Below are 218,876 nucleotides of genomic sequence, written 5' to 3' on the forward strand. Positions count from 1 at the left end.
AGCGCTCTCTTACATTGCCACTGCCCTGACCCAGATGTCGATGCTAATGAGGCTGCTGCTAACAGCAGTTCCAGCGCGTGGCCTCGAAGGCGTTCGAAATGCTCTGCCGGGTTTGTCCATTCCTCATTAGTTACCCGTAGGAGGCTACGGCTGACAGTTGTCAGGCTACCGTTTTGTTTATTGCGGGGGGGAGTCATCCTAATTATCACCTTTTTTTAATGGGTTATGGAATAATTATCAAAGCTGACAATATGTTGTCAATCCGGGAAAGTTCCGGCAACCACTTCGTTGAGTGGGGCGTGCTGGATGTGCCCCGCTCCCTGCCCGGCCTGAAGGAGGGGCGCTACCTGGCCCTGCTGTCCCACAGCGGCAGCCGGGGCACGGGCGGGGAGGTGGCCAAGTACTATTCCTCCCTGGCCAGGCGGCTGCACCGAGAGCTGCCCCGGGAGCTGGGGCACCTGGCCTGGCTGGGGCTCGACACGGACCCGGGCCGCGAATACTGGGCCGCCATGGAGCTCATGGGCCGCTACAGCGCGGCCAACCACGCCCTGATCCACGCCGCCGTGGCCGGGCATCTGGGTCTCTCGCCCGTCTGGGGCGCCGAGAACCACCACAATTTCGCCTGGAAGGAAACCCACGGCGGCCGCGAGGTCGTCGTGCACCGCAAGGGCGCCACGCCGGCCGGGGCCGGGGTCGTCGGCATCATCCCCGGGACCATGATCGACCCGGCCTACGTGGTCGAGGGGCTGGGCAATCCCCTGTCCCTGTGCTCGGCGGCCCACGGCGCCGGGCGGGCCATGAGCCGCCAGGAGGCCCTGAAGCGTTTCCGGCGGGGGGATCTGGAACACGTGCTGCGGGAACACGGCGTGCGGCTGCTTTCGGGCGGCCTGGACGAGGTGCCCATGGCCTACAAGGACATCCGCGCGGTCATGGCCGCCCAGGCCGACCTGGTGCGCATCCGCGCGACATTCACCCCGCGCATCGTCAAGATGGCGCCGTAAGGAGAGAAAATGGCTCTGGTCGTTCAGAAATACGGAGGCAGCAGCGTGGCCACCCCGGAGCAGATCCGGGACCTGGCGCGGCGCATCGTGGCCCGGCACGAGGCCGGGGACAAGGTGGTGGTCGTGGTCTCGGCCATGGGCAAGAGCACCGACGCCCTGGTCCGCCAGGCCCACGAACTGGCCGAGCACCCGGACCCGCGGGAGATGGACATGCTCGTCTCGGCCGGGGAGCGCATCTCCATCGCCATGATGAGCATCGCCATAAGCGGCCTGCGACCGGGGCTGGCCGTGTCCTTCACGGGTTCCCAGATCGGCCTCATCACCGACTGCAACCACGGCGACGCCCGCGTTCTCGAAATCAGGGGCGACCGCCTGCGCCAGGCCCTGGACGAGGGCCGGATCGCCGTGGTGGCGGGCTTCCAGGGCGTGTCCACGGCCCGGGAGATCACCACCCTGGGCCGCGGCGGGTCCGACACCACGGCCGTGGCCGTGGCCGCGGCCCTGCAGGCCGACGTCTGCGAGATCTACTCCGACGTGGACGGGGTCTACACCACGGACCCGCGCCTGGCGCCCTCGGCCCGCCGTCTGGACACGGTGGACTACGAGACCATGCTCGAAATGTCGGCCGCCGGGGCCAAGGTCCTGAAAGACGACGCCGTGGAGTACGCCCGCCGCCTGGGCGTGCGCATCGCCGCCGGTTCGAGCAGCTCGGGCCGCATCGGGACCATCGTCTCCAGTGAGAATCTGAACCGCGAGACCCTGCAGTCCATGGTCTACTACGACCGGCTGCGCTGGATCGCCTTCGGCGCCGGCGTGCCCCTGCCGCCCGACTGCCGCCTGTGCCAGTCCGTCGAGGGCCGCACCGTCGTGGTCGTGGACGAGAAACACGCCGCGGCCATGGAAGGCGTGTCCTGCGTCAGCCTGTCCCTCATCGGCTCGCGCGTGGCGGCCCAGCGCGAGCGGGTAGATACGGTTCTGGGGATGCTCGAGGAGGCGGGAAACCGGGTCCTGGCTATCAGCAGCACGGCTTCCAAGTACGAGATATTCCTGGAAGACCCGCTGCCTCAGCCCCTGGTGGCGGCCATTCATGACACCCTGTTCACGGGCGGCGGAAAGTGACGAAAAGACTCTGGCTGGGCCTGGGCGTGCTGGCCGCCGTGGCCCTGTTCTTCGCCCTGGACCTGCAGCGCTTCCTGAGCCTTGCGGCCGTGCAGGGCTCCCTCGGTTCCCTGCGGGAGGCCTACGCCGAGCACGGGCCGCTCATGGTCGGCGGGTATTTCCTGTGCTACGTGCTCATGGCCGCCCTGAGCCTGCCCGGGGCCACGGTCATGGGCCTGGCCGGCGGGGCGGTCTTCGGCTTCTGGGTGGGCACCGCGGCCGTGTCCTTCGCCTCGACCATCGGCGCGACCCTGGCCTTCCTCATGTCGCGCTACCTGCTGCGCGACGCTGTCCTGCGCCGCTTCGGCGACAGACTCGCGGCCGTGAACGAGGGCGTGGCGCGGGAGGGGGCCTGGTACCTCTTCACCCTGCGCCTCATCCCGGTCTTCCCCTTCTTCGTCATCAACCTGGTCATGGGCCTGACGCCCATGCCGGCGCGGACCTTCTACTGGGTCTCGCAGCTGGGCATGCTCGGCGGGACCATGGTCTACGTCAACGCCGGCAGGGAGCTGGGGCGCCTTGAGTCCCTGTCGGGCATCCTCTCCCCCTCCATGCTCCTGGCCTTCGCCCTGCTCGGCCTCTTTCCCCTGGCGGTGAAAAAGGCCGTGGTCCGGGTCCGGGCGCAAAAAAAGGGACGCACTGCGCCCCTGTCGTGAAATTCCCGCGGATTTGAAATAAGTGGGTTTCCCTTCCGGTCTAATGGCTGATCCACAGCGTCGCTGATTCGAGGTGCTTGAGCAGGTTCATGCTGACCGAGCCGAGCAGGTGCAGGCTGCGGGTTTCGCCCCGGCCCGTGCGCCCCGTGGCCAGCACGCCGTAGCCGCCTTCCTGGGCCACGCGCAGGATGGTTTCGGCGGTGTTCACGCCCTCGACGGTCCGTTGCGTGATCCGGTTGGCGGCAATGCCGTTCTCTTCGAGCATGCGCCGGGTGGCGGCCAGGGCCTCAGCGGGCACGGCCGAGGAGGCGTGGGCCACGACGTGCAGCAGGTCGATGCGGTGTTCCGGTTCGTCCTTGAGCATGAATCCGACGTGGTCGGCGCAGCGCAGGCTGGCCGGGGAGCCGTCCGTGCAGAGCAGGATCTTGGGGTCCGGTTTTTCGTGGCCGCGGCATATCCACAGGGGGATGTCCATGGGCGTGGTGAAGACATGTTTGCTGACGCTCTCGTCGATGAGCTCCTCCAGGCGCGACAGGCCGCGGCGGCCGAGGGCGATGGCGTCGTACATGCCGGTGATGCCCTCCTGGATGATGTCGTTGGCCGTGCCGAGCTGCTTGAAGGCGATCTTCTTGTGGATGTTGTCCTTGGGGAACCGCTTCATGACCAGGATTTCCTCGGCCTTGTCCAGGGCGGTCTGGGCCAGGTTGCGCGTCTGCGCCTCCCGCCGGGACAGGTTGCCGTAATCCTGCAGTATTTCGGCCTCGGTCAGGCCGGCCTTGGGGTTGGGGGCGACATAGAGCAGGGTTATGTTCAGGTCCTCGAAACGGCTGAAGAAACCCGCCGTGAAACGGACGGCGAAGAGGGAGCTGTAGTTGTCACTGACGGTCAGCAGGATGTGTCTGTTCATGGTCAAGCCTCGCGGGGTGGTGTTTCTGCCCATGGTGTAGTGCAAACCGGGCGGGCTTGCAATGCGGCCGGCCCGGTTTGTCCGTATGTCACTGGCCTGCTGCGTTCACGCCCTGGACGGTTTCATCGGTCACGGCGTCGGTCGCGATGGAGAAGGCCTTGAGGCGGACCGTGGCGCGCAGCCCCTCCCGGCGCGGCAGGACGAGCAGGTACGGCCCCGGCTGCAGGGCGCAGCGCAAGACCTCCCCGTCCTGCTCCCATGGCAGGTCGTCCAGGGGGCGCAGATGTCCTTTCTCGACCCGGGCCACGCCGAAATCGAGCAGGGGCTTAAGTTCCCCTTCTCCCGTCAGCCGCAGGGACCCGCTAGCCGGGGCGCGGGGCTCCAGTTCCCAGAAATTCCACTTCGCGCCGTCGAAGTATTCCACGCCGTCGAAATCGGGCTGGAAACGGGCCGGTACTCCCAGGGTGCGCAGGGCAGCCGTGGCCAGGACGCCCTTGTCCATGGATGTGGCGAGGTAGCCCGCGGCGTGGGCCTGGGCCGGCGTGAGGGGGGAGCCCATGATGGAGGGCTCCAGTTTTTCCAGTTTTTCGACCCGCTTGCGCACGGTCTCGACCTTGGTTCGCACGGACATGGACAGGGAGCCGCCGAGCCAGGGCAGCAGTTCCGAGCGCCACGGCGACCACGGTTCGAGGTGGATGCGCGGGGAGAGGACGAAGCGCAGGAACGTCTCGTCGTCCACGGCAAGGCCCGCCTGTTCGGCGGCCCGCCGGGCTTCCAGGGCCAGCTCCGTCTCCCGGACCAGGGCGTCCGGATCGGCCTGCAGGAGGTCCTTGTCGTCAAGGGTTTCGAGCAGCGGGAGGGGCCAGGGCGAAGCAGGTTCGGACCTCAGGAGGCGCAGCCAGCCGGCCGCGCGCTCGCCCGCCAGAGCCAGATTCTGGCGCAGGGGTTCCGGCAGTCCCTGCAGCAGCGGGTCCCAACGTTTCGCGCGTTCTACCCGCAGGCGCCCCAGTTCCGGGCTGGGGGTGGCGTCGAAGGCATCGGCCGACGCCTCGGGCGAGGCGAACTCCAGCATGTCGGGCAGTGGACGGGGCGCGTCCAGGGACAACCGGATATCCATTTCCTCCATGTCGCGGGTGTCGAGCATGGTCCAGGCCAGGGACTCGCCCGCGGAACTGGAGACGAAAAAGACGCCGGGGCCGAGAGTGGTCGAGGCGAGGCCGCGGTTGTCGGTCGCGGCCCTGGTCACGGGCCGCACGCCACCCAGGGAGTAGACGGAGAAATAGACGTCGTGCCCCGGCACCGGCTGGTCGTGGGCCACGGTCACGCGAACCCGCACGGGCACCGGGCGGACATAGGGCGCCGTGTTGTCGGCCAGGGAGTAGCCGGGGCCGGTGCGGTACACCGAAGCGTCCGCGGACCGGCCGAAGACCTGCGCAGCCACCTTGGGCATGCGCGGGGCCTGGGCCGCGAACCAGGTCCGGTTCAGTTCGGAGAACTCCGTGCCGCTTTCCAGGAATTTCCAGCCGTCCTCGGTCCAGGCTTCGACCCAGGCGTGGTTGCCGTCGGCGTGCTGCCACCACGGGACCATGGCCTGGCGCACGGGCAGTCCGGCGGCCCTGGCCGCGGCGATGAACAGGATGTTGGTCTCCTCGCAGCGCCCCCACCCGGCGTCGAGGATGGACATTACGCCCAGGTCGCGGCGCGAGGTGGGGCGGTACTGCGCCTTGGCGGCACACCACGCCCCCACGCGCGACAGTGCCTCCTCCATGCTTTCGGCCGTGGCGCACAGGGGCCCGAGTTCGCGGAAGAGCATGGCCCGGTTGGGCTGGAACGGCTCCTGGCTGGTGCGGTGGGGCAGGACGTAGTGCAGGAAGACGTCCCACGGCACTCGGGAGCCCCAGGGCATGAGGCTGCGGGCCAGGAAGGCGTAGTCGACGTTTTCGCGCAGGTCAGTGGCGGTCATGGACAGCCGGTCGGACAGGGGCAGGTTTTCAAGGAGGAAGGCGGCGGCCCGTGATTGGTCCGAACCCTCCGGGTAGGCCCGTGCGAAGGCGGCCATTTCCGCGGCGTTGGGGTTGGCCGAGTCGGGCATGGAGACCGTGGCGGGTTCGGCCGCACGGTGCGCGGCGGGTTTGGCGCACCCCGCGAAGAGCAGGGCGAGGACAAGGATCGCGGCGAGAATGAGGTGTTTCATGGACCGGTCATGTACCGGCCCGGCCCGGCTCTTGTCCAGCCAGCCCCGGGCACGCGGGGAAAAAGCGGGTGGACGCGGTGCCCGGCCCGCGATAGGGAGGTTCGTCTTCCGGCCTTCACCGCCGGCCACGTCAACCGTTCAAGGACCAAGAGCGTGTCCACCAACAAAACCATCGTCAGGAACGCCTCCATCGTCTCCGGCGCGACCATGCTCAGCCGCGGGCTGGGGCTCGTGCGGGACCTGATCATGGCCTATACCCTGGGCGCGTCCGTGCTGGCCGACGCCTTCTTCGTGGCCTTCCGTGTGCCCAACCTGCTCAGGAGCCTCTTCGCCGAAGGGTCCCTGACCATGGCCTTCGTGCCGACCTTCGTTCGCGTCCGGCAGGAGCAGGGTGACCGGGCCGCCTTTGTCCTGGCCCGCTCCATCCAGTTCTGGCTGGTCGTCATCCTGGGCCTTCTGACTCTCCTCGTCCTGCTTTTTCCCAAGGCCGTGACCCTGCTCATCGCCTCGGGCTTCGCGGCCAAACGGCCCGAGATGTTCGAACTGACGGCCGGGCTGGTCCAGATCTGCTTCCCGTACATCCTGTTCATTTCCGGCGTTGCCCTGTGCATGGGCGTGCTGAACAGCATGGGCCACTTCCTCGTGCCCGCCCTGGCGCCGTGCATCCTGAACATCGTGCTCATCGCGGCCAGTCTCCTGGCCATCGCCGTGGGCGGGAACGTGGCCGTGTACCTGGCCTGGGGCGTACTCGTGGCGGGTCTGGGACAGTGGCTCCTGCAGCAGCCCATCCTGCGCGCCAAGGGGTTCTCCTGGGCCGGGCCCGTGGAGCCCCTGAGCCCGGGCGTGCGCCGCATCGGCGTCCTGATGCTGCCGACCATCCTGGGCTCGGCCGTGTACCAGATCAACATTCTCATAGGCACGGGAATGGCGTCCTTCCTGCCCGAAGGGTCGGTCTCCTACCTCTACTACGCCGACAGGCTCTTCCAGTTCCCCCTGGGCGTCTTCGGCGTGGCCGTGGGCGTGGCCACCCTGCCGTCCCTGTCCACCCTGGCCGCTCCCGAGCGGCGGGAGGAGTTCCGGGACACCCTGGCCTCGTCCCTGGGTCTGACCCTGTTCGTCAACCTGCCGGCGGCGGCCGGGCTGGCCGGATTGTCCCTGCCCCTGGTGGAACTGCTCTTCGGCCGCGGGCAATTTTCCGCGGCCGCGGTGCACGGAACGGCCCTGGCCCTGCTGGGCTACGTCATCGGCCTGCCCGCCTTTTCGAGCGTGCGCTCCCTGGCCTCGGCCTACTACGCCCTGGGCGACACCCGGACCCCGGTGCGCATCGCCATGGGCTGCCTTGTGGTCTACGTCGCCACGGGCTTCGTCTCCATGCAGTATCTGGGGCATGTGGGCCTGGCCCTGGCCTCGTCTATGTCGGCCTGGGTCAACGTGCTGCTGCTGGGGTATTTCCTGCGCCGCCATCTCGGCCCCTGGTTCCGGGTGGGCCGCGACCTCCTCGTTTCCCTGGGCCTTAGCCTCGCGCTGCTGGCCGGGTGCTGGGCCAGCACGGGATTGGGGCGCGTCAGCCTGCTCCTCATCCCGCTGTGGGCGGCGGCGTACATGGCCCTGGGCCTGGCCCTTGGCGTGAGCCAGGCCCGCCTTTTTGCCGACGTCCTGGGCCGCCGCCTGCGGCGCGGCAAGGCCTGACTTGAACTGCGCCGGCTTTGCCGCTAGACGTTTCTTTTTCGACGAACCGCCAACTTCCCCAGAAGAGGACCGCATATGATCCGCATCAACGAGAACTACCTGAAGCTCAAGGCCTCCTACCTGTTCGCCGACATCGCGCGCCGCGTGAGCGCATTCCAGCAGGCCAACCCCGACAAGAAGATCATCCGCTTGGGCATCGGCGACGTGACCCAGCCCCTGCCGGGGGCCGTGGTGGACGCCTTCCACCAGGGCGTCGACGAGATGGCCGACGCCGCCACCTTCCGCGGCTACGGCCCCGAGCAGGGTTACGACTTCCTGCGCGAACTCATCGCCCGGGAGGATTTCCAGTCCCGAGGCGCCGACGTCGCGGCCGACGAGATCTTCGTCAGCGACGGCGCCAAGTGCGACACGGGCAACATCCAGGAGCTCTTCGCCGGTGACATCCGCATCGCCATCCCCGACCCGGTCTACCCAGTCTACGTGGACACGAACGTCATGGCCGGCCGCACCGGCGGCAGCGTGAACGGCCGCTACGAAGGCCTGGTCTACCTCGACGGCACCAGCGCCAACGGCTTCATCCCGGCCCTGCCCGACCAGCCCGTGGACCTCATCTACCTGTGCTACCCCAACAACCCCACGGGCGCGACCATCACCAAGGCCCAGCTCAAGGAGTGGGTCGACTACGCCCGGCAGCACAAGGCCCTGATCCTTTTCGACGCGGCCTACGAGGCCTTCATCCGCGACCCCGAACTGCCCCGGTCCATCTACGAGATCGAGGGCGCGCGCGAGGTGGCCATCGAGTTCCGTTCCCTGTCCAAGACCGCGGGCTTCACGGGCACGCGTCTGGCCTTCACCGTGGTGCCCAAGTCCTGCATGGCCTGGGACGCGCAGGGCAACGCCCACAGCCTGCACGCCATGTGGAACCGCCGCCACACCACCAAGTTCAACGGCGTGTCCTACCCCGTGCAGAAGGCCGCCGCGGCCGTCTACTCGCCCGAGGGCAAGGCCCAGGCCAGGGCCCTGGTGGACAGCTACCTGCGCAACGCCGGCATCATCCGCCGCGAGATGACGGCCCTGGGCTACGAGTGCGTGGGCGGGGAAAATTCCCCGTACGTCTGGATCGACGGCAAGATGGGCTCGTGGGACTTCTTCGACATGCTCCTGAACAAGGCCGCCGTGGTCTGCACGCCCGGCGCCGGCTTCGGGGCCTGCGGCGAGGGGTACATCCGCATCTCGGCCTTCAACAGCCTGGCCAATGTCGAGGAAGCCATGGAGCGCCTGCGCTCCGTACTGAAATAGCATGGACGGGGCGGCTGTCGGCCTGGCCCGGGAGCGGTTTCCGCGCGGGCTGTCCCAGCCGCCGCACGGTTTCCGTTTCTCCCTGGACGCGCTCCTGCTGGCGGCCTTCGCCGGCCGGGAGCGGGTGCGGGGCCGGGTGCTCGATCTGGGCGCCGGTTGCGGGGTGGTGGGGCTCGGTCTGGCCCTGGACCACCCCGATTTTTTCGGGGTCGGCCTCGACGTGAACCCGGACATGCTCGCACATGCCCGGGAGAACGCCCGCCGTCTGGGCCTTGCGGACCGTTTCGCCTATCTGGCCGGGGATGTGCGCTTTCCCGGCTGCCTCGCTCCCGAGAGCGCGGATCTGGTGCTGTGCAACCCGCCCTACCGGGACCCGTCCAGCGGCCGGGTCTGCCCGGACGCGTCCAGGGCAATGGCCCGGTTCGAGGCCGGGGCGTCCCTCGCCGACTTCGTCCGCGCCGCGGCATGGGCCGTGCGCAACCGCAAGCCCTGCGCCTTCGTCCACCTGGCCGAACGCGCCGACGAGCTGCTTCATCTGCTGCGCGAAGGGCGGCTTCAGCCCAAGGAAATCCGCTTCGTCCACCCGAGCGTTCACGGCCCCGCCCGCCTGGCGCTGGTGCGCGCCGTCAAGAACGGCGGCCCGGGCCTGACCGTGGCCGCGCCGCTCATCCTGCACGAAGGGGAGGGGGAGAGTTCCCGGCTGTCAGCCGGGGCGCTGGCCTTCTGTCCCCGCCTGGCATGCAACGCGGGCGGCGAGGGCGGGGCGCACGACAAAAAAATCCCCGCTTGAAGCGGGGAAAGGGCAGCGTGAAGCGCAGTCGGAGCTATCTGCTCATGCGGCCGATGATGAACGAGATCAGAGCCGTGGCCACCAGCAGCCCGATGACGTAGTCCGTGTCCAGGGCGGTCTGCAGGGTGGCGACGATTTCGTTGAACGTGTCCTTGATGGGATAGTGCTCTTCCATGGATTCTCCTGAAAACGAGTATGGTTGGCCGCAGAAGAGAGAAAGCCCGCGAGTGCTGTCGCGGGCCTTTGCGTTGCGGGTGATTGTCTAGTTGATGCTGTCCCGGACCCAGAACATGAGGTCGTACTTCTCGCTCAGTTCCTTCTTCAGTTCGTTCAGCACGGACTTTTCCATGTCCATGACGCGCAGGAAGACCTGTCTGTACCCTTCCTCGACCTTGTCGTAGGAAGTCAGGATCGAGATGACCCTGGCCTTGTGGCCACGCAGGCAGTCGAGCACTTCCTTGAGGGTCCCGCGCTGGTCCGGGAGCTTGAGGCCGATCTGGATTCCGCCGTGGTAGATGCCGGTGATGCTCAGCAGCACCCTGTAGACCTCGTTCTGGGTCATGATGCCCACGAGCTCCCCCTGTTCGTTCAGGACGGGCAGGCCGGAGATCTTCTTGTCGTGCATGATGGCCGCGCACTTCACGACCGTATCCGTGTCCAGGATGGTCAGCGGATTGGGGCTCATGATGTTTTTGACCTTGATCTCCGAGAGCAGGTAGTAGAGCTCGTGCACGTCCAGGGTCGTGGCCTTGGAGGGCGAAGCTTCCTTCACGTCGCGGTCGCTCAGCATGCCGACGATCTTGCCCTTGTCATCGACCACGGGCAGGCGGCGGATGCCCTTTTCCTTCATCAGCTTGGCTGCGCGCATCATGGAGGTTTCGGGGTCCACCGTGATCACGTCCTTGGTCATCCAGTCCTTGATAATCATATCGTGTCTCCTTGGAGGCAGTGGTGTACGTTTTGGTCAAGCGTGTGCGTACAACGTCATGAATGCATGTAAGTAAGTGGATGCATAATGTCTTTTTATCATGTCGTCAAAGAATCTCTGCCGAATTGTCCGGAACTTCCACATACACGTCCGGGCGCAGGTGGTTCAGCGCAGGGATCGTCCGACGGATGGCGGCGATGCTCTGCGGGTCCACGTGACCGTAAACCAGCCCCTCGCCCCGTTCGTCCGCGACCGTGACCTCGCCCGTCTGGGTGACGAAGAGCGAACGGCCGCCGAAGGGGAAGGCGCCCTGTTCGCCGACCCTGTTCGCTCCCAGCAGACAGCACTGGTTCTCCACTGCCCGGGCCACGCACAGGGGCTGCCAGACGCCGATCCTCGCGCGGGGCCAGGCCGAGGCCAGGAGCAGGGCGTGGCAGCCCGACAGGGCCAGGGGCCGGAACAGCTCGGGAAAGCGCAGGTCGTAGCAGACGGCCAGGCCGAAGCGCACCCCGTCCAGGTCGAATGTCACGAGCTTGCGGCCCGGGATGAAGACGCGCGTCTCGTCGGCGTCCAGGCCCTTGAACAGATGGACCTTGCGGTATTCGGCCAGGATGGTCCCGCGGGGTCCGAAGGCGACCAGGGCGTTGAAGAGCCCGTCGTCCCCCGGCAGGCAGACGCCGCAGACCAGGCAGAGGCCGCACTCGGCGGCCAGGCCGAGGAGGCGTTGCCGGACCAGGGGCCACGAACTCCCTCCGAGTTGGCCGATGACGGCCATGTCGTACCCCAGGTCGGAAATTTCAGGGAAGAGCAGAAGCCGGCAACCGGCCTCGGCGCCGGCGCGGGCATGGGCGGCGATGGCGTCCAGGTTGCCCTGCACGTCGCCGGGGACTGTGGCCATTTGAACTGCGGCGACTTTCATGGCATGCACCCTCCGAGCAGCACAACGTGAACCTGGGGAGAAACATGCCCGAGTTGCATCTTGATTGTCCAGCCGGCATTGCCGGCGACATGTTCCTGGCGGCCATGGCCGGTCTGGGCGTGGATTTCGCGCCACTGGCGGAGGCTTTCGGCCGGGCCGGGCTGGATGTTTCGATCGTCGCCGGGGACGCGCGGGACAAGGGTGTCGCGGGCAAGCGCATGGAGATCGGTGCCGCCGGGGCTCAACCTCTGCGCCATCTGCACGACCTGACGTCCTTGGTCCGCAGGATGCCCCTGTCCGAGGCCGTCAGAGCCGGGGCCGAAGCCGCCTTCGTCCGCCTGGCCGAGGCCGAGGCTGCGGTCCACGGTTGCGGCATTGAGGATGTTCACTTTCACGAGGTCGGGGCCGTGGACACCCTGGTCGACGTGGTCGGCGCCTTCTTCGCCCTGGAAGCCCTCGGCGTGAGCCGCGTGACCTGTTCGAGCCTGCCCTGGTTCACGGGCACCGTGCGCTGCGCCCACGGCCTCATGCCTCTGCCCGCGCCGGCCACGGCCGTGCTCCTGCAGGGCAAGCCGGTCTACCCGACGCGGTTCGACAGGGAGATCATCACCCCCACCGGGGCGCTGCTGCTGGACCGCCTGGTCGATGAATTCACCGAGGGGCCTGTGGGACGCCTGCTGGCGTGCGGCCTGGGCCTGGGAAACATGGAACTCGGGGTGGTCAACGGCCTGCGCGCCTTCCTGCTGGAAGCCGGCGGTCCGGCCATGGAGCGGGTCATGGTCCTGGAGACAAACGTGGATCACCTGACGGGGGAGGAGATTGGCGGGGTGTTCGGGGAGCTGCTCGCGGCCGGGGCCCTGGACGTGCTCTTCCTGCCCGGCGTGATGAAGAAGAACCGTCCCGGCGGGCTGCTGCAGATCCTGTGCAGGCCCGAGGATCTGGCGCGCATCCGGGACCTGGCCTTTGCCCAGACCATGAGTCTGGGGCTGCGCATCACCGAGACGCGCCGGGCCGTGCTGCCCCGCGCCGCGACCACCCGCCCCACGCCCTGGGGCGACCTGCCCGCCAAGGAAACGACCGTGGACGGCGAACGCTACGCGCGCCCCGAGTTCGAGGCCCTGCAGGCCCTGGCCCGCCGCACGGGCCGCTCCGTGACCCAGCTGCGCTACCTCCTGGGCGAAGACTGAACGTCCATCCCGTCCATCCGGTCCGCAACGTCCATCTCGTCCATCAGGCCGGGCCTTGTCAGTACCCCCGCGCCCGCAGAAGCCTGTCCAGCTGGTTGGAGAACTCCTGCCGGTCCTTGGGCCGCAGGGCCGACGGCCCGCCCGTCATGACGCCGCTTCCGCGCAGCTCGTCCATGAAGTCGCGCATGGTCAGGCGGCCGCGGATGTTCTCGGAGGTGAAGACCTCGCCTCTGGGGCTCAGGCCCGTGCCACCCTTTTCGATGACCCCGGCGGCCAGGGGGATGTCCGTCGTGACCACCAGATCCCCGTCCCCGGCCAGATGGATGATGGCCTCGTCGGCCTTGTCGTAGCCGGAGCCGACCTGCAGAAATTCGATGCGCTCGCATTTGGGGACCGCGAAGCGGGAGTTGGCGACCAGCACGAGGCCGACCCCGCGGCGTTCGGCCGCCCGGTAGAGGATGTCCTTGACGACCCTGGGGCAGGCGTCGGCGTCCACCCAGATGCGCATGGCGGGGGCGTCGCTCATATGCCGCGGATGCCGTAGGCTTCGGGATGGGCGGCGCGGAGGAACAGGCCCGGCTCCAGGTCCGGATGGCCGCATCTGAGCACCACCCGCATCCCGCCGTGGGCCGTGTCCAGGCCCAGGCCCTCGTCGTTCTCCACGCCGTAGTCGCCGGGGCGCAGGACAGGGCGCCGCAGGCCCGGCAGCAGGATCTCCAGGGGCGCGTCGGTTTCGAAGCGGTGCTTGACGTCCATGATCCAGCCGTCGTTCCCGGCGGGCTCCACCAGCCGTCCCACGACGTTCTTGGTCATGTCGCGGGACAGGGCCGGGCGCAGGGTCACGGGTTCGGGCGTGAAGAAAGACGTGGACAGGGGGCGGGTGGCCAGCTGCTGCAGTTCCTCCAGGTACAGGCCGGGGCGGAAGGTCCCGGCCGCGAGATCGTCCAGGGCCGTGCGGTACACGTCCGTGACCTGGGCCAGGTAGGACGGGGTCTTCATGCGGCCTTCGATCTTGAGGCTTTTGATCCCGTTTTGGCGGAACCACTGCAGGTACTTGACCAGGCAGAGGTCCTCGGCGGCCATGACCTGGCTGAACTCCCCACCGCACCTGACTTCCCACGTGTCCCTGCCGGGGCGCAGGCGTTCCTCCAGCCGCACGGCCGTGACCGCGTAGTCGTAGCGGCAGGGGTGGGTGCACTGGCCGAGGTTGCCGGAGCGGTCCGTGAGATGGGCCGAGAGCAGGCAGCGGCCGGACACGGCCATGCACATGGCGCCATGCACGAAGACCTCGAATTCGAGATCGGGCACCTTGGCGACCATGGCCCGGATGCGGGACGCGCCCAGTTCGCGGGCCACGTTGACGCGGCGCGCGCCCAGGTCGCGCCAGAAGGCCGCCGCGGCGGAGTTGGAGGTGTTGGCCTGGGTGGAGATGTGGATGGGGACGTGCGGCGCGCGGCGCCTGGCCATGGCCGCGATGCCCGGGTCGGCGATGATGACGCCGTCCACGGCGATGTCCGCCAGTTCCTCCAGGTAGGCCTCGACTCCGGCCAGATGCTCTTCGCGGGCCAGGAGGTTGAGGGCGAAATAGACCTTGGCGCCCTTGCCGTGGGCCAGTTCCACGGCGCTGCGCAGTTCCGGGAAGGAGAAGCCTTCGGTCTTGGCGCGAAGGCTCAGGGCGCGGCCGCCCAGGTACACCGCGTCTGCGCCGTAGGCCAGGGCCGTGGCCAGCTTGTCCGGGTTGCCGGCCGGGGCGAGAAGTTCGGGGAGCGGTTTGGGCATGGTCAGGAGCAGGACGTAAGGGGTTGCCCCAAAGACGCGCGGCGTTCCTTCATTCGCCGCACCAGTTCGTAGGACGGGCGCAGGCCGCCCTTGCCGCGTCCCAGGGCGATGCCGGGCTTGTTGTCGCCGTGAAAGTCGGACCCGGCGCTCGGGAGCAGGTCGAGCTTGCGGCAGAGGTCGGCGTAGGCGTTGGTCTGGGCCTGGGTGTGCATGGAGTAGAAGACCTCCACCCCGTCGAGCCCCCAGTCCTTGAGCTCACTGACCACCTCTTCGAGGCTGCGGTCCTGCGGGCGCAGGGTGCAGGGGTGGGCCAGGATGACCGTGGCGTCCTCGTCCTTGAGCAGTTCGATGCCTTGGCGGGGCAGGAGCTTTTCCTTGGGGGCGTAGCCCTTGGTCCCCGGCCGCAGCCAGTTCAGAAACGCGTCCTGGAAATTGACGGCCACGCCCTTGGCCACCAGGAGCTGGGCGATGTGCGGCCGTCCGACGCTGCCTCCGCCGGCGACCTCCTCCAGTTCGTCATAGGTGACCCTGACCCCATGTCTGTTGAGGTTGCCGATGATGGCTTCGTTGCGCTGCCTGCGCAGCACGGTCAGACGGTCCAGGGCCGCCTGGAGTCTGGACGAATCGAGCGGAATCCAAAGCCCCAGAAGGTGCATGCTGCCGTGTTCCGACTCGACGCTCAGTTCGCAGCCGCCGATGACCTCCAGCCCCAGTCCGCTCCCGGCGGCGCAGGCCTCGGGCAGCCCCTCGACCGTGTCGTGGTCCGTCAGGGCGATGGCCTTGAGGCCGGCCCGCGCTGCCGCGGCGATGAGCTCCGCGGGACGGAGGGTGCCGTCGGAGGCGGTGGAGTGGGTATGCAGATCTATTTCGGCCATGGGTACGGGGTAAGGCAGGTACTGCGTGATGACAAGGCGGAAGTGGACGATAAAAAAACGGCACGCGCCAGTCGGCGCGTGCCGGGAACTCGTGCGAGGGGGACTACTTGAAGCGGTAGGTGATTCTGCCGCGGGTCAGGTCGTACGGCGAGAGCTCGACCTTGACGCGGTCGCCGGGCAGGATGCGGATGTAGAACTTGCGCATCTTGCCGGAAATGTGCCCGAGCACCTGATGTCCGTTTTCCAGACGCACCAGGAACATGGCATTGGGCATGGCTTCCTCGACGACACCTTCGACTTCAATTGACTCTTCCTTGGCCATATAAAACGGATACCTTCTTGCGTGTTTTCAGGAGTTTTTGGTTAAAGCCAGCACTCCTTACCCGCTTGATGCGCAAATGACAAGGCCGGATATGCCCGGTCCGGCCGGTCGCGGTCAACGCGGAGCGCTCCGGGCACTGGTCGCGTTCTCGATGACCGCGACCAGGGAGCTGAACTCCATGGGCTTGGCGATGAAGTCGTTCATCCCGGCCGCCAGGAAGCGCTCTCTGTCCCCGAGCATGGCGTTGGCGGTCACGGCGATGATCGGGGTGCCGGCATGGGCCCGGAATTCCGGGGCGTTGCGGATGATGCGGGCCGTTTCCACGCCGTCGAGGCCGGGCAGGTGGATGTCCATGAGGATGCAGTCGAAGCCTGTTTCCTCCAGGATGTGCAGGGCCTCCAGGCCCGTACCGGCCACGCGCACCGCGTATCCGGACTTTTGGAGCAGGGCTGTGGCGGTCTTCTGGTTGAAGAGGTCGTCCTCCACGAGCAGGATGCGATGCCCTGTCCGTATTTCCGAACCGGGCGGCGGCGCAGGCGGGTCCTCCTGTTCGTCGGCCAGGCCGAAGGGCAGGGTCACGGTCATGGTCGTGCCCTCGTCCGGTCGGCTCCTGGCTTCGATCCGGCCGCCCATGAGCTCGACCAGGCGGCGGACGATGGCCAGGCCCAGGCCCGCCCCGCGGTTGCAGGCCTGGGTGAGCTGTTCGAAAGGTTCGAAGATGACGCCCAGCTTGTCCTCGGGGATGCCGCAGCCGCTGTCGGAGACGCGGAAGGCCACGCTCAGCCTGTTGCCGGCGTCGGAACCCAGGAGCGACGCCTCGACGCGCACGAAGCCGCGTTCGGTGAACTTGAGGGAATTGCCGACGAGGTTCAGGAGAATCTGCCGCAGGCGCGTCTCGTCGCCCACGAGGCGCGCGGGCAGGAGCGGGTCGAGTTCGAAGCTGGTGCGCACGTCCTTGCGGGAGCTGACCGGCTTGAAGATGTCCAGGACCGAGCGCCTGACCTCGCTCAGGGAAAAGGGGCCCTCCTGCAGGGTCAGCTTGCCGGCCTCGACCCTGGAGAGGTCGAGGATGTCGGACAGAAGGCGCGTCATGCGCTGGGCCGCCTGGATGGCCATGTGTACGTACTCGCACTGTTCGGCGTCCAGCCTCGTGGTGTTCATGAGCTGCAGCATGCCGAGTATGCCGTTCAAGGGGGTGCGGATCTCGTGGCTCATGTTGGCCAGGAATTCGCTCTTGGCGTCGCTGGCCGCCTGGGCCTTGAGGCCGGCCAGCCGCAGGGACTCCTCGACTTCCCGGCGCAGGCCGATGTTGACGAGCATGCGCGCGAACATGGCCAGGAGGGTGTACTCGTCGTCGCAGAACGGCCGGGCCTGTCGGACCGAATCGAAGCCGACGCAGCCGATGCACCGTTCCCCGCGCAGCAGGGGCACGGTCATGAGGCTCCTGATCCCCTGCGGTTCGAGGGTGTCCCGCAGGGGCCCGGGGGGCAGGGCCGTGACGTCCTCGACATGGTGGGGCCGGCCGCGGGTCAGTTCCGCCAGGCCGTCGCCGATCAGGTCCAGGGGCAGCTCCCGCAGGTTCTGGATTTGGGCGGGTATGCCCTCGGCGCACCACTCGTGGGTGTTGACGGCGATGCCGTGTTCGAAATCGAATTCGAAAATGTATGCTCGGTCGGCGTCGACGAACTTGCCCATCTCCTCCAGGCAGCCGTGGACGGCCGCATCGACCTCGTCCAGGGTGATATTGATGCAGGTGGCGGCGACATTGACCAGGATGCGCTGGAAGAGAATCCGTCTTTTGGCGCTCTCTTCCGCCGCCTTGCGAACCGTGATGTCGCGGACCACGACCAGCACGCCGACGCATCGGCCGTCCTGGTCGAGAACGGGGCTTTTGGTCGTGCTGACCCAGATGGGCTGCCCCGAGCCCCGGGCCTGCTCTTCGATGCTGCGCGGGGCGAGGCTCTCCATGACCTGCGTGTCCTGGGCCTGGTACGAGGCGGCCAGGTCGGGCGGGAACAGGTCGAAATCGGTGCGCCCGAGAATCATCGACTCAGGCTTTCCGAGAAACCGGCACATGGCCGGGTTGACCGCCCTGTAGACGCCGCAGGAGTCCTTGATGGCGACGATCTCCTGCATGGCTTCCAGAATCGTCCTGCCGGAAAGGTTCCGGATCATGGTCGACACGTCGGCCGCAGCTCCCGGGACGCCGGGTGCGGGCCACCTCTGGCCGTCGATGCCTTCTCCGGTTTCGGATGGCGGCAGTTTGCCCGGTTCCATCTCGATCTTCATGCTCCTCCCTCTGGAACTGCAATGCTTCTCAATGTGTCATTCTCTTCCGGCATGGATGTATGACATGGCTGCTCGTGAACTCCCGGGAAGAGCTGTTTCGTCATGTATCAGCAGAATTGTCATACGGTATTCATATGACAGGAACATTACAGCAATAAATTTCGAGTTTCAATGCGGTGATCGTGAAATGATGCATTTTGAACACATGCATCGAACTTAAAAATCCATCGGCTTCCGCGCGGCGTTCTCGTGTGCAGTGTCCCGCTCCTGATTGCTGAATCGTTGCGCCGCTGCCGGCCGAGAGCTGCGGGATGAGGTTTTTCTCGAAAAGGAAAGATTTTTGGGGTACACGGAAGTCGCCGCTGCGGTGTCCCCCTTGAGTCGAGGACGACCGCGGGCACGACACGCATCACGTCCGGACCGGAGCCATACATGCCTTCTCCTGTTGCGCCGCCTTCCCTGTCCAACCGCCTGTCCCTGTCCCTGGGCATCCTCAGCACGGGCATCGTGCTGGTCGTCACGGCCGTGGTGTTCCTGTTCCTGACCTGGAGGGTCGGGGTACAGATGGAGGAACAGGCCGAGAGCACCATCGATTTTCTGTCCAAGTCCCTTGAGACGCCGTTCTGGGCTCTGGACAAGGACAGCGCCGTGGCCGTGGCCCAGGCCACGGCCATGAACCCCGCCGTGGGGCTGCTCGAACTGCGCGACGGGCGGGGAGAGTCGTGGTTCGCGTACGACGGCGGCGGAAAGCTGTTCATTCTTCGCGAGGTCGACGTGATCTACGAAGGGCAGGTCATCGGCCATGTCCGCCTGGGCCTGGACGAATCGGGCAGGGTCAGGACATTGACGAGCATCGGCCTGGCCGTGGGCGGGATCGCCCTGCTCATCATCGTCGTGCAGTACTTTCTGGCCGCGCGTCTGTTGCGGCGCTATTTCCGCGGACCCTTCGACGCCCTGGACGCGCTGGTCGGCGCCTACGTCAAGGGGGCGTTCGACGTCCCCCCGCCCGATGTGGAGTATGCCGAGTTCATCCCCCTGAGGCGGACCTTTCTGGGCATGGGGCGGACCATCGAGCGGCAGATGAACCAGCTGCGCGAGAGCGAAGAGCGGTACCGGGCCATTTTCGACAACTCCCCGGTAGGCATTTTCCGCACGACCTTCGAAGGGGCCCTGCTGGAGGGGAACCCGGCCCTGGCCCGCATGTTCGGCTACGTCGACCAGTATGAGTTCATGGGTTCGGACAACGCCAATGTCCAGGCCGTCTACGCCGACCCCGCCGCCCGGCTGCATTTTCTGCAGACGGTCCTGCAGTCGGACAGGCCGGTCAGCATCGAGACCGAGTTCGTGCGCAAGGACGGGACCGCCTTCGACGCGGTTTTGACGGCCTCGGTCCAGCGGGACGGCGGCGGGAGCCCCCTGCTGCTCAACGGCGTGGTCGAGGATGTCAGCGCCCGCAAGGAGGCCGAGCGGTCCCTGGCGAGGGAGCGGCAGCTCATGGCCGCCATCTTCGAGAGCGTCCCGGGCCTCTTGTTCCTGTACGACAGTCATGGACGGCTCGTGCGCTGGAACAGGGCCCACGAGGTCATGACGGGGTACTCTTCGGAGGAGATATCGGGCCGCAGCCTGTTCGACTGGTTCGCCGGCCCGGGGGAGAATGTCTCTCGGGTCGTGGATGCGCTGCGCCGCGGGAAAAAGGACGGGGCGGCCACGGTGGAGGCGGAGATGACGGCCAAGGACGGCCGCAGGATACCGATGCTCTTCTCGGGCGTCGGGGTGACGGTGGACGGGGAAGCGTTCCTGACGGGCATCGGCATCGACATCACCGAGCGCAAGGAGGTGGAGGAGCGGCTGCGGCAGTCCGAGGAGAAGTTCTCGCGCCTTTTCCGGTTGTCCCCCGACGCCATCGTGCTCATGGAACTCGAACACGGACGCATCGTCGACGTCAACGAGGCCTTCTCGAGGGTCGCCGGCCATGCCTGGGAGGATGCGGTGGGCAGGACCGCCAGCGACCTGCTGCTCTACGGCAGGCCCGGCGAACGCGAAGCCCTGCGGCAGGCCGTCCTGGAGCGCGATATCGTCGAGAATGTCGACTTCTCCCTGCGCCGCAAGGACGGCAGCGTGGTCCCGTGCGTGTTCTCGGCCCAGAGGGTCCTGCTGGAGGGGCGCGAGTGCGTGCTGTGCGTGCTGCGCGACGTCACGGAACTCAAGCGCATGCAGGACATGATGATCCAGTCCGAGAAGATGATTTCCGTGGGCGGCATCGCCGCAGGCGTGGCGCACGAGATCAACAACCCCCTGGGCATCATCATGGTCACCAGCCAGAACCTCTCGCAGCGCACCAGGCCCGATTTCCCGAAGAACATCTAGGTGGCGCGCGGCATCGGCCTCGACATGAACCTGCTCGACCAGTACATGCGGGCCCGCGGCCTGTACGGGTTCATCGATAACATCCAGCAGGCCGCCCTGCGCGCGGCCGACATCATCCGCCACATGCTCGACTTCAGCCGGCGCAGCGAGTCCAGGCGCAGGGTCTGCGACCTGCGCGACATCATCGAACGCTCCCTTTTCCTGGCCGAAAGCGATTACGACCTGAAGAAGAATTACGATTTCAGGAAGATCCTGATCGTCTGGGAAATCGATGACGGCCCCCATCTGGTCAACTGCACGGAAACCGAGATCGAGCAGGTCTTCCTCAACCTGCTGCGCAACTCGGCCCAGGCCATGGCTTCGGCCAGTCCCGAGATTCCCGACCCGCGCATCTTGATCCGCCTTTCCGGCCGCGACGCCAGGGTCACTGCGCAGGTCGAGGACAACGGGCCGGGGATGCCGCCGGATGTCCAGCGCAGGGCCTTCGAACCCTTCTTCACCACCAAGCCGCCCGGCGTGGGCACGGGGCTCGGCCTGTCCGTGTCCTATTTCATCATCACCCGCAGCCATGACGGCTGCATGAGCCTCGAATCGGCGCCGGGCCGGGGGGCGAAATTCACCATCGACCTTCCCGCCGCCGGGCAAGTGCAGACAAGGGAGGATGCGTGCCCCCACGAGTCATGATCATCGACGACGAGGAGCATATCCGCTCCTCCCTGGTCGGCTTTCTGGAAGATTTCGAGGAATTCGACCTCCGCAGCGCCCATTCGGCCGAAGAGGCCCTGGAACAGCTGCGGCTCGAACCCGCGGACGTCTGCGTCGTGGACATCCGCCTGCCGGCCATGAACGGCGCGGAGTTCATCCGTGCCGCCGCGGAGCAGGGACTCTGCCCCCGATCCATCCTCCACACCGGCTCCACGGATTTCCGCCGCTACATCGACATCGGCGAGCTGGGGCTTTGCGAGGAGGACGTGTTCCAGAAGCCCTGCGACGGCATGGCCATCCTGGAGCGCATCAGGCGGATCGTGCGCACGGGGTGACCCTTTCATCCGCCCACGGGGAAATGTTCCGGCACGGCTTGCAATCTGCGCCCGGAGTCATACTTTCGTATGTAGACGTATCTTCACCGGTTCACAAGGAGGGAACCCATGGCAGTCCACGCACCGTTCATTCTCGTGGCGCTGCTCGCCTTCCCGCTTCAGGTCGGGGCGGCGGGGCAGAGGGATGCGGCGGACACCCCGTCGGCCGAGACCCTGCATTTCGAGTCGGTCTTCGACGGTTATGCGCCTTATGCCCATCAGCCCGTGGCCCCGTGGCGGCAGTCCAACGACAGGGTCGGGGAGATAGGCGGGTGGAGGGCGTACGCCCGCGAGGCGGCCCAGCCGGAGGAAAAGGGGACGGAAGAAAGAGCCGGGCACGGAGCGTCCCACGGGCACGACCACGGAGCGGCGCAATGAACGCGGGCGCCGGGTTGACCAGGGCGTTCGTGGCGCTGCTTCTGGCCGCAAGCCTGGCCGCCTGCGCAACGGTGGATTTCGACAGATCCCTGGAGAGGACAAATGCGCGGGTTTCCGGGTTCACCGACGCCACGGCCGTGCTGGCCAGGGATGCCTCCCAGCGGCAGGCACTCGACGCCAAGGCCTCGGAAATCCTGACGAAGGTCCTGGACAAGGAGCTGGCGGTGCAGCTGGCCATGGTCAACAGCCCGGAGTTCCAGGCGATTCTGGCCAGAAACTGGGAGCGAGCCGCCGAGGCGGCCCAGTCCGGGCGGATCGCCAACCCGGTCTTCACGTTCGAGCGCGTGCATGTGCTCGACGAGGTGGAGTTCGGGCGGCTTCTGACCGTGGGGCTGGTCGATCTGCTGACCTACCCCGTGCGTCAGGGCGTGGCGCGGGCCCGCCTGGCGGCCGAAGAGGAGCGCCTCGGCGGCGACGTGGTGCGCAAGGTCACGGACGTGCGCAAGGCATGGGTCAGGGCCGTGGCGGCGCGGGAGCGCCTGGGCTATGCGCGGCAGGTCTTCGAGGCCGCCGGTGCGGCGGCGGAGCTCGCGCGGCGGATGCAGGCCACGGGAAATTTCAACACGGCGCAGCGGGTGCGGCAACAGGGCTTCTACGCCGACGCGGCCACGCAGCTGGCCCTGGCGCAGCATGAGGCCACTGCGGGCAGGGAGGAACTCGTCCGCCAGCTCGGCCTCTCCCAGGCGCAGGTGCCCCTTCTCGTCCTGCCGGAGCGCCTGCCGGATCTGCCGAACACTCCGTTGCAGCCCGGCGAGGTCGGCTCCGCGGCCCGCTCCGGAAACCTGGACGTGCAGGCGGCGCGGGCCGAGTTCGAGGCCGCGGCCAAAGCCCAGGGCCTGGGCGCCGTGACCAGCCTCGTCGATGTGGAGGGAGGTCTGCGCAGGGACACGGTCTTCGACAACGCCGAAGGTTCCAGGGCCACGGGGCGCGGCTACGAGCTGGACGTGACGCTCCCGGTCTTCGACTGGGGAGGCATGAAGCGCGACGGCATGAACGCCAGGACCCTGGCCGCCGGCAACGAGCTGGAGGCGGCCCTGCGCACGGCGGGTTCGAGGCTCAGGGAGTCCTATTCGGCCTACCGGACCGCCCACGACATCGCCCGGCACTACAGGGAGGAGGTTATCCCCCTGCAGCAGACCCTGTCCGAGGAGAACGTGCTGCGCTACAACGCCATGCTCATCGGCGTCTTCGAACTGCTGGCCGACGCCAGGGCTCAGATCGGCTCCGTCATGGCGGGCATGGACGCCCTGGAGCAGTTCTGGCTCGCGGACGCCGCCCTGCAGGCGGCCATCATGGGCACGGGCGGCGCAGCCGGGCTCCGGGCGCCGGCCGCCGCAGGGGAGTCCGCTGATGTGGCCCACTGATTTTTCGTCAACCGATTTTTGGAGGCTGCCATGACTTCCCGCAGACGCTTCCTTCAGACCGCCGGCGCGGCGGGCGCGGCCCTGGCCGCCTCGGCCGTGTCGCGTGTCGCGCTGGCCGGGCTGCCCGAAGCCGTGTCCCAGGACTCGCCGCAGACCATGCCGCCCCTGCATCCGCCCACGGGCCGCCCCTACAACCCCGTGGTCACGCTGAACGGCTGGACCCTGCCGTGGCGCATGAACCGGGGCGTTAAGGAGTTCCACCTCGTGGCCGAGCCCGTGGTCCGGGAGCTTGCGCCCGGCCTCAAGGCCCACCTGTGGGGGTACAACGGCCAGTCGCCGGGCCCGACCATCGAGGTGGTGGAAGGCGACAGGGTGCGCATCTTCGTGACCAACAGGCTGCCCGAGCACACGAGCATCCATTGGCACGGCCAGCGTCTGCCCAACGGCATGGACGGCGTGGCCGGCCTGAACCAGCCGGCCATCCCCGCGGGCAAGACCTACGTCTACGAGTTCGAGGCCCGGCGCCCCGGCACGTTCATGTACCATCCCCACGCCGACGAGATGACCCAGATGGCCATGGGCATGATGGGTTTCTGGGTGACGCACCCCAAGGGCGCCCACCCCCTCATCGCGGAGGTGGACCGCGACTTCGTCTTCATCCTGAACGCCTACGACATCGATCCCGGCAGCTATACGCCCAAGATCATGACCATGCTCGACTTCAACCTGTGGAGCTGGAACAGCCGCGTCTTCCCGGGCATCGATTCCCTGAACGTGCGCCGCAACGACCGGGTGCGCATCCGCATTGGCAATCTGACCATGACCAACCACCCCATCCATCTCCACGGCCACGAGTTCACGGTCACGGGCACCGACGGCGGGCCCGTGCCGAAAAGCGCGCGTTGGCCGGAGGTGACCACGGACGTGGCCGTGGGGCAGATGCGCCAGATCGAGTTCCTGGCCGACGAGGAGGGCGACTGGGCCTTCCACTGCCACAAGAGCCACCATACCATGAACGCCATGGGCCACGACGTCCCGACCATGATCGGCGTGGACCACTCGGGCCTGGCCCGCCGGATCACGAACCTCGTTCCGGACTACATGGTCATGGGCGAGCGCGGCATGGCCGACATGACGGAGATGCAGATGCCCCTGCCGGACAACTCCATCCCCATGATGACGGGCAGGGGGCCCTTCGGCAGCGTGGAGATGGGTGGCATGTTCAGTATTCTCAAGGTGCGCCGCGACCAGAAGAGGGGCGATTACTCGGACCCGGGCTGGTACCGGCAGCCCGCCGGGACGCGGGCCTACGAGTTTTCAGGCGCCCTCGGCGAGCCTGCGCGCGACTTTTCGGCAGGCAACCCGTCCATGCCCAGGATGCTGCAGGAAGGCGGGGAAATCGAACTGAAGGTGCGCAAACCTTCGAGTCACAGGCATGAATAGGAGGAGGTCTTCCATGAAGGCACGAATCGTTATGATACTGTTCACGGTGTTCGTATTTGCGCAGGTTGCGCCGGCGGCCTTTGCCCCGCCTGCCGCCGAGGCTTCGGTCATCGTGGCTGCCGCGGAAAGCGACATGACCGAGGGCGAGGTCCGGAAGGTCGACGCCGGACAGGGCAAGATCACCATCCGGCACGGCGAGATCAGGAACCTGCAGATGCCGCCCATGACCATGGTCTTCAAGGTCAGGGACCCGGCCATGCTGGACGCGGTCAAGAAGGGCGACCGTATCCTGTTCAGGGCGCTGCAGGAGAACGGCGACCTCGTGATCACGGAGATGAGGCCTGCGCCGTGACGGGAAATGCCGGGGCGGTCCGCTACATCCCCGGCAGCAGGTAGTCGGCGTCCGCCGGGGTGACCTCGGCGCTTTTCCCCTGGGCCCCGATCTCGGGAAGGATGGAGACCGTTACCGCCTGCGGGGCCAGGCGGCGGATCTGGTCCGGCATGGCGGGCTTCCAGGCGTGGACCGAGCCGGTCATGACGACCATGGTCGTGCCGGGGTGGGGCCGCAGAAAGTCCAGGGCGTGGGCGGCCATGCCCGCGTCCCAGACGAGCTGTGCCTCGCAGAACCGCTCGAAAGCCCCCTGGTGCCCGTCGGAGCCCGTGAAGCCCCGCAAAAACGCCTCGTAGTCGGGGTCCACGCTGCAGGCGATGGGCGGCAGCAAGCCGATCTCCTCGGGCGTCAGGGCCGCGAAGCCCTGCCGCGCCACCTTGCGCGTGATCTCCCGCGGCACGTTCAGTCCGGCCATGGGGATGCCCCGGTCCCGGCAGTACAGGAACACATCCCGGTAGGCCGGCCATTCCACCCCCCAGTTGCGCAGGAACGCCTCCCGCATCTCCTCTTCGGACATGCCTCCCGCAATCCAGCGGTCCAGGACGGGCTGCTCGCGGCGCTGAAACATCTCAAGGCCCACGCAGACCGCGTCCCCCGCTTCGTGCAGGCCCCGGATGACGGCCAGCTGGGCGGCGTGATGCCGCGTGTCGCCGTGGGATTCGCCCACCAGGACCAGATCGGCCCCGGCCAGAACGGGCAGGGCGTCGGCCAGGGCGATCTGGCGCGATGTCCGCAGGTCAAGGAGCTGAGCCGGGGCGTCGGCGCAGGGGGGGAGGCTGCCGAGGGCCAGGGCGGCCAGGATCAGGACTGGCAGGACGATTCCCGGCAACGGGGAACGTGTGGTCATGGCGCGAACTCCGCGATGAGAGGTGAACGGGTGACGGGCCAAGCGCCGCGCAGCCGGTTCCGGCCGCGCTCGAAGCCCAGGTAGCTTTCCTTGCCGTAATGGGTGATGCGTCGCGCCGCGTCGATGACGGCCTCCTCGCCCATGCCGTCGCGGACATGGAAGAGCGCGGTGACGTTTCCTCCGTCCCCGGCGCCGGGCAGGGCGACGAAGATCGCGTCGAGGGCGTCGGCTTCGGGTCGCACGCCCGGGTCGAACCATCTCCCGTCGGGCGTGAGGCCGTAGCTCGCGGGCGGGACGAGCAGCCGTTGCAGGGCGGGGCTGCGCGGATATCCGAAGAAGAGGATGTTGCCGGCGGGGACGGCCGCCGCCTCCCGTTCGCTCAGAATGTCTGCCTCCGTCTGGTCCAGGCTGGCCAGGAACCCCTCCACGGTGCCGCGCGACACGGCGCGCATGCCGTCGCCGATCACGACCGTGATGCGGTCGGCGCCCTTGACGGAGTTGACGGTGGGCGGGATCTCCTCCGGGGCCAGCAGCCGGAAGACGTGACTGTCCGGATCCGCCACGAGCCGAAGGGGCTTGTGCGGCGTGGTCATGGACACGACGGCCTCGGGACCGTCGAGATGGACCAGCGTCTCGAGGCCGCCGGCTTCCGTCTCCAGGCGCACCGGGACGCGCAGGTCGAAGGGGCGGCCCTTCTGCCGGAGCACGGCGCGCACCTCCCACCCCTCCGACCTCGGGACACTCTCGGCATGCTCCAGGGCGAGCTCCGGCGCTCCCGGTTCGAGGACCCATTGCCGCAGGAAATTTTCGCGCTCCCGGGCGTCCCATCCCGGACCCTCGAAGGCGGCGAACAAGTCGCGCCAGGACGCCTCCCGGAACAGCCACTGCCGGTAGAAGCGGCGCAGGCCCTCCTGGAAGCGCTCGTCGCCCAGTCGCCCGCGGATCATGTGCGCCAGGAACATGGCCTTGCCGTAGCCCACGGCCTGGGTCGCCGGGTCGACGCGGGAGATGAACCGGGCCAGGGGAAGGTCCCGCTGTCCCGCGGCGAGTTGGGCGTAGTCCCGCAGGGCGCGCAGGCGGTATTCCCTGGCTGTGTCGGGCGAAATTTCCTCCTGGGCGAGGTGATCCGCGACATAGGTCGTCAGCCCCTCGCTCCAGTTGCCGAGCGTGTAGTCGACCAGCACCCCGTTGCCCCACCAGCAGTGGGCCACTTCGTGTCGCAGGCTGGTCTCCGGGATGAAGGGCAGGCGCAGGACCGTCGAGCCCAGCAGGGTATAGGAGGGCATGCCGTAGCCGGTGGGGAAAAAGTTCTCGACCACGGCGAAGTGCTCGAAGGGGTAGGGGCCGTGCAGGCGTTCGTAGGTGGCCAGATGCCTGGCCGAGGCTTCGAGGTAGGTCCGGCCCAGGTCGGCGTTGCCGGGAAAGAGGTATGTCAGGACCGGCGCCGTGCCCGTCTCCAGGCGGTCCGTGACGTACGGCCCGGCCGACAGGGGCAGGCCGCGGTCCGTCGGCCGGGTCTCCCAGCGCGAGACGGTGCGTCCGCTGACGTCGTCGTGGCCGAGCAGGCGGCCGGAGGTCACGGCGAGAAAGCCCTGCGGTGCCTCGACCTCCAGGCGGACCACGGTCGCCCGGTCCGGCAGGACGGGGTGCCAGCCGCTGCCGCCCTGCAGGAACACGCCGCGCGCGGTGATGCTCGCCGCGACTCCGGAGCCGGGGTTGTCCGACCCGAACTGCGGGGTGGGCACGGGTTTGGGGAAATGGCCTCCGTATTCGATGGACAGGCGCGCAGGCGCCGCGTGGGGCAAACCGGCCGCAAGGGGAACCAGTCTGCCGCCTTCGAAGGTGAACCGCGCCTCCTGCCCGTCGAGGCGAACGGATCGCACCGACATGCGCGGGTGCAGCAGGATTCTCGGAATACCGGACGTCTGCAGGTCGATCACGCTTCGCGCCGCGATCCGTCCGCTGTCCGGATCCAGCACGACGCGCAGTTCGTGCACCGTTCCCGCCGGTTCCGACGCATGGGCCTCCGGGGCCGCGCCGCGCGCCGCCAGAAGGAGCGAAAGGGCCAGGGCCGCGGCCGCAAGGATTCTGACGGGTCGCCCGCCGACTCCCGCGATGCGAACCGGCCCGGGCATTGCCGTCGGCGTTCTCGTCTCGGTCATGTCCGTTCTCCATGGCGGGGCGCCGGGCGCGGCGTCATGTTCCGCAAAATGTTCTGTATTCCGTGTTCGGCCTCGCGGGAGGTTCGGCGTAGGCGGCGTGGGCCGGGATGTCCTCGTAGGGTTTCTCCAGGGCCCGCAGGAGCCTTGTCAGGACCGATGCGTCCCCTTTTCCCGCCGCCTCCAGGGCCTCCTCCACGCGGTGGTTGCGCGGGATGACGGCCGGGTTGTGGGCGCGCATGAGCCGTTTGGCCTCGTGCAGGGGTTCGCGCTGCAGCTTCAGGCGCGCCCGCCATCTGTCGTGCCAGACCTTGAAGCCTTCGCCAAGGAAGAAGGGGGCGTCGGGCAAGGGGTCGCGGCAGAGGTCGCGCAGGGTGCGGGTGTAGTCCGCCCCTTCCTCGCGCATGAGCGAGAGCAGCGCCTGGGCCAGGTCGGCGTCGCCGTCCTCGTCGCCGAAGAGGCCCAGCTTGGCGCGCATCCCCGCGACCCAGAAATCGCGGAACACGGCCGGGAAGGTTTCGAGCACCGCCGTGGCCATCTCCACGGCCTGGTCCTCGCTGTCGTGCAGCAGCGGCAGCAGCGTCTCGGCGAAGCGCGTCAGATTCCACTGGGCGATGGACGGCTGGTTGCCGTAGGCGTAGCGCCCCCCGTGGTCGATGGAGCTGAAGACCGTGGCCGGGTCGTAGGCGTCCATGAAGGCGCAGGGGCCGAAGTCGATGCTTTCGCCGCACAGGGACATGTTGTCGGTGTTCATGACCCCGTGGATGAACCCGACGTGCAGCCACCGGGCCACAAGGGAGGCCTGGCGGGCCAGGACCGAGGCCAGGAGGGCCAGGATGGGGTTTTCGGTCTCGCGCAGCTCCGGGAAATGCCGGTCGATGGTGTACTTGGCCAGTGTGCGAAGGTCTTCGCGGTTGCCCTGCGATGCGGCGTACTCGAAAGTGCCGACCCGGATGTGGCTGGCCGCCACGCGGGTCAGGATGGCGCCGGCCAGCCGGGTCTCGCGGTAGACGTGTTCGCCCGTGGCGACCACGGCCAGGCTGCGCGTGGTGGGGATGCCCAGGGCGTGCATGGCCTCGCTGACGATGTACTCCCGAAGCATGGGCCCCAGGGCCGCGCGCCCGTCGCCGCGGCGCGAGAACCTGGTCCGGCCCGAGCCCTTGAGCTGGATGTCGAAACGCTCCCCTCCGGGCGTGACGTGCTCGCCCAGCAGGATGGCGCGCCCGTCGCCGAGCATGGTGAAATGCCCGAACTGGTGCCCGGCGTAGGCCTGGGCGATGGGCTGGGCGCCTGCGGGCACGCGGTTGCCCGCGAGGACGGCCGCCCCCACGGCGCTGTCCAGGGCCTCGGTGTCGAGTCCCAGGGAGTCTGAGAGCGCGCGGTTGAGGACGATCAGGCGCGGGGCGGCCACGGGGACGGGATGGATCCGCTCGAAGAAATGTCCCGGCAGGCTCGCGTAGGTGTTGTCGAAGTTGAAGCCCAGGCCGGCCGGGGTGGGGGAGGTCGTGGCGCTCATAGGGTTTCCTTATTTTTGAGAATGATTACTGATTTTTTGTCGATCGCGCAATTGCGGGCGGGAAAAAAATCCGTCGCGAGCGTGGCGATCGCTTTTGAGCTTTGTCATTTTGCCGTTGTTCTGGCAGACAGATATGCAGAGTGGACATTTTGTCGAGTGAACGGGAACCCTGGAGGCGACCATGAACATCAAGGCCAGTCAGCTGATTGAGAAGATCCGGGAGATTCACCCGGAGATTGAGAAGAACGGCGTGCAGGTCACCTGCTATTTCGAGGACAAGACGGATTCCTGGGTGGTGGGCCTGAGTTTCGAGGACCATGAACTGGAGACCCGTCTGGACAAGGCGGACGCCGAGGACTGCCTGGGCGGACGAAAGTGCGTGCATCTGGGCGTGCAGATCGGGCGTTTCGTGGAGAACTACTGCCTGCGCGATGACGTCTGCCCCACCGGCGTCAGGAAGTGAGGTCCGGCAGCAAGAACTCTCGGGCAGGCTAAGTGGCTGGGAATTTTCCATCCTTGCGTATGTTCCATTACCGGGTCTGGTCTGTTGCTTTCCCCTGGCCGTGATGTTGTAATGCAACATTCTTGAGCAGGGCCTGTCATCCTTCCCGCATGATCGGGGGATGGGAGCCGTCCCCTGTCCAATCTTCACGCGTACCGCAGAATCCGGCCGACCCGGATCGCCATGGAGAGCGCATGCTGCCGCGCAAGCAGTCCCCCCTATCCGATCTGATCCGCTGCCGGAAAACGCTGGCTTGGCTGCTGGCCATAGCGTTCTCCGCGGCCTGCGCGGATTACGCCATGAGCCGCCTGCTCGCACGGCAGTTCCGTCAGGACCAGGAAGTCTCCGTCACCCTGGAACTCGGGGCCTTTCGGGCCAGGCTGGAGGAGCGGATCAACACGAACCTCTACCTGGTTCACGGCATGGCGGCGAACATCGCCGTGCGGCCGGGCATGTCCGCCAGGGAGTTCGACGACCTGGCCCGCGCCCTCATGAGCACGAGCAATTCCCTGCGGAACATCGCCGCCGCGCCGGATTTCATCATCCGCTTCATGTACCCCCTGGAAGACAACGAAAAGGCCCTGGGGCTCGATTACCGTACCGTCCCGGACCAGTGGGACAAGGCCCTGGCCGCCAAGGAAAGCGGCCGGATGGCCGTGGCCGGTCCGCTGAATCTCGTGCAGGGCGGCGTGGGCCTGGTCGCCCGGGTCCCGGTCTTCCGGCAAGGCGGCGGGGACTTCTGGGGGCTGGTCTCGGCGGTCATAGATCTCGATACGCTGCTGGAGCTTGCCGGGGAGGGCGATCTGGCCGCAAGGCTGGACATGGCCATGCGGGGCCGGGACGGCATGGGCCTGCAGGGAGAGGTTTTTCGCGGCAGGGATGCGCTCTTCGGCGCGGACGCTCAGGCCGTGACCATGACCGTGTCCCTGCCGTCGGGGTCGTGGGCCATGGCGGCGGTGCCCCACGGCGGGTGGGCCACGGCTTCCCCATATGCCTGGGCGGTCCATGGGGCCGTGCTCCTGCTGGCCTTTGCCGGCGGCTTCGCCAGAATCCAGAGCAGCTGCAACCGGCTTTCCCTGGCCGAAAGCGAGAGCCGCATGCGGGCCATGAGCCAGGCCAGCCACGACGCCCTGGTCATGATCGACGCCGCCGACCGCGTCACTTTCTGGAATCCGGCGGCCGAGGCCATGTTCGGCTATTCCGAGGCCGAGATGCTCGGCCGGAGCATGCACGACGTCATCGTCAAACCCGTTCAGGTCGAAACGGCGAAACATGCCATGGCGCGATTCGCGAAGAACGGCAGCGGGCCGGTCGTCGGGCGCGTCATGGAAATGGAGGGCGTGCGGAAGTCCGGCGAGATTTTCCCGGTGGAGAGATCGGTGGCCGCCGTCCAGTTGCGCGGGAAGTGGTTTGCCGTGGGGAGCATGCGCGACATCTCGGCGCGCAAGCTGGCCGAGCGGCGGCTGAACGAACTGGCCACGCTGGACGAGCTCACGGGCCTGGCAAACCGCCGCCATTTCATGGCGCTGGCCGAGGCGCAGCTCCGGCAGGCCATCCGTTACCGCCAGGACTTCTGCTTCCTGATGTTCGACCTCGATCACTTCAAGACCATCAACGACACTTTCGGGCACGACATCGGCGACGAGGTGCTGCGCCGCGTGGGGCACGTCTTGCGGCAGGTCATGCGCGGCACGGACATTTTCGGCCGCGTGGGCGGCGAGGAGTTCGCGGTGGCCATGCCCGAGACGAACCTTGCCGCAGCCCGCACCGTGGCCGAGAGGCTGCGCGAGAAATTCACGGAGGTGACGGTCGACGCCTGGGGCAAGACCGTCGGCTTCACCGTGAGCATCGGCATCGCGCATCTGCAATCGCCGGAGACGGTGCTCTCCCAGCTCATGAAAAGGGCTGACCTGGCCTTGTACGAGGCCAAGCGGGGAGGCCGCAACCGGGTCGTCAGCGACGGGGAAATCGATGGGGCGGACTCCGCCTGATCCGTCCCAAGCCGTTCGCTCACCCCAGCCCGACTGGTCCGTCCAGCACCCAGAATCATGAAATCCAAAGGAGCCGCCATGCTTGAGACCGCGCACCGCAATGCGACCTTGGAGCCCCGGGACGAGCACAACCAAAGGCTTTTGTCCCTGGTCCGCCCCCATGACTGGACCAACCCCGCGCCCAAGCCCCGCTACAACCTCGTGGTCGTCGGGGCGGGCACGGCGGGACTGGTCTGCGCGGCCGGTGCGGCCGGGCTCGGAGCCAGGGTGGCCCTGGTGGAGCGGGACTTTCTCGGCGGCGACTGCCTGAATTTCGGCTGCGTGCCGTCCAAGGCCCTGCTCGCCGCCGCGCGTGCCGTCGCCGCCGTGCGCAGAGCCGGTGAGTTCGGCGTGCGCGTGCCCGGGGAGGTGGACGTCGATTTCGGGAAGGTCATGGAGCGCATGCGCCGGTTGCGGGCAGAGATCGCACCCAACGATTCGGCCCGGCGCTTCCGTGACCTGGGCGTGGACGTGTTCCTGGGGCAGGGCCGCTTCCTGGATGCGCACACGATGGAGGTGGGCGGGGCTCGCCTGTCCTTCGCCAAGGCCGTCATCGCCACGGGGGCGCGCGCCGCGGCACCGGCCATGGAGGGCATGAACGGCCTGCCGTATCTGACCAACGAGACGGTCTTTTCCCTTACCGGGCTTCCCCGCCGGCTGGCCGTCATCGGCGCCGGCCCCATCGGCTGCGAACTGGCCCAGGCCTTCGCCCGCTTCGGCTTCGAGGTGCTCCTGTTCGAGTCCGCGCGCGGCGTCCTGCCCAGGGAGGACCGCGAGGCGGCCGCGCTCGTGCGCGAGGCGCTGCTGAAGGACGGGGTGAGGATTCTGGGCTGCGGCAAGAACCTGAAGGCCTCGGCCGCCCAGGGCGGTGGGATCAGGCTGCAGTCCGCGGGCGAGGGCTGCGACGTGGTCGTGGACGAGGTGCTGGCGGCCGCCGGGCGAAGGCCCAACGTCGAGGGGCTGGGCCTGGAAGAGGCGGGAGTGGAGTACTCGGACAAGGGCGTCCGGGTGGATGACCACCTGCGCACCACCAACCCCGACATCTTCGCCGCCGGCGACGTCTGCTCGCCCTACCAGTTCACCCACGCCGCGGACTTCATGGCCCGCACCGTCCTGCGCAACGCCCTGTTCAAGGGTCGGGCCCGGGCCAGCGCCCTGACCATCCCCTGGTGCACCTACACGGAGCCGGAGCTGGCCCGTGTTGGGCTGACCGAGGCGCAGGCCCGGGAAAAGGGCATCGCCGTCGAGACCTTCACCCGGGAGTTGGCCCACGTCGACCGCTCCATCCTCGAAGGCCGCACCGACGGTTTCGTGCGCATCCACGTGCGCAAGGGCACGGACAGGATCGTCGGCGCGACCGTCGTGGCCGAGAACGCCGGCGACCTGATCGGGGAAATCTCCCTGGCCATGACCAATGGGATCGGCCTGGGCCGCATCGCAAACACCATCCACCCCTATCCCACCCGCGCCGAGGCCATCCGCCAGACGGGCGACGCGTACAACAGAGGCCGGCTGACGCCGCTGGTCAGGTGGCTGTTCGGCAAATGGCTGTCCTGGAGCCTGTGAGGGCGAAGGCGCTTTTCCCGTAGACAATTCTTCCCATTGCAGCGCTTGGTCCCGGCTGGTCGGTCCACGTGGGGAATCCCGACGATGGCGCGAAAAGAGCTTGGGTTGGGAGTTCTTCCGTAGCGTCCTTTTCCGGTGCTCCGCCGCACCCTGTCGTGGTGCGCCGGGGTGGCCGCATGCCCGGAGGGCGTCTGCCGACCGGTCGGAGGGCTCGCGGCATGTGGTGGTCCCTGGCTGCCGGCCCGGCAGGTTCAGTAAATCTTGCGCTTGGAGAAGCTCGATCCCAGCACGGTGAAGGTGTTTTCGACGATGAACAGGGCGTGGGGATCGTGGGTGAAGGTGATTTGTTCGAGCTTCTTGAGCTGGATGTTGTTGATCACGGTCATGAGGACGTTTTTCTCTCGCTTGGTGAAGGCGCCCATGCCCCGCAGGAACGTGGCGCTCTGCTTCATGGAGTCCAGGATGGTCTGGGCGATGGCCTCGGAATGGTCGGAAACGATGAACACCACCTTGCGCTGGGAGAACAGGGACAGCGTGTGTTCGACCATGACCGAGGAAATGAAGACCATGATCAGCGAGACGATGACCTGGTCGATGGGCATGATGGCCAGGCAGAAGAGATACAGGGCCGCGTTGAAGGCGAAATAGACCTTGCCGACGCCGATGTTGAAATTCTGGAAGAGCCAGACCGCGATGATGTCGAGTCCGCCGCCCGAACCCAGGGAGCGTAGGATGATCCCGCCCCCGAGACCGTTGAGCACGCCGCAGGCCACGGCTGCGTGGAGTTGTTCGCGGATGTCCAGGGTCGCGTCGATCAGTTCGTAACTGACGGACGTCGCCACCATGGCGTAGAGGCTGTAGAGAACGAAGCGCGGGCTCAGCTTGGTCCAGCCCAGGGCAAAGGCGGGCAGGTTCAGCAGGAAGAAGAATATGCCCGGCGAAAGCCAGCCCGTGGTATAGTAGATGATCGAACCCACGCCAAAGAACCCGCCGGGTATGAAGTGCTGCGGCAGGGCTACGGCTTTCATGGCGAAGGCGTAGAGGATGGCGCCGCTGGTGATCAGCAGCAGATTCCAGCGGACGGAGTAGGTGAGATCGAATCGGGTGCGCTTCGTTGCCTCAGTCGATGTCTGTAAACCGAACATTCCTGCTCTCCGGATCGCCCGTGGCCTGGATGTCGGGCATGAAGCCTGCCAGGGCGGAGGTCTGCCGGGAAGGAACCGCGGCCATGTCGTGGCGCGGGCGAGGGTGAAGGCTGTGCGGAGGCCATTCCGTGTTCCGAGTGCGGCGCGGGCTGGCCCATTCGTTGTCCCGTCCGTGTTCAGCTCCCCCTGGAGGGGACGGGCACCTTTTCCCGGTCATTGAAAGCCTACAGGTAGCCCACACACAGGCGCACTGTCGAGCGCAGGCCGTCCGGGCTTCGATGTGACGCGAGGTGACAGGGTTATGACCGGGTTTCTTGCCGTGATTGACAGGGAACATGGTAGGTTTTATTTTACAGAGAAATCTAGTCAATATTTTATTCAATTTATACTGTATATATATGATTAATAATCATATAATTATCAAATTGCTATTCATAATTCTAGGCAACTCTAATTTAAATCCGAGTCGAAGGTGAGACTGTGGCACTGTCGCTGACGGAATTTCTTGAACACGGGCCGGCCACGTCCAGGGAGATCCAGGATGCGACCGGGTTGTCGCAGGCTGCCGTGTCGAGGCAACTGCGGAAACTGGGGCATCGCGTCGTGGCAATCAGGAGCGGCAGGACTCCGCGATACGTCCTGACGCGAAACGCCTTCGGCGCTGGTGACCGGCTGCCTGTGGCCGTGGTCGATGCGCACGGGGACGCGGCGGTCGTCGCTCATATCCGTCCCCTGGTGACAGGAGGGTTCCATGTCGAGCCCTCGCCGGGGATGCCTTCGCTGCTTTTGGGTGAACGGGGTGACGGGTCGTATGATGATCTGCCGTATTTTCTGCAGGATCTGGGGCCCCAGGGATTTCTCGGAAGGCAGATCGCCAGGGAGATGAGCGGTCGTTTCCCGGAATTTCCGGACGATCCAAAATGGTGGACGACAAATCATATAGGAAGGTACCTGATATCCAATGGGGACGATCTGCCCGGCAACTTCACGTTGGGGGAGCAGGCGCTGCTTCGCGTGCGCCGCAGACCTGACGCAGTCGATGACGCGGAGTATCCTCTCCTGGCTGACAGGGTCATGCAAGGCGAGGTGCCGGGATCGTCGGCCGGGGGGGAGCAGCCCAAATTCACCGCGTTCAGCGGAAAGAGCATGTCGCATGTCATCGTCAAGTTTTCGCCTCCCGGCAACAGCGAGATATCGAGACGGTGGCGTGACGTGCTCATTACGGAATATCATGCCGCTGTGATAGTGCGTGAGCACGGTTTTCAGGTTGCGGAAACGAGATTGCTTGAGACGGGCGGGCGGCTGTTTTTGGAGTCGCGACGGTTCGATCGGACTGGCGAATACGGCCGGATGTCGATGATCTCCCTTGCGGCCGTCGATGCGGAGTTCGTCGGGTCTGGCTCAAGCTGGCCGCGCGCGCTCAAGGCGCTGGCCGGGAGAGGGCTGATCGCCCCGGAGCATGTTGTTGCTGCCGAGTCGCTATGGTGTTTCGGGAAATTCATTCACAACACGGACATGCACTTGGGAAATCTGAGCCTGGCCATGGACGGGGACGTGTTCAGGCTGTTGCCCGTGTACGACATGTGTTCCATGGGCCTCGCCCCGCGAAGCGGCGGGGAAGTGCGGCCATATGCCTTTGCGCCGCGTCATCCGGAGCGAATTGTCATCGATGACGAAACATACGGTGCCGTCCGGCGAATGGCCGCCGGTTTCTGGGACAGCGTTGCCCGGGATGGCAGGATATCCAGCGAATTTCAGGAATTCTTGCGCCAGGGCAACCCTGTGGACATGATGGAGTGATCCGGGAATGCGGGCCATCCGGACCTGCAATGCGACGCATCGTGGCAAGGTCGGAGCCTCAGGTGTGACAGTCGCTCGGCACGGGCTGTTCGGGAGACTTTTCGGCTTTCTTACTGCTTGCCCGTATTGTCCTTGTTGGGATTGCCGGATAGATAATACCAAATTTGGACATCGATCTCCCCTAAGTCGACAACAACCCGAAAAATCTCACGCGCGTCAACGAGGCATTAAAGTGCTTACCTGGCTGGCGAAAATGAATTCAAACGCCTCATGTTCGATATGGAGGATGCATGAAGGCTCGTAAAAATGTATCACAGACCACCCCTCGCATTCGGAACAGCACCGCGGAATTTCTGATTTTTACGGGCCAGAGCGGGGATACCTCCATCGAAGCCCGCTACGAGGATGGCACCATCTGGCTGACTCAGAAGCTTATGGCCTCGTTGTTCGACGTGGATGTCCGCACAATCAGTGAGCATTTACAGCAAATTTTTAAAAGTTCAGAATTACAGGAAGATGCAGTTGTCCGGAAATTCCGGAATACTGCCTCGGACGGCAAAAACTATCTGACACAGTTCTACAATCTCGATGCTATCATATCCGTGGGCTACCGAGTCAATTCCGTACGGGCCACGCAGTTCAGGCAGTGGGCCACCAGCATTCTCCGGGACTATGCCATCAAAGGGTATGTGCTTGACAGAAAGCGCATGGAGAACGGTGTATTCTTGGGTGAGGACTATTTTGAGCGCTTACTCGAAGAAATTCGGGAAATCCGGCTCAGCGAGCGTCGCTTTTACCAGAAGATCACGGATATTTATTCCACCAGTGTGGACTACAATAAAAACGCTCCCACGACTCGTGACTTCTTCGCCAAGGTCCAAAACAAGCTTCATTTTGCCATTCATGGGCATACAGCCGCCGAACTAATCATGGAACGCGCTGACTATTCCAAAGATCATATGGGACTGGTGACATGGGAGAAAGCCCCCGATGGCAAGATTCTGAAAAGTGATGCCTGTGTGGCTAAAAACTATCTGGCTAAGGATGAACTGGAAGCCCTAGGGCGTATTGTCAACGCCTATTTAGATTTGGCTGAGGAACGCGCCCGAAGAAAAATACCCATGACCATGGAAGATTGGGCTAAGCGTTTAGATATGTTTTTAGAGTTCGATGATCGGACTGTGTTGAAGGATAAAGGAAAAATTTCTGCAATCGCCGCCCAGGAGCACGCAGAAAGCGAGTTTGAAAAATATCGAGTTGTCCAAGATAGGTTGTATGAAAGTGATTTTGATCGCGTGTTGAAAGAATTGGAAAGTTGAGTGCGCTCAAAGTGGGAAGGGGATGGAAACGCCGAAAAGGCTACAACAGATGGTATTCGTGACGCGCGTTGCCATTATTAGGAGGGGGAAAGCTTGCGACAAAAAAGAAGGGGATTGAGTTTTTACATCCAACCCCTTGATTTTGTTGTGGCGCGCCAGGGAGGACTCGAACCCCCGACCGATTGCTTAGAAGGCAATTGCTCTATCCGCCTGAGCTACTGGCGCACGTGAGAGGAAAACTGGGTATTGATTGCGGCTCTGAAAGTCAAGCGGAGGCTTGAGGGATTTCAGTTGCCGCCGGGTGGGGAACCTTTTATGAAAGCTGCCCGGGCGGGGATTTCCGGCGGGCTGCGGGCCGCCGGAGCGTTTTTTTCACTGTTGTAGCCTGCGAGCGGTCATGAAGTTCGTTTCTTTTGCCGGGTTCGAGGAGTATCTCGACGGACTGGGGCTTTTTTCCATGCAACTGGGGCTGTCGCGCATGCACGAGGCTCTCGGGCGGCTCGGCCTCGGGCGGCCCGGGAGGCTGGTCGCCCATGTGGTCGGGACCAACGGCAAGGGGTCCACGTCCGGGTTTCTGGAAGCCCTGGCGCGCGGGCACGGGTTGTCGACGGGGCTGTACATCTCCCCGCATCTGGTCGGGGTGCGCGAGCGCATCCGCGTCCGGGGAAGCATGCTGCCCGAGGAGCGCTGGCTCCAGGAGGCAAATGCGGTCATGGATGCCTGCGCGGACGTGGGGCTGACCTATTTCGAGCTGCTGACGGTCATGGCCCTGCGCATTTTCGGCCGCGAAGGGCTCGACCTGGCGGTGCTTGAGGCCGGGCTCGGCGGCACCCATGACGCGACCTGCGCCGCGGACGCCGATCTGGCCGTCATGACGCCGGTGGGCATGGACCACGAACATGTCCTGGGGCCGGCCCTGGCCGACATCGCCCGCGACAAGGCCGGAGCTCTGGGGCGCTGCCCGGCGGTGACGGGCCCGCAGGAGCCGGAGGTCATGGAAATCTACCGTGCGGCGGGAGCGGGGCGTGATTTCCTGTGTCTGGACGATTGCCGCATCGCAGGCGGGTTCCGCATCCCCACTGAATCCGGGCCTGTCCTGCTGACCCCGGACCTGCTGCCCGGCCACCCGCCGTATCAACTCGGCAACGCCGCCCTGGCCCTGCTGGCCTGGAGCCGCCTGGCGCGTAGCGGAGGCTGGCAATTTGACGCGGGTCTGTGTACACAAGTCCTTGGCAGGACGCGTTTTTCCGGGCGATTCCGCCGTCACGGCAACATCCTCGTGGACGGCGCCCACAACCCCATGGGTCTGGCCGCCCTGTGCGACGCTCTGGAAGGGGCGGGGGAGCGTTTCGGGCGCCTCGTGTTCCAGTCCATGCGCGACAAGACCCTGGAACCGGCCATTCTCGCCAGGCTGCGGGGCCTCGCGGACGAGATCGTCGTCCCGAAGCTCGCCCTGGAGCGGGCCTGCGACCCCGAAGGCCTGGCCGCGCTCCTCGGGCCCCGGGCGCGGGTCGCGCCGGACCTGGGCGCGGCGTTGCAGGGGGAGATGAAGACCCTCGTGTGTGGTTCCCTCTACCTTGTCGGCGCGTACTACGAACTTCACCCGGAACATCTTGAACCCTAGCTGACCGATGAAAAATTCGAAGTTTACAGGCCGTTGAAAAACGGTCTCCCAAGGAGATCCCGGTGTCATCACTCTTTCGGCACATCCCGTCGGTGGACCGCTTTCTGCACGAACTGGAGCAGGACCAGAGCCTGGCCGGTCTGCCGCGCCCGCTCCTCAAGGATCTCGTGGGCGAATTTCTGGACCTCTGCCGCGAGGAGATCCGCTCCGGCGCCATCACCGCCGAATCCGACCTGACGCTGCCTGCCCTGTGCTCCAGGGCCCGTGCCTACGCGCGCTTCGCCTCGCGGCCGCATTTCCGGCGCGTCCTCAATGCCACGGGCGTGGTCATCCACACCAACCTCGGCCGCTCCATCCTGGCCGAGGAGGCCGTGCAGGCCGTGACCCTGGGCTGCCGCCACTATTCCAACCTGGAGCTGGCCCTGGAAACGGGACAGCGCGGCAGCCGCTATTCCCACGTCGAGAAATTGCTCTGCCGCCTGACCGGGGCCGAGGCCGGGCTGGTGGTCAACAACAACGCCGCGGCCGTGCTGCTGGTCCTGGACACCCTGGCCAAGGGGCGCGAGGTCGTGGTCTCGCGCGGGCAGCTCGTGGAAATCGGCGGGTCCTTTCGCATCCCCGAGGTCATGCGGAAGAGCGGGGCGGTGCTGCGCGAGGTGGGGGCCACCAACCGCACCCACCTGCGCGACTACGAGGAGGCCATCGGCGACGAAACGGCCATGCTCATGAAGGTCCACACCTCCAACTACCGCATCATCGGCTTCCACAAGGAGGTGGACGCGGCCGATCTGGCGGCCCTGGGCCGCGAGCGCGGCCTGCCGGTCTTCGAGGACCTGGGCAGCGGCAACCTCTTCGATTTTTCGCCCTACGGCTTCAAGCCCGAGCCCACCGTGCAGCAGGTATTGAAGAGCGGGGTGGACGTGGTCTCCTTCAGCGGCGACAAGCTCCTGGGCGGACCCCAGGCCGGCATCATCGTCGGCCGCAAGGAGTTCATCGACCGCATCAAGAAGAACCAGCTCAACCGCGCCCTGCGCATCGACAAGATGACCCTGGCCGCCCTGGAGGCCACCCTTCGCCTCTACCTCGACCCGGAGCTGGCGCGGCGCAGGGTGCCGACCCTGGCCATGATCACGGCCGGCCGGGACGAGCTGCTCGGACGGGCCCGGCGTCTGCGGCGCAGGATGTCCAAAGAATTGGCCGGGCTGGCGACGGTTGGGGTGAAACCCGGATTTTCGCGCGTGGGCGGCGGCTCCTTCCCTGAGCAGGACCTGCCCACCAGCCTGGTGACGGTTGCGCCCGCCGCCATGGACGTGGAGGCCCTGCGCCAGGGGCTTCTGGCCACGGACATCCCGGTCATCGGCCGGGTGGAGGACGGGCGCTTCTGTCTCGACCCGCGGACCCTCATGGAAGAAGAGTTCCCGCTGGCGGCCGCCGCCGTACGCTCGGTGCTGGCCGCAGATGCGGACTGAAGAATGGCAGGATACGTGACACTGCGCGCCGCATGTCCCATGCGGCGCATCAAGGAGAATACATGACCAAGGTTCCTGTGCGGCCGGAGATGGAGGGCTTCAAGCCCTACTCGCCGGGCCTGAGCATCGACGAGATCAAGAAACGCTACGGGCTGTCGCGGGTCATCAAGATGGCCAGCAACGAGAACCCGCTGGGCACGTCGCCCGTGGTCCAGGCGCGCCTGGCCTCGGCCGCGCCCCTGGCCTTCCGCTACGCCCAGGCCGGTTCCCCGGCCCTGAGCGAGGCCCTCGGCGCGCACCTGGGCGTGCCCGCGTCCTGCGTGGTGGCCGGCAACGGCTCCGACGAGATCATCGACCTGCTGCTGCGCGTGGTGGCCCGGCCGGGCATCGACAACGTCGTCGCCTTCAGGCCGTGCTTCAGCATCTACGACGTGCAGTCGCGGCTGTGCGGCCTCGAGTTCCGCCAGGCCGACCTGAACGCCGACTTTTCCTTTCCCTTCGACGCGCTTGTGTCCCTGACGGACGAGAACACGGCCCTGGTCTTCGTGACCAACCCCGACAACCCTTCGGGATACGCCTGCAGGGCCGACGAACTGGTCGCCCTGGCGGCCAAGCTGCCCCCGCGGGCGCTGCTGGTCGTGGACGAGGCCTACGTCGATTTCGCCGAGCCCCTGGACGAGTTCACCATGCTGCCGCACTTCGGCAAGATCCCGAACCTCGTCATCCTGCGCACCTTCTCCAAGATGTACGGGCTGGCGGGGCTGCGCCTGGGCTACGGCGTCATGCCCGAATGGCTGGCGGACCTGCTGCTGCGGGTCAAGCTGCCCTTCAGCGTGAATATCCTGGCCGAGCAGGCGGGGCTGGCGGCACTGCAGGACGATATTTTCCTGTCCGAGACCTTGCGCGTGGTGCGAGAAGGGCGGGAGTTGCTGACGCGGGAGCTGACGGCCATGGGCTGCACGGTCCGGCCGTCCCAGGCCAACTTCCTGATGTTCGACCCGCCCATGGACGCGCGGGCCCTGTTCGAGGGGCTGCTGCAGCGCGGGGTCATCATCCGGCCTTTGGCAAGCTACGGCATGCCCGGGAAGCTTCGGGTCAGCATCGGCAACGAGGATGAGAACCGTGAATTTCTGGTCAAAACAGCGGAGGTGCTGCGTGATAACCATCGTCACTCTTGACGGGCCGGCCGGGGTCGGCAAGACCACGCTGGCCACACGGCTGGCCGATCTCCTGGGCATCGCCTACCTGGACACGGGCGCCATGTTCCGTTCCGTGGCCTTCGCCTTCGGGGATGGCGCCTGGGAGCTGCCCGTGGACCAGCTCGTGCCGGAGCTCAATCGTCTGGATTTCGATCTGGAGGGGGTAGGGAAGAATTCGGAGCTGCTGCTGAACGGCTACCCGCTTTCGCCGCAGATCCGCAGCGAGGAGGTGGGGCTGTGGGCCTCGCACCTCGGCCGCATCCCCGTGGTGCGCGACTTCCTGCGCCGCAACCAGCAGGCCATCGGACGCATGACGTCATTGGTGGCCGAGGGTCGCGACATGGGCAGCGTGGTCTTCCCCGAGGCCAGGCACAAGTTCTTCCTGGACGCGTCCATCGACGTGCGCGCCAAGCGCCGCTACTCTCAGCTCAAGGCCATGGGCATGGAGGAGGACCTGGAGCGCATCCGCGCCCAGATCCGCATCCGCGACGACCAGGACCGCAACCGCGTGGTGGCCCCCCTGAAGCCTGCCCCGGACGCCGTGATGGTCGACACCAGCGCCCTCGATGTGGACCGGGTGCTGGAGAAGCTCGTGGAGCACATCAAGGAAAAGGGTTTGTAGAAGGTCATCGGCCGGGATTGTGTCGTGGCGTGATGCGGTCGGACGAGCAGGTGGAGGGCCGCGTTGCATGCGTTTCGCATCGCCGCGGAGTCATCCCCGCGAAGGCGGGGATCCATCTTCGGGTATGCGGCATCCGCCTGGAAAGGTATGGATTCCCGCCTGCGCGGGAATGACGTGATGGTGGTGCGGAAGTCGGGGATGTGGTCGGGTGCAGTGCTGTCATCTGCATCGACCCATCCGGATTCGCGAAGTCCCGGTCGGAGATGGATGGTGTGAAAGCGTCAGGAGACCGCTGAGGATCGATTGTGGCAAGGCGTGAGCCGATTTTGAAGGGCGAAAGTGCAGCCGTCTGCATGAGCCCTTCACAATCGGTGAGCAACGCAGTCCACAATCGAGCCTCAGCGGTCTGCCTTTATTTCGTCCCAGAGCTTGTCCATCTCGGCCAGACTCATCCGGTCCAGCTCCAGACCGCGTTCGACGGCCAGCTTTTCCATGGCCTCGAAGCGGCGCAGGAACTTGGCGTTGGCCACGGACAGGGCCGAGTTGGCCTTGATGCCGCGTCGCCGACCGTATTCCACCAGCGAAAAGAGATAGTCCCCGAACTCCTCCTCCCTGGCCGCGGCGTCGTCGCCGGACAGGGCGGCCTGCAGCTCGGTCCATTCCTCGGACAGCTTGGCTTCCTGGTCCGCGTCCGTGGGCCAGGTGAAACCGGCGCGGGCGGCCTTGGAGTTGATGCGGTAGGCGCGCAAGAGCGGCGGCAGGCTGGACGGCAGGGAGGCGAAGACGCCCGGGTCCTTGTCCTTCTCGGCCTTCTCCTGCTTCTTGATCTTTTCCCAGTTGATGACGACCTCGGCCACGTCGGCGGCCTTGTCGCCGTAGACGTGCGGGTGGCGGCGGATCATCTTGGCCACGTTGCCGGCCAGGGCGGACTGGAGGAAATCCGGGATTTCCCGGTCCATGCAGCGGCCGACGAAGAGCAGCAGGAAGAGGACGTCGCCCAGTTCCTCGGCGATCTCGGCCGGGTCGTTCTGGCGGATGGCCTCCACCAGTTCGAAGCACTCCTCCACGAGGTAGTCGCACATGCTCTGGGGGGTCTGCTCCTTGTCCCAGGGGCAGCCGTTCGGTCCGGTCAGGGTGTCGATGACCTCGACGATGCGGTCGAAATTATGTTTTTGCACCTGTGTTTCCCTTGATATCCTTCAGTTTTTCCTTGACGTTCCGTTCCCATTCCAGCTGCAGTTCCCGGCTCTTGAGCAGGAACTGGTCGCGCATGTCCTTGGGGAGCGTCTCGGCCAGCATGGTGTTGAACATGTTCACGTAAGGCACCAGTTGCGACTCCGTCAGGATCGTGGCCTTGGACGGCAGGAAGGCCGTCAGGGCCAGGACGATGATGCTGCACAAGAGCGCCCCCTTGAAGAAGCCCAGGAGACCGCCGCCGATGCTGTCCAGCCAGCCGAGCATGATGAGCTTCAGAATCTTGCGGATCAGGGCGGCCGTCAGGAAGACCACGGCCACGGTGCCCAGGAAGATGCCGAGGTAGGCCGCCAGGTTGGCCAGGCCGGGGCCTCCCAGGGGCTTTTCGAGCAGGGGCGCGAGTTCGCCGTGGAAGACGTTGGCCAGGACGAAGCCCAGGATCAGGCCCAGGATGGAGGCCACCTCCTTGACCAGGCCGCGGAAGATGCCGCGCAGGCCCAGAAAGCCCAGGATGACGCAGAAGACGATGTCGAGTGTGTTCATGTCCGCCCCTTTGCTGTGTTGGGGTCGGCTACCACAAAGCATCCCGGGGGGGAAGGGCGGGAGGGGGCGACCTTGACAGTGCCCTGCGCAGCTCTTAATCATTTCATCTTTGGCCCAGCGCACGTTTCGTGCGTCCGTGGGCCCCAAAAACTCGACGAGGTGACAATGTACGATATCAGATTGGTCAAGCTGGTGAACGGCGACATGGTGCTCGGCAAGTGGGACCAGGACAAGGGCCTCATCAAGGACCCGGCCATCCTGCAGACCATCCCCACCCAGCAGGGCGGGGTGCAGATGCTGCTGCTGCCTTTCGGCTACCCCTTCGACCAGAACATGGAAGGCGAGATCGACCAGCGGCACGTGATCTACCAGTACAAGACCGTGCCCGAGGAGCTGAAGACCAAGTATCTCGAGGCGACCACCAACCTGACCCTCTCTGCCCCCGGCGGCCTGCGCAACCTGGGAGGCATGGGCGGCGGCGTGTCCGACTTCAGCAAGTTCCTGAAAAAATAACCCCGGGACGGGGTGCGGAAAAAGTGGGTGGAGCGGCCACGCGTGGCGCGCCACCTTTTTTTCTGCCCATCCCGACCCTCCAAGGACCCATGAAGGCTCTGCTTCCCCTCTTTTCGCGGCCCAGTCACTACCTCGGCACCGAGATCAACAGCGTGCACAAGGACCCGGCGACGGTCCGGGCCCACGTGGCCCTGGCATTTCCGGACCTCTACGAGGTGGGCATGTCCTACCTCGGTCAGAAGATCCTCTACGACATCGTCAACGCCGACGACCGGTTCTACGCCGAGCGCGTCTTCGCGCCCACCGAGGACGTGGCCGCAGTGCTGCGCGAACACGGCGCCCCCCTGGCCACCCTGGAGAGCGACACGCCCCTGGGCAGCCTCCATGCGGTCATGTTCAGCGTCACGCACGAGCTGTGCTACACCAACATCCTCTACATGCTCGACCTCGCCGGGATTCCCCTGCGCGCGTCCGAACGCGGCGAGGGGCACCCCCTGGTCGTGGCCGGCGGCGGCTGCACCTTCAACGCCGAGCCCATCGCGGCGTTCATGGACCTCATGGTCCTGGGCGACGGCGAGGAGATTCTGCCGCAGATGCTCGGGGTCATGGCGCAGGCCCGGGAGGAGGGCGTCGACCGGGCCGGGCTGATCCGCCGTCTGTCGGCGCTCCCCGGCGTGTACGTGCCGTCCTATTTCGAGGACGACGGCCGCGGGGCCGTGCGGCCTGTCGCGGGCGGGGCGGCCCGCGTGGAGAAGCGCGTCGTGGCGGACATGAACCGCACGACCTTCCCGACCCGCCAGATCGTGCCCTTCGGCAAGCCCGTGCACGACCGCTTTTCCGTGGAGATCGCGCGCGGCTGCACGCGCGGCTGCCGCTTCTGCCAGGCGGGCATGATCTACCGCCCGGTGCGCGAGCGCGAGGTCGACGTCCTGGCCTCCATCATAGGCCAGGGCCTGGCCGATACGGGCAGCGAGGAGCTGTCCTTCCTGTCGCTCAGCACCGGCGACTTCAGCGCCCTGGAGGCCCTCTTCCTGTCCTCCTACAGCCACTGCCGCCAGGAGCAGGTCTCCATCTCCCTGCCGTCCCTGCGCGTGGGCTCGGTCTCCGAGGACCTCATGCGCCTCATGGGCAAGATCCGCCACACGGGCATGACCCTGGCCCCCGAGGCCGGCACCCAGCGCCTGCGGGACGTCATCAACAAGGGCGTGACCGAGGAGGCCCTGCTCGACCACACCGGCAAAGCCTTCCGCCTGGGCTGGCAGCAGGTCAAACTCTATTTCATGATCGGCCTGCCCACCGAGACGGCCGAAGACCTGGACGGCATTCTGGACCTCTGCCTCAAGGTGGCGGCCAGCGCGGGCAGGGGCGCCAAGCGGCTGCAGATCACGGCCGCGGTCTCGCCTTTCGTGCCCAAGCCGCACACGCCCTTCCAGTGGGAACGGCAGATCACCATGGCCGAGATCGAGGAGCGCCTCGGCTACCTGCGCGGCATCTTCCGGCCCTACCGCAAGCTCAAGCTCAAGTGGCACCATTCGCACATGACCTGGCTCGAAGGCGTCTTCTCCCGCGGCGACAGACGGCTGGCGCCGGCCGTGGAGGGGGCCTACCGCAAGGGGGCGCTCTTCACCAGCTGGACCGATCACCTGCGCCTGGAGCCCTGGCTCGAAGCCTTTGCCGAGGCCGGCGTGGACGCCGAAAGCTATCTTGCCGCGCGGGACCCGGAACAGCCCCTGCCCTGGGACCACCTGACCTCCGGCGTGAGCCGCAAATTCCTGCTGACGGAGCGCCGCCGCGCCCTGGACGGCGCGATCACTCCCGACTGCCGTTACGACTCCTGCCGCGCCTGCGGCGTCTGCACCCTGGACGGCCGCCCGTCGGAGCTGGCCGGCCAGGCCGCGGACCACGACATCGTGCCCGTCATCAACCGGACCACGAGGGATCAGGAAGAGCCCGGAGAAGTGGAGGACGTCCCTGCGCCGTCCGTGGACCTGCAGCACAAGGAGCAGCGCTTCAGGCTGTGGTACTCCAAGACCGGGCCGGCCATGTACCTGAGCCAGCTGGAGCTGCAGCGCATCTTCGAGCGGGCCTTCAGGCGCGCTCGGCTGCCCCTGGCCTTCAGCGGCGGGTTCCACCCCATTCCGCTCCTGTCTTTCGCCCGGGCCCTGCCCGTGGGCGTGGGCAGCGTGTGCGAGTGGATGGACTTCTTCGTGCGCGAGCGGCTGGATGTCGAGGGGCTGCCCGCGCTCCTCAACGCGGAGCTGCCTCACGGCATGCGCGCCTCGCGCGTGGACGAGCTGCCCTGCCAGCGGCGGGCGCCCATCTCGAACCGCGAGCGGTTCACCCTGTCCTTCGCCCGCGCGGAAGACGGCGAGCGGTTCGCGCAGCGCCTTGCGCCGTTCTTGGAGGCGCAGGAGTGGAAGGTGCCCAAGCTGACCAAGAAGGGCGAGCCCGGCGAGGTCGACGTGCGGCCCATGGTCCGAACCATGGAGAGGACGGATGACGGGTATGTCATTGATTTTGATTGGCAGGCCTTGTACGTCAGCCCGGTGTTCGTGCTGCAGGCCGTGGATGCGGGCTTTTCCCTGCTGCAGGGGCGCCTGGTGAAGACGGCGCAGTTCTTCGAGGCGGGGGAATGAGAAAGGGCGAAGCGACCGCTTCGCCCTTCTGGTGGTCTACTTCTTGACCCGTTTCTCCCAGAGCTTCATGTCCTGCATCTTCTTGCGGCGGTCGCGAGCCAGGGATTTGGCCACCAGGGACGTGCCCTTCTTGTAGCCCCATTTCTCCCGGTACTCCTCGGGAGTGAGGCCGTGGGTGGCGAGGTGGCGCTTGGTCAGCACCTTGAAGGATTTTTCGCATTCCATGCAGATGATGCTCTTCTCGCGGATGGCCTTCTTGGCGTCATCGGCGGAAGGAGCCTTGACCGGCTCGGGCTGCGTTCCTTCAGCGACATTCTTGATTCCTTCGGTCAACGAACGAACCATGGATGTCAGCTCTTCCTCGGTCATGTTGCGCACACTGGCTTGTGCTTTGACGATTTCGAGGGCTTGCTTGACATAATCTTCCATGTGAAACCTCCAACTATCGCGTATTTGTAAAGCGGAGTATTACAGTCGGTAAATATTTTTGTCAACATTCGTCGTGATACGTAATCTTGATCTGCTTTGGCGTACTCATAATTGATTTTTCGCAGATGTTTTCATGATCACCAAGGTACAGGGAGAAGAAAATGGCTATTCCTCAAAATGCTCTGACTGACACGGCTAACGTTTTCCATTTCGAGTTCTGGCTTCGCTATTATTTCATCGAAGAGCGGGACGGAAAACTTTTCATTGCGCTGACCGACGAGCAGCAGAAACAGATGCAGGCCCAGTTCGCTGATTACTGGGAACTCGTGGAGCGCGTGAAAGACCAGCCTCTTTCCCCGGAATTGTCTCAGCAGTCCGTGGTCGAGTTTCTCCAGCTCAATCTGGAGAGCAAGAAATTCCCCGCCAACACCGTGATCAAGGTGCTGGACAGCAAGGAGTTTTCAACGGAGATGTATCTCTTCGATACGTGGGTCAGCCTGCACGAGGAGCAACTCATGCAGAAGATCTACGGTTTCGATTACTGGATGCACGCCTACGGGGACTGGAAGGAGTCCGAGAGGGCCAAGCAGCTGGCGCAATCCCTCCAGGTCCAGTTGAAGGGTGAGCGCGGCACCATGAACTGATTGTCCGGGTTTTCTTGAACGAGAAAGACGGAAAGCCCCCGGGAGCCATGCTCCCGGGGGCTTTCCGTCGTCTGAGCCGGTGCGGGGGCTACTGGAAGAGGGCTCCCTGGCTGGCGAAGAAGACCTCGGCCTTGTTGCCGGTTCCCTGGGTGCTCTTCTCGGCCGTCAGTTCCATGCGATAGCCGAAGGAAATGTAGAGGGGGCCCGATGAGCCGAGGGACTCGGGCGTGAGGTGAAATTCGAAGGGCACGCCCTTGTCGTGATCCAGGGTGGTCGGGAGGTAGAGGCGCAGATCCTTGGCCAGGACCCGGCTGTTGTCGTCTGAAAGATAGATCTGCATCCAGAGATCCTGAATCCAGGTGGCCCACTCGGGGACGGCCCCGGCCACGGGTTTGGCGGTGCCCGTGACGATCAGCCTGTTGTCCTCCAGGCGGCTTGAGTAGGTGAACTCCCAGTAGCGCATGGCCAGGGTTTCCTGCTGGCCCAGGGTCCAGGGCTTCTTGTCCAGGTGGACGACGCTCAGGTGCGCGCAGGACGCCACCAGCAGGGTCAGCAGGACGAGGGCCGTCTTCAGGCGAGGGTGCATGCCGGTCTCCGTGGTTTCACGATTGGGGGGTACCCTGGACTATCATTTCGGCCAGGGTCAGATCAACCCGCGGCAGGGAACGAATCTTCCCCGGCCCCACGAACTGCACCTCCAGCTCCAAGAGCCGGGTGTAGAGGGCCGTGCGGTCCAGGACGGGAAAGGAATCGGCCGACGCGCAGAGCTCCTGGCTGCGGAAACAGCCCGGGAAATCGACGCTGCGCCCGTTGGGGTAGCGCAGGCGGTTGGGCACGCCGTGCAGCCTGCAGATCATCAGGCGGTGCATGTACACGCCGCAGCGGCCGTCGTCGTTCAGCGGGCACATGATGTGCGGCCGCTCCCCACGGGCCAGCGCGTCGCCGGCCTCGCGCACGTAGGCGCGGGCCCTTCTCTCGTATTCGGCCCGGCGTTCGGGCGGCAGTTCGGACAAGCCTTGCAGGAGGTAGGCCCACTCGATGCGCGTGTGGTGCTGGAAATAGCTCGTGCAGCAGTTGTCGGGGCAGTTGTCGCAGGTCAGGCCCAGGGCGCCGGCGTGCCGGACATAGGCGTCCTGCATGTCGGCATACAGGGCGGCCAGCTTGCGGAAGGCCTGGGCGGGCAGAAGTTTCTTGGTCACGACGGGTTCTCGGTGTTTCCGGATAGGGCTTGGATGATGGCGGCGCAGGTCTGGTCGGGGTCCTGGCCGTCGGTGCGCACCCGCACCTGAGCGTAGCGTGCATACAGGGGGACGCGTTCGTCGTAAAGGTCCCTGATGGTCTGTCCTGGGGCGATGGCCAATCCCCGGGAACAGGGGTTTGTCAGCCTGCCTGCGATGTCCTCGAAGGAGGATTCGAGGTAGACGATGCGCCCGAGGGTCGCCAGGTGCTGCATGGCCAGGGCGCTGTAGACCACGCTGCCGCCCGTTGCGATGACGCATTTCTTGAGGAAGGTGCGTCTGATCTGCTCGGCCTCGGCCTGCACGAAGGCGTCGCGGCCGAGATGGTCGCTGATGGCCTGCAACGGGGCGCCCCACCAGGCCTCCAGGAGCAGGTCCGTGTCCACGAAGGCCCAGCCCAGCTCCCTGGCCAGCCTCTTGCCGACGGTGGATTTGCCGGCCGCGGCCATGCCGATGAGAATGATGTTGTCGTAATCCATGTTCTGGTCCGTCAAAAAAACGAAGCCCAAGCGGGGCGCCCGGGCTTCGTGCGAAAACAGGTTGGTGCCGGGTTCAGCCGCCCAAGTATGCCTTCTTCACGTCGGGGTTGTCCATGAGTTCCCGGGCGTTGCCCGAGGCCACGATGGCCCCCGTGTCGAGCACGTAGCCGCGGTGGGCGAACTGCAGCGCGATGCGCGCGTTCTGCTCGATCAGAAGAAGCGTCATGCCCTGGGAATTGAGTTCCTTCAAGGCCCGGAACATGTCGTACATCAGCAGCGGCGCCAGGCCCATGGACGGCTCGTCGAGCATGATGAAGTCGGCCCCGGTCATGAGGGCCCGGCCCACGGCCAGCATCTGCTGCTCGCCGCCGGACAGGGACTCGCTGCGCTGCCTGCGCCGCTCCACCAGGCGCGGGAAGAGTTCGTAGACGCGCTCGTAGTCGCGTTTGACGTTGTCCATGTCCTTGCGGGCGTAGGTGGCCAGGGTCAGGTTCTCCTCGACGGTCAGGTTGCCGAAGATGTGCCGGCCTTCGGGCGCCAGGGCCATGCTCATTTTGGACACGATCTCGTGGGGCGGGACCGGGAGCAGGCTCTGGCCCTTGTAGGTGATGTCGCCCTCGATGATCTTGGGGCCTTCGGGCGGACCCAGTCGGGCGATGGACAGCAGGGTGGTGGTCTTGCCGGCGCCGTTGGCGCCGATGAGGGTCACGATCTCGCCCTTGTCCACGGTGAAGGAGATGCCGTGCAGGGCTTCGGTGTTGCCGTATCTGACTTTGAGATTGGTGACGGAAAGCATCAGATGTTCTCATCTCCCAGGTAGGCCTTGATGACCTCCGGGTTGTTGCGGATTTCCTCCGGCGTGCCCTCGGCGATGGTCGCGCCGAAGTCGATGACCTTGATCCACTGGCACAGGCTCATGACCACGGTCATCTGGTGTTCGATCATCCAGATGGCCAGGTCGAACTCCTTGTGGATCCATTCGACCAGCTTGATCAGCTCCACCACGTCGGTGGACGGCAGGCCCGCGGCCGGCTCGTCCAGCAGCAGGAGCTTGGGCTTGATGGACAGGGCGCGGGCGATCTCGACCTTGCGCTGGGTGCCGTAGGGCAGGTTCGGCGGGACCTCGTCGGCCAGGTCGCGCATGCCCATGAACTCCAGAAGTTCCATGGCCTCGTGGTCGATGGCCTTCTCGCGGTCGGCGTAGCGCCGGGTGCGCAGCAGGGAGTCCACGAGGCTGTAGCCGAGGCGGTAGTGCTGGGAGACCTTGATGTTGTCCAGCACGGTCATGTCGTTCCACAGCCGGATGTTCTGGAAGGTCCGGGCCACGCCCAGGGACGTGACCTGGTGGGGCTTCATGCCGCGCGTGTCGACGCCGCCGATTTTGATGGACCCGGACGTGGGCTGGTAGAAGCCGCTGACCAGGTTGAAGACGGTCGTCTTGCCGGCGCCGTTGGGCCCGATGAGGGCGCACATCTCGCGGCCCTCCAGGCGGACGGACAACTCGTTCACGGCCAGCAGGCCGCCGAAGCGTTGGGTCAGGTCGGTTATTTCGAGCAGGGCCATGTCATTTGAACCTGTAGAAGCGCTTGAGTTTGGGGAAGATGTCCGAAAGCTCGCGGTTGCCCATCAGGCCCTCGGGCCGGAACTGCATGAGGACGATGAGGAGCATGGGGATGGCCACCCATTTGAGCTGCTCCAGGGGCTTCAGGAATTCCAGCAGGATGGTGAAGATGCCCGCCGCCAGGATGGAGCCCGTCAGGGAGCCCATGCCTCCCAGGTAGACCATGACCAGGCACTCCGTGGAGCGCAGGATGGTGAAGGAGGCCGGGTTCACGAAGCCGATGAGGTAGGCGTAGAGCCCGCCCGCCAGCCCGGCCAGGCCCGAGGAGAGCATGAAGGCCACGAGCTTCATGTGGTTGGTGTTGACGCTCATGATTTCGGCCGCGACCTCGTCCTGATGGATGGCCATGACGCCCTTGCCGTAGGTCGAGTAGACGAAGCGTCGCAGCAGCCAGACCGTCAGGACCACGCCGATGAAGATCCAGACGAGCATCCAGGGCACGGTGAAGCTCTCCTCGATGGCCAGCACGACCTTCTTCATGCCCATGAAGCCTCTGGGGCCGCCGACGATCTCGATGTTCTCCAGGGCGCTCTTGACGATGTAGCCGGCGGCCAGGGTGATGACGGCCAGGTAGTCGCCGCGCGTCTTGAAGGACGGGATGGCGACGAGCAGGCCAACCAGGGCCGCGGCCGCGAAACCCGCGGCCAGGATGAGCGGGAAGGCCATTGGGGCGAGGCTCATGGGCAGGAGCGCCGGGCCGAAGTGCTCGTCGCCGACGAAGAGGATGACGCCGACGATGGAGGCCGTGTAGGCCCCAACGGCCATGAAGCCGGCGTGGCCGCAGCTGAATTCGCCCATGTAGCCGTTGACCAGGTTCAGGCTGGCGGCCAGGATCATGTAGATGCCCATGGTGCACAGGAAGGTCTGCGCGTACTGGCCGAGCAGGCCGGTCTGCGTCATGGCGACGAGGCCCAGGAGCAAGGCGCAGAGCGCCGCTGGTGTGGTGAGGCGTGGACTCATGGTTCAGATCTTCGTGGTTCTGGGCTTGCCGAAGAGCCCGGTTGGTTTCCAGGAGAGAATGCCCAGCAGGATGGTGAAGGAGATCAGGTCGCGCAGTTCGGAACTGAAGGTCGCGGCCACGGCCACCTCCAGGAAGGCCAGCAGGAACCCGCCGATGAAGGCGCCGCGGATGTCGCCGATGCCGCCTACGACGGCGGCGATGAAGGCCTTCCAGCCCACCAGGGCGCCCATGAACGGGTCGAGGACCGGGAAATTCATGGCGTAGAGCAGTCCGGCCAGACCGGCCATGGAGGAGCCCAGGAAAAAGGTGAAGATGATGACGATGTCCAGCGGGATGCCCATGAGGGGCACCGCGAACTTGTCGAAGGACACCGCGCGCATGGCCATGCCGATCTTGGTCCGGGTCACGATCCACTGCAGCAGGCCGAAGACCGCGAAGCTGGTGAAGATGGCGGCCAGCTTCAGGCTCGTGACCGTGGCCCCGCCGATCTCGAAGATGGCCCGGGGCACAAGCGTCGGGAAGGACTTGCGGGTGGCGCCGAGCATGGCCAGGTTGCCGTACTCCAGGACGATGCCCATCATCAGGGCCGTGATGACCACGTAGAGGCGGTTGGCTCCCTTCAGGCGCAGGGGGCGGTAGGCCACGCGCTCGATGAAGACGCCCACGCCCGAGGTCAGGAGCATGGTCAGGGGCACGGTCAGGGCGAGCACGATCCAGCCGGACATGCCGGCGTCGAGGACGCCGTATTTGCCCATGAGCGCCGTGGCGCAGAAGAAGGCGATGTAGGCGCCGACCATGAAGATGTCGCCGTGGGCGAAGTTGATGAGCAGGAGCACGCCGTAAACCAGGCAGTACCCGAGCGCGATGAGGGAGTAATAGCTGCCCAGCTGCAGGGCGTTGATGCCCTGTTGGATGAAAGTTTCGAGCATGTTCGGGTCCGGAATCGGTTGGAATGTCTCAAGGCCGGAGGGCGGCGGGCCGCCCTCCGGAAGTCAGCCAGGGTTACGGACAGACGGTCTCGTGGAACGTGAACTCGCCGGCGTCGTTGATCTTGACGATGACGGCGCACTTGGAGGGGTCGCCGCTCTTGCCGTCGTAGCTCATGGTGCCGGTGATGCCTTCGAAGCCGCTCATGGAGGCCAGGGCGGCGCGCAGGGCGTCGCGGTCCTTGGCCAGGTCGCCGGACAGGGCGCCCATCTTCTGGATGGCGGCCAGGGCCATGTTGGTGGCGTCCCAGGTCAGGGCGCCGACGTCATCCGGGATCTGGCCGTACTTGGCGTTGAAGTTGTCGATGAATTCCTTGGTCGCGCCCTTGGCGCCGGCGGCGGCGTAGTGGGTCACGAAATACTGGCCCTTGCAGTCGTCGCCGCACAGGCCCATGAGTTCGGCGGAGCCCCAGGAGTCGGAGCCGAGGATCGGGCCCTTGAAGCCCAGTTCGCGGGCCTGGCGCACGATGAGAGGCACTTCGTTGTAGTACTGGGGGGTGAAGAGGACGTCGGGCTTGGCCTTGATGATCTTGGTCAGCTGGGCCGAGAAGTCCACGTCCTTGGTGGTGAAGGTTTCGTAGGCCACCACGGCGCCGGCGCCGTGCAGTTCCTCGAAGCTCTTCTTGAAGAATTCGGACAGGCCCTTGGAGTAGTCCTGGGCCACGTCGAAGAGGACGGCCGCGGTCTTGGCCTGCAGCTGGTTGGTGGCGAACTTGGCGGCCACGGGGCCCTGGAAGTCATCCAGGAAGCAGGCGCGGAAGACGTAGGGGCGGTCCAGGGTGGTTTTGGGGTTGGTGGACCAGGGGGCGAGCATGACGGTCTTGAGGTTGTTGGCCACTTCGCCGGCGGGGACGGCGCGGCCGGAACCCATGGGGCCGACCATGGCCAGGACCTTCTCGCCTTCGATCAGCTTCAGGGCCGCGTTGACGGCGGACTCGGGCTTGGTCTCGTTGTCCACGTACACGAATTCGAGCTGGTACTTCTTGCCGCCGACGTCCAGGCCGCCTTTGGCGTTGACCTGCTCCTTGAGCATTTCGGCGGACTGCTTTGCCATCTCACCCACTTTGGGAATGTCGCCGGTCATCGGGATGTTGAAGCCAAGCTTGATGGTCTCGGCCCCCGCGGCCGCAGTAAAGAGCAGCACGCATACCAGGGTCAGGAAAACACGAGCAAATTTCTTCACAAACAACCTCCATGAGTAAGTGTTACAAAGTGACGGTTTTCTAAATGAGAAAACCAAAAAAAGAAAGGTATTTGAGGGGAGTGCACCCCGTTTTGTAAGAAGTCGCGGCTCGGCGCAAAGAAGCGCGTGATTCGAGCCCTTTAGATGCGGTTTGATTGTGCAATCATCGTGCCCTGTCGGGCCTGGATGGGGCGGCGAATTTTCGACGAAGTTGGGAGCCGTTGCGCTGCGTTAATTCGCTCCGAGCCTGTGTTTGTGGTGGATTGAAAGTCTCGGGGGTTCGAATTCCGAAATTGTCAAAGCTTCGCGAATCTTCCGGTCGCTGTTTTACAATTCTGTATAACTTGTCGTCGAAGGCGGGGGAAGAAACCCTTGCCAAAGGGCAGGTGGGAACTTACAAACCATGGTCCTGTTCAACGAATGAGGGGAGGGCCAGGCCATGACCGACAAGGTGCTGCGGATCATCACGACCCACGCGGAGGACGGAGCCGCGCTGCGCACGGCGTTTTTCGCCGCCCACGCCTCTCAGGTCGCCGAGGCGGCCCGGGCCATGGCCCTGTGTCTCACGGGCGGGGGGAAGATCCTTTTCTGCGGCAATGGCGGCAGCGCGGCCGACGCCCAGCATTTCGCGGCTGAGCTGGTCAACCGCTTCATGATGGAGCGCCCGCCCCTGCCGGCCATCGCCCTGACCACGGACTCCTCGGCACTGACGGCCATCGGCAACGACTATTCGTTCGAGCAGATCTTCAGCAAGCAGGTCCGCGCCTTGGGGCGGCCGGGCGACGTGTTGGTCGGCATTTCCACGTCGGGCAAAAGCGCCAACGTCAACGAGGCCCTGCGCCTCGGGATGGAGAACGGACTGGTGACCGTGGGGCTGGGCGGGGGCAACGGCGGGGAGATGACGCGGCACTGCCACCACGCCCTCATCGTCCCCGACACCAGGACGCCCCTCGTCCAGGAGATTCACGCGGCCATCGGCCACCTGCTCTGCGGTCTGATCGACTACTATCTTTTCGAGGCGGTTTCCGAACTCGAACCTTTCTTGGGCTCGGAACAACCGTAAAGGAGGACATATGCCCATCTTCGAATACGTCTGCAACGCCTGCCACAAGGAGTTCGAGGAGATCGTCCTGGGCGGCGAGCAGTCCGCGTGCCCGGCCTGCGGCTCCGCCGACACGGCCAAGCTCATGTCCCGGGGCGTCTTCCGCACCGGAGGCCCCATCGTCGCGGGCTCGCCCAGCGCGAGCGCCATCACCACCAGGGGCAAGAGCGGCTGCGGTTCCTGCAGCGGCGGCAACTGCTCCAGTTGCGGTTAACTTCAAAGGATCATTGATGAAGAAAATTCGCATCGCCACCCGCGGGAGCAAGCTCGCCCTGTGGCAGGCACACCACATTTCGGGCCTCCTCAAGGCCCAGTACCCCGGCATCGACATCGAGCTGAACATCATCAAGACCAAGGGCGACAAGATTCTCGACGTCCCCCTGGCCAAGATCGGCGGCAAGGGTTTGTTCGTGAAGGAGATCGAGGAGGCGCTGCTGGCCGGCGAGGCGGACATTGCCGTGCACTCCATGAAGGACGTCCCGGCCGAACTGCCCGAGGGCCTCAAGCTGGGCATCATCCCCGAGCGCGAAGCGCCCACGGACTGCTTCCTGAGCGCGAACTACCCTGACATCGCCTCCCTGCCGGCCGGGGCCCGCGTCGGGACCAGCAGCCTGCGCCGCCAGACCCAGCTCATGGGCCTGCGCCGGGACCTGTGCATCGTCTCCCTGCGCGGCAACCTGGACACCCGGGTGGGCAAGCTCATGGCCGGCGAGTTCGACGCCATCATCGTGGCCATGGCCGGGCTCAATCGCCTGGGCCTCGACGCGCCGCACATGCAGGAACTGGCCCCGCCGTCCTTCTTCCCGGCCGTGGCCCAGGGAGCCCTGGGCATCGAGTTCCGTACCGACCGGCCCGAGCTGGACGAACTGCTGGCCTTCCTCGACCATGCGCCCACGAGAGCCTGCGTCGAGGCCGAGCGGTCCTTCCTTTTCGGTCTGGACGGCGGCTGCCAGGTGCCCATCGCCGGCTTCGCCACCCTGTCCGGGTCGACCCTGACCATGACGGGCCTGGTGGCCGACCTGTGCGGCGAGCGGGTCATCCGTCAGGAAGCCTCGGGCCCGGCCGCCGAAGCCGTGGCCCTGGGCGCCGGAGTGGCCCGGGCGGTCCTGGAGCGCGGTGGGCAGGAAATCCTGGACGCGGTGTACAAGAGCGGCGCGGCCGTCTGAGCGGGAATGCTTTCGACGTGAAAGGGCAGGCGGTTTTCCGCCCGCCCTTTTTCAATTTCCGGAATCCACGCCGGCCGAGGAGAATGTGGCCATCTCGTTGTAGATGTTGGCCGCACAGCGCAGGATGAAGACGGCCATGGCCGCGCCCGTGCCCTCTCCCAGGCGCATGCCCAGGTTGAGCAGCGGGGCGGTTCCAAGGCCGTCCATGACTGCGGCGAAGCCCGGTTCGGCCGAGGCGTGGGCGAAGAATGCGTACTCGGCCACGGCGGGGTGGATGGCCCTGGCCGCGGCGAAGGCGCTGGACGAGATGAATCCGTCGATGACCAGCGCCATGCCCAGGCTCGCCCCGCCAAGGATCATACCGGCCAGGGTGGCGATCTCGAAGCCGCCCAGGCAGGCCAGGATGTCGATGGGGTCGCCCGTGGCCACGACCGGCGCGTGCAGGGCCAGAGCCCGTTCGATGACGCGGATCTTGTGGCGGATTCCTTCGGCGTTCAGGCCGGTGCCGGGGCCGGTGATGGCTTCGGGTTCCAGGCCCAGGTAGGCGCAGAACAGGGCCGTGGCTGGCGTGGTGTTGGCGATGCCCATCTCGCCCGTGCACAGGGTTTTCATGCCGTCTTCCCGCGCCGCAAGGGCCAGGCGCACCCCGTTTTCCAGGGCCGTCAGGCACTCCTGGCGCGTCATGGCCGGGCCTGTCGTGAAATCGCGGGTGCCGGGGGCGACCTTGCACTGCACCAGGGCCGGGTGTTCGGGGAAGGGGCCGCCCAGGCAGCCGGCGTCCACGACCTTGAGGTCCACGCCGGCCGTGCGGGTCAGGACGTTGATGGCCGCGCCCTCACGCACGAAGTTTTCGACCATCTGTCGCGTCACGTCCTGCGGAAAGAGGCTCACGCCCTGCGCCGCCACGCCGTGGTCGCCGGCGCAGGTGTAGACGCGGGCCGGGTCCACGCACGGCGCTTCGCCACCGGCCAGGGCCACCAGACGGCAGGCGACGCGTTCCAGGGTGCCGAGGCTCCCTTTGGGCTTGGTCTGCGTGTCGAGATGGGCCTGGGCCTGATCGAAATATGTCGGGTCGAGGGGGCTGATGCGGTCGAGGGCGGACTGGAGAGTGGACATGAAGCCTCCGGAATATCACGATTTTTTTGATGATTGCGAGTTCAACGGCTACAGGATGGAGGGCTGGATGACAAGGGACGATTTCCAGGGAAGAGGACGGCAACCGTTGCTGGTCAGCGCCTGTTTGCTTGGCGTGTACTGCCGCTACGACGGGCGCATGGAGACCGACGGGCGCGTCGCGGACCTGGCTTCGCGCTTCACGCTCATCCCCGTCTGTCCCGAACAGCTCGGCGGGCTGCCCACCCCCCGGGATGCCGTGGAGTTGAGCGGGGACAAGGCCCTGACCCGCAGCGGAGCGGACGTGACCGAGGCCTTCACGCGCGGCGTCGAGCAGGTCCTGCGCATCGCCTCCCTGACCGGCGCCCGAGCTGCGGTGCTACAGCCGCGTTCGCCCAGCTGTGGCATCAGCGTGATCTACGACGGCACGTTTTCCGGAGTGCGCATCGAGGGGCACGGCATGCTGGCCGGGAGGCTGGCGGAAGAGGGGTTTCTCCTGTGCACCCCCGAGGGGCTCGAACAGCTTGCCTGAGGCCTCTTTTCATTTCTCCGCAAAGGACTATAGGATGAAAAGAGTTTCCGCCATGGCGGGATAGGGAGGCAAATATGGCGAACGGTTCGCAGAACAGGCGCGCCTTCACGCGCCAGCGCAAGGAAAACAGCGTCAGGTACAGCCGGCTTGACAGCGACGAGTACCTCGACGCGAGACTCATCGACCTGGGCGAGGGCGGCCTGTGCATGGAAACCCGCTCTCCGCTGCGTACGGGCGAGATCATATACCTTCAGCTCCTGAACCTTCACCCCGAAAAATCGGGGCTGGCCGCACACCGGAGCTTCCAGGGCCGCGTGCGCTGGACCAGGGATCTGGGGTGCACCGACAAGACGCGGTTTGGTATCGGCGTGCAGTACACCCGCCCCGTCTCGCGACCATGACACACGCAGGAAGGATCATGCCGACATTCGAACAGGAACTCGAGAGCAGCGCGGAACTGCTGAAATGCGGAAAAATTTCCAAGGAACAGGGACGAGCCCATGCGCGGTCCCTGGCCTGGTTCCGGGCCCATGCCGCTCAGCTGGCAGAAGCCGGCTGGACAGTGCCAGAACTCTACCGCGTCGGGACCCTGTCCTTCCCCTATTCTGAATGGGGGCCCGGCTGGCTGACGCTCTGGAACAACGAAAAATGCGAACCCCGGCTGGGTGCCCGGGGTTCCATAGAGTTCGTCCTGCACGAAGCCGGCGGTGACGTCGTCCAGACGTGCCGGCTCGAAAAGTCCTTCCTGTCCTGACTACTGCCCCGCCTCGGCGGGATCGCCCGACGTGGCGTTTCCGCCGCTTTCCGGCCATGGCTGCCGCGAGCGTTCCTCCACGGCTTCCGCGACCCTGGCCAGCAGTTCTCCCGCCTTGCCCGTGGCCCCGACCCATTGGGGGTTTTCTTCGCCGCGGCGGTATATCCATTGCGCCAGATAGATGAGTTCCGAAGCGTCCAGCCCCTGGGGGTCGGCCGCGCTGACGATGGCCTGCAGCAGACGCTGACGCGAGATCTCGCGCGTCTGGATCGTGGTCTTGATGCGCGCGCTGGCCTCGTCGCGGGCCGCGGGCGACGCCTTGTCGCCCTGCAGGTTCCAGAAGGCCAGATGGGCCTGGCCGACGTTGTCGATGTCCTGAAGATACTTGGCCACAAGCGGCTTGACCGTGTCCGTCCTGGCCAGGACGGACACGGTCCGACCCACCGTGCGCAGGCGGGAGGCCAGCAGCGTCAGCATTTCCGCGCGTTGCGCTTCGGTCACGGCCACGCTCTGGCCCGAGGCCAGGGTGTGGGTGGTGGAGCGCAGCGTCTCGTCGAGGCTGTCCAGGAAGAGGGGCGTGTAGGCGGCGTGCAGGAAATCAAGCGTCGGGCCCTGCAGCACGTGCCCGAAGATGATTTTGCGCGCGCCCAGCGTGTCGGCCGGGTCCACGTTCAGGCCCGGGAAATCGACGCCGTAACGGATGTTCACGGACTTGACGTTGAGGTCGAAGCGGCCCTGGGGGCCGGGATTCTTCTTGGTGCCGCCCGGGAGGTAGCGGGCGACGAGGTAGGCGCTGACATCCTTGACGAAGTCGTGCCGGACGATTTCGTCCACGGGTGTTTCGGGGGCCGTGGCGTTGGACGTGGCGTTCGTCTCGACGCTGGCGTTGGTCGCGTTGACGGGCAGCATCGCCGTGGTGTTTGAGGGCTCGGGCGCCTTGCCCGTACTGACCTGCCATCGCTGGGGCGCCACTTCCTTGGCCTCGGGCTTGGGAAAGATCTGCTCGCGGTTCTGCAGGAACCAGTAGGCTCCGCCGGCCAGGGCCAGGATGACGAGAACGATGAGGGCGCGTTTCATGGCCTATCCGCCTTGTTCATGCAGGTGAACATGGATTGGGGCTGTCCGGTCGATTCCATCACGGACCGCCAGTAGTTGGAGAAAATATTCAGCTTGCGTCGCTTGGACGTGACCAGGTGCAGCGGCAGATGGATGTAGCGGTCCTGGAGCTTGGACACGACCATGCCCGTCTTGCCGGCCATGGCGGCATGCACGGCGTGCTGGCCGAGGAAGCCGCAGTAGATGCGGTCGTTGGAGTTGGCCGGTATGGAACGGATGATGTAGCTCGGGTCGATGTACTTGAGCGTGTATGGAAAGTTCAGTTCGCCGAAATACTTTTTGATCTCCCTGCGCAGCACGTCGCAGATGTCGCCGAGGATGGGGTTGCCCGACAGGTCCTGCCCGTTGTCCGCGCGGCACAGGTCCTGACCGGCGCCCTCGGCCACGACGATGACGGCGTGCTGCCGCTGCTCCAGGCGTTGTTTCAGCTGGGCCAGGAATCCTTCGGGCCCGTGCAGCTCGAAGGGGGCTTCGGGCACGAGGACGAAGTTGACCTCCTTCAGGGCCAGGCTGGCCTGGGCCGCGATGAAGCCCGACTCCCGGCCCATGAGCTTGACCATGCCGATGCCGCCGGGAGAACCCAGGGCCTCGACGTGGGCGCAGCGGATGGCCTCGGTGGCCTTCTCCACGGCCGTGTCGAAGCCGAAGGAACGGGTCACGAAATTGATGTCGTTGTCGATGGTCTTGGGGATGCCGACCACGCCGATCTTGAGGCCGCGTCGCAGAACCTCCTGGGTAACTATGTCGGCGGCCTTCATGGTCCCGTCGCCGCCTATCATGAACAGGACCGAGATGTTCATGCGCTCCAGGGCGTCGACGATCTCCTCGGGCGGCTGGGGCCCGCGCGACGAGGACAGGACCGTGCCCCCGAACTCGTGGATCTCGGACACGCTCTCGGGCGTGAGCTCCATGATGTCGTGCTTGAATTTGGGGATGAAGCCCTGCAGCCCGTAGCGTATGCCGAAGGTGCCGGACACGTGGTAGTTGTGGTGGGCGCTCATGACGATGGCCCGGATGACGTCGTTGATGCCCGGGCAAAGGCCGCCGCAGGTCACGACGGCGCACTTGGTCTTGGGCGGGTCGAAGTAGATCATCCTCCTGGGGCCGGCCTCCTCGAACTCGCACAGCGCATCGGAGCCGGAGGCGTCCTCGATGACGTCCCCGGACAGGAACATGCGCATCTTGGCCGAGTCGTCGATATGGTGGCAGTAGGGCAGGGGGTTGTCGACCCTGCACGGGCCCAGGCTGGGGATGGCGGTGTCGAAGATGGGCGCGTTGTCCATGGCGTCTCCTTGTGGGGTGAGTGCGGACGGCCGAAAAAAGCTCCCTGTCTGGTAAGCCAGGGAGCCTCAAAATACAAGGAGCATGGGATCGCGGGGCAAATCGGCGGTGTCAGGCCTTTTTCAGGGCGGGGACGATGTCCGCCAGGGCCCGGTCCAGGTCCGGGTGCTCGAAGGCGAAGCCCAGGGCCTGCAAGGCCGCGGGGACGCAGCGCTGCCCCGACAGGAGCATGGTCGCCGCCTCCCCCAGGACCAGCTTCAGGGCAAAGGGCGGAACGGGCAGGACGGCCGGGCGCTTCAGGGCACGGCCAAGGGCGGCGGTGAAGCCGGCGTTGGTCACTGCTTCGGGGGAGCAGGCATTGAAGGCCCCCCGGGCCACCGGGGTTTCCAGCAGGAAGCTCATGACGCGCACCAGGTCGCGGACGTGGATCCAGGGGAACCACTGCCTGCCGCTGCCGAGACGGCCGCCCAGGCCCAGGGCGAAGGGCAGGTGCATCTTGGCCAGGGCGCCGCCGTTGCCGAGAACCACGGCGATGCGCGGCGTGACCACGCGGTGCCCGAAGCTCTCGGCGTGCAGGGCCTCGGCCTGCCAGGCCGCGGCCACGTCGGCCAGAAAGCCCGACCCTCGCGGCGCGTCCTCGGTCAGCACAGCGTCCCCGCCGTCGCCGAAGTAGCCCACGGCGTTGGCGCAGAGGAAGGTCTTGCCCGCGGTGCGGGACAGGGCGTCCACGATGTTGCGGGTGCTGAGCACCCTAGATTCGAGAATGCTTTTCTTTCCCGCCTCGTTCCAGCGGGTCGTGATGGGGGTTCCTGCCAGGTTGACCACCGCGTCGAACCCCGCGACCAGTTCCTGCCACGGGCCCGGCGCGGTGGGGTCGGCCTTGAGCACGGCCACGGGCGGGGCGAAGCGCGCCTTTCCGGAGCGGGCCGCCACGGTCACCTCATGGCCGCGTTCCACCAGATGGGGCACGAGGTGCGCCCCCACGAAACCGGTCGCGCCGAAGGCCAGAATCTTCATGGCGGCCCTCCTTGGGGTTACAGTCCGAAATGCTTCTGGATGTAGCCGGACATGACGGCCTGGGCGTTCTCCTGGCACTCGCCGCAGCCCGTGCCGATCTTGGTCATCTCCTGCAGTTCGTGGAAGCTGCGCGCCCCCTCGAGAACGGCGTGCTCGATGTCCTCGTCCGTGACCTGCATGCACTCGCAGACGATCTTGGCGCTCTGGGTCTTGATGCGGTCCTCCATGCCGTTCCTGCGATAGTAGTCGTCGATGGCGGCCCGCAGGGCCTTGTCGCCGAGCACCGAGCAGTGCACCTTGTTGTCCGGCAGGCCGTCGAGCTCCTTCAGGATGTCCTTGGCCGTGATGGCGTAGGCCTGGTCCAGGGTCATGCCGATGACCATCTCGGACAGGATGGAGGTGCTGGCGATGGCGCTGGCGCAGCCGTACGTGCGCCACTTGCAGTCCGTTATGGTCAGCTTCTCGGGGTCGACCTTGATGTAGACGATCATCTCGTCGCCGCACTTGATGTTCCCCGTCTGCCCGATGCCGTGGTATTCGGCTTCATTGTCCTCGCGCAGGATGTTGCGCGGGTTCATGAAGTGGTCCTTGACCTTGTCGGAGTAAGTCCATTTGGCCATTTATCTTCTCCTGTACGCAGTGGACATGGTCCGGATGCGGTCGATGATGGGGGGGAGGTGGTAGAGCATGTACTGCACGTCTTCCATGGTGTTCTCGCGGCCCAGGCTGATGCGCACGGAGCCGTGGGCGTTTTCCACGGGCACTCCCGTGGCCAGGATGACGTGGGACGGGTCCAGGGAGCCCGAGGCGCAGGCCGAGCCCGTGGATACGGCTATGCCGGCCAAGTCCAAATAGAGGAGGATGGACTCGCCCTCGGCGCCGATGAAGGACACGCTCAGCGTCCCCGGTAGACCGTGCTCGGGATGGCCCATGAAGAGCACGTCGGGGATGGCCTTCTCGATGCCGTCCCGCAGGGTTTGCTTCAGGTGCAGAAGACGGCGTTCCTCGGCGTCCATCTCGATGGCGCGCATTTCGACGGCCTTGCCCATGCCGATGATGCCCAGGGAATTTTCCGTGCCGGCGCGGCGGCCGTTCTCCTGATGTCCGCCCAGGATCAGCGGGCAGTAGGGCACGCCCTTCTTGACGTAGAGGGCGCCGACGCCCTTGGGGCCGTATATCTTGTGCGCGGACATGGTCAGGAAGTCCACGTCCAGGTCGCGCACGTCGACGGGGATCTTGCCCACGGCCTGCACGGCGTCGGTGTGGAAGAGGGCACCTGCCTCGTGGGTGATGCGGGCGGCCTCCCGGATGTCTTGGATGGTGCCGATCTCGTTGTTGGCCATCATGATGGAGACCATGCCGACCTTGTCCGTCACGGCCCGGCGCAGGTCGTCGAGGTCGATGCGGCCGAACTTGTCCACGGACAGGTAGTGCACGCCGTGCTGCTTGCGGCCGAGGTGGCGGGCCGTGTTCAGCACGCATGGGTGCTCGATGGCCGTGGTCACCAGGTCGTGCCGGCCGCTCAGGGAGCAGGCGCAGGTCGTGCTGTCGCAGTGCAGCAGGGACAGGACCGTGTTGTTGGCCTCGGACCCGCTGCCGACGAAGAGGACCTCCTCAGGCTTGGCGCCGATGAACGTGCCGACCTGTTCACGCGCCTCCTCGATCTTTTCCCGCGCCTCGCGGCCGAAGGAATGCATGCTGGAAGGGTTGCCGAATATCTCAAGCCCCTCGACCAGAGCCTTCTTGACTTCCGGATGCAGGGGCGTCGTGGCGTTGTTGTCGAAATAGACCGTACGATGTTCCATGGAAAGCTCCTTTGTTCTCGATCAGAACGATCAATCTGTAATGCCTAATCCGTACCTGTCCACCCCGATACGAGGGGAATCATGCCCGGGGATGGATGTTCAGGCGACCTGCCGGTCTCGTGCCAGAGTCCGTCGTCCCAATCGAAGAGCTGATGGGGGGCGAATCCGGCCTTGTAGGCCATGCGTTCGCACCCCGGGACGACATACCCCAGATAGTAGTGCTGCAGCCCAAGCCGCGCCGTCTCCCGGATCTCGCGCAGCACGCTGAAGATGCCGAGGCTCAGGCGCGACGCGTCCGGGTCGTAGACGAAGTACACGGAGCTCAGTCCGTCGCTGCCGCGGTCGAGGTATCCCGCGCCGACGAGACGGCCGTCCACCTCGTACCGCGAGAGCACCGCCGGGCAGGACGGCGAGTGGAGGCTGGCGGCGAAATCCTCGAAGCTGTGCTCTTGTCCGAAACGGACCAGCGAATGTCTCTGATACAGGTCAAAAAGCGGGCTTTCGTAGCGCAGGGGGCCGAACGTCACGCGGACATGGGCGCAGCGGCGCAGGACCCGCTCCTGGCTCCGGCTCGGCCGGAAGCGCTCCACGGGCACGCGCAGCGGGATGCAGGACCTGCAGCCCGGGCAGGCCGGCCGGAAGAAGTTGTGCCCGAACTTGCGCCACCCCCGCGACAGCAGCCAGGTCAGTTCGTGGCAATCCAGGCTGTCGGCGTAGAACGAGGCGTAGACCAGCACCTTGTCCGGCAGGTAGGGGCACGGCATGGGCGGCGTGAACTCGGGCCGCGTGTACAGGATCACGCCCGCCCCCGCCCCAAAAAAGAACGGCACGCCCGGTCCATCCCGTCCATGCCGTCCAGATCGTCCATTTCGTCCATCGCCTGCAGGTGCTAGCCCGCCACCTTGGCCCATGAGTCGCGCAGGGTCACCGTGCGGTTGAAGACCGGCCTGCCCGTCGCGTGGTCGAAGCGGTCGGCGCAGAAGAAGCCCTGGCGCTCGAACTGGAAACGGTCCTCGGGGGCGGCCTCGGTCAGGGACCGCTCGACCTTGCACCCGGTCAGGGTTTCCAGGGAGGCCGGGTTGACCTGATCCAGGAAGTCCGCGTCCTTGCCGGGGAACTCCGCGGTGAAGAGTCGGTCGTAGAGGCGCACCTCGGCCTCGGCGCAGTGCCGGGCGCTGACCCAGTGCAGGGTGCCCTTGACCTTGCGGCCGTCGGGGGCGTCGCCGCCGCGGCTGGCCGGATCGTACGTGCAGAGCACTTCCCTGACCGTGCCGTCGTCGTTTTTGACCACACCCGTGCAGGTCACCAGATAGGCGCCGCGCAGGCGGACTTCCTTGCCCGGCGCCATGCGGAAGAACTTGGAGCAGGGGTTCTCCATGAAGTCGCTGTCCTCGATGAAGACCTCGCGGGAGAAGCCGACCTTGCGGCTGCCCATGTCCGGGTTCTTGGGGTGGTTGGCCAGTTCGAAGAATTCCTCCTGACCCTCGGGGTAGTTCTCGATGACCAGGCGTAAGGGCCGCAGCACGGCCATGGCCCGGGGCGCCGTGGCGTCGAGGTTCTCGCGCACGCAGTTCTCGAGCACGCCCATGTCCACGCAGCTGTCCGAGCGGCTGACCCCGATGCGCTCGCAGAAGTCGCGCATGGCCGCGGGCGGGAAGCCCCGGCGGCGCAGGCCGGAGATGGTGGGCATGCGCGGGTCGTTCCACCCGGCGACAACGCCGTTCTCGACCAGGGTCTTGAGCTTGCGCTTGCTGGTCACGGTGTAGTTGATGTTCAGGCGGTTGAACTCGTACTGCACCGGGCGGCTGGGTACGTCGAGCTGGTCGAGGATCCAGTCGTAGAGCGGTTTGTGGTCGGCGAACTCCAGGGTGCAGATGGAGTGGGTGATGCGCTCCAGGGAGTCCGACAGGCCGTGGGCGAAGTCGTACATGGGGTAGATGCACCACGTGTTGCCCGTGTTCTGGTGCTCCTGGTGCAGGATGCGGTACAGGGCCGGGTCGCGCATGTTCATGTTCGGCGAGGCCATGTCGATCTTGGCGCGCAGGATGTGCGTCCCCTCGGGGAACTCGCCGGCCCGCATGCGGGCGAAGAGGTCGAGGTTCTCATCCACGGAGCGGTCGCGGTAGGGGCTGTTTTTGCCGGGCTCCGTCAGGGTGCCGCGGTACTCGCGGACCTCTTCGGCCGAAAGGGAGCAGACGTAGGCCTTGCCCTTTTTGATGAGCTCCACGGCGAAGGCGTAGAGGCGCTCGAAATAGTCCGAGGCATGGTACAGGTGCTCTCCCCAGTCGAAGCCGAGCCAGCGCACGTCCTCCTTGATGGAGGCCACGTAGACCGGGTCCTCCTTGCCGGGGTTGGTGTCGTCGAAGCGCAGGTGGCAGCGTCCGCCGTAGTCGCGGGCCAGACCGAAATTGAGGCAGATGGACTTGGCGTGCCCGATGTGCAGGAAGCCGTTGGGCTCGGGCGGGAAGCGGGTGAAGACCCGTCCCTCGTTCTTGCCGTTTTTGAGGTCCTCTTCGATGATGGCGCGCAGGAAATTGGATGGGGTGGATGGCGTGTCCATGATGGTCCTTCAGTCTGTCGTGGTGGTGCGGGATGTCCCGGGTTCGTGTGCAGCCGCTGTGAATACGGTCAGGGGCATGGGTTGGCAAGTCCTGCCCTGCAGGTGCGCCAAAAGCGCGTCGCGGGTGCTGGGGAAGGCCAGGTTCGACCAGGGGATTTCCTCGGGGGCGAAGAGGGCCAGGTCTTCGGTCTCTTCGCCGGGGCTGGGCGCGGCCTCGGCCAGGCGGGCGCTGTAGACGACGATGACCGGCGGCCAGCCCGCGTAGGAGAAGACGCCCACCAGACCGTCGAGGCGGACGTCGAGGTTCACCTCCTCCCGGATCTCGCGCATGGCGGCCTGTTCGACGGGTTCGCCCTCGTCCACGTAGCCGCCGGGCAGGAGCCATTTTTCCGTGTCGTCGGGGCGCTTGCGGCGCATGAGCAGGATCTTGCCCCCGATCTCGAGGATGACGCAGGCCACGACCTTGGGGTCGAAATAGACCACGCCCGAGCACGCGGTGCAGATCAGGCGGTCCGGTCCGTCGGAGTGGACGCGCCCCGGTTCCAGGGGGGCGCCGCAGGCCGGGCAGAAGCGGTAGCGGTCATGGCGGATGGGGCCGGTGGTGGGGATCATGCGTAGGTGTCGGTTTTGATCGTGTGATCCTTGAGGGTTTCGCGGGGATGCCCCTTGGGGGTCTTGGCCGGGTATCCGATGCTGATGATGGACTCGACCCGCAGGTGGGCGGGGATGTTCAGGATCTCCCGCACGCGGGCCTCGGCCGAGGTGGATTCGTCGCAGGCGCGCATGCGGATCTGCACCCAGCAGCTCCCGAGGCCCATGCTCTCGCAGGCCAATTGCAGGATGATGGAGGCGATGGAGCAGTCCTCGACCCAGGTGTCGGCCCTGGCCTCGTCGCCGAGGACAACCACGCCCAGGGCCGCGTCGCGCAGGAAGTGGGCGCCGTGGGGCTTGGCCGCGGCGAGGGCGGCCAGCAGGGCCTTGTCCGTGACGAAGATGAATTCCCAGGGGTCGAGGCCGCGGGACGACGGGGAGCGCAACACGGCCTCCTTGAGCTGGTCCGTGACATCGGCCGGAATGGGCTGCGGCGTGTAGTGGCGGACGCTGCGCCGTCTGCGCAGGATTTCGAGCATGTTTCCCCCTTCGTCGCCCGTCGTGGAGGCGGGTCGGCAGAGTTTCCCGCGCTTCTTGATCAGCGCGGACGCTTACCGTATCAAAGCCGTCAGTGGGCGGCAATTGTCTATTCCCGGACCGCCCCGGAGGAATGATGGATGGACTGATTCTCGTCTTGACAGCTTTGGCCGGGTGTCTCATGCCGGTCCAGCCGGCCGTGAACGCGGTCACCGCCGTGTACATGAACAGTCCGTATCTGGCCTCGTTCTTCTCGTTCCTGACGGGCACCGTGGCCCTGGGCCTGCTGTGCCTTGCCATGCGTCTGCCCTGGCCCGGGGCCAGGGTCGTGGCCGATCTGCCGTGGTGGGCCTGGACGGCCGGCGCCATGGGCGCGTTTTTCGTGACCATGACCATCGTCGCCGTGCCGCGTCTGGGGACCATGAGCGTCATGGCCCTGCTCATCGCAGGCCAGATGGCCGCGTCCCTGGTCATGGATCACTACGGGTGGCTGGGCGTCGCGGCCCAGCCTATCTCCCTGGGGAGGATCGCGGGCGCGGTGCTGCTTTTCGCCGGTGTGATCCTCATCCGCAAATTCTAAAGGAGGCGGACCGTGAAAACAGCCCTTTTCGTCTTCAACGGCGACCCCATGTGCTTCATCCACGTGCTGCTGAACGCCCTGGACCTGCAGGCCAGGGGCCACGAAGCGACCATCGTCATGGAGGGGGCTTCCGTGGCCCTGCCGCCGTCTCTGGTCAAGCCTGATCATCCCCTGGCCAGGCTTTTCGCCCAGGTCCGGGAGAAGGGGTTGCTGGCAGGCGCCTGCAAGGCCTGTTCCGTCAAGCTGGGCGTGGCCGCCGAGGTCGAGGCCGTCGGAGTGCCGCTCATCGGCGACATGAGCGGTCACCCGTCCATGGGTTCTTACATGGAAGCGGGATGGCAGGTCATCACTTTCTGAGGAGCCAGGCGATGAGGCTGAGCACGATGCTGACGAGAATTCCGGTGGTCAGCGGGAAGAAGAACTTGAAGCCCGGCCGGTCGATGACGATGTCGCCGGGCAGCCGCCCCAGAGGCAGCTTGGCGATGAGCGGCCAGGCCAGCCCCACGGCGAGGATGACGAGTCCGATGAGGATGATGGTGCGTTGCATGGGTTCCTCCTGTCCGCTCCGTGACAGAGGATGCAAGGCCCTGGCAAGGACCGTGCGGAGGTTTTCGTGATCATCAGGGTCGGATCCATGAACCCGGTCAAGCTCGGGGCCATCCGCGCCGTCATGGAGACGCGCTTTCCCGAAGCCGAATTCGTGCCCGTGAGCGTGGACTCGGGCGTGTCCGTCCAGCCAGTCGGACTGGACGAGACCATGCGAGGGGCCAAGAACAGGGCCCGGGCCGCCTTTGCCGGGTGCGACCTGTCCGTGGCCCTGGAATCGGGCCTGGTGCCGGTGCCGGAAACGGCCACGGGCTACATGAATCTCACGGCCTGCGCCATTTTCGACGGCGAAGAGATGTATCTGGGCCTGGGCCCGGCCTTCGAACTGCCGGCCGAGGTCACGCGTCTGGTGGTCGAGGATGGCCTCGAACTGGACCCGGCCGTGCGCCGCGCTGGACTGACCGACAACGACCGCATCGGCTACGACCAGGGCATCATCGGCATCCTGAGCCGGGGGCGCGTGACGCGCATGGACTACAGCCGCCCGGCCGTGTCCATGGCCCTGGTGCGCATGGGCCTTTAGAATTTTCATTTCGCAACACTTACGACAACGAGGAAAGCATGTCCCGAGCATATCTGGTCTATCGCTGCAAGGAAGGAGAGGTGCTGAAGAAGCCCGAAGCCGTCATCAACCTGTGGGACGAGGACGTGTCCAGGTTCTCCGAGATCCTGGACGAGGCCACGGCCTCCAGGGCGGACAAGATGCGCAAGCCCGGGGAGTACTGGGAGATCGTGGCCAAGGACCAGGCCGACCCCTATGACTGGGAGAAGGTCGTGGGCCCCATCAAGGGCAAGGAGCACGATCCCCTGGGCGACATGTGGCGGGAAAAGGCCAAGATCGAGAAGCTCATGGCCGAAGGCGCGACCCTGGAGCAGGCCCTGGAGGTCATGACGCCCTTCAGCCATACATTCCGTTACGAGTCCGGCGCCCCTGCGGACCTCCTGCCCAGCATGGACGACGTCAAATCCTAGCCTTGCGCAGCCCCTGCTGCGCCGCGGAGGACCTCATGCGCTGGATCTTCCTTCTCCTGTCTCTCATACCCGCCGTCGGACTGTGCGGCGGGCCGGAACTGTCCGCGGGACAGCACCTCTATGTGCCGGTCTATTCGCACATCTACACCGGCGACAAGGAACGGCCCTTCAACCTGGCCGTGACCCTGTCCGTACGCAACACGGACCCCGCGTCCGCCTTGCGGCTGACGGCGGTGGACTACTACGACACCGAGGGCCGGCTCGTGCGGAAATATCTCGATGCGCCCCGGGAACTGGGCCCCCTGGCCTCCATCCGCTACGTCGTGGCGGAGCGGGACGTCGAAGGCGGGTCCGGGGCCAATTTCCTGGTGCGTTGGGAAGCGGCGCAGCCCATCAACGCCCCGGTGGTCGAGTCGGTCATGATCGGGGCCCAGTCCGGTCAGGGCATTTCCTTCACCTCGCAGGCCAGGGAAATTCGATAATTCTTCCAAGCAAAGGAGCGATCAATGGAAAATTCGGTGGCGGAACTGGAAGCGTTTCTTGCGGACTGGGAGTCCTGCGACTCCAAGCAGGCCTTTCTCGCCTGCAGGCAGGCTCTTGAATCCATCGAGGGCGTGGTTCTGGATTTCAAGGCCCGGCCGGGCATCACCTATTCCCTGCGCGGCACCCATCCCGCCCAGCAGGGACGCGACCTTTTCGCGCTCATCGACGTCATCGACGACGATCCCGAACAGCGCTGGCTTTCGGTCTGTTTCTACGACGACATGATCACCGACCCCGACGAACAGGGCGACTGGGTGCCCGGCGGCCTCATGGGCGAAGACGCGCGGTGCTTCAATGTCGACGAGCTCGACGAGGATCTGGTGGCCTACGTGGCCGAGCGCATCCGCGAAGCGGGGGCAAGCGCGACGAAGTAGGAGGAAGCCGGGTTTGACCCGGCTTTTCGTTTTGACGGGCAGTGCAGAGGAGGCGGTCATGGCGACTATCCTGGCGGCGGACATCGGCGGCACGAACAGCCGCTTCGGGCATTTCGAGGCGGTCCCGGGCAGCGAGGCGGGGCTCGTCGAGTCGCGGAGCTTCCCGACGGCTGCGGTCCGTTCCCTGCCGGAACTGCTGCGGATGCTGGCGGAATCGGGTTTCGGCCTGACGCCCGCGGCCGCGGACCGGATCGTCCTGGCCGTGGCCGGGCCAGTTCTGGACGGGGCCCGTTGCCGGCTGACCAACGCGCCGTGGGGCATCGACCTGGATGACCCGGCCGTGGGGCTGCCCCGCGGCCGCACGGTTCTGATCAACGATTTCGTAGCCCAGGCCCTGGGCTGCGGGACGGTCCACGCGGCGCGGACCGCGCTGGACGTGCAGTGCGGGGATGCTCGGCACTCCGGGGGGCGCCTCGGGGTCACGGCCGCCCTCGGCGCAGGGACGGGCCTCGGGCACTGCGCCCTCGTCCCCCTGCCCGGCGGCGGGGTTCTGCCCGTACCCTCCGAAGGAGGACATGCGCCCATGGCCTTCGTGGTCGAGGAGGAATTCGCCTTTCTCGCCTTTCTGAAGAAACGCACGGGACACTCCCACGCCTTCGGGGATGTCGTGGTTTCGGGGTCCGGCCTCTCCAGCCTGCACGAATTCCTGACCGGCAGGCGCCTCACGCCGGCCGAAGTGGCCGCAGAGATCGGCCCGGACAGCGAGACGACGCGCTGGTTCGCCCGGTTCTTCGCGCGGGCCTGCCGGGCCTACGCGCTGCACGTCCTGGCCTGGGGCGGGCTCTTCCTGTGCGGCGGCCTGGCGGCCAAGAACCCGTTCCTGGTCGACAACGCCGAATTCCTGAGGGAATTCCGGGATTGCCCGGCCTACGGCGCACAGCTCGCCGGGATTCCCGTGCGCCTCGTCACTGCGCCGGACACCGGCCTGCACGGCGCGGCCCGCCACGGCGGGATGCTCCGCGCAGACCAGCTGGCATAACCCACGTTTTTGTCGCGTAGCCTGTGACGAAAATGTCGGGCAACCTTTCTTGAATCCCCGGTATTCCGGCAGGATGCATATGGCATGAGGTCTGCTTTGCCCCTTGAAACGAGGAGGCCGCCATGCCGACCATCACCACGCCTTACGGGCCCGTCGAGGCCCTGCCCGGAGCCGAGTTCCACCCGGACGGTTCCGTGCGCTCCTGCATCCCCGCCATCGCCTGCCCCCTGAACACGCCCCTTGGCGTCCTCGTTCCGCAGTTCACGGCCAACACCCAGCGCAAGCGGCAATTGCCGGCCATGCTCTTCCATCCCGGGGGGAGGCTCCGCAACCTGCCGCTGGAAGAGCAGACCGTCGTGCCGACGCCCCTGGGGCCGCTACCCGCCGAGCAGGTCACGTTCCACGAGAGCGGCGCCCTGAAGCGCCTTTTTCCCCTCAACGGGACCTTGAGCGGATTCTGGACCCAGGAGGACGAGGCCGGCCTGGCCGCGCCCATCATTCTGGACACGCCTCTTGGCCCCGTGGAGGCGCCGGTCATCAGCCTGTACTTCTCCGGTGAGGGAAGACTGCGCAGCCTGACCCTGTGGCCAGTTCTGACCCTTGAGGTGCCGTGCCCTCTGGGTTCCGTGACGACCCGCATGGGCGTGTCCTTTTACGACAGCGGGGCAATACGCTCGCTGGAGCCCGCCGCACCTACGGTCGTGCCTACCCCCATCGGGCCGCTCACGGCTTTCGACCCGGACGCGGTGGGGGTCAACGGCGATACCAACTCCCTGCGTTTCCGGGAGAACGGGTCCCTGCTTGGCCTTGTCACCACGGCCCACGCCTTCGACGTCGTGCAGGAGAACGGCAGGGTGCGGCGGATCGAGCCGCCCCTGCGGCGCGACCCGTGCGACGGGCAGCGGCAGGAAGTCGGGCCGCTGGCCCTGGAGTTCGCAGGCGGTCGGGTGACCATCGGCAGGCCCGGGCAGCCCAGAGTTTCCGCCGCGGTCACCGACGTGGCCGCGGTACCCTTCCACGCGCCGCTGCCCCCAATGCAGCGGCTCTGCACCATGGGTGCGGGCACGTGGTAGGCCAACCCCAACAGAAACGGAGCACACATGAACGTCAATTGTCTGGAAAAAGTCGTCGAATACGCCTCCATGCCCCTGCACGGCACCCTTTCGCGCAAGCTGCGCAAAGGCCTGAAGATCCAGATCAACGAAGGCAGGATCTACGAGAAGGCCGCGCTGTTCCTGGGGTCCGACTTCCTGCGCGTCACGGAAAAGGAGGACGGCCAGACCGTCAACACCTATTACGGCTGGGAGGAGATCGCCTCCATCCGCACCTTCAGTTCTGAACCCGAGGAGTAGGCGTTCAGCCCGCCAGCCTGCGCAGGGCCGAGAGGAAGCGCGAGCGCAGCCTCTCGCCCAGCAGGGCCCGCTTGACGGGCGGGAGTTTGAGGAACCCGCCGACGAGTGCGCGCATGAAGTCCTGGGTGCGGCTTTGGGGGTTGTCGAAGAGGAAGGTCTGGAAGGTGTCGCGTTCCAGGGCCTGGAGCATGACGCGCTCGAAGCTGTCTTCGGGGTGATGGACCCTGCTCGGGCGGGGATGGAGTTTGAGGGCCCCGGTGGGGCATTTCAGGGCGCAGACGCCGCAGCCGAGGCAGGACGGGTCGATCTGGGCTACTTTTGTGGGCGTCCGGGACTCTGCCCCGGGCGCCTTCGCACGCATGGTTGCGAAGGACACGGGGCAGGCCTTGGCGCACAGCCCGCAGCCGATGCACAGGTTCTCGTCCACCACGGCCACGAAGCTCGATGTGACGAGGATGCCCGTGTAGCCCGTGTCGCGCACGCCCTGCAGCAGGTTGCAGCAGCATCCGCAGCAGTGGCAGATGAAGCCCGCGTCGCGGCGCACGTTGTCCGCGGACAGGACCAGGCCCTCGTCGCGGGAGCGAGCCAGGATGTCGCGCATCTGCGCCTTGTCGATGGGTTTGGCGAAACCGTTGCGGATGAGAAAGCGCGCCCCGGTGCCCATGGACGTGCACGTCTCCATGGGCGTGGGGCAGGGCGCGTGCCCGAGGTGGTGCTTCTCGTGGCGGCAGGAGCACAGGCCGAGTGAAAATTCCGTGTGCTCCTCGATCAGGGCGGAAGCCTTCTCGTAATCCAGAATCTCTACGTGGTCGCCCAGGGCCTCCTCGTGGGGCAGGGCGCGCATGACCGAGGTCCGCTGCCCGTCCCCGAAATTGGCGTGCAGAAAATCCTTCTCCCCGAACATGTAAGCCTGGAAGAGTTCGGCCCAGCGCGCCCGCGGCAGGTCCGGGCCCGTGCGCATCATGGTGAACTCGAAGAAGCCGATGACGATGGGGCTGACCATGTAGAGGTATTGGCGGCCGTCCCAGATGTCGAGGACCAGCCCCTTGGTGCACAGGCCCTCGATCATGGGCAGCAGGGCGGACTCGGGTTCGCCGAGCATGCGGGCGATGCGCGCGAGGCTGGATGGACGGTAGGGGAGTCGCGAGACGACCTCCGCCTCGGGCCTGGAATAGAGGGATTCCACCAGTTCCCGGAAGACCGGTGTCCAGGGCGTGCGCACCGGCGCCTGATCCAGGCGGCGGCCCAGCTTGCGGTAGATGTCCTTGCCGACGATGTGTCCCACGTGTCCTCTCCTTGCGATATTCCTTGGGGTGCACATCCATCGCCCGGCGGGGAAATGCAAGCCTCTTTGTCGCGCGTGGCGACACGGACGTTGACAAGCGCGCCGGAGTGGTTCAGAAATTGGTCCTACCAATTTTAGGGCTCAGGGCCATGTCCCGGAGCCGTCATCAGGGGGAACCATGTTGGAAGTGCTGGCCTTGTATCTTGTCGTGGGCGCCATCGCAGGAGTGCTGGCGGGTCTGCTGGGCATCGGCGGCGGGCTCGTCATCGTGCCCATGCTCGTGTTCTGCATGGAACTGCAGAGCCTTCCCAACGAACTCATCATGCATCTGGCCCTGGGCACCTCCATGGCCAGCATCGTCTTCACCTCGGTCTCGAGCTTCATGGCCCACCATCGGCGCGGCGCGGTGGAGTGGTCCGTGGTCCGGCGCGTTGTGGCCGGCATCCTGGTCGGCACGTTCCTGGGCACCTTCATCGCGGCGGGTTTGAGCACGGCCTGGCTCAAGGGCTTCTTCGTCGTCTTTCTCTACTTCGTCTGCTACCAGATGCTGTCCGGCAAGAAACCCAAGCCTTCCCGGCAGCTGCCGGGCATGGCCGGGATGTTCGGGGCCGGGAACGTCATCGGCGTGGTGTCGAGCCTGGTGGGCATCGGCGGCGGCACCTTGTCTGTGCCCTTCATGGTCTGGCACAACATCCCCATCCACAGGGCCATCGGCACCTCGGCGGCCATCGGCTTCCCCATCGCCGTGGCCGGGACCGTCGGGTACATCACCAACGGCTGGGGCGTGGAGAACCTGCCGCCCTTCTCTCTGGGCTACGTGTCCCTGACGGCCCTGGTGGCCATTGCGGTCATGAGCGTGCTGACGGCGCCGCTGGGCGTGCGCCTAGCCCACAGCCTGCCCGTGGACAAGCTGAAGCGTGCCTTCGCCTTGATACTCTTCGTGGTCGGCACCAAGATGCTCTTTTCCCTGTTCTGAGCGGGATGGTCAGCGAGAGGAAAGCCGCCTGCCGACGGTCAGTACTTGTCCAGAATGGCCTGGTAGGTGCCGTCGGCCTTGATGCGCCGGAGCCCCTCGTCGAGCAGTTCCAGATAGTGCGGGGCTTCGGGGCGGCGCTTGGAGAAGGCGACGAAAATCCTGCTCGGCTCACTCGGAAAGGCTGCCTGGATCTCGTCTTCCAGGTGCATTTCCCGCAGGTAAAGCCCTGCGGTTTTCTCGAACATGATGACCGCCTGCACTCGGCCGAGCCTGAGCATGTCGATGATCTGATCGTGCCTGTTGGCCCATACCCTGACGATCCCCTCGTGGTCGTGAAACAGGTTTCCGTACTCGTAGCCGCGGATCACGCCGATCCTTTCCCCGTCCTGCAGGGACCGGGGGTCCTGGGCTCGGAGGGGACTGCTCTTGTGGTGGTAGTAGTGCGCATGGGCCAGGAAAAGCATCTCCCTGCCCCACAGGAAGTCGTCTTCCCTCGAAGCCTCCCTGGCGACGTTGAAGCCTCCGACGTATTTCCCGCTTTTGACCTCATGCAGGACACGGGCATAGGGCAGGACTTCGAGAACGACCTCGACCCCGACGGACTTGAACGCCGCGGTCACGATTTCCACGGACATCCCCGTTCCATCGGGGTTGGCGTAAGGCTCCCAGGCGTCCTCCACGGCCAGCGTGAGAGCGCAGGCCCCGAGCGGGGGCAGGGACAGGGCAAGGAACATGGCGAAGCAGATTATTTTCTTCATGGGTGCGCAGGGATTGATCCTCAGTATGGATGATTACCCGTAAATGTCCTTTTTTCGTGCGTCCAGATTGAAATGCGCCGTCTACATGTACCAGCGCCAGCTCTGGCCGGCCCGGAACAGCTCCTTCAGCGTGAGGGGGGTGTTCCGGGCGATTTTTTTGGCCAGGTAGACGAAGAGGTAGGCCGTCTGCAGGGCGTCGCCCAGGGCGTCGTGGGCCGTGAAACGGGGCAGGTCGAACTCCTCGGCCAGGTCCGTCAGGACGTAGGAGATGTTCAGGCTGAAGCGCTCGTAGTGGGACGGGCTGCGTTTCTCGCGCCAGAGCATGGCCATGCGCATGGTGTCCAGGCAGGGGTTGGCCAGGGGCTGGCCGTGGTGTCTGCGGCAGGCGCGGTTCAGGAAGGACATGTCCAGGCCGATGTGGTGCCCGACGATGAGGGTGCCTTTGCAGAACTCGACGAGCCCGGGCAGGACCTGCTCCACGGGCGGGGCCTCGGCGATGGCCTCGGGTGTGATGCGGTGGATGAGGGTGCTGACCTTGGGCAGGGGAATGCTCGGCCGCACCAGGCAGGAGAAGCTCTCACCCGGCACGATGGCCAGGCCCCGCACACGCACGGCCCCGACGGACACGATCTCCTCCTTGCGGGCCGAGAGGCCCGTCAGCTCCGTGTCGAGCACCGTGTAGACGTAGTCGGTCAGAGGGCGGTTCTGGTCCAGTTCCCGGCAGAGGCGGTTGTTCTCGTCCAGAGCGGGCAGGTTCGAGGCTTCCGGGGCGAGGCCCAGCAGGCGGCGCAAACGGTCCATGGCGGAGGTCATGTCCGTCACCCCATGTTCAGGCGGAAGGTTTCGCGCAGCACGCCATGCAGGGCGGTGATGACCCCGAAGGCCTCGCGCAGGGTGCGCTTTTCAAGGGACGAGAGGGTGCCGGGGTCGATGCGGTTGTCGGGTTTCTCGTCGGCCTCCATCTGTTCGAGTTGGTGCATGAGGCGGGCGTGGAGCAGGAACTCGAAGGCCTCCCGCGCCTCGTGGTACAGGTCGCGGGAGAGGTGCCCGGCCTGGTGCAGGAGGTCGAGCCTGGTCAGGGTGCCGGTCTCGCGGATGCCATGATAGAGGGACATGACGCGGGCGAAGTCCATGAAGGGCAGAAGCCCGCGGGCCTTGATGTCCAGGGTGTTCCTGTGCTCCCCGTCCTTCTCGACCATGAAGTTCTTGAAGAAGGTCAGGGGCGGGCGGGCGTTCAGGCAGTCTGCCGCCAGGTAGCGCAGGAAGAGGTCCTTGCCGGCGCAGGCGCTGGTTACGTGCTGGCGCAGGTTCTCGGCCAGGTCCTTGCGGCCGCAGACGCCGCGGAAGTCGAAGAAGACGGAGCTTGCCAGCACGCGCTGGGGCTCCGGCGCGGCGACCCATGTGTCGACCCGTCCCTTCCAGGCGTCCAGGGTGCCCCGCCAGACGGGGTTGGAGGCCATCATGTCGCCGGGGCAGCGCGGGAAGCCGCAGTTGATGAGGTGCCCGACCATGCGCTCCGTGAAGGCCGAGAAATACGTCTCCGCCGCCCGTTCCAGGAAATCCACCCCGCAGTTCTCGATGATCAGGGCGTTGTCCTGGTCCGTGGCGAAGGTCTGCTCGCGCCGGCCCTCGCTGCCCATGAGCAGCAGGCAGAACTTGACCGGCGGCGGGCCCAGTTCGCGCAGCATGAGTTCGATGAGGCGCGTGATGATCTGGTCGTTCAGGATGGCGATCATGCGCGTGATGTTGCCGGCCTTGGCCCCCTGCTGGACCAGGGTGCGGATGACCGGGGTGATGCTGTCGTGCAGGGGGTAGAGGCCGGCGATGGTCGTGCGCGAGGCGATCTCCCGGAATACGGACATGGGAGAGCGGCCCTGCAGGAGCATGATGTCGTGGGAGCTGATGACGCCCTGCACCTTGTCGTGGCTCTTGACCACGAGGTGGTGGATGTTGCGGGACATCATGGTCAGCAGGGCGTCGAAGCACACGGCCGAGGCGTCGATGCTTTCCACGGGCGTGGACATTATGGTCTCGGCCGGGGCCTGCAGGTCCAGGCCAAGGGCCATGGCCTTTCGCAGGTCCGTGTCCGTGACGATGCCGCAGATTTCCCCAGACGGCTCCCGGAAGAGCAGGGACCCGGTGTTGTGCCTGATCATCTCCCTGGCCGCGGCCTGGATGCTCAGGCCGAAGGGGACGCTGACGGGCTCGCGGCTGACCAGGCCGCCCACGGGGTTGCTGAAGAGGTGCAGGCTGTGGTCCTCATGCTGGGCCGCGGGCTTGCAGCGCATCTCCTCGAAGGCCTTGGACAGGAAGGTGTCGGCGAAGGACTTGAGGTAGAAGCGGGGGATGGCGGGGTTGAGGTGCACGGCCTCGAAGAACTTTTCGCGCGGGATCTTGATGAGGAAGGTGTCCTCGACGGTCTCGGCATCCAGGGCCGCCTTCTCGCCGTTGAACAGGGACAGGGCGCCCAGGGATGCCCCGTCGGTGCGGATGTCCACCAGGACGCCCTCGTCTTCGTGAAAGAGGCGGATGGCCCCCTTCTGGATCAGGTAGAGCCCGTCCACCTCGCTCACCCCTCGGCGCAGGAGCCTGGTCCCGGCCGGGAAGAAGTCCACCAGGCAGTGCCTGGCGATGCGGACCAGGCTCGGCCGGTCCAGTTCGGAGAAGGGCAGGGTGCCCTCCAGGAAGGTGATGATGCTGTCGTACCCCGCAGGCTGGATTCCCGCGTTCATGGCGCCGTCCTTGTCCGGGGGCCGGTCGCCCGGCCCCCGCGTCAGAGGTTAGTGGTCCACCGCCGCGCCGGCCCCGCGGGGGATGCGCACGCTTTCGACCATTTCCTGCACGGCGGCCGGCGGGGCGGCCGTGCACAGGGATACCACGATGGTCACCGCGAAGTTGATGAGCATGCCCACGGTGCCGATGCCCTCGGGGCTGATGTTCATGAACCAGGGGGCCACGCCCATGAACTTGGTCTGCACGATGTAGAACATGGTGAAGCCGATGCCCGTGACCATGCCGCTGATGGCCCCTTCCCTGGTGGCCCGCTTCCAGAAGATGCCGAGCACGATGACGGGGAAGAAGGACGCCGAGGCCAGGCCGAAGGCGAAGGCCACCACCTGGGCCACGAAGCCGGGCGGGTTGATGCCGAAATAGCCGGCCACGAGCACGGCGATGCCCATCATGATGCGTCCGATGGCCAGACGCTTCTGCTCGGAGGCCTCGCGGTTGATGATGCGGTAGTAGAGGTCGTGGGAGATGGCCGAGGAGATGACCAGCAGGAGGCCCGCCGCCGTGGACAGGGCCGCGGCCAGGCCGCCGGCCGCCACAAGGGCGATGACCCAGTTCGGGAGCTGGGAGATCTCGGGCGTGGCCAGGACCATGATGTCGTTGTCGATGTACAGCTCGTTGGCGTTGTCCGTGGCGTCGTTCTTGAGCAGGCGCTGGCCGGCGGGTCCGGTTTCGCCGCTGAAGATCGGTTTGCCCTTGAAGGGTGCGTCGGCGCGGTAGGTGATGACGCCGTCGTTGTTCTTGTCCATCCAGGCCAAAAGGCCCGTCTTCTCCCAGTTCTTGAACCAGGACGGGGCCGTGGCGTAGGTGGTGTCGCTCAGCACGTTGGTCAGGGTGTAGCGCGCGAAGGCGCCCAGGGCCGGGGCCGTGGTGTACAGGATGGCGATGAAGATCAGGGCGTAGAAGGCCGAGATGCGCGCCGCCCGCACCGTGGGCACGGTGTAGAAGCGGATGATGACGTGGGGCAGCCCGGCCGTGCCGACCATGAGGCACATGGTGATGGCGAAGACGTCGATCATGGGCTTGGCTCCCGCCCCGAAGGCCGCGGTGTATTCGGCGAAGCCCAGGTCGGTTCCGATCTGGTTCAGGGTGTCGAGCAGGTATTTGCCTGAATGCGGTCCGTCGACCAGGGTGCTGCCGAAGCCGATCTGGGGCAGGTAGTGTCCCGTCAGCTTGGCGGAAATGGCGATGGCCGGGACCAGGAAGGCCGTGATGAGCACGCAGTACTGGGCGACCTGGGTCCAGGTGATGCCCTTCATGCCGCCGATGCCGGCGTAGAAGAAGACCAGAACCATGCCGATGATGACGCCCGTGTTGACGTCCACTTCGAGGAAGCGGCTGAAGACGATGCCCACGCCGCGCATCTGCCCGGCCACATAGGTCAGGGAGACGAAGATGGCGCAGACCAGGGCCACCACGCGCGCGGCCGAGGAGTAGTAGCGGTCGCCGACGAAGTCCGGCACCGTGAACTTGCCGAACTTGCGCAGGTAGGGGGCCAGGAGCAGGGCAAGGAGCACGTAGCCGCCGGTCCAGCCCATGAGGTACATGCATCCGGCGTAGCCCATGAAGGCGATCATGCCGGACATGGAGATGAAGGACGCCGCGCTCATCCAGTCCGCGGCCGTGGCCATGCCGTTGGCCAGGGGGGGGACGCCGCCGCCGGCCACGTAGAACCCCTTGGTGTCCTTGACCCGTGCGCTCCAGGCGATGCCGATGTAGAGCGCGAAGGTAGCCCCGACGATGAGATAGGTCCAGATTTGCAGTGACATATGCGTTCCCCGTGATTGCGTGGGTTATTCGTGCACGTCGAATTTCTTGTCCAGCCGGTCCATGAGCAGGAAGTAGGCGAGGATGAGGATGACGAATACATAGATGGACCCTTGCTGGGCGAACCAGAAGCCCAGGGGGAAGCCGCCGAGGCGGAATTCGTTCAGTTCGTTCACGAAGATGATGCCGAAGACGTACGAAACCAGGGCCCAAATCGACAGAAGCACGACCATGTAGGTCAGGTTCGCCTTCCAGTACCGTTGCATTGAATTTTCCATTTCTCCCTCCATGCTGTCCTTGTTCCGGGGTTGATGATGCCTCCTTTTGACACGCTTTTTGGGGCTTTGCATCCGGTTTCAGGTGAATGGCGGAGGATTGCGGTCATTGGTCAGGCGAAAGGCATGGCTTGCGGCGGGGTTGAGGGCGCTGCCGCTCATCGTGGGAATTGCGCCGCTCAACCGGCGGTCAGGTAAGATGCCGCACGGGCCAGCCGCGGAGGCGCCCTGGCAGGCGGAATACCGGATGAACGGGCCCGGGAGGAGCGCGGAGGTCGGAATTGACGGGCGAAAGAAGCATAACCGGGGGTAGGCGGTCATGGCGCTCCGGCGTGCCTGCTCCGGCCTGGTCGTCGGTTGGGCTGTCGCGGCCGCGGCCGTAGGGAGTTCAGTCGGACAAGGCCGTCGCGACGCTTTGGAACTCCGCGATGTTGGCGAGAAAGATGTCCACGATGGCCGGATCGAAGGCCAGGGCCCTTTCAGATCGAATGATCTCCAGAACTTCATCGAAGGGCATCGGCTTTTTGTAGGGGCGCTGTGAAAGCATGGCGTCAAAGCTGTCGACGATGCTCACGATCCGGGCTTCCATGGGGATTTCAACACCCTTGAGGCCGTCTGGATACCCATTGCCGTCCCATCTTTCATGATGGGAGCGTGCGATGGACTCCGCCAGTTGGATGAGCCTGAAGCGACTGTTGGCAAGGCTCTGGGCGCCGATGACGGTGTGGCTTTTCATGATGATCCACTCTTCGGCGTCAAGCTTGCCCGGCTTGAGCAAAATGCTGTCGGGGATGCCGATTTTCCCGAGGTCGTGCATGGCGCTGGCCAGGTAGAGGAGTTCGACATGATCCTCTGGCAGGCCGCATTTGCGTCCCAGCAGGGCCGAGTATTCCGATTTTTTGTTTTCTGGTACACTAGGTATAATTTTATTTAATTCGTCTATATCAAGATCATCTTTGTGGATCTGAATTATCAGATCTCTGATTTTTTTGTAATAATCTGTTGCTGGATTATAATCAGGTCTGGTTTTTACTTGGTTGACTTTGGTTGCTTTAGGGGTTCCACTTTTCATGATTACGTCAACAAAATCTGTAAGGGTAAATTCCTTAATCATGTAAATTCCATTGTTGTCGTGTTATGCTGGAATTAGCTTCTGCAAGACTTGGAACATCTAGCTTCGTCTGTCGTCTTTTTCTTTTGCTACACCTTTGAATGGTTCCTCCTTTTTGACATCAATAAATCTGCCAGTGTCAGTGTCTCGTTTAACCCATGTGTTGTTTGAAGGATTGTGGCACTGGGATCTGTCATTCACTGATCCTTTGCGGTATCCTTCACCAGTATTCTTTGCCATCTAGCTACCTCCGGAAATTGATTTTGAGGAACATAAGATGGATATTTTTCCTGTCAATAGATGAAAATAATTTTTATTGTGGATCATTTTTATCTGATTTAGATCCATATATCAGGAGTTCTTGATGTAGTAATGTTTTGTTGCGGCATATATGGAACCAATATGTGTATGATCGTTTCAAATTTCCAGACTCCTGGAAAAAACCAGTCCCGAAAACCTTCAAAACCGTCAGAGAATCATCACCTTCCAAATTACAAGCGTCCTTGGGTCACATCTGTCATCACTCCCCATCTCGTTTTCAGAAATTTCTGATTCGAATGCAAAAGAGGGCAGCAGAAAACAACCCCTTGAAAATTTTCAAGAGGTTCTGTTCATTTTGCTTCTTCTGGTGGGGAGGAATAGCTCGCAGACTGGCCCCTTCTGGGGGAGCCAACTTTTTTGTTTGGCGGCGGAAAACAAGAAAGCCGCCCTAATGGACGGCTTTCAAGCGGCATTCAAGAATCATTTGAAGCGTTTATAAGTGGTGGAGCTGATCAGGATCGAACTGACGACCTCTTGAATGCCATTCAAGCGCTCTCCCAGCTGAGCTACAGCCCCACAACGCGAAAACGGTTACTGCACAATGCTCCGCAAAAAGGCAAGCATTTTTTATTTTTGAATTTCTTCAAGCATTTTCAGCAGGTTAGGATCAGATGGGTCATTTGAGGCCAGGGGGATCGACCGGCCGGGCCGGAAGATGCCGGATGATTTGTCCAATTCGACATGACCAATGCCCATGCCTTTGGCGACAGCTGGAATGTATCTGGGGGTATCCTGGTAAACGGATCTGGCGTCTCCGAGAATGACGGCCACGTCCGTGGCCGCGCCGAGCAGCGACGGGATTTCCTCCCGTCCCGTCTGGGTCAGGAGCAAGACGGCATCGGCTATTGACGCGAATTGCGGCATGAGCTTGTTCATGGCCTGACCGGGAGCGATGAGATGCGCTCCGCTTATCTTCACTGTCGAGTCCTGGCCGAGTAGGCTGACGACGGCGATCGTGTACTGTCCGCGTTCGATGAGAACGTATGGCCTGATCCAGGGCTGGACGTCCTGCTGGAATTCGAGGTTGGAGCAGACAAAAGGAAAGGAAGCGATGCCGGCGAGTTCCCTCAGGGCTATTTCGCCCATGTCCAGATCGTAGGGGCCGAGGCCCATGGCGTCGTAGCGCATGCGGTTCATGGCCCGCACCAAGATTTTGTTGATGCGCTCGGCCCGGGGAGAACCCGAGACAAAGGCGTCACCGGCGTCCAGGAGCACGAGGGCCGGGGCTTCGGTTCGCATCCGTTCTATGGCGGGCAGGCGCCGCGCGATGCCTCCGACGGTCCCGTTGATGCCTGGCTGCGGATAGACAACGCCCTGGGTGTCGCCGGTGAAGAGGATGGTGATTTTCGCCTCGGTCTCGGACAGGCCCGCCGCAGGCTGAGGCGGTTGTTCAGGGACGGGTGGGGCGGACGTCTGTGCCTCTGTGTCTCCTGCCGGCGCGAGCGTTTCCGGCTGGGCGGGAAGGGGCTGGGCCTCGACGTCGTGTGGTGTCGCGGGTGCGAGCTCTTCGGCAGTCTGCTGTGAAGCCGGGGGTGCGGTCTGGGTGTCCGTTCCCGCAGCCTGGGCCGCCGGGGGCGGTTCAAGGGGCGCTGGAGGGCTTTGCGTCGGCTCTGCCGGAGCCATGTGGGTCTGGGTATGGACGGGAGACGGAGTCCCGGCCGTCGGACCCGCGTCGGTCTGGGCCGAAGGCGCGGGCGGTGATTCCGCCTGCGAAGCCGGCGTCACCGGGGCCGCCTGGGAGGACGCAGGTCCTGCTTGCTGCGGGTGGTCCGTCGTTTCGGAAGGCACGACGCCCTCAGCCTGAGGGGGTTGGGTCCAAGGCCCTTGCGTCGCGTTCTCCGCCTGTGTCGCGGCAAGCCCCGACGGTGGGGCGTCCATCCCCGCGTCGGCGTCGGCGTCCGACGTCCCTTCCTCCGCCGGCAGCGGCGGTCCGGGCGTATGCAGGGACGCGGTGAAGCGCTGCTCGAAGCTGCGCGTGACCCGGCTGCTGTTCCCGTGAATCCGCGAGGCAATGGCGAGGCTTGCCAAGAGGCGGGATCTTTCGGCCAGTTCGGGGTTCCGCCCCAGATCCCTGACCCGCTGCAGCCAGTCCGATTGCGGAAAGTTGGCGGTGAAACCGTGGCGCAGGTAGAGGCGGTCGTTCCGGAACCCCTGGAACTGCCTGTAGAGGTCGTTCAGCTGCGCGAACTGGGGCAGGATGGGGGGGGCCGTCGTCACCGGCACCGGTGCAGGCCGTTTGTTGCAGGCCAGGATGGACAGGAGGCACACGGCGAGGAGGAAAATTTTTTTCATGCTGAGCTCGGATCGGGTGAACATTGCCAAGGGGCGGGCTCTGAGTACCCGTCCATATCCTATCCGAGGGGCTTGGTAAAATAAAGGATATCTTCGCCCGGGGAGTAATAGTCGCGGATGCGGGCCTCTTCGATGAAGCCGCAGGAGCGGTAGAACGCCTGGGTCGGGGCATACTGCCCGCGCGACGACGTCTCGGCGATGAGCTTGCCTCCGCCCGAGGCGCGTAGCCGCCTTTCGACCTCGTGCATCAGGGCCTTGCCGAGACCGCGCCCTCTGTCGCCCGCATGGACCGCTATCCAGTAGAGGTCGAAGGAGCGCGCGGTGCAGGGCACGGGCCCGTAGCAGGCGTAGCCAAGCACATGGCCGTCGGGCGACTGGGCGAAGACGAAGAGATAGCCACTGGCAGGGCCTTTCTGCAGGTGCTCGCAGACCAGTTCCTCGGCCACGTCGATCTCCTCGGCCGAAAAGAAGCCGGAGGATCGGACGATGTCGCGGACGGAACTCCTGTCGGCCTGGACCACCGTGTCGCGGAATATCCATTCAGACATGACGGGTGCCTCCATGCGCCCGGCGCAGGGCGTCGTCGACGATGGAGCGCACGAGGTCGCCGTGCGTGAGCCCCGCCTTTCGGGCCGCGGCCACGAACCCGGAGTCCGGGGCGATGCAGGGGTTGGGGTTGACGTCGATGACGAAGACCTCGCCGCGCTCCGAAACGCGGAAGTCCACGCGCGCGTATCCCTCCAGTCCGAAGATTTCCCAGCACCTGAGTCCGGCACGGATCATTTCCGCCGTCGGGGCGCCTGTGCCGTCCAGATCGAAGCTGCGGACCGATGCGGCGTAGGCCTCGCTCTCCCCGTGCCATTTGGCGGCGTACCCGAGGATGGCCGGCCCCTTCATGGCCGGGTCGAACAGCATTTCGGCCAGGGGCAGGGGGCGCGGCGTCCCGCCCGGTGCGGCCAGCAGGGCCAGGTTGAACTCCCGGCCCTTGACGTATCGTTCGGCCACGCAGTCCCCGGCCATGCGCGGGGCCAGGGTTTCCATGACCCGCAGCAGGGAGGGGGCGTCCGCGGCCTCGACGACGCAATCGTCATCGAGGCCCAGGGAGGCGTCTTCGAGGCGCGATTTGACGATGTAGCATCCCGGGCCGGGGAAAAGTCCGCGGCGCAGCTCCTGCAGGCTCGTCCCGGCGGGGGCGGGAATGCCTGCGGCCGCCATCATGCGCCGCGACAGGGCCTTGTCGGCGGCCGCGGCCAGGGCGCCTTCGTCGGACCCTGTGCAGGGGATGGCCGCCTTGCGGCACAGGGCGGGCGCGATGCCGGCCAGGCTGGCCTGGCCTGCGAAGGATTCCACCAGGTTGAAGGCCACGTGGGGGGCTGTCCGGGCAAGTTCGTCCTCGAAGGCCCGGACATCCTGGCCGAGGAGCACCTGGTGGGCCGACCAGCCGCACTGTTCGAGGCTCTCGCTGACCGCCCTCGCCATCTCCACCGTGTCCAGGGCGTCGGCGGACGCGTTGTCGCCCACCTCCTCGCGCATCACCGCGACACGCATGGTCATGCGGCTGCGCCCATGCCCCGGGACTTGGCTCGCTGGGCCGCCGACTCGACGATCTGGGCGATGAGCATGTCGTATTCCAGGCCGATCTTGTGGCAGAGGATGGGCAGGTCCGAGCTTTCGGGGTTCAGGCCGGCCAGGGGATTGACCTCGATGAAGCGCGCCCGCCCCTGGGCGTCCAGGCGCACGTCCACCCTGCCCGCGTCCAGGCAGCCCAGGGCCTGCCAGGCGGCCAGGGCCACGTCGGCGGCCTGCAGGGCCTTGTCGTCGCCGACCACGTCGTAGCGGACGCGGTCGCGCCACTCCTGCTTGTTGGCGTAGGTGTAGGCGCTGCGGTCGCCGTCTTCGGTGGACAGGACCTCCATGACGCCCAGCACCCGCGCGGCCCGTCCGCTGCCCAGAAGGCCCACCGTGAACTCCCGGCCCGGCAGATAGGTTTCGACCAGGGCGGGCTGGCGGTAGGTCGAGAGCACGTGGGCGCAGATCTCGCGCAGCTCCTTGCGGGAGCGCACCAGGGACCTGGCGCTGATGCCCTTGCTCGACCCTTCGGCCACGGGCTTGACGAAGAGGGGGAAGGGCAGGTCGATCTCCTCCACGGTCCCCGGATCGTTCACGATCCAGAAATCCGCCGTGGGCACGCCGTGGGCGTGGACCACGGCGTTGGTCCAGCCCTTGTGCAGGGTCAGGGCCAGGAGTTCGGGGCCCGAGAAGGTGTAGGGGATGCCCCACGCGTCCAGCAAGGCCGGGACCTGGGCCTCGCGCCCCAGGCCGTTCATGCCCTCGGCGATGTTGAAGACGAGGTCCCAGCGGCGGCCTTCGGCCAGGGCCCGGACCAGGCTCCCGATGCTGCCGATGCGTTCCACCGCGTGTCCCTGGGAAACCAGGGCGATGGCGATGGCCTCCACGGTGACGGGGCTGTCCAGCTCCGCCACCTCGTCGGCCGTGAAGCCCGCGGCCAGATATTCGTCCTTGAGGTCGTAGGTCATGCCGATGCGCATCAACCCTCCCGTCCCGCTGTGTCGGGATACCGGAAAACCCGGCCTTCGTAGTTGCGGAGCATGACGTCCCGTCCATCCCGGTCAAAGGCGTACTGCGGCTGGAGCGGCACCTTGCCGCCGCCGCCGGGGGCGTCGATGACGTAGGTCGGGATGCAGTAGCCCGAGGTGTGCCCGCGCAGGCCCTGGATGATGGACAGGCCTTTCTCGACGGGCGTGCGGAAGTGGGTCGAGCCCGGGATGGGGTCGCACTGGTAGAGGTAGTAGGGGCGCACGCGGTTGCGGATGAGACCGTGCATCAGGCGTTTCATGGTCTCCACGTCGTCGTTCACGCCGGCCAGGAGCACGGTCTGGCTGCCCAGGGGGATGCCGCCGTCGGCAAGGCGGTTGCAGGCCGCCGCGGTTTCTGGGGTGATCTCGTCGGGGTGCGCGAAGTGCAGGCTCATGAGCAGCGGGTGGTAGCGGCGCAGCATGCGCACCAGGGCGGGCGTGACGCGCTGGGGCAGCACGGCCGGGACCTTGGTGCCGATGCGCACGATCTCAACGTGGGGGATGCGGCGCAGCTGGGACAGCAGCCACTCGATCTTCATGTCCGGCAGGGTCAGGGGGTCGCCGCCCGAGAGCAGCACGTCGCGGACCTCGGGGTGGGCGCGGATGTAGTCCAGGGCGCGCTGCCAGGAACTCATGTCCGAACGGTGCCCGCTTTTGCCCACCAGGCGGGAGCGAGTGCAGTAGCGGCAGTACGTCGAGCAGAACTCAGTGACCAGGAAGAGGGCGCGGTCCGGGTAGCGGTGCACGATGCCCGGCACGGGGCTGTGGCCGTCCTCGCCCAGGGGGTCGGGCATCTCGAAGGGGCGGATGTCCTTCTCGCGCACGTCGGGCAGGATGCAGCGCATCAGGGCCGGGCTCTTCGAGGCCGTCAGCAGATAGTACGGCGTCACGGCCGCGGGGAACGCCCCGGCGCGGTCGAAGCCCAGAGGCGCGGGCACGCCGAGGATGGCTGCCATGCGCTGCGGCGAGGTGATGCGGTTCTTGAGCTGCCACCGCCAGCTGTCCCAGTCCTTCTGTGTGGCGCCGGGAAAATGGGTGGCGAGAAAATTTCTGTGTCTGGCCCAGAAGGCGAGCTCCTGGCCCTGGAAGGCATGCGGGGTGGATAGAGAGGGAGGTTCGGCCAGTTCCTGGCCGGTTTCGGGAGGCTCTTCAGCGGCGTATTTGGTCACGCTCATGTCATTCCTCTTCGGTCTGCTGGAATTTTTCGACAGGCGGGATTGCCCTTCGAAAGTTCGACATGCCAGAGCATTGTGTGTGCCAATAATTCAATATGCTGAAATTAAAATGTTTTTAATTTCCGTGAGTGAAAGGGGATATAATTGCGGAACTCTCTGTTCCTTTTTTCTCCAGCGAGTTCGGTCTGTGGAAGGCCTGCCGGGAGGGATTTTGGCTGGCCTTGGTGGGCCGTGTCCTACAATCATGAATTTTAGTTCATAAATTTAGATTGTTGTCGGAAAAAAAGAACTTTTTTTTCTGACCTTGGCATTTCGGAATTTTTTTTTCCTCAATGAGCGATACGCCGCGTTTTCGATGCGAAATCAAGTGCATGGAAAGTGGGTGCTCCTTCGTATCCGCTGCACAAGGCGAATACATTTTTTACGCATTCGGCTGCAGTCATATTGCTTCAGGTTTAGTGGGCCTGCGTATTGTTCTCCTCTCCCGGCTTGGGCACAAAATGCTCAATTCACGTGCCACCGGCATCAGGCTCAATCATTTCCAGACAGGCAGGCGTCCATGCGAAACAGTGCCGCAGGTTCAGCAGGGGAGTCATTCGACGCAGCCTTCGACTTCGTCGAGCTGGCGGGCCCGCCATGCGTGGACAACCTCGAAAGCCCTCTCGGCGGGAGATCGTTCATGGGCATCAGCCGGGCCGCCAATCCCGACTGGCCAGGCTGGATCGTTCTCGATCACGGCCTGGGCGTTTGCCCTTCCGGGATCGATCAGCCCGTCGACGATGACGTGACGGGCGGGTACGCAGACCTGCGCCGGCTGGTGCGCTCATTCTTTCTGCACAATTACTGGAAAGGCGTGTTCGCCGACACGATGCCGTGGCCCCTGTCCGTCGTGGTTTTCGACAGCGCCGTGGTGCATGGCCGGAACAGGGCCGTGCGCATGCTCCAGGAGGCCCTGAACAATCTGTACGGCTTCCGCAAACTCGAAGTAGACGGCATTTTCAGGCGCGACTCGCGCATGGCGCTCGCGGTCATCCTCTCGCGGCACGAATGGTACCAGAGGACCCTCGTGACCGAGGTGTTGCGCATCAGGCAGGGATACTGCGACCTGGTCGCCTGCGGCGACAGGCAGGCCATGTCCGTGTGCAGGCAAAGGGCGCTCGGTTTGCAGCGTCTGGCCGAGAGGTGTTTCGAGGACGCCGTGTTCGTCATGCCTTCCGAAGCCTCGGGCCTAGGGCTGGCCTGCTGATCGCCATTCTCCCGATTTTCAAGGAAACCCGCACGGATTGGTTCCCGCTTGACGAGGCGGCCCGGTTCTTCGGCGTCTTGAAACTCAACATGCAGCGTCTGCGCCATTCGGGTGAGTCCGCGATACGGTTTTGCCCGCCTCCCGTCAGTCCGTTCCGCAGTCTCCGGTTATCCCGCTTCTGCGATGTTCCCTCCCACGGCGCGGGAGATTCGCGCCGCGCCCGACTTCCGCTTTCCGCTCCGCCGCATTGCGCTGCGTCCCATCCGGCGCTACCGTGAAACCTCGGTGGATCAAGTTCCGTGTTTACCCCTCTTTTCCGGATGATCCTGCGAGGCCTGGATTTATGACAGATCCCTCTGAAGATCGACGCACGCTCTGGCACACCCTGGGTGCCGCGGAAGTTCTGGCGCTGCTTGACGCAGGAAGCGACGGGCTGTCCGCAGTGGAAGCGTCCGCGCGTCTGAGCGCGCACGGGCCCAACGAAATCGCCCAGGCGTCCGGCCCGAGCCCCGTGCGGCTCCTGCTGGGGCAGTTCAAAAGCCTCATCGTCTGGGTGCTCGTGTTCGCCGCGATCGTGTCCGGGGTCATGGGCGAAGTCGTTGACGCCCTGGCCATCCTGACCATCGTCGCGCTCAACGCCGTCATCGGCTTCTGGCAGGAACTGAGCGCCGCCAAATCCATTGCTGCCCTGCGGCGGCTGGCCGCGCCTCAAGCCAAGGTCCTTCGAGACGGCCACGTGGTTGCCGTCGGGGCGGCGAATGTCGTGCCCGGCGACGTTCTCGTGCTCGAAGCCGGCGACCTGGTGGCGGCCGACGCCCGGTTGCTGACGGCAACGTCCCTGTCCTGCGTGGAGTCGGCCCTGACCGGCGAGTCCGTGGCCGTGAGAAAGGACGCTGGATTCTGCGGCGCGTGCGATACGCCCCTCGGGGACCGGGCGAACATGGTCTTTCTGGGCACGAGCGTGGCCACGGGCACGGCCAGGGCCGTGGTCGCGGCCACGGGCATGGACACGGAACTGGGCCGCATCGCCGGCCTCATCGAGACGGGGGAGGAGGCCACCCCCCTGCAGAGGAAGCTCGACGCCTTCGGCCGCGTCCTGATCTGGGCCACGCTGGGCATTGTCGCGGTTCTTTTCGTTCTGGGCCGCATGCGCGGCATCCCCCACATGGAACTTTTCCTGGGCGCCGTGAGCCTGGCGGTGGCGGCCGTGCCCGAGGGGCTGCCGGCCGTGGTCACGGTCGCCCTGGCGCTGGGCGTGTCGCGCATGGCCCGTCGCAGGGCGCTGGTGCGCAGCCTGCCCGCCGTGGAAACCCTGGGTGCGACCACGGTCATCTGCACGGACAAGACCGGGACGCTGACATCCGGCGAAATGACCGTGCGGGCCCTGCATGTTTGCGGGTGGGATTTCGATGTCGCGGGGGACGGCTACAGCCCGGAGGGCGAGGTCTGCTTCGACGGGCGGGAGCCCGATGCCCGCCAGCGGGAAGCCCTCGGGGCGCTGGCTTCGGTGCTCTCGGGATGCAACAATGCCCATCTGGTCGGCGAGGACGGAGCATGGCGCGTCGTGGGCGATCCCACAGAGGGCGCCATGCTGGCCGCCGCGGCCAAGACGGGCGCGGACCCCGGGCGCATCGATGCCGACATGCCCCGCGTGCTGGAAATCCCCTTCGATTCCGACCGCAAGCTCAGCACCATGGTCCGCCGTCTCCCGGACGGCGCGATGCGGGCCTTCGTCAACGGCGCCCCCGACGTGCTGCTCGCGCACTGCGCACACATCCTCACCCCTGCGGGCGTTCGCCCGCTGACCGCGGAAGACCGGAGCGCCCTCCTCGAACGCAACGGCTGCATGGCCCGCCGCGCCCTGCGCGTCCTGGGTTCTGCCTGGCGCGACGTGGCCGCGGAAGACCTGCCCGCCGCAGGGGCTGGCGGCGACTCCGGCGCCGCTCCGGGACCTTCCGCCTCTTCCGCACCCGGCGCGTCCGACCCCGGCGCGCACTGTCCCGACCCGTCCGTCCTGGAGCAGGGCCTGACCTTCATCGGTTTCGCCGGTATGCTCGACCCACCGCGCCAGGAGGCCAGGGACGCCGTGGCCACATGCCGTTCGGCGGGCATCCGCGTGGTCATGATCACCGGCGACCACCCGCATACGGCTGCTGCCATCGCCCGTGACCTGGGCATCTCGGATACAGGGGAGGCGGTATCGGGTATGGAGCTGGACGCCATGAGCGACGGGGAGCTGTCCCGCCGCGTGGCCGGCATCGACGTCTTCGCCCGCGTCACGGCCGAGCACAAGCTGCGCGTCATCCGCGCATGGCGTTCGGTCGGGGCCGTGGTGGCCATGACCGGCGACGGCGTCAATGACGCCCCGGCCGTCAAGGGCGCGGACATCGGCATCGCCATGGGCCGCAGCGGGACGGAGGTCACCCGGCAGGCCTCGGACATGATCATCACCGACGACAATTTCGCGACCATCGTGGCCGCCGTGGAAGAGGGCAGGGGCATCTTCGACAACATCCGCAAGACCCTGCAGTACCTCCTGGCCGGCAACACGGGCGAACTTCTGCTCATGGCGGTCTGCATCGTCATCGGTCTGCCCGTGCCGCTGCTGCCCATCCATCTGCTGTGGATCAACCTCGTCACCGACGGCCTGCCCGCCCTGTGCCTGGCCACGGACCCCATCGACCCCGCGGTCATGGCCCGCCGGCCGCGTCCGCGCAGCGAGTCCATCACGGACGGCGGCTTCTTCGGGGGCATGCTCCTGACGGGGTTCCTGACGGCTTCGGTGGCCTTTGCGGCCTATCTCCTGGCCCTGACGGCCGACGGCGTCGAGACGGCCCGCTCCTGGGCCTTCACGGTGCTGGTCTTCGCGGAACTGCTGCGTTCCTTCGGCGCGCGCAGCGCAACCAGGCCCATCTGGGGCATGGCCTCGCGGGCCAACGTGAGCCTGCTGCTGGTGGTGGGCCTCACTCTGGCACTGCAGATCCTGAGCCAGCACAACGCGGTCATGGGCAGTTTCCTCAAGACCGTGCCCATCGCCTGGCCGGACGGGATGCTGCTCTTCGTCCTCGGGGCCGTACCGCTGCTTGTCCTTGAAATGACGAAGGCCGTGCGTCGCACCCGGGGGCCGATGCGATGACGGTCCGGTTAGCGCAGGGACGGGCCTAGTTCAGGTCTATCTCGACGCCTTTGCCGGAGACGTTGAAATTCCGGTTGGCGACGAATCCGTGGCCCACTATTTTTGCGGCGTATTCACCTTTGGGCAGCAGGGCTTCCTTGGGAACGTTCTGATCGATGTTGCTCATGAGAACGAGGCGGCCTGAGGGCAATGCCCGCACGGTGACACAGACCGGCCGCCGTGAGGAGAAAATGACTTTGGGCATGGGGCCCGCATTCGCCGCTTCCAGGGGGAAGCATTGCGGCGGGCCGCTTTCGGGCATCGCGCCGGAGGGCGCGGCCGTCTGCGTCTGACGCGGGGCTTCTGCCTTCCCTTTGAGAGCGCGGATTTCATCGGGATCGGGTCCCACGACCTCGATCTGGCTGACCTGCCACCAGCGCGAACGCTTCTTGGACTTGAACCCGCATTCGAAGGTTTCGCCCTGGCCCGTAAAACTGTTCATGCGCACGGTGACCCTGTGGGTCCCGCCTTCATCGTTCAGGACGTGGATGACGGCCTGGAACGGAGTCCTGGCGGGGCCCCCGCTGACTCTCCCGCTGACGCGCACCTCCGTCCCCTTCTGCCAGGCGTGGACATTGGAGAAGGCATGACCCTTGACCTGCAGGATGCCTTCGGCCGAAGCCGTGGAGGAGAGGAGCAGGGCCAGGAGGATGATGCCGAACTTCGTCATGGGAAACTCCTGCGGGATGGCCGGTTTTCGTTCGTTCCCCATATGTCTATGGTCGGCCGGGCTTCGATTCCATCCGTGGCGGGCCGATTTTTCGTGGCAATGTCTTAGAATATTACGTATGTTTAAGCCGTTGGATGTAATTATCGGTTTGTAAGATTGCTCGGCGACCGGCCATTTCCCGTTCAGAATCACGTACGAGGTATCCCATGACCCGTTCCAAGCCGCGCCCCAGGGTGGACAGGAAGAATCTGATTATCCGCCGCGTTTCCACATATCTGCGCACCCTCGACCATCTCCAGGCCAAGGGGGTCGGGATCATGTCGTCCAGGGATTTCGAGAAGATCGAAGGGGTGACCCAGAGCCTCGTCCGGCGCGATCTCGCCGAATTCGGCACCTTCGGGGTCAGGGGAGTGGGCTACCATGTGTCCGAGCTTCGCGACCAGCTTGCCCATGTTCTCGGGCTGGACCGCCGCCGCAACGTCGTCCTGATCGGCGCGGGGGGGTTCGGCAGCGTGCTGATCCATTCGGAATCGTTCAAGAAGCGCAATCTCGAAGTCGTGCAGATCTTCGATCAGGACCCGGCGCACATCGGCGGGTCCATCGAGGGCATCCCGGTTCACGACATGGCCGCCCTCGAACAGGAACTCGATGCCGACAGGATAGACCTGGCCATCGTCGCCGTCGCGCCGCCCGAGGTTCAGGGCGTCATCGACAGGCTCGGCAGGCTCGGCGTGCGGGGCGCCCTCTATTTCGCCTCGCGCGCCGTAAGGGCGCCGGAGAACATGGTGGTCCTGAACATGGACATTACCGTGGAACTCGGGCTGCTGACGTACCTGCTGGGTTGACCGGGAGGCCCTTCGCCGCCGATCGGAAATTGAAACGCCCCGTTCCGGGTCATTGCGGAACGGGGCGTCGTCGTTTTCGGTGCGGCGGCGGGCCGGGGAAGCGATGCCTGAGGCCTGCCATGCACCGCGCTCTTCCCGACCCTAGAGTTCGAGGGCTCCCCTGGCGGCGATGAAGCTGACCCGGCGCGTCCGGACTGCGCCGTCCTGCAGAATCCTGGCCGTGTAGTGGCCTTTCCTCAGTTCGACTTCCCGCGACTCCCCACGCTTGAGTTCGAGGCTCAGCAACGTTTTTCCGTTCTGCTCATCGATCAGGGTCAGGGATGTGTCCCTGGCTGCCGTGATCCTGAGGATGCCGGAGGCGTCGGACTGCGGCGCCGCGTCGGTGCGAATCGTCTGCTTCCGCGTGACGACGGCCTTGGACGGGGTCTCGCCGGTGAACCAGGTCACGGGGTTGAAGGGCATGTCCGGGAATTGCGTCGTGTTGTGCAGGACATGGGCCCCGCCCGCCAGGACCGACGCCATGGCGGTGAATTTCAGCAGGTTCATGAGGCGCAGGTGGCTCGGGTCCGTCCGCCCTTTCGGTCCGGCCTGCCCCGTCCGGGGCCTCGGCGCGGCGGGGCGGCTGGACAAGGTTTCCGCGATTCGGGCCGCGACGGCCGCAATGTCGCTCTCGGCGAGGATCGGCGTGTTCCTGGACGTGACGTAGTCCGCAAGCCCTTTGCCCCGCGTCACGTTGTCGGGCATGGGGTGGACGAATCTGGCCTCGTCCGTGAAGGCGATGACGGAGAACAGCTTGTCCTCCCCGATTCCCGTCAGGTTGCCCAGAGCCAGCTTGCGGTTGAAGTTGGGGCGCAGGGGGTTGGGGAATTTGGTGGTGTCGCCCCGGAACGTGCAGGTCCAGTCCGGGTCGAAGGCCTTGCCGGCGATCTCGCCGCGCTCGTCCATGCTTTCGATGACGAACACGCCGAAAGGGGAGACGAGCACATGGTCGATGTGCACGGCGCCCTCCCGGGTCTGGAAGGCGACATCATGGAACTGGCGGTATGTGGCGGCGTCGAGGAGGGTGCCGGCGAGCTTGCGCATTTTCCGCGCCGCGCGTTTTTCCGTGCCGCGACGGGAGGTCAGGAACGCCATGGCGGCGACCACCACGGCGATGAGCGCGATCCACGGGGCGACCGTCGCGGCGAAGGGCCCGGCCTCCTCCAGGCGGGCGGTCCAAGGCGAGGCGGCCCAGGCGGCGGAAATGGTCGGAAGGGTCGGGAAAGCGGTCATCGGGGTGTTTCCTTTGGGGGGCCTTGCCGAAAAAGGACGCGCGGATTTGTTCGGATCGGAAAAAATACCAGCGCGTCCTGGAATGATCAAGGCACCCGCCGGCAGGTCTTTCCTCTGACGATGCGCCCGGTTCGGCAGGGAGTTGCCCTTGACAGCGATAATTGCACCTTTTCGTCAAATTTCGGCATGTTATCTTTCAAAAACGTCAACTGTTGAGTTGTCGGCACTGGTCGGTGCGGGCGAGTTCGACAAGCCTGCCGAGATCGACGTCCGCTCCCAGGACGCCGGCAAGGTTTCCGGCGGCGTCGAAGACCGGCGCCGAGACCGTGAGGCAGTAGGCGTTCGTGGCGGCCGAACGGTAGAAATCCGAAACGTAGGTCTCCCGTTTCCCTGTCGGATGGCGGAACCACGGGCGTCCGGACCAGTCCTTGCCCAGCCCCTTGTCGCCGTAGGCGGTCGCGACGAGGCCGATGTTGTCGACGATCTGCCGTCCCCCGGCGTCCGTTACGTAGAGGAGCTCGAAGAGTCCCTGGTCCAGGGCGCGGCGCAGGGCCGCCTCCACGCGAGGCCGCGCCATGCCGCGCACGTCGTCGCCCCGGACCAGTTCTTCCACGGATCGCCGGGCCCGTTCGTGGGCGGCGAAACGCAGGCGGCCCACGGCCGCGAGCTGGCTTTCGGAGGTCTCTTTGACCTGCCTGGCGTGATCGGCCAGGGACTCGGCTTCGGCCGCCTGGGAGGCGCTGCCCTCGTGCAGGGAGGCGAGGCTCTCCTGCACCGCCCCGACCGCCTCGACGATGCCCCGGCTCTGCCCGTTCAGGTCCGCGGCCAGCACGCCGCCCTCCTCGACGCAGGGCCTGGCCACCCGCGCATCCTCCAGGCAGTCGGCCATGGACTCGTTCATCCGGCCCACGAGCGCCTCCACGCGACGCACGGCCTCGACCATGGCCGCCACGTTCTTCTCGATGTCGTCCTTCTGATTGTCGACGCGGGCCGTGGCGTCCATGGTCTGGTGGGACAGGTTGCGGATTTCGTTGGCGATGACCCCGAAGCCTTTGCCCGCCGCCCCGGCGTGGGCCGCCTCGATGGTCGCGTTCAGGGCCAGCATGTTGGTCGATGCGGCGATGTCCCGGATGGCGTGGGCGATGGACCCGATCCCCTTGGTCCGGGTCTCCACGGTCCCGACAAAGCCGAGCAGCTCCGCCATGGCGGCGGACAGCTCGCCCACGCGCCGTTCGACCTCCCCGAGCCGGGCTTCCAGGCGGACCATGTGCGCGGCCGCCTCCTCCGCAACCTCGGCCTGACGCCTGGCATGGCCTTCGACTGTGCCCGCGCGTTCGGCCACGGCGCCGGCATGGCCGCCGATGGCCGCGACCTGCCTGAGACCGTTCTCGGTGGTGGTGCGCAGCCTCGTCCCCATGGCGTCCAGGGGTGCGGCCAGCCGTTGCAGAGCGATGGCCCCGGCCACGGCGTCGAGCAGGGCCGCGTCGGTGCAGGCGTTCACCGCCTCCGTGTCGTGCGTGGGGGACGGGACTTTCGCCTTGTCTTGATTTTCCAAAATTGTAAGAATAACATGGTGTTGCCTCCTGGATAAGCCAGGAAAGCAAACACGGTGCCGGAGGGCGCAGCCGCTGCCGGTCATTCCGTTGGGGGCATCCTGCCGGGCGGGTACTGGAGGCAGTCGCGGATGTATTCGGACCCCTCGGACGATTCCTTGAAGTCCGTGTAGAAGATGGCCGTGGCCCGCAGGTCGCGCTCCTCGATGACCTCGGCCATATGCCTGGCGCCGGGCAGATGGGACGCCAGGGTGCCGATGCCGAAGATGAAGAAGAGGACCGCGGCCACTCCGGCCGCGAGCCTGAGCCAGGGGCGCAGGCCCTCCCGCGGGGCCTGCGCCCCGCGGGAGGTGTTCGACGTGTGCGTTTGCCTGGGGTCCATGGACTACAGGCTCGCTGTGATCTCGGGGAACACGATGTAGAACATGATGTAGCCCACGAGCAGGGTCAGGGACAGCTGGAAGCTCTGTCCGAAGATGTAGAGGGTGGCCGGCTTGCCGCCCTTGAAGTGCGGCTTGAACTCCTGGAAGTTGGTCTCCAGGCCGATGGACGTGAAGGCCAGGGCGAAGAACCACTCGCGCAGGAGCCTGCTAAAGCTGCGGATCACGCCCTGGTCGAGGATGGCCGTGCTGTAGTCGTCGCCCAGCGTGTTGAACATGAGGGAGAAGACGATGGAGGCGGCGATGAAGCCGAGCACGAACTTCGGGAAGCGGTACCAGATTTCCCAGCCGCTGACCTTCTTGCCCGGCACGCAGTCCACCTTGGTGCACCAGTAGATGGCCACGCAGAAGGCCGTGACGCCGATGAGCACGTTCTGGATCATCTTGATGGTCGCGGCCACGTACAGGGCCTTCTGTCCGTAGAAGGCGCCGGCCGCGGCCACGGCGCCCGTGGAGTCGATGGTCGAGCCCATCCAGGCCCCGGCCAGAATCTCCGGCATGCCGACGAGCTTGGCGAAGGCGGGTTGGCCGACCATGCACACGGCCGTGAAGATCATGGACAGGCCGATGGCCAGGGTCAGTTCCTCCTTCTTGGCGCGGCAGGCCGCGGCCGTGGCGATGGCCGCCGAGACGCCGCACACGGACATGTCGGCCGAGATGGTGATGTTCAGGGTCTTGGAGGGCATCTTCAGAATGCGCTGGCCGAACCAGTAGGTCAGGATCAGCGTGACGGGCGTGCAGATCCAGGCCACGAAGATGCCCGGCTTGCCGATGGCCAGCATCTTGCTGAACAGGATCTCCGCGCCCAGCAGCACCAGGCCGGTCTTGATGTAGTACTCGGTCTGCACGGCCGGGACCACCCACTTCGGCGTGCCGATGGTATTCGAGATGAGCATGCCGAAGACGATGGCCCACAGCGGGAAGCCGAAGCCCCAGTGCTTCATGAGTGCCTGGGTCTCGGCCATATAGGCCAGCACGGCCAGGGCGAAGACGAAGAAGAAGCCCGGCAGGAAGGCGCCGAAGGATTCGCCCATGATGGCCTTGCCTGCACCGAAGAAGAGGGCCAGCGCCACGGCCAGCCCGATGAGGTAGGGGAAACGGTTGAACGGCTTGGCTCCGGCCTTGGCCTTGGCCTTGGACGCCTTGTCCGTGGCGGCGGTCCATGCCTTGACGTCGTCCTCCGCCGCCTTGTTCAGGGCCTCGTCCTTGAACGCCGCCGCGGCAGCGGCCGCCTCCGACGCCTCGGCCTTGGCCAGCGCGGCCTCTTCGGCGGCCTTGGCCTTGTCAAAGGCATCCTTGGCCGCCGCGTTCTTGGCGTCGGCCGCCTCCTGGCTGAAGTACAGGGCGTCCAGGGGGTTGGACGACCAGTCGCTGGGGGCCGCCAGGAAGGACTTCAGCGACTTGGCGTAGTCCTCGCTGCCGGCCGAGATCTTTTTCTTGGCTGCGGAGGCCTTGTGCCAGGCGATGGTCTTGAATGGGGCCTTGGCCGCCTCCTCCGACATGATGCCTTTGTACTTGGCGAAATCCGCGTCCATGTTGGCCGGAGGACGCGGGACAAAGATGAAAAGCCCGACGATGAGGATCAGGAAGCCCATCCAGATGGCCATCCAGTCCTCCTTGGTGTACAAATCCCTGAGTGATGTCTTGCCGCTCTCGATCACGACATACGAAGTCTCGCCTCTTGCCGAATCATCCGCCATATTTCCTCCCTGTTCCCTCATCCGTTACTGATGAACAAACCGCTAGAAACCGGCCGTGACAGCCAAGAAACCAAAGTAATGCATCAACTGTTCGTACTTTCTCAGGAAAAGACCCTATACCTCCTTGAATCGAGAGTCGGATGCAGTGAATTGCGGCGTGGATAGCATGCGGGTGAAAATATCACAAGAGGGGTAATGGATACTGTGCGTTTGCCGCAAGCCGTAAACGGCGCGATGAGGCCCGTCGTTCCCGCCAGCGTTGTTTTTTGACAGATTGTTGTTGAGTTGAAGCGAAAGGCGGACGCATGCCGCCGTGCGTTCATTCGTTTTGTTGTGCTTCGCGTTCCAGGAGGGCCCGCTTCCTGTCGAGGCCCCAGCGGTAGCCGCCGAGGCCGCCGTCGCCGCGCAGTACGCGGTGGCAGGGCACGACCACGGCGATGGCGTTGGCCGCGCAGGCGTTGGCCACGGCGCGCACTGCCGCGGGCTTGCCGATCCGGCGGGCGATTTCCGTGTAGGTCGTTCGCGTTCCCGGCGGGATGGCGCGCAGGGCGGCCCAGACCTGGCGCTGGAAGGCCGTGCCCCGGATGTCCAGGGGCAGGTCCGCGGCGCGCTGCGGCTCCTCCAGACACGCCAGAGCCTGGGCTATGCGCCCTTCGAGGACCGGGTCCGCGGCCTGGAGCAGGGCTTTGGGAAAGGCGTCGTGCAGGCGGGCGACGAGGGTTTCCGGGTCGTCCCCGAGATCGATGCGGCAGACGCCGAGGTCCGTGACCGCTATGAGGGCCAGGCCCAGGTACGTCCGGGCGATGGCGTAGGAGACGGCCGCGCCTTCGCCGCCCCTGCGGAATTCCGCCGGCGTCATGCCGAGGGCGCTCGCCGCGTTCTCGTAGAAACGGCTGCCGGACTCGAAGCCCGCGGCGTAGACGGCGGAAGTGATGCTGCCGTCCTGGCGCAGGGCGCCGCGCACGCGCTGCAGCCGTTTCTCCAGGGCGTATTGCTTGGGGCTGACACCGAGGCGCCGCTTGAAGAGCCGCTGGAAGTGCGCCGGGCTCATGCCCACGGCTGCGGCCAGTTCCCGCAGGGACAGGTGGCGCTCTGCGGTTTCGATCAGGCCGCAGGCCCGCACGACGGCCTCGGCCGCACGGTCGGGGGCGGCTTCGGCATCGGGGGCGCAGCGCCGGCAGGGGCTAAAGCCCGCGTCCTCGGCCTGAGCGCTCGTGTCGAAGAAGCGGACGTTCTCGCGCCTGGGCCGGCGCGACGCGCAGTGCGGCCGGCAGTAAATTCCGGTGGTCAGGACCGCGTAGACGAAGGCGCCGTCGGCCAGCGGGTCGCGCTCGGCCACGGCCCGCCAGCGGTCGGTTTCGGATGCGTATGCGTCGTTCTTCACGGCGTGCCTCTTTCAGATGCCTGAGTTCATGGATGTCGTCCGGCGGGAGCCAGGGGTTCTGTGCAGCGCGCATGGCTGCCGCCGGATGTGTCGCGTCTGCAACGTCATCTAACGGCTTCCATGTGCGAAGGATATCCGATTCGTGCTCGGCAATCCGAAAAAGGGTCGGCAGGCCCGTTTTCTAGTCGAAGCAGAACTCCAGGGTGAAGGAGCCGGCCTGGCAGGAGAAGGGGATGGCGATGGCCCTGGACGAGGCGCGGTAGGAGATGGTGTGGTTGTCGCCCATGACCACGGACGGGGTGGAGCCCTGCAGCTTGAGGCCCATGTCGACCAGGCCCAGGCGGGCGTGGCCGGAGATCATGTTCGTGATCTCGCCCATGGCGTCCTGGACGTCCTGCACGATGTCCTCGATGGCGTCGCCGAGCATCTGGCGGACGATGTGCACGGCGGTGCTGCGGTCAAAGGAGATGGCGAACATGCCCCTGCAGTCGCCGGTGATGCCGATGAGGGCGGAGACGCTGCCCGAAGCCGACCTGTCCTGCTTGACGTAGGGCTTTCCCGCCATGACTTCGAGGGCCGCGGTGTTCAGGAGCACGTGCTTGGTCGCGTTGATGAAAGGCTTGGCCAATTCGGGACTCATGGAACCCTCCCGGTTCGTGCAGTGCGGGACGCGGGAACATGCGCCGGGGCCGGGGGCCGGGAAACCCGGACGCCTGCGGGGCCGCACGGACATGATCTGCAACCAAGGGCATTACAGCCCATTTTTTCGCGCTGTCAACAAATCCTGATGTATGACGGATCGTCGGCGGGCTGCATGTCCGGGGTGGAGCGGCGCATGCGCGTCATACGCCGCGTTCATTCCGGTCGGGGAGGGACCGGGGGATGGCGGCGCGCGCATCCCCGGTGATGAGAGGAGGTCTTGTCGGAAGCGCCCTTCACGAGCGGAGAACTGTTACGCGTCGACGCCGGAAGGGCTTGAGCCCGGCAACGCTCAGCCGATCCTGATCGCGTCGCCTACCCGGACCGTGCCCCCTTTGAGGACGCGCCCGAAAACGCCTTCGCGGGGCATGATGCAGTCTCCGGCCTGGTAGTAGATGGCGCATTTCTTGTGGCATTCCTTGCCGATCTGCGTGATCTCGATCAGCACCTCGTCGCCGAGATTGACCTGCGTACCCAAAGGCAGGGTCTTCCAGTCCACGCCTTCGCTGGCCACATTCTCGGCGAAATCCCCGAAATCCACACTCAGGCCCCGCTCGACGCAGCCCGCGATCTGCTCTGCGGCCAGGAAACTCACCTGCCGATGCCAGGGCCCGGCGTGGGCGTCACCCTCCACCCCGTGGTCCTCGACCAGGCGCAGTTCGTCCACTTTGGTCTTGCGCGTACCCTTCTTCAGGCTCGTAGCCAGGGAAACTATCTTCATGCGTCCTCCGGATGCCGCTCTGGCGGCGGTGCGATCTCGTGTGCAGGGCTTGCCCATCAAGGCGAGGGCCTCCGTGCGTCCCGCGCCTGCGCAGCCGACATGTCGAGAGGGGCTGCGGAGGCGTCATGCCTGTGCGTTGATGGGGGAAACTAGCGCACAATTATATCGGATCGTCAAGCTCCGAATTGACGCGGAATGGTTCAGGCGGGCTTGAAATCGAATTGTGAAGCTCAAAGCATGGCAGAAGGGGGGATTGATAATCTTTGTCATCTTGCCGCGTTGCAAGCCGTGACCGAATGCGGGGGAAAGGGCGGACATTTCCGCCCCTCCAGCGTGGCGTTGCCTGCTTGTCGAAGGCGGATCAGGACTTTCCGCCGAGCAGGTTTTTCAGGGTGTCGATGGGCACCGGGAAGACGATGGTCGAGTTCTTTTCGCCCGCGATCTCGCCCAGGGTCTGCAGGTAGCGCAGTTGGATCGCGTTCGGGCTTTCGGACAGCTTGTCCGCCGCCTCCACCAGCTTCTGCGCGGCCTGCTGCTCGCCTTCGGCGTGGATGACCTTGGCCCGCCGCTGCCGTTCCGCCTCGGCCTGCTTGGCGATGGCGCGGATCATGGATTCGTCCAGATCGACGTGCTTGATCTCCACGTTGCTCACCTTGACGCCCCAACCGTCGGTCTGGCGGTCGAGAATCTTCTGGATAGCCTCATTGAGCTTGTCGCGCTCGGCCAGAATCTCGTCGAGTTCATGCTTGCCGAGCACGGAGCGCAAGGTGGTCTGGGCCAGCTGGCTGGTGGCTTCCATATAGTGCTCGACGGCGATGATGGCCTTTTCCGGATCGATGACCCGGTAATAGACCACGGCGTTGACCCGTACGGAGACGTTGTCGTGGGAGATGACGTCCTGGGTCGGGACGTCCATGACGACGGTGCGCAGATCGACCCGCACCATCTGCTGCACGAAGGGGATGAGGATGATCATGCCCGGCCCCTTGACCTTGTCGAACCGGCCGAGGGTGAAGACCACGCCGCGTTCGTATTCGCGCAGGATCTTGATCGTATAGTACAGCAGAACTACCAGCAGGATGACGCCGAAGGACACGAATTGCAGAAAATAGAGATTCATGAGGTTCTCCTTTTACTGTTTGCCGTTGCCGGTTGACGTCGGGGTGACGGCGAGGACGAGTCCCTCGTCCTCCATGGTGATGACGCGGACCTTGTCGCCCCGTCGGATCGGGTGCTCCGAGCGGGCCGACCAGTCTTCGCCCCGCAGGTGCACCCGCCCGAGCCCGTCGATGAAGTCCTCGATGGCCTCGGCTTCGAGTCCGGCCATGGCCTCGCGGTGGCTTAGCCTCGGTTTGCGCAAGGTGCGGGCGGCAACCCAGACGATGCCGCCGAAGATCAAGGCCGAGACGGCTCCCATGCCGGCGATCACGGCCAGGTTGATGCGAAATTCGGGTACGTCGCCCTCGAAGAGGATGATCGAGCCGGCCACCACCGCTACGATGCCGCCGATGCCGAGGATGCCGAAGGCCGGGACGAACAGCTCCACCACGATCAGCGCCAGCCCGAGCATGATGAGCGCCAGCCCCGCGTAGTTCACGGGCAGGATCTGGAAGGCGTACAGGGCCAGCAGCAGGCAGATGCCGCCGATGACGCCGGGCACCAGGGAGCCCGGGTTGTATCCCTCGAGGATCAGTCCGTAGATGCCCACCATCAGCAGGATGTAGGCCAGGGTCGGGTTGGTGATGATGGCCAGGAGTTCGGTGCGCCAATCGGTCTCGATCTCGACCGGGGTCAGGCCGGCCGTTTCGAGGACGCGCGTGCCGTTGTCCATGCGCACCTCGCGCCCGTCGATGGCAGTGAGCAGCTCCGGCAGGCTGGCGGCGACGACGTCGATGACCTTCTGCTCCAGCGCCTCGGACGCGGTGAGGCTGACGGCTTCGCGCACCGCGCGTTCGGCCCATTCGGCGTTGCGGCCATGGCGCTCGGCCAGCCCCTTGATGTAGGCCACCGCGTCGTTGACGACCTTGCGGCCCATGGCGTCGCCGGGCAGGTCTTCCGGGTCTTCCGTCGCGTTCGCCCCCTCCGTCTTGTTTCCGCTCTTTTCCAGCTCGTCCCAGGCGCGTTTCCAGGGCGAGGGCGGCTTGTCCCGGCCGCCGTCCCCGCCGCCGATCTGCACCGGCGTGGCCGCGCCGAGGTTGGTCGACGGGGCCATGGCCGCAATGTGGCTGGCGTACATGATGTACGTCCCGGCGCTGGCCGCGCGGGACCCGGCCGGCGCGACCCAGGTCACCACCGGCACCTCGGAGGCCAGGATCTTGCGGATGATGTCGCGCATGGAGGCGTCAAGCCCGCCGGGGGTGTTCATGCGCAGCACGACCACCCCGGCGCCTTCGCGTTCGGCCCGGGTGATGTTGCGCACGATATGGTCACGGGTGGCGGGGCCGATGGCGTCATCGACGGTCAGGACATAGGCCTGCTTCCGCTCCGCGACCGCCTCCTGCGCCGGAACAAGAAGGGCGAGCGCCAGAATGAAGAGCACGGTCAGCAAGCCGCCTGCTCGGGCTGCGTTGATCAAACTGTCATGGGTCATGCCAGGAACATAAGGCCATTATTGCCTGGATACAAGGCTGGGGAGGATTTTATCCGGGTGGCGCGCTGATTTTGCGGTGGGTGGAGAACAAAAGCGGCTTGCGATCCCGGCCGAAGCCGAATTGATACGCAAGCCGCTGTCACTCGATCCTTTTGACGGGAGATCCTGGGCGTACATGGACGCGGCTCCGCAGGGGAATGCCGTCCGCTCAAGCGGCGGGCCTTCCCTGCCGACTCCCTCACACCATGTACTTCAGTTCATACCCGCAGGTGGGGTATGCCCACACGGTATCCCTGACCTTGGAGACGGGGATTTCCTGACGGACGATCAGCGCGAAGAGGTTTATCATCTCCTCGGCGTTGTGCCCGAGAATATGCGCGCCGAGAACGCGGTCGTTTCGTTCGTCGACGAGCACCCGCGCCCTGCCGACCGCTTCGCCCAGCCGCTTCCACGAAAACGAGTCCGCAAGATCGGTCTCCTTGACCTTGAATTCCAGACCGCGCTCCCGGGCCTCGGCTTCCAGCAGCCCCGTCTTCGCCAGAGGCGGCAGAGTGAAGCAGACGCTCGGGATGCCCGTGTAATCGACCTCGGCCGAATCGGGATGCAGGATGTTCGCGGCGGCCACCCGGCCCTGGATGGTGGCCACGGGCGTCAGGGCCAGGCCCTGGTCGGCGACGTCGCCGATGGCATAGACATGCGGGTTCGACACGCTCTGCATGCGGCTGTTCACCGCGATGCCCGCAGGCCCGTGCTCAACCCCCGCTTGAGCGAGATCAAGCCTCGAGACGGCGGCTCTGCGGCCGGTGCAGTTGAAGACCATGTCGGCCTCGACGACGTCGGAGCCGTGCTCCCCGCAATGCACGCGATAAACGCCGGCCACGCGCTCGACGGCCTGGACTGGTCTCTCCAGCCTGATGTTGATCCCGGCGGCTCTCGATGCTTCGACCAGCGCCCGGCTCAATACGGGGTCGAATTGCCGCAGAACGCGGTCTGAGCGGTTGAGGAGGACCACTTCTGCACCCGCCATGCGGGCGATGTGCGCGAATTCGAAGGCGATGAACCCGCCGCCGATGAAGACGATGCGGCGCGGCAATTGCTTCAGGTTCAGAAAATCGTCGCTGACGGGCAGGCCCTCGCCGCCGGGAACCGGGAGCGGGCTCGATTCCTGCCCCACGCAGACACAGACGTGCGGCGCGGTGAGCGTCTCGCCGTTGACCTCCACTGCGCGCGGCCCGACAAACTTCGCAGCGCCCAGCCACGTCTCGATGCCCATGCCTTCGTACGCCTTGCGCGCACTCTCGGGGACCGGGTCCACAAAGGATTGCTTGAAGCGCATGAGCTGCGGCCAGTCGATGGAGATGCCGCCCGCAACCCCGCTCCCGGTCATGCCGGCGACCATGTGCATGGCCTCGGCGCCGCTCATGAGGACCTTCTTCGGGTTGCAGCCGCTGAGCGGACACACCCCGCCATACGCAACGGCCTCGATCATCGCGACCTTCTTCCCCGCCCGCGCCAAGGGACCGGCCACCCCGCCGCCCGCCGGCCCGCCGCCAACAACGATGACATCATACTGCTTCATGCCCCACCCTGTTCCGTTCTGGTTTGCTCGTCACAATCAGGCCGCAACTCCGCTGCCGTGATGGTTTTTGATGCACGAATCCGCATCAGGTTGCTCCATGATGATGGCTGTAAACCATAGCGCACGGTTTTGCCTACCGGCTTTTCAGCACGGTCAACGGCGAATCGGGGGGTAACGCGTGAGCACTCCGCTCGGGATGAGGATCGATAAACACACCCCCGCGTTGAAAGCGATGGCTGCGCAAACGGTGAACGCCTGCCGGGATGGATACGGTTCGTCAAAAGAGAATCCGCGCGCCTTGCCTTTGCCTGAGATACCCTGCATTCGCACCAAAGCGTATGCGGGGTGCCTGTTTTATGACGAATTCTAAGTATGACGCATGATGGCGGCCTGCCCTTGTTGAGCAGTCTGTCTGACAACATTTGTTGCTGACCCGGGATGGGGGGAGAGTTATGGCCGGAGGAAAATGGAGGTTTGTGATGAGAATGTTCCTTGTGTGCGCGGTGCTCGTGTTGATGGCCGCCACGTCCTGGGCTTGGCAGGGGAAAGTGGTGGGGGTTGCGGACGGCGACACCATCACGGTGCTTCGCGACGGGCGCGATCAGTACAAGATCCGGCTCTACGGCATCGATGCGCCTGAGAGCAGCCAGCCGCACGGCAAGGCTTCGAAGTCCAATCTCAGCGATTTAGTTTTCGGGAAAACCGTTGATGTCGATCCGACGGACACGGACAAGTACGGCCGCACTGTGGCCAGAATCTCCGTGGCCGGGACGGACGTGAATGCCGAGCAGCTCCGCGACGGCTATGCCTGGCTCTATCGCCAATACTGCGACGGCCCCATGTGCTCGCAGTGGGCCGGGCTTGAGGCGCAGGCCAAGGCGAGCAGGGTTGGGCTATGGTCCGACAAGGCGCCCGTCGCGCCCTGGGAGTGGAGGCATGGGGGGAAGGCGTCGGCCCCGAAGAAGAGCGGCCCGATCCTCGTCGCCGCAGGTGGCGGGCCGTATCATGGGAACACAAAGAGCGGTGTTTTTCACCAGCCCGGATGCCGGAATTTCAATTGCAAGAATTGCGTCGCCGTCTTTGCGACCAGGGAAGAGGCGGTCGCCGGGGGATACAGGCCATGCGGAACGTGCAGGCCATAGGGGCGGATATCAGGGGGGGCTACCGCGACCTGTTTGACAAATCGTTCGTTAAAAACAGACCCCCATCAGCTTTTTCATGTCGTGAAAAATGGCGATATCCGCCAGTTATTTCTATGTTTTTCGCCATAAATGGCGACCGAAGAGAGTGCCCGGGAAGAAAGAGCGCGCTCAGTCACTGCCGATAAAATGAGTGATTCATATTGCATAAATATGTATAAAGCCATATATATTATGCATGTCACCCAAAAAACATCCGCGCACGATCTGCCGGGAAGCCCCGCTGCCAATCTTGAGCGCCTGGGGCGCAACATTCGCGCAGCCCGGAAGCTGCGGGCCTTAAGCATGCAGGATCTGGCCGCGCGCACCATGACCACGCGCGAGACCATCCGCCGCCTGGAAAACGGGCACCCCGGGGTGTCGCTTGGGGTGCTGGCCCATGTCCTGTGGGTTCTGCAGCTCGATGACCAGCTTGGCGGCATGGCGTCCCTGGAATCCGACCCCGTGGGCAGGGCCATGGCCGTGAGCAGGCTGCCGCGACGCGTCGCAACGGAGGTGAGCGATGACCTCGACTTCTGAGCGGGCCGTGGTCTTCATCCGCCTGTCCGGCATGGACTACGTTCCCGCGGGGCTGCTCCGGCATGAGGACCGGGCGTATTTCTTCCGCTACGGCCGTCGCTATCTGCAGCGGCCGGACGCCATTCCCCTCGACCCGGCCCGGATGCCCCTGGCCGACATGGAGTTTTCCGGAAGCAACCTTTTCAGCGCCCTGCGCGACGCCGCCCCGGACCGCTGGGGCCGCAAAGTGCTGGGACTCATGGCTGGCCGCGCCCCCGGAACCCTGAGCGAATTCGAGGTCCTGACGGCGGCCCATCACTCGCAGCGCATGGGCGCACTGGCCTTCGGCCCCACGCCGGACGGTCCGGCGTCCCTGGCTCCCTGGGCCACGGGCGATGCGTTTTGCATGGTGCCCGAAGACCTGGGGCGGGTGGCGGCCATCGTCGCCCGCGTCGATGAGGTCGAGGACGACGAGGAGTTCGATGCCGTGCGAAGCGGCATGCCTGAAGACGCGTTCCTGGCGGCCCTCGCCTCCAGCCTGTCCCTGGGCGGCGCCAGGCCCAAGGCCATGGTCACCGTGGACGGAACGTCCTGTATCGCCAAATTCTCCAAACGCGGGGACCCGTGGCGCGAACCCGTGGTCGAGCACGCGACCATGACCCTGGCCGCACGCTGCGGCATCACGGTCGCATCGACACGGCTGATGGAACTGGACGGGCATTTCGTCCTGCTGGTCGAGCGATTCGACCGCCTAAGCGGCGGTTCGCGGCACGTCATTTCAGGCTTCACGGTGACGGGGGCAGAGGAAGACGGCGACTGGGGCAGCTATCAGAACCTGGCCGAGCAGGCCCGCAGGCTCGGCGACGCGGACTGCGGCCCGGAGATATTCCGCCGCATGGCTTTCAACGCCCTGTGTTCGAACCGCGACGACCACCTGCGCAACCACGCCTTTTTCGTCTCGCGCAAAGCCATCGCCATGACCCCGGCCTACGATCTGGTGCCCTCCGCCATCCGCTTCAGGCAATGGAACCTGTCCCTGCGCTGCGGACTGGAAGGCCGCGCGGCCACACGGTCCAACATCCTGAGCGACGTCCGGCCCTTCGGGCTCAGCGAAAGTGAGGCACGGAGAATCTGGGAAGAAATGCGGGAAACGGCCGCAGGCTGGCGAGAGCATTTCGCGGGGCACGGCGTGACAAAGCGGGAGATGGAGGAACTCAGGCACCGCTTCGCATTGGCGGAAGGGTCCATGCATGAGTAACCCTTTTCCTGCAGCAGGGCTCATGGACATGCAGCGCAAGATTGGCATATGGGGACAGGCAAACTGTTTCCTCTATGTTCATCATCCGTTAACCCACCGGAGTCCGGAATGAAATTGAAAGGCCAGAGAGTCCTGATGTTTGTGGCTCACATCTATGAAGACATGGAGCTTCTCTACCCATACTACCGCCTGATCGAAGAAGGCGCCGAAGTGGTCGTTGCCGGACCTCAGGCGGGAGTCGTGTACACAGGCAAAAACGGGTATCCCTTCAAATCCACTGCCGCCATCGTGGACCAGCAGTCCAAGGACTTCGACCTGCTGGTCATTGCCGGCGGGTTCGCGCCCGACAAGCTCAGACGTGACCCCAAGGTCCTGGAACTCACCCGCGAAATGCACGAAGCCGGGAAAATAGTCGCCCACATCTGCCACGGCGGATGGATTCCGATCTCCGCGGGGATCATGAAAGGCTTCACCTGCACATCCACCCCCGGCATCAAGGATGACCTGGTCAACGCTGGCGCTACGTGGATAGATAAGGAAGTTGTCGTGGACCGGAATCAGATATCCGCACGAAAGCCTGACGATCTGCCTGCATTTTGCCGCGCCATCATAGCACAGGCAGCGAAATAGACCTTTCAGTAGCGCATACGCAAATAGTTCAGCAGAAATTACATGCCGACCTATTTGCGGTTATTCCTGGGTTCTTGGTCTCAGAGACCCAGGGTCCCAGTCTTCAAAGGATGCAGTCCCAAATTCTACGTTTTATTGACATGGTTATTTGCAATTCCAAATGGAACGTGGACTTGTGGTATTTTTGTACTATCAAGATGCGTAATCTGGTCGTCAAAGAATAAATGTGGCTTTAATACTTCGAGTACTCGTTTCTTGTCTACGCCGCCCATAAGAAAAGCCGCATCAACAGAAATACCCCATTGTTTTAATGTGTTAATCATCCTCTCATGGGATGGTGCATTCCTAGCAGTGATGACCTGCCGGGAAACTTCGGACCACTCAATTCTTGAGGGTTTCCCCCCGGTTCAGGTTTTTTCCATACTGCCGACAGAAGTGTTCGGGCGTCATGTTGTTCAGGCTTGAATGCGGGCGAACGGAGTTGTAGTGCCGCCTCCATTCCTCGATCACAACCCGCGCTTCGGCCCGACACCGGAACCATTCCATCGACAGACATTCGTCGCGAAATTTCCCGTTAAAACTCTCGTTCAATCCGTTCTGCCATGGCTTCCCAGGCTCAATCAGCGCCAAATCCAGAGATTCCCGAGCCGCCCATTTGAGCAGCGCCTTCGACACGAATTCCGGGCCGTTGTCAGAGCGTAGGCTCAGAGGAGCTCCACGTTCGCTGATCAGGCGGGACAGCACCTCGATCACCCGGCCCGACCTGATGCTGCCAGCAACATCTATAGCCAGGCACTCACGCGTGTATTCGTCCACTACAGTCAGGCATTTGATCTGCTGACCGTTTGCGCAGGCGTCGTAGACAAAGTCGTACGCCCACAGTTCGTTTGATCCCATCGGCAGTTGAGGGCGAGGCCGGGATGCAGCCACGCGTTTCCGAGGCCGCTTCCTGGGCACCTGCAACCCGGCCTTGGACCACAGCCGGAACGCCTTGTCGGCGCCCATGACATGCCCCAGACGTTCCATGAACACGTTGATCCGGCGGTATCCGAAGCGCGGATACGTCACAGCCAAGCCCGCCATCGCCGCCATCAGCGGCTTGTCCTGGGCCTCCAGCCGCGACTCGTAGTGGAGCGACGACCGGGAAGTGGATAACAGCGCACACGCCCTGCGTTGTGAAAGTCCGCGACTCCTGGCGTACGCCACCTGGAGCCGTCGGGCGGGTGCGCCTACCACTTTTTTGCGGCGATCTCCTTCATGACCTCGATTTCAAGGTCCCGTTCCGCAAGGATCTTCTTCAGCCGCGTGTTCTCTTGTTCTAGCAGGCGCAGTCGCTTCACGTCATCGGCGGACATGCCTGCAAACCGCTGGCGCCATGTATAGATCGTCTGCTCGCTGATTCCATGCTTCTTGGCCACCTGGGCCACCGGGTTGCGGTCAGCCTCGCGTAGGATACCCACCATCTGCTCTTCGGAAAATCGTCCCTTTTTCATCAGTTCCCTCGTGGTTGAGGGGGAAACCTATCTCAAGTTTCGACTGGTCTGAAAAGTGCCGGGCAGGTCAGTGACAATAGCTGTTTTAAGAATTTTATTATATCCTTCAACTTGATTTGCACGCCTTTCTTCCAGTTTTTGAAAAAACGAAATTTTATCAATAAAAGCCTTTAATGGGCCAGGATTTAAGCTAATTTCCCGATTTGCTACTTCGTGTCGATGAAATTCTTCAAGATTTCCTGATTCTTTATATATTTTTTCTGCTTCATCATCAGCGAGTACTGCATCAAAATCAAATGCAAGTCTAAGCTCCTCGTTGTCATCATCTTCAAATTCAGATTTGATTACCATCCCAGCAGCATTTCCTGTGTCAATGGCTGCTTTCACATCGTCGCCGTTAGCGCTAAGAAAAATTGTCGCGTTAAATGATTGAAGGAATGGATATGGCGAAACGCCACTCAAAAATGCTCCTCTTGTTATATTTAATCCGTATTGTTTGATAGAATTGAAAACGCGAAGACCAGTTTCTGCAGAGTTTTTAGATAATAAGACAACCTCAATCGGTTGTTCTGTATGGAAAATATTGTTTAGCCTTAATAATCTTTTTACGAATGGAAATGCAACTCCTGGCTGTAACACATCGTTTACATGTTCTTCTTGATATTTTTTATAAGCATCCGGGCCATCATTTTTAAACACTAAATCCGCTTCACCCAAATCAAAAATAGCACTGGACGCCATAGCGACAACAAATTTCCTATCTATTGGGTACGCCATACGCAATATTTACCACTTATGATGTAAGCAATTATATAAAATATATATGTTTTTTTATATACAATCAGGCTGATTGAAATGGTATAAGTCATGGCTCATGACTCGAGCCTTTGCCAAATTAATTGCCAGACAGTTCACTAAATTTTTGATTTGGCAAAATGCATAAGTATCTGGCTGCTCGGATGGGCCGCGAGGCTTACTAGTTTATTGGCGAGAACAATCGGGATAAGTGCGGAGTCGTACATATCACAATGTAGCTCTTCAATATGTGTTAGCACCAAATCAAGATTTGGCAGATCTTCTGTCTTTGGCTCCTTCTTTAGCTTTCTAACAGGCAGCGAAAGAACGTGCATTTGCCCTGAATGAGTTTTAAATATTACTTTATGTCCGTAGTAAGACGTCGACGCATAGGGTTTTGTTGGGTCTTCTTGTCCAGGAGATATATATCGATAGATGTACTTGTCCCCGAGTATCAGGTAGGATCCAGCTGGCATCAGTTGCTGAACGTCCCTGGCATGGTCAACAAAAGCGCCACTCTTCTCCAAACCGGCCAGAAGTAGGTTGTGATTGTCCAGGAGCCAGCAAACCAGTTCGTTCATCAAAACATGAAGTCTTGCGGTTTGTCCAAAGAAGCCTGTGGGCCGGTCCATGATGAATAGTACGTTATTCATTATGCCAGGCTGATAGCGCAGAACATGCCGTATGATGTGAAGGATTACCATGTGTTCGATGACACCAGCAAGGTAGCCGCATACGCCAGCAGCGCCCATTTCTTCATCGATAACCTCATGGAAGCGGAATATGTCTGTCAGATAAAGGGTCCCGCCCGTTACAGGACATGCAAAGGTTCCGTCCTTGGACATATTGATTTCTTGCAAGTTCAGGCTGTCGGATCCATTGGCGAGTGGATTGCTAGAGAGCAACCAAGTCTTGTCGACGTTTGTGCGCTGGGAAGGGTTCTTATAACGGCGATAGACAAACCACTTAAGCGTATCCAGGAGGCTCTCCTCCTCGCCCAGGGTCTCTTTAGCAAAGAAGTCATAAACCGCAATGCGTACAGACTCCAACAGCGTAGTTTTGTCCTTGAATCGCACTCCCTTAGTAGGCAGCATGAGTTTTAATCGCTCTATGTTTTTCAATCGGGCCATATCTTCTGGCGCGATGTAAGGAGTCTGTTCAAGCTTCTTTAAGTCGTCTCGTTCAAAACGGAGAGCGCCGAACTGGAAGAAGTGTATGATCGCCGATGGGAAGTCCTTTCTGACCTTGGTTTCAGTGTAGCCTCCGTCAACTGCCACCACGTCAGTCACGGTACTAGTCTTAACAGGCTGGAAACTCAGCACCAAGTCGGCTAACGATTCATTCTTCATGAGCGGCGGAATCCACAAGTGGCTCAGCTTCGCTTGGACAATTGGGTCGTTGATAATATGGTGGTGCGTCGCTTTGCTTGCAGCCTCGAATGGCTTGGGTCCCGTCGATGAATAGCCCATGGTGACCTCCTTACAGCGTCTGTTGTTTTTCAGGAGGGAACCGGTCAACCTGAACTGGCACGACGAAGGCGTTGCTGTAGGTTTTCATCCGGACAAAGCCCTTGTCGGTATCTTGGCTAAACCGAATTAGGCTATCAGTGAAATCGCTGAAGTCGTAGTATTTACGCAACTCGCGGATTTCGTCCTCGTTGTTCAGGTGAGAGATAAACCAGTTTTGTGTTGCCTTAAGGATGTTGGAGCTGATAGAGCTTACTTCCTGAGTGGCGTAGACAAGCCCCAGGTGCAGCTTGGCGCCTTCCTTGGCTACGCGGTTGTAAATTTGGGATAGATCTTTGTCTTCCTTCTTCGGAAAAAGGTTGTGTGCTTCCTCAAAATAGAACTGGATGAAGTTGTTAGGCTGTGCGGTAGTGAATCGGCGCATCGAATCCCTGAATATATAGCGAGTAATCCGCTCCGTGAACATGCGTTGTACAGCTTCGTCCCCAAGAGACAAGTCGACAATGACGATACGTCCGTTACGGAGCTGCTCTAGGATGTCGCGGTCAAATGGCGCTTGCACGGTGGCAGTATGCTGTGGAATAATATCTTTCAGAATCCGGAAGCCGGCACAATCTGGGCTACCACCAGAGCTGCGTTTCCGAGTCAAAATGGTCAAGAGCGCTTTAAGGTCGTCGTCAGCCCACTCCTTATTTTTTTGGTGTTTGTACTGTTGAAACGCAGGGCTGGTGTTATAGACTTCCCATAGTTTTTCCCACCAAGTTGCTGCTGCATCAAGAGTAAGCCCGTGACTCGGGTCAACATTTGGATCAACATCTGCACGCACTTCCTTGTTGGCAGAAAACTTGACTTTAAAGCCTGATGGTGGCGTAAAGCCTGCCCTGAATAGGCATGCTTGGTAGGCGGCAAGTCTACGGTCATAGCGCTTTTTCGCAGACTGGTTGGTCGCGTAGTCATTGGGCTTATCCATCACTACGTTTCTGAAATTCGTGGTGAAGCGGGATGAATCGTCCGCGATGCTAGGGTATGAGCAAATTAGTTCAAAGCCAGTTTCTACTTCGTTGTAGAAGTTGACCTTCATCTCCTTAAAGTTGGGTTTTTGCACGGTTGAATAACGTTCCGTGATTACTTTATATAAGTCGAATATTGCAGTGCCCTGGTCCTGTAGGTTTGGATTGGCATATTCGCCGTTAATATCGAATATTATTTGTCCGATTGGGTATTTTGGTGCGCCATCTTCAGTGAATGGCTTCAATACTTCGTCTAGATTTTCTTTGGTTTGACCAAGTATGTGCGGAGCCCTCTCGCTCATTTCTACATTGGCTTGGATAATTTTCTTGACCGTGTTGGACTTGCCAGTACGAGTCATGCCAAACATGGCGGTGCGCTTGCCGGCAAAGTCTTGAGTTTGAGCAAATACAGGAACTTCGGGTTCATGAGACTGAAAGCGTCTGCTTGAGCTATAGCGTACTTTGCCAACGCGGATATCGGCAGAACCACCTGGTGTACCGTGAACTCGGTAGTTTACGATGTATTTTAGAATGTCAGGTGACGGTTTGATGACTGAATAGTTGTGCGCGCTGTAAAAATTTTCCAAATCAGCGCCGAAACGGATAATCCCCTTATCATCCTTGTAGAAACAGCCAAGAATGGTGCACTTCAAGCCGCTGAATGAAAATTCATAACGGGTAAAGCTGTCCAGTTGTGTCCGTTTGGTCTCCCCTGTGCGAATATCTTCCTTGTAGTACTCGACCATGCTACTGACAACCTCGGCGTCAGTGGGTAGCGAGGAAGGTTCAATTACCCTGAGTAGTACCGCTTCCATCGTACTGTCATCATTCGGTTCGTTGTCATAGTAGGCAAGTAAGAAGCATCCCTGCTGTATTCCGCTAGCCTTTAACTTCCAGGCATCTGCGACCAGAATATCGGCACTAGCATAACTCAGGCGGAATGGGCGCCCGACAAAGCAACCCGTATCCCACAGCAGCTTTCCGCCCTCTTCTTTGCGCTTGAATATGTTTGTCTGTGATAGTTGTTTGCTTATACTCATTTCCTACTCCATTACAGATAAAACAGGGTCGTTGAACCGAATAAGAGACTGCTCGACATAGGCATCCTGCGCGTCTATGCCAACCCAACGGCGCCCAGCAATAGATGCTGAGTATCCAGTGGTGTTGCTGCCTGCAAACGGGTCGAGAACCAAGTCTCCCTTGTCTGTCAGAAACTCAATGAAAAATGACGCGAGCCCTAAAGGCATACGTGCTGGATGGGGTGTTATGCCCAACCTTTTGCACTCGCGGTGGAAGAAGTCATTCGACGCACTGTTTGCAAAGGAAAACACATTGGGCAAACGCACCTCTCTCAACGGATCCAATGCTTCCATTTCGAAAAGGTTGTGTGCTATAGAACCTCCATGATCCTTGAGAAAACTGGTCTCGCTAATAACGTGCTCTGATGGGCGCTTCCCCGCATTGTAGCGTCTATTTTTGAGCAGATTTTTCATAGATTTACTATAGGGGCGCAGCACCTTGGAGTTGTCGGCCTTCGGGAAGTCCTGCTTAGCTAGCCACCAGACATGTGTGAAGCTATCCACTGCGCGGATGCGATTTACAGTAACCCATTGAGCTGGAGAAGGAAGCCGCGATGGATTGTAGCAAACGAATTGTTGGATAAGGCGCAAGCCAGCGTCCTTGTGCTTGGTGAAGCCTAGTAGCGACTCAAGATGAAGCAAAGACTGTACAGGCCTACCTGATTCCCAGGCATTGCCAATCTCTATCACTAATGATCCGTCTTCTGTTAGGAGTTCGGATAATATTGGCGCTAGAGAAATGAACCATTCGCGGTAGGCGTCACCCGCAAGATTGCCATAACTCTTCTTTTCGTTTAGCGGATAGGGTGGAGATGTTATAATTAGATTCACTTGGCCCTTTATTGCGTCAAAATCCTTACTAGTAAGCAATTTTGCTGCGTCTCCTATGAAGTAAGCGCCATAGTTTCTTTTATATGCTGCAAGTTGATATGGGAGTTTGTCAATGCGGTTCGCATTATTTTCTATCTGTATATTCATATTTATTAATTAAATGTTGAGATAGGTGTCATATAAGGATGGTAAAGTGTATCTTAAATTTGTTTTGGTATTATTCTAATTTGATAGATGTATTTTTCTTCAATTCGACTCAATCGCCACCACTTTCCACCACTTTGCCCTTTCCCACGCAGTGAACTTCGCTTCGAACAGTTCCCCCTTGCCGCAAAAATCCCTGACCAAGGCGTACGTCCTGTACGTCCTTCCTTCGTCGTTTGAGACGTAAAGTCCGATCTGGAGCGGATTCTTCATCGGCCCGCTACTGACCCTGCCGCTGACCGTGACCTCTTTTCCCTGTTGCATGGCGTTCACGTTCGTGAAGACATGGCCGTTGAAATGCCACGGACCTTCGGCCCAGGAGCGGGGCGTCCAGATTGCGAGAAGAACAAGGACGAGAAGTGCGTATTTCATTGTGCAGGTCGGTGCGCGTCCTGTTACGGGCTAGTGCCAAGCATTCGGTTAATTGGGCTATGGTCGGGTAGCAATATTTGTTGAGTTGATCAAGGGGGGATGATTGTAAGACACGGGTCGCGGACAGTATTATTTTCCTGATTGTGCGGCTCTGATAACTTAGTAGTGATATGGAAACATGCCCGGTCGCTTCTCCGGTTCCATTGGGCGCGTCACATGCGTGGGGTGTTGTCATACACGTTGATGGTCGGCATATATAGCAATCGTGCCGCGTAACGGTGAGCGACCGGTTGCGTTCCGGATCGAGAGGGCGGGAAGAAGCAAGCTGAGGGCGGAAGTCTGGGCTGCAGGCAATACAAACGCGGCTGGCAGGTCCGGTTGGTCGCTGCGAGACGCTGATTTGTCTGCCGCCAGCACCAGGGCTCGAACATGGGCAAGCCGGGATTGGGAAGCATAAAAGCGCCTGTCGGCCTCAATCTGCAGGGCTCTGCCCGGCTTCAAAATAAGCGCGGACGCGCCCCCGGCCGACGAGCCTGGAGAATTTTCTGTATTCGTTTGCCTTGTATTGCACGCGGCCCGCGACGATGGAAACGTCGACATCGCACTCTTGAGCCAGTCGGATGACCGACTCCAGGGTTGCCGTTGCCGGGTCCGGGATGATCGAATGGAATGTTTCGGCCGGGATCGTCACGGCTTCCACCAATTCGTTCGCTTCGCGTTCGACCTTTTCCAGATCGTCCGGGTCAAGAAGGTCGTCAGCCAAATAATCCTTCACGTGGCCGCATACGATGTGCGCGGCTTCGTGCAGGAAGGTGAACCAGAAATAATCCTTCCGGTCGTAGCGCAAACTCAGGCCGATGGCCGGGCGCCCCCCGTCGAGAACCACCACGCCGCCGTCAATCTTCGATTTTTTGTAATGGGCAACGTGGACGACGGGAATTCCGCGATCTGCGAGATGACGGATGGCCGACTGTATCCCGTTTCGCTTTTTGGACAGATGCGCGAGGTCGGACAGGTCGGATCGGCTCAGCCCCTTGTATGGCTGCGCTGGAAGATTGTCCTGCGCCCGTTTGCCGACTTCGACGAGCCAGGCCTTGATGGCATACGGGTCGCTTGCCGGTCCCGGCCTGAGGCCCTGGCGCAGCCTGGCCGCAGCGAAGTCCAGTCGCGCGTCTCCGATGAGTCCAGTCACAAGTTCGCGCGCATCGATCGCCAGGGTTTTGAATGAGGCCCGTCGGTATTTTTCCCCGAACAAGCCTCTCCTCGCCATTTCTACCAAGGGAAAGGCCTCCCAGTTCACGGATGACTCTTCGCTCGTCCCTCCGACCAGTGCCGTCAAGGGGATTTTCAGTTCATTGGACAGGATGCGGATTTGGTTGACGGTCAGGTCTTTGGATCCGTTCAGGAGCTTTGAAACGGCGCTCGCCGACCCGAGATATTTGGCCATATCTTTGGGGGTCAGGTTGTTCTCTTCCATGAAGAGCTTCAGCACCTCCGACACTGGGGCTTCCGGAATAGGGTAGTGCTCCTCTTCGAATTTTTCGACCAAAATCGCCAGCACTTCCAGTTCGTCAGCCTCGGGCGATCCTTCGGGGGCCGAAATGAGCTCTTCGATTCGAGCCAGCGCCTGCATGTGGTCCGCATGGTCACGGATGGGCTTCATGGTCCCCGCCTCCTATTTTGAGTTGTCCACGGTATCGACGTCGACGGCGTCGTACTCCGGATGATTGCCTACGAATTTCACGTAGACGACCCCTGCCGCATAATTGATGGACGTCACGATTCTGAGCTTGTTGCCTGCACAGTTGAAAACGACTCGCCCTCCTGGGCGGATGCTGGCGTTTCCAAAGGTTGCCTTGACGTCCATCGGGGTTTTCCATCGCTGCCCTTTGGCGATCCTGTGCCAGGCGGACAGGGGATCTCGGGCATAGGCGTTTTCTGGTGTCCTTTCCCAATAATCACGCAATAATTTGATGGAAATGACGTGCATATGGATGACGTCTAATTTTTGGACATATTGTTGTCAATATATAATTTTACAAAAAAGAAACTCTTATACTGATACTGCTCAATCCATCAGGAACGCGCAGGAATTTGCTGCGGGGAAGGTGGGGCATGGCGGGCCGGAAAAGAAAAGCGGCTCCGGTGACTATCGCAAGTAACCGGAGCCGTTGAGTTGGCTGGTGATCCCACCGTGACCCGAAGAGGGGCTAACCGAGATCAGGATTCGTTCAACATACTGGAGAGCGCCTGAGCACCGAGCTGTGTATGTCCGGACGAGTAAGGTTTGTTCCTGAAGCGGTTGCGTTTTGGGGTGGCGCTCCTGAAGGAAGAGCCTGAGCGGGTGATTGTGAAGCCGGCTTCCTCTGCTTCTTTTTCCCCGGCGGTGGTGGGTCAGTCTTCCGGGAACGCGCAGGCTTCGGGTTCCGCCGTGGCCGGGAAGACGATCACGTCTTCGAGGTCGGCGCGGATGCCGAGTCTTTCGCCGACGGCGTGGTCGTGGTGGCTGGGCACCTGGGCCAGGACCGTGTCCCCGGTATCCAGGCGCAGGGAGTAGAGGATGCTCGACCCGCGGAAGGTCCGGGAGATGATTTCGGCCTTGAAGGGGCTCCCGTCGTCGTGCACCACATCCTCGGGGCGCACCAGCACCTGCACCCCGGCCGCATCCGCTTCGTCCCGCACCCGGAACTCCCCGAGTCCGCAGTGCAGCGTTCCGCCTCCGACCCTGCCCCCGATGAACGTACCTTCCCCGACGAACCCGGCCACCGTGACCGTGGCGGGGCGGTGGTAGACCTCGTGGGGCGTGCCCCACTGGTGCATGGTCCCGCAGGAGATGACGCCGATCCTGTCCGCCATGGCGTAGGCCTCGTGCTGGTTGTGCGTGACCAGCAGGGCCGTGATGCCGCGCTGCTTCAGGATGGAGCGGATTTCCCTGGACAGGGATTCCCGCAGGGAGACGTCGAGATTCGAGAAGGGCTCGTCCATGAGGAGCAGGCGCGGCTCCGGGGCCAGGGCGCGGGCCAGGGCCACGCGCTGCTGCTGCCCGCCGGAGAGTTCGTAGGGATACTTGTGGCCGGAGTCGGCCAGCCCCACGGTATCGAGCATCGCGCTCACGATGGCCTGCCGCCTGCCGCGGTCCATGCCGGCCAGCCCGAAGCCGACGTTGCCGGCCACGGTCAGGTGCGGGAAGAGGGCGTAATCCTGGAAAACCATGCCGATGCGGCGCTCTTCGGCCGGCACGAAGCGCGGGCCGGAGACGGTCTCGCCGTCAAGGACGATGCTGCCGGATTCGATGTTCTCGAACCCCGCGATGCTGCGCAGCAGCGTGGTCTTGCCGCAGCCGCTGGGCCCCAGCAGGCAGCCGATCTCGCCCTTTTCGAGCTGGAAGGAGATGCCGTCGGCCACGCGGTGGGCCCCGTAGTGTTTGGTCAGTCTGTCGACCTGAAGGAATGGGTTCATGACTGCTTCCGTGCTTCGGTTTTGCGGGTGAGGAGCATGATGGGCAGAAGGCCGGCGGCGATGAGGGCCAGGGCGGGCGCCGCCGCCAGCCGCCATTCGCCCTCGGAGGTGAATTCGTAGATTTTCACGGCCAGCGTGTCCCAGCCGAAGGGGCGCATCATCAGGGTGACGGGCAGCTCCTTCATGACGTCCACGAGCACCAGGATGGCGGCCGTGAGGAGCCCGGTGCGGGTCATGGGCAGGTAGACGCGCCGCAGGAGGGCCGCGCCGCGGCAGCCCATGGTCCTGGCCGCGTCGGTGATGGAGGGCGTGATGCGCTGCATGGCGCTGTCCACGGACCCGAACCCCGCGGCCAGGAAACGGACGGCATACGCGGTCACGAGCAGGCCGAGGGAACCCTGGATGAAGGGGCTGAGTGAGATGCCCGTGGCGGCCGAAATCATGTCGAGCATGGCGTTGTCGAACCAGGCCGCGGGGATGAAGATGCCCACGGCCAGGATGGTGCCCGGCATGGCGTAGCCCAGGGTCGCGATCTTGACGAGCCAGTCCGAGCCGGGCGCGATGCGTCTGGCGCAGGCCAGCAGGAGCGACGCGGCGGACGTGACGGCGGCGGTCAGCAGGCCCAGGATCAGCGTGTTCGTGCCGAGGCCCACATAGCGCGACAGGGCGGGGCCGGCCGCCTCCCAGGCCCAGACCAGAAGCTGCAGGCAGGGCAGGGCGAAGGCCAGGGCGAAGACCAGGGCGGACACCGCGAAGGCGAGCCAGCCGCGTATCCCGGTCAGACGCAGGCGCAGTTGCGCGCCGCCGGTGCGTCCGGCTCCGGTGAAGCGCAGCCTGGCCCGGAAGCGCTGCTCCAGCACCAGGGCGGCCAGGACGAAGGCCACGAGCACGGCGGAGAGCTGCGATGCCGCGTTCAGGGAAAAGAGGCCGAACCAGGCCTTGTAGATGGCCGTGGTGAAGGTGTCGTAGTTGAAGATGGAGACCGCGCCGAAGTCGGCCAGGGTTTCCATGCACACAAGCGTCAGGCCCGCCGCGATCCAGGGGCGCGCCATGGGCACGCAGACGCGGAAAAACGCCTTGGTGGTCGAAAGCCCCAGGGTCTGCGCCGCTTCCATGGCCGTGCGGCCTTGGGTCAGGAAGGCGCTGCGGCACAGCAGGTAGACGTACGGGTAGAAGGCGAGGGACAGAATGGCGGCAACGCCGAAGACGTTGCGGATGTCCACGAAGCCCGAGCCGGGGAAAACCTTGCGGATGGCAGTCTGCACGGGCCCGGTGAAGTCGAGCAGGCCCAGGTAGACGAAGGCGAAGACATAGGGCGGAACGGCCATGGGCAGGGTCAGGGCCCAGGCGAAGAATTTCCGGCCCGGGTAGTCGCAGGCGGCGGTCAGCCACCCCATGCCGATGCCGATGACGGACGTCAGCGGGATCACGCAGGCCAGGAGGAGCAGGGTGTTGCCGACGAGGTCCGGCAGGACGTGTTCCGCGAGGTGCCCCCATATCTCCCGCTCCGGCGAAAGAAAGGAATACAGCAGCACGGCGATGGGGAGCGCGGCCACGCCCGCGATCAGCGCGGCAGGCAGGAGCAGGCCGGAGGGGCGGCTTGCGAGAAAGCGGGGCCGGGAGGAGGACCCTCCCGGTTCCGCATGCATCTGGTGTTGGGCCGACGGCATCTTATTTGTAGCCGACACGGTCCATCAGCTTGATCGCCGCAGCCTGGTATTCCCCGTACTTGGCGACGCTTAGGGTGCTGGCCTTGAACCCGCCCCAGGCGGCCACGCGCTCGTCGGCAGGCACTTCGGGGTTGGCGGGGTACTCCATGTTCAGGGAGGCGAACAGGGACTGGGCTTCGGCGGAGGACAGCCATTCGATGAGCTTGACGGCCTCTTCCTTGTGCTTGGCGTGGGTGGTGATCCCGGCGCCGGAGACGTTCACGTGCACGCCCGCTCCGTCCTGATCGGGCCAGAAGATGGCCAGGGGGCTGGCGGGCTTTTCCTCCATGAGCTTGCCGAAATAATACGTGTTCACCATGGTCACGTCCCCGACTCCCGCCGCCACGGCTTCCATGGCCTGGGCGTCGTTGGAGAAAGGCTCGACGGGGGTGTTGGCCACCCAGCCGGCGACGATCTTCTCAGCTTCGGCCTCGCCGCGTTCGGCGATGAGGGCGGCCACGAGGGACTGGTTGTAGACCTTCTTGGACGTGCGCAGCAGCAGGCGACCCTTCCACTTCGGGTCGGCCAGGTCGGCATAGGTGCCGAGATCGGCGGGCTTCACCTTGTCCGTGTTGTAGACGATGGTCCGGGCCCGCAGGGACAGGCCAAACCAGCGGTTCTGGGGATCGCGCAGATGGGCCGGGATGTTCCTTTCCAGGGTCTCGGAGACCACGGGCTGGATCACGCCGGCTTCACCGGCCAGCCAGAGGTTCCCGGCGTCGACGGTGATCAGCATGTCGGCGGGCGTGCGCTCGCCCTCGGCCTTGAGACGTTCGAGGAGGACGGGCTCCTTGTCGGTCACGTACTGGATCTTCACGCCGGTCTTGGCGGTGTACGCATCGAAAAGGGGCTTGATGAGCTGCTCGGCGCGGGCCGAGTAGACGACGAGTTCGCTTGCGAAGGCGGGCAGCGCGGAGAGCAGGGCCACCACGGAGAAGACCAGGGAGAGGATTTTTTTAGTCATGTAAATTCCTGTTCTTGGTTTTAAGGGGTTGTTAGTTGATGTATTTATTTGAAAAATTTCAAGAAAATATTTTTTCTGTGAATACAGCCACGGCATTTAATTAGCCGAATCTAATCATTGTTGCGCGAGAATTGTTCCATGGCGTACCGCTTGAGTCACTCTTTGATCAAAAAGTTAGATGACGTCAACTTTTATTTAGCGGCTTCCGGCGCATCCCGTGGTGAAAGCGCCAACCGCAGAAACTGAAAAGATCCGTCAAGTTGCAGACTTGCCGGATCTTTTGATGTTCTGGTGCCCCCACCATGACTCGAACATGGGCAAATCAGGATTAGGCAGCGCACGGGATATCGGGAAAGGGCCAGACACCGACCGATTATAGCTGATTTTGTGCTGTGTAGACGGAATAGGGTGGCGTTTTGGGTGGCTTTTCAAGTGGCCTTGTCTTTGGAAAATACCTGGTTCCAGGGCAAAGCTGTGCCTATTCTAAACTGTGATTTTCGATAAGAAAATAATTGCCAACTATGATTACTATAAAAGTATATCAATTTTGAACAGGCAAATTATCAGTATTTGTTGCTTCCTGAGTGCCATCCTGTTCGTTTTTTTCTGTTGACACATCTGCTTTTTGCATCCGCTTTTCATCTTTTTTTTTCTTTTTTGCGTTTTCTCTCTGTCGCTTTTCAAAAGCGTAATTTGGTTTTGCCATATATAATCTCCTTTGCTTTGTAATTAATATGATTATTGCCAGTCAGGAAGGGGGTGCAAGCATACTTTCAAGGTAGGATGCTGGTATTTGCGAGCTGACAAACTTTTAGAGCAAAAAAAAAGCCCGTAAGAACGGGCTTTCAGTACTATCAGGCGAATTCGATTAATAACGGGGGCGACCGGCAGGGCGGTTCTCACGAGGCTGAGCCTCATTGACCTTCAAGGTGCGTCCCTCGATATCGGCACCATTGAGCTCGCTGATGGCTTTAGTGGCACCTGCGTCGTCCATTTCAACAAACCCAAAGCCACGAGAGCGACCAGTTTCGCGATCTTCGATCACATGCGCGGAAGTAACGTTTCCATAAGGGGTAAACATGTTCTTCAGATCAGCGTCAGAAGTAGACCAAGACAAATTACCAACATAGATGTTCTTAGACAAAGCAATAACTCCAAAATAAAAAGAGGAAAAAAATCGATTCAGATGAAAACAGTTGCACCTGAATAGGATAAAAATAAATATTATTTACCCTCGAATTCAAAAAAAATATACATAATTTCTCATATGTCAAATATAATTTTGAAAATTATTTTTTAAATTTAATTATAAATTTATTTAATATGTAATGTGCTAAGTTATAACATTAAAGTAATATTTAGGTATTATCGCAAAATATCAGATATTCCGAAAGGTATTTTGCAATATGTTGATTGATGCTTGCGTGTGGTTCTGCCATCTCGTTGAAATCAATTGCCTTTCCATGGTCGGTTCATCATCATTTTAGATCTGAATTTTTGAAGATATTGTCCTGGTTAGTCTGGATGTTAAAAAACAAAAAAGATCCGACTTGTATTTAACTAGTCGGATCTTTTGATGATCTGGTGCCCCCACCATGACTCGAACATGGGCAAACCAGGATTAGGAATCCTGTGCTCTATCCACCTGAGCTATGGGGGCACGTCGTGGAGGCAATTTCTTAGGCGAGGCGTGGGGCAAAATCAAGGGGAAAGTGGGCGGGGCGCGGCTGGCCTGCGCCGACCCGCCACAGGCGGCGGGGCAGGAACGCGTTGAACATCAGTGCGGCATGGTGTATTTTCCCCGTGTTGTCCTGGTACGGGTTCTGAAACGCGGTCAATGCAGGGGCGGTGCGAATGGATAAGGATACGCGGGATGCCATAGGAAACGCCATCTTCGACTACGCCATGGCCGGCGGCAGGTTCGTGTCCCTGACCGAGGACGCCGGGTTCGTGGAGCTGATCAAGAACGTGCTCTTCCGCAGTCTCGGCCTGCCCCGGACCAGCTTCGTCCAGTACACCCGCCTCGACGACCTTTTCGCCCTCCTGCGTCAAGACATACAGGCCAAATACGTCGTCTGCCTGGACCGCAACGCCGCCGAATCGACCCTGGCGCAGATCATGGACACCGTCCAGCGCCTCTGCCCGGCCGTGCGCATCATCGTCCTGACCAAGGAAGTGGACCAGTACACCACGGCCCTGCTCATCGAACAGGGCGCCCACAACATCATCACCAAGCCCATCTCCGTGGCCTCCTTCGCCGAGAAGCTGGCCTTCACCATCGCTCCGCAGGGCCGCCTGAGCAAGCTCATCGACAAGGGCAAGCGTTATCTGGACGCGGGCAGTTGGGGCGAGGCCATGCTCGTGGCCGAGGAAATCCTGAAGCAGAAGCCCGAGAGCGCGGCGGCCTACATGATCAAGGGCGACGCCTACCGCGGCATGGACATGATGGCCCGGGCCGAGGAGATGTACCAGCTCGCGGCCAAGAGCTCCGAGCTCTACCTGGCGCCTCTGAAGCGCCTGGCCATGCTCTACGAGCAGTCCGGGGACCCGGAGAAGCAGCTCCAGTACCTGCGCCGCCTGAACGAGATAAGCCCCCTCGACACGCAGCGCATCCTCAATATCGGCGAACTTGAGATTTCGCGGGGCAACAACTCCCAGGCCGAGGAGATGTTCGAGCAGGTCATGAAGCTGGCCAAGAAGGAGGCCGCCGACATGCTCTCCAACCTGTCGAGCCGCATCGCCACCATCTGCGCCAACCGCGACCCGGACATGGCCATCCGCTACTCCAAGCGCGCCCTTGACCTGCGCGGCGGCGAACTGACGGCCTCGGACATCGCCACGGTCAACATCCTGGGCATCTCGCTTCGCAAGCAGGGCAAGTGGCGGGAGGCCATCGCCGAGTACCGGCGCGTGCTGGCCGTCATCCCCGACAACCCGGGCCTGCTCTACAACATGGCCCTGGCCTACAACGAGGGGCGGGACATCCCCAAGGCCCTGGCCATGATCCGCAAGGCCCTGGAGGTCGACCCCGGCCTGCCCGACTCGGGCAAGAACGTGGCCTACAACATCGGCACCATCTTCGAGAAGGCCGGTCTCTCGGGCGAGCAGTTCTTTAAGAAGGCCTACGAGCAGGACCCCAACGACAAGCTCATGTGGGAGGCCCTCAAGCGCTCCCAGGCCCTGGCCTGACCGAATTTCTTCGGGACCCGTCAGGCCCCGCCCATGGCGGACGGCCGACGGCGCATCCCGATCCACCAACAAGGAGCATCCATGGCAGCACATCCCCTCGCCGGCACGCCCGTGCCGGAAAGCCTGCGCATCAACGTGCCCAGGCTCGTGTCCGACTACTATACCCTCGAACCGGACCCGTCCGCGCCCGACCAGGCCGTGGCCTTCGGCACGTCCGGGCACCGCGGCTGCGCCTTCAAGGCGTCCTTCAACGAGGCGCACATCCTGGCCATCACCCAGGCCGTGTGCGAGTACCGCGCCATGAAAGGCATCGACGGGCCGCTCTTCGTGGGCATGGATTCCCACGCCCTGTCCGAGCCCGCCCAGCGCACGGCCCTGGAGGTCCTGGCCGCGGCCGGCGTGGACTGCCGCTTCCAGCGCGGTCTGGGCTACACGCCCACGCCCGTCGTCTCCCACGCCATCCTGACCTACAACCGCGGCCGGACCTCGGGCCTGGCCGACGGGCTGGTCATCACCCCGTCCCACAACCCGCCCGAGGACGGCGGCATCAAGTACAACCCGCCCCACGGCGGCCCGGCGGGCACCGACGTCACGGGCTGGATCGAGAAGCGGGCCAACGCGCTGCTGGCCGACACGTCCGTCGTCCGCCGCGTCCCGCTGAAGAAGGCCCTGGCGCTGGGGCTGTGCCGTGAGCACGATTTCGTGGGCCCGTACGTCGAGGACCTGGCCAACGCCATCGACATGGAGGCCATCAGGAATTCGGGCATCAGCATCGGCGTCGACCCCCTGGGCGGGGCCGGGCAGGCCTACTGGGAACCCATCGCCGAGCGCTACGGCCTGAACATCCGCGTGGTCAGCACCGTCGTGGACCCGGCCTTCATGTTCATGAGCCTGGACAAGGACGGCAAGATCCGCATGGACTGCTCCTCGGCCGCGGCCATGGCCAAGCTCATCGCCCTGAAGGACTCCTTCTCCATCGCCTTCGCCAACGACCCCGACGCCGACCGCCACGGCATCGTCACGGCCGGCCACGGCCTCATGAACCCCAACCACTACCTGTCCGTGGCCATCGATTACCTGCTGACGCACCGGCCGGGCTGGCCCGCGGCGGCGCAGGTGGGCAAGACCCTGGTCACCAGTTCCATGGTCGACCGCGTCGTGGCCTCCCACGGCCGCACGGTCCGCGAGGTGCCCGTGGGCTTCAAGTGGTTCGTGGACGACCTCCTGGCCGGGACCTGCTGCTTCGGCGGTGAGGAGAGCGCCGGCGCGTCCTTCCTGCGCCGCGACGGCGGCGTCTGGACCACGGACAAGGACGGGCTTCTGCTGAACCTGCTGGCGGCCGAGATCACGGCCGTGTCGGGCAGGGATCCGGGCGACCTCTACCGGGAGCTTGAGGCCCGCCACGGCAGCCCCATCTACGAGCGCCTGCAGGCCCCGGCGAACATGGCCCAGAAGAAGGTCCTCTCGTCGCTGACGCCCGACCGGGTCACCTCGGCCGAGCTTGCGGGCGAGCCCATCCTGGCACGGATCACCCACGCCCCGGGCAACGGCGCGGCCATCGGCGGCCTGAAGGTCGTGACGGAGAACGGCTGGTTCGCGGCGCGGCCCTCGGGCACCGAGGACATGTACAAGATCTACGTCGAGAGCTTCCTGGGACGCGAGCACCTGGAGCGCATCAAGACCGAGGCCCAGGAGATGGTCGACGGGGTGCTGAAGGGAGCTTGAGAAATCGTAAGACGCTCTTCCTCGCGGGTTTCTGCGCAACGCGAGTTTGTTCTTAAGGTAAAGGCCCGTCGTCCGTTTGCGGATGGCGGGCCTTTGCCCTTCGTGCGGCGAGGCCCCGGAGACGAAAGGCATGGATTCCCGCCTTCGCGGGAATGACATGAGGTATGTCGAAATTGATGTGTTCTGGCGGCCAGGTGCTAATCGCTGTGCACTTACAGGCAAGTTCCGCGTCATTCCCGCGAAGGCGGGAATCCATGCCTTTGCCTGTGTTCGGGCACGTCATAGATGTGGCCTTGGGCCGGGTGGGCAACGTGCGGCCCTGACGGCCCGCAACCACGTCATTCCCGCGAAGGCGGGAATCCATGCTTCGGCCGTGTCCAGGCCGTGACGAAAAACGCCCGCCTTCGTTTTCGAGGGCGGGCGTCGCGCTGTCCGGGAGGGCTATTTTTTCTTCTTGGCCCGCTCACGGCGCAGCCAGTCGTACCAGGCGTCCATGCCCTGGCCGGTGGTGGCCGAGAGGGTGAAGATCTCGATGTCCTTGTTCACGGAGCGGGCGAAGGCGCTGGCGCGTTCGACGCTGAAGTTGACGTAGGGCAGCAGGTCGACCTTGTTCAGGATCATGACCTTGGATTCGGCGAAGATGAAGGGGTACTTCTCGGGCTTGTCGTCGCCCTCGGTCACGCTCAGGATGGTGACCTTGTAGTCCTCGCCGACGCTGAACTCGGCCGGGCAGACCAGGTTGCCGACGTTCTCGACCACGAGGATGTCGATGCCGTCCAGACCCATGGACGCGGCGGCGTCGCGGACCATGGAGCTGTCGAGGTGGCAGCCGCCGGCCGTGTTGATCTGCACGGCGCGGGCGCCGGTGGCGGCCACTCGGCGGGCGTCGTTCTCGGTCTGGCAGTCGCCTTCGATGACGGCCATGGAAAATTCGTTCTTGAGGTCCGTCAGGGTGCGTTCCAGGAGGGTGGTCTTGCCGGAACCGGGCGAACTCATCAGGTTGAGGCTCAGGATGCCCCGCGCCGTGAGATCGGCGTTCAGTTCCGCGGCCACGGCGTCGTTGGCCTCCAGGATGTTGCGTACCACGTCGACTTTCATGCGATCCTCCAGATTATTCGGCTTCGATGTTCTCGATGTACAGTTCCCGCCCCGCGATGATCTCGTGCCCGAACTCCGTGGCGCACTTGGGGCAGGGCATGATCATGCGCTCCTCGTGGGAAGGGCTGAACTCCTCGCCGCACTGCCGGCAGCGGACCATCATGGGCTTGACCTCGCACTCGACCTTGGCGCCCTCGAAAGGGGTGTTCACGGTCAGGACCTCGAAGGCCGTCTCCAGGGCTTCGGGGACGATGGCCGAGATCTGGCCGTAGACGATCTTGACGTTCAAAAGCTTCGTCAGGCCGTGCTTGGCCATTTCCTCGCGGATGATCTTGATGAGGCTCTCGGCGATGGACAGTTCGTGCATGATTTCTCCTTGTGTGCTACGAGCGGCGCTCCGATGCGTATGCCGTGTCCAGGGCGTTGTCCAGGGCGATGCGCGCCCGGGTCATGGCGCCGCCGGCGATGGTCACGCGGAACATCTCCCAGTCCTGGTGGTTGATGATGTCGACGACGCCGCGCGCGTCGGGGCCCAGCAGCGGCAGGAGGCCTTCGAGGTCGCTGTCCACGTCGACGAAGCCGCCTTCGTGCAGGAAGTCGAGGACGTTGCCGTCGGCCTCGCATTCGTAGGCCGCCAGATGCGCGGTGCAGGCCTGCATGCGGTCGGGGTCGAGCCCGACCAGATGGCCGTAGACACGGAAGTCGTGAGGCATGGGTCAATCCTTGGGGTTCAGTCCGGAAGGACGAAGCACGTGTAGCCCTCGCGGGAAAGGACGGAAACGAGATACGGGTCGGCGAAGCGTCTGTCCAGCAGGATGACGCGGGAGGCGCCCCCGGACACGTTCCAGGCCGGCACCTGGATGCCGATGCGGGTTCCGGGGCCGCTGGACCAGGAGGCGCCCGCCATGCCCTGCTGCAGGTTGTCCTTGCTGCGCAGCAGCTGCAGGAGGGCGCTCAGGTCGGCGGGGAGGTTCTGGCCGAAGAAGGCCTCGGGGTCGGAGGGGTTGATGGCCCGGATGAGGTCCATGTTCGTGGCCACGGGCACGTAGATGGAATCCCGCGGCCTGGCGGGTAGCCGGGAGAGTTCGTTGTAGGCGTCCAGTTCGATGACGTTGACCTGGGCCTCGTCCAGGACCTCGTGCAGCCCTTGGGGCAGGGGCGATTCGCCCGGCGTCTGCCTGGCCCAGACCATGTTGACGGTCTTCCTGCCCCCCATGTCGACGATGGCCATCTGCGGGGACTGCAGGGTCAGCCCGACGCCGGACCTGGTCAGAACCAGGTCGCGCTCAGCGGACCACAGGCGGAAATGGCGCGGGAAGGTCTGGGCCACCTTCTCCAGCACCTCCTGCAGGGACCAGCGGGGGGACACCGTGCAGACCTTCATGCCCAGCTTGTTGGCGTTCGCGACCCAGTCGGCGCTCTTGGGCACGGGGCAGAAGAGGATCTTGTCCCCCCAGGGGGCTTCCACCAGCGGCGTCTCGAAGAGTTTGACATGCAGCCAACCCGAGCCGGGGAGGGGGAACATGCTCTCGTCGCCGGGCATGAACGCGAAGCGCATCTCCTTCAGGACGGTCTTGACGAACGGGAGCCCTGTCTGCGGCGTGCGGGTCTCGGCCGGGCCGGTTGCATTGGCCGCAGAGGCGTCCGTTTCGGCGGCTTCGGGCTGTGCAGGCTCCTGCGGCCGGGGTTCGGGGAGCGGAGACGGGGCCGGTGCGGGCGCGGGCGCTGCCTGCGGCACGGCCGGTCCGGCCGCTGCCGAGGCCGCTATGCCGGGCTGTCCTTGCCTGGGCGTTCCCGTCTGGTTTGTGAAGGCCTCGATTCTCGTATCCGGAGAAACCGGCACGGCGACGATCGTCACTGGCTTGGCGGGTTCCGGGGCGGGTTCCGGCGTCTCCTCGGCCTGCAAGGGTTCCTGCGGGGGAGGTGTTTCGGCGGGCGCCGTGGCCGGGGCAGTGCCGCCCTTGACCACGGGCAGGATGATTTCCTGGCCGGCGCGCAGGGTGTTGGTGTCGGGGACCGATGGGTTGAGTTCCAGAAAGAGGTCCATGTACTTGCTGAAAATCAGGTTCGCAGGCACGCCCTGATCTTGCAGGATTTCGACCAGCGTGTCGCCAGCCTGGACCACGTAGGCCCGCTTCTCGTAGGTGTCGGGAGGGGTGTTCGTAGTCGGACGGGCAGGGGCGGGCGACGCGGCCGCGACGCCCTCGGGGAGGCGGATGATCTGGCCGGGCTTGAGGCGGCTCAGGTTCGGGATATGGGGGTTCAGGGCCTGAATGCCGGGCATGAGCTGCTGAATCTGCGTGCCCGAGTATCCCTTTTCCTGCAGGATCTTGAAGAGCCACTCGCCTTGACGGACTGTGTGCTCCTGGCCGGGTTCGGCCTGGACATTGATGTCCTTCTCGAAAAAAAGACGCAGCGGTTTTTCTGAAAAAGCGGGCCTGGTTATGCTTGTCAGGAAGCACAGGCCGAGAATAAGAAGAACTGCACGTCTCATGGATGTATCGGACGGACCCTTGTTTCAGATGGTGGTTATTTCCGGCAATGGAAACAAGGATATAGCAAAAAGGATCGAGGCTGTCACTGCACTTTGCATGAGGGAATCACCCAATTTTCCAAGGAGAAAACCATGTATGTAGGCCTTGCCATGCAGAAGCATGTCCCCACCATCACCTCCGACACCCTGATCATCAAGGCGGATCGGATGATGGAGGAGAACAAACTCTGGATTCTGCTTGTCGTCGAAGACGGGAAGCTCAAGGGCTATGTGGCCAAGGAGGACATCCGGGCCGCCCTGCCGTCGGGCGCGACGACCTTCAGCAAGCACGAGCTCAATTACCTCTTTTCCAAGCTGACGGTGAAGGATCTGGTGCGCAAGGAGATGCCCACGGTGCATCCGGAGACGGAGATCGAGGTGGCGGCCAAGATCATGCACGACCGCGACCTGGCCGGTCTGGCCGTCGTCGACAGGGACAGCCGCCTCAAGGGCTACATCAGCCGCAGCTCCATGCTGGCCGTCCTGGTCGAGGAGATGGGCCTGGAACTTGGCGGCAACCGCATCGCCATCGAGGTCGAGGACCGCAAGGGCGTCATGGCCGAACTGAGCCGCCTCTTCTTCGACCTGGGCGTGAACATCCTGTCCACCTCGACCTTCTACCGCGACAGCAAGCGCCTCATCGTCTTCCGCATCCTGGCCGACGACATGCCCGCCATCGTCAAGGTCGTCACGGACAAGGGCTACAAGATCGCCGGGCCGGAATACTTCGCCCACGAATGGGCCTAGCCCGGACCGCCGCGCCGACCAAAGGGACGTTTCCTCACGGAGCGTCCCTTTTTTTGCGCCGTCTTCCAGCGGCCTAGGCGTAGCTGACCGTGAGGCCCACGCCGACCTCGCGCAGGGGTGCCGCTCCGGCCAGGGCGATCTTCGAGGACAGATCCGTGCAGTGGCAGGGGCTCAGGCGTTGCGGGGCGAGGGCGCGCAGATGCGCTACGGTCCCGTTCAGGCGTTCCGTCGAGGGGGACAGGAGGTGCAGGCCGCCGATGACGTCCTGGATGCGGGTCTCGCCGGTCAGGGCCACGGCGTGGTCGACGATGTTGCAGATGCCCGCGTGGGAGCAGCCCGTGACCACGACCAGCCCGTCGTCCCCGCGCCAGACCAGGGCCGAGTCGTCGGGGAGCAGGTCGGGGCCGTCGTCCCCCTCCTTGGCGCCGATGCCCGGGGACACTTCGAAGGCGTGGCGGCGCGGGATTTCTCCGAGGAAGAGAAGACGTTCGCCGATGGGCAGGGGCGCCGCGGAGAGCTTGAGGGCGAAGTGCCGGGAGAGCTTGCCCGGTTCCAGCAGCGGGCCGAGTTCCGGGTTGTCGCCGTCACGGATGCTGCGGAAGGCCGCCGGGTGCGCCACCAGGGTCGGTCGGGAGCAGGGGCGGCCTTCCAGGCGCTCCTCGCACAGGTGGCGGGTCAGGGCTTCGAGGCCCCATGTGTGGTCGAGATGCCCGTGGGAAAGGACGACGGCGTCGAGGTCCGAGAGCGTGATCCCCATCTTGCGGGCGTTGTCCAGGAAGAGCCCGGAGTAGCCGCAGTCGAAGAGGACCTTCAGGCCTTCGTCCTCGATGAGCAGGCAGAGGCCTGGCTCGGCCCGGAAATAACGGTCGATGAGGGTGGCGTTGTCCACCAGGACTGTGATCTTCATGGCGCGGTGTCCGGGCCGGATGTCCGGCCCGCTGGTCACTTGACGAAGGAGCAGCAGTAGTCCGTGAGGGTCCGGACCTTGAGGGAGAACTTCGAGCTGGCGGGCACCTCGAAGGACGTGCCGGCGGCGAAGGTCTGCCAGCCGTCGGTTCCGGGGAGCAGCACGTCCAGGTCGCCGGCCAGGATCTCCATGATCTCCCTGTCGGCCGTGCCGAATTCGTAATCGCCGGGGAGCATGACGCCGAGGGTCTTTCTGGACCCGTCGGGAAAGACGATGGTGCGGCTGGTGACCTTGCCGTCGAAATAGACGTTGGCTTCCTTGATCACGGTGACGTTGGCGAATTCGGACATGGAATCCTCGTGGAGTGCTGGGGTTGCGGCCGGGGCCGGGGCGATGCAGCCTTCTAGCAAAGCCGGCCCCGCCTTGTCATCCGCGGCGCGTCGGCACGAAAAAAGGCCCCGGAGGGCCTTTGGTCACTGCAGCTTGGAGGTGATGTTGTCCTTGATCCAGTGCGGGTCCCACCATTCGATGGGCTGCACCTCGAGGCCCGAGACGAGCATGCCGAAGTGCAGGTGGTCGCCCCCGGCCATGCCCGTGGCGCCGGTCTTGCCGATGATCTGGCCGCGCTGGACGGTCTCGCCCTTGTGCACGTGAATCTCGCTCAGGTGCGAGTACAGGGACTGGATGCCGAAGCCGTGGTCCAGGACGACCACGTTGCCGTAGATGCCCATGAACTCGGCCAGGACCACGCGGCCGGTGTTGCCGGCGGGCACGGGCGAGGTGGCCAGGGAGGCCAGGTCCACGCCGAGGTGGGTCTGGTTGTCCACTGCCTGTCCGCCGTGCATGTACGTGCGGTTGTCGGCGAAGCCGGCCATGGGCGCGCTGTTGGGCAGTCGGATGAAGGGGCCGTCCCAGAGCTTCTGGGGCACCGTGTCTCTGCCCACCTGCATGAGGAAGCCGACGTTCTTGGCCCGAAGTTCCGAGTTGACCTTGAGGAAGATGTCGATGGGCTGGGTCAGGTCGGGGTAATACTGCGTGAACTGGCCCATCTTGGACTGCAGGAAATTGTCGGAGACGTTGATGCTGTCGTGCTTGAACGCCTTGACCCTGGGGTTGAAGAAGAACCCGATGGACACCTCGTTGCCGGCCAGGTCCGAAGCCACCAATGCCGGGGTCAGGGCCTTGACGTCGGCGTTGTAGGGGATGGCGAAGAAGCACAGGTACTTGCCGGGCTGGTAGGGATAGCCCGGGAAGAAGTGCTCGCCCATGCGTACGCCGCTTCTGCCCAGCTCTTCGTCGGTGCTGTAGACCAGGAGGCCCGTGCCGCCCTGGTTCACGTTGTGCTGGCCCGAAAGGACGGAAACGACGGGGGGCTTGGAGTCCACGGTCATGTCGCGCTTGAAGTCGGCCCTGTTGCCGTGGCCCAGGCGGTGCCAGGAGGCGTCCTTGACCGTGACGGCGAGGGTCACGGCGCCGTTGGAGACGTTTTTGGGCAGGGAGAAGGTCTCGGTCAGGTCGCGGGTTCCCTCGGGGAGGTCCTTCTTGACGATGTCGATGGTGTTGCCGTTCTGCGTGGCCGTGACGTGCAGGAGCCTAAGGCCCGAGTCGGCGTCCGAAGCCGTCACGGTGAACACGGTCGACGCCCCGGCCGTGGACTGGTCGGGCGTCACGGACAGGGTCGGCGGGTTCCACTCGCCCTTGACGTAGTAGAGAGCCCCCAGGGCTCCGGCCAGGAGGAGGAAGACGAAGAAAAAGGCGTAGGATATCCGGCTGCTCATATTGCAAACTCGCTTATGGTCTGTGTTTTTCGGCAAAGGGGCAACATCCGCAGGGCCTTGGGCGCAAAAAAAATGGGAGCGCCGCAAAGGCGTTCCCATGCTACGGACGGGGGGGGATTTTGGCAAGTTCCGGCGGATTTCAGCTTTTCAGCAAGGAATCCGCAGCCTTCTGCAGGAGCTCGACGCGGGCCAGGCTCCGCCGCCAGGCCGCGGGTATGGCCTCGAAGCCGTACCAGGCTCCGGCCAGCTGCCCGTAGGCGGCCATGGCGCGCTGGCCGCCGGGCAGGCACAGGGCGCAGCCGTCGGCGAAGGAGCCGCTCCCGGCAAAGGCGTTCACGGCCGCGGCCAGCGCCCGGCAGGCCGGGCAGTCTCCGGGGACCGGAGCGGCCGCGCACAGGCTCGCGGCTTCCGGGCAGAGGTCTGCGGGGGGCTGCGGACGCAGGACGCGCTGTCTGTCCGCGCCTGTCAGGGCCTCGTCCAGCATGGCCGCCAGCAGCCTGCAGGCGTCCACGCTCCGGCGGCCCGAGTGGGTGATGCGGGTGGCGCGTGCGCAGGCGTCCAGCGCCGTTTCGCGCGAGCCCGCGAAGAATATGGCCGTGGGCGCCACGCGCGCCAGGCATGCATCGCCCTGGGCCCGGTCCTGGTCGATGGGGTCCCAGGTACGTTCGAAGCGCAGGATGGCGGCCTTGACGGTGTCGTCGATGCGGTCGCAGGTCTCCCCGGAACTCTGGTAGCCGTACCGGAACCAGCTGGTCAGGCGGATCATCTGGTCGCGCTCGTCCACGCCGCCGCATTCGGCCAGGCTCTCGGCCAGGGCCAGGGTCATGGACGTGCCGTCGCCCCACAAGCCGCTTTCCAGGGGGGCCCGGACGGACGGGATCGTCCCGGAAGCCCCGGCCAGGGCCTCGCACACGGCCAGACCCGTCAGGCAGCCGAGTGCCTTGTCGGCATCAGGCTTCGGCACCGCCGATCTCCTTGTCGTACTTGCGCTGCACTTCGTCGTAGGCGTTGGCCAGGTCGCGCAGGATGGTCAGGGTTTCCTGGGCTTCCTTGAGGTCCAGCTTGCGGATGGCGAAGCCGGCGTGGATGATGACGTAGTCGCCTAGGGTCGCTTCCTGGTCCAGGAGCATGAGGGAGGCGGTGACGAAGGTCTCGCCCTCGCCGACGCGGCACTGGGCCACGCCGTTCTCGATGGATTCAATTTTCGCGGGAATGGCAAGACACATGGTCGCCTCCTTCAGTTGGGGGTGCAGGTTCCGCCGGCCGAGAGGATCTCCCTGACCACGGACTCGATCATGACGGGCATGGAGCGGTCGGCGGTTTCCGAGAGCTCCAGGGCCATGGTGTGGTAGTCGGCGGGTTCCATGCCGATGACGATGGCCTCGGGGCGGTTGCCGACCAGTTCGCACATGCCCAGGGTGTCGACCAGGTCGGTCTGGTGCATGGAGTCGCGGAAGGCCAGGCTCTTGCGCAGGTCCTCGCCCATGAGGCGGTATACGGAGCCGGGTGCATCGCCGCACAGGACCGCGTCGCAGACGATGAGGTAGTCCGACTCGAGGATGGGGCCCATGAGCTTGGTGCCCAAGGTGCCGCCGTCCATGAGGGTGACGTTGTCCGAAAAGGTGAAGTCCTGCTGCATCCGCTCGATGCAGCGCACGCCGATGCCTTCGTCTGTGAACAGGATGTTGCCCACGCCGAGAACGAGAATGCGCTTGTCTGCCATGAACCGTCCCGTGCTGGAAAATGGTGAGGATCGCCTGCCGTTCGTGCTACGCAAAAACGGGTGGCGGTTCAAGGAAAGAAAGGGGCCCCGGAAAGCGGGGCCCCTTTGTGTACATGATTACAGGATCTTGAACTTGCGGACCTGGTTGGTCTTGGCGTCGATGACATGCACGCCGCAGGCGATGCAGGGGTCGTAGGAGTGCACGGTCCTGAGGATTTCCACCGGACGTTCGGCGTCGGCGATGGGGGTGCCCATGAGGGCCTCTTCCACGGCCGAGAGCTTGCCGTCGGCGCAGCGCGGACCGAGGTTCCAGGTGGACGGGACGACCAGCTGGAAGTTCTCGATCTTGCCGCCCTTGATCTTGATCCAGTGGCTCAGACCGCCGCGGGGAGCGTTGACGAAACCCACGCCCTCGGCCTCGTCGGGCATCTTCCAGTCCTGGTAGATCTTGGTGTCGCCCTTTTTCACGTTCTCGGCCAGTTCGTTGACCCAGTCCATGAGCTTGTCGGCGATGACCTTGGTCTCGATGCCGCGGGCTGCGGTGCGGCCCAGGGTGGAGAAGAGGGCCGCCGGGCCGACGCCCAGATGGTTCAGGACGTAGTCGACGGTCTTCTTCACTTCGGGGTGGCCCTTGCCGTAGGCGACCAGGACGGTGGCCAGGGGGCCGGTCTCCACGGACAGCTTGTCGTAGCGCGGGGCCTTCATCCAGGAGTAGCGGTCCCGGTCCTCGTAGGAGGTGTACTTGGGCTCGGTCACGCCCTGGAAGGGGTGGTGGGCCTTGTCGCCCTGATACCAGCTGTGGCGGACGTGCTCTTCGATCAGCTTCGGGTTGAAGGCGTCGACCTGGCCGAGGTTGCGGTTGAGGATGACGCCCGGGGGCAGCCAGCGGCTGTTCAGGTCGTTTTCCACGGCCGGGAACTCGCCGAAGCTCATGAAGTGGGTGGTCCCGCCGATGGCGGCCCAATCCTTGTAGTAGGAGGCCACGGCCAGGAGGTCCGGGATGTAGCACTCGTCGATGAACTTCTTGGTTTCCTGGAACAGGCCCACGAACTCGGCCATGCGCTCGTTGGTCAGGCTCTCGTAACAGGTCACGCCGCCGACCACGGTGAACTGGGTGTGCGGATTCTTGGCGCCGAACACGGCCATGGCGCGGGCGGCCTTGACCTGCAGGTGCAGGGCTTCCAGGTAGTGGGCCGTGGCGATGAGGTTGACTTCGGGCGGCAGGTAGTAGGCGTCGTGGCCGCCGAGGAAGTAGGCGTTGGTGAAGATGCCGAGCTGGCCGGAGTCAACCAGGCTCTTGACCTTGTCCTGCACGGCCTTGAGGTCTTCGGCCTTGGTCTGGCGGGTGGAGATGGAGTTGGCGATGGAGGCGGCCTTCTTCGGGTCCGCGGTCAGGGCTGCGGTCACGTCGACCCAGTCCAGGGCGTGCAGGTGGTAGAAGTGCACGATGTGGTCATGCAGGAACTGCGCGGCCAGGACGAGGTTGCGGATGAGGCGTGCGTTGTCGGGCAGGTTCTTGTCCACGCCCACGGCGTTGTCCACGCAGCGGGTCGAGGCCAGGGCGTGGGTGTAGGTGCACACGCCGCAGGAACGCTGGGTGAAATGCTGGGCGTCGCGCGGGTCGCGGCCTTTGAGGATCAGCTCAAGGCCGCGGAACAGCTGCGAGCTCGACCAGACGTTGGTGACCTTGCCCTTGTCGACTTCGACTTCGATCTTGAGATGGCCTTCGATGCGGGTCACGGGGTCGACGATGATGGGCCCCTTGAAGTTCTTATCCATTGGGGTGGCGACGACACCCGGGGCTTGGTTGGGTTTGCAACCGGACATATGTTCTCTCCTCTGGATTCAGTGATGTTTGTGCCTGACGCAACAGCCGATTACGCTTCCTCGTAGAAGGGCGAAGCGGAGTCCCAGAAATCGGGTTCACTGCAACCGATGCACGGGTGTCCGGCCTTGACCGGCCAGTTCGTCTGGTTGAACAGTACCTTGGGGCAGTTGTTGTAGGTGGTGGGGCCTTTGCAGCCGAGTTTGGCCAGGCACCATCCCTTGCGGGCTTCTTCTGAATCGAAGGAGGGGGCGAACTCGCCGGCCTCGTAGTGGGGCAGGCGTTCGCACTGTTCGTGCACGGTCTCGCCGTAGAACATGATGGGTCGGTTGATTTCGTCCATCTCGGGGATGGCCAGGTTGTGGGTCAGCAGGTGAACGATGGTGCCGACCAGGTTGTAGGGGTTGGGCGGGCAGCCGGGGATGTTCACGGAGTTGACGCCCAGATGCTTCAGGGCGTCGTTGACGCCCAGGGCGCCCGTCGGGTTGGGCTTGGCCGCCTGCACGCCGCCGTAGGTGGCGCAGGTGCCGTAGGAGATGGTCGCGATGGCTTTGGGCACGACTTCGGAGCAGATTTCGAGCATGGTCCGTCCGGCAACCTTGCCGTAGATGCCGTTGTCCTTGGTCGGGATGCCGCCTTCGACGACGCAGAGGAAGCCGTTGGGCGAACTGATGGCCTGATGGAGGGCTTCTTCTGCCTTGTGACCAGCGGCGGCCATGATGGTCTCGTGGTAGTCAAGGCTGATGGTGTCCAGGATCAGGTCGTCGATAAAGGGACGAACCGCGCGCAGAATGGATTCGGAGCAGCCTGTGCATTCTGCGTTATGCAGCCAGACCACGGAAGGACGCTTGGGAGAGGTCATCGCCAGGGCGATTTTGTTGGCGAACGACGCCTCCATACCCATGACCGCGGCGATGGTGGAACAGAACTTCATGAAATCTCGGCGTGAGATCCCACTTTTTTCCAGCCGTTCCTCGGCCCCGGGTTTGCCTAAACCTACCGCAAACTTCATAACACACCTCCATCAGTGTATGAATAAAAAGACAGGCGCCGAGAAGGCGCACAGTCGTTACCGCATAGTTCTGCAGCGTCGAAGTTTGACTTCTTTTTTTCATAGCATGGAGAAATGGTGCAGGTCAATGGGGATAAAGAGAAAAACGGAATACTATCGGCCATCTGGATATACATATCGGGTACATATAGGAGGCGCCGATTTCATGGTTGCAGTGTTATGATATTATAATGAGTGGCACGATCTGCTCGGTTTCGCCTTCCTGCGGTGGCGGCAGGATGTCGAGGAGGACGCGATTCGGGCTCGGGCGCCTCCCGGTCTTGAACTCGAAGGCGACCATGCGTACTGCAGCGAAGGGCGGGGCCTGATCCGGCCTTTCGTCAGACTCTTTTCCCGGAGATTACTCATGGACAAGCAGATCATTCTCGATGCCTTCATGTTCCGCCACGCCTGCAAGGAGTTCGATCCCGAAGCCAAAATTTCCGAGGAGGACTTTCTCTTCATCCTGGAAACGGCCCGGCTCTCGCCGAGTTCCTTCGGCTTCGAGCCCTGGCTCTTCCTGGTGGTGCAGGACATGGACTTCCGCCGCAAACTCCTGCCCCACACCTGGGGCGGAAAGACCCAGATTCCCACGGCCAGCCATTTCCTGGTCTGCCTGGCCATGAAGACCCCGCTGCTCAAGTTCGACAGCGCCGGCATTGCGGAGTTCATGCGCACCATCCAGGAACTGCCTGAGGAGCGCATCACGGCCCGTACTGAGTACTACGCCACCTTCCAGCAGTCGGATTTCCGCCTTCTGGACAGCGACCGCGCCATGTTCGACTGGGCCTGCAAGCAGTGCTACATCGCCCAGGCCAACATGATGACCGCCGCGGCCCTCATCGGCATCGACTCCTGCCCCATCGAAGGGTACGCCCAGGACAAGGTGGACGAGGTGCTGGCCGAGGATTTCGGCGTGGATCTGGATGAGTACGGGGTGGCGTACATGCTGGCCTTCGGCTACCGGGTCAAACCCGCCAGGCGCAAGAAGCGCCGGCCCCTCGAACAGATGGTGCGCTGGTTTTGAGCGTGACAAACATGGACATGGATTCGGGAATGATCTCCGAGGACGGATGCTCCATCGCGGAAGTGTCCAAATACTGCATGGCCACGGACCTGGGGCTGGAGTGCGTCTGCTCCAAGCGGTCCTCGGTCACCATCGGCACGGGCACCACGGCCAAGAGGGAGGACAGCACCCTCTACTACTACGCCAAGCAGATCGACGACGACCTGCTGGCCCTGCAGTCCCTGAACGCCAACTGGGCCCCTTCGGGACCGGCCCTGGAGGTCTCCCTGGCCGAGCTGATCACCCAGTATCAGCCGGAAGTGGACATGTTCCTGAAGAAGGTCAAGCCGGTCATGAAGCAGATCGCCAAGCACGTGGCCAAGGGCGACCGGCACCGCGCCAAGGGCGAGCCGTATTCGGCGGCCATGGAGTACACCAACGCCCTGGGTCTGGACGAGAAGAACGTGCGGGCCATGTTCGGCCTGGGCCTGACCTACCTCCAGTACGACCAGCACGAAAAGGCCAAGGTGCTCTTCGAGGAGCTCATCGGCCTGGACGGGTTCGCGGCGCCCGAACACAAGCATCTCTTCAACCAGTTCGGCATTGAGCTGCGCAAGCAGAGGATGCTCGAACAGGCACGCAGATACTACGCCCGCGCCATCGAACTGTGCACGACGGACGAGAACCTCTACTTCAACCTGGCCCGGGCGTTTTTCGAGGACGGCCGCATCGGCGACGCCGACAGAACGCTTGAGACGTGCCTCGGCATCAATCCGGGCCATGAAGAGGCCCTCAAGTTCAGACGATACCTTTCCGCGGTCAGCCTGAGCTGATCACCGGCCGCCGCGCAGCTCGCGCACGCCCGCGGCCAGAAGCAGCGCGAGCATGGCCAGCCCCGACCCCGTCACCCCGGCCCAGCCGAAGCGCTTGAAGCCGTACCCCATGACCGTGATCCCCGCCGAACCGCCCAGGTAATACCACAGGATATAGAGCGAATTGGCCCTGCCCCGGCTGGAGGAGAGCCTGCGGTTCATGCTGCCCACGGCGGCTGCGTGGATGGCGAAGAACCCGGCGCAAGCCAGGCCCAGGCTCAGGCTCACCACCCCCAGATTCGGGACGTGGCTCAGGAGCAGCGCCGCGGCAAAGGTCAGGGAGCCCAGGATCATGGTCAGGCCGTTGCCGAAGCGGTTGCTGAACCTGCCCGAGAGGGGGGCGATGATCACGCCGACGATGTAGGTCAGGTAGAGGAGCGTGATGCGGTTCGTGTCCGCCGAGAAGGGCGGCGCGCTCAGGTAGAAGGGCAGGTAGTTGAAGGTCGCGCCGAAGACGAAGAGGGAGCCGAAGCCCACGGCGAAGGTCCGCAGCAGGTCGGGCCGGCGCATGAGTTCCAGATAACCCGGGCCCGTGTCGGATTTGCCGGCCGGCCGCGCCTCGGCGGGCAACAGTACCACGGCGGCAGCGGCCGTGGCCAGGACCATGACCGAAGCCGTGACGAAGGCGTACCGCCAGTGCAGGGGCGGGTGGATCCACCCGCCCAGCAGCCGCCCGCCCAGACCGCCCACGACCGTGGCCGAGACGTAGGAGCCCATGACCACGTTCAGGCGCTCCACGGGCAGGTTGCGGGCCAGGTAGGCCGCCAGGCAGGTGGTCAGGGCCGGGATGCCGAGCCCCTGCACCAGGCGCAGGGCGATGATGGCGTCGAGACTTTCGGTCAGGGCGCAGGCGATCCCCGCCGCGGCGACCACGGTTCCGCCGACGGCGATGAAGGGCTTGACCGGGTACATGTCGGCCAGCCGCCCGAAGACGAGGGTCGAGAGGGCCACCCCGAGGATGACCATGGACACGGTCTGGGCGGCCCGGGAGATGGATACGCCGAACTCCGCCTGCAGCACGGGCAGCACGGGCTGGACCAGATAGATGGTGGTGAAGCTGGCCGAAACCAGGGCGAAGACCAAGGCTTGCAGGGCCAGAGGCGAGAGCTGCTTCATGGACAAGGTCCTTGGGAGGGCGGATGGGAGAGGCCCCTGACCCGAGGCGGGGCCGGCCGGAGTCGTGGGCCGCGGGCGCGGCTCAGAGGGGGACTGCTCCTTCGGGCGGGGGCTCCTCGACGCAGCGCATGAGGACGTGGGGGATGCCGGCTTCCATGAACTCCTCCCCGCAGGCGCAGAAGCCGTGCCGGGCGTAGAAGCCGAGGGCCCGGGTCTGGGCGTTCAGGACGAAGCGGTGGAAACCGTGCTCCCGGCACTGGTCGAGCATGAAGGCCAGGAGCATCCCGCCGATGCCCCGGCCGCGCCAGGCCCTGCGCACGGCCAGGCGCTGCAGCTTGGCCTCGCCGGCCAGGAAGCGGATGCGGCCGCAGGCCACGGGCTCCCCGTCGATCACGCCCAGGACGTGCAGGGCGGAGTGGTCGCGCCCGTCCATCTCCTCGGCGCAGGAAATCCCCTGCTCCTCCATGAAAACGATGGCCCGGATCATGGCCACCTTGACGAGTTCGTCCGCAGTCGTGACGAGTCTGAACATCGGCGATCCTCAAGAGAGAGCGCCGGCCCAAGGGCCGGCGCCGGTCATTTTGATGGTTGGGCGGGTGCGGCCGGGCCCGCCGTGGCGTTGGGCGCCTTCGCCGCCGGGGCCTGTCCGGTGACGTTGGACGCGGGAGCGGCCTGCTCCGTGGCGTTGGTCTGCCTGCCGCCGAAAAGCGGCTTCAGCGCGTCCGCCAGTTGCCCGATGTACCCCTTGTCCCAGGCCATGCCAAGGGCGACGAAGAGGGCCAGGATGACGGCCCAGCGTTTCCAAGGGGTCTTTTTCTCGGCAAAGGGGTCGCGCAGGGAGCGCTGGGCGCCCTTGGGCAGCTCCGCCACCTTGGTCAGGGTCGCGCCGAAGGGGATGTTGATGCTGGCCCGGGTGTTCACGGCCCAGCCGCATGCGTCGAGGATCGGGCCGAGGTTGCGCTGCCTGAGTTTCAGGTAGGCGATGAGCATGGACGGGCCCGAGATCATGAGCAGCACTCCGCCCACCACCAGCGGCATCTGCCACACGGCCAGGGACAGGAAGCCGCCCAGGACGGTTGCGATGGCCGTGCCGATGGCGCCCAGGGCCAGGCCGATGGCGGCGAAGATGCCGGCGAACTTGCCCACGTCGAAGGGCGGCTTGACCGCCGCGTCGGGTTTGGCGCCTACATCCGCCAGCTTGGCGCCGGCGTTCGCGCTCACCGCGCTGTCCTTGGCCGCGGCGAACTTGGCGATCTGCTCCCCGACCATCCGCCCCATCCGTTTGTAGGGCAGCCAGAAAGCCTGGCGCACGCTGATGGGGTGCTCGATGATCTTGACGATGGCCGCGTCCCAGTCCTGGCCTTCGCGGTCGTAGAAGATGCCGTTGCGGCCGACCATGAGGTTGTCCGCGTCGCCCCCCGTGAAGGCCGCGGCGATGAACATCTGCTCGGTGCTGCCCCGCCGGGTGCAGCGGCAGTAGGCCAGGTAGGTCTGGCTCAGGGCGGCCAGGGTCGCGTGGGCGTCGGGGGAATCGACGCGGATGCACAGCTCGCAGGCCCGTCCGTCCAGGTACAGTGTGCCGGCCTGGAAGACCGCCTTGCGGTCCTGGACGTAGAAGTCGCGGAAGGAGACGAAGTTGTTCAGCAGGACCAGGAGGTCGCGGGTGCAGTGCACGAGCCGGATGACGCCCTCGAAGCTCTCGACCTGCTCTGCCAGGCTCAGATCCTCCTCCAGGACCTTGGCCAGCCGGTCCCGGGCGTCGCCGGCCAGGAGCGCCCGGACCCGGTCGGGCCCCAGGGCCTCGACCTCGATCCCGGCCTTGACCGCCTGCCACGCCTCGTAGGGGGCCATGAGGGACTTGAGGCGCTCCCATCCTTCGGCATCGAGGCTGTCGGCTTCCCCGAGAAGAGGGGTGACGACTAGGGTGCGGAATGTCGTCAGGGCGGCAGCCCAGGCCGGATTGACCCCGCTGCCCAGGGGCAGCGCCCGGCCGGCTTCGATGCGGGCCAGGGGCAGTCGTTCGAGTTCGGGATCGGCGGCCAGGTCCCGTAGGGACAGCCCCTCGTAGGTGGCCAGGGCCGGGCTCAGGGCCTCGCCGGCCTTGGGGTCGTAGGCCGCCAGGGCGCAGCGCGTGAAATAGTCGTCGATCTTGGCCCGCAGCGTCCGCAAGCAGTCCGCCGCGTCCGCCGTGCCGTCGCCCAGGGGCATGACCGCCGGGTTCTGGCCTTCCTCCCACCAGGCGGCATGCAGGGCCGCGGCCTGAAAGAACGCCTCGATCTGCTCGGCCCCGATCCCGTCCGCACCGCCCCGGTCCGGGACGCTGCCGACGCAGGCCATGATCTCTTCGATGAGCGCGTGTGTGTCCTCGTCGCGGGCCGAGGCCGGGGTGATCACGCCGTCGCCGTTGAAGGGCGAGTCGTGGAGCAGCGTTTCGGTGCCGGCCACGTCCTCGACGGAAATCTCCTCCACCCCCGGCTTGTTCAGGAAGTTGAGGATCTGCCTGGCGGCGGCCAGCAGGCGCCGCCCTTCGGGGTCGGCTTCGTTGATGGCCGCCAGGGGCAGGGCCTCCCGGCCTTCCATGACGGGTTTGAGGTCGCGCAGCACGGTGCAGACCCAGCGCACGGCGGCCAGGATCTCCGGGACGCGCACGCGGTCGTCGCCGTCGGTGTCGAGCAGGGCCAAGGTGCGGCGGTCGAACTCCAGCCCCGTGACCGGGCAGCTCAGGGCCGCCCAGAGCTTCTGGTCGAGTTCGCTCAGGTGGAGAAGGTCCTCGGCGGAATCGAGGCGGACCTGGTCGAAACCTCCCAGACGGAAAAAACGCCAGCGGTGTGTGGAAACGGCTCCGGTATCCATGCGTGTTCCTCGCGTAATAATGATACGGGAAAGTGAGACGATGGAATCAGTACGCCCAATTCGCATGTCAGATCAAGGAGGAATGCGGTCTGACATAGGTTGAACGCCCTTATTTCCGGGCTGCGTCGAGTACGCGGTGCAACGCGGCGACCTTCCCCCGTATGTCCGGCACCCCGACGATTTCGGTCACCAGCGCCGTGCAGTGCGCCCCGCGACCGGCCACCTCGGCCAGGTTGTGCGCCTTGATGCCGCCGATGGCCACGAAGGGCAGGTCGATCTCCCGGACAACATAGTCCAGGTAGGCCAGGCCCACGGGTGCGCAGACGTCGTCCTTGGTCTGCGTGGCGAAGATCGGTCCCACGCCGATGTAATCCGCGCCTGCGGCCACGGCCGCCCGGGCCTGCTCAGGCGAGTGGGTCGAGAGGCCGATGGCGCGCCCTTCGCCCACCAGGGAGCGCACTGCCGCCACGGGCAGGTCCTCCTGGCCCACGTGCACGCCGTCGGCGTCGACCAGCAGGGCCAGGTCGATGTCGTCGTTGACGATGAAGGCCGCGCCGGCCTGGCGCGTCATGGCGCGCAGGGCCAGGCACTCCTCGTATTTGGCGCCCATCTTCTTCGTTTTCTCGCGGTACTGGACGATGCGCACGCCCGCGTCGAGCATGGCCCGGACCACGTCCGGGTTGCTGCGGCCCATGGAGAATTTCTCGGCCGTCAGTCCGTAGATGCCGCCCCGACGGATGAGGTCGGTGACGAGAAGGCGTCCGTTCATGGTCTGTTCTCCTTATAGAGGGTCAGGAAGTGGTGCAGGACAGCGTCGGCCTGCATGGCCGCGGCCATGCCCACGCCGGGGGAGAGTGGGGGCGTGGCCGCGTCGCAGGGCGTGGACAGGTCGCCGACCAGAGCGAGGTTCGGCAGCGGCCGCGACACGCGCATGCGTTCCGCGACCCCGGCCCCGCCCAGGCCCGACGCGCCGATCACCAGCCGTCCCGTGGGCAGGAGCGTCTCGATCACGAGCTTCTTGGTCCGGGCGTCGTCCACGGCCTCGACCACGGCCCGGCAGGAGCCGAACAGCTCCGTCATGCCATCGGCGTCCACGGCCCGGACGTGGGCCTCGACCCGTGCGTCGGGGTTCACGGCCAGCAGGTTGTCGCGCAGGGCCAGAACCTTGGGCCGTCCGACCTGGGCCAGGGTGAAGTGCTGGCGGTTGAGGTTGGACGGCTCCACCGTGTCCGGGTCGGCCAGGACCAGGTCGGCGAAGCCGGAGCGGACCAGATGCATGGCGCAGTTGGAACCCAGTCCTCCTGCCCCGATGATTCCGACCCGGACCGTACGCAGGAAGGCGATGAACCCTTCGTCCAGATACCGGCCCAGGCCGCGCTCGAAGGCGTTCACGCGCTCGCCTCCAGGGGTTCCCAGTCCTTGAAGACGGGCTGGTAGCCGCGTTTCTTCAGCATGGCGCAGACCTCGTCCACGCTGCGCGGGTCCGAGATCTCGAACTGGCCGGTCTCGCCCGCCTTGGCGTGTCCGCCCACGGCCGTGCTGACGCCGGCGGACATGCGCGTCACGCCCAGGGGCAGGATGTTGTCGCGGAAGGACGGCGTTTCGCGGGTGGAGATGGTGATGGACAGGCGCGGCAGGAAGATGCGCAGGGCCGTCATGGCCTGGACCAGCTCGCGGTCGGACACGGGGCTGGCCGGTTGGAAAGCCCCGGCATGGGGACGCATGCGCGGCAGGGACACGGCCACGTCGACGCCGGGATAGCGCTTCATGAGCCAGGCGGCGTGCAGGCCCGTGATGAAGATCTCCCGCCGCCAGCCGGTCAGCCCCAGCAGGGCGCCGATGTTGACCACGCGCAGGCCCGCCTCGGCCCCGCGCATGGGGGTGTCCAGGCGCCAGGCATAGTCGCGCTTGGGGCCGGCCGGGTGCAGCTCGGCGTAGAGGTCCGGGTCGTAGGTCTCCTGGAACACGGTCAGCCCGTCCACGCCGGCCGCGGCCAGGCGTTTGTAGTCGTCCGTGGCCATGGGGAAGACCTCCACGGCCATGGACGGGAACAGGGGGCGCAGGGTGCGCACGCAGTCCTCCAGATAGTCCACCCCGGCCCGGGCCGGCGACTCGCCCGTCAGGAGCAGCAGCTGCCGCAGGCCCGTGGCGGCGATGGCCTCGCCCTCGGCCCGCACCTCGTCCATGGTCAGGCGGGAGCGGGGGATGGAGTTTGGGGCCGCGAAGCCGCAATAGCGGCAGTGGTTGGCGCAGTGGTTGGAGACGTAGAGGGGCGTGAAGAGGCTGACGGTGCGGCCGAAGCGGCGCAGGGTCAGGTCGCGGGCGCGTCCGGCCATGGCCTCCAGATGCTGGCCCGCGGCCGGGGAGAGCAGGGCCAGGAAACCGTCCTCGCCGACGCGCTCCCGTTCCAGGGCGCGCAGGGCGTCGTGGCCGGTCGCGGCGGCCATCCGCTCCTCCAGCGGTTCGCGGTGCAGGCGCAGGGCCTCGGGCAGGAAGCTCATGCCGCGCCCCCCGTTTCGCCCAGGAAGCCCGTCAGGGGCGAGGAGGCCCGGGCCAGGGCGGACACGGCCCCGGGCCCGGCCAGGAATGCCTCGCGGCCGGCGGCTACGGCCCGGCCGAAGGCCCGGCCCATGAGCACCGGATCCGCGGCCGTGGCGATGGCCGTGTTGACCAGGCAGGCCGCCGCGCCCATCTCCATGGCCTGGCAGGCCTGGCTGGGCGTGCCGATGCCGGCGTCGACGATGATGGGCAGGTCCATCTCCTCGATGAGGATGCGGATCATCTCCTCGGTCCGCAGGCCGCGGTTGGTGCCGATGGGCGCGCCCAGGGGCATGACGGCCGCGGCCCCGGCGTCGGCCAGGGAGCGGGCCACGTAGAGGTCCGGGTTCATGTACGGCAGCACGACGAAGCCCTCCTTGGCCAGAATTTCCGTGGCTCTGGCCGTCTCGTAGCCGTCGGGCAGGAGGTGGCGGTTGTCGGAGATGACCTCGATCTTGACCCAGTCCCCGCAGCCCATGGCCCGGGCCAGGCGGGCGATGCGCACGGCCTCGTCGGCGGTGCGCGCCCCCGAGGTGTTGGGGAGCAGGGTCATGTGGCCGGGGATGTGGCGCATGACGTTGTCCGCGCGGCCGTCCAGGTCCACGCGGCGCAGGGCCACGGTGATGACCTGGGAGCCCGAGGCCTCGCACACGGCCGGGATGAGGCCGTCGTCGCCGTATTTGCCCGTGCCCGTGAAGAGGCGGCTGGTCAGGCGCTTGCCGCCCAGTTCGAAGATATCGGTGTGTTCCATGACGGTTCTCGCTGTTGGTGGTGGGGGAAGGTGGACGGCGCGCGCTCAGCCGCCGCCGACGAAGCTCAGCAGTTCGAGGCGGTCGCCGTCGCGCAGGACGGTTGCGGCGAACTGCGCCCCCGGCACGATGTCGCGGTTGAGCTCCGCCACGACCACGGCCGGTTCGAGGTTCATGGACAGGACCAGGTCGTGCAGGGTCTGGCCCGGCGCGATGTGGCGGCTTTCGCCGTTGAGGGTGATGTGCATGGCTGCCTCCGCGTTCTGTGTCGCAAGCGGGGGGAGGCGAAAGAAAAACCGCGCCCGGGAGGCGCGGTTCTATGGATGGGTGAAGTTCCGGAACCAGCTTCCCTCCGGCAGCATGAACTGCGTCAGGTTCAAAGGGTCGGGAACGTGTCCCCTCTCAGCCCGTCGGGCTCCCCCAGCTTGTGTGCAGAGACGTGTACGGCGTATAGCCGCCGCTGTAAAGCTCCGAACTAGTCGGCGATGCCCATGAGCGTGAACAGGTAGAAGGTCGCCCCGGCGATGAGGGCCGAGGCCGGTATGGTCAGAATCCAGGCCACCACGAGGTTGCCGGCGATGCCCCAGCGCACGGCCGAGAGGCGCTTGGTCGCGCCCACTCCGAAGACGCAGGCGCTGATGGTGTGGGTGGTGGAGATGGGCGCCCCGACCAGGGACGCTCCGGTGATGACCATGGCCGCCGACGTCTCGGCCGCGAAGCCGTGCACCGGCTCCAGCTTGAAGATGCGGTGTCCCATGGTCTTGACGATCTTCCAGCCGCCCAGGGCCGTGCCCATGGCCATGGCCAGGGCGCAGGCCAGCTTGACCCACAGGGGCACGTGGATGGTGTCGATCTCGTGGAAAATGAAGAGGGCCAGGGTGATGATGCCCATGGTCTTCTGGGCGTCGTTCAGGCCGTGGCTGGTGGCCATGAAGGCCGACGACAGGATCTGCAGCTTCTCGAACCAGCGCGACACGCTGTGCCTGTTGGCCCGCCAGAAGAGGAGCATGATGATCGTCATGACCACGTAGCTGACCCCGAAGCCCGCCAGGGGCGAGAGCACCAGCGGCAGCAGGACCTTCTTGAAAATCGACAGGCCGTTCAGGGAGGAGAACCCGGCGTGGCAGATGGCCGCGCCCATGAGCCCGCCGATGAGGGCGTGGGAGGACGACGACGGGATGCCGTAGTACCAGGTGATGAGGTTCCAGGCGATGGCCCCGATGAGGGCGGCCAGCACCAGAATCTGGCTGCCCATGACCATGTCCGTGTTGACGATGCCCGAGCCCAGGGTGTGGGCCACCTCCTCGCCCAGGAGGGCTCCGAAGAGGTTCAGGCCGGCCGCCATCATCACCGCCGAGCGGGGCGACATGACCTTGGTCGAGACCACCGTGGCGATGGCGTTGGCGCAGTCGTGGGCCCCGTTGGTGAAGTCGAAGACCAGGGCCACCAGGATGATGATGACGAGCAGGATCGGCAGCTCAGGCATTTTTCAGCACCACTTCCTCGATGGCGTCGGCCAGGTCGTCGATGCGCTCGATGGCCATCTCGAATCGGTCGTAGACCTGGGTCCAGCGCATGATGTCGATGACCTCCTTGGTGTCGCCCGTCTCCACGTCGTGCAGCTCGGCCAGGCCCGTGGAGAAGAGCATCTCGCACTCGGTCTTGAGCTCCTTGACCTTGCGCATGGTGTCGGACACGTCGCGCTTGCTTTCGAGGCAGCAGATCATCTCCCCCGTCAGGGCGGTCATGGCCAGGATGTTGCGGGCCATCTTGCGGGCGGGGAAGCGGATGTAGTCGAAGGCGCACAGGCGCATGCGCGAGGCGATGGCCGTGATCCGGTTGATCGAATCCTCCTGGGTCATGTTCAGCCGGTAGATGTCCTCGCGGTCGATAGGGGTGATGAAGGTCTGGGAAAGCTCCCTGGCGATCTCGCGGCAGAGCGCGTCGGCGTCCGCCTCGATGAGGGTCACGGTCTTGCAGGCCGCGTCCACGCAGGTCAGGTCCTCGACGATCCTGGCCAGTTGCCCGGCGGATTCGTTCAGGATGCGGTTTTGCCTGTTGAGGAGCTCGAAAAAGTGTATGTTCCTGGGGAAAATGGAAAATGCCATGGGCAGGGACTCCGGCGTTGTGATTGCAGCCTCGGGAGACCCGGAGAATGGAGCGCTCCGGGCGGTTCCGGCGGGCGGGGCCAGCCGCGAACGCGAAGACTTTAATGCCGTGCTCGGATTGGCGCAATGCTTCTCGTCATACAAAAGTCACATTTTGTGAAGAAATGTGACAAGCTGGTGACGGCGGAGAAAAAGTCCGTAAATCAGGGGGGATACAGGAAGGGGCATGTGGTGCGAAACCCCATGCCCCGCAAAGGTTATTTGGCGTACTCGTAGCGTTTGGTCACCCGGTCCGAGAGCTGGGCGTAGGCGAACCCGGCCTGGCGGGCCTTGGCGAAGCGCTCCTCGGCCTCCTGGCTGCACATGTCGCAGCCCTGGACCGGGACGTGCAGGCCCAGGCAGCGCGGCGTGTCGGCCGTCTCGCTCTCGACGATCAAGAGGCCCGGGCAGTGGGGGCAGTCCTTGAGGCGCTCGACCTGGTTCTCGGTGATGTCGTCGGTGTCGTAGTAGATGGAGCGGCGGCGCACGAAATACCCGCCCTCGCGCACGGCGTCCGACGGCCTGGGGTTGAAGTAGACCTCGGGCAGCTGGTCGCACAGGGCCGAGAGGTAGTCCATGGTGGACTTCTGCTCGCGGATCTTCTCGCGGTCCAGTTCCGGCTCCTGCACGGCCGAGAAGTCAACGCCGGCCAGGGCCAGGCTGATGCCCAGGTTGACGTAGGGCAGGGCACCCTTGATGGCGTAGCCGCCCTCGAGCACGGCGATGTCGGGCTTGAGCATTTCGGTCAGCCGCGCGTAGCCCTGGGCCGTGAAGTTCATGTTCGTGATGGGGTCCGAGAAGTGGTTGTCCTGGCCCGCGGAGTTGATGATCAGGTCCGGCTTGAAGTGGTCCAGGATGGGCATGACGATGCGCTCCACGGTCATCAGGTAGCCTTCGTCCGAGGTGCGCGGCGGCATGGGCACGTTGATGGTCCGCCCCAGGGCCTTGGGGCCGCCGCACTCCGACGGGAAGCCCGTGCCCGGGTACAGGGTGCGCCCGTCCTGGTGCAGGGAGATGAAGAGCACGTCTGGGTCGTGCCAGTAGATGTCCTGGGTGCCGTCGCCGTGATGGCAGTCCGTGTCCACCACGGCGACGCGCAGGTTGCCGTAGTGCTCGCGGATCCACTCGATCATCACGGCCTCGATGTTGATGTTGCAGAAGCCGCGGCTGCCGTGGACCGTGCGCATTGCGTGGTGTCCGGGGGGGCGCACCACGGCGAAGGCGCGCTGCCTCTCCTTCTCCATGACCAGCTGGGCGGCGCGGATGACGCCGCCGGCGGAGATGAGGTGGGAGTCGGTGCACACGGCCTGCACGTTGGGGAAGCAGAAGTGGGGGCGCAGGATGTCCTTTTGGGCGGCCACCAGGGGACGGTATTCGCGGATGCCTTCGATGTCGAAGATGCCTTCCTCCCGGAACTGGTCCTGGGTGTAGAGGAGGCGCTCCTCGCGCTCGGGGTGGGTCGGCGAGATGGCCCAGTCGAAGGCCGGGAAGAATATGATGCCGAGGCTGTTTCGTGCGGTGAGCATGGTCCCTCCGTTCAAGGCTCCAGGGTGGTGATGACGCCGGGCCGCATCTGGCAGCGGACGCGGATGTTGCGGCCGATGGTGTAGTGGCCTTCGACCATGTTGAAGGCGTCGGCCTGGATGACCTGGATGTCGCCCTCCTCGGCCGGGATGCCCTGGCGGTCGAGTTCGGCGCGCAGCATGGTGGTGGCGTCGTGCACGGCCTCGTCCAGGGTGTAGGTGCGTTTGATGGGCTTGTGGATGCCCAGGCCCGGCACCGTGAAGCTGCCGCGCGAGGTGTCCACGGTCAGGACCAGGGACTGGGTCGGCCTGGTCAGGCAGGCCCCGATGGCGTTGGCCACCTCGGCGTGCCGGGGGGCGATGACGGGCAGGCCGAAGGTCTCCTCCAGCAGGGGGACCATGGCCTCGGCCGGGCCGCCGATGACCAGGATGCGCTTCGGCTTGACCGTGCGGTCCTCCAGGATTTCCTGGATGGTGTACACGGGCCGGGAATTGACGGCGCTCAGGAAGGCGTCGACCTTGCGCTTGAGGACGGACATGGCCATGTGCACGGCCTGCTCGGCGCACTCGCGGGCCGAGAGGCCCTGGGCCATGGCCACTTCCTTGATGCCCTTGGCCGACCGTTCGCGGTCCCCGAAGGCGGCGTGGCCAAGGACGTTCATGGCGTCCATGAGGGCCGGGGCCGGGCCGCCGGCGGCCATGCACGGGCCGTGGCGGTCGGGGCCGACGCTGAGCTGCCCGCCGCGGGAGCTGATGAACGAGTCCCCGCCGATGCCGATGGACTCGACCTTCAGGGCCCGCACCAGGGTCGGGTGCTCGCCGATGGAGATGCCGTCGCGCTCCAGGAGCGGGATGCCGTCCAGGAGCACGGCCATGTCCGTGGTGGTGCCGCCGATGTCGAGGATGAGGGCGTCCTCGGTCTGCGGGGCGGTGCTGAGTATCCCCATGACCGAGGCTGCCGGGCCGGAAAAGATGGACTGCACCGGGATTTCCCGGGCGAGCTTCAGGGGCATGGTCCCGCCGTCGGCCTTGACGATGTTGATGTCGGCCTGGATGTTCAGGTCCTTGAGGCTCTGCTCCAGGGCGTCGGCGAAGGTGTTGAAGGTGCGCCAGACGGCCGCGTTGTAGTAGACGGTGCTCACGCGCCGGCCGAAATTCAGGGACTCGGACACGCGGTGCCCCTGGGTCACGAAGTCGGCCTGGGGCGCCAGAGCCTCGGCGATGGCCATCTCCTGCTCGGGGTTGCGCGTGCAGAACTTGCCGACCACGCCGTAGACGCGGATGCCTTCCTCGCGGCAGCGCGCGGCCATGGGCTTCATATACTCGGGGCGGGCCTTGGCCGAGACGGCCCCGCGATGGTCCACGCAGCCCGAGAGCACATGGTACTGCGTGCCGAGGGCGTAGGACTGGGGGTTGATGCCGGGGCCGGGGATGACGAACATGCCGACCTTTTCGGTACGTCCGGTGACGATGGAGTTGGTGGAGAGGGTCGTGCTCAGGTTGAGGGTACGGATTTCCGCGCCCTTGCAGTCCCTGAGGATGAGGCGGAGGACTTCGGAGATGGTCGCAAGCAGGTTGTCGTGATCCGTGGGCACCTTGGCCATGGCTTCCACCCGGCCATCCCGGATGCAGACGCCGTCCGTGTGGGTTCCGCCGACATCGATTCCGATAAGCATATGTCCGATCCTTGGGGCTGACGGTTGGCCGTGGCGGACGCCGCGGCTTCCGGGCGGCTTCGGCCGGCCCGGTGTGCTCGGGCGGGCTGAAGTCGGACTTGAGTTTTTTCCGGGCATGCAGCACCTCTGGCCGCATGCGCCGAAGTCTGGTGACTCCGGGCGGGAGAAACGCAAGTTGCTTTTTCAGGTTGCATATTTACCGGACTGCAGGCGAAGCGCAAGCAGAATTCCGTAAACGGAGGGATATGATGGATAAACAGCTGGTGGACGGTTTTCTGGACTGCGTGCGGGAGGCCGGGCGGGTGGTTCGCGAGCAGTGGAACGACCCCAGGGAGATCGCCTTCAAGGGGCGCATCGACCTGGTCACCCAGACCGATCTGGCCGTGGAGCGCCTGCTGTCCGAACGCCTGCCCGCGCTTCTGCCGGGGTCGTCCGTGCTGGCCGAGGAGTCGCATACGACCCTGGTTCCCGGCGACCTGACCTGGATCGTGGACCCGGTGGACGGAACCACGAACTACGCGCACCGGATTCCGATGGTCGCCGTCTCCGTGGCCCTGTGGCGCGGGGGAAGGGTGGAACTCGGCGCGGTGTTCCTGCCCGTCATGGACGAGCTTTTCTGGGCCGTCAGGGGAGAGGGCGCGTTCCTGAACGGCGAACGCATCCGCGTCAGCGGCGAGGCGTTCATGCAGTCGGCCCTGATCGCAACCGGGTTTCCGTACTCCTTTTATGCGGAGATCGACGAGGTCTGCGAGCGCCTGCGCCGCGTGCTGCTTGCGTCCCAGGGCATCAGGAGGATGGGCGCGGCGGCCGTGGACCTGGCGTACACGGCCTGCGGCAGGCTCGACGGCTACTACGAGACGGGCCTCAAACCCTGGGACACGGCCGCGGGGTGGCTTCTGGTGGAGGAGGCCGGAGGCCGCGTCAGCGCCCTGGACGGGGACTACGCCCTGGGCAGCCACATGATCGTGGCCACGAACGGTGCCGTGCACGAGGATCTGCGGGAGCTGCTGCGGCTCGGGGACGAGGGGTGAGGCCCGGGGGTCAGACGTCGATGTCCAGGGACGAGAGCGGCGCGACCAGTTCCCCCTTGGAGTCGTAGAGCCCCGCATCGGGCTGCCCTGCCGGGGCGTCCTGCTCCTGGCCGGCATACTGCTTCCGGTGTTTCTTGCGCCGGTGGGTGAGATCCCAGGAGGGCTGTCCATCCCTCCATCGCCGCTGCGAGTCGGATTCGAGAACGCGCAGGCCCATGCCCGCCTCCTTGGCCGTCCGTGGCCGCTGTCGTTGCGTGGAAAGGGCTTCCCTGCCCATGCACTTTCTATCGGACGACCTCCGAAAAACTTGAATCCGCGTTCTTCCGTCCCCGGCGACACGAAAAAGGCCCCCGGTGGATCCACCAGGGGCCTTCTTGCGGGGCTTGCCCCGCAATGAGCGTCATGCCTGTTCCCTCAGACCGAGCTGTCCAGGAGCGTGCCCCGGCCCGTGTACACGGGCATGAGCACATCCGTCTGGAAGGTGTACGAGTTCTGGTTCTGATGGCGGTTGGTGTTTCTGTTCATGTAGTCGATGGTCGTGCTGACCACGGCCGCCCCGAAGGTCTCCCTGTCGAAGGGTGCGGCTTTCGGGGTCCCGCCGCCGTGCATGTAGTCGAGAGTCTTCCCGACCACGGCGGCGCCGAAGGTCGTCTTGTCGTAAACGGGGGCGTATCCCCCCGACATGCCTTGAATGTCCATGACTCCTCCCTGGTTTTGGGAACATGACGCCTGATTGGAACAATCGGCCGGACGGGCGGAAAACTTGAGGCCGGGACGGCGCGTCAGGAAAACCAGCGCAGGCCCGGCATGCCGGGCAGCAGCCCCTGCCGCGTGCAGCACTCGCCGAACAGGGCCAGGCCGGCCTGTTCCCTGGGGCCGAGGTCGTAGTTCATGGCGCGCCAGTAGCGGAGCAGGGCGGGGCTGGTCAGCCAGTCGGGGAGGTCGGGCAGGCGGGAAAGGGCCTCGAAATGGCCTTCAAGATCGGCGGTGATGGCGGCGATATGCGCCTGCAGCCGTCCGAGCTGTTCCCGTGCGGTTCCGGACAGCCCGCGGCGCACGATCCACACGGCGAAGACGAAGGGCAGCCCGGTCCAGGCCGCCCACTCCGTGGCCAGGTCCACGATGTGCCAGCCCTGGGGCGGGTGCACGAAATGGCGCAGGGCGATGTTGCCGATCTCCAGGAAGGGGCGCCCCGTGGCCAGGCCGGCTCCGGGCTCGACCTCCTGCCACCTGGGTGCGGGCAGCCCCCACTTCTGGCTCCAGAGGACCTTCAGCAGGGCCGCGGACGTGGCCGACGCCCCGGTCAGGCAGACGGGGCCGGGATTGCGTTCGAGCCACGCGGGCAGTTCGGCCAGGGGTGCGGGCGAGAGGAAGAGCACGCTCTGCACTTCGGCGTGGGCGCAGATGGACGCCCCGGGCAGGAGCTCGTACTTTTCGGCGTGGAGCAGGTACTCGAAGGACGAGGACGGGGAGATGTCCAGATCGCCCGAGGCCAGGGCCTCGTTGAGGCGGCTGGGGTGGCCGGGGACGTAGCCGAATTCCGGGCCTTCGGGGCAGACGCCTTCCAGCAGATGGAAGACGTGCCAGATGTTCAGATAGTCGATTCTGCCGATGCTAAGTGTCATGTGCGTAAAAAAAGGCGGGGTCGCCCCCGCCTCCGGTTCGTCCAATTTCGGGCCGGATTAATCCAGCTGGGCCATCAGCGTGGCGCGGATGTCGTCGATGGAGCCTTCGCCGTCCAGTTCGATGTACTTGAAGCCGGCGTCCTTGGCCAGGTTCTTGTAGTAGTAGGAAGCGGCCAGGGTGCCGGTCTTGGTGTCGTAGTAGATGTCGTGGCGCTTGTCGATGGCGCCCTCGTCCTGGTCGTCGGCGCGGGCGGAGAGATCGCCGCCGCAGACGCGGCACTTGTCGCCGTTGGGCTTGATGGCGTCAATGAAGATGTTGTTGGGGTGGTTGTTGTCGTTCTTGCAGAGGCGGCGGCCCATGATGCGGTTCTTGGCCACTTCGCGGGGCAGGAGGATCTCGATGACGAAGTTCAGCTTCACGCCGTCGGCCTGCAGGGCTTCCCACAGCTTCTGGGCCTGGACGATGGAGCGGGGGAAGCCGTCCAGCAGCCAGCCGTTGGGGCTGGAGTTCTTCAGCACGTCGAGGACCATGGGGATGGTGATGTCGTCAGGCACGAGTTCGCCGCGGTCGATGTACTCCTTGGCCTTCTTGCCGAGCTCGGTGCCGCCGCCGATGTGCTTGCGGAAGATGGCGCCGGATTCGATGTGGTCGAGGTCGTACTTCTTCTTGGCCAAAGAGCCCTGGGTGCCCTTGCCGCTGCCATTGGGTCCGAAAATGAGAATATTCAAGGCGAAAACCTCCTGTAAAAAATTTCACAAAGTACTATAGGCAGGCTTTTGGCCTGTCAATGAAAGATCGGAGGCGCTCTTGTCAGGAGAGGGACGCGCGGTTAGGGTCGGCCTACAACCATGAGAGTACGGGAGGGACGATGGGGCTTCTGGACGAATGGGGCGACGCCCTGGTGGAAGAGGGACTGAAGGAGGCCGCCGACAACTTCTTCGGGGCCCGCAAGGCCCTCGACGACGAGATCGCCTGGTTCGAGGAGCAGGCGGCCAAGCTCAGGGGCAGCGCCGTGGAGATCCGTTCGTGGTTTGCCGGCCTGAACTGCCTCCTCGGCTCCGAGGAAGCCTCGCGCATGCTGTTCGACGCCCTGGGCGTGACCCTGGACGACCCGTCCCTCTACGCCCACCAGGTCTGCAGCCTGCAGTTCCGCCGGCCGCGCAGCTTCACCCGCAAGGGCCTTTTCGCCAAGACCGTCTGGGAGGTCTACGAGCCTCTGGCCCGCTTCATCGAGGCCTACATGCACGGCGCCCCCTTCGCCGACCCCCTGCAGCCCGGCCGTGTCCTGATCACCGTCAACCACGACCATCTGCGCAAGCGCTGCGCGGAGATCAACGCGCGCATCAGGGGCGTCAACGAGTCCAACCGCCCCTCCGAATCCCTGGGCTTTGCCAAGAAGATGGACCAGATGCAGGTGCAGAAGGAGTCCATCACGGGAGGCGGCGGCCAGACCTGGACCCTGGACAGGGACATGGCCTTCACGCCTCTGGACTTCGACACCTACGACCTCCCCGCCTTCCCCGACCTCCCCGTGGACAGCCGCGCCCAGGACAAGCTCAGGGCATGCTGCAACACCATCTTCGCCACGCGCCGCGACCACGTGGAGGAGGTGCTGGGCGAGGTGTTTTCGCCGGAGGACAAGAGGTTTTGCGTCTTGAGCCGGGAGGGGTGAGGAGGGGGAGAATGGACGAGATGGACGATATGGACGATATGGACGAACACGGACGGACACGGACCGTTTCGTGCGGGTGACCATTGTCCGTGCATGCCCGTGAAAGTCCGTGTCAGTCCATAAAGTCCATCAAAGTCCTTCCTACCTCATGCCCCGCCTTCTGAAATATCCCCCCAGCAGCAGTTCCAGCAGCACGAAAAGTGCCACCGGCACGGCCAGGAAGATGAGCGTGACCATGGCCCCCAGGCCGCGGTTCGACGAGGTGATGACCGGGAAGAGGTAGCCAGTGAAGGACGGCACCGTGCCGCCGCCGATGAGGAAGACCAGGAAGTACTCCGAGAAGGCCACCAGGAAGACCACGCTGCCGCCGGCGGCCAGGGCCGGGAGTAGCAGGGGCAGTTCGACTTGGCGGAAGGCCTGCCAGGGCGAGGCGCCGAGGTTCAGGGCGCAGGTGCGGTAGTCGGGGCCCAGATGCGTGCAGGCCGTGGTCAGGGAGCGCAGCATGTAGGGGTAGGAGGCGATGGACAGCACCAGGACCACGCCGACCGCGCTGTCGGCCAGGCCCAGGCGGATGAACGCGAAGTGCAGGCCCATGCTGTAGGTCATGGCCGGAACCAGGGCCGGCGTGAGCAGGAGCCCTTCCAGCAGGTTCTTGCCGCGGAAGGAGGCTCGGGCCAGGAACCGTGCCGGCCCCAGGGTCATGGCCACGGTCATGGCCACGGTGGCCAGGGAATACGCCACCGACGACCCGAGGGCCGCCAGCATGGGTCCGGGGTTTCGCAGCGCCTGGGCAAACCCGTCCCAGGACAGCCCCGGCGGAAGCACATCCGGATAGCGCCACCCCGGCGCGCCGGCCTGGAGCAGGAGCACGCCCACGGGCAGCACGAAAAGCACGCCCAGCATCACCAACGTCGCAACGTGCCTCATGCCGTGCCCCACCCCACCCGCAAGGGGTGCAGGGGACGCGTCCCCTGCCCGCCGGAGGCATGCCTTCTCCCCCACCACTTCACAGCTTCCTCCCCCGGTCGTCCACGCGGCGGGCCAGGGCGTTGTAGAGCATGGTGAAGAGGGCCGCGAAGGCGAACATGAGGGCCAGGATGGCCATGGCCTGGGGGCGGTCGTCCAGGTCCTTCTGGAAGTAGATGTCGTAGACGCGCATGGACAGCATGCCCGGCCGCGACTCGCCCAGCAGGAAGGGGATGTCGAAGGCCCCGAAGGCGTAGAGGAAGAGGATGATGAAGGCGCTGTGCATGGCCGGCAGCAGCCGCGGGAGGGTCACGCGGCGGAATGTTTCGAGGGGGCCGGCGCCGAGCATGGCCGCGGTCTGCAACAGGCGCGTGTCGAAGCCGAAGAGCACGGCCAGGACCATGAGCATGGCGAACGGCGTGCCCTTGAACATGTAGGCCAGGATCATGCCCAGCCCGTCGCCGGCGTAAAGAAGCTGCGGGAAGTCCTGCGGGGTGGGGGCCAGGCCCAGCGTGTGCGCGAGGGAGGCCAGCAGGCCCGTCTGCCCGAAGCACAGGAGCACCAGGAAGGCCACGGCCACGTGGGGCAGGATCAGGCCGACCTTGTAGACCACGGCCGCCTGGCGCAGGCGCGTGGGGAGTTTCCAGACCATGTACCCGAGGGTCGTGCCCAGGGAGACGGAGCCCAGGGCCGAGACCAGGGACACATAGAGGGTGAAGGTCAGGGAACGCCGCATGGCCGCGCTGCCGAGGACCGTCCAGTAATGCTCCAGCGTGGGGCCATCGGAAGCGGTCGGCAGAAAGAGCCCCAGGCTCTGCAGGACGGTCAGGCAGAGCCCGGCGGCGAAGATGCCGGTGAAGGGCGCGAGCAGCGGCAGCAGCGCGCGCGACGGCAGCGGGACGCGGGCCATGTCACCGGTCCAGGACGTTTGATTCCCAGTCTTTTTCCAGCAACTCCAGATATTCCGAAGGGATTTCGGGCACTGCGGCCGCCGCCAGCGTGTCGGCGGGCAGGGTGGCCGCGCCGAGGTCCACGGCGGCGAACGCGGCCGCCATGTCGGCCTGAAGGCGCTTCATGTCCAGGGCCGGCAGGTCGCCCCAGTTGGCTGGCAGGTATTTGGACAGCTGGGCCTCGGGGCTCATGAGGAAATCGGCCACGACCATGGCCCCGGCCTTGTTGGGCGCGTTGAAGGGCACGGCCGTGAAGTGCGTGTTGGAGATGGTCCCCTCCTGCATGACGAAGGTGCGAACGGTGTCGGGGTAGGTCTTCTCCAGGATCTTCATCTGGGCGTGGGCCGGGTGGTAGGACATGCCCATGTCGATCTCGCCGCGGGCGAAGAGGGTGTCCAGGGCGGCGGCGTCCTTGGGGTAGGTCTTCCCCTGGCGCCACAGGGCCGGCGCCACCTCGTTCAGCCAGGCCCAGGTCTTGGGGGCGTTTGCGGCGTAGAGGCCCGTGTCGAGGCCCTGCATGTACTGCCCGTGTCCGCCCGTGGTGGCGTAGAAGACCTGGCGGACGAAGGCCGAGCCCGTGAAGTCCGGCGGCTGGGGGTAGGTGAAGCGGCCCGGGTTGGCCAGGATCCAGGCCTTCAGTTCGGCGAAGCTGCGCGGCGGGTTTTTGATCTTGGCGCTGTCGTACTCGAAGACGAACTGGGCCCGGCCGTAGGGGGCCTCGAAGCCCTCCACGGGGAAGCCGAAGTCGAAGCGGGACGCTTCGGGGTCGTAGCATGCCTTGAAGTTCGGCATGCGGTCCAGGAAGGGGCCGTAGAGCAGGCCCGCCTGGCGGGCGTTCTTGAAATTCTCGCCGTTGATCCACAGCAGGTCCATGGTTCCCGTGCCTTTGCCCGCAGCCTTCTCGGTCAGCAGTTTGTTGACGAAGACCGACGCGTCCATGGGCACGCGGACCAGCTTGACGCCGAAGCGCCTGCCGACCTCGTCCGCGACGTAGCCGTCGACCCAGGCGTTGATCTGGTCGCCTCCGCCCCACATGTGCCAGCGCACCTCGGTGCCCCGGGCCGCGGCCAGCATGTCGGCGTGGGTCATGGAATCGATCCCGGCGGCCCGGGCAACCCCGGCCAGGGACAGAAGGCAGAGCAGGGCAAGGATCAGATGTCGCGGCATGTCAACTCCCGTGTGTCGGATACGTGTCGTTGTCGATGGATGTGCGCAGGTCGGCTCCTGACGCGCAGAGGCCGACGCGCACGCGCTGGCCGGTTTCGCCCACCGGGGCGAGGCTGTACACGGTCAGCGCGGCGCCGTGCAGGCTGACCTGATAGCTGATGTAATGTCCGGCGAAGTGGAGGCTCTCGATGCGTCCCGGCCCGTCGTCATCGACGGTCAGGCACAGGGATTCCGGGCGCAGGAGGGCTGCTTCGGCGGGCAGGCCCAGAAGGGCGGCCTGGGCCGGTTCCAGGCGGTTCACGGGCCCAAGGAACCGCGCCGTCTCCTCGTCGGCCGGGCGCAGGTAGACCTCGCGGGGGCTGGCGTACTGGCGCAGGCGGCCGTCCAGCATGATGCCGATGCGGTCGGACATGGCCAGGGCCTCTTCCTGGTCGTGGGTCACGCTGATGGTCGTGGTCGAGAATTCACGCTGGGTGGCCCGGATGAAGAGGGCCGTCTCCATCTTCAGGTTGCGGTCGAGGTTGGCGAAGGGTTCGTCCAGGAGCAAAAGCGCCGGTTCCACGACCATGGCCCGGGCCAGGGCCACGCGCTGACGCTGGCCGCCCGAGAGCTGGGCGGGGTAGGCCCGGGCGCGGTCCTGCAGATGGAAGTAGCCGAGCATGTCCGTGACGCGCCGGCGAATTTCGGCGCGGGGCAGGCGTCTGGCGCGCAGGCCGAAGGCCACGTTCTCGAACACGGTCATGTTCGGGAACAGGACGTAGTCCTGGAAGACGAGGATGGCCGGCCTTTCGCGTGTGATGGGCCGGTCCGTGTCTACGGTGCCGCGGTCCGGCCGTTCCAGGCCGGCGATGATGTGCAGCAGGGTGGTCTTGCCCACGCCCGACGGGCCGATGATGGAGACCAGTTCCCCGTGCCCCACCTCGAAGCTGACGTCGCGGAGCACGGGGACGCCCTGGAAGGACTTGCCCAGGTTGGAGATGGCCAGGCGCATGGGAGCGCTATTTCTCCAGGGCCTGGAAATGGCGCATGAAGCGCCGGTCGATGAAATCCTTGAGCGTGAAGGCCAGGGAGTTGCGGAACGCGAAGGGCCCCTTGCTGAAGATGGCCGTGTCGTCGCCCATGTTGAAGAGCAGCAGGTAGCTGCCTCCCGGGTCGAAGGTCGTCAGGCGTCTGCCGTTGAGGCTGGCGCGGACGTTGCGGTACAGAACCGGGTTCTGGCGCACGGCGTACACGCCGACCTTGTCCAGGGGCCGGGGCGCGAAGTCGATGCAGTCGCCGCCGCCGAAGATTTCCGGGTATTCGACGCACTGCAGACGCTCGTTGACCAGCAGACCGCCCGTGGGGCCCGTGGGCAGGCCCGATTCGGCGAAGATGCGCGAAGGGCGTACGCCCGTGGCCACGAAGACGAGATCGGGGTGATGCGTCATCCCGCCCTGAAGCACGGCGCCGTCCCGGATTTCCTGCACATAGCCGTCCTCGCGGATCTCGATGTCCTGGGCGGTCAGGGATTGTCTGGCCATGTTCCGGATCTTCTCCGGCAGGCGCCCCAGGAGGCCGCGGCCGGCGAAGAGGGTGATGCGCGGGGCGTGACGCCCGCGGTGCCTGGCCAGCCTGCGGACGTTGCCCGCGATCTCCAGGGCGGCCGGACCGCCGCCGACCACGGCCACGTGCCCCCTGGTCCGGGCGGCGCACAGGGACACGACGGCCCGCTGGGCCTCCTGCAGGCGTTCGATGGGCTTGACCGTGAAGATGTTCGACGTGTCGCCGAGGATGTCGTCGAAGGGGATGAAGCTGCCGGCGTTGCAGGACAGCACGTCGTAGGGGACGACCTGGCCCGAGTCGGTCGTCACGGTGCGGCCCCTGGCGTCGATGCCCGCGACCTTGGCGCGGACGAAGGAGCCGCCCTGGCGCTCGACCACGAAGCGGGTGGCGAAGCGGATTTCGTCGGGGGAATAGCTCAGGCCGAGCATGCCCGGTCCCATGCCGGAATAGTAGTGGAAATCGGAAGGCTGGATGACGACGACCTCATGGCCGTCGCTGACAATGTCCCGGATGTGGGCCAGGATGGTCATGTGCGCGTGGCCGCCTCCGGCCAGGACGAGTCTACCCATGTCTGTGCTCCGTGCTGAAGTTGGAGACGAGGCGGCAGGGCCGCCGCGTCATGTTTAACCATACTCTCGGGGGCGATGCAACGATTTGGCCGCAGGGGCCGCCGGTCGTCAGGTTGTCGGGACGCGGCCCGCGTACCAGGCGTCGAAGAGATGGCGGGAGATGGTCTCGGCCGCGGGCAGGGCCAGCACGCCGGATTCGAGCAGGGCCGGGATTTCGGCTCGGGTGAACCAGCGCGCGTCCTCGAGTTCCTCGTCGTTCAGGCGGATGCGGGTGGAGGTCGCCCGGGCGTGGAACCCGAGCATCAGGGAGTTGGAGAACGGCCAGGGCTGGGAACAGAAATAGCGGATGTCCGTGACGTGGATGCCCGTCTCCTCCAGGACCTCGCGCAGGACGGCGTCCTCGGCGCTTTCGCCGGGCTCCACGTAGCCGGACACGGCCGAATAGACCCGCGGCTTCCACCCGGCCTGTCTCCCGAGCAGGCACCGCTGGCCCTCCCCGTCCTCGTGATGGACCAGCACGATCATGGCCGGGTTGACGCGCGGGTAGTGCTCCATGCCGCAGGCCGGGTTGGTGCAGGCCTGGGCCAGGGAGAAGGGACGGGGCGCCGTGGGGTGTCCGCACAGGCTGCAGAAGCGGGTCTGGTTGTGCCAGGACGCCACGGAGCGGGCATAGCCCAGCAGCGCCGTCGTATGCGGCGGGAGGGTCGCCGCCCGGGGCCGCAGCGGCTGGAAGGTGCCCAGGCTCGAGAGGCAGCGGGCGGTGCGTTCGGGCAGGCGGTCGATGCTCACGGCGAAATAGCTCGTCTCGCCGTCGTCGCCCAGGAGCATGGTTTCCAGGCGGATGCCGTCGCAGCCTTCGAGCATGCGCGCGGACAGGAGCAGCGGTTCGCCGCGCAGGTCGTCAAAGAGAATCTCGTCGCCCCTGACGAGGATGTAGGCTTCACGCTCGCCTGGGTCCGTGCCCGGGGCGTCCCCGGCGGGACGGGCGGGCTTGCGGTTCAGGATCAGTCCCGAGAAGGCGTTGCGGGCGGAGCGGCTGTAGTGGTCCATGAGGCTTCTTCACTGTGTTTGCGTTGGGCGCGGTGCGTTGCGTGCAGCCGTTGTGCCTTGCTTTGGAACCTGCGGCAATAGGTGCAGTGGCGGCAGACCTCCTCCGCCAGTTCGCCCCGGGCGAAACCCCGGCTCATGGCGCGGGCCCGCGGCGAGGCCAGGATGTCGGCCAGGGAAGCCTCGTGCAGGTTGCCCAGGGCCAGGCGCCCGTCGGCGTCCAGGCAGCAGGGGCAGACCGTGCCGTCGGCCAGGATGGCGCAATGCGTCGACAGGGCGTGGCAGAAGCCCTGCGCCCGGGCCTCCCCGGCCAGGCCGCCAGGCCAGTCGAAGACCGTGTCGGCGTGGAGGTAGACGTGCCCCAGCAGGCGCAGGCTCTTGCGCCCGGCGGCAGGTGCGGGGCGGGCGATGCCCAGGCGCTGCGCGACGAGGTCCAGGACGGGCGCGTTGAAGTCGTCCAGCATGGGGTCGTGCCGGTCGTCCAGGGTCCAGAGCCTGAGGTTGACGTAGAGTTCGGGCCGCAGCCGCGACGCCTGCAGGCAGAAGGAAAGGATGCGCTCCAGGGCGTCCCGGTCGAAGCCGTCCGGGGTCCGCAGGGCCTGCAGGGAAAAGTTGACCTGCCGCAGGGCCGGGGCCGTCAGGAGGAGGTCGGCCCGTCGGTCCAGCAGAACGCCGTTGGTGGTCAGGTTGACCTCGATGCCGGCCTCGGCGCAGCGTTCCATGATCTCGGGGAACTGGGGGTGCAGGAGGGGTTCGCCCAGGACGTGCAGGCAGATTTGACGGGTCAGCGGGGCGACCTGCTCCAGGACGCGTCCGAAAAAGGCTGGCTCCATGAACGCTGCGGCCCGCTGCGTGCCGGGACAGAAGCGGCAGCGCAGGTTGCAGACGTTGGTGATTTCCACATAGACGCGTTGCAGGCGTCCGGATGCCGTCAACCCTGCGCCTCCTCTTCGCCCGGAGCCGGAACAAGGGGCAGGGAGAAGTGGAATTCGCTGCCCTGGCCCGGTTCTGAAATCATGCACACGCTCGAACCCATAAGGCGCAGCAGGCGCTTGACGATGGCCAGTCCCATGCCCGTCCCGCCGAACTCCCGGTTCGCGGCCATGTCGGCCTGGGTGAAGGGCTCGAAGATGTCCGTCAGCTTGTCGTCCGCGATGCCCATGCCGGTGTCGCTGACCGCGAAATGCACCATGCCGCGGCCCGCGCCGTTGCGCAGGGGCAGCATGGAGATCTCCACGCGGACGGACCCGTGCTGCGTGAACTTCAGGGAGTTCCCGACGAGGTTGAAGAGCACCTGCCGGATGCGGCGGACATCGCCGGTCAGCTTTTCGGGGACGTCGGGGCCCGTGGTCACGGACAGTTCGAGGCCCTTGCGCTGCGCCTCCTCCTGGAGCGTGTCCCGGATGGGCTGAACGAGTTCGGCGGTCACGAAGGGGTGCGAAACGAGGCTCAGGGTTCCGGTGTCCATGGCCGAAAGGTCGAGCACGTCCTGTAGGATGGTCAGCAGTCCCCGGCTGGAGTCGATGGCCATGGCGATGAAGTCGCCGGCATCCTCGATCTTGATGTCGCGGATGACCTGCAGGGAGCCGAGGATGCCGTTCAGCGGCGTGCGGATCTCGTGGCTCATGACGGCCAGGAACTCAGACTTGGCCGTGCTCGCCGCCTCGGCGGCCTCCTTGGCCTTGAGCAGTTCCTCCTCGACGAGCTTCTGCCTGGTGATGTCCACGAAGGACTCGATAAGGACCTGCCTGCCGCCGATCTCGGTCCGTATGGCCGATTTGAGGATATGGAAGGGCCTGCCGGCGGCGTCCTTGAGGGTCACTTCGGTGCCGAGCAGTTCCATTCCCTTGTCCAGCACGGGACACGAGCCGTCGCAGGCGCTGCAGATGTGCTCCTGGCAGCTGGACCCGACCAGTTCCTCGTCCGTGCGGCCCGTCATGTCCATGAGCTTGGGGTTGATGTAGCTCACGCGCCGTTCTTCGGTGTCCACCACGGCGATGCCGACCTGCAGGTTGTCGAGGATGAGGCGCAGGCGCTCTTCGTCGCGCCGCAGCTTTTCCTGGGCCCGCACGCGCTCGGTCACGTCCTCCATGATGGCCAGGGCGCGGCCGTCCTCGAGGCGTCTGGCCTGGATGCCGAAAAGCCGCTCGGACCCGTCCCGGCATGTCACGGGCGCCTGGGTGGTCTGGCCTTCGATGCCCTTGAGGCGCTGGGCCCAGATCCTGAGCATTTCGGTCCTGAGACCGATGTCGGGGAAGGCCTTGCGGAACCAGCCGTTGCGGGTGCCGATATCGCTCTGCTCGTATCCCGTGAGCTTGGTGAAGGCCGGGTTGACCAGGCTGACCCGGTTGTCGGGCTGGATGACCACGAGGCCCATGGGCAGCCTCTGGACCAGGGTGTCGAGCATGTCCAGATGGACGCGCGTTTCCTGGTGGGAGGCGTTCACGTCGTCGATGTGCATGCGGTAGAAGCGGCGGATGATCCCGGTTGCCGGAACCAGAAAGCTCAGGAAGAGCAGGGCCGCCCCGGAGCTGATCGTCGCGTGGGTGGCGTTGATGCGCGACAGGTCGCGGATCTCCATGTCGGCGCAGCTCAGGTACGGTTTTCCGGTCGGGCTGGTCTCGTAGACGCAGGTGGTGCGGAAAGCTCCCCACTCGTCCTTGTACGACACGGAGGCGTCCGTGCCGTTGCGCAGGGCCGCGAAGAACTCGGGCGGCGCCTCCTCGTACGGATAGAAGTACCAGACCTTGCGTTCCCTGGCCTCTTCCTCGGTCACCGTCGGGGCGGAGAAGAAGAGGGCGTCATCCTTCATTACGAGGGTGTAGACGTAGATCAGCTCGTTGGCCTTGGCGAAGGCGTTGAACCGTTCGCGGTTGGCCATCTCCTCCTCGAAGCCGATGGAGCTGTTGTCCACCGCCCGGTCGTGAAAGTCCGGGGCCAGGAGGAGCCTGAGGCTTCGCGCGGCGGCGTTCAGCCGATGGTCCGTCGCCTTCAGGGCCTTGTCGTTTTCGAAACGGGTCCAGGCCAGGGGCATGGCCGCAATGACGGCGATATATACGGCGAGCAGCAGGAATGACCGGAGGAAAAGGGAGCGGTAGCGTGCGTCTTTCATGGCATGGGCGGCATATCCGGATGTGAGATGTCGAAACGGTGATATCCGGTCATACTCGTCCTGCGCTTTCAAGGCAATGTCGGACGCGATATGTCGGGAAAACTTCTGGTCGGGTTGTGCCGCACCGCCGAACGGCGGCCCGCAAATGCAGAAAGCCCCCGCTGCGGGCGGGGGCTTTCCATGCCGTCGGTGTCTAGAGCGAGTAGAGTTCCTCGCCCGAGAGGACGCGCACGTTGTTCTTCTGCAGCACCTCGATGGCCTGGTCCGTGCGGTCGAAGCGGAAGATGAGGATGGCGTTGCGGCCGCTCTGGGTGACGAAGGCGTACATGTACTCGACGTTGACGCCGCCGGCGTTGAGCATCTCCAGGATGGCGTGCAGCCCGCCGGGCTTGTCGCCGACCTCCGCGGCCACGACGTTGGTGCGGCCCACGGTGAAGCCCTTGGCCTTCAGGGCCTCCTTGGCCTTCTCGTTGTCCGTGACGATGAGGCGCAGGATGCCGAAGTCGGACGTGTCGGCCAGGGACAGGGCGCGGATATTGATCTGGTTCTCGGCCAGGGTCTTGGTCACTTCGGCCAGCCGGCCGGCCCTGTTTTCCAGAAACACGGAGATCTGTTCAACTTTCATGGTACCTCCCGAAAGGGGACTGCGGGCGCGGTGCGGGCCGCGCCGGCCGGTTGATTACGCGTTGCGCAGGTCGATGATGCGCTTGGCCTTGCCCTCGGAACGCTCGATGCTCCGCGGTTCCGAGAGGGTCACCTTGGCGGTGACGCCGAGAAATTCCTTGATATTCTTTTGTATCTTGGCTTCGATACGCTGTAAATGCTTGATCTCGTCCGAGAACATCTTTTCGTCCACCTCGACCTTGACTTCGAGCATGTCGAGGCTGCCTTCGCGGGTCAGGATGAGCTGGTAGTGCGGGGCCACGCCCTGCGTTTCGAGCAGGATGGTTTCGATCTGCTGCGGGAACACGTTCACGCCGCGGATGATGAGCATGTCGTCGCTGCGGCCCTGGATGCGGGTGATGCGCCGATGGGTGCGGCCGCAGCGGCAGGGGATGGCGTCGATGCGCGTGATGTCGCGGGTGCGGTAGCGGATCAGGGGCTGGGCTTCCTTGGTCAGGGTGGTGATGACCAGTTCGCCCGTCTCGCCCAGGGGCAGCTGTTCGCCCGTGTCGGGGTCGATGATCTCGATGAGGAAGTGGTCCTCCCAGATGTGCAGGCCGTCCTGGGCGTCGCAGCACTCCATGCCCACGCCGGGGCCCATGATCTCCGACAGGCCGTAGATGTCCAGGGCCTTGATGCGCAGCTTGGATTCGATCTCCGCGCGCATCTTCTCGCTCCAGGGCTCGGCCCCGAAGATGCCCGTGTGGAGCTTCAGGTCGTCGATGCTCATGCCCGCGGCGATGATGGATTCGTACAGGAACAGTGCGTAGGACGGCGTGCTGCAGAGGATGGTCGAGCCGAAGTCCCGCATGAGCATGACCTGGCGCCGCGTCCCGCCGCCGGAGATGGGCAGGATGGTGGCGCCCAGGCGCTCCACGCCGTAGTGCATGCCGAGGCCCCCGGTGAAGAGGCCGTAGCCGTAGGCGTTGTGCACGATGTCGCGGCGGCTGGCCCCGGCGCACATCAGCGACCGGGCCATGAGCTCGGCCCAGGTGTTCACGTCGCGCTGGGTGTAGCCCACCACCGTGGCCTTGCCCGTGGTGCCGGACGAGGCGTGCACGCGCACGACGTTGTCACGGGGCACGGCGAAGAGGCCGAAGGGGTAGTTGTTGCGGAGGTCCTGTTTCTCGGTGAAGGGCAGGTACTTGAGATCGCTCAGGGAACGGATCTGCTCCGGGCGCAGATTCATCTCGTTGAACCTGTTCTGGTAGAAGGGCACGTTGTAGTAGACCTTCTCGACCAGGGACTTGAGCCGGCGCAGCTGCAGGGCTTCCAGTTCTTCCCGCGGCATGGTTTCGTTGGACACGTCGAACAGCATGGCTGAACCTCCAGGTGAAAAAAATGAAAAAGCCGCGAACATGGGGCTGTTCACGGCGGTTGAAATCGTCTGCGCGCTGCGCGCTACACCGTGGCCCCTTCCCGGAAGGGGCCGGTAAATATCGGGAAACGCGGTGAATCGACAATAGATTGCATGGCTGTCCTATGCCTTGGCCGGCCATGTTCGTCAAGGTTTGACTCATTGCCCTGTGGCGGGTTTTGGCGTAGACAATGCGCCTTTGAGCCTTACATCACAACGAACGGAGAATGACACGCCATATGGAAGAAAAGATAGGTCAGATCGCGACCTGGCTCGCGGACAAGAAGGGCACGGCCATCAGGGCCCTGGACGTGCGCGGCATTTCACCCCTGACCGAGGCCATGGTTTTCGTCACGGCGCGCTCGGCCAGACATGCCCAGGCCCTGGCCGACGAGATCATGCAGCGCCTCGGGGAGAAGAAGTGGGAATTTTTCGGCGTCGAGGGTCTGCAGGCCGGACAGTGGGTCCTGGTCGACTGCAACGACGTCATCGTGCATATTTTCCAGGACGAGACGCGCTCCCTCTATAACGTCGAGGGACTCTACTCCAAGGCCGCGGACTTCGACCTGCCCGAGGCCGTCCTGGCCGGAGATAAATGATGAAGAAGCCCTGCGTGCTCCTGATCCTCGACGGCTGGGGCAAGGCCGCGCCCGGCCCGGGCAACGCCGTGAGCCTGGCCCAAACCCCGAACATGGACCGGCTCCTGGACGAACACCCCCGCGGGGAGCTGAAGTGCATGGGGCGCGACGTGGGCCTGCCCGACGGGCAGATGGGCAACTCCGAGGTCGGGCACCTGAACCTCGGGGCCGGGCGCATCGTCTACCAGGACATCATGCGCATCAACCTGGCCATCGAGGACGGCTCCCTGGCCGTGAACCCCGCCCTCGTGAACCTGGCCGGGGCCGCGGCGGCGGGTTCGGGGCGCGTGCACCTCATGGGCCTGGTCTCCGACGGCGGCGTGCACAGCATGCAGAGCCATCTGGTGGCCCTCGTCTCGGCCCTGAAGGGGCACGGCGTGGCGGACATCTGCGTGCATGCCTTCCTGGACGGTCGCGACACCCCTCCGCGCAGCGGGCTGGGCTACGTCGAGGAACTGGAGCGCGATCTGGCGCGCCTGGGCGCGGGCCGCATCGTCTCCGTCTCGGGCCGCTACTACGCCATGGACCGCGACCAGCGCTGGGACCGGGTCGAACATGCCTACGCGGCCCTGACCGAAGGGCGTGGGCTGACGGCGGAAAGCGCGGCCCAGGCCGTGCGCGACGCCTACGAGAGCGGCGAGAACGACGAGTTCGTCAAGCCGCGGGTGGTGCTGAAGGACGGACGTCCCTCGGGCCTGGTGCAGGACGGGGACGCGGTGCTCTTCTTCAACTTCCGGGCCGACCGGGCGCGCGAGCTGACCCGGGCCCTGACCGAGGAGGCCTTCACCGGGTTCGAGCGGCCGCGCAGGCCCGCCCTCGCGGGCTTCGCGACCATGACCCGCTACGACAAGAATTTCGACCTGCCCGCGCTCTTTCCGCCCATGACCCTGGACCGCATCCTGGGCGAGGTGGTGTCCGAGCGGGGGCTGACCCAGCTGCGCACGGCCGAGACCGAAAAATACGCCCATGTGACGTATTTCTTCAACGGCGGCCAGGAGACGCCCTTTCCCGGCGAGGACCGCGAACTGTTGCCGTCGCCCAAGGACGTGCCGACCTACGACTTCAAGCCCGAGATGAGCGTCTTCAAGGTCACGGACACCCTGGTGGCCGCCCTGGAGGCCGGGAAGTACGACCTGGTGGTCTGCAACTTCGCCAACCTCGACATGGTCGGCCACACCGGGGTCATCCCGGCGGCGGTCAAGGCCGTGGAGGCAGTGGACACGTGCCTGGGCCGGGTCATGGAGACCGTGGCCAAGGCCGGCGGGACGCTTCTGGTCACGGCGGATCACGGCAATGCCGAGGACATGCTGGACGAGCAGGGCAACGTCAAGACCGCCCACAGCCTCAACCCCGTGCCCTTCGTCTACGTGGGGCCAGGGAGTTTCAGGGTCCGGGACGGGCGGCTGGCTGACGTGGCCCCTACCATCCTGCACATCATGGGCATCGCCAAGCCCGCCCAGATGACGGGTGAGAGCCTCCTCGTCCAGTTGTGACGACGAGGGCGCAAGGCGCCCGCACACCAGAGTACCCAACGAGAAAACGCCGGTCCGACCGGCGTTTTTCATTCCTCCCAGGGACCGTGGAAGACGCCCGGCATGTCCGTGCGTTCAAAGCCGTGGGCCCCGAAGTAGTCGCGCTGGGCCTGGATCAGGCTGGCCGGCAGGCGGGGGCTGCGCAGGCTGTCGTAATAGGCCAGGGAGGCGGCCAAGCCCGGGACCGGGACGCCGAAGCCGGCTGCCTGGGCCACGGTTCGGCGCAGGGCGGCCTGGCCGGATGCTATGTGGGCGTCGAAAGCGCCTGACAGCAGCATGTTGTGCGCATCGGACCGCGCGGGGGAATCGTGGACGAGATCGTCCAGAAAGGCCGCGCGGATGATGCATCCCTCCCGCCAGACGCGGGCGATTTCCGAGGTGTCGAGGCCGAAGCCCCAGGCCTCCTCGGCGGCCCGGATGAGGGCGAAGCCCTGGGCGTAGGCGGCCAGGGTGGCCAGGAAGAGGGCCCGGCCCAGGCATTCGCGGTCGGCCGGGGGCGGGGTTTCGCGCGGTCCGGGCAGCAGGGGCGCGGCCATGCGGCGCAGGTCCCGCAGGTTCGAGAGCATGCGCGCCTCCACGGCGGCGGTGATGGTCGGCACGGGCACGCCCAGGGTCAGGGCGCTGCGGCTCGTCCACAACCCGGTGCCCTTGCTGCCGGCGGTGTCGGTGATGACGTCGAGGATGGGGGCGTCGGTCAGCGCGTCGCGGCGGGCGAGAATGTCCGCCGTGATCTCCAGCAGAAAGGACGCCTGGCTGCCCGCGTTCCACTCGTCGAAGACCTCGGACTGGGCCCGGGCCTCCATGCCGTGCCCGCGCAGGAGCAGGTCGTGGGCTTCGGCCAGGAGCTGCATGACGCCGTATTCGATGCCGTTGTGGACCATCTTGACGAAGTGTCCGGCCCCGTCGCGCCCCATGTAGCCCGTGCAGGGGCGGCCGTCGCCGGCTTTTGCCGCGATGGCCGCGAGCATGGGCGCGACCCGCTCCCAGGCCTCGCGCGGCCCGCCGGGCATGATGCTCGGGCCGAGCAGCGCCCCTTTCTCCCCGCCCGACACGCCTACCCCCAGGAAGGACACGCCCTTGTCCCGCAGCCGCAGAACGCGCGCCGCCGTGTCCTCGAAATGCGAGTTGCCGCCGTCCATGACGATGTCGCCGGGCTCGAGCCAGGGCAGCAGTTCGTCCAGCAGTTCGTCCACGGCGCTGCCGGCCTTGACCATGAGGAAGACCGCCCGCGGTTTTTTGAGGGAGGCCGCCAGGGCCTTGAGGTCCATGGCGGCGATGATGGGCGCGCCCTGTGCCGGGCCGGCCATGAAGGCCTCGGTCTTCTCCCAGGTGCGGTTGTAGACCGTCACGCCCAGGCCGTGCCGGGCCATGTTCAGGGCCAGGTTCTGACCCATGACGGCCAGACCGACGACGGCGATATCGTTTGCGTACATTGCGGGTCCCCGGATGCGCCGGTTTGAAGGAATGCGGATGTCGCGACGATACAGCCTTGCGCGGCCCGCGGCAAGGCGCGGGCCGCATGTTCCGTGTCTTGTCGCCGGAGGTCAGCCTTCCAGGTGAACGTAGGCCTCGGGGGTGAAGCGCGGAGAGCAGACGGCCAGGAAGATCAGGTCGCCGTGTCCGGTGTTGGCGATGCGCTGCCTGCACCCCGGCGGGATGAGGACCACATCGCCAGGCCCCACGGGGTGCGGCGGCAGGTCGCCCACTTCGACCAACCCGTGTCCTTCGAGGACGAGATAGCGTTCCACGGTGTCCCGCAGGGCGTGCCAGGCCGTGGTGCGGCCCGGTTCCACGCGGGCCCGGGCCATGGACACGGCGGGGTCGTGTTCGCCGTTGGACAGTTCCGTGATGAAGCAGCCCTCGCGGAAGAAGTACTCGCGCGCAGGGTCGTGGCTCAGGATAAGGGGGCGCATGCTTACCTCAGAATGAAGCCGAGGATTTTGAGATCCTTGGCCCAAGGCTTCCAGGGTCCGCTCAGGAAAGCGGCGCGCATGGTCTTGGGGTTGAAGATGACCTTTGCGTCCTGGTCCAGGTGGCACTTGCGGTCGTAGTTGGTGTGGGTGAACCGCAGGGTCCAGGTGCCGTCGGGGTTGGGGCAGGCCTCCTCGACGTACCCGACGTGGCCCGTGGTCATTTTGTGCCGTTTCTCGGAGCCGATGACCATGATGGAGCCGGCCTTGGGAACGGATGTGGTGTTCTTGTTCTTGCGCGCGCACTCGAACCATTCGATGGGTCCCGTGTCGCCCAGGCGGCAGGTATTGATGCCGCTGCGGCAGCGGGCGTAGATGACGGATTGTGGCTGGCATCGGCCGGTGACGGTTTTGCCCTTCTTGGTTCTGGTCGTCTTGCCGGGCTGGAGTTTGAAGCAGTTGCCGCGGTCCTTGTCCGGGGTCACGGACTCGCACTCCAGGCATGTCCCGTCGGTGGTGGGCTGCTGCGTGTCGGGCCGACTGTCCGTTTGCGGCGCGGATGGGGCCGTCGCATTCTGCGGGGGCAGAGAGGCTTCGTGCGGAGCGGCCGGCGGGATGGTGGCGGCGGGCTGAGCCGGTCCGGGCGCGGTTTTGGAACAGGCGGTCAGGGCCAGGAAGGTCAGGGTCAGCAATATGAAGGTCGCGTTGAAACGGCGGCGCATCCGATTCTCCTTGAGGGTGCGGTGGTGATTGTCCGGGCCCTGTAGTGCCCGGGGGCGGGCGGCGTCAATCGTGTGGAGCGAAGGGCGAGTTCATTGGGCGCTGAGATGCGTATTTTTGGGAGTCGCGTGGCGTCGCGGGCCGGGCAAGGGCTGCCGGGACTTCCTCGCGGGCCTCGTAATGCTTCCCGGCCTTGAGCTTCGGGCAAGGGGTGGGGCGTTGACCGTTTGACGGCCGGGAAGCAAACGATGCCTGGCTCGGTCGGACAGCCGACAGCCCTTGCCCGGCCCGCGACGCCACGCTTGAGGTGGAGCGGAAGGATGTTTGGAAGAAAAATGTGAATGGGGTGCAGGGGACGAGTCCCCTGCCCGCCGGAGGCATTCTTTGTAGCGTTTAGAGGGGGTAGGGGCAGACGATCCGGCGGCGTTTGGGTGGGGTGCAGGCGAGCAGGGCGTTGTGCAGCAGGGACAGGGCGGCGAGGAGCAGGAAGCGGCGGCGGGTCATGGGCCGGACCGGCGGTCGGCCAGTTTCTGGACGGCGGTGCCGGCCAGGATGAAGCCCAGGCCGACGAGGGTCGAGGGCAGGATGGCTTCGCCGACCAGGAAGTGGATGATGAAGAGGGACAGGAAGGGGGCCAGGTAGATGAGGTTGCTGACTTGGGCCGTGGTGCGCGAGAGGCGCAGGGCGGAGATCCAGAGCACGAAGGTCACGCCCATTTCGAAGGTGCCGATGTAGGCCGCGCCCAGGAGGCCCGGGAGGTTCGGCGCGAGGGGGAAGCCGGCCAGCAGGGCCCAGGCGCCGGTGTAGAGCGTGCCGCAGCAGAAGTTGAGGAAAAGGCGCAGGGTCGGGTCCAGGTCGTCGCGGACGCCGAAGATCCAGAACAGGGCCCAGATGACGGTGCTGCCCATGGCCAGGGCGAAGCCGGTAGGGCTTTCCATGCGGAAGCCCAGCAGGTCGCCGTGGGTGGAGATGACCAGGGCCCCGAGGTAGCTCAGACCGATGGCCACGAACTGCAGGCCGCGGATGCGCTGCCCGAGGAGCGGGATGGACAGCAGGCTCATGGTGATGGCCCAGGTGTAGTTGATGGCCTGGGCCTCCTGGGCTCGCAGCAGGTCGTAGGCGCGGATGAGGACGAGGTAGTAGAGGAAGGGGTTCAGGGCGCCGAGGATCAGGGAGAATCGCGCCCGGGTCCAGGACAGGGTCCTGAGTTCCACGAGCCGTCCTTGGACAGCCAGCACCAGGGCCAGGACGATGACGGAGGTCAGGCTGGCCCAGAAGACCATGGGCTCGGGCCCCAGGTGGCGCAGGGAAAGCTTGAAGGCCGTGGCCGCCGTGGACCACAGGCAGACCGCCGCGAGGCCCAGGGCGTAGGCTTTCTTCTGGTTGGCCCGCTTTTCCATGGTCGCGTCCGAGTTGCGGTTTTTGAAAAATGAATATACCGACTCTGTTGCGGAGTGAGGCTGCAAATCGTTCGGTTTTGCCCGCACGGCACCGCAAATTGAACTGTGCCGACGACCAGGAAGGTTTCCGGCCGCCGGTCCGGTTTCGACGTACTTGTGGGGGAAGCCCATTTTTTGTCAAACCTTTTCATGAGGATGGAGAACATGCTGAAACGTGCTGCTTTCGTGATCGCCTGTCTGCTGTGCATGGTTGCCGGCCCGGCCGTGGCCGAGGAAAAGGTCTTCATCAACGGCATCGACGCCAACTATCCGCCGTTCGCCTACGTGGACCAGAGCGGCAAGCCCAGCGGCTTCGATGTGGACGCCGTGGACTGGATCGCGGCCAAGATGGGCTTCAAGGTCAAACACGTGCCCGTGGACTGGGACGGCATCATCCCCAACCTGCTGGCCAAGAAGATCGACTTCATCTGCTCCGGCATGACCATCACCAAGGAGCGCGCCGAAAAGGTCAACTTCAGCGCCCCCTACTGGGAAGTGAAAAACGTCTTCGTGACCAAGAAGGACTCCGCCCTCAAGGCCGAGGAGATCTACGGCAAGGACGTAACCGTGGGCATGCAGGCCGGCACCTCCGAGGCCAAGTGGATGGCCGAGGAGAAGGAGAAGCAGGGCTGGAAGTTCACCATCAAGTACTATGACTCCGCGCCCATGGCCATCGAAGACCTGGTCAACGGCCGCATCGAAGCCGCCGCCATGAACTATCCGCCGGCCCGCGACGCCGAGAAGAAGAAGCCCGTGCAGATCATCGGCATCTTCGGCGAAGTCGAGGAATTCGGCGCTGCCGTGCGCAAGGAAGACAAGGAACTGCTCGACAAGCTGAACAAGGGCTTCGAGCTGCTCAAGGCCGACCCCTACTGGGAAGAGCTCATCGCCAAGCACCTCAACAAGTAGGCCCCGCGCCGTGTGAATCCATGGGAAGGCCCGGAATCGTCCCGGCCTTCCCGTTTTTTTGCCGCCTCCAGACCCTGAAGGAACCATCCCGGACATGAACGAAACCCTGACCGTCCTCCTCGACGCCCTGCCATTCGTGCTGCAGGGCGCCGCCGTCACCGTCACCGCGGTGGTCGGCGCCATGTTCCTGGGTCTTTTCATCGGCGTTCCCCTGGCCGTGGGGCAGGTCTACGGCGGCAGGGCCGTGCGCTTCGTCTGCGACACCTACGTCTGGTTTTTCCGCGGCGTGCCCATCCTGGTGCTCCTTTTTCTCTTCTATTTCGGCCTGTTCAACTTCATCGGCCTGAACCTGAACGCCGTGGCCGCTGCGACCATCGTGCTCGGCATGACCAGCGGGGCCTATCAATCGCAAATTTTCCGCGGGTCCATCCTGTCCCTGCCCAAGGGGCAGCTCAAGGCCGCCCGCGCCCTGGGCATGTCCGACGCCCTGGCCATCCGGGCCATCATCCTGCCCCAGGCCCTGCGGCTGTCCATCCCCGGCTGGTCCAACGAGTACTCCATCATCCTCAAGGACTCGGCCCTGGCCTTCGTGCTCGGGGCCAGCGAGATCATGGCCCGCACGCATTTCGTGGCCTCCCGGACCTACCAGCACCTGCCCCTCTACATCAGCGCGGCGGTGCTCTATTTCCTCCTGACCTGGGCCGGTGTCGCCGCCCTGCGGGTACTGGAGAAACGTGTCAGAATAAAAGGGTATGTGCACTAGACCATGAAGACCAACGACAAGACGCCGCTGATGCGGGTGCAGGGCCTCTCCGTCAGGCTGGGCGGCCGCGAGATCCTCAAATCCGTGAGCCTCGACCTGTACGAAGGGGAGATGAAGGTGCTCATCGGCCCCTCGGGCGGCGGCAAGAGCACGCTTTTGCAGTGCATGAACTATCTCATCCTGCCCGACCGCGGCGAGATCGAACTGGAAGGCCGCCACGTGGACCCGCACAACGCCCGGGAGCTGTGTGGCTTCCGCCAGCAGGTGGGCATGATCTTCCAGGATTTCAACCTGTTCGACCACCTGACCGCCGTCGACAACGTCAGCATCGCCCTGCGCAAGGTGCGCGGCATGGGCAAGGCCGAGGCCCGGGAGCGGGCCATGGCCGAGCTGTCTCGCGTCGGTCTGTCGGACAAGGCCCGCCTCTACCCGGCGGAGCTGTCGGGCGGCCAGAAGCAGCGCGTGTCCATCGCCCGCGCCCTGGCCATGGACCCCAAGGTCATGCTCCTGGACGAGCCCACCTCGGCCCTGGACCCGGAGCTGGTCAGCGAGGTTCTGACCGTCATCCGCAGCCTGGCCCAGAACGGCATGACCATGGTCATGGCCACCCACCAGATGGGCTTCACGCGCGCCCTGGCCGACGAGGTCCTGTTCATGCAGGAGGGGCGCATCATCGAGCAGGGCAGCCCCAAGGAGCTGCTGGCCGAGGGTTCGGGCACGCGCACCCTCGATTTCTGCTCCCAGATCCTCGAAGTCGAGGGCTGCACGCCGTGATCAGCGAGGAACTGGCCTTCCTGCTGCAGAAGCTCATCCCGGCCCTGAACGAGGGCGTGCTGATGAGCATCAAGCTCATCGTGCCCTCGGCCGTGCTGGGCCTGGCCCTGGGCGTGGTCGTCGGGAGCCTGCGGGCCTACGGGGGCCGCTTTTTCTCGCCCCTGGCCAACGGGTACGCGGCGCTCTTCCGCGGCACGCCGCTGGTCATCCAGCTCTTCATCCTCTATTTCGGGCTGCCGAACGTGGGCATCTACTTCAAACCCTACACGGCAGCGGTGCTCGGCTTCATCATGTGCAGCGCGGCCTACCACTCGGAGTACATCCGCGGGGGGCTGCTCTCCATCCGGCGCGGCCAGGTCCTGGCGGCCCAGGCCCTGGGCTTCTCGACCTTCAGGACCCTGGTCTGGATCATCATCCCCCAGGCCTTCCGGCGGGCCCTGCCGGGTTGCGGGAACGAGATCGTCTACCTCATCAAGTACTCGTCCCTGGCCTACGTCGTGACCTGCTTCGAGCTGACGGGCCAGGCCAAGATCGTGGCCAGCGAGACCTTCCGCTTCAGCGAGGTCTTCATGGTCGTGGGCGTGTACTACCTGGCCCTGGTCACCGTGGCCTCCTGGGGCCTGCGCCGGCTGGAAAAGAGGCTGGAAATTCCGGGCTTCGGCCATTAGATTTCACCGGCGGTGCGATGAACCGCCGGACCGACCGACTCCCCGGCCGACCGGCCGGGGCCATCATCCGCAAAAAAAACACACGAGGTTATGCCATGAGCGACGAGCCAAATAAAATCATCTATTCCATGATCCGGGTTTCCCGCTTCTACGACAAGAAGCCGGTCATCAAGGACATCTCCCTGTCCTTCTTCTACGGCGCCAAGATCGGCGTGCTGGGCCTGAACGGCTCGGGCAAGAGTTCGCTCCTGAAGATCATGGCCGGCGTGGACAAGGAGTACAACGGTCAGATCGTCATCTCGCCCGGCTACTCCGTGGGCTATCTGGAGCAGGAGCCGCAGCTCGATCCCGAGAAGACCGTGCGCGAGGTCGTGCAGGAGGCCGTGCAGGAGACCGTCGACCTCCTGCAGCAGTTCGAGGAGATCAACGCCAAGTTCGCCGAGCCCATGAGCGACGACGAGATGGACGCCCTCATCGCTCGCCAGGCCGAGGTGCAGGAGAAGCTCGACGCCGCCGACGCCTGGGACCTGGACTCCAAGCTCGACATGGCCATGGACGCCCTGCGCTGCCCCGAGCCCGAAACCAAGGTCGCGGTCCTCTCGGGCGGCGAGAAGCGCCGCGTGGCCCTGTGCCGCCTGCTGCTCCAGAAGCCCGACATCCTGCTCCTGGACGAGCCCACCAACCACCTCGACGCCGAGACCATCGCCTGGCTGGAGCACCACCTGCAGCAGTACCAGGGCACCATCATCGCCGTGACCCACGACCGCTACTTCCTGGACAACGTGGCCGGATGGATTTTGGAGCTGGACCGCGGCGTGGGCATCCCGTGGAAGGGCAACTACTCGTCCTGGCTGGACCAGAAGCAGAACCGCCTGGCCCAGGAGGAGAAGGAGGAGAGCGCCCGCCAGCGCACCCTCAAGCACGAGCTGGAGTGGATCAGGATGTCCCCCAAGGGGCGCCATGCCAAGTCCAAGGCCAGGATCTCGGCCTACGAGTCCATGCTGAACCAGGAGACCAGGGACAAGATCAAGACCCTGGAGCTCTTCATTCCCTCGGGCCCGCGCCTGGGCGATGTGGTCATCGAGGCCGACCACGTGAAGAAGGCCTACGGCGACAAGCTCCTCATCGAGGACATGAGCTTCGCCCTGCCCCCCGGCGGCATCGTCGGCGTCATCGGCCCCAACGGCGCCGGCAAGACCACGCTCTTTCGCATGATCACCGGCCAGGAGCAGCCCGACGCGGGCTCCATCCGCCTGGGCCAGACCGTGAAGCTGGCCCACGTGGACCAGGACCGCGGCGTCCTGGACCCCAAGAAGAGCGTGTGGGAGATGGTTTCGGACGGCTACGACATGATCAACCTGGGCGGCCGCGAGATCAACTCGCGGGCCTACGTCGGCAAGTTCAACTTCACCGGCGCCGACCAGCAGAAGCTCGTCGGCATGCTCTCGGGCGGCGAGCGCAACAGGCTGCACCTGGCGCTGATGCTCAAGAAGGAGGCCAACGTGCTCCTGCTCGACGAACCGACCAACGACCTGGACGTGAACACCATGCGCGCCCTGGAAGAGGCCCTTGAGAATTTCGCCGGCTGCGCCGTGATCATCTCCCACGACCGCTGGTTCCTGGACCGCATCGCCACGCACATCCTGGCCTTCGAGGGCGACAGTCAGGTGGTCTGGTTCGAGGGCAACTACTCGGAGTACGAGGCGGACTACAAGCGACGCACGGGCTCGACCCTCGCGGTCCCGCACCGCATCCGCTACCGCCAGCTGACGCGCTAGGGACGACGAAATGGAACCCGGCCGGATTTTTTCCGCGCCGGGTTCTTTTCAATCCCGCCCGGCGGTGCTATTTTCATCTTTCCCGTGAATCCCCATTTCCCGACGAGGTGAGAGCGATGAGTTCCAAAAGCGTTTCTTCCAAGATTCTTGGTCCCGGATATGGCGTCATCGTGGCCGGCTGCGTGGTGGAGAACTTCATCATCCGCACGGAATGGTTCAAGCTCGGCTCGGTCATCGGCCTGCTGTGGATGGCGGCGGGGCTGGCCGCGCTGTTCTTCGCCCTGCGCGAGCTGCGCAAGGGCGAGGGCTACATGCTGGTCGAGACCGGCCTCTACGCCGTGAGCCGCAACCCGATCATGGCCGCCAACCTGCTGGGCGTCATGCCGGGGCTGTGCCTGGTCCTGAATACCAACATCGGCATCCTGGGCATCGCCCTGGCGGCCTATTCCTTCTTCAGCACCGTCGGCGCCGAGGAGACGGCCCTGGAGGACGAGTTCGGCGAAGCCTACCAGGCCTACCGCGAACGGGTCAGCCTGCTGGTGCCCGTACCTTTTGGCGGCGGAAACTGAACCGCCGTCCGACCTTCGCGCAATGCAACGAAAAAACGCCCCACAGGGGCGTTTTTTCGTTGCAGGGGACGTCCGGAGGCTATCGAGGCAGGATTTGCTTCAGGTTGCCGAGCTGTTGGATGAGCCGACCGTACTCGTTGATCCGTTCAGCATCGCAGGTGTTGTTCCGCACGCCGGAGACGATCTCGGCATTGGCTTTTTTGAGAGTCTCGATGGCGGTCTGCATGCGCAGGCCGATTTCCACGACCCTGACCCTGATGTTCCTTGCCTTGTAGGACGCGAGAACGATCCGTCTGCGCTCCCCCATGTCCGCAAATCTGCCCGTGTCGAGCATGGAGTCGGCCATGCTCTGGAGCTGGCGCGCTTCGGAATCGTAGGCCGCCAGAAAGCTGGCGTCCCGACCGTCGATGACGAAGTCGGCCAGAATGCGGTCCGCCAGGGCGTTGATCACGTCCTCGAAGGCCAGCACGACCTCGCGGATGGAATCGGCCTTGCGCTTGTCGGTCCAGATACGTGAGAGACCGGCGATGATCTCGTCGATGGCCGCCTGCTGGCGCGGGTTCAGGCTCATCCCCATGGTTTCGCCGGCGCTGTCGGCGAAGGTGATGGCGGACCTGCGGACGAACTGCGTGCGGTCGTCGGAGGCCAGCCTCATGAGCAGGTCACCGTACATGCGCAGGGTCTTGCAGGCCGAGATGCGCTCGGCCGTGGCCTCGGCCGTGGCGGGCCCGTCATATTGCAGGTCACCGGATTTCGCGCTGCCGTCGAGAATGGCCTGGTACGTGTTCAGACGAATGATGCCGGAACGGACTGCGGCGTATTCATCCTCGCCCAAACGGCCGATGCGTTCCGTCGCCAGTCCGAATGCCTCGGTCGCGTCCCGCTGCGAAGCTGTTGTTGCGCACCCCGCGGCCAGGATGCAGAGGCCGACGAATAAAAGGTGTTTCATGCCATTTTTCTAGTTATTTCGGTTGGATGCACTTTGAATGCGTTGTTAATTCCATTGCGTGATCCGAACGCATTTCAAATGTATATACGATATGAAAAGGCTTCGTGCAAGGGTAATGCATTTTTTATATTGTCATACAACATAAAAAATGAGCCTCAATATGCTCACCGGTGTGCACCATTTTGTAGTCGGCCTTGACGTGTATTCAGCTGGTGACAGTGGTCGTTGAGTATTTTGGATTGGTGTTGGCGAGTCTCGAGTATCGAAGCGGCCGTAAGGCTGGGGTTACGACGCTCCATGCTTCACGGAGCGACCGCACTGCATTCTGTCGGTTATGACATGACCCGTGCCGTCAGGTCTCGATGACGAACTGCACCCGGTCGGCGCAGAAGCGGGATTCGCAGTATTCGATGGGCCAGTCGCGGGTGTCGACATTGACGCTTTCCGTGACCAGGATGGGGCGGGTCCGGGGCTGGGCCAGAATGCGTGCCTCGCGGGCCGTGGGCAGCCGTCCGGAGATCTGTGTCCGTCTGCGGCGGTAGTCCTTGACGCCGAAGTGCCGCAGGGCCTGCGTGACCGAGCCCGTCTGCCGGTACAGGTCGTCGAGGCCGGGGAAGCGGGACTGCGGGAAATGCGCGCTGGCCAGGCAGATGCGCACCCCGTCGGCTTCGCCGAGGGTTTCGAGAACCAGGACCGGATCCCCCTTTTCCAGCTCCAGGGCCCGCGCCACCACCGTCGTGGCAGGGATGACGCTGGACGAGATGAGCTCGCCGCGCGGCTTGCGCTCCTGCCGCAGGAGGTTCTCGTGGAAGCGCGTGCGAGTCCCCACGGCGTAGTCGATGAGATGCTCGCGCACGAAGCTCCCGCTGCCCTGTTCCGTGCGCACGAGGTCCTTTTCGGCCAGCAGGGACAGGGCCCTGCGCACCGTGTGGCGGTTGACCCCGAACTGCGCGGCCAGATCCTGTTCCGTGGGGAGCCTGCTTCCGGGCTTCAGTTCACCTTCCTTGATGCGGTATTCCAGCCAGTCCTGGATCTGCCTCCACAATGCCACGCCGCTTCTGCGCTGTAACTCCATCGCCGCCTCCCTGAATGCAAGCTGTCACAATCCGATGCCAAACCGTGCTTGTCGAAAAGACATAGACATCTAGACAAATTTTCCTATTGTGGAGTTTCTTTCATGTCAACAACCGAATCGCGACGCAGGGAGTGGATGGACGCCCTGGCCCTGGCCGACGGGGCCAGGCTGCGGGAAGTCTGGGAAGAGCTGTCCGCAGCGCCTGCATACCATGTCATCCGCGGACCCGAGACCGGGCTGGTCATGGTCCGGGCCAGGGCCGGCAACACCGGCCGGCGTTTCAACCTCGGCGAAATGACGGTCACGCGCTGCACCGTCGGCCTGGCCGACGGAATCATGGGCCATGCCTGGATCGCTGGGATCAGGCCTGAACACGCCAGACTGGCGGCGCTGTTCGACGCGCTCATGCAGATGCCGGAACACTCGGATGCCCTCCGCGCCACCCTGGTCGAGCCCCTGCTGCGCGACCGAAGCGCCTATCTCGCCCGCAGGGCCGCCGAGGTGCGGCCCAGCAAGGTCGACTTCTTCACGCTCGTGCGGGGGGAGGACTGATGCTGCAACCCATTCCCGCCGGTTTCTCCCGCCCCGTCTTCGAGAGCCAGAGCACCTTTCGGGCCGTGCTGCAGGCCATGGCCAATCCGGGTCGGACCGTCCCCATGCCGGTCGCGGCCCAGGGCCCCCAGGGGTGGCCCGGGACCATGGCCGCCCTGGTCCTGACCCTGTGCGACATGGACACCCCCCTGTGGCTCGACCCCGTGGCCAGGACCGCCGAAGCCCTGCGTTTCCTGCGTTTCCACTGCGGCAGCCCCGTGTGCGACAGACCCCGGGAGGCGGCCTTCGCCGTGGTCATGGACCCGCCGGTCATGCCCGGCCTCGACGGTTTTCATCTGGGTGACGCCGAATACCCGGAACGCTCGACCACCGTCCTGATGTGGTCCCCAGGCATCGGGTCGGGCGGGCGCGGCGCGCGGATTCACGGGCCGGGCGTGGACGGGCTGGGGGAACTCCCCCTGGAATGGCTGCCCGAGAGGTTTTGCGGGCAGTGGCGTTCCAATGCCGGGCTTTTCCCCTGCGGGGTGGACATCGTCCTCGTCGGGGCGGAAGCCATCGTCGGATTGCCGCGAACCCTGAAGGTGGAGGAGGGCGCATGTACGTAGCAGTCAAAGGCGGGGAAAAGGCCATCGCCGCAGCCCACACGCTCCTGGCCCGCGAGCGCCGCGGAGCCCCGGAGATAGCGGAGATTTCCCTCGACCAGATCCGCGAACAGCTCTCCCTGTCCGTGGACAGGGTCATGAGCGAAGGGGCCCTGTATGACGAGGATTGCGCGGCGCTGGCCGTCAAGCAGGCCCGCGGCGACCTGGTGGAGGCCGTCTTCCTGCTGCGCGCCTACCGCACGACCCTGCCGCGTTTCGGGTACAGCCAGCCCGCGGACTCGTCGCGCATGCACGTCCGGCGGCGCATCTCCGCAACCTTCAAGGACGTTCCCGGAGGCCAGGTCCTGGGACCGACCTTCGACTACACCCACCGTCTCCTGGACTGGAGCCTGGCCGGGGAAGGGAGGGGGGCTGGAACAGAAGAGAGTTCGGGCTGTGATTCCGGCGTCGGGATCCCGTCGCCCATGCCCCGTGTCCTCGACGTTCTCGGGCGCGAGGGCATCATCGAGTCCGAGGGCAGCGGGGACGACCACGAACCCGCGGACCTGACCCGCCAGCCTCTGGACCTGCCCGCCGGCCGGGACGTGCGCCTGCAGAATCTGGCCCGGGCCGACGAGGGCTTCCTCCTGGCCATGGGCTACTCCAGCCAGCGCGGCTTCGGCACGACACACCCATTTGTCGGCGAGATCCGCATGGGCGAGGTGGAGATCGAGTTCGAGCCCGAGGAACTGGGCTTCTCCGTGACCATCGGCGAGATCACCCTGACCGAGTGCGAGACCGTCAACCAGTTCATCGGCTCCGGCGAGGCGCGCTTCACCCGCGGCTACGGCCTGACCTTTGGCCAGGGCGAGCGCAAGGCCATGAGCATGGCCCTCGTGGACCGCGCCCTGCGCGCCCCGGAACTGGGCGAGGAGAAGAAGGGACCGGCCCAGGACGCGGAGTTCGTCCTCTACCACAGCGACAACGTCGAGGCCTCGGGCTTCGTCCAGCACCTGAAGCTCCCGCACTACGTCGATTTCCAGTCCGAGCTCGTCCTCGTCCGAGGGCTGCGCCGGACCGTGCGGGAGGAGGAGAGCGGCCATGACATCTGAAACCATGCCGGGCTACAACTACGCCTACCTCGACGAACAGACCAAGGCCATGATCCGCCGGGCCATCCTGAAGGCCGTGGCCATCCCCGGCCACCAGGTTCCCTTCGGCAGCCGCGAGATGCCCCTGCCCTACGGCTGGGGCACGGGCGGCATCCAGATCACGGCCAGCATCATCGGCCCCGAAGACGTGCTCAAGGTCATCGACCAGGGCTCCGACGACACGACCAACGCCGTGTCCATCCGCTCCTTCTTCGCCAAAACGGCCGGCGTGGCTACCACCACGCGCACCGAGGAGGCCACGGTCATCCAGACCCGCCACCGCATCCCCGAGACGCCCCTGACCGACGGGCAGATCATCGTGTGCCAGGTGCCCATCCCCGAGCCCCTGCGCTTCATGGAGCCGAGCGAGTCCGAGACACGGACCATGCACGCCCTGGAGGAATACGGGGTCATGCACGTCAAGCTCTACGAGGACATCGCCGAGCACGGCCGCATCGCCAAGAGCTACGACTACCCCGTCAGGGTCGAGGGACGCTACGTCATGGCCCCGTCGCCCATCCCCAAGTTCGACAACCCCAAGATGCACGACTCCCCGGCCCTGCAACTCTTCGGCGCCGGGCGAGAGAAACGCATCTACGCCATCCCGCCGCACACGCGGGTCGAAAGCCTCGATTTCGAGGACCATCCCTTCGAGATCCAGAAGTGGGACTATGCCTGCGCCATCTGCGGGGCCCGTGACAGCTTCCTGGACGAGATCATCACCGACGACCGGGGCGGGCGCATGTTCGTCTGCTCCGATTCCGACCACTGCGCGCGCAGGGTCGGGGAGGACAGCTAGATGGACCAGGAACTGCTGCGGGTTTCCGGCCTGACCCGCTACTACGGCCGCCGCGTGGGCTGCCGCGATGTGAGCTTCAACCTCTGGCCGGGCGAGGTCCTGGCCATCGTCGGCGAGTCCGGGTCGGGCAAGTCCACGCTCCTGAGCCTGCTCTCGGGACGGCTCGCACCCACCGCGGGCGACGTGTCCTACCGCGACCGCGACGGCAGATGGCTGTCCCTGCCGAACCTGTCCGAAGCCGACCGCCGGCGGCTGCAGCGCACGGACCTCGGCGTCGTGCACCAGAACCCGCGCGACGGGCTGCGCATGCGCGTCAGCGCCGGCGGCAACATCGGCGAACGGCTCATGGCCCTGGGACACCGCCACTACGGCCGCCTGCGAGGCGCCGGTCTGGACTGGATGGAACGCGTCGAACTGGACACGCAGCGCATCGACGACCACCCGTCGGCCTTTTCCGGCGGCATGCAGCAGCGCCTGCAGATCGCCCGCAACCTCGTGACTGAACCGCGCCTGGTCTTCATGGACGAGCCCACCAGCGGCCTCGACGTCTCGGTCCAGGCCCGCCTGCTGGACCTGCTGCGCCACCTCGTCGCCTCCCTGGGCCTGGCCGTGGTCCTGGTCACCCACGACCTGGCCGTGGCCCGCATCCTGGCCCACCGCATGATGGTCATGCGCGGCGGCGAGGTCGTCGAGACGGGCCTGGCCGACCAGGTCCTGGACGACCCGTGCCACCCTTACACCCAGCTTCTCGTGTCCTCCATCCTGCAAGCCTGAGGAAGCCATGAACGTACCCATGATCTCCGTCCGCGCCCTGGCCAAGACCTTCACCCTGCACACCCAGGGCGGCACGCGCATCCGCGCCTTCGACGGCGTGGACCTCAACGTGGCCGCCGGCGAGTGCGTGGCCCTGCACGGCCCCTCCGGCGCCGGCAAGTCGAGCCTGCTGCGCTCCATCTACGCCAACTACCGCCCCAGCTCCGGCCGCGTCGTCGTCCGCCACAACGGCGGCAGCGTCGACATGACCGCGGCCGAGCCGCGCGCCATCCTCGACGTGCGCCGCAAGACCCTGGGCTACGTCAGCCAGTTCCTGCGCGTCATCCCGCGCGTCTCCACCCTCGACCTCGTGGCCGAGCGCCTCGCGGTCATGGGCGCGGACGCGGGCGAGGCAAGGGACCGCGCCAGGGAACTCCTGGCCCGGCTGAACATCCCCGAGCGGCTCTGGTCCCTGGCACCGGCCACCTTTTCCGGCGGCGAACAGCAACGCGTGAACATCGCCCGCGGCTTCATCCGCGACTACCCCGTCCTGCTCCTGGACGAGCCCACGGCCTCTCTCGACGGCGAGAACCGCCGCACCGTGGTCGACATGATCCTCGAAGCCAAAGGGCGCGGCGCGGCCATCGTCGGCATCTTTCACGACGACGAGGTCCGGGAGGCCGTCGCCGACCGCTGCCTGCACCTGGCCAGGCCCAAGGAGGCGTGACCCGCATGATCCTGACCAACGCCCGCATCGTCCTGGCCGACCGCGTCGTCCACGGCACCCTGACCGTGTGTGACGGTCGCATCGAGTCCGTGCGCGAAGGACGCGCCGACAGCCCGGACGCCCTGGACATGGGCCTGGATTTCCTCGTCCCCGGCCTGGTAGAACTGCACACGGACAACCTCGAAAAGCAGCTCCTGCCGCGCCCCGGCGTCCTCTGGCCCTCGGCCCGAGCGGCCCTGCTGGCCCACGACGCGCAGCTCGTGGCCGCCGGCATCACCACCGTCCTCGACGCCCTGTCCTGCGGCCAGTACTACGAAAAGAGCGACCGCCGGACCATGCTGACCCTGGCCCTCGACGCCCTGCGCGAGCTGCGGCCCGCAGGGCACCTGCGCGCAGACCACCTCCTGCACGTGCGCTGCGAAATCTCCGACCCCGACCTGCCGCGGCTCTTCGAGCCCTTCCGCGACATGGACGAGGTGCACCTCGTTTCCCTCATGGACCATACCCCCGGACAGCGGCAGTTCGTCGACCTCGGCGCCTACCGCACCTACTACAGCAAGGACCGGCAGTGGACCGACGAGGAGTTCGAAACCGAGATGGCCCGCATGCGCGACGCCCAGGCCCGCTTCGCCGGACCCCACGCCGCGGACATCCTGGCCTGGTGCCGTGAACGCGGCGTTCCCGCGGCCAGTCACGACGACGCCACCACCGCCCACGTCGAATGGGCGAACGAACAGGGCATGGCCATCAGCGAGTTCCCGACCACCATGGACGCCGCCCGCCGCGCCTGCGAGCTCGGCCTCCTGACCCTCATGGGCTCGCCCAACGTCGTGCGCGGCGGTTCCCACTCGGGCAACGTCTCCGTGCGCGAGGTCGCCGCCGCAGGCTTCCTGGGCGGCCTGTCCTCGGACTACGTGCCCGCGAGCCTCCTGCATGCCGCCTGGATCCTGCACGCCGACGTCTCCCTGCCCCTCTGGGACGCCGTGGCCCTCGTCACTGCCAACCCCGCCCGCGCCCTGGGCCTGTCCGACCGCGGACGCATCGAGCCCGGACTCAAGGCCGACCTCGTCCGCGTCCACGTCGACCGCGATCTGCCGGTCGTGCGCCGGGTCTGGCGGGATGGGGTGAGGGTGTATTAGAGGGAGGCGCAAGAGAGACGGTCGTCACGAACCGTGGCATGATGCGGCAATGGATTTCGGGGCGAAATATCGTAGGGGCGAAAAATTTTTCGCCCCGACACGGAATCACGAAAATTTCCCGCCAACAACGACCACGGTGGAACCCCGTAGGGGCAGGCCTACGTGCCTGCCCAATTTTCGGCGCACGACCAGGATGACCGCATAGGGCCGGAAGAAGGGCGGCCACATAGGGCCGCCCCTACGATGTCGATATCATGGCGTTGATCCGGTACCGGAATCCGGGGCGACACATTGCAGGGGCGAAAAATATTTCGCCTCTGCTACGGATAACATGGGAAATTTTTTTATTGTTTTGCAACAGGAATCTTATGCCAAAACTGATCTACATCATGGGGCCTTCAGGCTCCGGCAAGGACTCTCTCATGGCCGATGCCCGGCTGCGGCTTGCCGCCGAAGCGCCCGTCATCTTCGCCCACCGCTACATCACCCGACCCGCCGACGCGGGCGGGGAGAACCATGTGGCCCTGTCGCGGGCGGAGTTCGGACTGCGGCTGGTCAGGGGGCTCTTCGCCCTTTCCTGGGAAAGCCACGGCTTCGCCTATGGTGTCGGTCGGGAAATCGATCTCTGGCTGGGGAAGGGGCTGACGGTTGTGCTCAACGGTTCGCGAGAGGCCCTGCCTGAGGCGCTGCGCGCGTATCCGGACCTGCTGCCGGTGCTCGTCAGCGTGCCCGAGGACGAGTTGCGCCGGCGCCTCGGAGGCAGGGGACGGGAGGATGGGGCGGAGATGGAACGCCGTCTCGCCCGGGCCCGGATGATCGTCCCGGAAGTCCCGGGACTCGTGCGCTTCGACAACTCCGGCCCGCTGACGGAGCGCGGCCGGGCCCTGGCCGAGCTCATCCTAGAAACTCTTGACGACAGAAGGGAATGACAGTGCTTTCACCGGAACCGACCATCCATGCCACGGCGGTGGTGACCGACAGCAGCCTCGGCGCCTGGACCGAGATCGGCGAGCAGACCGAGATCATCTCCTCGACCATCGGGGATTACTCGTACTTCTGCGACCGCTGCCACGTCATGTACGCGGCCGTGGGCAAATTCTGCTCCGTGGCCAACCACGCCCGTCTGAACCCGAGCAACCACCCGACCTGGCGCGCCACCCAGCACCACTTCACCTACAGAAGCGCCAAGTTCGGCCTGGGGCCAGACGACGACGCATTCTTCGCCTGGCGAAAAGAACACCCCGTCACCCTCGGCCACGACGTCTGGATCGGCCACGGCGCCCTCGTCATGCCTGGCGTGACCGTAGGCACGGGCTCGGTGGTCGCCTCCGGCGCCGTGGTCACCAAGAATGTCCCGGACTACGCCATTGTCGCCGGCGTCCCGGCCAGGGTCATCAAGTACCGCTTTCCGGCCGAGCTGCGGGACAAACTCCTGTCCCTGGCCTGGTGGGACTGGGAACATGCGAGACTGGCGGCGGCGATGCGGGATTTTCGGACGATGAGCGCGGAAGCGTTCGTGGAGAAACACGGCTGAAACGCATCGCGGGAGTCTAGCCGTTTTTGTAGACATCCCGCCGGTGACCGACTTTCACCACCACGACGATGAGCTCGTGGTCGCGAATTTCATACAGTATTCTGTATACACCTTGCCGGACCCTGTACCGCTCCTGCCCTGAGAGCTTTTCGCATCCAGCGGGCCGGGGATCCTCGGTCAGACCTTCGATCCTCCCGAGCACAAGGCGTACGTCCCTGGCGGGAAGGCTCCGCAGATCCTTGGCCACCGAGGCTTTGATGCTCAGCTCATATCTTGCCATGGGCCTTGAGGTCGTCGAGGAGCGCTTCGTAAGTCATGGTCGGTTCGGCCAGGCGCATTTCAAAGGCCGCCAGATCTTCCTGATCCTCGGCCAGGGCCCGTCTGACGGCATCGTTGACGATATCGGACAGGGAGCGGTTCGCGTGCGCAGCCTTGAGCCGGAGCGCCGCATGAAGCTGTGGGTCGAAGTAGATAGTCGATCTTCTCGTGTTTTCGGACATGGCATACCCTCCGCTTCATATCTGACGTTGTGACGTCATGACGTCAATGGGCAGGATGCCGTATTTTGAGAATGCTTGGGGGATGGGGCGGTCCCGTGTTCGCCGATCCGACAGCCTTCGGAATGCGGGTTCTGCACTTTTGTGCTGCTGCCAATGGTGGGGACAATTTCGATCCTGGGTCGGCGGGCTCGGCAAGTCATGTGAATTGTTCTGGCATTGCAGGATTTCAGGAGACCTGCGCCCGGTCTTTCGCAGAGAAACTTGGAAATGGAGCAGGAATGATGTCAGTGTAATGATGATTTGGAAATTATTTTTCCCGAAATTGATATTCATTTAAACGATAAAATAGAGACGATTGAATACAAATATAAGATTTGTGAAAAAATAAATTTATAATATTCATTGACAATGTCTGTTCACACCCATATTTGTCTCTGGCTTCGCAGGATTTCGTGTTTTGGTTCTTTGTGAATTGAAAGATGAATCTGAATTTTCGATGATATCTGTTTTCATCGGAATTGAAGCATTTTATTCCTTTTTTTTCTCTGGAGTTATTCTTTTGTCTAAGAACATCTATGTTGGTAATCTGTCCTGGTCGACCTCCAATTCCGATCTTAACGCCATGTTTTCCCAGTATGGTCAGGTCACGTCCGCGAACGTGATCGAAGATCGTGACACCGGCCGTTCGCGCGGTTTCGGTTTCGTCGAAATGGACGAAGACGGCGCTCGCAAGGCCATCCAGGCTCTGAACGGCACCGATTTTCAGGGCCGCAACCTGAAGGTCAACGAAGCTCAGCCCCGCGAGAGCCGCAGCCGCTACTAAGCCTCTGCAATAAGCACTCTGAAAGCCCGTCCCTGACGGGCTTTTTTTTGGCCGTGCGCCCGGCAGGGTGTGCGGACTTTAAGGTGGAAGCCATCAGCGCGTCCGACAGAGAGAAACGTTAGCCGGACCAAGGGTGCCCTCTTTGAGGAGAAATCTGCAAGAAGACGAGGTGTGTGGAGAGATGTTTTGAATTCGTCAGAATCAGGACGTTTCATCCAGCTTCGTGAGCAATCGCTGGCCATGGATTACTGCGACTATCAATACCCGTTCTGTTTCTATGCGATAGATGAGACGGTAGCTGTAGATCAATCGTTCCCTGATGCGTGGATCGCCGAATTCCGGAACAACTCGTCCACGGTTCGGCATGGTGCCAAGGCTCCGTGCGCTTTCCACAACCGCCTGAACGACAGCGCGCGCATAAAAATCGGAATCACGCGCAATATACTCCGCGATCAGTTCCAGGTCTTCGAGCGCCTGGGGTGACCAGTCGATCAGGAGATCCATCGAGCAAGCTTTTTTTCGACGTCCTTTTGGCTCAACGTTCCATCCTGCTCCGCTTTGGCAATACCACTGCGTATTTTTTCAACAACATACAGATGATATTGGACATCCTGTAGAGAACAGTCGTCGGGAAGGGAATCAAGGAGATCTCTGACGGTTTCTTTTGCGGCATTCATGGTTGCGCCTCCGAAGCGAATTTGGGGCTGTCTTCGAGTTGAGTCAAGGGTCATTTTTTCCGAGTGTCTTTAACGTACCCCCCCTTTTCCCGCCGGTCGATTTCAAAAAGACCGATGGCTGCGATGAGTTCGCTCAACTTGTTGAATCCATAGTTTCGAGGGTCAAAATCGTTGGCAGTCTTGTTCATGTACCCGCCAACTGGTCCAAGTCCAGCCCAGCCGTTTTCATCGGAAGTCGCCTCGACGGCTGACCTGACGAGTGTCATGAGCGCAGTATCTCCCCTCAATTCTTTTGCGGTTTTAGGGAGTTTTGCTTTTGCCACGACGGTTTCCTGAGTTTCCGCGAACACGTCAGTATAAATGAATCTGTCGCAGGCGGAAACAAAGGGGCGCGGAGTTTTTCTTTCCCCGAACCCGTACACGCTGCGCCCTGATTCGCGGATGCGTGCAGCCAGGCGAGTGAAGTCGCTGTCGCTGGAAACGAGGCAAAATCCTGAAAAATGGCCTGAGTACAGCAAATCCATGGCGTCAATGATCATGGCGCTGTCTGTAGAATTTTTGCCCGTCGTATAGCGGAATTGCTGTATGGGTTGAATGGAATATTCCAGGAGCTTCGATTTCCATGTTCCCAGATTCGGCGTTGTCCAGTCCCCGTAAATGCGCTTGACGCTGGCAACACCGATCTTTGCGATTTCGGCGAGCAGGCCTTCGATGACAGCGGGACTGGCGTTATCGGCGTCAATGAGAACCGCCAGTGATGAGTTCGATTCAAATCCGTTTGCCATGCAAGCCTCTGTGTCGATGTTTTCTTTCGGCATCAAGCGTGTTCAGCCGCCTGCCGATGGCAATGCTGTGGCGCGGCACGACATGCTTGAGCCAGATAACGCGGCATCATTGCACGACGCAAGGGCAAACGCGACGGCGTTCGGACCGTATGATCACCAGGCTCAAGAAATGTCCGGTTTGGGGATCAGGGCGAGGTCGAACCTTTGCATCACGGCGAAGGGTTCTTTCGGACACCTCTGGCGGAACACGCAGATGTCCCGAATCTGGATGGGCGTGTGGAGAACGGGGGAAAGCAGGGGGGCGAGCGCAGCGCGGAGGCGTTCCCGCTCTTGGGAGGTCGGGATTTTGCCCGTCAGGGTCAGGTGGAACCTGAACTCGTCCAGCACATAGGGGTAGCCCCAGCGTTCCAGCAACCGATCCTGGGCGGCTGTCAGTCCCACGGAACGGCGTCTGGCCAGCTCTTCTGCCGAAGGCGGACGCCGGAAGGGGTCCAGTTCCGTGACGCAGGCCCGGGCCAGGGCGTCCAGTTCAGGGCAGGGGGCCGAGGGCGTCAGGGCCAGGAAGGAACCGAGGCTTTCCAGACGCAGCGGTGGAAGCTCGAAGGCGGGTCTGTCCGCGGCCAGTACGGCCACGGCGTCCAGCAGACCGGCCTCCGTCGTCCCTTCGGCCAGGAAGAAGGGCGGCTTGAGGGTGCCGTGAAGCCCGTAGCGCCGCGGCGAAGCCGTCAGTTCGGCCAACCGCTGCGGCTCCACGCCCGGAAGCACGGGCTGCGCCAGCTCCTTCCCCGTCCGGGCGCAACGCCCGAGAATCGAGGCGCAGACGCGCTCCAGCCCCGACCCCGGACCCGGCGCAAAATATACGGCATACCGCGCATCGGCCATGCTCACGCCATTCGCATCACATCGCATCGATTTTCCTCCCCCCGGAGGCATTCTTCACCACTCCCCCCCATCACATCACTTTCCGCCCTTCACGCCATACTGCGACAACCACGGGCACGTCGTCCACCATGCGCACGCGCAGGAGGTCGGCGCGTTTGCCCGGGACGAGTTCGCCGCGATCTGTCAGGCCAAGGGCCTTGGCCGGGTTGGCGGTGACGGTGGCCAGGGCCTGGTGCAGGGGCGTGCCCAGGCGCTGGGCCATGACGAAGGGGGCCTGGAGGAGGCTTGCGGGCATGTAGTCCGAGGACAGAATGTCGACGAGGCCGTCAGCGGCCAGGTCCAGGGCCGAGACGTTGCCGGAGTGGGATTCGCCGCGCACGACGTTGGGTGCGCCCAGGACCGTGGCCAGTCCCAGTTCGCGGGCCTTGGCTGCGGCGGCGCGGGTGGTGGGGAACTCGGCGATGCGCATGCCCAGGCGGGCGGTCTCCTCGACGTGCTCCACGGTGGTGTCGTCGTGGCTGGCCAGGGGCAGGCCGCGCTGTCGGCAGAGGGAGAGGATGGTTTCGCGGTTGGGCTCGGCGTGGCTGGCCTGGACGGCGCGCAGGCGCTCGATCTCGGCCAGGAGTTCCTCGTCGGTCCATTTCTTGTCGGCGTGGAAGGAGCGGTACTTGTCCAGGTCGCTCCATTGGCGCTGTCCCGGCGTGTGGTCCATGATGGAGACCAGGCGCAGCAGTTCGTGGTCCATGACCGAGGTGAACATCTCGACCACGGCGCGGTCGGCCAGTTCGCAGCGGATGTGCAGGAGGTGTTCGGCCCGCAGCAGATCGTTGCCCATGGCCTGGTCCAGTGCCTCCAGGGTGGCGCTGAAAATCTCGCGGCGCATGCGCTTGGCGCTGAATTCCCCGGCGCTGACGGCGTCCAGGACCGTGGTCACGCCGGCGCCGACCATGTGCGTGTCGTGGGCCATGATGGCCGTCAGGCTTGTCGGCCAGCGCACGCCGGAGCGGGGCATGAAGTGCTTTTCGATGTTGTCGGTGTGGATCTCGACCAGGCCGGGCAGGAGGAAGTCCCCGTCGAAATCGACGGCCGGCGTGGAGGTGTTGGATCCGAGGTCGGTGATCAGACCGACCGCGGCGGCCAGGGAACCGTGGACGACCCCGCACGGGGTGACCATGCGGGCGTTGGTGCAGCACAGGGAAGGCATGTGGGGCTCCGGTTCAGACGAAGAGTTTGCGCAGGCGTTGGGAGGCCAGATCGATGAGGGTCACGGAGACGATGATGAAGAAGATGATGGCGCAGGTCTGGGCGAAATAGAAGCCGCGGATCATCTCCCACAGGATGACCCCGATGCCGCCCGCGCCGACCATGCCCAGCACCGTGGCCGAGCGGACGTTGGATTCGAAGCGGTACAGGGAGTAGGATATCCACAGCGGGATGACCTGCGGGATGACGCCGAAGATGACCTCCTCCAGGATGCTCGCGCCCGTGGAGCGGATGCCCTCGACGGGCTGCGGGTCGATGGCCTCGACGGCCTCGGAGAAGAGCTTGGCCAGGACGCCCGTGGTGTGCACCCACAGGGCCAGGACGCCGGCGAAGGGCCCCAGGCCGACGGAGACGACGAAGAGCATGGCGAAGACCATCTCGTTGATGGCCCGGCAGGCGTCCATGACGCGGCGCATGGGCTGGTAGACCCACCAGGGGGCGATGTTCTCGGAACTGAGGATGCCGCACGGGATGGCGCAGATCACGGCCAGAAAAGTGCCCCACAGGGCTATCTGGAAGGTGATGACGATCTCCTCGACGTACATCCGCCAGTCCGTGAAGTCCGGCGGGAAGAAGTCGCCGGCCAGGGTGGCCATGTTCGCGGAATCCTTGATCAGGGCCAGGGGCCGCATGTCTGCGCCGTCCCAGGACCAGGCCAGGGCGGCCAGGACGAGGCCCCAGCCGAACAGGCTGCCGAGGGTGTTCTGGAGGGACCTGGGCGGTCGGGTGGCGACGAGGATCGTTTGCTGGGTGGTCATGAAGTCGTCCTTGTCGGCGGCCGGCATTTACGCGCCGACCGCCGGGGGGAGTGGAAGGCTACATCCTGGCCTTGATGGCTTCGAGCTTGGCGTCGATCTCGGCGAGCTTTTTGGTCTTTTCGTCGGCGGCGATGCTGGCGTCGCCTTCGACCTTCATGCGGCTCTTGAAGAGTTCGAGCTGGCGGATGGGCAGGAGCTGGTCGTCGGTGGACTCCTTGAAGGGGGCCCAACCCAGGGCCGCCAGGATGGCCTTCTCGTTTTCCTTGCCCGTGGCGCCGTAGGTCATGATGAACTTCTTGACCTTGGCCTTGACGTCCTCGGGCAGGTCCTTGCGCCAGACGAGGGGGTCGCTGGGGATGAGGGGCGAGGTCCAGATGACCTTGATGTCCTTGCGCTTGTCGGGGTGGCTCTTGTCGAGCTTGGCCAGGTTTTCGCTGTTGTTGGTGGCCACGTCGACCTGCTTGTTGGCCACGCTCAGGGCGTTGGTCTCGTGGTTGGCGTTGACCACGTTCTTGAAGATCTTCTTGGGGTCGACCTTGTTCACGGCGAAGACGTAGTAGCCGGGGACGAGAAAGCCCGAGGTGGAGTTGGGGTCGCCGTTGCCGAAGGCCAGACTGCCGGCCTGCTTCAGGACATCCTCAAGGGAGTTGAGCGGCGAATCCTTGTGGGCGATGAGATGGGAATAGTAGCCGGGGGTGCCGTCGGCGGGCACGGTCTGGGCGAAGATCTCGCCGTCGGCGCGGTCCACGGCCTCCATGGCGCTCTTGTTGCCGTACCAGGCCACCTGCACCTTGTTGAAGCGCATGCCCTCGATGATGCCGGCGTAGTCCGAGGCGAAGAAGGCGTTGATCTTGAGTCCCGTGGCCTTCTCCATTTCGGCCAGGAAGGGCTCCCAGTCCTTCTTGAGGTTCATGGTCGCCTCGGTGGAGATGATGCCGAAGTTGATTTCCTTGACCTCGGCGGACACGGTCTGCGCCCCCAGCAGGGCGACGAGGACGAAGAGGCCGAATAGCTTGCGAATCATGGTCTGGACTCCTTTGAAACGTGATCGGTTATTAGGCCGCGGCGGGCGCCGCGGCCGATTTGCTGTGCAGGGCTTTCCGGCTGCGCGCCGCGCCTTCCACTGCGGGGGAGAACAGTTCCTCGGTCTCGGCGCCGTAGATATCCTTGAGGAAGGATGGGGTCAGGGCGTGGCTCGGACCGTCGTAGACGACGCGGCCGCGGCGCAGGGCGATGGTGCGCGGGCAGTAGCGGATGGCGTACTCGACCTGGTGCAGGGAGACGACGATAGTCATTTTGTCCTGGCGATGGACCTCTGCCAGTATGTCCATGACCACGCGGGAGGATTCGGGGTCGAGGGAGGCGATGGGCTCGTCGGCCAGGAGGACCCGGGCCCGCTGGGTCAGGGCGCGGGCAATGGCCACGCGCTGCTGCTGGCCGCCCGAGAGTGTCGAGGCTCGCTGCCAGGCCTTGTCGGCCATGCCGACCCGCGCCAGGGACTCCAGGGCCAGGCGGCGTTCGGCCGGCGGAAAGAGGTTGGACACGGCCCGCCACGTGGGCACGCGGCCCAGGGCGCCCATCAGCACGTTGGTCATGACCGAGAGGCGGTCCACGAGATTGAACTGCTGGAAGATGACCCCGACCTCCGTGCGCACCTTGCGGGCGTTCCGCGAGAGGCGCCCGTCGCGCTGCATGACGTGGCTGAGGACCTCGATCTGCCCCGAAGTCCCCGGGTCGCAGCACATCAGCCCCGAGATGTGGCGCATGAGGGTCGACTTGCCCGAGCCGGAAGAGCCGATGAGGGCGACCATCTCGCCGCCTCCGATCTCCGCTTTCACGTTGTCGAGGCCCTTGGTGTTCCTGAAGGTCTTGGTCAGTTGCTTGATCTGAATCATGGCGTTTCCTCGCGTTTTGTCTTCACTAGGAAACATCTGTGACGGGACTGTGTCCGGAAAAAGACAATTCCGGAGCGAGATGTCTATACAATTTCAGAGTTTGTCGGGATCTTCGGCGGGGAAGCTCCACGGGCCGGCGAAGATCCGGCCTGGCGGACGGGCGAGGGTGATGATTCAGTCGTCTTCGAAACCGGCCGCGGCGAGGTCGCGCTTGAGTTCGTCGAGTTCCGTCAGGATGGCGATGAGCACCTCGCGCCGCGGGTCGTCCTCGGCCAGGCCGGAGAGACGGTCCTGAAGCCTGAGGATGCGTGCGCCGAGGATGTCGTAGAATCGGGCGGATTGGTTCCGGCGCATGGTCATAAGCTCATTGGAGATTGGTTCGGGCTTGGGTCCGCGTTCGGGATGCATGGAAAAGGCGACGCCGCCGAGATTCCAGCCGCAAACGAGCGCCAGTTTACACCGGCTCACGGCTGGATGTCGACTCTTTCCCCGGGGGCGGCCCGCAAGGCGCGTTCGCGCAGGGCGGCGGCATCCGGGCGCAACGGGTCGTCACCGGGCAGGGCGCGCAGCACGCCGTCGAGGAGGGCGACGGCTTCGTCCCGGCGGCCGGCCTGGAGCAGGGCCAGGGCTCTGGTGCACGCGAACAGCGGGTTGTCGGGGTCCAGGTCCAGGGCCTTGGCCGACCATTCCAGGGCCTCGGAGTCGCGTCCCTGCCGTGCCAGGCTGTAGGCCAGGTTGTTCATGGCCTCGGGGTTGCCTGGGTTGCGGCGCAGGGCCCTGCGATAGCCGTCTTCTGCCTCCGCCCACCGGCCGAGGGCCGCATGCACGTTGCCGAGGTTGATGAGCGGCTGGTCCCAGGACGGGTCCTTGTCGGCGGCCTCTGTGTAGGCCTGCAGGGCCAGGTCCGGTTCTCCGGCCGATTCGTGGGCAACGCCCAGGTCGTTGCGCTCGCGGGCGTCAAGGGGGTCCGAGAGCACGACGATCCTGGGCGCGGCGCATCCGGCGAGGAGCAGGGTCAGGAAAAGGATGGCGCGCAGGGCGATGTTCACGGGTCACTCCACCACGAGGTACAGTCTGTTCATGCGTTTCCAGCCCTGCAGCAGATCGTCGTCCCGGACGTACAGGTAGCCCTGCGTCCCGGCGTGCAGGAGGAAGCCTGCCGCGTCATGGCCGTAGACGACGAGGAAGTGGCCCTGGCTGTAGAAAGGGGCGCCCATGTCCGCCAGGACGATGACCGGGGAGCCGGCGTCGAGAGCGTTCCGGAGCTGGGCCGCGTCTCCCCTGCCCGAACGGGTCGAAAGGCCCAGGGAGCGCGCGTAGTTCTCCATGTCCGGCAGCAGGGTGCGCTGCATGGCGGGCGTGTAGACCTGTGCCGTGACCTCGGCCAGGGGAACCGGCCTCCCCCGGAAGGCCAGGACGGAAGCCAGGGCCGCCGGGCCGCAGTCGGTCCTGTCGGTTTGGGCCACGAAGGGCACGTCGAGACGCACGGCTCCCGGGCCCGCAAACGATTCCGCGCGGAATGCGGAGCCGAGCCCGCACCCCGCGTAGAGCAGAAGAAGGGCCAGGGTCACGGCCCGGCAGAGGTCATTGGACGACAATGCGTCTGTCGCTGATCTTGAGGATGACCACGACCAGGAGGATGATCAGCAGCACGCCGATGACCACGCCGATCACGCCGCCGCCGACGTCGTCCGAGAGACTGGCCAGCTGATGGAGCTGTTCGTCGTTCAGGGAGCCGAGCTTGGCTCCGACCTCCTCAGGGGTCAGGCCGTAGTCGGCCAGCCGCTGGGCCACGACTTTCTGCTCCAGGGCGCTGCGGATGGACGCGATGTCGGCTTCCCGCTGTTCGATGGACTGGCCCGTGGACAGTCTGCTTTGGGCCAGGAAGGCCGCCGCGTCGGTCGGGATCAGGGCGAGGATGACATAGGAGAGCAGGACCGCCCAGCAGAGGCGGGGATCGAAAAACCATTTGTCACTGAACATTTCAGCCTCCTTCGGAAAGTGGGTCTCAAACAGGTGTGCCGGAAAGAATGGCTCATGCACCTGTTCCCAGTCAAGCCTACCGCGTCGGCCGGAGGAACTTCGAGGGAGCCGGAGCCCCGCATCTGCGCCGATTCCTTCGGCTGGACCCAGACTGCTTTGGCAGTTGGGAGGGATTTCGGCCAGGCGAGGGCCATCCCCCGCGCCGGCGCGTCATGTACGCATGAGACCGGCCTATTTGCAGGAATTCAGGGGCTCGCTGTCGATCTCGTGAACCCTGCCGTCTCGGATCTCCACCTTGGCGCAGCCGCCGACTTCCAGGGGGCCTTCGACCTGATCGAACTCCGTCGCCGGGTCGGCCAGCACGACGCGGCTACCGATGACCCATTCCCCGGCAAGCCCGCCCGCCGGCATTTCCGTGACGATGCCCCGGAACTCGCTGCGCAGGTAGTCTCCCCCTCGCTTGGCCGAGGCGGGGGAGAGGAAGACGGCCAGGAGCAGAAGGGCGCAGATCATGGCCGTTATCGTGACCAGTTTGCGGTGCATGCTTTTCATGAGGGGCCTCCTCGGTGCAGGTTGGGGGAGGGTCTCCCGCGGCTGGTCCGTACATCGCTGGGTGCATGCCCGGAACGCCTCTCTGGCAGGGGAGCAGCATTAAGATATTTACTTACGTTCGCTGCGTGCGAAGTCAATGCCGGCGGCCGTCTCGTCCACGGCAAAGGCGCGCTCAGGGACAAGCCGCGGGGAGGGGCGTCGTGACGCAGACCGCCCCGGACCATGCCCGGGGCGGTCTGCAGAATGGCTGGATGAGCAGGCCCGGGCGCTTCATGCCCGCTCCCTGCCGGGTGTCGTCACTCGCGGAAGCCCTGTCAGGCCGGGACAGGGATGTCAGCAGTTTCCGCCGTCCAGGCATTCCTGGCGCGCGACCAGGGCCTGCAGTTCGTCGGCCTGCAGGGGCCGCCCGGCGCGCCCGGCCTTGTCGCGGATGGCGCTGACGATGCCGCCCAGGGAATGGAGGGGTTTTTCCAGACCCATCTGCCGGAGCATGGTCCCCACGGCCCCGCGACCGGCCTTGGAGCCCAGGCCCAGGACGCGGTTGGCGCCCGTGTGGCAGGGGTCGTAAGGCTCGAAGAGGTCCGGGTTCTTCAAAATGCCGTCCACGTGCAACCCCGACTCGGCCGCGAAGATGTCCTTCCCGGCCACGGGGCGGTTGCGGGCCACGGGGATGCGCGCGTGCTCGGCCACCAGGTCGCACAGGCCGCGCACGGCGTTCATGTCGTAGATCTCGTAGCGCTGCACGAGCCGCAGGTGCGCCGCCACCTCCTCCAGGGCCGAGATGCCCGAGCGCTCGCCGATGCCCAGGACCGACACGTCGGCCCAGTGGGCCCCGGACTCCAGGGCCGTGACGGCGTTGGCCGTGGCCATGCCGAAGTCGTTGTGGCAGTGGATGGCGATCTCCATGTCCACGCCGTCGGCGAAGAAGCGCACCAGTTCGGCGATGCGCAGGGGGGTCATGACGCCCAGGGTGTCGGCAAGGCGTATGCGCACCGCGCCCAGTTCCCTGGCCGTGCGGGCCATGGCCAGGGCGAAGTCCTGGTCGGCTCGGGTCACGTCCTCCAGACCCACGCTGATGCGCCGGATGCCGCAGGAGTGGGCCAGGCCCACGGTTTCCTTGAGCATGCGCGTCAGCCCTTCGCGGTCCGTGCGCAGGCGCTCGGCGATATGCAGGTCCGAGACGGGCAGGCCGATGTTGATGGTGTCGATCCCCAGTCCCGCGGCACGGTACACGTCCACGGGCCGGCAGGGAGACCAGACGCTCAGGTCCGCGGTCACGCCCTGGGCGCGCAGGGCCCCAACCAGCTGTCCCAGCCCTTCCTGGCCGACCCAGCCAACCTCGATCTCCTCCACCCCCATGGCCGCGATGCGGCTGGCCATCTCTATGCGCACGGATTGCGGGACATAGTTCCCGAACATTTGCGCCCCTTCCCTCAGTGTCGTGTCGATCAGCATGCTACCTCCCGTGTTTGCCTCTTCATGTGCACGGTCGATGCCAACCGTGGATCAAACGCAACATGCCGTAAATATTGGGCGGCATCATGCCGCAGGCGCATGCGTCGCAACGGACGGAAGTGTCCGAGGCTACATTTTTGTCTTTGTAGGCAGTGTAGATCGAAGTTGTCAGAAATTGTCCGAAATTGCTAGAAATGTATGTTTTTTCAGATAGTTGGCTGGTCTGTGAGGTTTTGGCACGGCCGTTGCCCTAGGCAGATCCAGGTACGGCACATCAAGCACACCACAACTCTCACATAAAGGAGCACACGTCATGAGGAAGATCGCGATTTACGGAAAGGGCGGCATCGGCAAGTCCACCACCACGCAGAACACCGTCGCCGGCCTGGCCGAGATGGGCAAGAAGGTCATGGTCGTGGGCTGCGACCCCAAGGCCGACTCCACCCGCCTGCTGCTGGGCGGCCTGGCCCAGAAGTCGGTTCTCGACACCCTGCGCGACGAAGGCGAGGACGTCGACCTGGCCGACATCCGCAAGCCCGGCTTCAAGGGCACCTGGTGCGTCGAGTCCGGCGGACCCGAACCGGGCGTCGGCTGCGCCGGCCGCGGCATCATCACCTCCATCAACATGCTTGAGTCCCTGGGCGCCTACCAGGAGTCCGAGAAGCTCGACTACGCCTTCTACGACGTTCTGGGCGACGTCGTCTGCGGCGGGTTCGCCATGCCCATCCGCGACGGCAAGGCCGAGGAGATCTACATCGTCTGTTCCGGCGAGATGATGGCCATGTATGCGGCCAACAACATCTGCAAGGGCATCATGAAGTACGCCGAGTCCGGCGGCGTGCGCCTGGGCGGCCTGATCTGCAACTCCAGAAACGTCGATAACGAGCGCGAGATGATCGAGGAGCTGGCCAAGAAGATCGGCACCCAGATGATCTATTTCGTGCCCCGCGACAACGACGTGCAGCGCGCCGAGATCAACCGCATGACCGTCATCGAGTGGAAGCCCGAAGCCCCCCAGGCCGACCACTACCGCAATCTGGCCCGGGCCATCGACCAGAACAAGATGTTCGTCGTGCCCAAGCCCCTGGAAATCGAGGAACTGGAGCAGCTCCTGATGGACTACGGCCTTCTTGAGGCAGTGTAGGCGGCCGACACGCTGAAAATGAACCCAACTATCCGAAATCGATAATTTCAAGGAGAGAAAACATATGATCATGGTCAGAGCAATCGTACGCCCCGAAAAGTCCGACGACGTCCTTGCCGCCCTCATGGATGCGGGTTTCCCGGCGGTGACCAAGTATTCCGTGGCCGGTCGCGGCAAGCAGCGCGGCATCAAGATCGGCGAAGTGACCTATGACGAGATCCCCAAGACCATGCTCATGAGCGTGGTCAAGGCCGAGGACAAGGACTTCGTCATCAGCGTGATCATGAAGGCCGCCCGCAGCGGCGCCAAGGGCGCCTTCGGCGACGGCAAGATCTTCGTGAGCGAAGTGGCCGACGTCTACACAATCAGTTCCGGCATCTGCGACAGCGCCACTGCGGGAGCATAGCCATGAAAGAAGTGATCGCGGTCATCCGCATGAACATGATGAACAGGACCAAGAAGGCCCTGCAGGACGCGGGAGTGGTCGCCTTCTTCGCCCACGAGGCCTACGGGCGCGGCAAGGGTCTGGTGGACCTGAAGCCCCTGGAGGGGGCCAAAAAGGGGATCGAGGAGGCTGTGGCCGTGCTCGGCGAGAAGGGCAAGCTCTACCCCAAACGCATGCTGACCGTGGTGGTCACCGACGACCTGGTGCCCGAGGTGGTCAGGGTCATCACCGACACCAACAAGACCGGCCAGCCCGGCGACGGCAAGATCTTCGTCCTGCCCATGATCGACGCGGTAAGGGTCAGAACCGGAGAAAAGGGCGCCAAGTCCATTGAATAGACCCGATTTCGACTGAAATCGGGACAGATAAGGAGAACACCATGGCATCGACTGCGAAAAAGCTCGTCAACTGGACGCCGACGGACGTGAAGGCGGAAATGCTCGCCAAGTATCCGCCCAAGGTGGCCAGGAAGCGCGCCTCCCAGATCCTCGTCAACGAGGCCCTCGGCAACGAGACGCCTGAAATATCGGCCAACGTGCGCACCATCCCCGGCATCATCACCATGCGCGGCTGCACCTACGCCGGCTGCAAGGGCGTCATCCTCGGGCCCACCCGCGACATCGTCAACATCACCCACGGCCCCATCGGCTGCGGCTTCTACTCCTGGCTGACCCGCCGCAACCAGACCGACGCGTCGGGCGAGGGCGACGAGAACTTCATGCCCTACTGCTTTTCCACGGACATGCAGGACCAGGACATCATCTTCGGCGGCGAGAAGAAGCTCGAGGCGGCCATCCAGGAAGCCTACGACCTCTTCCACCCCAGGGCCATCGCGGTCTTCGCCACCTGTCCCGTGGGCCTCATCGGCGACGACATCCACGCCGTGGCCCGCAAGATGAAGGCCAAGTTCGGCGACTGCAACGTCTTCGCCTTCAGCTGCGAAGGGTACAAGGGCGTCAGCCAGTCGGCCGGCCACCACATCGCCAACAACAAGATCTTCAGCGAGGTCGTGGGCGAGAACGATGCCGAGAAGCCCGGCAAGTTCAAGATCAACCTCCTGGGCGAATACAACATCGGCGGCGACGGGTTCGAGATCGACCGCATCCTCAAGAAGTGCGGCATCACCAACATAGCCACCTTCTCGGGCAACTCGACCTACGACCAGTTCGCCTCGGCCCACAAGGCCGACCTGTCCGCCGTCATGTGCCACCGCTCCATCAACTACGTGGCCGACATGCTCGAGACCAAGTTCGGCATCCCGTGGATCAAGGTCAACTTCATCGGAGCCAAGTCCACGGCCAAGTCCCTGCGCAAGATCGCGGAATACTTCGGCGACCCCGAACTGACCGCGCGCGTGGAGGAGGTCATCGCCGAGGAGATGCCGGCCGTGGAGGAGGTCATCGCCGACGTCCGCCCGCGCACCGAAGGCAAGAAGGCCATGCTCTTCGTCGGCGGCTCCCGCGCCCACCACTACCAGGACCTCTTCGCCGAGATGGGCATGAAGACCCTGGCCGCCGGCTACGAGTTCGCCCACCGCGACGACTACGAAGGCCGCCAGGTCATCCCGGACCTGAAGGTCGACGCCGACAGTCGCAACATCGAGGAAATCCACGTCGAGGCCGACGAGAAGCGCTACGCTCCGCGCAAGAGCTCCGAGGAGATGGCCAAACTGGAAGCGGCCGGGTTCAGGTTCAAGCACTACGACGGCCTGATCCCGGACATGGACCACCAGACCCTCGTTGTCGACGACCTGAACCAATACGAGGCCGAAAAGCTGGTCGAGATCGTGAAGCCCGACATCTTCTGCGCGGGCATCAAGGAGAAATTCTCCATCCAGAAGCTGGGCGTGCCCATGAAGCAGCTGCACAGCTACGACTCCGGCGGTCCCTACGCGGGCTTCCAGGGCGCGGTGAACTTCTACAAGGAGATCGACCGCCTCGTGAACAGCAGGGTCTGGGGCTACATGAAGGCGCCCTGGCAGGAAAACCCGGAACTCTCGGCCACCTACGTCTGGGAATAATGAGGACACAGTCATGCTACTTCGACACACTCCCACCGAAATAAAGGACCGCAGCGCCTTGACCATCAACCCGGCCAAGACCTGCCAGCCCATCGGGGCCATGTACGCGGCCCTGGGCATCCACGGCTGCCTGCCGCACTCCCACGGCTCCCAGGGCTGCTGCGCCTACCACCGCAGCGCCCTGACCCGGCACTACAAGGAGCCCGTCTCGGCGGCCACCAGCTCCTTCACCGAGGGCGCGTCGGTCTTCGGCGGCGGCGCCAACCTGCAGACCGCCATCGAGAACATCTTCACGGTCTACGAGCCCGACGTCATCGCCGTGCACACCACCTGCCTGTCCGAGACCATCGGCGACGACCTGCCGCAGATGACCGACAAGGCCATCAAGGCCGGCAAGGTCCCGGCCGGCAAGCACGTCATCTACGCCAACACCCCGAGCTACGTCGGCTCCCACGTCACGGGCTTCTCCAACATGGTCAAGGGCATGGCCAAGGGCTTCGCCGTTGCCACGGGCAAGAAGAACGGCCGCGTGAACATCATCCCCGGCTGGGTCGAGCCCTCGGACATGGAAGAGGTCAAGCGCCTGGCCGCACTCATGGGCCTCGACATCATCCTCTTCCCCGACACCTCCGGCGTCCTGAACGGCGCGCTGACGGGCGAGTACAAGATGTTCCCCAAAGGCGGCACACCCATCGCCGACCTCGTGGCCGCGGGCGACGCCATCGGCACCCTGGCCCTGGGCGAGTGGTGCTCGGCCGACGCGGCGCGCTGGCTCGACACCCAGTGCAAGGTGCCGTGCACCGTCCTGGACATGCCCTTCGGCCTCAAGGCCACGGACCGTTTCATCGACACCCTGCGCAAGGTCGGCGGCGTGAGCGTGCCCGAGTCGGTCGCCTTCGAGCGCGGCCAGCTCGTGGACCTCATCTCCGACATGCACCAGTACTTCTACGGCAGGAAGGTGGCCCTGGTCGGCGACCCCGACCAGGTCATCGCCCTGACCGAATTCCTGGTCTCCATCGACATGTTGCCCATGCACATCGTCACCGGCACGCCGGGGTCCAAGTTCGAGAAGCGCATCGACGAGATCACGGCCGAGGCCGGCTACAAGGCCAACGTCAAGGCCGGCGGGGACATGTTCCTGCTGCACCAGTGGATCAAGAACGAGCCCGTGGATCTCATCATCGGCAACACCTACTGCAAGTACATCGCCCGCGACGAGGACATCCCGTTCCTGCGCTTCGGCTTCCCCATCCTCGACCGCGTCGGCCACCAGTACTTCCCGACGGTCGGGTACAAGGGCGGGCTGCACATGCTGACCAGGATTCTCGACCTGATCCTGACCCGCACGGACCGCGACGAAACCGAAGAGAAGTTTGAACTCGTCTACTGATTGCCAGGCGGCGGGGTTTTTCCCGCCGCCACCCAAGGAGCCGATCATGACATTTACGCCCCCCCAGAGAACCCGGCCCCTCGTGGCCGTCGCGAGCAGCACCGGGACGACCGTGGACACCCACCTCGGACATGCCCGGGAATTCCGGATCTACGGCAGCGACGAAGGGGTGGTCGGCCTGATCGGCACACGGCCCGCTCCCCAGCCCGGTTCCGGCGACGCCCGCTGGGAGGGCGTGGCCGAGATCCTTTCGGACTGCTCGTACCTGCTGGTGGCCGGGGTGGGGCGCAAGCCGCTCGAAATCCTGGCCGAGCGGGGGCTGACGGTCATCGAGGCCGAAGGCTACGTGCAGAGCCTCGTGCGGCAGCTTTACGGCGGCATAGAATAAACATTTCAATATAGTGGAGAGAGAGATGGCCATTCCTGAGAGACAGATCCTGGTGTGTCAGAGTTTCAGGGTCGGCGGCGACCCCAAGGGCGTCTGCTTCAAGCAGACCGACGGTTTCCTGCAGTATCTGGAGGAGGAGATCCTGGCCCGGGGCCTCGATATCCTGGTCACGGCCACGGGCTGCATGAAGTTGTGCGAGAAGGGCCCGGTCATGGTCGTCCAGCCGGACAACTGGTGGTTCGGCGGCGTGAACAGCGAGGAGGCCATCGACGCCATCCTGGACGGCATCGAGGCCGGTGAGCCCTGCGCCGAGTATGCCCTGGCCTAGGTCCGGAACACAATTTTCGTCCCCCGGTCCCGCCCGGGCGCACCTCCCTCATTACCGGGGCGGGTCCGGGGGTACGGAAGCGAGAGCGCGGCCAGCAGGAGCCGCACCAAGGAGCACACCATGAGCCAGACCATACTCGACGAAAGAAAAAGCCAGGTTCACCGCATCGGCGAAGAGCCCTTCGCCATGGCCTGCAACCGCCCGAGCCTGGCCGGCGCGGTCAGCCAGCGCGCCTGCGTGTTCTGCGGCTCGCGGGTGGTGCTCTACCCCATAGCCGACGCCCTGCACCTCGTGCACGGCCCCATCGGCTGCGCCACCTACACCTGGGACATCCGCGGCGCCATCTCCTCGGGCCCGCAGCTGCACCGCCTGAGCTTCTCCACGGACCTGCAGGAGATGGACGTCATCTTCGGCGGCGAGAAGAAGCTTGAAGCGTCCCTTCGCGAGCTCATCAGCCTGCACAACCCCAAGGCGGCCTTCGTCTACTCGACCTGCATCGTCGGCCTCATCGGCGACGACATGGAGGCCGTCTGCCGCCGCGTCGCGGCCGATACGGGCATCCCGGTCCTGCCGGTCATGAGCGAGGGCTTCAAGGGCAACAAGCGCGAGGGCTACACCGCGGCCTGCAAAGCCATGTTCCGGCTGGTCGGCACGGGCGACGCCACGGGCATCTCGCCCATGAGCGTGAACATCCTGGGCGACTTCAACCTGGCGGGCGAGACATGGATCGTGCGCGAATATTTCCGCAAGATGGGCGTGGAGGTCGTGGCCAACATCACGGGCGACGGCCGCGTGGACGACATCCGGCGCTGCCACGGCGCGGCGCTGAATCTCGTGCAGTGCTCCGGGGCGACCATGGAGCTCGCCAAGATGATGCAGGCGGAATACGGCACGCCCTTTCAGCGGGTATCCTACCTTGGCGTGGAGGATATGGCCGACTCGCTGTACAAGGTGGCCGACTTTTTCGCGGACAAGGACCCGTCCATCAAGGCCAAAACCGTGGAACTCGTCCGCACGGAGCTTTCGGAACTCATGCCGAAGCTGGCGGAGCTCAGGCAGGACCTGGAAGGCAAGAAGGTGGCCATGTACGTCGGCGGGTCCTTCAAGGCCTTTTCGCTGATCAAGGCCTTCCGGCACCTGGGGATGCGGGTCGTGGTCGTCGGCTCCCAGACTGGGACCGAGGAGGACTACAAGGAGCTGGCCGCCATCTCCGACCCCGGGACCATCATCGTCGATGACGCCAACCCCCTGGAACTGGCCCAGTTCATCAAGGAGAAGGACGTCGACGTCTTCGTCGGCGGCGTCAAGGAGCGCCCCATCGCCTACAAGCTGGGCGTGGGCTTCTGCGATCACAACCACGAGCGCAAGATCGCCCTGGAAGGGTTCGTCGGCATGTACAATTTCGCCAGGGAGATCCACTCCTCGGTCATGAGCCCGGTCTGGAGGTTCATGCCCCGGCGTTCCCCCGCCCGCGCGGCCTGCGCCGCCAAGGAGGCCGTCAATGGCTGAGAACTACGTATCCACCACCAACGCCTGCAAGATGTGCACGCCCATGGGCGCGGCCCTGGTCTTCAAGGGCATCGAGAACGCCGTCCCCTTCCTGCACGGCTCCCAGGGCTGCGCGACCTACATGCGCCGCTACATCATCAGCCACTACCGCGAACCCGTGGACATCGCCTCCTCGGCCCTGGGCGAGAAGAGCGCCGTCTACGGCGGCGGGCCGAACCTGAAGAAGGGCATCCTGAACGTCATGCGCAAGTACGACGTGTCCCTGGTCGGCGTGGCCACGACCTGTCTGACCGAGACCATCGGCGACGACGTGGGGCGCTACCTGAACGAGTTTCGCGAGGAATTTTCCGACCTGTCCCTGCCCGAGCTGGTCCACGTGTCCACCCCGAGCTACTCGGGCACGCACATGGAGGGCTGGCACGCGGCCGTGCGTTCCCTGGCCGACCAGGTGGTCAAGGAGAAGGGCAGGGCCCACGGCGGGGTGAACCTGCTGCCCGGCTTCCTCTCGCCGGCCGACTACCGCTTCCTCAAAGCCCTGGGCGAGCGGGCGGGCGTGCGCTTCACCATGCTGCCCGACCTTTCCGAGACCATGGATGGCGTGATCTGGGACGACTACCATTCCCTGCCCGACGGCGGCACCCCCGTGGCCGAGATCCGGGCCATGGGCGGCGCGGCCGGGACGGTCGAGTTCGGCATGTCGGGCGGGCTGTTCGAGTCCGCCGCCGGGGTGCTGGAGCGCAAGTTCGGCGTGCCGGCGCGGCGGACTGCCATGCCCATCGGCCTGAGGGCCACGGACCAGTTCATGGACGTCCTGGCCGAATTCGCCTCCTGCGACATGCCGGCCAAGGACGCCTTCGACCGCGGGCGTCTGCTGGACGCCATGGTCGACGGGCACAAGTACATCTTCGGGAAACGGGCGGTGGTCTACGGCGAGGAGGATTTCGTCGTGGCCCTGTGCTCCTTCCTGGGCGAGATCGGCGTGCAGCCGGTCCTGGTGGCCACGGGCGCCAAGAGCGACCGCTTCGCCCCGGCCGTGACCGCGGCCCTGGCCGAGGTCTGCCAGACCATGCCGGTCATCCGCGACGACGCGGACTTCAAGGACATCGAGGACGAGGCCGCCGAGCTGAACCCCGACCTGCTGGTCGGGCACAGCAAGGGCTACAAGCTGGCCAGGGCGAAAAACATCCCGCTCATCCGCGTGGGTTTTCCCATCCACGACCGCTTCGGTGGCCAGCGCATCCTGCACGTCGGTTACGAGGGGGCCTTGTCCCTCTATGACAGGCTGGTCAACGCCGTCCTGGAGAAGAGCCAGGACGAATGCCCGGTTGGGTATGGGTATTTGTAGGCACGATATTTCTCAGGCGTTCGGTGTGAACGAAAAGGCATGGATTCCCGCCTGCGCGGGAATGACGTCCGGGCGGGGCGCGGCGTGTGCGCACCGGACGGGGATGCGTCGGGTTAAGAATCTCGGCATGCCGCGCTGAAAACGTGTCATTCCCGCGCAGGCGGGAATCCATCTTCGGGTTTCACATGCGTCTCAGACGCACCAACATACAAGGGAGGACGCCATGTCCGAAGCCAAAGACAGATCCAAGCATCCCTGTTTCAATAAGAGTTCCTCCGGTTCCTGCGGCCGCGTGCACCTGCCAGTGGCGCCGGGCTGCAACATCCAGTGCAATTACTGCAACCGCAAGTACGACTGCGTGAACGAGTCACGCCCCGGCGTGACCAGCGCCGTGCTGCCGCCGGACAGGGCCGTCGAGTACCTGGACGAGGTGCTGGAGAAGGAGCCGCGCATCACCGTGGTCGGCATCGCCGGGCCCGGCGACCCCATGGCCGAGGCCGAAAAGACCATCGCCACCATCGAGCGCATCAATGCCAAATACCCCGACATGCTCTACTGCCTGTCCTCCAACGGCCTGGCCCTGCCCGAGCATGTGGACCGCCTGGTCGAGCTTGGCGTGACCCACGTCACCGTGACCATGAACGCCGTGGACCCCGAGATCGGGGCGAAGATCTATTCCTGGGTCAGGGTCGGCAAAGTCGTGTATCGGGGTCTGGACGGCGCCAGGATGCTCCTGGAACGGCAGCTCGAATCGATCCGACTGCTCAAGTCCAGGGGCGTGACCGTCAAGGTCAACAGCATCGTCATCCCCGGCGTCAACGACCATCATCTGGCCGAGGTGGCCCGTGTGGCGGCGGAACTCGGCGCCGATATCCAGAACCTCATTCCCCTGCACCCCACGGCCGACACGCCTTTCGCGGGCATGGAAGAGCCGTCCAAGGAGCTGATCCACGAACTGCGGGCCAAAAACGGCGAGACGATCCTGCAGATGACCCATTGCCGCCGCTGCCGGGCCGACGCCGTGGGCCTGTTGTGCTCGGACCGGTCGAGTGAGCTCATCCCGACCCTGAACGCCCTGGCCTGCGGCTCCAAAAAGACGGTCAGGCCCTATGTGGCCGTGGCTTCCCGCGAAGGCATGCTCGTCAACATGCACCTGGGCGAGGCGCCGTCCTTCCAGATCTGGGCGCCGCAGGGCAAGGGCGCGCGCATGTTCGAGGAGCGAACGGCCCCGGAAGTCGGCTGCGGGCCGGACCGCTGGCGCAAACTGGCGGAAATTCTGCATGACTGTTCGCTGGTGCTGGTCGAGGCGGCGGGCAAGCAGCCCAAGCAGGTGTTGGGCGAAGAGGGGATTTCCGTGCTGGAATGTTCCGGTCTCATCACCGACATCGTATCCGAGCATTTCCAGGGAGGTGACATCACCCGCTACAGGACCCGCAGCCACAAGGCGGGGTGTGCGGGAATGGGAGTGGGGTGCGGGTGATCCGTGCGGACGGTCGTGACGACTTGAAACGGCGGCCGGGATATCCGCCGCCGCTTCAGCTTCATGAACCAGGACGGCCGCAACGATTTTCCAGGTGGGCGCCCCGGTTTTTTCATCCGGGGGAGACACATCGCCGGGCCCTTGTCCTACAGGATGCGTTTTGAAGGTCAGCGATGTCTGACCACTTCGATTCATTCGCAATACGGTTGTTTTTTCAGCGTTTCCAATTGAAATGCATGAGGAAATGATGTAAGACGCGATTGTCTGAAGGAAGGGCGGCTTCTTCCGACGTTCTGTAGAAAAGATGTAGTAATTTGAATTTACAGGATAAAGTCTGGTTTTTCGGGCCGCATTCTTCCTTGACCTGTGTCTGCTTCAACCGTATGGCAAGGCCCATGAAGAAAAGAGCTTTTCTGACCTGTCTGTGTTTTCTTCTTCTCCTCGTCTCCGCCGGACAGGCTGGACCCATCGAGGTCGCCTCCGCGCCTTCCGGGTCACATGTCTACAGGGCTTCCATCGGACCCCGTCCCAAGGCCAAGCCCGTTGCTGCGGCCGCTGCGGCTGAACCGGCCAAGGCCCAGGCGAAGACTCCGGAAACGGAGGCCCCTGTTTCCGCTCCGGCTAATGTTGCGGCTATCGCCCCGATTTCCGCTCCTGCTGCCGCCCCGGCGCCTGCCGAAGTGAAGTCTGCGCCTGCAAAGCCTGGTAAGAAATCAGTTGCTTCATCCCGGGCCAAGGCTGTCAAAACGGCCGCCATCGCGCCCGCCGCTGCGCCTGCGGCCGAAGTCAAGAAGGCTGTCGAGGCGCCAAAGGCCGAGCCTGCGGTCAAGGCCGCGCCCAAGGGGGAGCCGCCTGCGTCGGCCAAGGACCTGTTCCTCAACGTCAAGTCGGCCATTCTCATCAACATGACCACGGGCCAGGTCTACTACGAACACAACGCCGACAAGTCCATCCAGCCCGCCTCCATCACCAAGCTCCTGACGCTCTATCTGGTTCGCGAAGCCATTGCCCAGGGACGGATCTCGGCCTCCACACCCATTCCCGTCAGCGCCCAGGCGGTCAAGACCGGCGGCTCGCGCATGCGCCTCAAGCGCGGGGAGAAGGTTCCCCTGAGCGAACTCATCAAGGGAATCAGCGTGGTCTCGGCCAACAACGCCTGCGTGGCCGTGGCCGAGTACATGGGCGGCGGAGACCCGTCGAAGTTCGTGGCCCAGATGAACGACAAGGCCAGGAAGATCGGCATGACCAGCAGTCGCTTCAGGAACCCCAGCGGCCTGCCCGACAGGGCGCAGCTCTCCACGGCCAGGGACATCGCCAAGCTGTCCATGAACTATCTGCGCACGTTCCCCGAATCGCTGCAGATTCACTCCATGACCACCCACACCTTCCACGGTTCGACCCACCGCAACGCCAATTCGCTCCTGAAGACGTACAAGGGGGCGGACGGGCTGAAGACCGGCTTCGTCTGCGAGGCGGGGTACAACATCACCGCCACGGCCAAACGCGGCAACACGCGCCTCCTGGCCGTCGTGCTCGGGGCTCAGAATTCGGCCGTGCGCCAGCGGGAGACCGCCAAGCTGCTCGATTTCGGGTTCAAGAGGGTGGAACGTGAGAACGGCCTCGGCAACCGGGCGTCAGGTCCGTCCAAAAAGCCCAAGGCCTGATCTGCGCGACGGGGATTGAGCCCCGAAAGAAGAGAAGGGATTTTGGCGACAAAATCCCTTTTTTTATGGTTCGCCGGACAAGGGGTGTTCCTGGGAAAAATCGTCCCGGGCCTGCCGGCCATGAAACGGGTTCCGGACTTCTGGAGCAGATGAGCGGGCCCGGCAGTTCCGACGATCAGAACCTCTGCGAGGCGGCCTGCTTGAGGGGCAGGAGGTCGTCAAACTCGACGCCGACGTAGAAAAGACCCATCAGGGAGACCGTGTCGAGCTGACCCCAGCGCACCGTGCCGTGCACCTCGTCGAGGCCCCCGAAGCGGTCCGCTTCGGATTCCGCACCGGTGGCGATGATGACTCTGGCGCCGGTGGGGAAATCATAGTCGGCTTCGATGAGCACCCCGCCTCGCCCGATGTTGATGATGCGGGCCGAAATGAACATGTCGGCTTCCTTCTCGGGGATGACGCGGCATGGGAGCAGGCATCCGTACCGTTCCCATTTTCTGTTCCGGGGCGTCTCGTCTGGCATTGCTGTGTTCCTGGGATTGTGAATGCACGGGTGATGAACAATCAGTATCTCCCTGTATCCATAGAAGACCAGAGGATACAAGACAAGTAGAATAGGGCTGGGTTATTGCTCCGTAAGCAAAATTCTTGTCGGCAGCTCCGCCTCCAGGGCGATGCCAATATGGTAAAGGGAGCGCCCGGCTTTCGCGGCGGCCTGGCTCCAGCGAACGGTACCGCGCATCGTCTCGGCGAACTCGAACAGGAGGGAGTCGTTGCCGTCCTCCAGGGTTATGGAGACGCGCTCGTTGGCGATGAAGCTCTGCTCCGCGGCGAGCATGAGCCCGCCCGGGCTCAGGTTGACGATGCTGGCCCTGGCCGGGTTCGGGATGCCGTGTGAATAGCTGATGGTGCAGGGCACCTCGACGGGCTGTCGCTCCCAACGGCGGTTGTTGCCGGTCATGTTTTCTCCTCAGGCGCTGGAGTTTTGGCGATCGGGAGCCGGTCCGAAAGCCCTGTACGATGCGGCCGGCCGGGCCAGAAGGGCTGCGGAAAAAGCGCGGCACGAACGTCTTCGTATCCCAAATATGTACGTATTCGAGCCGTTATTCAAGGTAATCTTTATCCGCAAGGTTGCCGACCCTTGTCCCTATGAGGGGATCAAGCGCTTGGGCGTGGTCAGCCAGGCAGTTCGAAGAGCGTGCAGGATTGGGGGAACCTGCCCGGGCGCCATGGTTCAGGGCCCGGGCAGGGGATGGGGCGTGTGCGGCTAGAGAACGAATTTCCAGAACGGGATGGCGATGAAAGCGACGAACAAGCCCGCAAGGATCATGCGCACGGCCATGACTTTGATGAAGTCCGTGAAAAGGATGTAGCCCGTGCTGAAGAAATACAGGGGCACCGCGTACTCGTAAGGGAAGATGATATTGTCCAGCCCGTAGGCGAAGGAGTAGTAGAGCATGCGGGGATCCATCCCCAACTTCAGGCCGAGTTCGGCCAGGGGCGAGGTCATGGTCGTGATGGCGGCCAGAGGGGTGAGCAGGAAATTGACCGCCACGCCGAAGACGTAGGCCATGGAACTGGCAGAGGAACTGCTCATGTCGTGAAAATACGGCAGCAGCATGTTGGCGACCCATTCGGTGACCTTGAGGGCTCCGCCGGCGCTGCCGATGGTCATGCAGCCCATGATGAAGAACAGCGGGGCAAAATTTATTTTCCCGAACTTGGCGCCGTTCAGAAGGTTGATGCCCGGCAGAAAGGCCGCAAAAGTGATCAGGATGAGCACCAAGCCCGCCGCCACGCCGTGCAGTTTGTCCGTGGCCAGCAGGACCAGGGTCAGGAGCATGAGAAGGGAGGCGGTCTTCTGTTCCCGCGTGACGGGGCCCATTTCCTTGAGTTTGGCTTCAAGGACAGGTTGCAGGGTTTTGCGGTCCACCTTGGACGGCAGCAGGAAGGTGACCAGCAACAGGGACATGATGGTGTACAGCGTGCCGGGCAGGAAGTTGTGGTAGGCGTATTCCATCCATGTGGTCTTGGTGCTCGTGACCTTTTCCACCAGGCCCATGCCCAGAACCGTGTCGGCGCCGCCGGTCAGGTAGCAGATCTTCGTGGACATGACGGCCAGGCAGGCGGCCAGCATGACCGCCGTGGCCTCACGGCTCTTCTCCTTGAAATCGAGGGCTTCGCACAGGCTGATGGCGATGGCGCAGAAAATGGCCGCCTTGCCCGTGACGGCGGGGACCAGGGGGGCGACGATGAAGACCGCCAGGGTCAGCCCCCACAGGGCGCCTACAAAGCTGCCGCCCATTGCCCGCACGCAGGTCAGGCCGATGCGTTTGCCCAGGCCCGTGTCCTGCAGAATCTTGCCTAGGGCGAAACCGCCGATGACGATGATGGGCACTTCCGACAGCCACGGCGTGTACACGACCTGCTGCTTGACTCCGCAGAAGACGATGTACAGCACGGGCAGGGCCAGGCCCACGGCGATTTCGTTGATTATGTCCGTGGCCCATACCGTGACCGCCCAGGCGGTGATGGCCAGGAACATGGCCATGGGTTTGGTCACGGTGGTGCCGTCCACGGGCATGGACAGAAAAACGACGAGCGGAACGACGAGGCTCAAGGCCCATTTGACCAGGGTACCTTTTTCGAACATAGACTGTGTTGCGGCCATGGGATTTCTCCTTTGGAAAAATTAGGTATGCGGAGAATACGGCGGCTGCGGCACCCGTGCTGTAACAAACGCCACAATTTTCATGGTTGAGGTCGAATATTGTCATTTTTTTCACGATAACGCATGCGCCGGCGTCCCCGCGTTCCGGCCCCGGAATCAGGGCGCGGCGGAGAATTTTGCCGTGAAAAGCCGAAATCCCGTATTTGCACGTCCAAGGAGCGGCCGATGACAGCGGAGAAAATCGATGTCGGGCTCAAGGAACTGGAGTTTTCCCGCATTCCTTCCGTGGCGGAATGCTGGCGCAGGGTTCTGTCCCAGGGTCGGCGGATGAAGTTTGCCAAAGGAACCCACATCTCCTCCTATGGGGCGGACGCCGGTACCCTATATTATCTGGAGCGGGGAGAGATCTGGCTGACCCGCTCGACCATGGACGGTCGGGAAAAGATCATCTGGGCCATCGGCCCCGACTCCCTGTTCGGCGAAACACCGTTTTTCGACGAACTTCCGGCCCGAAGCGCCATGGTGGCGGCCGTGGACTGCACGGTTTACGCCTTTGCCCGGCAGTGCGTCCTGTCGCAGATTCTGCCCGCTCATCCCGATCTCATGCTGGCCCTGTTCAAGTCCCTCGCCCTGAAGGTCCGGGTGCTGAGCAATCAGGCCGTCAGCCTGAGCCTCG

223 protein-coding genes, 3 tRNA genes and 1 riboswitch (2 of these 227 running past the window's edge) are annotated in these 218,876 nt (G+C 64.6%); of the genes, 86 read left to right on the forward strand and 140 right to left on the reverse strand.

The genetic code is table 11. From position 1 onward, the window contains the following. Positions 1-197 carry the 5' portion of a hypothetical protein gene (locus tag ACZ5AC_RS03045; RefSeq protein WP_464249489.1) on the reverse strand. 2,194 nt of this gene lie to the left of the window's left edge, so the window shows 197 of its 2,391 coding nt (coding positions 1-197); it begins with the start codon at positions 195-197; the stop codon falls past the left edge of the window. A 54-nt stretch (positions 198-251) separates the two neighbouring features. Between ACZ5AC_RS03045 and ACZ5AC_RS03050 the strand changes: the two genes are divergently transcribed. The 3 genes from ACZ5AC_RS03050 to ACZ5AC_RS03060 are packed head-to-tail and all read left to right on the forward strand — an operon-like array spanning position 252 to position 2,815. Further along, complete coding sequence (locus tag ACZ5AC_RS03050; protein WP_464249490.1) at positions 252-1,001, forward strand: RtcB family protein; 750 nt, start codon at positions 252-254, stop codon at positions 999-1,001. 9 nt (positions 1,002-1,010) lie between these two features. After that, on the forward strand, positions 1,011-2,120 hold the full coding sequence (locus ACZ5AC_RS03055; RefSeq protein WP_464249491.1) for an aspartate kinase: 1,110 nt from the start codon (positions 1,011-1,013) through the stop codon (positions 2,118-2,120). Beyond that, on the forward strand, positions 2,117-2,815 hold the full coding sequence (locus tag ACZ5AC_RS03060) for a TVP38/TMEM64 family protein (protein ID WP_464249492.1): 699 nt from the start codon (positions 2,117-2,119) through the stop codon (positions 2,813-2,815). The genes ACZ5AC_RS03055 and ACZ5AC_RS03060 overlap by 4 nt, the downstream gene beginning before the upstream one ends. Positions 2,816-2,855: 40 nt before the next feature. On the opposite strand, the gene ACZ5AC_RS03065 is transcribed toward ACZ5AC_RS03060, so the two are convergent. Together ACZ5AC_RS03065 and ACZ5AC_RS03070 are read right to left on the reverse strand one after the other, a co-directional pair. Further along, a complete protein-coding gene (locus ACZ5AC_RS03065; protein ID WP_464249493.1) occupies positions 2,856-3,722 on the reverse strand; it encodes a universal stress protein in 867 nt (288 codons plus the stop codon). Positions 3,723-3,810: 88 nt separating this feature from the next. After that, positions 3,811-5,916, reverse strand: coding sequence for a transglutaminase-like domain-containing protein (locus ACZ5AC_RS03070; RefSeq protein WP_464249494.1), 2,106 nt, complete (start codon positions 5,914-5,916; stop codon positions 3,811-3,813). A gap of 153 nt (positions 5,917-6,069) precedes the next feature. Between ACZ5AC_RS03070 and murJ the strand changes: the two genes are divergently transcribed. The 3 genes from murJ (at position 6,070) to ACZ5AC_RS03085 (ending at position 9,694) form a co-directional block, all read left to right on the forward strand. Continuing rightward, a complete protein-coding gene (gene murJ / locus ACZ5AC_RS03075; RefSeq protein WP_464249495.1) occupies positions 6,070-7,605 on the forward strand; it encodes a murein biosynthesis integral membrane protein MurJ in 1,536 nt (511 codons plus the stop codon). A gap of 75 nt (positions 7,606-7,680) precedes the next feature. Continuing rightward, positions 7,681-8,904, forward strand: coding sequence for an LL-diaminopimelate aminotransferase (locus ACZ5AC_RS03080; protein WP_464249496.1), 1,224 nt, complete (start codon positions 7,681-7,683; stop codon positions 8,902-8,904). A gap of 1 nt (position 8,905) precedes the next feature. Further along, positions 8,906-9,694, forward strand: a complete 789-nt coding sequence (locus ACZ5AC_RS03085; RefSeq protein WP_464249497.1) for a tRNA1(Val) (adenine(37)-N6)-methyltransferase — start codon at positions 8,906-8,908, stop codon at positions 9,692-9,694. A 34-nt stretch (positions 9,695-9,728) separates the two neighbouring features. Here the strand turns inward: ACZ5AC_RS03085 and ACZ5AC_RS03090 are convergent, their stop codons facing one another. From ACZ5AC_RS03090 to ACZ5AC_RS03100, 3 genes are all read right to left on the reverse strand, one after another. Next, positions 9,729-9,869 carry a hypothetical protein gene (locus tag ACZ5AC_RS03090; RefSeq protein ID WP_464249498.1) on the reverse strand — a complete coding sequence of 47 codons (141 nt, stop codon included), beginning with the start codon at positions 9,867-9,869 and terminating at the stop codon, positions 9,729-9,731. Positions 9,870-9,956: 87 nt separating this feature from the next. Next, positions 9,957-10,622 (reverse strand): CBS and ACT domain-containing protein, encoded by a 666-nt coding sequence (locus tag ACZ5AC_RS03095; protein WP_464249499.1) that lies wholly within the window; start codon positions 10,620-10,622, stop codon positions 9,957-9,959. Positions 10,623-10,728: 106 nt separating this feature from the next. After that, a complete protein-coding gene (locus ACZ5AC_RS03100) occupies positions 10,729-11,541 on the reverse strand; it encodes a carbon-nitrogen hydrolase family protein (RefSeq protein WP_464249500.1) in 813 nt (270 codons plus the stop codon). Positions 11,542-11,567: 26 nt separating this feature from the next. Here ACZ5AC_RS03100 and larC point away from each other — a divergent pair, with 26 nt between their 5' ends. Next, a complete protein-coding gene (larC, locus tag ACZ5AC_RS03105) occupies positions 11,568-12,728 on the forward strand; it encodes a nickel pincer cofactor biosynthesis protein LarC (protein ID WP_464249501.1) in 1,161 nt (386 codons plus the stop codon). A 58-nt stretch (positions 12,729-12,786) separates the two neighbouring features. On the opposite strand, the gene ACZ5AC_RS03110 is transcribed toward larC, so the two are convergent. The 5 genes from ACZ5AC_RS03110 to ACZ5AC_RS03130 form a co-directional block, all read right to left on the reverse strand. After that, on the reverse strand, positions 12,787-13,254 hold the full coding sequence (locus ACZ5AC_RS03110; RefSeq protein ID WP_464249502.1) for a YaiI/YqxD family protein: 468 nt from the start codon (positions 13,252-13,254) through the stop codon (positions 12,787-12,789). Then, positions 13,251-14,507, reverse strand: coding sequence for a peptidase U32 family protein (locus tag ACZ5AC_RS03115; RefSeq protein ID WP_464249503.1), 1,257 nt, complete (start codon positions 14,505-14,507; stop codon positions 13,251-13,253). The genes ACZ5AC_RS03110 and ACZ5AC_RS03115 overlap by 4 nt, the downstream gene beginning before the upstream one ends. Before the next feature lie 2 nt (positions 14,508-14,509). Beyond that, on the reverse strand, positions 14,510-15,382 hold the full coding sequence (locus tag ACZ5AC_RS03120; RefSeq protein WP_464249504.1) for a PHP domain-containing protein: 873 nt from the start codon (positions 15,380-15,382) through the stop codon (positions 14,510-14,512). Between the two features lie 103 nt (positions 15,383-15,485). Beyond that, positions 15,486-15,704: a translation initiation factor IF-1 gene (gene infA, locus ACZ5AC_RS03125; RefSeq protein WP_028577699.1), complete on the reverse strand. Its 219-nt coding sequence runs from the start codon at positions 15,702-15,704 to the stop codon at positions 15,486-15,488. Positions 15,705-15,818: 114 nt separating this feature from the next. Next, on the reverse strand, positions 15,819-17,993 hold the full coding sequence (locus tag ACZ5AC_RS03130) for an ATP-binding protein (RefSeq protein WP_464249505.1): 2,175 nt from the start codon (positions 17,991-17,993) through the stop codon (positions 15,819-15,821). Positions 17,994-18,425: 432 nt separating this feature from the next. Here ACZ5AC_RS03130 and ACZ5AC_RS03135 point away from each other — a divergent pair, with 432 nt between their 5' ends. The 7 genes from ACZ5AC_RS03135 to ACZ5AC_RS03165 all read left to right on the forward strand — a co-directional run bounded on the left by ACZ5AC_RS03135 (position 18,426) and on the right by ACZ5AC_RS03165 (position 25,036). Next, complete coding sequence (locus ACZ5AC_RS03135; RefSeq protein ID WP_464249506.1) at positions 18,426-20,360, forward strand: PAS domain-containing protein; 1,935 nt, start codon at positions 18,426-18,428, stop codon at positions 20,358-20,360. Next, positions 20,361-21,044, forward strand: a complete 684-nt coding sequence (locus ACZ5AC_RS03140; protein ID WP_464249507.1) for a sensor histidine kinase — start codon at positions 20,361-20,363, stop codon at positions 21,042-21,044. Continuing rightward, positions 21,026-21,400, forward strand: a complete 375-nt coding sequence (locus ACZ5AC_RS03145; RefSeq protein ID WP_464249508.1) for a response regulator — start codon at positions 21,026-21,028, stop codon at positions 21,398-21,400. Before ACZ5AC_RS03140 ends, ACZ5AC_RS03145 begins: the two co-directional genes overlap by 19 nt. Positions 21,401-21,508: 108 nt before the next feature. Beyond that, positions 21,509-21,817, forward strand: coding sequence for a hypothetical protein (locus ACZ5AC_RS03150; protein ID WP_464249509.1), 309 nt, complete (start codon positions 21,509-21,511; stop codon positions 21,815-21,817). After that, a complete protein-coding gene (locus tag ACZ5AC_RS03155; RefSeq protein WP_464249510.1) occupies positions 21,814-23,241 on the forward strand; it encodes a TolC family protein in 1,428 nt (475 codons plus the stop codon). The genes ACZ5AC_RS03150 and ACZ5AC_RS03155 overlap by 4 nt, the downstream gene beginning before the upstream one ends. 30 nt (positions 23,242-23,271) lie before the next feature. Continuing rightward, entirely contained in the window at positions 23,272-24,684 is a 1,413-nt protein-coding gene (locus ACZ5AC_RS03160) for a multicopper oxidase family protein (RefSeq protein ID WP_464249511.1), read from the forward strand. 13 nt (positions 24,685-24,697) lie between these two features. Further along, positions 24,698-25,036, forward strand: a complete 339-nt coding sequence (locus ACZ5AC_RS03165) for a copper-binding protein (protein ID WP_464249512.1) — start codon at positions 24,698-24,700, stop codon at positions 25,034-25,036. Between the two features lie 22 nt (positions 25,037-25,058). Here ACZ5AC_RS03165 and ACZ5AC_RS03170 read toward each other — a convergent pair whose 3' ends face one another. From ACZ5AC_RS03170 to ACZ5AC_RS03180, 3 genes are read right to left on the reverse strand one after another with little or no spacing between them, the layout of a single operon-like run. Further along, positions 25,059-25,922, reverse strand: coding sequence for a ChaN family lipoprotein (locus tag ACZ5AC_RS03170; protein ID WP_464249513.1), 864 nt, complete (start codon positions 25,920-25,922; stop codon positions 25,059-25,061). Next, positions 25,919-28,084: a M1 family metallopeptidase gene (locus ACZ5AC_RS03175; RefSeq protein WP_464249514.1), complete on the reverse strand. Its 2,166-nt coding sequence runs from the start codon at positions 28,082-28,084 to the stop codon at positions 25,919-25,921. Before ACZ5AC_RS03175 ends, ACZ5AC_RS03170 begins: the two co-directional genes overlap by 4 nt. A gap of 34 nt (positions 28,085-28,118) precedes the next feature. Beyond that, entirely contained in the window at positions 28,119-29,597 is a 1,479-nt protein-coding gene (locus ACZ5AC_RS03180; protein WP_464249515.1) for a protein adenylyltransferase SelO, read from the reverse strand. Between the two features lie 181 nt (positions 29,598-29,778). Between ACZ5AC_RS03180 and ACZ5AC_RS03185 the strand changes: the two genes are divergently transcribed. From ACZ5AC_RS03185 to ACZ5AC_RS03195, 3 genes are all read left to right on the forward strand, one after another. Further along, a complete protein-coding gene (locus tag ACZ5AC_RS03185) occupies positions 29,779-30,060 on the forward strand; it encodes a hypothetical protein (RefSeq protein WP_464249516.1) in 282 nt (93 codons plus the stop codon). A gap of 233 nt (positions 30,061-30,293) precedes the next feature. Beyond that, positions 30,294-32,090, forward strand: a complete 1,797-nt coding sequence (locus ACZ5AC_RS03190) for a diguanylate cyclase (RefSeq protein WP_464249517.1) — start codon at positions 30,294-30,296, stop codon at positions 32,088-32,090. Positions 32,091-32,168: 78 nt separating this feature from the next. After that, positions 32,169-33,695, forward strand: a complete 1,527-nt coding sequence (locus ACZ5AC_RS03195) for a mercuric reductase (protein ID WP_464249518.1) — start codon at positions 32,169-32,171, stop codon at positions 33,693-33,695. A 251-nt stretch (positions 33,696-33,946) separates the two neighbouring features. Here ACZ5AC_RS03195 and ACZ5AC_RS03200 read toward each other — a convergent pair whose 3' ends face one another. Then, complete coding sequence (locus tag ACZ5AC_RS03200) at positions 33,947-34,840, reverse strand: YitT family protein (RefSeq protein ID WP_464249519.1); 894 nt, start codon at positions 34,838-34,840, stop codon at positions 33,947-33,949. A 480-nt stretch (positions 34,841-35,320) separates the two neighbouring features. On the opposite strand from ACZ5AC_RS03200, the gene yjjJ reads away from it, so the two are divergent. Beyond that, complete coding sequence (yjjJ, locus tag ACZ5AC_RS03205; protein WP_464249520.1) at positions 35,321-36,640, forward strand: type II toxin-antitoxin system HipA family toxin YjjJ; 1,320 nt, start codon at positions 35,321-35,323, stop codon at positions 36,638-36,640. A 290-nt stretch (positions 36,641-36,930) separates the two neighbouring features. Further along, a complete protein-coding gene (locus ACZ5AC_RS03210) occupies positions 36,931-37,959 on the forward strand; it encodes a virulence RhuM family protein (RefSeq protein WP_464249521.1) in 1,029 nt (342 codons plus the stop codon). 148 nt (positions 37,960-38,107) lie between these two features. Here ACZ5AC_RS03210 and ACZ5AC_RS03215 read toward each other — a convergent pair. Continuing rightward, positions 38,108-38,184: transfer RNA gene (locus ACZ5AC_RS03215), tRNA-Arg, on the reverse strand. Between the two features lie 172 nt (positions 38,185-38,356). Between ACZ5AC_RS03215 and ACZ5AC_RS03220 the strand changes: the two genes are divergently transcribed. The 4 genes from ACZ5AC_RS03220 (at position 38,357) to cmk (ending at position 42,873) form a co-directional block, all read left to right on the forward strand. Beyond that, the gene (locus ACZ5AC_RS03220; protein WP_464249522.1) at positions 38,357-39,583 is read left to right on the forward strand and encodes a bifunctional folylpolyglutamate synthase/dihydrofolate synthase; all 1,227 of its coding nucleotides are present in this window, start codon (positions 38,357-38,359) and stop codon (positions 39,581-39,583) included. Between the two features lie 62 nt (positions 39,584-39,645). Beyond that, the gene (gene selA, locus ACZ5AC_RS03225; RefSeq protein WP_464249523.1) at positions 39,646-41,052 is read left to right on the forward strand and encodes an L-seryl-tRNA(Sec) selenium transferase; all 1,407 of its coding nucleotides are present in this window, start codon (positions 39,646-39,648) and stop codon (positions 41,050-41,052) included. A 62-nt stretch (positions 41,053-41,114) separates the two neighbouring features. Beyond that, complete coding sequence (hisC, locus tag ACZ5AC_RS03230) at positions 41,115-42,230, forward strand: histidinol-phosphate transaminase (RefSeq protein ID WP_464249524.1); 1,116 nt, start codon at positions 41,115-41,117, stop codon at positions 42,228-42,230. Continuing rightward, on the forward strand, positions 42,208-42,873 hold the full coding sequence (cmk, locus tag ACZ5AC_RS03235) for a (d)CMP kinase (RefSeq protein WP_464249525.1): 666 nt from the start codon (positions 42,208-42,210) through the stop codon (positions 42,871-42,873). The genes hisC and cmk overlap by 23 nt, the downstream gene beginning before the upstream one ends. A gap of 398 nt (positions 42,874-43,271) precedes the next feature. Here cmk and mazG read toward each other — a convergent pair whose 3' ends face one another. Beyond that, on the reverse strand, positions 43,272-44,051 hold the full coding sequence (gene mazG / locus ACZ5AC_RS03240; RefSeq protein WP_464249526.1) for a nucleoside triphosphate pyrophosphohydrolase: 780 nt from the start codon (positions 44,049-44,051) through the stop codon (positions 43,272-43,274). Next, entirely contained in the window at positions 44,038-44,610 is a 573-nt protein-coding gene (locus tag ACZ5AC_RS03245) for a CvpA family protein (RefSeq protein ID WP_464249527.1), read from the reverse strand. The genes mazG and ACZ5AC_RS03245 overlap by 14 nt, the downstream gene beginning before the upstream one ends. A 165-nt stretch (positions 44,611-44,775) precedes the next feature. On the opposite strand from ACZ5AC_RS03245, the gene ACZ5AC_RS03250 reads away from it, so the two are divergent. After that, positions 44,776-45,123, forward strand: coding sequence for a hypothetical protein (locus tag ACZ5AC_RS03250; protein WP_464249528.1), 348 nt, complete (start codon positions 44,776-44,778; stop codon positions 45,121-45,123). Positions 45,124-45,212: 89 nt separating this feature from the next. Beyond that, complete coding sequence (locus ACZ5AC_RS03255; RefSeq protein WP_464249529.1) at positions 45,213-47,759, forward strand: TIGR03960 family B12-binding radical SAM protein; 2,547 nt, start codon at positions 45,213-45,215, stop codon at positions 47,757-47,759. A gap of 36 nt (positions 47,760-47,795) precedes the next feature. Here ACZ5AC_RS03255 and ACZ5AC_RS03260 read toward each other — a convergent pair whose 3' ends face one another. Next, positions 47,796-48,188 (reverse strand): Ros/MucR family transcriptional regulator, encoded by a 393-nt coding sequence (locus ACZ5AC_RS03260; RefSeq protein WP_028578663.1) that lies wholly within the window; start codon positions 48,186-48,188, stop codon positions 47,796-47,798. A 161-nt stretch (positions 48,189-48,349) separates the two neighbouring features. Here ACZ5AC_RS03260 and ACZ5AC_RS03265 point away from each other — a divergent pair, with 161 nt between their 5' ends. Next, the gene (locus tag ACZ5AC_RS03265; protein WP_464249530.1) at positions 48,350-48,832 is read left to right on the forward strand and encodes a hypothetical protein; all 483 of its coding nucleotides are present in this window, start codon (positions 48,350-48,352) and stop codon (positions 48,830-48,832) included. Positions 48,833-48,920: 88 nt separating this feature from the next. On the opposite strand, the gene ACZ5AC_RS03270 is transcribed toward ACZ5AC_RS03265, so the two are convergent. The 8 genes from ACZ5AC_RS03270 to ACZ5AC_RS03305 form a co-directional block, all read right to left on the reverse strand. After that, entirely contained in the window at positions 48,921-49,418 is a 498-nt protein-coding gene (locus ACZ5AC_RS03270) for a hypothetical protein (protein WP_464249531.1), read from the reverse strand. A gap of 16 nt (positions 49,419-49,434) precedes the next feature. Beyond that, positions 49,435-50,031, reverse strand: coding sequence for a hypothetical protein (locus ACZ5AC_RS03275; RefSeq protein ID WP_464249532.1), 597 nt, complete (start codon positions 50,029-50,031; stop codon positions 49,435-49,437). Beyond that, positions 50,028-50,549: a homoserine kinase gene (thrB, locus tag ACZ5AC_RS03280; protein ID WP_464249533.1), complete on the reverse strand. Its 522-nt coding sequence runs from the start codon at positions 50,547-50,549 to the stop codon at positions 50,028-50,030. Before thrB ends, ACZ5AC_RS03275 begins: the two co-directional genes overlap by 4 nt. 73 nt (positions 50,550-50,622) lie before the next feature. Beyond that, positions 50,623-51,348, reverse strand: a complete 726-nt coding sequence (locus ACZ5AC_RS03285; protein ID WP_464250590.1) for an ABC transporter ATP-binding protein — start codon at positions 51,346-51,348, stop codon at positions 50,623-50,625. Then, on the reverse strand, positions 51,345-52,112 hold the full coding sequence (locus ACZ5AC_RS03290) for an ABC transporter ATP-binding protein (RefSeq protein WP_464249534.1): 768 nt from the start codon (positions 52,110-52,112) through the stop codon (positions 51,345-51,347). The genes ACZ5AC_RS03285 and ACZ5AC_RS03290 overlap by 4 nt, the downstream gene beginning before the upstream one ends. Position 52,113: 1 nt before the next feature. Next, positions 52,114-53,130: a branched-chain amino acid ABC transporter permease gene (locus tag ACZ5AC_RS03295; RefSeq protein WP_464249535.1), complete on the reverse strand. Its 1,017-nt coding sequence runs from the start codon at positions 53,128-53,130 to the stop codon at positions 52,114-52,116. A 3-nt stretch (positions 53,131-53,133) separates the two neighbouring features. Then, entirely contained in the window at positions 53,134-54,060 is a 927-nt protein-coding gene (locus ACZ5AC_RS03300) for a branched-chain amino acid ABC transporter permease (protein ID WP_028578656.1), read from the reverse strand. A 73-nt stretch (positions 54,061-54,133) separates the two neighbouring features. Next, the gene (locus ACZ5AC_RS03305; RefSeq protein WP_464249536.1) at positions 54,134-55,300 is read right to left on the reverse strand and encodes an ABC transporter substrate-binding protein; all 1,167 of its coding nucleotides are present in this window, start codon (positions 55,298-55,300) and stop codon (positions 54,134-54,136) included. Between the two features lie 439 nt (positions 55,301-55,739). On the opposite strand from ACZ5AC_RS03305, the gene ACZ5AC_RS03310 reads away from it, so the two are divergent. Genes ACZ5AC_RS03310 through hemC form a run of 3 tightly spaced genes read left to right on the forward strand, consistent with a single transcriptional unit; the run spans position 55,740 to position 57,568 of the window. Continuing rightward, positions 55,740-56,363, forward strand: coding sequence for a D-sedoheptulose 7-phosphate isomerase (locus ACZ5AC_RS03310; protein ID WP_464249537.1), 624 nt, complete (start codon positions 55,740-55,742; stop codon positions 56,361-56,363). A 10-nt stretch (positions 56,364-56,373) separates the two neighbouring features. Further along, the gene (locus ACZ5AC_RS03315) at positions 56,374-56,616 is read left to right on the forward strand and encodes an FmdB family zinc ribbon protein (RefSeq protein ID WP_464249538.1); all 243 of its coding nucleotides are present in this window, start codon (positions 56,374-56,376) and stop codon (positions 56,614-56,616) included. Between the two features lie 16 nt (positions 56,617-56,632). Beyond that, positions 56,633-57,568, forward strand: a complete 936-nt coding sequence (hemC, locus tag ACZ5AC_RS03320) for a hydroxymethylbilane synthase (protein WP_464249539.1) — start codon at positions 56,633-56,635, stop codon at positions 57,566-57,568. A gap of 51 nt (positions 57,569-57,619) precedes the next feature. Here the strand turns inward: hemC and cobT are convergent, their stop codons facing one another. Then, a complete protein-coding gene (gene cobT, locus ACZ5AC_RS03325; protein ID WP_464249540.1) occupies positions 57,620-58,684 on the reverse strand; it encodes a nicotinate-nucleotide--dimethylbenzimidazole phosphoribosyltransferase in 1,065 nt (354 codons plus the stop codon). Here cobT and ACZ5AC_RS03330 point away from each other — a divergent pair. The 3 genes from ACZ5AC_RS03330 (at position 58,683) to ACZ5AC_RS03340 (ending at position 59,967) form a co-directional block, all read left to right on the forward strand. Further along, a complete protein-coding gene (locus tag ACZ5AC_RS03330; RefSeq protein WP_464249541.1) occupies positions 58,683-59,213 on the forward strand; it encodes a 2-thiouracil desulfurase family protein in 531 nt (176 codons plus the stop codon). The genes cobT and ACZ5AC_RS03330 overlap by 2 nt on opposite strands. Positions 59,214-59,287: 74 nt before the next feature. Beyond that, positions 59,288-59,614, forward strand: coding sequence for a PilZ domain-containing protein (locus ACZ5AC_RS03335; protein ID WP_464249542.1), 327 nt, complete (start codon positions 59,288-59,290; stop codon positions 59,612-59,614). Between the two features lie 17 nt (positions 59,615-59,631). Then, a complete protein-coding gene (locus tag ACZ5AC_RS03340) occupies positions 59,632-59,967 on the forward strand; it encodes a hypothetical protein (protein ID WP_464249543.1) in 336 nt (111 codons plus the stop codon). Here the strand turns inward: ACZ5AC_RS03340 and ACZ5AC_RS03345 are convergent, their stop codons facing one another. The 9 genes from ACZ5AC_RS03345 to ACZ5AC_RS03385 form a co-directional block, all read right to left on the reverse strand. Then, positions 59,968-61,044 carry a hypothetical protein gene (locus tag ACZ5AC_RS03345; protein WP_464249544.1) on the reverse strand — a complete coding sequence of 359 codons (1,077 nt, stop codon included), beginning with the start codon at positions 61,042-61,044 and terminating at the stop codon, positions 59,968-59,970. Next, entirely contained in the window at positions 61,041-62,366 is a 1,326-nt protein-coding gene (locus tag ACZ5AC_RS03350) for an ATP-dependent 6-phosphofructokinase (RefSeq protein WP_464249545.1), read from the reverse strand. The genes ACZ5AC_RS03345 and ACZ5AC_RS03350 overlap by 4 nt, the downstream gene beginning before the upstream one ends. A gap of 109 nt (positions 62,367-62,475) precedes the next feature. After that, positions 62,476-63,381 carry a TIGR01777 family oxidoreductase gene (locus tag ACZ5AC_RS03355; protein WP_464249546.1) on the reverse strand — a complete coding sequence of 302 codons (906 nt, stop codon included), beginning with the start codon at positions 63,379-63,381 and terminating at the stop codon, positions 62,476-62,478. A 17-nt stretch (positions 63,382-63,398) separates the two neighbouring features. Further along, positions 63,399-64,001 carry an iron-sulfur cluster assembly scaffold protein gene (locus ACZ5AC_RS03360; RefSeq protein WP_464249547.1) on the reverse strand — a complete coding sequence of 201 codons (603 nt, stop codon included), beginning with the start codon at positions 63,999-64,001 and terminating at the stop codon, positions 63,399-63,401. Continuing rightward, on the reverse strand, positions 64,002-65,186 hold the full coding sequence (locus ACZ5AC_RS03365; RefSeq protein ID WP_464249548.1) for a cysteine desulfurase family protein: 1,185 nt from the start codon (positions 65,184-65,186) through the stop codon (positions 64,002-64,004). 44 nt (positions 65,187-65,230) lie between these two features. Continuing rightward, positions 65,231-66,016, reverse strand: coding sequence for an arginyltransferase (locus ACZ5AC_RS03370; RefSeq protein ID WP_464249549.1), 786 nt, complete (start codon positions 66,014-66,016; stop codon positions 65,231-65,233). Positions 66,017-66,075: 59 nt separating this feature from the next. Beyond that, entirely contained in the window at positions 66,076-67,746 is a 1,671-nt protein-coding gene (locus ACZ5AC_RS03375; RefSeq protein ID WP_464249550.1) for a glutamine--tRNA ligase/YqeY domain fusion protein, read from the reverse strand. Between the two features lie 9 nt (positions 67,747-67,755). After that, positions 67,756-68,358, reverse strand: a complete 603-nt coding sequence (locus ACZ5AC_RS03380; protein WP_464249551.1) for an NUDIX domain-containing protein — start codon at positions 68,356-68,358, stop codon at positions 67,756-67,758. Beyond that, entirely contained in the window at positions 68,355-68,876 is a 522-nt protein-coding gene (locus ACZ5AC_RS03385; RefSeq protein ID WP_464249552.1) for a nitroreductase family protein, read from the reverse strand. Before ACZ5AC_RS03385 ends, ACZ5AC_RS03380 begins: the two co-directional genes overlap by 4 nt. A 134-nt stretch (positions 68,877-69,010) precedes the next feature. Between ACZ5AC_RS03385 and ACZ5AC_RS03390 the strand changes: the two genes are divergently transcribed. Continuing rightward, positions 69,011-69,454 (forward strand): DMT family transporter, encoded by a 444-nt coding sequence (locus tag ACZ5AC_RS03390; RefSeq protein ID WP_464249553.1) that lies wholly within the window; start codon positions 69,011-69,013, stop codon positions 69,452-69,454. 12 nt (positions 69,455-69,466) lie between these two features. Beyond that, a complete protein-coding gene (locus ACZ5AC_RS03395) occupies positions 69,467-69,811 on the forward strand; it encodes a cytoplasmic protein (RefSeq protein ID WP_464249554.1) in 345 nt (114 codons plus the stop codon). Here ACZ5AC_RS03395 and ACZ5AC_RS03400 read toward each other — a convergent pair. Continuing rightward, complete coding sequence (locus tag ACZ5AC_RS03400) at positions 69,801-70,001, reverse strand: DUF2905 domain-containing protein (protein ID WP_464249555.1); 201 nt, start codon at positions 69,999-70,001, stop codon at positions 69,801-69,803. The genes ACZ5AC_RS03395 and ACZ5AC_RS03400 overlap by 11 nt on opposite strands. Before the next feature lie 66 nt (positions 70,002-70,067). Between ACZ5AC_RS03400 and yjjX the strand changes: the two genes are divergently transcribed. The 7 genes from yjjX (at position 70,068) to ACZ5AC_RS03435 (ending at position 74,340) form a co-directional block, all read left to right on the forward strand. Further along, a complete protein-coding gene (yjjX, locus tag ACZ5AC_RS03405) occupies positions 70,068-70,583 on the forward strand; it encodes an inosine/xanthosine triphosphatase (RefSeq protein WP_464249556.1) in 516 nt (171 codons plus the stop codon). 38 nt (positions 70,584-70,621) lie between these two features. Then, positions 70,622-71,032 carry a hypothetical protein gene (locus ACZ5AC_RS03410; RefSeq protein ID WP_464249557.1) on the forward strand — a complete coding sequence of 137 codons (411 nt, stop codon included), beginning with the start codon at positions 70,622-70,624 and terminating at the stop codon, positions 71,030-71,032. 35 nt (positions 71,033-71,067) lie between these two features. Beyond that, positions 71,068-71,514, forward strand: a complete 447-nt coding sequence (locus ACZ5AC_RS03415; protein ID WP_464249558.1) for a DUF3124 domain-containing protein — start codon at positions 71,068-71,070, stop codon at positions 71,512-71,514. A gap of 24 nt (positions 71,515-71,538) precedes the next feature. Further along, complete coding sequence (locus ACZ5AC_RS03420; protein WP_464249559.1) at positions 71,539-71,949, forward strand: hypothetical protein; 411 nt, start codon at positions 71,539-71,541, stop codon at positions 71,947-71,949. A 58-nt stretch (positions 71,950-72,007) separates the two neighbouring features. Next, positions 72,008-72,988: a glucokinase gene (locus ACZ5AC_RS03425; protein WP_464249560.1), complete on the forward strand. Its 981-nt coding sequence runs from the start codon at positions 72,008-72,010 to the stop codon at positions 72,986-72,988. Positions 72,989-73,110: 122 nt separating this feature from the next. Next, positions 73,111-74,061, forward strand: a complete 951-nt coding sequence (locus tag ACZ5AC_RS03430) for a hypothetical protein (protein WP_464249561.1) — start codon at positions 73,111-73,113, stop codon at positions 74,059-74,061. Positions 74,062-74,088: 27 nt separating this feature from the next. Continuing rightward, positions 74,089-74,340 (forward strand): hypothetical protein, encoded by a 252-nt coding sequence (locus ACZ5AC_RS03435; RefSeq protein WP_028578632.1) that lies wholly within the window; start codon positions 74,089-74,091, stop codon positions 74,338-74,340. A 4-nt stretch (positions 74,341-74,344) separates the two neighbouring features. Here the strand turns inward: ACZ5AC_RS03435 and ACZ5AC_RS03440 are convergent, their stop codons facing one another. Next, on the reverse strand, positions 74,345-75,625 hold the full coding sequence (locus ACZ5AC_RS03440; protein ID WP_464249562.1) for a 4Fe-4S binding protein: 1,281 nt from the start codon (positions 75,623-75,625) through the stop codon (positions 74,345-74,347). Positions 75,626-75,803: 178 nt separating this feature from the next. Between ACZ5AC_RS03440 and ACZ5AC_RS03445 the strand changes: the two genes are divergently transcribed. Continuing rightward, the gene (locus ACZ5AC_RS03445) at positions 75,804-76,601 is read left to right on the forward strand and encodes a sulfite exporter TauE/SafE family protein (protein WP_464249563.1); all 798 of its coding nucleotides are present in this window, start codon (positions 75,804-75,806) and stop codon (positions 76,599-76,601) included. A 38-nt stretch (positions 76,602-76,639) separates the two neighbouring features. Here the strand turns inward: ACZ5AC_RS03445 and ACZ5AC_RS03450 are convergent, their stop codons facing one another. The 12 genes from ACZ5AC_RS03450 to ACZ5AC_RS03505 all read right to left on the reverse strand — a co-directional run bounded on the left by ACZ5AC_RS03450 (position 76,640) and on the right by ACZ5AC_RS03505 (position 89,684). Then, entirely contained in the window at positions 76,640-77,359 is a 720-nt protein-coding gene (locus tag ACZ5AC_RS03450) for a substrate-binding periplasmic protein (RefSeq protein ID WP_464249564.1), read from the reverse strand. An 81-nt stretch (positions 77,360-77,440) separates the two neighbouring features. Next, complete coding sequence (locus tag ACZ5AC_RS03455; protein ID WP_464249565.1) at positions 77,441-78,172, reverse strand: 3'-5' exonuclease; 732 nt, start codon at positions 78,170-78,172, stop codon at positions 77,441-77,443. Between the two features lie 5 nt (positions 78,173-78,177). Continuing rightward, entirely contained in the window at positions 78,178-80,091 is a 1,914-nt protein-coding gene (locus tag ACZ5AC_RS03460; RefSeq protein ID WP_464249566.1) for a DUF294 nucleotidyltransferase-like domain-containing protein, read from the reverse strand. Between the two features lie 48 nt (positions 80,092-80,139). Then, positions 80,140-81,915, reverse strand: coding sequence for a sodium:solute symporter family protein (locus tag ACZ5AC_RS03465; protein ID WP_464249567.1), 1,776 nt, complete (start codon positions 81,913-81,915; stop codon positions 80,140-80,142). Positions 81,916-81,939: 24 nt separating this feature from the next. Then, positions 81,940-82,191, reverse strand: coding sequence for a DUF4212 domain-containing protein (locus tag ACZ5AC_RS03470; protein ID WP_464249568.1), 252 nt, complete (start codon positions 82,189-82,191; stop codon positions 81,940-81,942). 385 nt (positions 82,192-82,576) lie between these two features. Next, positions 82,577-83,302 carry an HD-GYP domain-containing protein gene (locus ACZ5AC_RS03475; protein ID WP_464249569.1) on the reverse strand — a complete coding sequence of 242 codons (726 nt, stop codon included), beginning with the start codon at positions 83,300-83,302 and terminating at the stop codon, positions 82,577-82,579. 758 nt (positions 83,303-84,060) lie between these two features. Further along, positions 84,061-84,136: transfer RNA gene (locus ACZ5AC_RS03480), tRNA-Ala, on the reverse strand. A gap of 51 nt (positions 84,137-84,187) precedes the next feature. Next, positions 84,188-85,912 (reverse strand): bifunctional UDP-sugar hydrolase/5'-nucleotidase, encoded by a 1,725-nt coding sequence (locus ACZ5AC_RS03485; RefSeq protein ID WP_464249570.1) that lies wholly within the window; start codon positions 85,910-85,912, stop codon positions 84,188-84,190. Positions 85,913-85,971: 59 nt separating this feature from the next. Continuing rightward, complete coding sequence (locus ACZ5AC_RS03490) at positions 85,972-86,460, reverse strand: N-acetyltransferase family protein (RefSeq protein ID WP_464249571.1); 489 nt, start codon at positions 86,458-86,460, stop codon at positions 85,972-85,974. Then, positions 86,453-87,466: a D-alanine--D-alanine ligase family protein gene (locus ACZ5AC_RS03495; protein ID WP_464249572.1), complete on the reverse strand. Its 1,014-nt coding sequence runs from the start codon at positions 87,464-87,466 to the stop codon at positions 86,453-86,455. Before ACZ5AC_RS03495 ends, ACZ5AC_RS03490 begins: the two co-directional genes overlap by 8 nt. Continuing rightward, a complete protein-coding gene (locus tag ACZ5AC_RS03500) occupies positions 87,463-88,461 on the reverse strand; it encodes a D-alanine--D-alanine ligase family protein (RefSeq protein WP_464249573.1) in 999 nt (332 codons plus the stop codon). The genes ACZ5AC_RS03495 and ACZ5AC_RS03500 overlap by 4 nt, the downstream gene beginning before the upstream one ends. After that, positions 88,461-89,684 (reverse strand): KamA family radical SAM protein, encoded by a 1,224-nt coding sequence (locus ACZ5AC_RS03505; protein WP_464249574.1) that lies wholly within the window; start codon positions 89,682-89,684, stop codon positions 88,461-88,463. The genes ACZ5AC_RS03500 and ACZ5AC_RS03505 overlap by 1 nt, the downstream gene beginning before the upstream one ends. A gap of 559 nt (positions 89,685-90,243) precedes the next feature. Here ACZ5AC_RS03505 and ACZ5AC_RS03510 point away from each other — a divergent pair. Next, positions 90,244-90,930, forward strand: a complete 687-nt coding sequence (locus tag ACZ5AC_RS03510; RefSeq protein ID WP_464249575.1) for a glycosyl hydrolase 108 family protein — start codon at positions 90,244-90,246, stop codon at positions 90,928-90,930. Between the two features lie 343 nt (positions 90,931-91,273). Beyond that, positions 91,274-94,066: a cation-translocating P-type ATPase gene (locus tag ACZ5AC_RS03515; protein ID WP_464249576.1), complete on the forward strand. Its 2,793-nt coding sequence runs from the start codon at positions 91,274-91,276 to the stop codon at positions 94,064-94,066. Between the two features lie 25 nt (positions 94,067-94,091). On the opposite strand, the gene ACZ5AC_RS03520 is transcribed toward ACZ5AC_RS03515, so the two are convergent. Further along, positions 94,092-94,775 (reverse strand): hypothetical protein, encoded by a 684-nt coding sequence (locus ACZ5AC_RS03520; RefSeq protein WP_464249577.1) that lies wholly within the window; start codon positions 94,773-94,775, stop codon positions 94,092-94,094. 206 nt (positions 94,776-94,981) lie between these two features. Here ACZ5AC_RS03520 and ACZ5AC_RS03525 point away from each other — a divergent pair, with 206 nt between their 5' ends. Continuing rightward, the gene (locus ACZ5AC_RS03525; RefSeq protein ID WP_464249578.1) at positions 94,982-95,620 is read left to right on the forward strand and encodes a redox-sensing transcriptional repressor Rex; all 639 of its coding nucleotides are present in this window, start codon (positions 94,982-94,984) and stop codon (positions 95,618-95,620) included. 141 nt (positions 95,621-95,761) lie between these two features. Here the strand turns inward: ACZ5AC_RS03525 and ACZ5AC_RS03530 are convergent, their stop codons facing one another. The 10 genes from ACZ5AC_RS03530 to ACZ5AC_RS03575 all read right to left on the reverse strand — a co-directional run bounded on the left by ACZ5AC_RS03530 (position 95,762) and on the right by ACZ5AC_RS03575 (position 107,558). After that, entirely contained in the window at positions 95,762-96,892 is a 1,131-nt protein-coding gene (locus tag ACZ5AC_RS03530; RefSeq protein WP_464249579.1) for a nuclease-related domain-containing protein, read from the reverse strand. Between the two features lie 205 nt (positions 96,893-97,097). Next, the gene (locus tag ACZ5AC_RS03535) at positions 97,098-98,393 is read right to left on the reverse strand and encodes a methyl-accepting chemotaxis protein (RefSeq protein ID WP_464249580.1); all 1,296 of its coding nucleotides are present in this window, start codon (positions 98,391-98,393) and stop codon (positions 97,098-97,100) included. 134 nt (positions 98,394-98,527) lie between these two features. After that, the gene (locus tag ACZ5AC_RS03540) at positions 98,528-98,827 is read right to left on the reverse strand and encodes a hypothetical protein (protein WP_464249581.1); all 300 of its coding nucleotides are present in this window, start codon (positions 98,825-98,827) and stop codon (positions 98,528-98,530) included. A gap of 3 nt (positions 98,828-98,830) precedes the next feature. After that, entirely contained in the window at positions 98,831-100,585 is a 1,755-nt protein-coding gene (locus ACZ5AC_RS03545) for a YeiH family protein (protein ID WP_464249582.1), read from the reverse strand. A 319-nt stretch (positions 100,586-100,904) separates the two neighbouring features. After that, positions 100,905-101,969: a bifunctional DNA-binding transcriptional regulator/O6-methylguanine-DNA methyltransferase Ada gene (gene ada, locus ACZ5AC_RS03550; protein WP_464249583.1), complete on the reverse strand. Its 1,065-nt coding sequence runs from the start codon at positions 101,967-101,969 to the stop codon at positions 100,905-100,907. Positions 101,970-102,150: 181 nt separating this feature from the next. Next, a complete protein-coding gene (locus tag ACZ5AC_RS03555; protein WP_028578680.1) occupies positions 102,151-102,609 on the reverse strand; it encodes a chemotaxis protein CheX in 459 nt (152 codons plus the stop codon). Positions 102,610-102,960: 351 nt separating this feature from the next. Next, a complete protein-coding gene (locus ACZ5AC_RS03560; RefSeq protein WP_464249584.1) occupies positions 102,961-103,389 on the reverse strand; it encodes an MOSC domain-containing protein in 429 nt (142 codons plus the stop codon). A gap of 361 nt (positions 103,390-103,750) precedes the next feature. After that, positions 103,751-104,509 (reverse strand): slipin family protein, encoded by a 759-nt coding sequence (locus ACZ5AC_RS03565; RefSeq protein ID WP_464249585.1) that lies wholly within the window; start codon positions 104,507-104,509, stop codon positions 103,751-103,753. A gap of 12 nt (positions 104,510-104,521) precedes the next feature. Then, complete coding sequence (locus ACZ5AC_RS03570) at positions 104,522-105,928, reverse strand: NfeD family protein (protein WP_464250591.1); 1,407 nt, start codon at positions 105,926-105,928, stop codon at positions 104,522-104,524. A 289-nt stretch (positions 105,929-106,217) separates the two neighbouring features. Continuing rightward, the gene (locus ACZ5AC_RS03575) at positions 106,218-107,558 is read right to left on the reverse strand and encodes a dihydrolipoyl dehydrogenase family protein (RefSeq protein ID WP_464249586.1); all 1,341 of its coding nucleotides are present in this window, start codon (positions 107,556-107,558) and stop codon (positions 106,218-106,220) included. Positions 107,559-108,037: 479 nt separating this feature from the next. Between ACZ5AC_RS03575 and ACZ5AC_RS03580 the strand changes: the two genes are divergently transcribed. From ACZ5AC_RS03580 to ACZ5AC_RS03595, 4 genes are all read left to right on the forward strand, one after another. After that, positions 108,038-108,700, forward strand: a complete 663-nt coding sequence (locus tag ACZ5AC_RS03580; RefSeq protein ID WP_464249587.1) for a thermonuclease family protein — start codon at positions 108,038-108,040, stop codon at positions 108,698-108,700. Positions 108,701-108,931: 231 nt separating this feature from the next. Then, a complete protein-coding gene (locus ACZ5AC_RS03585; protein ID WP_464249588.1) occupies positions 108,932-109,276 on the forward strand; it encodes a helix-turn-helix domain-containing protein in 345 nt (114 codons plus the stop codon). Then, positions 109,260-110,513 (forward strand): type II toxin-antitoxin system HipA family toxin, encoded by a 1,254-nt coding sequence (locus ACZ5AC_RS03590; protein WP_464249589.1) that lies wholly within the window; start codon positions 109,260-109,262, stop codon positions 110,511-110,513. The genes ACZ5AC_RS03585 and ACZ5AC_RS03590 overlap by 17 nt, the downstream gene beginning before the upstream one ends. A gap of 108 nt (positions 110,514-110,621) precedes the next feature. Continuing rightward, a complete protein-coding gene (locus tag ACZ5AC_RS03595; RefSeq protein ID WP_464249590.1) occupies positions 110,622-111,143 on the forward strand; it encodes a type 1 glutamine amidotransferase domain-containing protein in 522 nt (173 codons plus the stop codon). A gap of 125 nt (positions 111,144-111,268) precedes the next feature. Here ACZ5AC_RS03595 and ACZ5AC_RS03600 read toward each other — a convergent pair whose 3' ends face one another. From ACZ5AC_RS03600 to ACZ5AC_RS03670, 15 genes are all read right to left on the reverse strand, one after another. After that, positions 111,269-111,529: a 5'-nucleotidase gene (locus tag ACZ5AC_RS03600; protein ID WP_464250592.1), complete on the reverse strand. Its 261-nt coding sequence runs from the start codon at positions 111,527-111,529 to the stop codon at positions 111,269-111,271. Next, positions 111,525-112,636 (reverse strand): IS3 family transposase gene (locus tag ACZ5AC_RS03605; protein ID WP_464249591.1). Its coding sequence is split into 2 segments (ribosomal slippage): positions 111,525-112,387 and positions 112,387-112,636, totalling 1,113 coding nucleotides; the frame shifts between segments, so codons are not numbered across the junction. Before ACZ5AC_RS03605 ends, ACZ5AC_RS03600 begins: the two co-directional genes overlap by 5 nt. 27 nt (positions 112,637-112,663) lie before the next feature. Next, entirely contained in the window at positions 112,664-113,413 is a 750-nt protein-coding gene (locus tag ACZ5AC_RS03610; protein WP_464249592.1) for a 5'-nucleotidase, read from the reverse strand. A gap of 137 nt (positions 113,414-113,550) precedes the next feature. Then, positions 113,551-114,900 carry a hypothetical protein gene (locus tag ACZ5AC_RS03615; protein ID WP_464249593.1) on the reverse strand — a complete coding sequence of 450 codons (1,350 nt, stop codon included), beginning with the start codon at positions 114,898-114,900 and terminating at the stop codon, positions 113,551-113,553. Positions 114,901-114,910: 10 nt separating this feature from the next. Next, positions 114,911-116,947 (reverse strand): ATP-binding protein, encoded by a 2,037-nt coding sequence (locus ACZ5AC_RS03620; RefSeq protein WP_464249594.1) that lies wholly within the window; start codon positions 116,945-116,947, stop codon positions 114,911-114,913. Between the two features lie 3 nt (positions 116,948-116,950). Beyond that, entirely contained in the window at positions 116,951-117,964 is a 1,014-nt protein-coding gene (locus ACZ5AC_RS03625) for a DNA-methyltransferase (protein ID WP_464249595.1), read from the reverse strand. A gap of 99 nt (positions 117,965-118,063) precedes the next feature. Continuing rightward, on the reverse strand, positions 118,064-118,393 hold the full coding sequence (locus ACZ5AC_RS03630) for a hypothetical protein (RefSeq protein WP_464249596.1): 330 nt from the start codon (positions 118,391-118,393) through the stop codon (positions 118,064-118,066). A 472-nt stretch (positions 118,394-118,865) separates the two neighbouring features. Further along, entirely contained in the window at positions 118,866-120,056 is a 1,191-nt protein-coding gene (locus ACZ5AC_RS03635; protein WP_464249597.1) for a helix-turn-helix domain-containing protein, read from the reverse strand. A 12-nt stretch (positions 120,057-120,068) separates the two neighbouring features. Further along, positions 120,069-120,383 (reverse strand): type II toxin-antitoxin system HigB family toxin, encoded by a 315-nt coding sequence (locus tag ACZ5AC_RS03640; protein WP_464249598.1) that lies wholly within the window; start codon positions 120,381-120,383, stop codon positions 120,069-120,071. 404 nt (positions 120,384-120,787) lie between these two features. Further along, on the reverse strand, positions 120,788-121,852 hold the full coding sequence (locus ACZ5AC_RS03645; protein WP_464249599.1) for an ABC transporter ATP-binding protein: 1,065 nt from the start codon (positions 121,850-121,852) through the stop codon (positions 120,788-120,790). Further along, positions 121,849-123,540 (reverse strand): ABC transporter permease, encoded by a 1,692-nt coding sequence (locus ACZ5AC_RS03650; RefSeq protein WP_464249600.1) that lies wholly within the window; start codon positions 123,538-123,540, stop codon positions 121,849-121,851. Before ACZ5AC_RS03650 ends, ACZ5AC_RS03645 begins: the two co-directional genes overlap by 4 nt. After that, positions 123,524-124,525: a Fe(3+) ABC transporter substrate-binding protein gene (locus ACZ5AC_RS03655; RefSeq protein WP_464249601.1), complete on the reverse strand. Its 1,002-nt coding sequence runs from the start codon at positions 124,523-124,525 to the stop codon at positions 123,524-123,526. Before ACZ5AC_RS03655 ends, ACZ5AC_RS03650 begins: the two co-directional genes overlap by 17 nt. A 541-nt stretch (positions 124,526-125,066) precedes the next feature. Further along, positions 125,067-125,231, reverse strand: coding sequence for a hypothetical protein (locus tag ACZ5AC_RS03660; RefSeq protein WP_464249602.1), 165 nt, complete (start codon positions 125,229-125,231; stop codon positions 125,067-125,069). 162 nt (positions 125,232-125,393) lie between these two features. After that, positions 125,394-125,669: an RNA recognition motif domain-containing protein gene (locus ACZ5AC_RS03665; protein ID WP_464249603.1), complete on the reverse strand. Its 276-nt coding sequence runs from the start codon at positions 125,667-125,669 to the stop codon at positions 125,394-125,396. Between the two features lie 438 nt (positions 125,670-126,107). After that, positions 126,108-126,185 (reverse strand) — tRNA-Arg (locus tag ACZ5AC_RS03670). 194 nt (positions 126,186-126,379) lie between these two features. Between ACZ5AC_RS03670 and ACZ5AC_RS03675 the strand changes: the two genes are divergently transcribed. Together ACZ5AC_RS03675 and pgm are read left to right on the forward strand one after the other, a co-directional pair. Continuing rightward, positions 126,380-127,714 carry a tetratricopeptide repeat protein gene (locus ACZ5AC_RS03675; protein ID WP_464249604.1) on the forward strand — a complete coding sequence of 445 codons (1,335 nt, stop codon included), beginning with the start codon at positions 126,380-126,382 and terminating at the stop codon, positions 127,712-127,714. An 81-nt stretch (positions 127,715-127,795) separates the two neighbouring features. Next, positions 127,796-129,439: a phosphoglucomutase (alpha-D-glucose-1,6-bisphosphate-dependent) gene (gene pgm / locus ACZ5AC_RS03680; protein ID WP_464249605.1), complete on the forward strand. Its 1,644-nt coding sequence runs from the start codon at positions 127,796-127,798 to the stop codon at positions 129,437-129,439. 441 nt (positions 129,440-129,880) lie between these two features. Here the strand turns inward: pgm and hypB are convergent, their stop codons facing one another. Genes hypB through ACZ5AC_RS03700 form a run of 4 tightly spaced genes read right to left on the reverse strand, consistent with a single transcriptional unit; the run spans position 129,881 to position 133,031 of the window. After that, positions 129,881-130,537 carry a hydrogenase nickel incorporation protein HypB gene (hypB, locus tag ACZ5AC_RS03685; protein ID WP_464249606.1) on the reverse strand — a complete coding sequence of 219 codons (657 nt, stop codon included), beginning with the start codon at positions 130,535-130,537 and terminating at the stop codon, positions 129,881-129,883. Positions 130,538-130,550: 13 nt separating this feature from the next. Continuing rightward, positions 130,551-130,904, reverse strand: a complete 354-nt coding sequence (gene hypA / locus ACZ5AC_RS03690; RefSeq protein WP_464249607.1) for a hydrogenase maturation nickel metallochaperone HypA — start codon at positions 130,902-130,904, stop codon at positions 130,551-130,553. A 16-nt stretch (positions 130,905-130,920) separates the two neighbouring features. Further along, positions 130,921-131,250: a hypothetical protein gene (locus tag ACZ5AC_RS03695; protein WP_464249608.1), complete on the reverse strand. Its 330-nt coding sequence runs from the start codon at positions 131,248-131,250 to the stop codon at positions 130,921-130,923. Between the two features lie 17 nt (positions 131,251-131,267). Further along, positions 131,268-133,031: a LysM peptidoglycan-binding domain-containing protein gene (locus ACZ5AC_RS03700; protein WP_464249609.1), complete on the reverse strand. Its 1,764-nt coding sequence runs from the start codon at positions 133,029-133,031 to the stop codon at positions 131,268-131,270. Between the two features lie 132 nt (positions 133,032-133,163). Here ACZ5AC_RS03700 and ACZ5AC_RS03705 point away from each other — a divergent pair, with 132 nt between their 5' ends. After that, on the forward strand, positions 133,164-133,817 hold the full coding sequence (locus tag ACZ5AC_RS03705) for a CBS domain-containing protein (RefSeq protein ID WP_464249610.1): 654 nt from the start codon (positions 133,164-133,166) through the stop codon (positions 133,815-133,817). Between the two features lie 73 nt (positions 133,818-133,890). On the opposite strand, the gene ACZ5AC_RS03710 is transcribed toward ACZ5AC_RS03705, so the two are convergent. The 8 genes from ACZ5AC_RS03710 to ACZ5AC_RS03745 all read right to left on the reverse strand — a co-directional run bounded on the left by ACZ5AC_RS03710 (position 133,891) and on the right by ACZ5AC_RS03745 (position 141,062). Continuing rightward, positions 133,891-134,724: an MBL fold metallo-hydrolase gene (locus ACZ5AC_RS03710; protein ID WP_464249611.1), complete on the reverse strand. Its 834-nt coding sequence runs from the start codon at positions 134,722-134,724 to the stop codon at positions 133,891-133,893. A 35-nt stretch (positions 134,725-134,759) separates the two neighbouring features. Further along, entirely contained in the window at positions 134,760-135,074 is a 315-nt protein-coding gene (ppnP, locus tag ACZ5AC_RS03715) for a pyrimidine/purine nucleoside phosphorylase (RefSeq protein ID WP_464249612.1), read from the reverse strand. 123 nt (positions 135,075-135,197) lie between these two features. Next, positions 135,198-136,502, reverse strand: coding sequence for a M23 family metallopeptidase (locus tag ACZ5AC_RS03720; protein WP_464249613.1), 1,305 nt, complete (start codon positions 136,500-136,502; stop codon positions 135,198-135,200). A gap of 139 nt (positions 136,503-136,641) precedes the next feature. Next, complete coding sequence (locus tag ACZ5AC_RS03725; protein ID WP_464249614.1) at positions 136,642-137,466, reverse strand: ADP-ribosylglycohydrolase family protein; 825 nt, start codon at positions 137,464-137,466, stop codon at positions 136,642-136,644. Continuing rightward, complete coding sequence (locus ACZ5AC_RS03730; protein ID WP_464249615.1) at positions 137,453-137,728, reverse strand: HypC/HybG/HupF family hydrogenase formation chaperone; 276 nt, start codon at positions 137,726-137,728, stop codon at positions 137,453-137,455. The genes ACZ5AC_RS03725 and ACZ5AC_RS03730 overlap by 14 nt, the downstream gene beginning before the upstream one ends. An 11-nt stretch (positions 137,729-137,739) precedes the next feature. Continuing rightward, positions 137,740-138,225, reverse strand: a complete 486-nt coding sequence (locus ACZ5AC_RS03735; RefSeq protein WP_464249616.1) for a HyaD/HybD family hydrogenase maturation endopeptidase — start codon at positions 138,223-138,225, stop codon at positions 137,740-137,742. A 117-nt stretch (positions 138,226-138,342) separates the two neighbouring features. After that, entirely contained in the window at positions 138,343-140,052 is a 1,710-nt protein-coding gene (locus ACZ5AC_RS03740) for a nickel-dependent hydrogenase large subunit (protein WP_464249617.1), read from the reverse strand. 50 nt (positions 140,053-140,102) lie between these two features. Further along, the gene (locus tag ACZ5AC_RS03745; protein ID WP_464249618.1) at positions 140,103-141,062 is read right to left on the reverse strand and encodes a hydrogenase small subunit; all 960 of its coding nucleotides are present in this window, start codon (positions 141,060-141,062) and stop codon (positions 140,103-140,105) included. 406 nt (positions 141,063-141,468) lie between these two features. Here ACZ5AC_RS03745 and ACZ5AC_RS03750 point away from each other — a divergent pair, with 406 nt between their 5' ends. After that, positions 141,469-142,128, forward strand: coding sequence for an NAD(P)H-dependent oxidoreductase (locus tag ACZ5AC_RS03750; protein ID WP_464249619.1), 660 nt, complete (start codon positions 141,469-141,471; stop codon positions 142,126-142,128). Positions 142,129-142,139: 11 nt separating this feature from the next. Next, positions 142,140-142,940 (forward strand): hypothetical protein, encoded by an 801-nt coding sequence (locus ACZ5AC_RS03755; RefSeq protein ID WP_464249620.1) that lies wholly within the window; start codon positions 142,140-142,142, stop codon positions 142,938-142,940. On the opposite strand, the gene ACZ5AC_RS03760 is transcribed toward ACZ5AC_RS03755, so the two are convergent. The 12 genes from ACZ5AC_RS03760 to ACZ5AC_RS03815 form a co-directional block, all read right to left on the reverse strand. After that, entirely contained in the window at positions 142,941-144,095 is a 1,155-nt protein-coding gene (locus ACZ5AC_RS03760; RefSeq protein WP_464249621.1) for an MFS transporter, read from the reverse strand. 82 nt (positions 144,096-144,177) lie between these two features. Then, positions 144,178-144,627 (reverse strand): GNAT family N-acetyltransferase, encoded by a 450-nt coding sequence (locus ACZ5AC_RS03765; RefSeq protein WP_464249622.1) that lies wholly within the window; start codon positions 144,625-144,627, stop codon positions 144,178-144,180. 44 nt (positions 144,628-144,671) lie between these two features. Then, positions 144,672-146,948, reverse strand: a complete 2,277-nt coding sequence (locus ACZ5AC_RS03770; protein WP_464249623.1) for a hypothetical protein — start codon at positions 146,946-146,948, stop codon at positions 144,672-144,674. A 109-nt stretch (positions 146,949-147,057) separates the two neighbouring features. Next, a complete protein-coding gene (gene thiE, locus ACZ5AC_RS03775) occupies positions 147,058-147,717 on the reverse strand; it encodes a thiamine phosphate synthase (RefSeq protein WP_464249624.1) in 660 nt (219 codons plus the stop codon). Continuing rightward, complete coding sequence (gene thiF / locus ACZ5AC_RS03780; RefSeq protein ID WP_464249625.1) at positions 147,714-148,340, reverse strand: sulfur carrier protein ThiS adenylyltransferase ThiF; 627 nt, start codon at positions 148,338-148,340, stop codon at positions 147,714-147,716. The genes thiE and thiF overlap by 4 nt, the downstream gene beginning before the upstream one ends. Then, on the reverse strand, positions 148,337-149,449 hold the full coding sequence (gene thiH / locus ACZ5AC_RS03785) for a 2-iminoacetate synthase ThiH (protein WP_464249626.1): 1,113 nt from the start codon (positions 149,447-149,449) through the stop codon (positions 148,337-148,339). The genes thiF and thiH overlap by 4 nt, the downstream gene beginning before the upstream one ends. Beyond that, positions 149,446-150,237 (reverse strand): thiazole synthase, encoded by a 792-nt coding sequence (locus tag ACZ5AC_RS03790; protein ID WP_464249627.1) that lies wholly within the window; start codon positions 150,235-150,237, stop codon positions 149,446-149,448. The genes thiH and ACZ5AC_RS03790 overlap by 4 nt, the downstream gene beginning before the upstream one ends. A gap of 45 nt (positions 150,238-150,282) precedes the next feature. Beyond that, positions 150,283-150,483 carry a sulfur carrier protein ThiS gene (gene thiS, locus ACZ5AC_RS03795; RefSeq protein ID WP_464249628.1) on the reverse strand — a complete coding sequence of 67 codons (201 nt, stop codon included), beginning with the start codon at positions 150,481-150,483 and terminating at the stop codon, positions 150,283-150,285. Positions 150,484-150,565: 82 nt separating this feature from the next. After that, positions 150,566-150,667: riboswitch (TPP riboswitch) on the reverse strand. 43 nt (positions 150,668-150,710) lie between these two features. Continuing rightward, positions 150,711-151,721: an anion permease gene (locus ACZ5AC_RS03800; protein ID WP_464249629.1), complete on the reverse strand. Its 1,011-nt coding sequence runs from the start codon at positions 151,719-151,721 to the stop codon at positions 150,711-150,713. After that, a complete protein-coding gene (locus ACZ5AC_RS03805; RefSeq protein WP_464249630.1) occupies positions 151,714-152,343 on the reverse strand; it encodes a DUF47 domain-containing protein in 630 nt (209 codons plus the stop codon). Before ACZ5AC_RS03805 ends, ACZ5AC_RS03800 begins: the two co-directional genes overlap by 8 nt. 257 nt (positions 152,344-152,600) lie before the next feature. After that, positions 152,601-153,908, reverse strand: a complete 1,308-nt coding sequence (locus ACZ5AC_RS03810) for a histone deacetylase family protein (RefSeq protein ID WP_464249631.1) — start codon at positions 153,906-153,908, stop codon at positions 152,601-152,603. An 11-nt stretch (positions 153,909-153,919) separates the two neighbouring features. Next, complete coding sequence (locus ACZ5AC_RS03815) at positions 153,920-155,581, reverse strand: hydantoinase/oxoprolinase family protein (RefSeq protein WP_464249632.1); 1,662 nt, start codon at positions 155,579-155,581, stop codon at positions 153,920-153,922. Positions 155,582-155,829: 248 nt separating this feature from the next. Here ACZ5AC_RS03815 and ACZ5AC_RS03820 point away from each other — a divergent pair, with 248 nt between their 5' ends. Next, positions 155,830-156,612, forward strand: coding sequence for an inositol monophosphatase family protein (locus ACZ5AC_RS03820; protein ID WP_464249633.1), 783 nt, complete (start codon positions 155,830-155,832; stop codon positions 156,610-156,612). A gap of 10 nt (positions 156,613-156,622) precedes the next feature. On the opposite strand, the gene ACZ5AC_RS03825 is transcribed toward ACZ5AC_RS03820, so the two are convergent. From ACZ5AC_RS03825 to ACZ5AC_RS03840, 4 genes are all read right to left on the reverse strand, one after another. After that, on the reverse strand, positions 156,623-156,829 hold the full coding sequence (locus ACZ5AC_RS03825; protein ID WP_464249634.1) for a hypothetical protein: 207 nt from the start codon (positions 156,827-156,829) through the stop codon (positions 156,623-156,625). Positions 156,830-157,026: 197 nt separating this feature from the next. Then, positions 157,027-157,311 carry a hypothetical protein gene (locus ACZ5AC_RS03830; protein ID WP_464249635.1) on the reverse strand — a complete coding sequence of 95 codons (285 nt, stop codon included), beginning with the start codon at positions 157,309-157,311 and terminating at the stop codon, positions 157,027-157,029. Between the two features lie 83 nt (positions 157,312-157,394). Next, complete coding sequence (locus tag ACZ5AC_RS03835) at positions 157,395-158,237, reverse strand: menaquinone biosynthetic enzyme MqnA/MqnD family protein (RefSeq protein ID WP_464249636.1); 843 nt, start codon at positions 158,235-158,237, stop codon at positions 157,395-157,397. A 57-nt stretch (positions 158,238-158,294) separates the two neighbouring features. Next, entirely contained in the window at positions 158,295-158,966 is a 672-nt protein-coding gene (locus ACZ5AC_RS03840; protein ID WP_464249637.1) for an adenylate kinase, read from the reverse strand. A gap of 140 nt (positions 158,967-159,106) precedes the next feature. Here ACZ5AC_RS03840 and ACZ5AC_RS03845 point away from each other — a divergent pair, with 140 nt between their 5' ends. Next, a complete protein-coding gene (locus tag ACZ5AC_RS03845) occupies positions 159,107-159,910 on the forward strand; it encodes a hypothetical protein (protein WP_464249638.1) in 804 nt (267 codons plus the stop codon). A 141-nt stretch (positions 159,911-160,051) separates the two neighbouring features. On the opposite strand, the gene ACZ5AC_RS03850 is transcribed toward ACZ5AC_RS03845, so the two are convergent. The 10 genes from ACZ5AC_RS03850 to ACZ5AC_RS03895 all read right to left on the reverse strand — a co-directional run bounded on the left by ACZ5AC_RS03850 (position 160,052) and on the right by ACZ5AC_RS03895 (position 171,244). Next, complete coding sequence (locus ACZ5AC_RS03850; protein WP_464249639.1) at positions 160,052-160,837, reverse strand: ABC transporter permease; 786 nt, start codon at positions 160,835-160,837, stop codon at positions 160,052-160,054. A gap of 79 nt (positions 160,838-160,916) precedes the next feature. Continuing rightward, entirely contained in the window at positions 160,917-161,786 is an 870-nt protein-coding gene (locus tag ACZ5AC_RS03855; protein WP_464249640.1) for an ABC transporter permease, read from the reverse strand. A gap of 1 nt (position 161,787) precedes the next feature. Beyond that, positions 161,788-162,993 (reverse strand): ABC transporter substrate-binding protein, encoded by a 1,206-nt coding sequence (locus ACZ5AC_RS03860; RefSeq protein WP_464249641.1) that lies wholly within the window; start codon positions 162,991-162,993, stop codon positions 161,788-161,790. A gap of 1 nt (position 162,994) precedes the next feature. Next, positions 162,995-163,984 carry an ABC transporter ATP-binding protein gene (locus ACZ5AC_RS03865; protein WP_464249642.1) on the reverse strand — a complete coding sequence of 330 codons (990 nt, stop codon included), beginning with the start codon at positions 163,982-163,984 and terminating at the stop codon, positions 162,995-162,997. 7 nt (positions 163,985-163,991) lie between these two features. After that, entirely contained in the window at positions 163,992-165,104 is a 1,113-nt protein-coding gene (locus ACZ5AC_RS03870) for an NAD(P)/FAD-dependent oxidoreductase (protein ID WP_464249643.1), read from the reverse strand. Positions 165,105-165,212: 108 nt separating this feature from the next. Then, positions 165,213-166,154, reverse strand: coding sequence for an NAD(+) diphosphatase (gene nudC, locus ACZ5AC_RS03875; RefSeq protein WP_464249644.1), 942 nt, complete (start codon positions 166,152-166,154; stop codon positions 165,213-165,215). Next, entirely contained in the window at positions 166,109-167,086 is a 978-nt protein-coding gene (locus tag ACZ5AC_RS03880) for a radical SAM/SPASM domain-containing protein (RefSeq protein WP_464249645.1), read from the reverse strand. The genes nudC and ACZ5AC_RS03880 overlap by 46 nt, the downstream gene beginning before the upstream one ends. Beyond that, a complete protein-coding gene (locus ACZ5AC_RS03885; protein ID WP_464249646.1) occupies positions 167,083-169,263 on the reverse strand; it encodes an ATP-binding protein in 2,181 nt (726 codons plus the stop codon). Before ACZ5AC_RS03885 ends, ACZ5AC_RS03880 begins: the two co-directional genes overlap by 4 nt. A 193-nt stretch (positions 169,264-169,456) precedes the next feature. Beyond that, a complete protein-coding gene (locus ACZ5AC_RS03890) occupies positions 169,457-169,888 on the reverse strand; it encodes an ACT domain-containing protein (RefSeq protein WP_028577425.1) in 432 nt (143 codons plus the stop codon). A gap of 54 nt (positions 169,889-169,942) precedes the next feature. Next, positions 169,943-171,244: a phenylacetate--CoA ligase family protein gene (locus ACZ5AC_RS03895; RefSeq protein WP_464249647.1), complete on the reverse strand. Its 1,302-nt coding sequence runs from the start codon at positions 171,242-171,244 to the stop codon at positions 169,943-169,945. A 278-nt stretch (positions 171,245-171,522) separates the two neighbouring features. Between ACZ5AC_RS03895 and rsfS the strand changes: the two genes are divergently transcribed. Both rsfS and gpmI read left to right on the forward strand, forming a co-directional pair. Then, positions 171,523-171,882 carry a ribosome silencing factor gene (gene rsfS / locus ACZ5AC_RS03900; protein ID WP_464249648.1) on the forward strand — a complete coding sequence of 120 codons (360 nt, stop codon included), beginning with the start codon at positions 171,523-171,525 and terminating at the stop codon, positions 171,880-171,882. Beyond that, on the forward strand, positions 171,879-173,414 hold the full coding sequence (gpmI, locus tag ACZ5AC_RS03905; RefSeq protein ID WP_464249649.1) for a 2,3-bisphosphoglycerate-independent phosphoglycerate mutase: 1,536 nt from the start codon (positions 171,879-171,881) through the stop codon (positions 173,412-173,414). Before rsfS ends, gpmI begins: the two co-directional genes overlap by 4 nt. Positions 173,415-173,482: 68 nt before the next feature. On the opposite strand, the gene gndA is transcribed toward gpmI, so the two are convergent. From gndA to ACZ5AC_RS03925, 4 genes are all read right to left on the reverse strand, one after another. Beyond that, the gene (gene gndA, locus ACZ5AC_RS03910) at positions 173,483-174,886 is read right to left on the reverse strand and encodes an NADP-dependent phosphogluconate dehydrogenase (RefSeq protein ID WP_464249650.1); all 1,404 of its coding nucleotides are present in this window, start codon (positions 174,884-174,886) and stop codon (positions 173,483-173,485) included. A gap of 111 nt (positions 174,887-174,997) precedes the next feature. Then, complete coding sequence (locus ACZ5AC_RS03915; RefSeq protein ID WP_464249651.1) at positions 174,998-175,366, reverse strand: cupin domain-containing protein; 369 nt, start codon at positions 175,364-175,366, stop codon at positions 174,998-175,000. A 2-nt stretch (positions 175,367-175,368) separates the two neighbouring features. Beyond that, positions 175,369-176,085, reverse strand: coding sequence for a hypothetical protein (locus ACZ5AC_RS03920; RefSeq protein WP_464249652.1), 717 nt, complete (start codon positions 176,083-176,085; stop codon positions 175,369-175,371). 498 nt (positions 176,086-176,583) lie between these two features. Continuing rightward, positions 176,584-177,483 carry a DMT family transporter gene (locus ACZ5AC_RS03925; protein ID WP_464249653.1) on the reverse strand — a complete coding sequence of 300 codons (900 nt, stop codon included), beginning with the start codon at positions 177,481-177,483 and terminating at the stop codon, positions 176,584-176,586. 204 nt (positions 177,484-177,687) lie between these two features. Here ACZ5AC_RS03925 and ACZ5AC_RS03930 point away from each other — a divergent pair, with 204 nt between their 5' ends. The 6 genes from ACZ5AC_RS03930 (at position 177,688) to ACZ5AC_RS03955 (ending at position 182,983) form a co-directional block, all read left to right on the forward strand. Beyond that, positions 177,688-178,431, forward strand: coding sequence for an ABC transporter substrate-binding protein (locus tag ACZ5AC_RS03930; RefSeq protein WP_464249654.1), 744 nt, complete (start codon positions 177,688-177,690; stop codon positions 178,429-178,431). Positions 178,432-178,525: 94 nt separating this feature from the next. Beyond that, a complete protein-coding gene (locus tag ACZ5AC_RS03935; protein ID WP_459824425.1) occupies positions 178,526-179,194 on the forward strand; it encodes an amino acid ABC transporter permease in 669 nt (222 codons plus the stop codon). A gap of 3 nt (positions 179,195-179,197) precedes the next feature. Then, positions 179,198-179,968, forward strand: a complete 771-nt coding sequence (locus ACZ5AC_RS03940; protein WP_464249655.1) for an amino acid ABC transporter ATP-binding protein — start codon at positions 179,198-179,200, stop codon at positions 179,966-179,968. Beyond that, positions 179,968-180,636 carry an amino acid ABC transporter permease gene (locus ACZ5AC_RS03945; RefSeq protein WP_464250593.1) on the forward strand — a complete coding sequence of 223 codons (669 nt, stop codon included), beginning with the start codon at positions 179,968-179,970 and terminating at the stop codon, positions 180,634-180,636. Before ACZ5AC_RS03940 ends, ACZ5AC_RS03945 begins: the two co-directional genes overlap by 1 nt. Positions 180,637-180,731: 95 nt before the next feature. Then, the gene (gene ettA / locus ACZ5AC_RS03950) at positions 180,732-182,414 is read left to right on the forward strand and encodes an energy-dependent translational throttle protein EttA (RefSeq protein ID WP_464249656.1); all 1,683 of its coding nucleotides are present in this window, start codon (positions 180,732-180,734) and stop codon (positions 182,412-182,414) included. Positions 182,415-182,530: 116 nt separating this feature from the next. Beyond that, positions 182,531-182,983 carry a methyltransferase family protein gene (locus ACZ5AC_RS03955; RefSeq protein ID WP_464249657.1) on the forward strand — a complete coding sequence of 151 codons (453 nt, stop codon included), beginning with the start codon at positions 182,531-182,533 and terminating at the stop codon, positions 182,981-182,983. Between the two features lie 79 nt (positions 182,984-183,062). Here the strand turns inward: ACZ5AC_RS03955 and ACZ5AC_RS03960 are convergent, their stop codons facing one another. Beyond that, on the reverse strand, positions 183,063-183,932 hold the full coding sequence (locus tag ACZ5AC_RS03960; protein ID WP_464249658.1) for a hypothetical protein: 870 nt from the start codon (positions 183,930-183,932) through the stop codon (positions 183,063-183,065). A 352-nt stretch (positions 183,933-184,284) separates the two neighbouring features. Continuing rightward, positions 184,285-185,007, reverse strand: coding sequence for a phosphonate metabolism transcriptional regulator PhnF (phnF, locus tag ACZ5AC_RS03965; RefSeq protein ID WP_464249659.1), 723 nt, complete (start codon positions 185,005-185,007; stop codon positions 184,285-184,287). Between the two features lie 102 nt (positions 185,008-185,109). Between phnF and phnG the strand changes: the two genes are divergently transcribed. The 9 genes from phnG (at position 185,110) to ACZ5AC_RS04010 (ending at position 192,243) form a co-directional block, all read left to right on the forward strand. Then, positions 185,110-185,559 (forward strand): phosphonate C-P lyase system protein PhnG, encoded by a 450-nt coding sequence (gene phnG / locus ACZ5AC_RS03970; protein WP_464249660.1) that lies wholly within the window; start codon positions 185,110-185,112, stop codon positions 185,557-185,559. After that, positions 185,559-186,164: a phosphonate C-P lyase system protein PhnH gene (gene phnH / locus ACZ5AC_RS03975; protein ID WP_464249661.1), complete on the forward strand. Its 606-nt coding sequence runs from the start codon at positions 185,559-185,561 to the stop codon at positions 186,162-186,164. Before phnG ends, phnH begins: the two co-directional genes overlap by 1 nt. Next, on the forward strand, positions 186,155-187,252 hold the full coding sequence (locus ACZ5AC_RS03980) for a carbon-phosphorus lyase complex subunit (RefSeq protein WP_464249662.1): 1,098 nt from the start codon (positions 186,155-186,157) through the stop codon (positions 187,250-187,252). Before phnH ends, ACZ5AC_RS03980 begins: the two co-directional genes overlap by 10 nt. Then, a complete protein-coding gene (locus tag ACZ5AC_RS03985; RefSeq protein WP_464249663.1) occupies positions 187,242-188,090 on the forward strand; it encodes an alpha-D-ribose 1-methylphosphonate 5-phosphate C-P-lyase PhnJ in 849 nt (282 codons plus the stop codon). Before ACZ5AC_RS03980 ends, ACZ5AC_RS03985 begins: the two co-directional genes overlap by 11 nt. Next, positions 188,091-188,864, forward strand: coding sequence for a phosphonate C-P lyase system protein PhnK (phnK, locus tag ACZ5AC_RS03990; RefSeq protein ID WP_464249664.1), 774 nt, complete (start codon positions 188,091-188,093; stop codon positions 188,862-188,864). A 7-nt stretch (positions 188,865-188,871) separates the two neighbouring features. After that, positions 188,872-189,570 carry a phosphonate C-P lyase system protein PhnL gene (gene phnL / locus ACZ5AC_RS03995; protein WP_464249665.1) on the forward strand — a complete coding sequence of 233 codons (699 nt, stop codon included), beginning with the start codon at positions 188,872-188,874 and terminating at the stop codon, positions 189,568-189,570. A gap of 5 nt (positions 189,571-189,575) precedes the next feature. Next, complete coding sequence (locus tag ACZ5AC_RS04000) at positions 189,576-190,709, forward strand: alpha-D-ribose 1-methylphosphonate 5-triphosphate diphosphatase (protein ID WP_464250594.1); 1,134 nt, start codon at positions 189,576-189,578, stop codon at positions 190,707-190,709. Between the two features lie 368 nt (positions 190,710-191,077). Next, entirely contained in the window at positions 191,078-191,638 is a 561-nt protein-coding gene (gene phnN, locus ACZ5AC_RS04005) for a phosphonate metabolism protein/1,5-bisphosphokinase (PRPP-forming) PhnN (RefSeq protein ID WP_464249666.1), read from the forward strand. A gap of 2 nt (positions 191,639-191,640) precedes the next feature. Continuing rightward, complete coding sequence (locus tag ACZ5AC_RS04010) at positions 191,641-192,243, forward strand: DapH/DapD/GlmU-related protein (RefSeq protein ID WP_464249667.1); 603 nt, start codon at positions 191,641-191,643, stop codon at positions 192,241-192,243. A gap of 16 nt (positions 192,244-192,259) precedes the next feature. Here the strand turns inward: ACZ5AC_RS04010 and ACZ5AC_RS04015 are convergent, their stop codons facing one another. Both ACZ5AC_RS04015 and ACZ5AC_RS04020 read right to left on the reverse strand, forming a co-directional pair. Then, a complete protein-coding gene (locus ACZ5AC_RS04015; protein ID WP_464249668.1) occupies positions 192,260-192,523 on the reverse strand; it encodes a type II toxin-antitoxin system RelE family toxin in 264 nt (87 codons plus the stop codon). Next, positions 192,510-192,743, reverse strand: a complete 234-nt coding sequence (locus tag ACZ5AC_RS04020; protein ID WP_464249669.1) for a CopG family transcriptional regulator — start codon at positions 192,741-192,743, stop codon at positions 192,510-192,512. The genes ACZ5AC_RS04015 and ACZ5AC_RS04020 overlap by 14 nt, the downstream gene beginning before the upstream one ends. A 559-nt stretch (positions 192,744-193,302) precedes the next feature. Here ACZ5AC_RS04020 and ACZ5AC_RS04025 point away from each other — a divergent pair. Then, positions 193,303-193,566, forward strand: a complete 264-nt coding sequence (locus ACZ5AC_RS04025; protein WP_028577408.1) for an RNA recognition motif domain-containing protein — start codon at positions 193,303-193,305, stop codon at positions 193,564-193,566. A 201-nt stretch (positions 193,567-193,767) separates the two neighbouring features. Here ACZ5AC_RS04025 and ACZ5AC_RS04030 read toward each other — a convergent pair whose 3' ends face one another. The 14 genes from ACZ5AC_RS04030 to ACZ5AC_RS04095 all read right to left on the reverse strand — a co-directional run bounded on the left by ACZ5AC_RS04030 (position 193,768) and on the right by ACZ5AC_RS04095 (position 203,816). Further along, on the reverse strand, positions 193,768-194,070 hold the full coding sequence (locus ACZ5AC_RS04030; RefSeq protein ID WP_464249670.1) for a type II toxin-antitoxin system RelE/ParE family toxin: 303 nt from the start codon (positions 194,068-194,070) through the stop codon (positions 193,768-193,770). Continuing rightward, a complete protein-coding gene (locus ACZ5AC_RS04035) occupies positions 194,058-194,243 on the reverse strand; it encodes a hypothetical protein (protein WP_464249671.1) in 186 nt (61 codons plus the stop codon). Before ACZ5AC_RS04035 ends, ACZ5AC_RS04030 begins: the two co-directional genes overlap by 13 nt. Before the next feature lie 50 nt (positions 194,244-194,293). After that, on the reverse strand, positions 194,294-195,028 hold the full coding sequence (locus ACZ5AC_RS04040; RefSeq protein WP_464249672.1) for an NYN domain-containing protein: 735 nt from the start codon (positions 195,026-195,028) through the stop codon (positions 194,294-194,296). A gap of 162 nt (positions 195,029-195,190) precedes the next feature. Further along, on the reverse strand, positions 195,191-195,937 hold the full coding sequence (locus tag ACZ5AC_RS04045) for a DUF1045 domain-containing protein (protein ID WP_464249673.1): 747 nt from the start codon (positions 195,935-195,937) through the stop codon (positions 195,191-195,193). A 43-nt stretch (positions 195,938-195,980) separates the two neighbouring features. After that, positions 195,981-197,114, reverse strand: a complete 1,134-nt coding sequence (locus tag ACZ5AC_RS04050; RefSeq protein ID WP_464249674.1) for an alpha-D-ribose 1-methylphosphonate 5-triphosphate diphosphatase — start codon at positions 197,112-197,114, stop codon at positions 195,981-195,983. Between the two features lie 13 nt (positions 197,115-197,127). Beyond that, a complete protein-coding gene (phnE, locus tag ACZ5AC_RS04055; RefSeq protein WP_464249675.1) occupies positions 197,128-197,931 on the reverse strand; it encodes a phosphonate ABC transporter, permease protein PhnE in 804 nt (267 codons plus the stop codon). Between the two features lie 58 nt (positions 197,932-197,989). Beyond that, positions 197,990-198,955: a phosphonate ABC transporter substrate-binding protein gene (phnD, locus tag ACZ5AC_RS04060; RefSeq protein ID WP_464249676.1), complete on the reverse strand. Its 966-nt coding sequence runs from the start codon at positions 198,953-198,955 to the stop codon at positions 197,990-197,992. 31 nt (positions 198,956-198,986) lie between these two features. After that, complete coding sequence (phnC, locus tag ACZ5AC_RS04065; RefSeq protein ID WP_464249677.1) at positions 198,987-199,826, reverse strand: phosphonate ABC transporter ATP-binding protein; 840 nt, start codon at positions 199,824-199,826, stop codon at positions 198,987-198,989. A 174-nt stretch (positions 199,827-200,000) separates the two neighbouring features. Further along, positions 200,001-200,180 (reverse strand): hypothetical protein, encoded by a 180-nt coding sequence (locus ACZ5AC_RS04070; protein ID WP_464249678.1) that lies wholly within the window; start codon positions 200,178-200,180, stop codon positions 200,001-200,003. A 110-nt stretch (positions 200,181-200,290) separates the two neighbouring features. Then, positions 200,291-200,875, reverse strand: coding sequence for a tetratricopeptide repeat protein (locus ACZ5AC_RS04075; RefSeq protein WP_464249679.1), 585 nt, complete (start codon positions 200,873-200,875; stop codon positions 200,291-200,293). 3 nt (positions 200,876-200,878) lie between these two features. Beyond that, positions 200,879-201,424: a C39 family peptidase gene (locus ACZ5AC_RS04080; RefSeq protein WP_464249680.1), complete on the reverse strand. Its 546-nt coding sequence runs from the start codon at positions 201,422-201,424 to the stop codon at positions 200,879-200,881. Beyond that, on the reverse strand, positions 201,411-201,809 hold the full coding sequence (locus ACZ5AC_RS04085) for a PA2779 family protein (protein ID WP_464249681.1): 399 nt from the start codon (positions 201,807-201,809) through the stop codon (positions 201,411-201,413). The genes ACZ5AC_RS04080 and ACZ5AC_RS04085 overlap by 14 nt, the downstream gene beginning before the upstream one ends. A 231-nt stretch (positions 201,810-202,040) precedes the next feature. Further along, positions 202,041-202,361: a hypothetical protein gene (locus ACZ5AC_RS04090; RefSeq protein WP_464249682.1), complete on the reverse strand. Its 321-nt coding sequence runs from the start codon at positions 202,359-202,361 to the stop codon at positions 202,041-202,043. 333 nt (positions 202,362-202,694) lie between these two features. Next, the gene (locus tag ACZ5AC_RS04095) at positions 202,695-203,816 is read right to left on the reverse strand and encodes a LeuA family protein (protein WP_464249683.1); all 1,122 of its coding nucleotides are present in this window, start codon (positions 203,814-203,816) and stop codon (positions 202,695-202,697) included. A gap of 313 nt (positions 203,817-204,129) precedes the next feature. Here ACZ5AC_RS04095 and nifH point away from each other — a divergent pair, with 313 nt between their 5' ends. The 11 genes from nifH to ACZ5AC_RS04150 all read left to right on the forward strand — a co-directional run bounded on the left by nifH (position 204,130) and on the right by ACZ5AC_RS04150 (position 215,529). Continuing rightward, positions 204,130-204,960, forward strand: coding sequence for a nitrogenase iron protein (gene nifH / locus ACZ5AC_RS04100; RefSeq protein ID WP_464249684.1), 831 nt, complete (start codon positions 204,130-204,132; stop codon positions 204,958-204,960). 64 nt (positions 204,961-205,024) lie between these two features. Further along, entirely contained in the window at positions 205,025-205,366 is a 342-nt protein-coding gene (locus ACZ5AC_RS04105) for a P-II family nitrogen regulator (RefSeq protein WP_464249685.1), read from the forward strand. Positions 205,367-205,368: 2 nt separating this feature from the next. Then, positions 205,369-205,743 carry a P-II family nitrogen regulator gene (locus ACZ5AC_RS04110; protein WP_459824501.1) on the forward strand — a complete coding sequence of 125 codons (375 nt, stop codon included), beginning with the start codon at positions 205,369-205,371 and terminating at the stop codon, positions 205,741-205,743. Positions 205,744-205,784: 41 nt separating this feature from the next. Continuing rightward, positions 205,785-207,425: a nitrogenase molybdenum-iron protein alpha chain gene (gene nifD / locus ACZ5AC_RS04115; protein WP_464249686.1), complete on the forward strand. Its 1,641-nt coding sequence runs from the start codon at positions 205,785-205,787 to the stop codon at positions 207,423-207,425. A 13-nt stretch (positions 207,426-207,438) separates the two neighbouring features. Next, positions 207,439-208,815: a nitrogenase molybdenum-iron protein subunit beta gene (gene nifK / locus ACZ5AC_RS04120; RefSeq protein ID WP_464249687.1), complete on the forward strand. Its 1,377-nt coding sequence runs from the start codon at positions 207,439-207,441 to the stop codon at positions 208,813-208,815. Positions 208,816-208,861: 46 nt separating this feature from the next. Continuing rightward, complete coding sequence (locus ACZ5AC_RS04125; protein ID WP_464249688.1) at positions 208,862-209,203, forward strand: NifB/NifX family molybdenum-iron cluster-binding protein; 342 nt, start codon at positions 208,862-208,864, stop codon at positions 209,201-209,203. 25 nt (positions 209,204-209,228) lie between these two features. Further along, on the forward strand, positions 209,229-209,531 hold the full coding sequence (locus tag ACZ5AC_RS04130; protein ID WP_464249689.1) for a (2Fe-2S) ferredoxin domain-containing protein: 303 nt from the start codon (positions 209,229-209,231) through the stop codon (positions 209,529-209,531). A gap of 120 nt (positions 209,532-209,651) precedes the next feature. Continuing rightward, on the forward strand, positions 209,652-211,040 hold the full coding sequence (gene nifE, locus ACZ5AC_RS04135; RefSeq protein ID WP_464249690.1) for a nitrogenase iron-molybdenum cofactor biosynthesis protein NifE: 1,389 nt from the start codon (positions 209,652-209,654) through the stop codon (positions 211,038-211,040). After that, positions 211,033-212,385 carry a nitrogenase component 1 gene (locus ACZ5AC_RS04140; protein WP_464249691.1) on the forward strand — a complete coding sequence of 451 codons (1,353 nt, stop codon included), beginning with the start codon at positions 211,033-211,035 and terminating at the stop codon, positions 212,383-212,385. Before nifE ends, ACZ5AC_RS04140 begins: the two co-directional genes overlap by 8 nt. 223 nt (positions 212,386-212,608) lie before the next feature. Further along, positions 212,609-213,865: a nitrogenase cofactor biosynthesis protein NifB gene (gene nifB, locus ACZ5AC_RS04145; protein WP_464249692.1), complete on the forward strand. Its 1,257-nt coding sequence runs from the start codon at positions 212,609-212,611 to the stop codon at positions 213,863-213,865. Positions 213,866-214,260: 395 nt separating this feature from the next. After that, positions 214,261-215,529 carry a D-alanyl-D-alanine carboxypeptidase family protein gene (locus tag ACZ5AC_RS04150; RefSeq protein ID WP_464249693.1) on the forward strand — a complete coding sequence of 423 codons (1,269 nt, stop codon included), beginning with the start codon at positions 214,261-214,263 and terminating at the stop codon, positions 215,527-215,529. A gap of 175 nt (positions 215,530-215,704) precedes the next feature. On the opposite strand, the gene ACZ5AC_RS04155 is transcribed toward ACZ5AC_RS04150, so the two are convergent. The 3 genes from ACZ5AC_RS04155 to ACZ5AC_RS04165 all read right to left on the reverse strand — a co-directional run bounded on the left by ACZ5AC_RS04155 (position 215,705) and on the right by ACZ5AC_RS04165 (position 218,200). After that, positions 215,705-216,052, reverse strand: coding sequence for a PilZ domain-containing protein (locus ACZ5AC_RS04155; RefSeq protein ID WP_464249694.1), 348 nt, complete (start codon positions 216,050-216,052; stop codon positions 215,705-215,707). A gap of 102 nt (positions 216,053-216,154) precedes the next feature. Continuing rightward, positions 216,155-216,490, reverse strand: coding sequence for a PilZ domain-containing protein (locus ACZ5AC_RS04160; protein WP_464249695.1), 336 nt, complete (start codon positions 216,488-216,490; stop codon positions 216,155-216,157). Positions 216,491-216,796: 306 nt separating this feature from the next. Further along, positions 216,797-218,200, reverse strand: a complete 1,404-nt coding sequence (locus ACZ5AC_RS04165; protein ID WP_464249696.1) for an SLC13 family permease — start codon at positions 218,198-218,200, stop codon at positions 216,797-216,799. A 225-nt stretch (positions 218,201-218,425) separates the two neighbouring features. Here ACZ5AC_RS04165 and ACZ5AC_RS04170 point away from each other — a divergent pair, with 225 nt between their 5' ends. Beyond that, on the forward strand, positions 218,426-218,876 hold the 5' portion of the coding sequence (locus ACZ5AC_RS04170) for a Crp/Fnr family transcriptional regulator (protein WP_464249697.1). It continues 254 nt past the right edge of the window; the window shows 451 of its 705 coding nt (coding positions 1-451); it begins with the start codon at positions 218,426-218,428; the stop codon falls past the right edge of the window.

This window comes from Desulfomicrobium aestuarii (assembly GCF_055385525.1).

What these genes read in the sequence shown, in the direction of transcription:
- ACZ5AC_RS03050 (WP_464249490.1), top strand. Translation starts at nt 252, where the DNA reads ATGTTGTCAATCCGGGAAAGTTCCGGCAACCACTTCGTTGAGTGGGGC.
- ACZ5AC_RS03055 (WP_464249491.1), top strand. Translation starts at nt 1,011, where the DNA reads ATGGCTCTGGTCGTTCAGAAATACGGAGGCAGCAGCGTGGCCACCCCG.
- ACZ5AC_RS03065 (WP_464249493.1), bottom strand. Translation starts at nt 3,722, where the DNA reads ATGAACAGACACATCCTGCTGACCGTCAGTGACAACTACAGCTCCCTC.
- ACZ5AC_RS03070 (WP_464249494.1), bottom strand. Translation starts at nt 5,916, where the DNA reads ATGAAACACCTCATTCTCGCCGCGATCCTTGTCCTCGCCCTGCTCTTC.
- ACZ5AC_RS03080 (WP_464249496.1), top strand. Translation starts at nt 7,681, where the DNA reads ATGATCCGCATCAACGAGAACTACCTGAAGCTCAAGGCCTCCTACCTG.
- ACZ5AC_RS03085 (WP_464249497.1), top strand. Translation starts at nt 8,906, where the DNA reads ATGGACGGGGCGGCTGTCGGCCTGGCCCGGGAGCGGTTTCCGCGCGGG.
- ACZ5AC_RS03090 (WP_464249498.1), bottom strand. Translation starts at nt 9,869, where the DNA reads ATGGAAGAGCACTATCCCATCAAGGACACGTTCAACGAAATCGTCGCC.
- ACZ5AC_RS03095 (WP_464249499.1), bottom strand. Translation starts at nt 10,622, where the DNA reads ATGATTATCAAGGACTGGATGACCAAGGACGTGATCACGGTGGACCCC.
- ACZ5AC_RS03100 (WP_464249500.1), bottom strand. Translation starts at nt 11,541, where the DNA reads ATGAAAGTCGCCGCAGTTCAAATGGCCACAGTCCCCGGCGACGTGCAG.
- ACZ5AC_RS03110 (WP_464249502.1), bottom strand. Translation starts at nt 13,254, where the DNA reads ATGAGCGACGCCCCCGCCATGCGCATCTGGGTGGACGCCGACGCCTGC.
- ACZ5AC_RS03115 (WP_464249503.1), bottom strand. Translation starts at nt 14,507, where the DNA reads ATGCCCAAACCGCTCCCCGAACTTCTCGCCCCGGCCGGCAACCCGGAC.
- ACZ5AC_RS03120 (WP_464249504.1), bottom strand. Translation starts at nt 15,382, where the DNA reads ATGGCCGAAATAGATCTGCATACCCACTCCACCGCCTCCGACGGCACC.
- infA (WP_028577699.1), bottom strand. Translation starts at nt 15,704, where the DNA reads ATGGCCAAGGAAGAGTCAATTGAAGTCGAAGGTGTCGTCGAGGAAGCC.
- ACZ5AC_RS03130 (WP_464249505.1), bottom strand. Translation starts at nt 17,993, where the DNA reads ATGAAGATCGAGATGGAACCGGGCAAACTGCCGCCATCCGAAACCGGA.
- ACZ5AC_RS03135 (WP_464249506.1), top strand. Translation starts at nt 18,426, where the DNA reads ATGCCTTCTCCTGTTGCGCCGCCTTCCCTGTCCAACCGCCTGTCCCTG.
- ACZ5AC_RS03150 (WP_464249509.1), top strand. Translation starts at nt 21,509, where the DNA reads ATGGCAGTCCACGCACCGTTCATTCTCGTGGCGCTGCTCGCCTTCCCG.
- ACZ5AC_RS03155 (WP_464249510.1), top strand. Translation starts at nt 21,814, where the DNA reads ATGAACGCGGGCGCCGGGTTGACCAGGGCGTTCGTGGCGCTGCTTCTG.
- ACZ5AC_RS03160 (WP_464249511.1), top strand. Translation starts at nt 23,272, where the DNA reads ATGACTTCCCGCAGACGCTTCCTTCAGACCGCCGGCGCGGCGGGCGCG.
- ACZ5AC_RS03165 (WP_464249512.1), top strand. Translation starts at nt 24,698, where the DNA reads ATGAAGGCACGAATCGTTATGATACTGTTCACGGTGTTCGTATTTGCG.
- ACZ5AC_RS03170 (WP_464249513.1), bottom strand. Translation starts at nt 25,922, where the DNA reads ATGACCACACGTTCCCCGTTGCCGGGAATCGTCCTGCCAGTCCTGATC.
- ACZ5AC_RS03175 (WP_464249514.1), bottom strand. Translation starts at nt 28,084, where the DNA reads ATGACCGAGACGAGAACGCCGACGGCAATGCCCGGGCCGGTTCGCATC.
- ACZ5AC_RS03180 (WP_464249515.1), bottom strand. Translation starts at nt 29,597, where the DNA reads ATGAGCGCCACGACCTCCCCCACCCCGGCCGGCCTGGGCTTCAACTTC.
- ACZ5AC_RS03185 (WP_464249516.1), top strand. Translation starts at nt 29,779, where the DNA reads ATGAACATCAAGGCCAGTCAGCTGATTGAGAAGATCCGGGAGATTCAC.
- ACZ5AC_RS03190 (WP_464249517.1), top strand. Translation starts at nt 30,294, where the DNA reads ATGCTGCCGCGCAAGCAGTCCCCCCTATCCGATCTGATCCGCTGCCGG.
- ACZ5AC_RS03195 (WP_464249518.1), top strand. Translation starts at nt 32,169, where the DNA reads ATGCTTGAGACCGCGCACCGCAATGCGACCTTGGAGCCCCGGGACGAG.
- ACZ5AC_RS03200 (WP_464249519.1), bottom strand. Translation starts at nt 34,840, where the DNA reads ATGTTCGGTTTACAGACATCGACTGAGGCAACGAAGCGCACCCGATTC.
- ACZ5AC_RS03210 (WP_464249521.1), top strand. Translation starts at nt 36,931, where the DNA reads ATGAAGGCTCGTAAAAATGTATCACAGACCACCCCTCGCATTCGGAAC.
- ACZ5AC_RS03220 (WP_464249522.1), top strand. Translation starts at nt 38,357, where the DNA reads ATGAAGTTCGTTTCTTTTGCCGGGTTCGAGGAGTATCTCGACGGACTG.
- hisC (WP_464249524.1), top strand. Translation starts at nt 41,115, where the DNA reads ATGACCAAGGTTCCTGTGCGGCCGGAGATGGAGGGCTTCAAGCCCTAC.
- ACZ5AC_RS03245 (WP_464249527.1), bottom strand. Translation starts at nt 44,610, where the DNA reads ATGAACACACTCGACATCGTCTTCTGCGTCATCCTGGGCTTTCTGGGC.
- ACZ5AC_RS03250 (WP_464249528.1), top strand. Translation starts at nt 44,776, where the DNA reads ATGTACGATATCAGATTGGTCAAGCTGGTGAACGGCGACATGGTGCTC.
- ACZ5AC_RS03255 (WP_464249529.1), top strand. Translation starts at nt 45,213, where the DNA reads ATGAAGGCTCTGCTTCCCCTCTTTTCGCGGCCCAGTCACTACCTCGGC.
- ACZ5AC_RS03260 (WP_028578663.1), bottom strand. Translation starts at nt 48,188, where the DNA reads ATGGAAGATTATGTCAAGCAAGCCCTCGAAATCGTCAAAGCACAAGCC.
- ACZ5AC_RS03265 (WP_464249530.1), top strand. Translation starts at nt 48,350, where the DNA reads ATGGCTATTCCTCAAAATGCTCTGACTGACACGGCTAACGTTTTCCAT.
- ACZ5AC_RS03270 (WP_464249531.1), bottom strand. Translation starts at nt 49,418, where the DNA reads ATGCACCCTCGCCTGAAGACGGCCCTCGTCCTGCTGACCCTGCTGGTG.
- thrB (WP_464249533.1), bottom strand. Translation starts at nt 50,549, where the DNA reads ATGGATTACGACAACATCATTCTCATCGGCATGGCCGCGGCCGGCAAA.
- ACZ5AC_RS03290 (WP_464249534.1), bottom strand. Translation starts at nt 52,112, where the DNA reads ATGGCCCTGCTCGAAATAACCGACCTGACCCAACGCTTCGGCGGCCTG.
- ACZ5AC_RS03295 (WP_464249535.1), bottom strand. Translation starts at nt 53,130, where the DNA reads ATGAGTCCACGCCTCACCACACCAGCGGCGCTCTGCGCCTTGCTCCTG.
- ACZ5AC_RS03300 (WP_028578656.1), bottom strand. Translation starts at nt 54,060, where the DNA reads ATGCTCGAAACTTTCATCCAACAGGGCATCAACGCCCTGCAGCTGGGC.
- ACZ5AC_RS03310 (WP_464249537.1), top strand. Translation starts at nt 55,740, where the DNA reads ATGACCGACAAGGTGCTGCGGATCATCACGACCCACGCGGAGGACGGA.
- ACZ5AC_RS03315 (WP_464249538.1), top strand. Translation starts at nt 56,374, where the DNA reads ATGCCCATCTTCGAATACGTCTGCAACGCCTGCCACAAGGAGTTCGAG.
- hemC (WP_464249539.1), top strand. Translation starts at nt 56,633, where the DNA reads ATGAAGAAAATTCGCATCGCCACCCGCGGGAGCAAGCTCGCCCTGTGG.
- ACZ5AC_RS03330 (WP_464249541.1), top strand. Translation starts at nt 58,683, where the DNA reads ATGAAGCCTCCGGAATATCACGATTTTTTTGATGATTGCGAGTTCAAC.
- cobT (WP_464249540.1), bottom strand. Translation starts at nt 58,684, where the DNA reads ATGTCCACTCTCCAGTCCGCCCTCGACCGCATCAGCCCCCTCGACCCG.
- ACZ5AC_RS03335 (WP_464249542.1), top strand. Translation starts at nt 59,288, where the DNA reads ATGGCGAACGGTTCGCAGAACAGGCGCGCCTTCACGCGCCAGCGCAAG.
- ACZ5AC_RS03340 (WP_464249543.1), top strand. Translation starts at nt 59,632, where the DNA reads ATGCCGACATTCGAACAGGAACTCGAGAGCAGCGCGGAACTGCTGAAA.
- ACZ5AC_RS03345 (WP_464249544.1), bottom strand. Translation starts at nt 61,044, where the DNA reads ATGAAACGCGCCCTCATCGTTCTCGTCATCCTGGCCCTGGCCGGCGGA.
- ACZ5AC_RS03350 (WP_464249545.1), bottom strand. Translation starts at nt 62,366, where the DNA reads ATGGACAACGCGCCCATCTTCGACACCGCCATCCCCAGCCTGGGCCCG.
- ACZ5AC_RS03355 (WP_464249546.1), bottom strand. Translation starts at nt 63,381, where the DNA reads ATGAAGATTCTGGCCTTCGGCGCGACCGGTTTCGTGGGGGCGCACCTC.
- ACZ5AC_RS03360 (WP_464249547.1), bottom strand. Translation starts at nt 64,001, where the DNA reads ATGGCCAAATGGACTTACTCCGACAAGGTCAAGGACCACTTCATGAAC.
- ACZ5AC_RS03365 (WP_464249548.1), bottom strand. Translation starts at nt 65,186, where the DNA reads ATGGAACATCGTACGGTCTATTTCGACAACAACGCCACGACGCCCCTG.
- ACZ5AC_RS03375 (WP_464249550.1), bottom strand. Translation starts at nt 67,746, where the DNA reads ATGGACACGCCATCCACCCCATCCAATTTCCTGCGCGCCATCATCGAA.
- ACZ5AC_RS03380 (WP_464249551.1), bottom strand. Translation starts at nt 68,358, where the DNA reads ATGATCCCCACCACCGGCCCCATCCGCCATGACCGCTACCGCTTCTGC.
- ACZ5AC_RS03385 (WP_464249552.1), bottom strand. Translation starts at nt 68,876, where the DNA reads ATGCTCGAAATCCTGCGCAGACGGCGCAGCGTCCGCCACTACACGCCG.
- ACZ5AC_RS03390 (WP_464249553.1), top strand. Translation starts at nt 69,011, where the DNA reads ATGGATGGACTGATTCTCGTCTTGACAGCTTTGGCCGGGTGTCTCATG.
- ACZ5AC_RS03400 (WP_464249555.1), bottom strand. Translation starts at nt 70,001, where the DNA reads ATGCAACGCACCATCATCCTCATCGGACTCGTCATCCTCGCCGTGGGG.
- ACZ5AC_RS03410 (WP_464249557.1), top strand. Translation starts at nt 70,622, where the DNA reads ATGTCCCGAGCATATCTGGTCTATCGCTGCAAGGAAGGAGAGGTGCTG.
- ACZ5AC_RS03415 (WP_464249558.1), top strand. Translation starts at nt 71,068, where the DNA reads ATGCGCTGGATCTTCCTTCTCCTGTCTCTCATACCCGCCGTCGGACTG.
- ACZ5AC_RS03420 (WP_464249559.1), top strand. Translation starts at nt 71,539, where the DNA reads ATGGAAAATTCGGTGGCGGAACTGGAAGCGTTTCTTGCGGACTGGGAG.
- ACZ5AC_RS03425 (WP_464249560.1), top strand. Translation starts at nt 72,008, where the DNA reads ATGGCGACTATCCTGGCGGCGGACATCGGCGGCACGAACAGCCGCTTC.
- ACZ5AC_RS03430 (WP_464249561.1), top strand. Translation starts at nt 73,111, where the DNA reads ATGCCGACCATCACCACGCCTTACGGGCCCGTCGAGGCCCTGCCCGGA.
- ACZ5AC_RS03435 (WP_028578632.1), top strand. Translation starts at nt 74,089, where the DNA reads ATGAACGTCAATTGTCTGGAAAAAGTCGTCGAATACGCCTCCATGCCC.
- ACZ5AC_RS03445 (WP_464249563.1), top strand. Translation starts at nt 75,804, where the DNA reads ATGTTGGAAGTGCTGGCCTTGTATCTTGTCGTGGGCGCCATCGCAGGA.
- ACZ5AC_RS03450 (WP_464249564.1), bottom strand. Translation starts at nt 77,359, where the DNA reads ATGAAGAAAATAATCTGCTTCGCCATGTTCCTTGCCCTGTCCCTGCCC.
- ACZ5AC_RS03455 (WP_464249565.1), bottom strand. Translation starts at nt 78,172, where the DNA reads ATGACCTCCGCCATGGACCGTTTGCGCCGCCTGCTGGGCCTCGCCCCG.
- ACZ5AC_RS03460 (WP_464249566.1), bottom strand. Translation starts at nt 80,091, where the DNA reads ATGAACGCGGGAATCCAGCCTGCGGGGTACGACAGCATCATCACCTTC.
- ACZ5AC_RS03465 (WP_464249567.1), bottom strand. Translation starts at nt 81,915, where the DNA reads ATGTCACTGCAAATCTGGACCTATCTCATCGTCGGGGCTACCTTCGCG.
- ACZ5AC_RS03470 (WP_464249568.1), bottom strand. Translation starts at nt 82,191, where the DNA reads ATGGAAAATTCAATGCAACGGTACTGGAAGGCGAACCTGACCTACATG.
- ACZ5AC_RS03475 (WP_464249569.1), bottom strand. Translation starts at nt 83,302, where the DNA reads ATGATTAAGGAATTTACCCTTACAGATTTTGTTGACGTAATCATGAAA.
- ACZ5AC_RS03485 (WP_464249570.1), bottom strand. Translation starts at nt 85,912, where the DNA reads ATGAAAAAAATTTTCCTCCTCGCCGTGTGCCTCCTGTCCATCCTGGCC.
- ACZ5AC_RS03490 (WP_464249571.1), bottom strand. Translation starts at nt 86,460, where the DNA reads ATGTCTGAATGGATATTCCGCGACACGGTGGTCCAGGCCGACAGGAGT.
- ACZ5AC_RS03495 (WP_464249572.1), bottom strand. Translation starts at nt 87,466, where the DNA reads ATGACCATGCGTGTCGCGGTGATGCGCGAGGAGGTGGGCGACAACGCG.
- ACZ5AC_RS03500 (WP_464249573.1), bottom strand. Translation starts at nt 88,461, where the DNA reads ATGCGCATCGGCATGACCTACGACCTCAAGGACGAATATCTGGCCGCG.
- ACZ5AC_RS03505 (WP_464249574.1), bottom strand. Translation starts at nt 89,684, where the DNA reads ATGAGCGTGACCAAATACGCCGCTGAAGAGCCTCCCGAAACCGGCCAG.
- ACZ5AC_RS03510 (WP_464249575.1), top strand. Translation starts at nt 90,244, where the DNA reads ATGCGAAACAGTGCCGCAGGTTCAGCAGGGGAGTCATTCGACGCAGCC.
- ACZ5AC_RS03515 (WP_464249576.1), top strand. Translation starts at nt 91,274, where the DNA reads ATGACAGATCCCTCTGAAGATCGACGCACGCTCTGGCACACCCTGGGT.
- ACZ5AC_RS03520 (WP_464249577.1), bottom strand. Translation starts at nt 94,775, where the DNA reads ATGACGAAGTTCGGCATCATCCTCCTGGCCCTGCTCCTCTCCTCCACG.
- ACZ5AC_RS03525 (WP_464249578.1), top strand. Translation starts at nt 94,982, where the DNA reads ATGACCCGTTCCAAGCCGCGCCCCAGGGTGGACAGGAAGAATCTGATT.
- ACZ5AC_RS03530 (WP_464249579.1), bottom strand. Translation starts at nt 96,892, where the DNA reads ATGACCGCTTTCCCGACCCTTCCGACCATTTCCGCCGCCTGGGCCGCC.
- ACZ5AC_RS03540 (WP_464249581.1), bottom strand. Translation starts at nt 98,827, where the DNA reads ATGGACCCCAGGCAAACGCACACGTCGAACACCTCCCGCGGGGCGCAG.
- ACZ5AC_RS03545 (WP_464249582.1), bottom strand. Translation starts at nt 100,585, where the DNA reads ATGGCGGATGATTCGGCAAGAGGCGAGACTTCGTATGTCGTGATCGAG.
- ACZ5AC_RS03555 (WP_028578680.1), bottom strand. Translation starts at nt 102,609, where the DNA reads ATGAGTCCCGAATTGGCCAAGCCTTTCATCAACGCGACCAAGCACGTG.
- ACZ5AC_RS03560 (WP_464249584.1), bottom strand. Translation starts at nt 103,389, where the DNA reads ATGAAGATAGTTTCCCTGGCTACGAGCCTGAAGAAGGGTACGCGCAAG.
- ACZ5AC_RS03565 (WP_464249585.1), bottom strand. Translation starts at nt 104,509, where the DNA reads ATGAATCTCTATTTTCTGCAATTCGTGTCCTTCGGCGTCATCCTGCTG.
- ACZ5AC_RS03575 (WP_464249586.1), bottom strand. Translation starts at nt 107,558, where the DNA reads ATGAAGCAGTATGATGTCATCGTTGTTGGCGGCGGGCCGGCGGGCGGC.
- ACZ5AC_RS03580 (WP_464249587.1), top strand. Translation starts at nt 108,038, where the DNA reads ATGAGAATGTTCCTTGTGTGCGCGGTGCTCGTGTTGATGGCCGCCACG.
- ACZ5AC_RS03585 (WP_464249588.1), top strand. Translation starts at nt 108,932, where the DNA reads ATGCATGTCACCCAAAAAACATCCGCGCACGATCTGCCGGGAAGCCCC.
- ACZ5AC_RS03590 (WP_464249589.1), top strand. Translation starts at nt 109,260, where the DNA reads ATGACCTCGACTTCTGAGCGGGCCGTGGTCTTCATCCGCCTGTCCGGC.
- ACZ5AC_RS03595 (WP_464249590.1), top strand. Translation starts at nt 110,622, where the DNA reads ATGAAATTGAAAGGCCAGAGAGTCCTGATGTTTGTGGCTCACATCTAT.
- ACZ5AC_RS03610 (WP_464249592.1), bottom strand. Translation starts at nt 113,413, where the DNA reads ATGGCGTACCCAATAGATAGGAAATTTGTTGTCGCTATGGCGTCCAGT.
- ACZ5AC_RS03615 (WP_464249593.1), bottom strand. Translation starts at nt 114,900, where the DNA reads ATGGGCTATTCATCGACGGGACCCAAGCCATTCGAGGCTGCAAGCAAA.
- ACZ5AC_RS03620 (WP_464249594.1), bottom strand. Translation starts at nt 116,947, where the DNA reads ATGAGTATAAGCAAACAACTATCACAGACAAACATATTCAAGCGCAAA.
- ACZ5AC_RS03625 (WP_464249595.1), bottom strand. Translation starts at nt 117,964, where the DNA reads ATGAATATACAGATAGAAAATAATGCGAACCGCATTGACAAACTCCCA.
- ACZ5AC_RS03630 (WP_464249596.1), bottom strand. Translation starts at nt 118,393, where the DNA reads ATGAAATACGCACTTCTCGTCCTTGTTCTTCTCGCAATCTGGACGCCC.
- ACZ5AC_RS03635 (WP_464249597.1), bottom strand. Translation starts at nt 120,056, where the DNA reads ATGAAGCCCATCCGTGACCATGCGGACCACATGCAGGCGCTGGCTCGA.
- ACZ5AC_RS03640 (WP_464249598.1), bottom strand. Translation starts at nt 120,383, where the DNA reads ATGCACGTCATTTCCATCAAATTATTGCGTGATTATTGGGAAAGGACA.
- ACZ5AC_RS03645 (WP_464249599.1), bottom strand. Translation starts at nt 121,852, where the DNA reads ATGAACCCATTCCTTCAGGTCGACAGACTGACCAAACACTACGGGGCC.
- ACZ5AC_RS03655 (WP_464249601.1), bottom strand. Translation starts at nt 124,525, where the DNA reads ATGACTAAAAAAATCCTCTCCCTGGTCTTCTCCGTGGTGGCCCTGCTC.
- ACZ5AC_RS03660 (WP_464249602.1), bottom strand. Translation starts at nt 125,231, where the DNA reads ATGGCAAAACCAAATTACGCTTTTGAAAAGCGACAGAGAGAAAACGCA.
- ACZ5AC_RS03675 (WP_464249604.1), top strand. Translation starts at nt 126,380, where the DNA reads ATGGATAAGGATACGCGGGATGCCATAGGAAACGCCATCTTCGACTAC.
- pgm (WP_464249605.1), top strand. Translation starts at nt 127,796, where the DNA reads ATGGCAGCACATCCCCTCGCCGGCACGCCCGTGCCGGAAAGCCTGCGC.
- hypB (WP_464249606.1), bottom strand. Translation starts at nt 130,537, where the DNA reads ATGAAAGTCGACGTGGTACGCAACATCCTGGAGGCCAACGACGCCGTG.
- hypA (WP_464249607.1), bottom strand. Translation starts at nt 130,904, where the DNA reads ATGCACGAACTGTCCATCGCCGAGAGCCTCATCAAGATCATCCGCGAG.
- ACZ5AC_RS03695 (WP_464249608.1), bottom strand. Translation starts at nt 131,250, where the DNA reads ATGCCTCACGACTTCCGTGTCTACGGCCATCTGGTCGGGCTCGACCCC.
- ACZ5AC_RS03700 (WP_464249609.1), bottom strand. Translation starts at nt 133,031, where the DNA reads ATGAGACGTGCAGTTCTTCTTATTCTCGGCCTGTGCTTCCTGACAAGC.
- ACZ5AC_RS03705 (WP_464249610.1), top strand. Translation starts at nt 133,164, where the DNA reads ATGTATGTAGGCCTTGCCATGCAGAAGCATGTCCCCACCATCACCTCC.
- ACZ5AC_RS03710 (WP_464249611.1), bottom strand. Translation starts at nt 134,724, where the DNA reads ATGAAGATCACAGTCCTGGTGGACAACGCCACCCTCATCGACCGTTAT.
- ppnP (WP_464249612.1), bottom strand. Translation starts at nt 135,074, where the DNA reads ATGTCCGAATTCGCCAACGTCACCGTGATCAAGGAAGCCAACGTCTAT.
- ACZ5AC_RS03720 (WP_464249613.1), bottom strand. Translation starts at nt 136,502, where the DNA reads ATGAGCAGCCGGATATCCTACGCCTTTTTCTTCGTCTTCCTCCTCCTG.
- ACZ5AC_RS03730 (WP_464249615.1), bottom strand. Translation starts at nt 137,728, where the DNA reads ATGTGTCTTGCCATTCCCGCGAAAATTGAATCCATCGAGAACGGCGTG.
- ACZ5AC_RS03735 (WP_464249616.1), bottom strand. Translation starts at nt 138,225, where the DNA reads ATGGCAGACAAGCGCATTCTCGTTCTCGGCGTGGGCAACATCCTGTTC.
- ACZ5AC_RS03740 (WP_464249617.1), bottom strand. Translation starts at nt 140,052, where the DNA reads ATGTCCGGTTGCAAACCCAACCAAGCCCCGGGTGTCGTCGCCACCCCA.
- ACZ5AC_RS03745 (WP_464249618.1), bottom strand. Translation starts at nt 141,062, where the DNA reads ATGAAGTTTGCGGTAGGTTTAGGCAAACCCGGGGCCGAGGAACGGCTG.
- ACZ5AC_RS03750 (WP_464249619.1), top strand. Translation starts at nt 141,469, where the DNA reads ATGGACAAGCAGATCATTCTCGATGCCTTCATGTTCCGCCACGCCTGC.
- ACZ5AC_RS03755 (WP_464249620.1), top strand. Translation starts at nt 142,140, where the DNA reads ATGGACATGGATTCGGGAATGATCTCCGAGGACGGATGCTCCATCGCG.
- ACZ5AC_RS03760 (WP_464249621.1), bottom strand. Translation starts at nt 144,095, where the DNA reads ATGAAGCAGCTCTCGCCTCTGGCCCTGCAAGCCTTGGTCTTCGCCCTG.
- ACZ5AC_RS03765 (WP_464249622.1), bottom strand. Translation starts at nt 144,627, where the DNA reads ATGTTCAGACTCGTCACGACTGCGGACGAACTCGTCAAGGTGGCCATG.
- ACZ5AC_RS03770 (WP_464249623.1), bottom strand. Translation starts at nt 146,948, where the DNA reads ATGGATACCGGAGCCGTTTCCACACACCGCTGGCGTTTTTTCCGTCTG.
- thiE (WP_464249624.1), bottom strand. Translation starts at nt 147,717, where the DNA reads ATGAACGGACGCCTTCTCGTCACCGACCTCATCCGTCGGGGCGGCATC.
- thiH (WP_464249626.1), bottom strand. Translation starts at nt 149,449, where the DNA reads ATGAGCTTCCTGCCCGAGGCCCTGCGCCTGCACCGCGAACCGCTGGAG.
- ACZ5AC_RS03790 (WP_464249627.1), bottom strand. Translation starts at nt 150,237, where the DNA reads ATGGAACACACCGATATCTTCGAACTGGGCGGCAAGCGCCTGACCAGC.
- thiS (WP_464249628.1), bottom strand. Translation starts at nt 150,483, where the DNA reads ATGCACATCACCCTCAACGGCGAAAGCCGCCACATCGCGCCGGGCCAG.
- ACZ5AC_RS03800 (WP_464249629.1), bottom strand. Translation starts at nt 151,721, where the DNA reads ATGCCTGAGCTGCCGATCCTGCTCGTCATCATCATCCTGGTGGCCCTG.
- ACZ5AC_RS03805 (WP_464249630.1), bottom strand. Translation starts at nt 152,343, where the DNA reads ATGGCATTTTCCATTTTCCCCAGGAACATACACTTTTTCGAGCTCCTC.
- ACZ5AC_RS03810 (WP_464249631.1), bottom strand. Translation starts at nt 153,908, where the DNA reads ATGCTCACCGCACGAAACAGCCTCGGCATCATATTCTTCCCGGCCTTC.
- ACZ5AC_RS03815 (WP_464249632.1), bottom strand. Translation starts at nt 155,581, where the DNA reads ATGCTTATCGGAATCGATGTCGGCGGAACCCACACGGACGGCGTCTGC.
- ACZ5AC_RS03820 (WP_464249633.1), top strand. Translation starts at nt 155,830, where the DNA reads ATGGATAAACAGCTGGTGGACGGTTTTCTGGACTGCGTGCGGGAGGCC.
- ACZ5AC_RS03825 (WP_464249634.1), bottom strand. Translation starts at nt 156,829, where the DNA reads ATGGGCCTGCGCGTTCTCGAATCCGACTCGCAGCGGCGATGGAGGGAT.
- ACZ5AC_RS03830 (WP_464249635.1), bottom strand. Translation starts at nt 157,311, where the DNA reads ATGGACATTCAAGGCATGTCGGGGGGATACGCCCCCGTTTACGACAAG.
- ACZ5AC_RS03835 (WP_464249636.1), bottom strand. Translation starts at nt 158,237, where the DNA reads ATGACACTTAGCATCGGCAGAATCGACTATCTGAACATCTGGCACGTC.
- ACZ5AC_RS03845 (WP_464249638.1), top strand. Translation starts at nt 159,107, where the DNA reads ATGGGGCTTCTGGACGAATGGGGCGACGCCCTGGTGGAAGAGGGACTG.
- ACZ5AC_RS03850 (WP_464249639.1), bottom strand. Translation starts at nt 160,837, where the DNA reads ATGAGGCACGTTGCGACGTTGGTGATGCTGGGCGTGCTTTTCGTGCTG.
- ACZ5AC_RS03855 (WP_464249640.1), bottom strand. Translation starts at nt 161,786, where the DNA reads ATGGCCCGCGTCCCGCTGCCGTCGCGCGCGCTGCTGCCGCTGCTCGCG.
- ACZ5AC_RS03860 (WP_464249641.1), bottom strand. Translation starts at nt 162,993, where the DNA reads ATGCCGCGACATCTGATCCTTGCCCTGCTCTGCCTTCTGTCCCTGGCC.
- ACZ5AC_RS03865 (WP_464249642.1), bottom strand. Translation starts at nt 163,984, where the DNA reads ATGCGCCTGGCCATCTCCAACCTGGGCAAGTCCTTCCAGGGCGTCCCC.
- ACZ5AC_RS03870 (WP_464249643.1), bottom strand. Translation starts at nt 165,104, where the DNA reads ATGGGTAGACTCGTCCTGGCCGGAGGCGGCCACGCGCACATGACCATC.
- nudC (WP_464249644.1), bottom strand. Translation starts at nt 166,154, where the DNA reads ATGGACCACTACAGCCGCTCCGCCCGCAACGCCTTCTCGGGACTGATC.
- ACZ5AC_RS03885 (WP_464249646.1), bottom strand. Translation starts at nt 169,263, where the DNA reads ATGAAAGACGCACGCTACCGCTCCCTTTTCCTCCGGTCATTCCTGCTG.
- ACZ5AC_RS03890 (WP_028577425.1), bottom strand. Translation starts at nt 169,888, where the DNA reads ATGAAAGTTGAACAGATCTCCGTGTTTCTGGAAAACAGGGCCGGCCGG.
- ACZ5AC_RS03895 (WP_464249647.1), bottom strand. Translation starts at nt 171,244, where the DNA reads ATGCTGTTCGACGTGTCCAACGAAACCATGCCGCGGGAAGAACTGGAA.
- rsfS (WP_464249648.1), top strand. Translation starts at nt 171,523, where the DNA reads ATGGAAGAAAAGATAGGTCAGATCGCGACCTGGCTCGCGGACAAGAAG.
- gpmI (WP_464249649.1), top strand. Translation starts at nt 171,879, where the DNA reads ATGATGAAGAAGCCCTGCGTGCTCCTGATCCTCGACGGCTGGGGCAAG.
- gndA (WP_464249650.1), bottom strand. Translation starts at nt 174,886, where the DNA reads ATGTACGCAAACGATATCGCCGTCGTCGGTCTGGCCGTCATGGGTCAG.
- ACZ5AC_RS03915 (WP_464249651.1), bottom strand. Translation starts at nt 175,366, where the DNA reads ATGCGCCCCCTTATCCTGAGCCACGACCCTGCGCGCGAGTACTTCTTC.
- ACZ5AC_RS03920 (WP_464249652.1), bottom strand. Translation starts at nt 176,085, where the DNA reads ATGCGCCGCCGTTTCAACGCGACCTTCATATTGCTGACCCTGACCTTC.
- ACZ5AC_RS03925 (WP_464249653.1), bottom strand. Translation starts at nt 177,483, where the DNA reads ATGGAAAAGCGGGCCAACCAGAAGAAAGCCTACGCCCTGGGCCTCGCG.
- ACZ5AC_RS03930 (WP_464249654.1), top strand. Translation starts at nt 177,688, where the DNA reads ATGCTGAAACGTGCTGCTTTCGTGATCGCCTGTCTGCTGTGCATGGTT.
- ACZ5AC_RS03935 (WP_459824425.1), top strand. Translation starts at nt 178,526, where the DNA reads ATGAACGAAACCCTGACCGTCCTCCTCGACGCCCTGCCATTCGTGCTG.
- ACZ5AC_RS03940 (WP_464249655.1), top strand. Translation starts at nt 179,198, where the DNA reads ATGAAGACCAACGACAAGACGCCGCTGATGCGGGTGCAGGGCCTCTCC.
- ettA (WP_464249656.1), top strand. Translation starts at nt 180,732, where the DNA reads ATGAGCGACGAGCCAAATAAAATCATCTATTCCATGATCCGGGTTTCC.
- ACZ5AC_RS03955 (WP_464249657.1), top strand. Translation starts at nt 182,531, where the DNA reads ATGAGTTCCAAAAGCGTTTCTTCCAAGATTCTTGGTCCCGGATATGGC.
- ACZ5AC_RS03960 (WP_464249658.1), bottom strand. Translation starts at nt 183,932, where the DNA reads ATGAAACACCTTTTATTCGTCGGCCTCTGCATCCTGGCCGCGGGGTGC.
- phnF (WP_464249659.1), bottom strand. Translation starts at nt 185,007, where the DNA reads ATGGAGTTACAGCGCAGAAGCGGCGTGGCATTGTGGAGGCAGATCCAG.
- phnG (WP_464249660.1), top strand. Translation starts at nt 185,110, where the DNA reads ATGTCAACAACCGAATCGCGACGCAGGGAGTGGATGGACGCCCTGGCC.
- phnH (WP_464249661.1), top strand. Translation starts at nt 185,559, where the DNA reads ATGCTGCAACCCATTCCCGCCGGTTTCTCCCGCCCCGTCTTCGAGAGC.
- ACZ5AC_RS03980 (WP_464249662.1), top strand. Translation starts at nt 186,155, where the DNA reads ATGTACGTAGCAGTCAAAGGCGGGGAAAAGGCCATCGCCGCAGCCCAC.
- ACZ5AC_RS03985 (WP_464249663.1), top strand. Translation starts at nt 187,242, where the DNA reads ATGACATCTGAAACCATGCCGGGCTACAACTACGCCTACCTCGACGAA.
- phnK (WP_464249664.1), top strand. Translation starts at nt 188,091, where the DNA reads ATGGACCAGGAACTGCTGCGGGTTTCCGGCCTGACCCGCTACTACGGC.
- phnL (WP_464249665.1), top strand. Translation starts at nt 188,872, where the DNA reads ATGAACGTACCCATGATCTCCGTCCGCGCCCTGGCCAAGACCTTCACC.
- ACZ5AC_RS04000 (WP_464250594.1), top strand. Translation starts at nt 189,576, where the DNA reads ATGATCCTGACCAACGCCCGCATCGTCCTGGCCGACCGCGTCGTCCAC.
- phnN (WP_464249666.1), top strand. Translation starts at nt 191,078, where the DNA reads ATGCCAAAACTGATCTACATCATGGGGCCTTCAGGCTCCGGCAAGGAC.
- ACZ5AC_RS04015 (WP_464249668.1), bottom strand. Translation starts at nt 192,523, where the DNA reads ATGGCAAGATATGAGCTGAGCATCAAAGCCTCGGTGGCCAAGGATCTG.
- ACZ5AC_RS04020 (WP_464249669.1), bottom strand. Translation starts at nt 192,743, where the DNA reads ATGTCCGAAAACACGAGAAGATCGACTATCTACTTCGACCCACAGCTT.
- ACZ5AC_RS04030 (WP_464249670.1), bottom strand. Translation starts at nt 194,070, where the DNA reads ATGGATCTCCTGATCGACTGGTCACCCCAGGCGCTCGAAGACCTGGAA.
- ACZ5AC_RS04035 (WP_464249671.1), bottom strand. Translation starts at nt 194,243, where the DNA reads ATGAATGCCGCAAAAGAAACCGTCAGAGATCTCCTTGATTCCCTTCCC.
- ACZ5AC_RS04040 (WP_464249672.1), bottom strand. Translation starts at nt 195,028, where the DNA reads ATGGCAAACGGATTTGAATCGAACTCATCACTGGCGGTTCTCATTGAC.
- ACZ5AC_RS04045 (WP_464249673.1), bottom strand. Translation starts at nt 195,937, where the DNA reads ATGCGATGTGATGCGAATGGCGTGAGCATGGCCGATGCGCGGTATGCC.
- ACZ5AC_RS04050 (WP_464249674.1), bottom strand. Translation starts at nt 197,114, where the DNA reads ATGCCTTCCCTGTGCTGCACCAACGCCCGCATGGTCACCCCGTGCGGG.
- phnE (WP_464249675.1), bottom strand. Translation starts at nt 197,931, where the DNA reads ATGACCACCCAGCAAACGATCCTCGTCGCCACCCGACCGCCCAGGTCC.
- phnD (WP_464249676.1), bottom strand. Translation starts at nt 198,955, where the DNA reads ATGATTCGCAAGCTATTCGGCCTCTTCGTCCTCGTCGCCCTGCTGGGG.
- phnC (WP_464249677.1), bottom strand. Translation starts at nt 199,826, where the DNA reads ATGATTCAGATCAAGCAACTGACCAAGACCTTCAGGAACACCAAGGGC.
- ACZ5AC_RS04070 (WP_464249678.1), bottom strand. Translation starts at nt 200,180, where the DNA reads ATGCGCCGGAACCAATCCGCCCGATTCTACGACATCCTCGGCGCACGC.
- ACZ5AC_RS04085 (WP_464249681.1), bottom strand. Translation starts at nt 201,809, where the DNA reads ATGTTCAGTGACAAATGGTTTTTCGATCCCCGCCTCTGCTGGGCGGTC.
- ACZ5AC_RS04090 (WP_464249682.1), bottom strand. Translation starts at nt 202,361, where the DNA reads ATGAAAAGCATGCACCGCAAACTGGTCACGATAACGGCCATGATCTGC.
- ACZ5AC_RS04095 (WP_464249683.1), bottom strand. Translation starts at nt 203,816, where the DNA reads ATGCTGATCGACACGACACTGAGGGAAGGGGCGCAAATGTTCGGGAAC.
- nifH (WP_464249684.1), top strand. Translation starts at nt 204,130, where the DNA reads ATGAGGAAGATCGCGATTTACGGAAAGGGCGGCATCGGCAAGTCCACC.
- ACZ5AC_RS04105 (WP_464249685.1), top strand. Translation starts at nt 205,025, where the DNA reads ATGATCATGGTCAGAGCAATCGTACGCCCCGAAAAGTCCGACGACGTC.
- ACZ5AC_RS04110 (WP_459824501.1), top strand. Translation starts at nt 205,369, where the DNA reads ATGAAAGAAGTGATCGCGGTCATCCGCATGAACATGATGAACAGGACC.
- nifD (WP_464249686.1), top strand. Translation starts at nt 205,785, where the DNA reads ATGGCATCGACTGCGAAAAAGCTCGTCAACTGGACGCCGACGGACGTG.
- nifK (WP_464249687.1), top strand. Translation starts at nt 207,439, where the DNA reads ATGCTACTTCGACACACTCCCACCGAAATAAAGGACCGCAGCGCCTTG.
- ACZ5AC_RS04125 (WP_464249688.1), top strand. Translation starts at nt 208,862, where the DNA reads ATGACATTTACGCCCCCCCAGAGAACCCGGCCCCTCGTGGCCGTCGCG.
- ACZ5AC_RS04130 (WP_464249689.1), top strand. Translation starts at nt 209,229, where the DNA reads ATGGCCATTCCTGAGAGACAGATCCTGGTGTGTCAGAGTTTCAGGGTC.
- nifE (WP_464249690.1), top strand. Translation starts at nt 209,652, where the DNA reads ATGAGCCAGACCATACTCGACGAAAGAAAAAGCCAGGTTCACCGCATC.
- ACZ5AC_RS04140 (WP_464249691.1), top strand. Translation starts at nt 211,033, where the DNA reads ATGGCTGAGAACTACGTATCCACCACCAACGCCTGCAAGATGTGCACG.
- nifB (WP_464249692.1), top strand. Translation starts at nt 212,609, where the DNA reads ATGTCCGAAGCCAAAGACAGATCCAAGCATCCCTGTTTCAATAAGAGT.
- ACZ5AC_RS04150 (WP_464249693.1), top strand. Translation starts at nt 214,261, where the DNA reads ATGAAGAAAAGAGCTTTTCTGACCTGTCTGTGTTTTCTTCTTCTCCTC.
- ACZ5AC_RS04155 (WP_464249694.1), bottom strand. Translation starts at nt 216,052, where the DNA reads ATGCCAGACGAGACGCCCCGGAACAGAAAATGGGAACGGTACGGATGC.
- ACZ5AC_RS04160 (WP_464249695.1), bottom strand. Translation starts at nt 216,490, where the DNA reads ATGACCGGCAACAACCGCCGTTGGGAGCGACAGCCCGTCGAGGTGCCC.
- ACZ5AC_RS04165 (WP_464249696.1), bottom strand. Translation starts at nt 218,200, where the DNA reads ATGGCCGCAACACAGTCTATGTTCGAAAAAGGTACCCTGGTCAAATGG.